Origin of the sequence: Acinetobacter pullicarnis, from assembly GCF_006352475.1 — a bacterium.
Taxonomy (GTDB): domain Bacteria; phylum Pseudomonadota; class Gammaproteobacteria; order Pseudomonadales; family Moraxellaceae; genus Acinetobacter; species Acinetobacter pullicarnis.
The window spans coordinates 1,095,758-1,326,443 of record NZ_VCMZ01000001.1 but is presented as its reverse complement, the minus strand read 5'-3'; the positions used below and the strand labels follow the sequence as shown (position 1 = coordinate 1,326,443).

At 41.4% G+C, this 230,686-nt stretch carries 220 protein-coding genes, 5 tRNA genes and 4 pseudogenes (2 of these 229 cut by a window edge); 88 read left to right on the top strand and 141 right to left on the bottom strand.

The features are described from left to right. On the top strand, positions 1–638 hold the 3' end of the coding sequence (gene dld / locus FD716_RS05760; RefSeq protein ID WP_139851393.1) for a D-lactate dehydrogenase. Its footprint begins 1,060 nt before the window's first position; only the last 638 of its 1,698 coding nucleotides appear in the window; its start codon lies off the left edge, out of view; the stop codon is at positions 636–638. Positions 639–817: 179 nt separating this feature from the next. Here dld and FD716_RS05755 read toward each other — a convergent pair whose 3' ends face one another. The 4 genes from FD716_RS05755 to pdxR form a co-directional block, all read right to left on the bottom strand. After that, positions 818–1,276: a hypothetical protein gene (locus tag FD716_RS05755; RefSeq protein WP_139851392.1), complete on the bottom strand. Its 459-nt coding sequence runs from the start codon at positions 1,274–1,276 to the stop codon at positions 818–820. A 125-nt stretch (positions 1,277–1,401) separates the two neighbouring features. Continuing rightward, positions 1,402–5,043 carry an urea carboxylase gene (gene uca / locus FD716_RS05750; RefSeq protein WP_139851391.1) on the bottom strand — a complete coding sequence of 1,214 codons (3,642 nt, stop codon included), beginning with the start codon at positions 5,041–5,043 and terminating at the stop codon, positions 1,402–1,404. 11 nt (positions 5,044–5,054) lie between these two features. Beyond that, positions 5,055–6,890 (bottom strand): allophanate hydrolase, encoded by a 1,836-nt coding sequence (atzF, locus tag FD716_RS05745; RefSeq protein WP_139851390.1) that lies wholly within the window; start codon positions 6,888–6,890, stop codon positions 5,055–5,057. A gap of 142 nt (positions 6,891–7,032) precedes the next feature. Next, a complete protein-coding gene (pdxR, locus tag FD716_RS05740; RefSeq protein WP_139853619.1) occupies positions 7,033–8,493 on the bottom strand; it encodes a MocR-like pyridoxine biosynthesis transcription factor PdxR in 1,461 nt (486 codons plus the stop codon). Between the two features lie 107 nt (positions 8,494–8,600). Here pdxR and FD716_RS05735 point away from each other — a divergent pair, with 107 nt between their 5' ends. Together FD716_RS05735 and FD716_RS05730 are read left to right on the top strand one after the other, a co-directional pair. Beyond that, complete coding sequence (locus tag FD716_RS05735; protein ID WP_139851389.1) at positions 8,601–9,392, top strand: aldolase; 792 nt, start codon at positions 8,601–8,603, stop codon at positions 9,390–9,392. Further along, positions 9,389–10,273 carry a dihydrodipicolinate synthase family protein gene (locus tag FD716_RS05730; protein WP_139851388.1) on the top strand — a complete coding sequence of 295 codons (885 nt, stop codon included), beginning with the start codon at positions 9,389–9,391 and terminating at the stop codon, positions 10,271–10,273. Before FD716_RS05735 ends, FD716_RS05730 begins: the two co-directional genes overlap by 4 nt. A 294-nt stretch (positions 10,274–10,567) precedes the next feature. On the opposite strand, the gene FD716_RS05725 is transcribed toward FD716_RS05730, so the two are convergent. From FD716_RS05725 to greB, 3 genes are all read right to left on the bottom strand, one after another. Then, positions 10,568–10,942 (bottom strand): hypothetical protein, encoded by a 375-nt coding sequence (locus FD716_RS05725; RefSeq protein ID WP_139851387.1) that lies wholly within the window; start codon positions 10,940–10,942, stop codon positions 10,568–10,570. Positions 10,943–11,535: 593 nt separating this feature from the next. Continuing rightward, positions 11,536–11,625 (bottom strand) — tRNA-Ser (locus tag FD716_RS05720). 99 nt (positions 11,626–11,724) lie between these two features. After that, on the bottom strand, positions 11,725–12,207 hold the full coding sequence (gene greB, locus FD716_RS05715; RefSeq protein ID WP_139851386.1) for a transcription elongation factor GreB: 483 nt from the start codon (positions 12,205–12,207) through the stop codon (positions 11,725–11,727). Between the two features lie 358 nt (positions 12,208–12,565). Between greB and FD716_RS05710 the strand changes: the two genes are divergently transcribed. After that, complete coding sequence (locus tag FD716_RS05710; protein ID WP_139851385.1) at positions 12,566–13,678, top strand: transglycosylase SLT domain-containing protein; 1,113 nt, start codon at positions 12,566–12,568, stop codon at positions 13,676–13,678. Positions 13,679–13,738: 60 nt separating this feature from the next. Here the strand turns inward: FD716_RS05710 and FD716_RS05705 are convergent, their stop codons facing one another. Together FD716_RS05705 and ttcA are read right to left on the bottom strand one after the other, a co-directional pair. Next, positions 13,739–14,122: an SCP2 sterol-binding domain-containing protein gene (locus FD716_RS05705; protein ID WP_139851384.1), complete on the bottom strand. Its 384-nt coding sequence runs from the start codon at positions 14,120–14,122 to the stop codon at positions 13,739–13,741. A gap of 213 nt (positions 14,123–14,335) precedes the next feature. Then, entirely contained in the window at positions 14,336–15,244 is a 909-nt protein-coding gene (gene ttcA / locus FD716_RS05700; protein ID WP_139851383.1) for a tRNA 2-thiocytidine(32) synthetase TtcA, read from the bottom strand. 483 nt (positions 15,245–15,727) lie between these two features. Here ttcA and FD716_RS05695 point away from each other — a divergent pair, with 483 nt between their 5' ends. Continuing rightward, entirely contained in the window at positions 15,728–16,585 is an 858-nt protein-coding gene (locus FD716_RS05695) for a lytic transglycosylase domain-containing protein (protein WP_139851382.1), read from the top strand. Between the two features lie 114 nt (positions 16,586–16,699). Beyond that, complete coding sequence (htpX, locus tag FD716_RS05690) at positions 16,700–17,605, top strand: protease HtpX (protein WP_139851381.1); 906 nt, start codon at positions 16,700–16,702, stop codon at positions 17,603–17,605. 116 nt (positions 17,606–17,721) lie between these two features. On the opposite strand, the gene FD716_RS05685 is transcribed toward htpX, so the two are convergent. Both FD716_RS05685 and mgtE read right to left on the bottom strand, forming a co-directional pair. Beyond that, positions 17,722–18,300, bottom strand: coding sequence for a DUF4112 domain-containing protein (locus FD716_RS05685; RefSeq protein ID WP_139851380.1), 579 nt, complete (start codon positions 18,298–18,300; stop codon positions 17,722–17,724). Between the two features lie 148 nt (positions 18,301–18,448). Further along, complete coding sequence (gene mgtE, locus FD716_RS05680) at positions 18,449–19,810, bottom strand: magnesium transporter (protein ID WP_139851379.1); 1,362 nt, start codon at positions 19,808–19,810, stop codon at positions 18,449–18,451. A 41-nt stretch (positions 19,811–19,851) separates the two neighbouring features. Here mgtE and FD716_RS05675 point away from each other — a divergent pair. Further along, positions 19,852–20,942, top strand: a protein-coding gene (locus FD716_RS05675) for an IS4-like element ISAba1 family transposase (protein ID WP_088631513.1) whose coding sequence is annotated in 2 segments (ribosomal slippage) — positions 19,852–20,392 and positions 20,392–20,942 — 1,092 coding nt in all. Because the reading frame shifts where the segments join, the coding sequence is not laid out codon by codon here. A gap of 294 nt (positions 20,943–21,236) precedes the next feature. Here FD716_RS05675 and FD716_RS05670 read toward each other — a convergent pair. After that, a complete protein-coding gene (locus FD716_RS05670) occupies positions 21,237–24,335 on the bottom strand; it encodes a multidrug efflux RND transporter permease subunit (protein ID WP_139851378.1) in 3,099 nt (1,032 codons plus the stop codon). A gap of 254 nt (positions 24,336–24,589) precedes the next feature. Here FD716_RS05670 and FD716_RS05665 point away from each other — a divergent pair, with 254 nt between their 5' ends. The 5 genes from FD716_RS05665 to FD716_RS05645 all read left to right on the top strand — a co-directional run bounded on the left by FD716_RS05665 (position 24,590) and on the right by FD716_RS05645 (position 31,611). Next, a complete protein-coding gene (locus tag FD716_RS05665) occupies positions 24,590–25,717 on the top strand; it encodes a glycerophosphodiester phosphodiesterase (protein WP_139851377.1) in 1,128 nt (375 codons plus the stop codon). A gap of 169 nt (positions 25,718–25,886) precedes the next feature. Next, positions 25,887–26,261: a diacylglycerol kinase gene (locus tag FD716_RS05660; protein WP_139851376.1), complete on the top strand. Its 375-nt coding sequence runs from the start codon at positions 25,887–25,889 to the stop codon at positions 26,259–26,261. Positions 26,262–26,705: 444 nt separating this feature from the next. After that, positions 26,706–29,285 (top strand): plasma-membrane proton-efflux P-type ATPase, encoded by a 2,580-nt coding sequence (locus tag FD716_RS05655; RefSeq protein ID WP_139851375.1) that lies wholly within the window; start codon positions 26,706–26,708, stop codon positions 29,283–29,285. Between the two features lie 127 nt (positions 29,286–29,412). Further along, positions 29,413–30,264, top strand: coding sequence for a polyphosphate kinase 2 family protein (locus FD716_RS05650; protein WP_139851374.1), 852 nt, complete (start codon positions 29,413–29,415; stop codon positions 30,262–30,264). A 117-nt stretch (positions 30,265–30,381) separates the two neighbouring features. Continuing rightward, entirely contained in the window at positions 30,382–31,611 is a 1,230-nt protein-coding gene (locus FD716_RS05645) for an ArsB/NhaD family transporter (RefSeq protein ID WP_215895453.1), read from the top strand. Positions 31,612–31,779: 168 nt separating this feature from the next. Here FD716_RS05645 and FD716_RS05640 read toward each other — a convergent pair whose 3' ends face one another. Then, positions 31,780–32,217, bottom strand: a complete 438-nt coding sequence (locus FD716_RS05640; protein ID WP_139851372.1) for a hypothetical protein — start codon at positions 32,215–32,217, stop codon at positions 31,780–31,782. 620 nt (positions 32,218–32,837) lie between these two features. On the opposite strand from FD716_RS05640, the pseudogene FD716_RS05635 reads away from it, so the two are divergent. Beyond that, positions 32,838–34,043 (top strand): annotated as a pseudogene (locus FD716_RS05635) (tyrosine-type recombinase/integrase); the annotation flags it as partial. Positions 34,044–34,562: 519 nt separating this feature from the next. Here the strand turns inward: FD716_RS05635 and FD716_RS05630 are convergent. The 20 genes from FD716_RS05630 to FD716_RS05540 form a co-directional block, all read right to left on the bottom strand. After that, a complete protein-coding gene (locus tag FD716_RS05630) occupies positions 34,563–35,060 on the bottom strand; it encodes a hypothetical protein (protein ID WP_139851371.1) in 498 nt (165 codons plus the stop codon). Next, positions 35,057–35,647 (bottom strand): N-acetylmuramidase family protein, encoded by a 591-nt coding sequence (locus tag FD716_RS05625; RefSeq protein WP_139851370.1) that lies wholly within the window; start codon positions 35,645–35,647, stop codon positions 35,057–35,059. The genes FD716_RS05630 and FD716_RS05625 overlap by 4 nt, the downstream gene beginning before the upstream one ends. A gap of 2 nt (positions 35,648–35,649) precedes the next feature. Beyond that, positions 35,650–35,928: a phage holin family protein gene (locus FD716_RS05620; RefSeq protein ID WP_139851369.1), complete on the bottom strand. Its 279-nt coding sequence runs from the start codon at positions 35,926–35,928 to the stop codon at positions 35,650–35,652. Positions 35,929–35,987: 59 nt separating this feature from the next. Further along, entirely contained in the window at positions 35,988–36,812 is an 825-nt protein-coding gene (locus tag FD716_RS05615) for a hypothetical protein (RefSeq protein ID WP_139851368.1), read from the bottom strand. Then, positions 36,805–37,197 carry a hypothetical protein gene (locus FD716_RS05610; protein WP_139851367.1) on the bottom strand — a complete coding sequence of 131 codons (393 nt, stop codon included), beginning with the start codon at positions 37,195–37,197 and terminating at the stop codon, positions 36,805–36,807. The genes FD716_RS05615 and FD716_RS05610 overlap by 8 nt, the downstream gene beginning before the upstream one ends. Continuing rightward, a complete protein-coding gene (locus tag FD716_RS05605) occupies positions 37,197–41,543 on the bottom strand; it encodes a host specificity protein J (protein ID WP_139851366.1) in 4,347 nt (1,448 codons plus the stop codon). The genes FD716_RS05610 and FD716_RS05605 overlap by 1 nt, the downstream gene beginning before the upstream one ends. Positions 41,544–41,597: 54 nt before the next feature. Next, positions 41,598–42,227, bottom strand: a complete 630-nt coding sequence (locus tag FD716_RS05600) for a tail assembly protein (protein WP_139851365.1) — start codon at positions 42,225–42,227, stop codon at positions 41,598–41,600. After that, entirely contained in the window at positions 42,220–42,963 is a 744-nt protein-coding gene (locus FD716_RS05595) for a C40 family peptidase (RefSeq protein ID WP_139851364.1), read from the bottom strand. The genes FD716_RS05600 and FD716_RS05595 overlap by 8 nt, the downstream gene beginning before the upstream one ends. Before the next feature lie 2 nt (positions 42,964–42,965). After that, a complete protein-coding gene (locus FD716_RS05590; protein WP_139851363.1) occupies positions 42,966–43,754 on the bottom strand; it encodes a phage minor tail protein L in 789 nt (262 codons plus the stop codon). Then, on the bottom strand, positions 43,744–44,913 hold the full coding sequence (locus FD716_RS05585) for a phage tail fiber protein (RefSeq protein ID WP_139851362.1): 1,170 nt from the start codon (positions 44,911–44,913) through the stop codon (positions 43,744–43,746). Before FD716_RS05585 ends, FD716_RS05590 begins: the two co-directional genes overlap by 11 nt. Positions 44,914–44,963: 50 nt before the next feature. Then, positions 44,964–45,302, bottom strand: a complete 339-nt coding sequence (locus FD716_RS05580; RefSeq protein WP_139851361.1) for a phage tail protein — start codon at positions 45,300–45,302, stop codon at positions 44,964–44,966. 9 nt (positions 45,303–45,311) lie between these two features. Continuing rightward, on the bottom strand, positions 45,312–45,647 hold the full coding sequence (locus tag FD716_RS05575) for a hypothetical protein (protein WP_139851360.1): 336 nt from the start codon (positions 45,645–45,647) through the stop codon (positions 45,312–45,314). Between the two features lie 320 nt (positions 45,648–45,967). Beyond that, positions 45,968–46,291: a GrlR family regulatory protein gene (locus FD716_RS05570; protein WP_139851359.1), complete on the bottom strand. Its 324-nt coding sequence runs from the start codon at positions 46,289–46,291 to the stop codon at positions 45,968–45,970. Positions 46,292–46,488: 197 nt separating this feature from the next. Then, the gene (locus tag FD716_RS18820) at positions 46,489–46,662 is read right to left on the bottom strand and encodes a YdcA family protein (protein WP_171476991.1); all 174 of its coding nucleotides are present in this window, start codon (positions 46,660–46,662) and stop codon (positions 46,489–46,491) included. A gap of 11 nt (positions 46,663–46,673) precedes the next feature. After that, a complete protein-coding gene (locus FD716_RS05565) occupies positions 46,674–47,285 on the bottom strand; it encodes a hypothetical protein (protein WP_139851358.1) in 612 nt (203 codons plus the stop codon). 196 nt (positions 47,286–47,481) lie between these two features. Then, on the bottom strand, positions 47,482–49,092 hold the full coding sequence (locus tag FD716_RS05560) for a DUF723 domain-containing protein (RefSeq protein ID WP_228714910.1): 1,611 nt from the start codon (positions 49,090–49,092) through the stop codon (positions 47,482–47,484). Between the two features lie 6 nt (positions 49,093–49,098). Further along, complete coding sequence (locus FD716_RS05555) at positions 49,099–53,040, bottom strand: tape measure protein (RefSeq protein WP_228714986.1); 3,942 nt, start codon at positions 53,038–53,040, stop codon at positions 49,099–49,101. A 348-nt stretch (positions 53,041–53,388) separates the two neighbouring features. Next, complete coding sequence (locus FD716_RS05550) at positions 53,389–53,721, bottom strand: hypothetical protein (RefSeq protein ID WP_139851356.1); 333 nt, start codon at positions 53,719–53,721, stop codon at positions 53,389–53,391. Between the two features lie 391 nt (positions 53,722–54,112). Then, positions 54,113–55,174 carry a hypothetical protein gene (locus FD716_RS05545; RefSeq protein WP_139851355.1) on the bottom strand — a complete coding sequence of 354 codons (1,062 nt, stop codon included), beginning with the start codon at positions 55,172–55,174 and terminating at the stop codon, positions 54,113–54,115. Further along, a complete protein-coding gene (locus FD716_RS05540) occupies positions 55,171–55,695 on the bottom strand; it encodes a Panacea domain-containing protein (RefSeq protein WP_139851354.1) in 525 nt (174 codons plus the stop codon). Before FD716_RS05540 ends, FD716_RS05545 begins: the two co-directional genes overlap by 4 nt. Before the next feature lie 345 nt (positions 55,696–56,040). Between FD716_RS05540 and FD716_RS18815 the strand changes: the two genes are divergently transcribed. Further along, on the top strand, positions 56,041–56,187 hold the full coding sequence (locus tag FD716_RS18815; protein ID WP_171476989.1) for a hypothetical protein: 147 nt from the start codon (positions 56,041–56,043) through the stop codon (positions 56,185–56,187). A gap of 12 nt (positions 56,188–56,199) precedes the next feature. On the opposite strand, the gene FD716_RS05530 is transcribed toward FD716_RS18815, so the two are convergent. The 35 genes from FD716_RS05530 to FD716_RS05360 form a co-directional block, all read right to left on the bottom strand. Continuing rightward, on the bottom strand, positions 56,200–56,706 hold the full coding sequence (locus FD716_RS05530; RefSeq protein WP_139851353.1) for a hypothetical protein: 507 nt from the start codon (positions 56,704–56,706) through the stop codon (positions 56,200–56,202). Positions 56,707–56,767: 61 nt separating this feature from the next. After that, complete coding sequence (locus FD716_RS05525; protein WP_139851352.1) at positions 56,768–57,691, bottom strand: phage tail tube protein; 924 nt, start codon at positions 57,689–57,691, stop codon at positions 56,768–56,770. A 373-nt stretch (positions 57,692–58,064) separates the two neighbouring features. Further along, positions 58,065–58,283 carry a hypothetical protein gene (locus FD716_RS05520; RefSeq protein WP_139851351.1) on the bottom strand — a complete coding sequence of 73 codons (219 nt, stop codon included), beginning with the start codon at positions 58,281–58,283 and terminating at the stop codon, positions 58,065–58,067. A 69-nt stretch (positions 58,284–58,352) separates the two neighbouring features. Continuing rightward, positions 58,353–58,769 carry a hypothetical protein gene (locus FD716_RS05515; protein WP_139851350.1) on the bottom strand — a complete coding sequence of 139 codons (417 nt, stop codon included), beginning with the start codon at positions 58,767–58,769 and terminating at the stop codon, positions 58,353–58,355. After that, complete coding sequence (locus FD716_RS05510) at positions 58,766–59,218, bottom strand: hypothetical protein (RefSeq protein WP_139851349.1); 453 nt, start codon at positions 59,216–59,218, stop codon at positions 58,766–58,768. Before FD716_RS05510 ends, FD716_RS05515 begins: the two co-directional genes overlap by 4 nt. Positions 59,219–59,220: 2 nt before the next feature. Further along, entirely contained in the window at positions 59,221–59,595 is a 375-nt protein-coding gene (locus tag FD716_RS05505) for a glutamate 5-kinase (RefSeq protein ID WP_139851348.1), read from the bottom strand. 1 nt (position 59,596) lies between these two features. After that, entirely contained in the window at positions 59,597–59,977 is a 381-nt protein-coding gene (locus FD716_RS05500; protein ID WP_139851347.1) for a hypothetical protein, read from the bottom strand. Positions 59,978–59,981: 4 nt separating this feature from the next. Further along, on the bottom strand, positions 59,982–60,509 hold the full coding sequence (locus tag FD716_RS05495) for a HeH/LEM domain protein (protein WP_139851346.1): 528 nt from the start codon (positions 60,507–60,509) through the stop codon (positions 59,982–59,984). A 44-nt stretch (positions 60,510–60,553) separates the two neighbouring features. Continuing rightward, positions 60,554–61,690 (bottom strand): P22 phage major capsid protein family protein, encoded by a 1,137-nt coding sequence (locus FD716_RS05490; protein ID WP_139851345.1) that lies wholly within the window; start codon positions 61,688–61,690, stop codon positions 60,554–60,556. 28 nt (positions 61,691–61,718) lie between these two features. Beyond that, positions 61,719–62,498 (bottom strand): DUF6651 domain-containing protein, encoded by a 780-nt coding sequence (locus tag FD716_RS05485; protein WP_139851344.1) that lies wholly within the window; start codon positions 62,496–62,498, stop codon positions 61,719–61,721. A gap of 106 nt (positions 62,499–62,604) precedes the next feature. Next, positions 62,605–63,117: a DUF2829 domain-containing protein gene (locus FD716_RS05480; RefSeq protein ID WP_215895452.1), complete on the bottom strand. Its 513-nt coding sequence runs from the start codon at positions 63,115–63,117 to the stop codon at positions 62,605–62,607. 55 nt (positions 63,118–63,172) lie between these two features. Then, positions 63,173–63,442, bottom strand: a complete 270-nt coding sequence (locus tag FD716_RS05475; RefSeq protein ID WP_139851343.1) for a hypothetical protein — start codon at positions 63,440–63,442, stop codon at positions 63,173–63,175. Then, entirely contained in the window at positions 63,439–64,515 is a 1,077-nt protein-coding gene (locus FD716_RS05470; protein ID WP_139851342.1) for a minor capsid protein, read from the bottom strand. The genes FD716_RS05475 and FD716_RS05470 overlap by 4 nt, the downstream gene beginning before the upstream one ends. A 1-nt stretch (position 64,516) precedes the next feature. Further along, positions 64,517–65,965, bottom strand: coding sequence for a DUF4055 domain-containing protein (locus FD716_RS05465; protein ID WP_139851341.1), 1,449 nt, complete (start codon positions 65,963–65,965; stop codon positions 64,517–64,519). Further along, the gene (gene terL, locus FD716_RS05460) at positions 65,962–67,389 is read right to left on the bottom strand and encodes a phage terminase large subunit (RefSeq protein WP_139851340.1); all 1,428 of its coding nucleotides are present in this window, start codon (positions 67,387–67,389) and stop codon (positions 65,962–65,964) included. Before terL ends, FD716_RS05465 begins: the two co-directional genes overlap by 4 nt. Beyond that, on the bottom strand, positions 67,379–67,855 hold the full coding sequence (locus tag FD716_RS05455) for a DUF2280 domain-containing protein (protein ID WP_139851339.1): 477 nt from the start codon (positions 67,853–67,855) through the stop codon (positions 67,379–67,381). The genes terL and FD716_RS05455 overlap by 11 nt, the downstream gene beginning before the upstream one ends. A 58-nt stretch (positions 67,856–67,913) precedes the next feature. After that, complete coding sequence (locus tag FD716_RS05450; RefSeq protein WP_139851338.1) at positions 67,914–68,555, bottom strand: putative metallopeptidase; 642 nt, start codon at positions 68,553–68,555, stop codon at positions 67,914–67,916. Further along, the gene (locus tag FD716_RS05445; protein ID WP_139851337.1) at positions 68,524–68,949 is read right to left on the bottom strand and encodes a hypothetical protein; all 426 of its coding nucleotides are present in this window, start codon (positions 68,947–68,949) and stop codon (positions 68,524–68,526) included. The genes FD716_RS05450 and FD716_RS05445 overlap by 32 nt, the downstream gene beginning before the upstream one ends. A gap of 295 nt (positions 68,950–69,244) precedes the next feature. Beyond that, entirely contained in the window at positions 69,245–69,616 is a 372-nt protein-coding gene (locus tag FD716_RS05440) for a beta-sandwich lipoprotein (protein WP_407641920.1), read from the bottom strand. Positions 69,617–69,707: 91 nt separating this feature from the next. Beyond that, positions 69,708–69,784 (bottom strand) — tRNA-Ile (locus FD716_RS05435). A 1-nt stretch (position 69,785) separates the two neighbouring features. Next, positions 69,786–69,862, bottom strand: a tRNA-Arg gene (locus FD716_RS05430). A gap of 461 nt (positions 69,863–70,323) precedes the next feature. Continuing rightward, on the bottom strand, positions 70,324–70,875 hold the full coding sequence (locus FD716_RS05425; protein ID WP_139851335.1) for a hypothetical protein: 552 nt from the start codon (positions 70,873–70,875) through the stop codon (positions 70,324–70,326). 10 nt (positions 70,876–70,885) lie between these two features. Further along, positions 70,886–71,581 (bottom strand): metallophosphoesterase, encoded by a 696-nt coding sequence (locus tag FD716_RS05420; RefSeq protein ID WP_139851334.1) that lies wholly within the window; start codon positions 71,579–71,581, stop codon positions 70,886–70,888. Next, complete coding sequence (locus FD716_RS05415; RefSeq protein ID WP_139851333.1) at positions 71,578–71,931, bottom strand: DUF1064 domain-containing protein; 354 nt, start codon at positions 71,929–71,931, stop codon at positions 71,578–71,580. Before FD716_RS05415 ends, FD716_RS05420 begins: the two co-directional genes overlap by 4 nt. Beyond that, a complete protein-coding gene (locus FD716_RS05410) occupies positions 71,928–72,299 on the bottom strand; it encodes a hypothetical protein (RefSeq protein WP_139851332.1) in 372 nt (123 codons plus the stop codon). The genes FD716_RS05415 and FD716_RS05410 overlap by 4 nt, the downstream gene beginning before the upstream one ends. A 182-nt stretch (positions 72,300–72,481) precedes the next feature. Next, a complete protein-coding gene (locus tag FD716_RS05405) occupies positions 72,482–72,802 on the bottom strand; it encodes a hypothetical protein (RefSeq protein ID WP_139851331.1) in 321 nt (106 codons plus the stop codon). Further along, positions 72,799–73,638 (bottom strand): DNA adenine methylase, encoded by an 840-nt coding sequence (locus FD716_RS05400; RefSeq protein WP_139851330.1) that lies wholly within the window; start codon positions 73,636–73,638, stop codon positions 72,799–72,801. Before FD716_RS05400 ends, FD716_RS05405 begins: the two co-directional genes overlap by 4 nt. Further along, the gene (locus FD716_RS05395; RefSeq protein ID WP_139851329.1) at positions 73,635–73,985 is read right to left on the bottom strand and encodes a hypothetical protein; all 351 of its coding nucleotides are present in this window, start codon (positions 73,983–73,985) and stop codon (positions 73,635–73,637) included. The genes FD716_RS05400 and FD716_RS05395 overlap by 4 nt, the downstream gene beginning before the upstream one ends. Further along, entirely contained in the window at positions 73,982–74,260 is a 279-nt protein-coding gene (locus FD716_RS05390) for a hypothetical protein (RefSeq protein ID WP_139851328.1), read from the bottom strand. Before FD716_RS05390 ends, FD716_RS05395 begins: the two co-directional genes overlap by 4 nt. Further along, positions 74,257–75,012 (bottom strand): ATP-binding protein, encoded by a 756-nt coding sequence (locus tag FD716_RS05385; RefSeq protein WP_139851327.1) that lies wholly within the window; start codon positions 75,010–75,012, stop codon positions 74,257–74,259. The genes FD716_RS05390 and FD716_RS05385 overlap by 4 nt, the downstream gene beginning before the upstream one ends. After that, the gene (locus tag FD716_RS05380; protein WP_139851326.1) at positions 75,009–75,872 is read right to left on the bottom strand and encodes a replication protein; all 864 of its coding nucleotides are present in this window, start codon (positions 75,870–75,872) and stop codon (positions 75,009–75,011) included. The genes FD716_RS05385 and FD716_RS05380 overlap by 4 nt, the downstream gene beginning before the upstream one ends. Beyond that, positions 75,869–76,165, bottom strand: a complete 297-nt coding sequence (locus FD716_RS05375) for a hypothetical protein (protein WP_139851325.1) — start codon at positions 76,163–76,165, stop codon at positions 75,869–75,871. The genes FD716_RS05380 and FD716_RS05375 overlap by 4 nt, the downstream gene beginning before the upstream one ends. Then, on the bottom strand, positions 76,162–76,476 hold the full coding sequence (locus FD716_RS05370; RefSeq protein WP_139851324.1) for a hypothetical protein: 315 nt from the start codon (positions 76,474–76,476) through the stop codon (positions 76,162–76,164). Before FD716_RS05370 ends, FD716_RS05375 begins: the two co-directional genes overlap by 4 nt. Before the next feature lie 47 nt (positions 76,477–76,523). Then, the gene (locus FD716_RS05365; RefSeq protein ID WP_228714909.1) at positions 76,524–76,814 is read right to left on the bottom strand and encodes a hypothetical protein; all 291 of its coding nucleotides are present in this window, start codon (positions 76,812–76,814) and stop codon (positions 76,524–76,526) included. Between the two features lie 14 nt (positions 76,815–76,828). Further along, the gene (locus FD716_RS05360) at positions 76,829–77,035 is read right to left on the bottom strand and encodes a helix-turn-helix domain-containing protein (protein ID WP_139851323.1); all 207 of its coding nucleotides are present in this window, start codon (positions 77,033–77,035) and stop codon (positions 76,829–76,831) included. 109 nt (positions 77,036–77,144) lie between these two features. Here FD716_RS05360 and FD716_RS05355 point away from each other — a divergent pair, with 109 nt between their 5' ends. The 17 genes from FD716_RS05355 (at position 77,145) to FD716_RS05275 (ending at position 85,938) form a co-directional block, all read left to right on the top strand. Continuing rightward, on the top strand, positions 77,145–77,810 hold the full coding sequence (locus FD716_RS05355) for a LexA family protein (RefSeq protein WP_139851322.1): 666 nt from the start codon (positions 77,145–77,147) through the stop codon (positions 77,808–77,810). 94 nt (positions 77,811–77,904) lie between these two features. After that, entirely contained in the window at positions 77,905–78,408 is a 504-nt protein-coding gene (locus FD716_RS05350) for a hypothetical protein (protein ID WP_215895451.1), read from the top strand. Continuing rightward, the gene (locus FD716_RS18965) at positions 78,405–79,115 is read left to right on the top strand and encodes a hypothetical protein (RefSeq protein ID WP_215895450.1); all 711 of its coding nucleotides are present in this window, start codon (positions 78,405–78,407) and stop codon (positions 79,113–79,115) included. Before FD716_RS05350 ends, FD716_RS18965 begins: the two co-directional genes overlap by 4 nt. Before the next feature lie 212 nt (positions 79,116–79,327). After that, positions 79,328–79,762, top strand: coding sequence for a hypothetical protein (locus tag FD716_RS05340; RefSeq protein ID WP_139851320.1), 435 nt, complete (start codon positions 79,328–79,330; stop codon positions 79,760–79,762). After that, positions 79,762–80,310, top strand: a complete 549-nt coding sequence (locus tag FD716_RS05335; RefSeq protein WP_139851319.1) for an Nmad5 family putative nucleotide modification protein — start codon at positions 79,762–79,764, stop codon at positions 80,308–80,310. Before FD716_RS05340 ends, FD716_RS05335 begins: the two co-directional genes overlap by 1 nt. Further along, positions 80,310–80,597 carry a hypothetical protein gene (locus tag FD716_RS05330; RefSeq protein ID WP_139851318.1) on the top strand — a complete coding sequence of 96 codons (288 nt, stop codon included), beginning with the start codon at positions 80,310–80,312 and terminating at the stop codon, positions 80,595–80,597. The genes FD716_RS05335 and FD716_RS05330 overlap by 1 nt, the downstream gene beginning before the upstream one ends. Then, positions 80,597–81,724, top strand: a complete 1,128-nt coding sequence (locus FD716_RS05325; RefSeq protein ID WP_139851317.1) for an ATP-binding protein — start codon at positions 80,597–80,599, stop codon at positions 81,722–81,724. The genes FD716_RS05330 and FD716_RS05325 overlap by 1 nt, the downstream gene beginning before the upstream one ends. Further along, on the top strand, positions 81,721–82,806 hold the full coding sequence (locus FD716_RS05320) for a hypothetical protein (RefSeq protein WP_139851316.1): 1,086 nt from the start codon (positions 81,721–81,723) through the stop codon (positions 82,804–82,806). Before FD716_RS05325 ends, FD716_RS05320 begins: the two co-directional genes overlap by 4 nt. Continuing rightward, the gene (locus FD716_RS05315; RefSeq protein WP_139851315.1) at positions 82,803–83,042 is read left to right on the top strand and encodes a hypothetical protein; all 240 of its coding nucleotides are present in this window, start codon (positions 82,803–82,805) and stop codon (positions 83,040–83,042) included. Before FD716_RS05320 ends, FD716_RS05315 begins: the two co-directional genes overlap by 4 nt. A gap of 3 nt (positions 83,043–83,045) precedes the next feature. Then, positions 83,046–83,645: an HNH endonuclease signature motif containing protein gene (locus FD716_RS05310; RefSeq protein ID WP_139851314.1), complete on the top strand. Its 600-nt coding sequence runs from the start codon at positions 83,046–83,048 to the stop codon at positions 83,643–83,645. Further along, positions 83,642–83,980 carry a hypothetical protein gene (locus FD716_RS05305; protein ID WP_139851313.1) on the top strand — a complete coding sequence of 113 codons (339 nt, stop codon included), beginning with the start codon at positions 83,642–83,644 and terminating at the stop codon, positions 83,978–83,980. The genes FD716_RS05310 and FD716_RS05305 overlap by 4 nt, the downstream gene beginning before the upstream one ends. Continuing rightward, the gene (locus tag FD716_RS05300) at positions 83,980–84,318 is read left to right on the top strand and encodes a hypothetical protein (RefSeq protein WP_139851312.1); all 339 of its coding nucleotides are present in this window, start codon (positions 83,980–83,982) and stop codon (positions 84,316–84,318) included. Before FD716_RS05305 ends, FD716_RS05300 begins: the two co-directional genes overlap by 1 nt. Next, the gene (locus tag FD716_RS05295) at positions 84,318–84,962 is read left to right on the top strand and encodes a hypothetical protein (RefSeq protein ID WP_139851311.1); all 645 of its coding nucleotides are present in this window, start codon (positions 84,318–84,320) and stop codon (positions 84,960–84,962) included. The genes FD716_RS05300 and FD716_RS05295 overlap by 1 nt, the downstream gene beginning before the upstream one ends. Next, positions 84,959–85,156: a hypothetical protein gene (locus FD716_RS05290; protein ID WP_139851310.1), complete on the top strand. Its 198-nt coding sequence runs from the start codon at positions 84,959–84,961 to the stop codon at positions 85,154–85,156. The genes FD716_RS05295 and FD716_RS05290 overlap by 4 nt, the downstream gene beginning before the upstream one ends. Further along, positions 85,156–85,527, top strand: a complete 372-nt coding sequence (locus tag FD716_RS05285; RefSeq protein WP_139851309.1) for a hypothetical protein — start codon at positions 85,156–85,158, stop codon at positions 85,525–85,527. The genes FD716_RS05290 and FD716_RS05285 overlap by 1 nt, the downstream gene beginning before the upstream one ends. Further along, positions 85,520–85,717 (top strand): hypothetical protein, encoded by a 198-nt coding sequence (locus FD716_RS05280; RefSeq protein ID WP_139851308.1) that lies wholly within the window; start codon positions 85,520–85,522, stop codon positions 85,715–85,717. The genes FD716_RS05285 and FD716_RS05280 overlap by 8 nt, the downstream gene beginning before the upstream one ends. Continuing rightward, a complete protein-coding gene (locus FD716_RS05275) occupies positions 85,717–85,938 on the top strand; it encodes a hypothetical protein (RefSeq protein ID WP_139851307.1) in 222 nt (73 codons plus the stop codon). The genes FD716_RS05280 and FD716_RS05275 overlap by 1 nt, the downstream gene beginning before the upstream one ends. 138 nt (positions 85,939–86,076) lie before the next feature. On the opposite strand, the gene groL is transcribed toward FD716_RS05275, so the two are convergent. The 4 genes from groL to FD716_RS05255 all read right to left on the bottom strand — a co-directional run bounded on the left by groL (position 86,077) and on the right by FD716_RS05255 (position 89,934). Further along, on the bottom strand, positions 86,077–87,711 hold the full coding sequence (gene groL / locus FD716_RS05270) for a chaperonin GroEL (RefSeq protein ID WP_139851306.1): 1,635 nt from the start codon (positions 87,709–87,711) through the stop codon (positions 86,077–86,079). 54 nt (positions 87,712–87,765) lie between these two features. After that, positions 87,766–88,056, bottom strand: a complete 291-nt coding sequence (locus FD716_RS05265) for a co-chaperone GroES (protein WP_139851305.1) — start codon at positions 88,054–88,056, stop codon at positions 87,766–87,768. Positions 88,057–88,247: 191 nt separating this feature from the next. Next, positions 88,248–89,015, bottom strand: coding sequence for a metallophosphoesterase family protein (locus FD716_RS05260; protein WP_139851304.1), 768 nt, complete (start codon positions 89,013–89,015; stop codon positions 88,248–88,250). Continuing rightward, the gene (locus FD716_RS05255; protein WP_139851303.1) at positions 88,996–89,934 is read right to left on the bottom strand and encodes a diacylglycerol/lipid kinase family protein; all 939 of its coding nucleotides are present in this window, start codon (positions 89,932–89,934) and stop codon (positions 88,996–88,998) included. The genes FD716_RS05260 and FD716_RS05255 overlap by 20 nt, the downstream gene beginning before the upstream one ends. 409 nt (positions 89,935–90,343) lie before the next feature. Between FD716_RS05255 and FD716_RS05250 the strand changes: the two genes are divergently transcribed. Then, a complete protein-coding gene (locus FD716_RS05250) occupies positions 90,344–92,176 on the top strand; it encodes a phosphoenolpyruvate carboxykinase (GTP) (protein ID WP_139851302.1) in 1,833 nt (610 codons plus the stop codon). Positions 92,177–92,326: 150 nt separating this feature from the next. On the opposite strand, the gene tsf is transcribed toward FD716_RS05250, so the two are convergent. Continuing rightward, a complete protein-coding gene (gene tsf / locus FD716_RS05245) occupies positions 92,327–93,205 on the bottom strand; it encodes a translation elongation factor Ts (protein ID WP_139851301.1) in 879 nt (292 codons plus the stop codon). Between the two features lie 140 nt (positions 93,206–93,345). Beyond that, positions 93,346–94,101: a 30S ribosomal protein S2 gene (gene rpsB, locus FD716_RS05240; RefSeq protein WP_139851300.1), complete on the bottom strand. Its 756-nt coding sequence runs from the start codon at positions 94,099–94,101 to the stop codon at positions 93,346–93,348. Between the two features lie 215 nt (positions 94,102–94,316). Here rpsB and map point away from each other — a divergent pair, with 215 nt between their 5' ends. The 3 genes from map (at position 94,317) to FD716_RS05225 (ending at position 98,149) form a co-directional block, all read left to right on the top strand. Next, positions 94,317–95,141, top strand: a complete 825-nt coding sequence (map, locus tag FD716_RS05235; protein ID WP_139851299.1) for a type I methionyl aminopeptidase — start codon at positions 94,317–94,319, stop codon at positions 95,139–95,141. A 398-nt stretch (positions 95,142–95,539) separates the two neighbouring features. Then, a complete protein-coding gene (locus FD716_RS05230; RefSeq protein ID WP_139851298.1) occupies positions 95,540–96,679 on the top strand; it encodes an OmpW/AlkL family protein in 1,140 nt (379 codons plus the stop codon). Positions 96,680–96,961: 282 nt separating this feature from the next. Beyond that, positions 96,962–98,149: an MFS transporter gene (locus FD716_RS05225; RefSeq protein ID WP_407641919.1), complete on the top strand. Its 1,188-nt coding sequence runs from the start codon at positions 96,962–96,964 to the stop codon at positions 98,147–98,149. Positions 98,150–98,291: 142 nt separating this feature from the next. On the opposite strand, the gene FD716_RS05220 is transcribed toward FD716_RS05225, so the two are convergent. Then, the gene (locus FD716_RS05220) at positions 98,292–98,681 is read right to left on the bottom strand and encodes a DUF4440 domain-containing protein (RefSeq protein WP_139851296.1); all 390 of its coding nucleotides are present in this window, start codon (positions 98,679–98,681) and stop codon (positions 98,292–98,294) included. Continuing rightward, positions 98,665–100,029 (bottom strand): MFS transporter, encoded by a 1,365-nt coding sequence (locus FD716_RS05215; RefSeq protein ID WP_139851295.1) that lies wholly within the window; start codon positions 100,027–100,029, stop codon positions 98,665–98,667. Before FD716_RS05215 ends, FD716_RS05220 begins: the two co-directional genes overlap by 17 nt. Before the next feature lie 121 nt (positions 100,030–100,150). On the opposite strand from FD716_RS05215, the gene FD716_RS05210 reads away from it, so the two are divergent. Beyond that, on the top strand, positions 100,151–101,059 hold the full coding sequence (locus FD716_RS05210) for a LysR family transcriptional regulator (protein WP_139851294.1): 909 nt from the start codon (positions 100,151–100,153) through the stop codon (positions 101,057–101,059). A 120-nt stretch (positions 101,060–101,179) separates the two neighbouring features. Here the strand turns inward: FD716_RS05210 and sthA are convergent, their stop codons facing one another. Next, on the bottom strand, positions 101,180–102,595 hold the full coding sequence (gene sthA, locus FD716_RS05205; RefSeq protein ID WP_139851293.1) for a Si-specific NAD(P)(+) transhydrogenase: 1,416 nt from the start codon (positions 102,593–102,595) through the stop codon (positions 101,180–101,182). A gap of 196 nt (positions 102,596–102,791) precedes the next feature. Between sthA and lipA the strand changes: the two genes are divergently transcribed. The 5 genes from lipA (at position 102,792) to FD716_RS05180 (ending at position 106,992) form a co-directional block, all read left to right on the top strand. Beyond that, on the top strand, positions 102,792–103,805 hold the full coding sequence (gene lipA / locus FD716_RS05200; RefSeq protein ID WP_139851292.1) for a lipoyl synthase: 1,014 nt from the start codon (positions 102,792–102,794) through the stop codon (positions 103,803–103,805). A 204-nt stretch (positions 103,806–104,009) separates the two neighbouring features. After that, positions 104,010–104,408 carry a carboxymuconolactone decarboxylase family protein gene (locus tag FD716_RS05195; protein WP_139851291.1) on the top strand — a complete coding sequence of 133 codons (399 nt, stop codon included), beginning with the start codon at positions 104,010–104,012 and terminating at the stop codon, positions 104,406–104,408. Between the two features lie 229 nt (positions 104,409–104,637). Next, the gene (locus FD716_RS05190) at positions 104,638–104,994 is read left to right on the top strand and encodes a hypothetical protein (RefSeq protein WP_139851290.1); all 357 of its coding nucleotides are present in this window, start codon (positions 104,638–104,640) and stop codon (positions 104,992–104,994) included. Position 104,995: 1 nt separating this feature from the next. Beyond that, positions 104,996–106,657, top strand: a complete 1,662-nt coding sequence (locus FD716_RS05185) for a PepSY-associated TM helix domain-containing protein (protein WP_139851289.1) — start codon at positions 104,996–104,998, stop codon at positions 106,655–106,657. After that, positions 106,654–106,992 (top strand): DUF3325 domain-containing protein, encoded by a 339-nt coding sequence (locus FD716_RS05180; RefSeq protein ID WP_139851288.1) that lies wholly within the window; start codon positions 106,654–106,656, stop codon positions 106,990–106,992. The genes FD716_RS05185 and FD716_RS05180 overlap by 4 nt, the downstream gene beginning before the upstream one ends. A 90-nt stretch (positions 106,993–107,082) precedes the next feature. Here FD716_RS05180 and FD716_RS05175 read toward each other — a convergent pair whose 3' ends face one another. From FD716_RS05175 to FD716_RS05160, 4 genes are all read right to left on the bottom strand, one after another. After that, positions 107,083–108,075, bottom strand: a complete 993-nt coding sequence (locus FD716_RS05175; RefSeq protein WP_139851287.1) for a helix-turn-helix transcriptional regulator — start codon at positions 108,073–108,075, stop codon at positions 107,083–107,085. Positions 108,076–108,568: 493 nt separating this feature from the next. Beyond that, positions 108,569–109,654 carry an LLM class flavin-dependent oxidoreductase gene (locus FD716_RS05170; protein ID WP_139851286.1) on the bottom strand — a complete coding sequence of 362 codons (1,086 nt, stop codon included), beginning with the start codon at positions 109,652–109,654 and terminating at the stop codon, positions 108,569–108,571. Positions 109,655–109,702: 48 nt separating this feature from the next. After that, entirely contained in the window at positions 109,703–110,239 is a 537-nt protein-coding gene (locus FD716_RS05165) for a flavin reductase family protein (RefSeq protein ID WP_139851285.1), read from the bottom strand. 72 nt (positions 110,240–110,311) lie between these two features. Beyond that, positions 110,312–111,565: a dienelactone hydrolase family protein gene (locus FD716_RS05160; RefSeq protein WP_139851284.1), complete on the bottom strand. Its 1,254-nt coding sequence runs from the start codon at positions 111,563–111,565 to the stop codon at positions 110,312–110,314. 634 nt (positions 111,566–112,199) lie between these two features. On the opposite strand from FD716_RS05160, the gene FD716_RS05155 reads away from it, so the two are divergent. Then, on the top strand, positions 112,200–113,705 hold the full coding sequence (locus tag FD716_RS05155; protein ID WP_139851283.1) for an outer membrane protein transport protein: 1,506 nt from the start codon (positions 112,200–112,202) through the stop codon (positions 113,703–113,705). A 65-nt stretch (positions 113,706–113,770) separates the two neighbouring features. Here FD716_RS05155 and thrH read toward each other — a convergent pair whose 3' ends face one another. Beyond that, a complete protein-coding gene (gene thrH / locus FD716_RS05150; protein WP_139851282.1) occupies positions 113,771–114,388 on the bottom strand; it encodes a bifunctional phosphoserine phosphatase/homoserine phosphotransferase ThrH in 618 nt (205 codons plus the stop codon). Positions 114,389–114,597: 209 nt separating this feature from the next. Here thrH and FD716_RS05145 point away from each other — a divergent pair, with 209 nt between their 5' ends. Together FD716_RS05145 and FD716_RS05140 are read left to right on the top strand one after the other, a co-directional pair. Then, on the top strand, positions 114,598–115,329 hold the full coding sequence (locus FD716_RS05145; protein WP_139851281.1) for a phosphoadenylyl-sulfate reductase: 732 nt from the start codon (positions 114,598–114,600) through the stop codon (positions 115,327–115,329). Between the two features lie 168 nt (positions 115,330–115,497). Continuing rightward, positions 115,498–116,841, top strand: a pseudogene (locus FD716_RS05140) (WS/DGAT/MGAT family O-acyltransferase); the annotation flags it as partial. A 317-nt stretch (positions 116,842–117,158) separates the two neighbouring features. Here FD716_RS05140 and FD716_RS18810 read toward each other — a convergent pair. The 6 genes from FD716_RS18810 to FD716_RS05115 all read right to left on the bottom strand — a co-directional run bounded on the left by FD716_RS18810 (position 117,159) and on the right by FD716_RS05115 (position 122,233). Further along, positions 117,159–117,332, bottom strand: a complete 174-nt coding sequence (locus FD716_RS18810) for a PA1571 family protein (RefSeq protein ID WP_171476988.1) — start codon at positions 117,330–117,332, stop codon at positions 117,159–117,161. Positions 117,333–117,462: 130 nt separating this feature from the next. Next, positions 117,463–118,917, bottom strand: a complete 1,455-nt coding sequence (gene rng, locus FD716_RS05135) for a ribonuclease G (protein ID WP_139851280.1) — start codon at positions 118,915–118,917, stop codon at positions 117,463–117,465. A gap of 357 nt (positions 118,918–119,274) precedes the next feature. Then, positions 119,275–119,841, bottom strand: coding sequence for a Maf family nucleotide pyrophosphatase (locus FD716_RS05130; RefSeq protein WP_139851279.1), 567 nt, complete (start codon positions 119,839–119,841; stop codon positions 119,275–119,277). Then, complete coding sequence (gene mreD, locus FD716_RS05125) at positions 119,829–120,326, bottom strand: rod shape-determining protein MreD (protein ID WP_139851278.1); 498 nt, start codon at positions 120,324–120,326, stop codon at positions 119,829–119,831. Before mreD ends, FD716_RS05130 begins: the two co-directional genes overlap by 13 nt. Next, positions 120,313–121,170 carry a rod shape-determining protein MreC gene (gene mreC, locus FD716_RS05120; RefSeq protein ID WP_139851277.1) on the bottom strand — a complete coding sequence of 286 codons (858 nt, stop codon included), beginning with the start codon at positions 121,168–121,170 and terminating at the stop codon, positions 120,313–120,315. The genes mreD and mreC overlap by 14 nt, the downstream gene beginning before the upstream one ends. A 22-nt stretch (positions 121,171–121,192) precedes the next feature. Further along, positions 121,193–122,233 carry a rod shape-determining protein gene (locus tag FD716_RS05115; protein WP_139851276.1) on the bottom strand — a complete coding sequence of 347 codons (1,041 nt, stop codon included), beginning with the start codon at positions 122,231–122,233 and terminating at the stop codon, positions 121,193–121,195. Positions 122,234–122,367: 134 nt separating this feature from the next. Between FD716_RS05115 and gatC the strand changes: the two genes are divergently transcribed. The 3 genes from gatC to gatB are packed head-to-tail and all read left to right on the top strand — an operon-like array spanning position 122,368 to position 125,680. Then, a complete protein-coding gene (gene gatC, locus FD716_RS05110) occupies positions 122,368–122,682 on the top strand; it encodes an Asp-tRNA(Asn)/Glu-tRNA(Gln) amidotransferase subunit GatC (RefSeq protein WP_139851275.1) in 315 nt (104 codons plus the stop codon). Positions 122,683–122,732: 50 nt separating this feature from the next. Next, positions 122,733–124,211, top strand: a complete 1,479-nt coding sequence (gene gatA, locus FD716_RS05105) for an Asp-tRNA(Asn)/Glu-tRNA(Gln) amidotransferase subunit GatA (protein ID WP_139851274.1) — start codon at positions 122,733–122,735, stop codon at positions 124,209–124,211. Beyond that, positions 124,211–125,680, top strand: a complete 1,470-nt coding sequence (gene gatB, locus FD716_RS05100) for an Asp-tRNA(Asn)/Glu-tRNA(Gln) amidotransferase subunit GatB (RefSeq protein ID WP_139851273.1) — start codon at positions 124,211–124,213, stop codon at positions 125,678–125,680. Before gatA ends, gatB begins: the two co-directional genes overlap by 1 nt. Before the next feature lie 145 nt (positions 125,681–125,825). Here the strand turns inward: gatB and FD716_RS05095 are convergent, their stop codons facing one another. Beyond that, positions 125,826–126,305, bottom strand: a complete 480-nt coding sequence (locus tag FD716_RS05095) for a hypothetical protein (RefSeq protein ID WP_139851272.1) — start codon at positions 126,303–126,305, stop codon at positions 125,826–125,828. A gap of 249 nt (positions 126,306–126,554) precedes the next feature. On the opposite strand from FD716_RS05095, the gene FD716_RS05090 reads away from it, so the two are divergent. After that, the gene (locus FD716_RS05090; RefSeq protein WP_139851271.1) at positions 126,555–126,929 is read left to right on the top strand and encodes a hypothetical protein; all 375 of its coding nucleotides are present in this window, start codon (positions 126,555–126,557) and stop codon (positions 126,927–126,929) included. A 42-nt stretch (positions 126,930–126,971) separates the two neighbouring features. On the opposite strand, the gene FD716_RS05085 is transcribed toward FD716_RS05090, so the two are convergent. After that, the gene (locus FD716_RS05085) at positions 126,972–128,051 is read right to left on the bottom strand and encodes a DUF1176 domain-containing protein (protein ID WP_139851270.1); all 1,080 of its coding nucleotides are present in this window, start codon (positions 128,049–128,051) and stop codon (positions 126,972–126,974) included. A gap of 96 nt (positions 128,052–128,147) precedes the next feature. Further along, positions 128,148–129,047, bottom strand: coding sequence for a LysR family transcriptional regulator (locus tag FD716_RS05080; protein ID WP_139851269.1), 900 nt, complete (start codon positions 129,045–129,047; stop codon positions 128,148–128,150). 99 nt (positions 129,048–129,146) lie between these two features. On the opposite strand from FD716_RS05080, the gene FD716_RS05075 reads away from it, so the two are divergent. The 4 genes from FD716_RS05075 (at position 129,147) to FD716_RS05060 (ending at position 132,311) form a co-directional block, all read left to right on the top strand. Beyond that, positions 129,147–129,719, top strand: a complete 573-nt coding sequence (locus FD716_RS05075; RefSeq protein ID WP_139851268.1) for a chromate transporter — start codon at positions 129,147–129,149, stop codon at positions 129,717–129,719. Next, positions 129,716–130,237: a chromate transporter gene (locus FD716_RS05070; protein WP_139851267.1), complete on the top strand. Its 522-nt coding sequence runs from the start codon at positions 129,716–129,718 to the stop codon at positions 130,235–130,237. The genes FD716_RS05075 and FD716_RS05070 overlap by 4 nt, the downstream gene beginning before the upstream one ends. A 206-nt stretch (positions 130,238–130,443) precedes the next feature. Next, on the top strand, positions 130,444–131,220 hold the full coding sequence (locus tag FD716_RS05065) for a phosphatase PAP2 family protein (RefSeq protein ID WP_407641866.1): 777 nt from the start codon (positions 130,444–130,446) through the stop codon (positions 131,218–131,220). A 284-nt stretch (positions 131,221–131,504) separates the two neighbouring features. Further along, a complete protein-coding gene (locus tag FD716_RS05060; protein ID WP_139851266.1) occupies positions 131,505–132,311 on the top strand; it encodes a BUD32 family EKC/KEOPS complex subunit in 807 nt (268 codons plus the stop codon). Between the two features lie 35 nt (positions 132,312–132,346). Here FD716_RS05060 and FD716_RS05055 read toward each other — a convergent pair whose 3' ends face one another. The 4 genes from FD716_RS05055 to FD716_RS05040 all read right to left on the bottom strand — a co-directional run bounded on the left by FD716_RS05055 (position 132,347) and on the right by FD716_RS05040 (position 137,436). Then, complete coding sequence (locus FD716_RS05055) at positions 132,347–133,690, bottom strand: ATP-binding protein (protein ID WP_139851265.1); 1,344 nt, start codon at positions 133,688–133,690, stop codon at positions 132,347–132,349. Between the two features lie 4 nt (positions 133,691–133,694). Further along, positions 133,695–134,378: a response regulator transcription factor gene (locus FD716_RS05050; protein ID WP_139851264.1), complete on the bottom strand. Its 684-nt coding sequence runs from the start codon at positions 134,376–134,378 to the stop codon at positions 133,695–133,697. A 20-nt stretch (positions 134,379–134,398) separates the two neighbouring features. Next, positions 134,399–136,054, bottom strand: coding sequence for a phosphoethanolamine transferase (locus tag FD716_RS05045; RefSeq protein WP_139851263.1), 1,656 nt, complete (start codon positions 136,052–136,054; stop codon positions 134,399–134,401). Positions 136,055–136,167: 113 nt separating this feature from the next. Then, positions 136,168–137,436 carry an MFS transporter gene (locus tag FD716_RS05040; protein ID WP_139851262.1) on the bottom strand — a complete coding sequence of 423 codons (1,269 nt, stop codon included), beginning with the start codon at positions 137,434–137,436 and terminating at the stop codon, positions 136,168–136,170. 148 nt (positions 137,437–137,584) lie between these two features. On the opposite strand from FD716_RS05040, the gene FD716_RS05035 reads away from it, so the two are divergent. From FD716_RS05035 to FD716_RS05020, 4 genes are all read left to right on the top strand, one after another. Continuing rightward, positions 137,585–138,211, top strand: coding sequence for a 1-acyl-sn-glycerol-3-phosphate acyltransferase (locus FD716_RS05035; RefSeq protein ID WP_139851261.1), 627 nt, complete (start codon positions 137,585–137,587; stop codon positions 138,209–138,211). 63 nt (positions 138,212–138,274) lie between these two features. After that, on the top strand, positions 138,275–139,192 hold the full coding sequence (locus FD716_RS05030; RefSeq protein ID WP_139851260.1) for a patatin-like phospholipase family protein: 918 nt from the start codon (positions 138,275–138,277) through the stop codon (positions 139,190–139,192). Between the two features lie 148 nt (positions 139,193–139,340). After that, positions 139,341–139,814 carry an NfeD family protein gene (locus FD716_RS05025; protein ID WP_139851259.1) on the top strand — a complete coding sequence of 158 codons (474 nt, stop codon included), beginning with the start codon at positions 139,341–139,343 and terminating at the stop codon, positions 139,812–139,814. 87 nt (positions 139,815–139,901) lie between these two features. Beyond that, positions 139,902–140,756 (top strand): SPFH domain-containing protein, encoded by an 855-nt coding sequence (locus FD716_RS05020; protein WP_139851258.1) that lies wholly within the window; start codon positions 139,902–139,904, stop codon positions 140,754–140,756. A 70-nt stretch (positions 140,757–140,826) separates the two neighbouring features. On the opposite strand, the gene ppk1 is transcribed toward FD716_RS05020, so the two are convergent. Both ppk1 and mtgA read right to left on the bottom strand, forming a co-directional pair. Beyond that, the gene (gene ppk1 / locus FD716_RS05015; RefSeq protein ID WP_139851257.1) at positions 140,827–142,902 is read right to left on the bottom strand and encodes a polyphosphate kinase 1; all 2,076 of its coding nucleotides are present in this window, start codon (positions 142,900–142,902) and stop codon (positions 140,827–140,829) included. A gap of 159 nt (positions 142,903–143,061) precedes the next feature. Beyond that, positions 143,062–143,736 carry a monofunctional biosynthetic peptidoglycan transglycosylase gene (gene mtgA, locus FD716_RS05010; protein WP_139851256.1) on the bottom strand — a complete coding sequence of 225 codons (675 nt, stop codon included), beginning with the start codon at positions 143,734–143,736 and terminating at the stop codon, positions 143,062–143,064. Positions 143,737–143,814: 78 nt separating this feature from the next. Here mtgA and FD716_RS05005 point away from each other — a divergent pair, with 78 nt between their 5' ends. Further along, positions 143,815–144,645: a rhomboid family intramembrane serine protease gene (locus tag FD716_RS05005; RefSeq protein ID WP_139851255.1), complete on the top strand. Its 831-nt coding sequence runs from the start codon at positions 143,815–143,817 to the stop codon at positions 144,643–144,645. A 61-nt stretch (positions 144,646–144,706) separates the two neighbouring features. On the opposite strand, the gene FD716_RS05000 is transcribed toward FD716_RS05005, so the two are convergent. Continuing rightward, a complete protein-coding gene (locus FD716_RS05000; RefSeq protein WP_139851254.1) occupies positions 144,707–147,292 on the bottom strand; it encodes an ABC transporter permease in 2,586 nt (861 codons plus the stop codon). After that, complete coding sequence (locus tag FD716_RS04995; protein ID WP_139851253.1) at positions 147,289–148,032, bottom strand: ABC transporter ATP-binding protein; 744 nt, start codon at positions 148,030–148,032, stop codon at positions 147,289–147,291. The genes FD716_RS05000 and FD716_RS04995 overlap by 4 nt, the downstream gene beginning before the upstream one ends. 41 nt (positions 148,033–148,073) lie before the next feature. Between FD716_RS04995 and FD716_RS04990 the strand changes: the two genes are divergently transcribed. After that, a complete protein-coding gene (locus tag FD716_RS04990) occupies positions 148,074–148,688 on the top strand; it encodes an arylesterase (protein WP_139851252.1) in 615 nt (204 codons plus the stop codon). A 377-nt stretch (positions 148,689–149,065) separates the two neighbouring features. Here the strand turns inward: FD716_RS04990 and FD716_RS04985 are convergent, their stop codons facing one another. Then, positions 149,066–149,680, bottom strand: coding sequence for a carbonic anhydrase (locus FD716_RS04985; RefSeq protein WP_139851251.1), 615 nt, complete (start codon positions 149,678–149,680; stop codon positions 149,066–149,068). A 324-nt stretch (positions 149,681–150,004) separates the two neighbouring features. Here FD716_RS04985 and FD716_RS04980 point away from each other — a divergent pair, with 324 nt between their 5' ends. Further along, positions 150,005–151,021: an alpha/beta fold hydrolase gene (locus FD716_RS04980; protein ID WP_139851250.1), complete on the top strand. Its 1,017-nt coding sequence runs from the start codon at positions 150,005–150,007 to the stop codon at positions 151,019–151,021. A gap of 25 nt (positions 151,022–151,046) precedes the next feature. Then, complete coding sequence (locus FD716_RS04975; protein WP_139851249.1) at positions 151,047–152,051, top strand: hypothetical protein; 1,005 nt, start codon at positions 151,047–151,049, stop codon at positions 152,049–152,051. Positions 152,052–152,132: 81 nt separating this feature from the next. Here the strand turns inward: FD716_RS04975 and FD716_RS04970 are convergent, their stop codons facing one another. Both FD716_RS04970 and nfuA read right to left on the bottom strand, forming a co-directional pair. Beyond that, positions 152,133–154,151: a ligand-gated channel protein gene (locus FD716_RS04970; protein ID WP_139851248.1), complete on the bottom strand. Its 2,019-nt coding sequence runs from the start codon at positions 154,149–154,151 to the stop codon at positions 152,133–152,135. Between the two features lie 227 nt (positions 154,152–154,378). After that, complete coding sequence (gene nfuA, locus FD716_RS04965; protein WP_139851247.1) at positions 154,379–155,017, bottom strand: Fe-S biogenesis protein NfuA; 639 nt, start codon at positions 155,015–155,017, stop codon at positions 154,379–154,381. A 155-nt stretch (positions 155,018–155,172) separates the two neighbouring features. Here nfuA and FD716_RS04960 point away from each other — a divergent pair, with 155 nt between their 5' ends. Together FD716_RS04960 and FD716_RS04955 are read left to right on the top strand one after the other, a co-directional pair. Continuing rightward, complete coding sequence (locus tag FD716_RS04960) at positions 155,173–155,796, top strand: rhomboid family intramembrane serine protease (RefSeq protein WP_139851246.1); 624 nt, start codon at positions 155,173–155,175, stop codon at positions 155,794–155,796. A gap of 252 nt (positions 155,797–156,048) precedes the next feature. After that, a complete protein-coding gene (locus FD716_RS04955) occupies positions 156,049–157,602 on the top strand; it encodes a hypothetical protein (RefSeq protein ID WP_139851245.1) in 1,554 nt (517 codons plus the stop codon). Positions 157,603–157,671: 69 nt separating this feature from the next. Here the strand turns inward: FD716_RS04955 and FD716_RS04950 are convergent, their stop codons facing one another. Together FD716_RS04950 and FD716_RS04945 are read right to left on the bottom strand one after the other, a co-directional pair. Continuing rightward, the gene (locus FD716_RS04950) at positions 157,672–159,294 is read right to left on the bottom strand and encodes an inorganic phosphate transporter (protein ID WP_139853612.1); all 1,623 of its coding nucleotides are present in this window, start codon (positions 159,292–159,294) and stop codon (positions 157,672–157,674) included. Between the two features lie 260 nt (positions 159,295–159,554). Next, positions 159,555–159,758 carry a hypothetical protein gene (locus tag FD716_RS04945; protein WP_139851244.1) on the bottom strand — a complete coding sequence of 68 codons (204 nt, stop codon included), beginning with the start codon at positions 159,756–159,758 and terminating at the stop codon, positions 159,555–159,557. A gap of 86 nt (positions 159,759–159,844) precedes the next feature. Here FD716_RS04945 and metH point away from each other — a divergent pair, with 86 nt between their 5' ends. Further along, positions 159,845–163,540, top strand: a complete 3,696-nt coding sequence (metH, locus tag FD716_RS04940; protein WP_139851243.1) for a methionine synthase — start codon at positions 159,845–159,847, stop codon at positions 163,538–163,540. 166 nt (positions 163,541–163,706) lie between these two features. Here the strand turns inward: metH and FD716_RS04935 are convergent, their stop codons facing one another. The 4 genes from FD716_RS04935 to FD716_RS04920 form a co-directional block, all read right to left on the bottom strand. Beyond that, positions 163,707–164,582: a copper resistance D family protein gene (locus FD716_RS04935; RefSeq protein WP_139851242.1), complete on the bottom strand. Its 876-nt coding sequence runs from the start codon at positions 164,580–164,582 to the stop codon at positions 163,707–163,709. 65 nt (positions 164,583–164,647) lie between these two features. Next, positions 164,648–165,028 carry a copper resistance CopC family protein gene (locus tag FD716_RS04930; RefSeq protein WP_139851241.1) on the bottom strand — a complete coding sequence of 127 codons (381 nt, stop codon included), beginning with the start codon at positions 165,026–165,028 and terminating at the stop codon, positions 164,648–164,650. Positions 165,029–165,251: 223 nt separating this feature from the next. Then, the gene (locus FD716_RS04925) at positions 165,252–166,628 is read right to left on the bottom strand and encodes a heavy metal sensor histidine kinase (RefSeq protein ID WP_139851240.1); all 1,377 of its coding nucleotides are present in this window, start codon (positions 166,626–166,628) and stop codon (positions 165,252–165,254) included. Continuing rightward, the gene (locus tag FD716_RS04920; protein ID WP_139851239.1) at positions 166,621–167,301 is read right to left on the bottom strand and encodes a heavy metal response regulator transcription factor; all 681 of its coding nucleotides are present in this window, start codon (positions 167,299–167,301) and stop codon (positions 166,621–166,623) included. Before FD716_RS04920 ends, FD716_RS04925 begins: the two co-directional genes overlap by 8 nt. A gap of 244 nt (positions 167,302–167,545) precedes the next feature. Here FD716_RS04920 and FD716_RS04915 point away from each other — a divergent pair, with 244 nt between their 5' ends. The 5 genes from FD716_RS04915 (at position 167,546) to FD716_RS04895 (ending at position 176,009) form a co-directional block, all read left to right on the top strand. Beyond that, positions 167,546–168,199, top strand: coding sequence for an SOS response-associated peptidase (locus FD716_RS04915; protein ID WP_139851238.1), 654 nt, complete (start codon positions 167,546–167,548; stop codon positions 168,197–168,199). A 277-nt stretch (positions 168,200–168,476) separates the two neighbouring features. Further along, a complete protein-coding gene (locus FD716_RS04910; RefSeq protein WP_139851237.1) occupies positions 168,477–170,603 on the top strand; it encodes an alpha/beta hydrolase family protein in 2,127 nt (708 codons plus the stop codon). Positions 170,604–170,644: 41 nt separating this feature from the next. Beyond that, positions 170,645–171,364 (top strand): hypothetical protein, encoded by a 720-nt coding sequence (locus FD716_RS04905; RefSeq protein ID WP_139851236.1) that lies wholly within the window; start codon positions 170,645–170,647, stop codon positions 171,362–171,364. A 219-nt stretch (positions 171,365–171,583) separates the two neighbouring features. Next, positions 171,584–173,683 (top strand): alpha/beta hydrolase family protein, encoded by a 2,100-nt coding sequence (locus tag FD716_RS04900; protein ID WP_139851235.1) that lies wholly within the window; start codon positions 171,584–171,586, stop codon positions 173,681–173,683. Positions 173,684–173,894: 211 nt separating this feature from the next. After that, entirely contained in the window at positions 173,895–176,009 is a 2,115-nt protein-coding gene (locus FD716_RS04895; protein ID WP_139851234.1) for an alpha/beta hydrolase family protein, read from the top strand. A 65-nt stretch (positions 176,010–176,074) separates the two neighbouring features. Here the strand turns inward: FD716_RS04895 and FD716_RS04890 are convergent, their stop codons facing one another. From FD716_RS04890 to FD716_RS04880, 3 genes are all read right to left on the bottom strand, one after another. Continuing rightward, the gene (locus tag FD716_RS04890) at positions 176,075–178,678 is read right to left on the bottom strand and encodes a TonB-dependent receptor (protein WP_139851233.1); all 2,604 of its coding nucleotides are present in this window, start codon (positions 178,676–178,678) and stop codon (positions 176,075–176,077) included. A 219-nt stretch (positions 178,679–178,897) separates the two neighbouring features. Next, complete coding sequence (locus tag FD716_RS04885) at positions 178,898–179,908, bottom strand: FecR family protein (protein ID WP_139851232.1); 1,011 nt, start codon at positions 179,906–179,908, stop codon at positions 178,898–178,900. Beyond that, positions 179,905–180,444, bottom strand: a complete 540-nt coding sequence (locus FD716_RS04880; protein WP_139851231.1) for a sigma-70 family RNA polymerase sigma factor — start codon at positions 180,442–180,444, stop codon at positions 179,905–179,907. Before FD716_RS04880 ends, FD716_RS04885 begins: the two co-directional genes overlap by 4 nt. Positions 180,445–180,737: 293 nt before the next feature. On the opposite strand from FD716_RS04880, the gene FD716_RS04875 reads away from it, so the two are divergent. Together FD716_RS04875 and FD716_RS04870 are read left to right on the top strand one after the other, a co-directional pair. Then, positions 180,738–181,355, top strand: a complete 618-nt coding sequence (locus FD716_RS04875) for a biliverdin-producing heme oxygenase (protein WP_139851230.1) — start codon at positions 180,738–180,740, stop codon at positions 181,353–181,355. Between the two features lie 22 nt (positions 181,356–181,377). Next, positions 181,378–181,824 (top strand): YbaN family protein, encoded by a 447-nt coding sequence (locus FD716_RS04870; RefSeq protein WP_139851229.1) that lies wholly within the window; start codon positions 181,378–181,380, stop codon positions 181,822–181,824. A 115-nt stretch (positions 181,825–181,939) separates the two neighbouring features. Here the strand turns inward: FD716_RS04870 and FD716_RS04865 are convergent. The 13 genes and pseudogenes from FD716_RS04865 to FD716_RS04805 form a co-directional block, all read right to left on the bottom strand. Next, positions 181,940–182,016 (bottom strand) — tRNA-Met (locus tag FD716_RS04865). Positions 182,017–182,182: 166 nt separating this feature from the next. After that, positions 182,183–182,410, bottom strand: coding sequence for a hypothetical protein (locus FD716_RS04860; RefSeq protein WP_139851228.1), 228 nt, complete (start codon positions 182,408–182,410; stop codon positions 182,183–182,185). Positions 182,411–182,690: 280 nt separating this feature from the next. Continuing rightward, a tRNA-Met gene (locus FD716_RS04855) sits at positions 182,691–182,767 on the bottom strand. Between the two features lie 250 nt (positions 182,768–183,017). Continuing rightward, positions 183,018–183,833 carry a phosphonoacetaldehyde hydrolase gene (gene phnX, locus FD716_RS04850; RefSeq protein ID WP_139851227.1) on the bottom strand — a complete coding sequence of 272 codons (816 nt, stop codon included), beginning with the start codon at positions 183,831–183,833 and terminating at the stop codon, positions 183,018–183,020. A gap of 72 nt (positions 183,834–183,905) precedes the next feature. Then, positions 183,906–185,042, bottom strand: a complete 1,137-nt coding sequence (gene phnW, locus FD716_RS04845; protein WP_139851226.1) for a 2-aminoethylphosphonate--pyruvate transaminase — start codon at positions 185,040–185,042, stop codon at positions 183,906–183,908. A 188-nt stretch (positions 185,043–185,230) separates the two neighbouring features. Then, positions 185,231–186,400: a TIGR03364 family FAD-dependent oxidoreductase gene (locus FD716_RS04840; protein WP_139851225.1), complete on the bottom strand. Its 1,170-nt coding sequence runs from the start codon at positions 186,398–186,400 to the stop codon at positions 185,231–185,233. 211 nt (positions 186,401–186,611) lie between these two features. Further along, positions 186,612–188,321 carry a putative 2-aminoethylphosphonate ABC transporter permease subunit gene (locus FD716_RS04835; RefSeq protein WP_139851224.1) on the bottom strand — a complete coding sequence of 570 codons (1,710 nt, stop codon included), beginning with the start codon at positions 188,319–188,321 and terminating at the stop codon, positions 186,612–186,614. Then, positions 188,315–189,598 (bottom strand): ABC transporter ATP-binding protein, encoded by a 1,284-nt coding sequence (locus tag FD716_RS04830; RefSeq protein WP_139851223.1) that lies wholly within the window; start codon positions 189,596–189,598, stop codon positions 188,315–188,317. Before FD716_RS04830 ends, FD716_RS04835 begins: the two co-directional genes overlap by 7 nt. Positions 189,599–189,669: 71 nt before the next feature. Next, positions 189,670–190,713 carry a putative 2-aminoethylphosphonate ABC transporter substrate-binding protein gene (locus tag FD716_RS04825; RefSeq protein ID WP_139851222.1) on the bottom strand — a complete coding sequence of 348 codons (1,044 nt, stop codon included), beginning with the start codon at positions 190,711–190,713 and terminating at the stop codon, positions 189,670–189,672. 136 nt (positions 190,714–190,849) lie between these two features. Then, positions 190,850–191,572 carry a UTRA domain-containing protein gene (locus FD716_RS04820; protein WP_228714981.1) on the bottom strand — a complete coding sequence of 241 codons (723 nt, stop codon included), beginning with the start codon at positions 191,570–191,572 and terminating at the stop codon, positions 190,850–190,852. A gap of 156 nt (positions 191,573–191,728) precedes the next feature. Beyond that, a complete protein-coding gene (locus FD716_RS04815) occupies positions 191,729–192,217 on the bottom strand; it encodes a DUF7919 family protein (RefSeq protein ID WP_139851220.1) in 489 nt (162 codons plus the stop codon). A 154-nt stretch (positions 192,218–192,371) separates the two neighbouring features. Then, complete coding sequence (locus FD716_RS04810) at positions 192,372–193,874, bottom strand: CoA-acylating methylmalonate-semialdehyde dehydrogenase (RefSeq protein WP_139851219.1); 1,503 nt, start codon at positions 193,872–193,874, stop codon at positions 192,372–192,374. Between the two features lie 107 nt (positions 193,875–193,981). Next, positions 193,982–195,365 (bottom strand): annotated as a pseudogene (locus tag FD716_RS04805) (MFS transporter); the annotation flags it as partial. Positions 195,366–195,855: 490 nt separating this feature from the next. Between FD716_RS04805 and FD716_RS04800 the strand changes: the two are divergent. Beyond that, complete coding sequence (locus tag FD716_RS04800; protein ID WP_228714908.1) at positions 195,856–196,434, top strand: LuxR C-terminal-related transcriptional regulator; 579 nt, start codon at positions 195,856–195,858, stop codon at positions 196,432–196,434. A 167-nt stretch (positions 196,435–196,601) separates the two neighbouring features. Here FD716_RS04800 and moaCB read toward each other — a convergent pair whose 3' ends face one another. The 9 genes from moaCB to FD716_RS04755 form a co-directional block, all read right to left on the bottom strand. Next, entirely contained in the window at positions 196,602–197,525 is a 924-nt protein-coding gene (gene moaCB / locus FD716_RS04795) for a bifunctional molybdenum cofactor biosynthesis protein MoaC/MoaB (protein ID WP_139851217.1), read from the bottom strand. A gap of 132 nt (positions 197,526–197,657) precedes the next feature. Further along, positions 197,658–198,107 carry a molybdenum cofactor biosynthesis protein MoaE gene (locus FD716_RS04790; protein ID WP_139851216.1) on the bottom strand — a complete coding sequence of 150 codons (450 nt, stop codon included), beginning with the start codon at positions 198,105–198,107 and terminating at the stop codon, positions 197,658–197,660. Between the two features lies 1 nt (position 198,108). Beyond that, positions 198,109–198,360, bottom strand: a complete 252-nt coding sequence (locus tag FD716_RS04785) for a MoaD/ThiS family protein (protein ID WP_139851215.1) — start codon at positions 198,358–198,360, stop codon at positions 198,109–198,111. A 1-nt stretch (position 198,361) separates the two neighbouring features. Continuing rightward, positions 198,362–199,393 (bottom strand): GTP 3',8-cyclase MoaA, encoded by a 1,032-nt coding sequence (moaA, locus tag FD716_RS04780; RefSeq protein WP_139851214.1) that lies wholly within the window; start codon positions 199,391–199,393, stop codon positions 198,362–198,364. 194 nt (positions 199,394–199,587) lie between these two features. Next, positions 199,588–200,259, bottom strand: coding sequence for a molybdenum cofactor guanylyltransferase (gene mobA, locus FD716_RS04775; protein ID WP_139851213.1), 672 nt, complete (start codon positions 200,257–200,259; stop codon positions 199,588–199,590). Beyond that, positions 200,256–203,045, bottom strand: coding sequence for a nitrate reductase (locus FD716_RS04770; RefSeq protein ID WP_139851212.1), 2,790 nt, complete (start codon positions 203,043–203,045; stop codon positions 200,256–200,258). Before FD716_RS04770 ends, mobA begins: the two co-directional genes overlap by 4 nt. A gap of 30 nt (positions 203,046–203,075) precedes the next feature. Then, positions 203,076–204,695 (bottom strand): nitrite reductase small subunit NirD, encoded by a 1,620-nt coding sequence (nirD, locus tag FD716_RS04765; protein ID WP_407641918.1) that lies wholly within the window; start codon positions 204,693–204,695, stop codon positions 203,076–203,078. A gap of 108 nt (positions 204,696–204,803) precedes the next feature. Next, positions 204,804–207,344 (bottom strand): nitrite reductase large subunit NirB, encoded by a 2,541-nt coding sequence (gene nirB / locus FD716_RS04760; protein WP_139851210.1) that lies wholly within the window; start codon positions 207,342–207,344, stop codon positions 204,804–204,806. Between the two features lie 115 nt (positions 207,345–207,459). Beyond that, complete coding sequence (locus FD716_RS04755) at positions 207,460–208,812, bottom strand: MFS transporter (RefSeq protein WP_139851209.1); 1,353 nt, start codon at positions 208,810–208,812, stop codon at positions 207,460–207,462. Between the two features lie 351 nt (positions 208,813–209,163). Here FD716_RS04755 and FD716_RS04750 point away from each other — a divergent pair, with 351 nt between their 5' ends. Next, positions 209,164–209,754, top strand: a complete 591-nt coding sequence (locus FD716_RS04750) for an ANTAR domain-containing response regulator (RefSeq protein WP_139851208.1) — start codon at positions 209,164–209,166, stop codon at positions 209,752–209,754. A gap of 72 nt (positions 209,755–209,826) precedes the next feature. Next, positions 209,827–210,030, top strand: coding sequence for a hypothetical protein (locus FD716_RS04745; RefSeq protein WP_139851207.1), 204 nt, complete (start codon positions 209,827–209,829; stop codon positions 210,028–210,030). On the opposite strand, the gene FD716_RS04740 is transcribed toward FD716_RS04745, so the two are convergent. The 3 genes and pseudogenes from FD716_RS04740 to FD716_RS04730 all read right to left on the bottom strand — a co-directional run bounded on the left by FD716_RS04740 (position 210,011) and on the right by FD716_RS04730 (position 212,563). Continuing rightward, complete coding sequence (locus FD716_RS04740; protein ID WP_139851206.1) at positions 210,011–210,856, bottom strand: IclR family transcriptional regulator; 846 nt, start codon at positions 210,854–210,856, stop codon at positions 210,011–210,013. The genes FD716_RS04745 and FD716_RS04740 overlap by 20 nt on opposite strands. 330 nt (positions 210,857–211,186) lie before the next feature. Beyond that, a pseudogene (locus FD716_RS04735) lies at positions 211,187–211,492 on the bottom strand (hypothetical protein). A gap of 135 nt (positions 211,493–211,627) precedes the next feature. Next, the gene (locus tag FD716_RS04730; RefSeq protein ID WP_139851205.1) at positions 211,628–212,563 is read right to left on the bottom strand and encodes a LysR family transcriptional regulator; all 936 of its coding nucleotides are present in this window, start codon (positions 212,561–212,563) and stop codon (positions 211,628–211,630) included. A gap of 106 nt (positions 212,564–212,669) precedes the next feature. Here FD716_RS04730 and FD716_RS04725 point away from each other — a divergent pair, with 106 nt between their 5' ends. The 15 genes from FD716_RS04725 to FD716_RS04655 all read left to right on the top strand — a co-directional run bounded on the left by FD716_RS04725 (position 212,670) and on the right by FD716_RS04655 (position 226,414). After that, entirely contained in the window at positions 212,670–213,830 is a 1,161-nt protein-coding gene (locus FD716_RS04725) for an acyl-CoA dehydrogenase family protein (RefSeq protein WP_139851204.1), read from the top strand. Between the two features lie 18 nt (positions 213,831–213,848). Beyond that, positions 213,849–214,652: an HpcH/HpaI aldolase/citrate lyase family protein gene (locus tag FD716_RS04720; protein WP_139851203.1), complete on the top strand. Its 804-nt coding sequence runs from the start codon at positions 213,849–213,851 to the stop codon at positions 214,650–214,652. 33 nt (positions 214,653–214,685) lie between these two features. Next, positions 214,686–215,531: an FAS1-like dehydratase domain-containing protein gene (locus FD716_RS04715; protein WP_139851202.1), complete on the top strand. Its 846-nt coding sequence runs from the start codon at positions 214,686–214,688 to the stop codon at positions 215,529–215,531. Between the two features lie 2 nt (positions 215,532–215,533). Beyond that, positions 215,534–216,685, top strand: coding sequence for a CaiB/BaiF CoA transferase family protein (locus tag FD716_RS04710; RefSeq protein WP_139851201.1), 1,152 nt, complete (start codon positions 215,534–215,536; stop codon positions 216,683–216,685). A 122-nt stretch (positions 216,686–216,807) separates the two neighbouring features. Beyond that, complete coding sequence (locus tag FD716_RS04705) at positions 216,808–217,719, top strand: LysR family transcriptional regulator (protein ID WP_139851200.1); 912 nt, start codon at positions 216,808–216,810, stop codon at positions 217,717–217,719. Between the two features lie 118 nt (positions 217,720–217,837). After that, positions 217,838–218,518, top strand: a complete 681-nt coding sequence (locus FD716_RS04700; protein ID WP_139851199.1) for a 3-oxoacid CoA-transferase subunit A — start codon at positions 217,838–217,840, stop codon at positions 218,516–218,518. Beyond that, positions 218,518–219,162, top strand: coding sequence for a 3-oxoacid CoA-transferase subunit B (locus tag FD716_RS04695; RefSeq protein WP_139851198.1), 645 nt, complete (start codon positions 218,518–218,520; stop codon positions 219,160–219,162). The genes FD716_RS04700 and FD716_RS04695 overlap by 1 nt, the downstream gene beginning before the upstream one ends. A gap of 28 nt (positions 219,163–219,190) precedes the next feature. Then, complete coding sequence (locus FD716_RS04690) at positions 219,191–220,456, top strand: MFS transporter (protein ID WP_139851197.1); 1,266 nt, start codon at positions 219,191–219,193, stop codon at positions 220,454–220,456. Next, complete coding sequence (locus tag FD716_RS04685) at positions 220,456–220,779, top strand: EthD domain-containing protein (protein WP_228714906.1); 324 nt, start codon at positions 220,456–220,458, stop codon at positions 220,777–220,779. Before FD716_RS04690 ends, FD716_RS04685 begins: the two co-directional genes overlap by 1 nt. Before the next feature lie 44 nt (positions 220,780–220,823). Next, positions 220,824–221,102, top strand: coding sequence for a muconolactone Delta-isomerase (gene catC / locus FD716_RS04680; RefSeq protein WP_139851196.1), 279 nt, complete (start codon positions 220,824–220,826; stop codon positions 221,100–221,102). 36 nt (positions 221,103–221,138) lie between these two features. Next, complete coding sequence (locus FD716_RS04675) at positions 221,139–222,389, top strand: acetyl-CoA hydrolase/transferase family protein (RefSeq protein ID WP_139851195.1); 1,251 nt, start codon at positions 221,139–221,141, stop codon at positions 222,387–222,389. 24 nt (positions 222,390–222,413) lie between these two features. After that, entirely contained in the window at positions 222,414–223,607 is a 1,194-nt protein-coding gene (locus FD716_RS04670) for an acetyl-CoA C-acetyltransferase (RefSeq protein ID WP_139851194.1), read from the top strand. Positions 223,608–223,690: 83 nt separating this feature from the next. Beyond that, positions 223,691–224,593 (top strand): MBL fold metallo-hydrolase, encoded by a 903-nt coding sequence (locus tag FD716_RS04665; protein ID WP_139851193.1) that lies wholly within the window; start codon positions 223,691–223,693, stop codon positions 224,591–224,593. A gap of 47 nt (positions 224,594–224,640) precedes the next feature. Next, the gene (locus FD716_RS04660) at positions 224,641–225,984 is read left to right on the top strand and encodes an OprD family outer membrane porin (protein ID WP_139851192.1); all 1,344 of its coding nucleotides are present in this window, start codon (positions 224,641–224,643) and stop codon (positions 225,982–225,984) included. An 88-nt stretch (positions 225,985–226,072) separates the two neighbouring features. Beyond that, positions 226,073–226,414 carry a YciI family protein gene (locus FD716_RS04655; RefSeq protein WP_228714905.1) on the top strand — a complete coding sequence of 114 codons (342 nt, stop codon included), beginning with the start codon at positions 226,073–226,075 and terminating at the stop codon, positions 226,412–226,414. A gap of 136 nt (positions 226,415–226,550) precedes the next feature. Here FD716_RS04655 and FD716_RS04650 read toward each other — a convergent pair whose 3' ends face one another. The 5 genes from FD716_RS04650 to FD716_RS04630 all read right to left on the bottom strand — a co-directional run. After that, positions 226,551–227,201: a glutathione S-transferase gene (locus FD716_RS04650; RefSeq protein WP_139851191.1), complete on the bottom strand. Its 651-nt coding sequence runs from the start codon at positions 227,199–227,201 to the stop codon at positions 226,551–226,553. A gap of 219 nt (positions 227,202–227,420) precedes the next feature. Next, the gene (locus tag FD716_RS04645) at positions 227,421–228,176 is read right to left on the bottom strand and encodes a class II aldolase/adducin family protein (RefSeq protein WP_267285310.1); all 756 of its coding nucleotides are present in this window, start codon (positions 228,174–228,176) and stop codon (positions 227,421–227,423) included. Positions 228,177–228,213: 37 nt separating this feature from the next. Further along, complete coding sequence (locus FD716_RS04640; protein ID WP_228714904.1) at positions 228,214–229,215, bottom strand: ketopantoate reductase family protein; 1,002 nt, start codon at positions 229,213–229,215, stop codon at positions 228,214–228,216. Positions 229,216–229,239: 24 nt separating this feature from the next. Next, positions 229,240–230,037, bottom strand: a complete 798-nt coding sequence (locus FD716_RS04635; RefSeq protein ID WP_139851189.1) for an ABC transporter ATP-binding protein — start codon at positions 230,035–230,037, stop codon at positions 229,240–229,242. Next, positions 230,034–230,686, bottom strand: the end of a protein-coding gene (locus tag FD716_RS04630) for a branched-chain amino acid ABC transporter ATP-binding protein/permease (RefSeq protein WP_139851188.1). The gene runs 1,150 nt beyond the window's last position; only the last 653 of its 1,803 coding nucleotides appear in the window; the start codon falls outside the window, past its right edge — the gene reads right to left on this strand; it ends in the stop codon at positions 230,034–230,036. The genes FD716_RS04635 and FD716_RS04630 overlap by 4 nt, the downstream gene beginning before the upstream one ends.

Sequence of the window (230,686 nt, the reverse complement as noted above, 5' to 3'; positions counted from 1 at the left end):
CTAACAATACCGTGGATCGCGTACTACAGCTGATTAACCGTGTGACACCGAATGGAATTGAAAAAAGAATCGCCAATTTTCATGAAAAATATGACCATCATTTGGTTATTAAAATTGATGCAGAACAAAATAAAGAATTTGAAGATTTAATGCAGAATTTCTTCAATACCGCATCGGGTGAATATTTTAAATGCGATGCCAAAGAAGCCAAAAATGCATTTTTAATTCGTTTTGCAGTCGGTGGCTGTGCAGGTTATTACTGCGATAGCAAAAACATTAATATTAATGAAAGACTGGTCGCTTTGGACATTGCACTCAAAGCCAATGATGAACAGTTTATGCTAGAACTCCCGCCAGAACTCGACCAACAAGTCGAACTCACCTCAAGTTGCGGTCACTTCTTTTGTTATGTGATTCATCAAGACTATCTGTTAAAACCGGGCTACGATGCTGAAGCCTTTAAACACAGCATGGTGCAATATTTAGAGCAACGTGGCGCAAAATACCCTGCTGAACATAATGTCGGGCATATGTATCAAGCATCGGCAGACTACCAAGCCTTTATGCAAAAATTAGATCCAACCAATAGCTTCAATCCGGGGATTGGTAAAACCTCTAAAAAGAAATTTTGGAAATAGGCTGACGCTGAGGTTGCTAATATTTAATTATTTGCTTGTTCTCTACATGCCTCGTGGAACAAGCAATCTGTTTATTCATTTAAATAAGTTACGCCTATACCTTGTTTGATCATTCAACCATCTAATACAAAAGTAGTTGAAAATTTAATTTGCTTTCTCATTTTCAATAAAACAGTCAATTAATATGCTGATGAACGGTCAGAAACCGTTTGATAGACTTTAATATCGACTAATTTTTTATTTTTATCAAAGAGCCAGATTGCAACAAAATGATCCCAAGTCAATAAATTTCTTCGATGAAAACTAATCCGCTCGTGTATCCCGAAACGATAATCTGTACCAAACGCCTTCACATCAAACCGAGACCTTAAGTGATATTCTACAGAACTTAGCTCACCGACATTGAGGCCTTTGCTTCCAGCTAAATATTGTGGGCTAATTCGTTCAATTTCTTGCTCTGCACTGCCGCAGTCATATTTCTTTTGACAAATGTTTAATACTTGTTCAATGGAAGAACCAATGGGTGTTATTTTATGAAGTCTGGCTTCCGTACCATTTTCAGTCGGTTTAAATATACTGAATCCTGCCAATATAAAAATAGAACTGATTAAAAAAATAATACGAATGGCTTTTTTCATACTAAATATCGAAATAATTATAATCAATCAATTATGTCTGATAAATACTAATCTGCATAATACAGTTTATCTCGCATATTTGCCGTTAACTCCATTTATGATGTCTTCACACCCAAGCCATCCACCTACGCCATATACACCAGAGCTTCGCCACGTTGTACGGTTTGCCCGGCTTTACACATAATGGCTTTTACAATGCCTGCATCGGATGCAAATACTGGTAACTCCATTTTCATGGCTTCGATAATTGCCACCGTTTCGCCCTTTTCAACATGCTGCCCTGCTTCAACCAACACCTTCCAAATATTTCCGGTCATACAGGCATGCAGTGCGGAATAATCTTGATAATCGTCTGCATCTATTTTGGGTGCTTGATCAACGTCAAGCGTGGCAGTGAAAGCATCTTTCCAGATTGCTACTTCGGCTTGAAAGGCAGTTTGCTGATTGGCCTTAAAGTGAGCAATACTGGCTTGTTCAGCCTCAATAAATTGACAATAGGCTGCATAATCAAATTGTGTTTCTTCGATTTTAATTTCCGCCTGTCCATGGGCAAAATCGGCACGCCATTGTTCCAACTCAATCTCGGTCACGGGGAAATATTTAATTTGATCAAAGCAGCGCAATAACCATTGTTGATCACCAAATTGCTTGTTCTTTTTAAATTTATTCCAAATTGGCAGCGTTCGCCCAACCAATTGATAGCCCCCAGGTGAATCCATCCCATAAATACACATATACATGCCACCAATCCCCACAGTGCCTTCTGCGGTAAAGGTTCTGGCGGGACTATATTTTGAGCTGAGCAGACGGTGGCGTGGATCAATCGGCACGGCGCATGGTGCAGTCAGATACACATCACCCAATCCGAGGATCAAATAATGGGCGTCATATAAAATCTGTTTGACCTGCTCACGACTGGCTAGCCCATTGATGCGCTGTATAAAATCAACATTATTGGGCAGCCACGGTGCTTTGGCACAAACACTTTCTTGATAGCGTTCGACTGCACCCAAGGTGGCACTATCTTCAAAGGCCATAGGCAAATGAATAATCCGTGATGGCACCTGAATCTGACTGAGATCGCCCATCTGATCTTCAAGTTCAAATAAGGTTTCAATCAAATACGCTTGCGGTAAGATCAGCCCATTATATTTAATCTGCAATGAACGCACGCCCGGTGACAGTTCTTCTACCCCAAGCACGGCTTGCTCCTCTAACATTTGCATCAAGCGATGCACTCTTAAACGCAATGCTAGATCGAGTATATTCTCGCCATATTCCAACAAGATATAGCAATCCCCAGCCTGACGATAAACGACCATTGGCGCAACTGTGGTCGCTGCTCTGGTGGCGATGATGCCCTGATTTGATAAATCGATCGAATCTTGCCCTAGACCCTCAGTAAAATCGGGCGCGATCTGCTGAATCTCCTGTATCTCACCTAAGCAGAAATCTTGAATAATTCTCTGCTGTTGGCGTTCTAAAGCATTGGCTTGTGCCAAACTTAAAGGATAAAAACTAATTTTATCATCGGCCTTTAACTGCCCGACTTTCCATAATTCAGCTTTGGCAATGCTTACTGGACAAACAAAGCCACCTAAACTTGGCCCATCCTTGCCAATAATCACGGGAAAATCCCCAGTGAAATTAATCGCACCAATCGCGTATTCGCAATCATGTACATTGGAGGGATGTAGTCCCGCTTCTCCACCATTTTCACGTGCCCAACGTGGGGTTGGCCCAACTAAACGCACGCCTAAACGACTGGAATTAAAATGCACCGTCCAACTTGAAGTAAAAAACTCCGCCATATAATCTTCGGCAAAAAAATCAGGTGCACCATGTGGCCCATATAACACTCCGATTTTCCATTCATTACGATATTGAGGAATCAGCGCTTCAGGCAAGGCACGTGCTGCGGCAACTGCAAGCGGCAGATCAGTCAGGGGTTGCAGAGGATTGACCATTTTTAGCATATCGCCAACCGCTAAGGTTCGTCCTGCATGTCCGCCAAAATTCCCTAAGGCAAAAGTCGAACGACTCCCCAAATACAGCGGTACATTAAGCCCATGGCGTACGGCCAAATAGCTGCGACAGCCTGACTGCACCTGTCCCAAACTTAAAACTTGCCCCGCTTTGACCTGAATCGGTTTCCAGAACGCAACCACTTGATCGTCTAAGCTTGCTGTACAACTTGCACCAGTGAGCGCAATCACACTGTCCGCATGAAACTTGAGCGCAGGGCCTTGTAAGGTAAATTCAAAAGCTGCGGCCTGTGTGGCGTTGCCAACAATTTGATTGGCCAGTTGAAAGGCATAATCATCCATCGGTCCTGAAGGCGGCACCCCAATATGCCAATAGCCCACCCGCCCCGGATAATCCTGAATCGAACTCAAGGTACCCGGCTGTAGCACCTCAATCACATTGGCTTGATAGACAAAATTATCAAGCAAGCGCGTCCAGATCTGCATTGAGGCAAAACGTGGATCGGCAACCACATGCTGCACATAATCTAAATTGGTACTGATACCCGCTAAGCGTGTTGCGCGCAAAGTCTGCTGTAGTTTTTCAATCGCAGCACCACGGTCTTTGCCATGCACAATAATCTTGGCCAGCATCGGATCAAAATAGGCTGATACTTCCGTACCAGTCGATACCCACGTGTCCACCCGTACATCTTCAGGAAAAAACACCTCGGTCAGTACACCCGGACTGGGTTGAAAGTTTTTAACTGGATCTTCTGCATAAATCCGCACTTCCATCGCCACACCATTCGGTTGAATATTACGTAGTTGCGCCCAATCAAGTGCATCACCTGCGGCAACTTTGAGCATGCATTCAATCAAATCCAGCCCTGTCACCATTTCAGTCACGGGATGCTCAACCTGTAAACGGGTATTTACTTCCAGAAAATAAAATTCATCCCGTGCCGCATCATAAATAAACTCAACCGTGCCTGCGCTGCGGTAGTCAACCGATTGCCCAAGCTCAATGGCCGCTTGATGCAATTTCTGACGGGTGGTTTCAGGTAGATTGGCAGCTGGGGTTTCCTCAACCACTTTTTGATTGCGGCGTTGCAAGGAACAATCTCGCTCCCCCAATGCCACCACCTGTCCCAGACCATCGCCAAAAATCTGCACCTCAACATGACGCGCTTGATCAATAAAACGCTCTAAAAATACACCTGCATTGTTAAAAAACTGTTCCCCCATTCGTTTGACACTGGCATAGGCGGCTTGCAAGGCTTGTGCATCATCACACCGGGTTAGTCCAATACCGCCACCGCCTGCGGTACTTTTCAACATGATGGGATAGCCAATCACTTCCGCCTGCTGTAACGCTTGTTCTACACTGCGGAGTAATCCTGTGCCCCGTGTCATCGGTACATGGGCCGCAGCAGCAAGTTCACGCGCGCGATGCTTGAGCCCAAAGGTTGCAATCTGCTGTGCAGTCGGCCCGATAAAGGCAATCCCATTTGCCGCGCACGCTTCGGCAAATTCACAACTTTCTGATAAAAACCCATAGCCGGGGAAAATGGCTTCAGCACCTGTGGCTTGTGCTGCCGCCATAATTTTGGCGATGTCTAAATAGCTCTCCGCAGCATTTAGCCCATGCAATGCGATGGCAATATCGGCATCCAATACATGTTGTGCATAGCGGTCTGTGTCTGAATAGACCGCGACACTGCGAATCCCCATTTTTTTTAAGGTCCGAATCGCTCGAACTGCGATTTCACCGCGGTTTGCAATTAATACCGTCTTGAACATGATTCTTTTCCTTATTCTGGATTCACTACAGTGGCTTTTACCTTTTCTTGCTGTTGCACATAGGCGCGCCATCCGGCAAAACTGCTGATATTCAAAGCACCCGATAATGCATAGGCCTCACAAATAAAGCCTTTGACCCAACGGCCATCTGCCAGCTCAACATTGCCCATCCCCAATGGTGTGGGAATTTCAGCAACAAACTCACCAAAACGTGCGCTGGGGATATCCCACAATTCCACGATAATGCTGTGCCCCTGTTCGCAGCTTCTAACCAAGCCCGGCTTAGCCGGTACAGTGCCTTGCAAGGCATACAGTGCATAACTCGGTGCCGTCGTGGTGGTTTCGATATGCACCGCATCGCGTGTGGTGAGTTGAAAATTCAGTGGCATCCCTGTGAGATGTGCCCCGACGACAGCGACTCGAATATGCTGTGCGGAATCGCTGGCTTTTTCCGTGTTTTCAATTAATGAGCGTGCCGTTGCACCCATGGTTAAACCCAAATGGTTCTGTAGCTTCTTGCCAAAATGTGCCAAAGCTGCATCATGCCAAGCGGGTGCAATCAAGCTAATCCCAAAGGGTAAGTGGTCAGCGCGAAAGCCGGTTGGGATCGCTAAGGCGCTTAAATCCGCCAAATTGGTGAAATTGGTATAAGTACCAAAATGTGAATTGTTAATAATCGGTGACTCAGCCATTTCTTGTAGCGTATGAATGGTCGGTGAGGTCGGTACAATCAGGGCATCAAACTCTGCTAACACTGTTTGAATCTGACGCGATAAATCCAGTTTTAAGTATTCTGCGTTAAAGGCATCGACTGCACTAAAGTTATGCCCTTGTTGCACAACTTCCAGCACCACGGGATCAATAAAGTCGGTTTGACTGCCCTGTAAATCTCCCAATACATCTGCAACTGCTGCTGTACGTTCTGCGACCCACGGTCCTTGATAGAGCTGTGCTGCCAACTGGTCAAAAATAGAAAAATCAATTTCAGTAATCGTGGCATTCAAGGCTTTAAGTGTAGTAATGGCTTGATCGAAGGCCTGTTCAGCCAGCAGATCACCATGAAAATTTAACTGTGCGGGAATGGCAAATTTGAGTGCAGGAGAAAACTGAGCAGGCGCTGTGTTGGGATTGTTTCTAGAATATGCATCGGTCGGATCATAGCCCTCGGCAATATTCGCCACTGTTTCTGCGTCCTCCACCGTCAGCGCAAAAATCGAAATACAGTCCAAACTTTTACAGGCGGGTATTAAGCCTGTATTGGAAAAACGTCCTTTGGTCGGCTTAAGCCCCACAATATTATTAAATGCCGCCGGTACACGCCCCGAGCCAGCGGTATCCGTTCCCAAAGCAATTGGCACTAAACCGCGTGCCACCACACTGGCTGACCCTGAACTTGAGCCGCCACTGACATAGGCTGGATTAAAGGTATTTTTAACGGCTCCATAAGGTGAACGGGTGCCAACTAGTCCTGTGGCAAATTGATCTAAATTGGTTTTGCCAATGACAATTGCTCCAGCCTGTTTTAAACGTTGCACCGTTTTTGCATCGACCCTTGCTTTATTCGTCAGTGCCTTACAGGCAGCAGTCGTGACAAAATCAACAACATCAATATTGTCTTTTACTGCAATGGGAATGCCATAGAGCGGGAGTTGTTCAGCATTGGGAATTGATTGCAGTGCATCAAACTGTGCATCTAAATCTGCCGAAGTGGCAATTGAAATCCATGCACTGTCTTGCAGCGTAAAGGTTTTGACCAATGCTTTGAGGTCTTTGAGTTTAATCTGTTGATTTTGATAGGCAGCTTGCCATTCACGGATGGTCCAACCGATTGTATTTTGCTGTTGCATGTCAGGTATCCACGCTTGAATCCAAGTTTAGATATGACGTAGCAGCAAGCATGCCAAAGATATTGAAGATTAAAGGAGAGTGGCTTATATTTTTTATAAGCGTCAACAAGCAGGCATATGCGCCGATCGAGCGCATGCTGATTTATTTTGAATCAGATCCAGATGCATCCAAAACAAATGCCCGATACAACTGTTGAATGATCGCTGTAGTTTCTGCTTCGGTCAGCGCGGCAAAGCCAAAACGGATATAAAAACCCGACCTGATATCTGGTAGCGTCGCGCCAAAGCGGTATTCGGAATCAATATTGAATTGCGTTAAGATTTCAGCATATTCTGGTTGATAAACCAGATTAAATTTCACCCATAATGCCATCCCACCTGCTGGGGTCGAAATTTCTACTAAATCCCTAAAAATCTGCTGAAATGTCAGCACCGCAACATCACGGCGAAGTTGGTAAATTTTACGCATTTTCCGCGTATGCCGTTTAATTTCACCTTGCTGCATCAGCGTTGCAATCGCCAGTTCAGTAATCGAATTGCCATGTTTATCAATTAATAAAATATCCTGACACATGGCTTGAATAATATTAAGATCGGCAACCACATATCCCACGCGAAGACTCGGTGCAAAAACTTTTGAAAGTGAACCAATATGAATAACTTTATCGGCCATCGGTAGACTAATCAGTGGTGGAATGGGACGGCTGTCATAGTGAAATTCATGGTCATAATCATCTTCAATGATATAAAAATCAAAAGCTTTGGAAAGCTCCAGTAATTTTAAGCGGCGATCCATCGGCATAGAAACCGTGGTTGGATATTGATGATGTGGTGTGGTGTAAACGGCTGCAACGGCATGTGTAGCAAGTATTTCAGCCAAGTGATCGGTATCTAAGCCATATTGATCCAGTCTCACCCGAACCACTTGAAAATGATGCGATAAAAAGGTTTCAACCGCAGGTGGATAAGACCATTGCTCAACCACAATCACATCACGTTCTACCTGTTGCTTGGCCAAAACCCGCGCAGCTAAGAAGATCCCCATTTGGCTACCACGTACGATGCAAATATGCGCGATATTGGTTTGAATAAATCGCTCCATCGACAACATATTCAACAAGGCTTCTCTTAATTCAATGCTCCCCTGTGGATCACCATACCCCATGGTTTGATAACGCGTAACTTGAATCAGTGCACTGCGGTAAGCGCGAGAAAACAATTCATAAGGAATCAAACGCGTATCAGGAATACCATCATTTTTAATGGCTTTGCCCGTCGCGGATATCGCGGGTGTTTGCAACAAACTTGTTGCTGCCAAAGCCTCGAGTTTGGCGTTTAAATCGGGTAAGTCCTCCGAAACAAAAGTGCCCTGTCTCGGTTTGGAAATCAGCCAGCCTTGTGCCTCTAAATCTTCATATACGGCTTGGACCGTTTTTCGATTAATCCCCAATTCATCCGCCAGCGTCCGCGAACCGGGTAAACGTGTGGCTTGAGCTAAGCGACCAGACAAAATTTCTTGAATAATCTGATTGGCCAATTTTAAAAAAATAGTCTTTTCTTCGCGTTCTTCGAGATGTAATCGAATTTTCCAAGGCTGCCGTATCATTCTACTGGACCATATAAGTTTTAATAACTGGGGGATTTAAACCATCCACGAATTTCTTATTCTGCTGTTGTTCTCTCAACAAATCAACTAAGTAGGAGATTCTTATGCAGACGGCATTACTCGATAAGCAACAGTTAATGCAAAATGCTCAGCAGAGCATGCAGCAACTTTTTCAAGACGAAGGCTATAGTGATCAGCAAAAGCTGGCGCTCACCTGTCGTATTTTATTTGATCATGGTCATGATGCCGGACTTGCTGGGCAAATCACCAGCCGCACTGAAAAAGGCAATACTTTCATTACCCAGCGGTTTGGTTTGGGCTTTGATGAAATTACCGCAAGTAATTTATTGGAAGTCGATCAAGACTTGAATCCGCTCAATGGCCAAGGGATGGCCAACCCTGCAAATCGTTTTCACACTTGGATTTATAAAGAGCATCCTGAGGTGAATTGTATTATTCATACGCATCCGACTCATGTTGCGGCCCTGTCGATGCTGCGTGTGCCACTGATCATCTCACATATGGATACCTGTGCGTTATATGAGGACTGCGCTTTTGTAGAAGACTGGCCTGGTGTGCCTGTAGGCAATGAAGAAGGGGTTTTTATCTCAGCAGCTTTAGGTCAAAAGCGTGCTGTGTTGTTATCGCATCATGGTCAGTTGGTCACAGGTAAAACCATTGAAGAAGCCTGTAATTTAGCCATTTTGATCGAACGCGCTGCACGTTTACAACTTTTGGCGATGGCCGCTGGGCAGATCCAACAAATTCCGCATGAATTGGCAAAAGAAGCACATGACTGGGTTTCGACAGATAAACGCAATAAGGTCAATTTTTCTTATTACGCACGTAAAGCTTTGAAAAAATATCCAACCTGTATCGAGGAGTCATCATCATGAAACTAGAAGGAATTATTGCTTATCCAATCACGCCTTTTAAAGCAGAGACTCAGGCGCTAGACCTTGAAGCACTGAGCATCACTTTAAATAACTTACTGGAACATGGCTGTGATGCAATTGCACCTTTGGGTAGTGCTGGTGAGAGTGCTTATCTGTCTTGGCCAGAATGGCAGCAAGTTGCGCAAAAAAGCATTGAAGTAGTGAATCATCGGGTGCCTGTAATTTTAGGGATATCCGAACTGACTACGGCGATGGCCATTCAGAAAGCAAAAAAAGCTGAAGAGTTGGGTGCAGATGTGATTATGGTCATTCCAGTGTCTTACTGGAAACTGACAGATCAGGAAATCTATGACTATTATCAACAAATTGCTGCGGCAACCTCGCTCCCGATTATGGTCTATAACAACCCTGCAACCAGTGGCGTAGATATGTCCCCTGAATTGATCAGCAAAATGTTCAATGAAATTGAGCATATTTGTATGGTGAAAGATAGTACTGGGGACATTCAGCGCATGCATAAGTTTTATGAACTGACCCAAGGTCAATTGCCTTTCTATAATGGTTGTAACCCCTTAGCGCTTGAAGCCTTTTGTGCGGGTGCAAGTGGATGGTGTACCGTTGCGCCGAATCTACTCGGCACATTACCCAAGCAATTGTATCAAGCTGCAAAAAATGCCAATTTGGCTTTGGCACAAACACTCTTTTATAAGCAACTGCCTTTATTGCGCTTTATCGTACAAGGTGGCTTACCCAAAACCATTAAAGCAGGTTTAAATGAATTGGGCTTTTGTGTCGGTGATCCAAGAAAGCCACTGCATAAAGCCAATCCTGCTGAAGTCACTCAGCTAAAGTCTTTAATGCAATTGGCGCTAGCGACTTAAGTTTTATGCCATTTTGCATAGGTGAGCACCAGTCTTGCCTATGCAGGTATCAAGGTTTGCGCGAATGCAACTAAACTCATCAAACGAATTCAATACAACCGAATATTTTTCATATTCGGGCTTCTCACTCTAAATTATTTTATTTTTATTTTCACTCTCATACTGAATCAAATGGCGGCTGACTTTGATCAGTTAGCGGCATAGAATCTCCCAAGTCGGAGTCTTCATATTTTCTGCACATATCATCACTTTGCTGCCCGACAAAACGATATTTTTGGCGTCTATATCCATGGTTTATAAATCATATTTACTAAAAATACTCTTGATTTCTTGACGTCTATCAGGCTGTTCCTTTAATACATTTTCCAAACCTTTACGGATATGGAACTTGACAACGTCTTCTTCATATTTACCTTCATTGGGTTCCACTCCCATCCCTTCCCAGACCCAAGCCATATAGAGATATCTGCCATCTTCTTGTATTTCTGGTACCAGATTCCAACCAGGACCTCCCCCTACAGGCTCCATAATTTCCTTACCTATTGTTCCTCTTAAATACAACTCTAAGTCATTACCGCCAACAATCATCTCATATATACAATACAACAGAGGTGCTAGAGGGTCATCTTGATCAAACTCAAAATAATTACTCTTATGGGTGAAAACCATAGTTTTTTCTCACTTATTGTGGTGTCTTAGGATTAATAGGCAATGCTGTAGGCACATAAATTTTTCCATTACGTGAAGTTATTGGAACCCTAAAAGTAATGCCTCTTATAACAACCGTTTATTTTGTTACGCTATTAACTCCAAAATTTCTTATCGCCACAGCCTCCGCTTGATTTGCCATCGTTGCCATTTGCGTATCGCTATATACTTTAGAGTCATAAACTGTTTATGACTCTATTCGCCTATTAGACAATTGATATTTTTTTTGATTCTTCCACTCAGCTATTTCTGCGTTAATCAAATGCTTACCTAATGGTGTATTAACTTGACTAGTGCCAGCAAGCGTTATGCCATCACATGATCGAAATGATACTTGTCCAGCAAAATTAGCTTCTGACTTCATACTTGGATTCACTTTACTTTTTAGCAATAAGTATTTTTATCAGCACACATCATTTTAATCCATTCACTATTAACAATAGCTGTTTTAATTCATTCGACCACTTCCAATATTTTATGTGGGTTCTTATATGGGACAAAACCCCAGACATAAAAAAAGACCCTTGATGATGATCAAGAGTCTTTTTAATATTTGGCGGAAGCGGTGAGATTCGAACTCACGGAGGGCGTAAACCCTCGTCGGTTTTCAAGACCGGTGCATTCAACCGCTCTGCCACGCTTCCAATGGCGGCTATCATATTAAAAAAATATGAAGATGGCAAATGGTTTTATACATATTTCTTTCAAGCGGTCAAAATAGAGACAAAAGGTAGTTTTTTAGATTATTTGGGTGACTCATAACGAATTGAATTGATATACCACATTTTTTTCCCCGAAGGTGTCTGTACTTCAAACTCATCATCGACTTGTTTTGCGAGCATTGCCTTCGCAATCGGTGAGTCGATCGAAATGTGTTGCGGATGATGATCATAGATTTCATCAACGCCAACAATTCTTAAGGTTTTTTGCTCACCTTGCTCATTTTCAATTTCGACCCAAGCACCAAAATAAACTTTGCCCGCTTGTTCTTCTGAAAAATCAATGATGCGTAATTCTTCTAAACGTTTACCTAAATAGCGTACACGACGGTCTATTTTTCTCAATATTTGTTTATTGTATTGGTAGTCTGCATTTTCACTACGATCGCCTAAGCTTGCCGCCCAATTCACTTTTATCGTGATTTCTGGACGTTCCACATGCCAAAGTTGCTGTAGTTCCGCGACCAATTTGTCATGCCCACTACGTGTAATTAATTTCGATTTCATCGTTTCAGCCATTTTAAAATCAACGCGTATTTATAGTTAAAAATTCGCAATTTATAGATTAAATTCTAAAAAAGATTATAACTTTCTTTCCTTAATTTATCAGTGTCCTAAGTGCATTATTCACTTTTTTTGCTTTACAAAATTTGACAATTTAAATTTTGCTCCTTATTATTTGCTCAAATTCTAGCTTGGTGAGTTTGTTTGTTTAGTACGTTCCTCAATCCTTTCCACCCTCAATAGTCATTTTGAATGGCGTTCATGAATACCCACCCTTATTGAATTTAGCAACTTAAAAAAGTGAATACATTTTGACGTTTTTTACTTTATAGGGTATTAAATCACAAGTCGCGGAGACCACATGCGCAGTAATTCAACTCTTGGATCGAGGCCTAGCCTTTATTCAACTGCATCTTCTTTCCCATCGAAATTCTTAGTGTTAGCCTCATTACTGATTCCTTATCACAGTATTAGTGCCAGTAAAGCCAATCAATACCAAAGCGTATTGACCAGCAACAAACTTACCGTTGTTGCAGTTGCCAATAAAAGTACCGTATTTGAAAACGATCAATTCCAATATGGGTTTGGTTATGATTTAGTCCGAGATTATGCTCAGGATCTAAATGTACAACTCGATTTTAAAACCGTTGAGGACGATGCAACGGCATTAGCATTAGTCGCTCAAGGTAAAGCGAATTTCGCCATGACCACCAGCAGCATGCCAATAATTGCCGACCAAGCACTTGCGGCAATTTCTGTCAGTTGTGGTGATTCAAGCAGCCTAGTCAATAATGGTTTGGATCATAATCTTCGTTGGGTATTCCAACGTGAGGATGACCAGCTTACTGAACTTTCCAATCAGTATGTTTGCCAAAGCCAACAAAATGGCCGTACACAGCAATTGGCTTCATTCTATAGCCAACAAATCGTCAAGGAGGATGATTGGGTCGGTATTCAAAACAATCTGATTCAACGTATGCCTATTTTTGAGGCCAGTTTCAAAGCATCTGCGCAACAATATGATTTAGATTGGCATTTACTCGCAGCAATCGGCTATCAAGAGTCTTATCTCGATCCAACCTCGGTTTCACCCACTGGTGTACGCGGTTTAATGATGCTCACCAATACCACGGCACAAGCAATGGGCGTCAACAACCGTGAGGATGCCTCTCAGAGCATTCAGGGTGGTGCAAAGTACTATGACCTGATGTTGAGTAAATATCAGCATATCCCACTGCCAGATCGCAATTGGTTTGCACTCGCAGCCTATAATATGGGTCCCGGTGCGGTGAGCAAGATCCAGCGTGAAATGCGTAGTCAAGGGATTAATCCAGATAACTGGATAAACTTCTACGATTTTCTCAAGCGTAATCAGGCAAAAAATTCGCGTTATACGCAAGCAGTTCAGTACGTCACACGCATTCGAACTTATTTAGAACATATTAAAACCTCGCCTAAACTATTAATGATTTAGACAGGTCAAAAAAAAGCAGGCTGAGTCATGTGCTCAGCCTGCTTTTTTTATGGCTTAGAATTAAGCAGAGTGTTCGAGAATACTTTTAAATAGGCTTTTCTGTTCTTGGCTTGGCTTGGCAGTTTGCAAAGCCATTAGCTGAGACATATCCCCTTGGACTTTAATTTTACCAGTCATAAACGCTTGCATCGCTGCAGCCATATCGAACTCTAGGAAGACTTTACGTAAAGTTTCAGCATCCATGTTCAACGTGGTTTTTGCATTTGGCGATGTACCTTTGACAATTTTACCGCCATCCAAAGAAAGCTCAATATTGCCACTGGCATCGGTAACAACTAAATTGATCGCCAAGTTTGCTAATGCGGGTGGTAAGTTTAAATCCCCTGCCGCAGCAGTTAATTGTTCGACTGTTGTGAACCAATCATCAGTTAAAAATGCAGGCATGATTTTTCCTCAATTTATTTATACATTTCATGTGTTATCTATCCAGACAACATCAGGGCGAAGCAAAACTGCTTAGGCAATGTTATAGCATGATAATTTAATTTTCAGCTAAAGTTTTTTTTGTACTGTGCATTCAGCTTTATTCTTAACTATTGATATTCAATTAAAAATAAGGCACTCAAAGCGATCTGAGTGCCTTTAAAACCATCAATATTATTCAGCAGCAAAACTGAGATTAACAACATCTAAACGGTTTTTAAGTGCTTCTGTATCAACGTTTTGATCAAATTCACGTTGTTCATCTAACACTTCAAAATCAAATAAATCACGATCCGCCAATTGTGATGGCGACACATTCTGTAATGCACCAAAAATACTGTGTAGACGCTTAGGATATTGTTTATCCCATTCACGCAGCATTTCATTAATCATGGCACGCTGCAGGTTCTCTTGAGAACCACATAAATTACATGGAATGATTGGGAAGTTTCTAATTTCAGCATATTTAATAATATCTTTCTCTTCCACATAAGCCAGCGGACGAATCAAAATATTCTTTTTATCTGTTGATAATAATTTCGGTGGCATCGCCTTTAAGCTACCGCCATGGAATAGATTTAAGAAAAAGGTTGCCATGATGTCATCACGATGATGACCCAATGCAACCTTGGTCGCTCCGATTTCTTGCGCAAAACCATACAAAGAACCACGGCGTAATCTTGAGCAAACTGCACAATAGGTCTTGCCTTCAGGCGTTAGTCGTTTGGTAATGCTATAGGTATCTTTTTCCAAAATATAATAAGGAATATTATTTTCCTCAAGATAGCGTGGCAAAATATCTTCTGGGAAACCTGGTTGCTTTTGATCAAGATTCACGGCAACCACATCAAAATTAATCGGTGCGATCCGCTTAAATTGCAGCAAAATATCAAGCATCGTATAACTGTCTTTGCCGCCAGAGACACAGACCATGACTTTATCACCATCCTCAATCATTTTGTAATCACGAATTGCGTGACCTACTTGACGACGGATTTTTTTCAGCAAACGGTAGTAAGCCGAACTCGTTGGTAATTCAGGTTTGAAATTAAATCCCTGTTCGGACTCAATAGGCGAATACATAGACCGTTATGTCCTTAAAAAAATGCTGGCTAATTTTAGCCGATTCGGCACAGTGGCGCACCTAAAGATTTTTTTATTTTTAATGATTTATTGAATACGTCATAATTCTGACGTTATTGCTCAGCTATAATGTAAAAAACCGCTTACTTTTTATGTATAACGTCGCTGTATTGTACTTTTCCACAGTTTTCCACAGAAGCTGTGGATAAAATTGTGGATTCTTAGGGTCTTGACAAAGTTTACTGCCGCTATTGTGGGGATTCCCCTCAGATTGTTCATTTTTTAACCACACATTTTAATTGTTATTTTTCAACGAGTTATTTAAGTCAAGCAATCAAACTGAAAAATAAATTAAATATTTTTTTGGTGAAAATGCCATCAACCAGTGCTTGATTTTTATTGTGCAAGTTGCTAAAAAACAATTCATGCAATTTGGTTTTAAAACGATCAAATTCTTTCTCACTCTCTAACTAAATGACGATAATGACGCCAAATACAAAGAATATTAACTTGACTTTAATAGCATGCGCTATATTTAGCACCTCTTCCTTGGCATTTTCAGGTCAGATGTATGTCTATCAAAATAAAAATGGCGAAACCCTACTGACCAATCGTAAAAATAATGATCAATCGTTAAAAACAGTGAAAGTGACTTATTATCCTGAAAGCAATATTCATACTTATAAAGACTGGGGCAAAAATGAAGCGGCAGTTCCTGCCAGTTCAAGCAAAAGCCGAAACAATTATGACCATCTCATTCATCAAGCAGCACAAACTCACGGTGTTTCTGCGGGACTAATTAAGGCTGTCATTCACACCGAATCAGGTTTTAATATTCATGCACGTTCACCAGTTGGCGCGCAAGGCCTAATGCAATTAATGCCAGCGACGGCAAAACGTTTTAATGTCAATAATGTTTATGACCCACAACAAAATATTTCTGGTGGTGCAAAATACTTAAGTTGGTTATTAAAGCGGTTTAATGGCAACACCAGCTTGGCACTCGCGGCTTACAATGCCGGTGAAGGCAATGTCAGCAAATATGGCGGTATTCCCCCATTTAAAGAAACTCAAGACTATGTGCGTCGTGTCACAAGTCGACTGAACAACCTCTATGCCCAAGGGGTAAGCGTAGATACAGCGGTGCAATATAGCAATCCACAAAGCCCGCAAAATCTAATCCAAAGTTCAGACTCCAATCATTCACCAACAGCTCAATATGCACAACGGCCGATCGTCATCGCTGAAGATGGTCGTTATACCGATACCGCTCCTGGCTCCTACTCGACCACACATGCGACCGCATCAGCTCAAATTTATATTGAACATTCAGCTCGATAGATCGCGTTTTAGTAATTTATGCATAATTTTCTTGAATTTCCGATTGTGCAACCTCATATTGTTGAATAGTTTACCCAAATATTTATTATTACTTTTTTTTAGAGGATTTTCTGAATGATGCGGATTGGTTTGTTTCTGCTTACCAACCTCGCGGTACTGGTTGTAGCTGGCCTTATCCTATCGCTTTTAGGCGTTGGCAGTTACCGTAGCGCTGGCGGTCTAGACCTTAAAAACCTAATGGTGTTCTGCTTAGTCTTTGGTATGGTGGGTTCTATCATCTCACTGTTTTTATCCAAATGGATGGCACTGAAAACGACAGGCACTGAACTCATTGATCCCAATGCACCACGAAATCAAGCGGAAGTATGGCTCTTACAAGAAGTTGCTCAGCTTTCTCAACGTGCAGGCATCAAAATGCCAGACGTGGGCATTTTCCCATCCTACCAATCCAATGCATTTGCCACGGGTTGGAATAAAAATGATGCTTTAGTTGCAGTTTCAACTGGTTTGTTGGAACGCATGAATAAAGATGAATTACGCGCTGTTATCGCACATGAAATTGGTCACGTGGCCAACGGTGATATGGTGACGCTTTCATTGATTCAAGGTGTTGTGAACGCGTTCGTGATGTTCTTTGCTCGCGTTGTCGGGGATTATATTGATCGCAATGTCTTTGGCCGCGAAGAGGGTGAAGCCCCAGGTTTGGCCTTTATTGGGATTACTATCGTCCTAGATATCGTATTTGGTATTTTGGCTTCAGCGATTGTTATGTGGTTCTCGCGCTATCGTGAATATCGTGCAGATGAAGCGGGTGCACGTTTAGCCGGTAAACAAGCCATGATTGATGCATTGCTTCGCTTACAAGAAGAATCACAAATGCCAGATCAAATGCCGAAAGAAATGAAGGCTTTTGCAATCGCGGAAGGTAAAGAGCAAGGTTTCAGCTTAGCTGCATTGTTCCAAACCCACCCAAGCATTGAACAACGTGTTGAAGCATTACAACGCTTGAATCTACACTAATCATTTAGTCATCCGCCATTTCAGGCCATGCTTAAATAAATTGCACAACAAAATAAACCTCTTTCGTAGAGGTTTATTTTTGCTCAAAAAAAGCTTTAACCCCAAAACAGTCTGAATTAACTTAGACCTTGCATCCAATTCCAAATTGCCAATCCACCAAACCATATTGCAGCCAACATCAATATTACGACCATTGCACCGACTAAATCGGGAATACGTAGCCAGAGCCAAGCCACCACGGGATGCCGCCAAAGCTTTGATTCTTGTTGTTTCTGCTCTAATTTTTCATGTAAAAAAGGATGATTTACATGGTCTTCAGTTTCGATCTGATATTCCACACGAATATGCTCATGTACCACTGCCAGAGCTTTTTTACTTGGACGTATAAAAATATCGAATAACGTACCTGCGACAGGAATAACGCCGACTATTGCATCAACCGCCGCCAGTTTAATCACCGGATTGAGTTTCGACTGCGGCACACCAATTTGTTTTGCCTTGACGATGGCATAGCCCGTTAAGACAAAACCAGCCACGTCTCCCACAATTGGAATAGTGCTGAGTGCCGCATCTGCACCAACCCCTTGCTTGGTGAATGGAATACGGACCATTGAATCCATCACAATTGCAAACTTTGCCAAATCACGCTCTAGTTTAATGACTTCTGCACGACTTAATTTCTGGCTAGATGACATATTTATGATCTCTGCATTATTTGAATAAAGCGTTTGAATAAAGCGTTTGAATAAAGCGTTTGAATAAAGCGGCTGTCTTTAATTTACGCACCCCCAGCGCTAAATTTTAAATAAACTTGCGCCAGATTTTAAATAAATATGAGGAGGGTTATATTGATAAGATCTGCGATGCAATAAATAAATAAACCAATACCCCAGTTGCATCACAAATAGAAGTCACCAGTGGTGCCGAAGCACTTGCAGGATCCATTCCCATTCGATTCAGCACAAAAGGTAAGCTCATGCCAATCAAGCATCCCAGCATAACAATACCAAGCATACTCAATGCGAGTACCAAAGAAACCAGCTCATCACCGCGATAATAACCCAACAGTGAAACAGCAATTGCCATGGTTCCCCCCAAGAACAAAGCAACTAAGGCTTCGCGTCCGAGTAAATAAAACCAATCTTTAAACTGTACATCACCCGTCGCCAAAGCACGCACCATCAATGTGGCCGATTGTGAGCCTGCATTCCCACCACTCCCCACCAACAAGGGTAAAAAGAAGACCAAAACGATATTCGCAGCAATAATGTCTTCAAAATGTGCAATTCCAATCCCTGAAAGTAAACTACCAAAGACGAGAAAAACCAACCAAAATACACGCTTACGATAAAGTACACTGATTGGTGCAGATTTAAGACTAATTTTTGAATTGGCTACGACTGCACCTGCTTTCAAAAAGTCCTCAGTGGCTTCATCACTGGCGACATCCATCGCATCATCATGGGTCACGATTCCAATCATTTCACCCGAATCTGAAACAATTGGGAGTGCCAGTAAGTCATAACGTGCAATACTTTTTACCACATTGTCTTGGTCATCACTCACCTTGGCGGAAATGACATCTTTAGTCATGATGCTTTCAATGCGTTGATGCTCATGCGCCAAAATTAAATCTTTTAGCGATACCACACCCAGTAATTTACGTGACTCATCAAGCACATAGGCGATATAAATCGTTTCTGTATCGGGTGCCTCAAGACGTAACATTTTAATGGCTTCAGTCACTGTCATATGCGCTTTAAGCGTCGCATATTCAGAGCTCATAATTGCGCCTGCCGTCCCCTCATGATAGGCCGCCAATTGACGGATATCCTCACGCTCAACTTGGGCTAAAGCAGGTAACAATGCATCTTGTTGTTGTTCATCTAAATGTTTGAATAAATCAACACGTTTATCCGAAGGCATTTCCCCAATAATTTCTGCCAAAGTGGCACGAGGTAAAACCTCGGCAAATTTCACCTGCTGTTCTGCACTTAAATGTGAAAAAACATAAGCACGCTCAGGCAATTGCAGCAATAAAATCTGACTATTTTTTAAGGGAAGCTGCGTTAAGATATCTGCTAAGTCAGCAGCTTGGAATGTTTCAAGTGCATCTAATGCACGTTGAAAATGATTGGTTTCAATTGAATCATTAAGTAAATATATAAAATTATTCTCTGTACACGACAAAAATAGATAACTCATTGAAATAATGTCATAATAATTGTTTTCTAACGACGAATACTATGACACATCTCAATGAGTTATATCTTATCTTAAACAAATATCTAAAATGGAACAAGTCACATTTAAAGTGCTTTGCGCTCATCATGCTTGTGATTATTTTAAAGCAAACATGTAATCTTTCTTCTGCATCTAAAGCCTTGCCCATCAAGTGCTTACCACAATCATTTTATCGACGTATGCAGCGCTTCTTTGCAGGTCAGTATTTTGATTATCGTCAAATTTCTCAGTTGATTTTCAATATGTTTTCATTCGACCAAGTGCAACTGACTTTAGATAGAACCAATTGGAAATGGGGAAAACGAAATATTAATATCCTGATGCTCGCAATCGTTTATCGTGGAATAGCGATACCTATCCTTTGGACATTGCTTAATAAACGTGGAAATTCAGATACGAAAGAGCGTATTGCTTTGATTCAACGCTTTATAGCCATTTTTGGTAAAGACCGTATTGTGAATGTGTTCGCAGACAGAGAGTTTATCGGTGAGCAGTGGTTTACATGGTTAATTGAACAAGACATCAACTTCTGCATTCGTGTTAAAAAAACTTCATTGTCACCAATCATTTAGGAAAGAATCATAAAATTAGTGATTTATTTCGCCATCTTAAAGTTGGTCAAATTGAATGTCGTAAACGACGGATTTTGGTTGGTCGGGTGAAACTATATATAAGTGCACTACAGTTAGAAAATGGAGAGCTTTTACTCGTCGTTTCTCCTCAGTTTAATGCCAATGCTATTCAGGATTATGCATTACGCTGGGAAATTGAAACCTTATTCAGTTGTCTCAAAGGACGCGGGTTTAATCTTGAAAATACGCGCTTGACAGACCCTAGACGAGTGAAAAAATTGATTGCGGTGTTAGCTATAAGCTTCTGTTGGTGTTACTTAACGGGTGAATGGCAACATGATCAAAAAAAAGTGATAAAAATAAAGAAGCATGGACGACTCTCAATGAGTTTATTTCGCTATGGTTTAGACTATGTTCAAATGGCGATTCAGCGTTTAATTGGTTTTGGGAAAAAAGAAGAGTTTAAGGAAATTTTGGCAATTTTAAGAAGGCAGAACCCTGATAGGATAAGGGTTCTGTGAAATTTGTCGTGTACAGAGAAAATTATTATAACGCATGCTGACACCCTGACCCTTGCTCCACGCAAGCACTCAGGATGTGGTACGTGGAAATTAGCCTGCTCTGACGATCACGTCTACTCGTGCTCGCCAATTTGAAAAAATTGGAAAAGTTTTAGCTAAAATACAACTATGACTGTCCATTATAGATACGATATCTCTCATACACCGATCATCCGGCGTGGCCATACTATAAAAAATATTCCATTTTCTCAATAGCATACTGGTTATAACTCAGTAGACATATTGTTACACAGCTTAAGTTGTTTCATTTTTAATCGGGAATAGGCGACGTATAGCAACATACATAAAGGGAATAAACAATAATACCAATACTGTTCCAAAAATCACCCCACCCAATACGCTCATCCCGATTTCTTGACGGCTTGCTGCACCCGCTCCACTTGCAAACACTAAAGGAATAATCCCCGCACCAAAAGCCAATGATGTCATCAGAATTGGTCTCAAACGAAGTCCCGCCCCTTCAATCGCGGCATCAATCACTGAACTGCCTTTCTGCTGTGCCAATGCGGCAAACTCAACAATAAGGATCGCATTTTTACATGACAAACCAATGGTGGTGAGTAAGGCAATTTGAAAATAAATATCATTGGGGAAATTCGCCAAATAACTAAAGATAATATTTCCGCCAACGCCAAGTGGAATTGCCGTGAGTACCGCGGTTGGAATACTCCAACTTTCATATAAAGCTGCCAAGCAAAGGAAAATAAAACCAATCGAAATTAAGTATAGCCAAATCGCTTGTTGGCTCGATTTTTTCTCTTGTAGTGACAATCCGCTCCATGCCACATCAACCCCGCTCTGTTTAGCAACCAACTGTTCTATCTCTTGCATCGCCACACCAGAACTGACATTAGGAGAGGCATTCGCTTCCATTTGAAAAGCCCGATATCCTTGGAAGCGATTGACCACATCAGGCCCACCGCCCCAATCTACACTGGAGAAATTGGCAAAAGGAACCATTTGTCCAACATTGTTACGTACTGACCACGACTGTAAATCTTCGGGCTTGCTACGATAGGCCGCATCGCCCTGCATAATGACCCGCTTAATGCGACCACGATCGATAAAGTCATTGATATAACTCCCTCCCCACGCAGCCGATAAAGTACTGTTAATAGCGGATGGACTTAATTGATTGGCCATCGCCTGCTTTTGATTAATATCAACTTTTAGACTGGCCTTGTCAGGGTTTGAGCGCTTATCAAGCTTGCTAATCCCTTTAGATTGCTTGGCATTTTCCTGTAAGACTTGAAACTGCTGTTCTAAGTATTCACGCCCTTGCCCATTTCGATCTTGTAACCAGAACTCTAAACTGTCGGTATCCCCCAAACCACTGACCGTAGAGGGCAAGCTTACCGTAATACGCGCATTACGATTTTGACTAAAGTATTTATCGGCCCGATCACGAATCGCTTGTGCCGAATTTTCAGGCCCCTTGCGTACCGCCCATGGTTTTAATGCAATAAAACCTGTCCCCAAATTCTGCCCAGTCGAACTAAAGTTGCGACCATAGCGCATTAGCACCAATTCGATATTTGCCTTTTCCTGCTCAAGAAAATATTTACGTATTGACTCACCAACCGCATCACTATCTGACATCGGTGCGCCATCAATTAAACGAAACTGTAAACTTAAGATCCCTTGATCTTCACTTGGAATAAAACTGGTCGGCAAACTTCGATAAAATAAGCTAAATACACAAAGTAACCCAATAAAAATAACTGAGATTACCCATTTTAATTGAAAGCTATTTTTGACAATACCGATATAACTTAGCTTTAAACGCTCTAATTGTCGATTAAACCAAACGGCCCAGTGTGCAGGTTTAAGTTTAGGCTTCAAAATAAGTGCACATAAAGCCGGGGTGAGTATTAATGCCACCAACAAAGATAAACTCATGGCCGCGACTAAGGTAATCGAAAACTGACGATAAATGACACCTGTCGACCCTGAGAAAAATGCCATTGGAATAAACACAGCTGTTAATACCAAGGTAATCCCAATTAATGCACCACTCATTTCTTGCATACAAGCCAAGGTCGCTTGTTTCGGATTTAAGTTTTGCTCATGCATCAAGCGTTCAACGTTTTCGACCACCACTATCGCATCATCAACCAACAAACCAATCGCCAAAACCAAGGCAAATAAAGTTAAGGTATTTACACTCATCCCAAACAGATACAACACCGCAAAGGTTCCTAAAATCACAATAGGCACCGTTAAGGTCGGTATTAATGTTGCGCGCCAACTTTGCAAGAAAATAAACATCACGATCACCACCAATAAAATGGCTTCGATCAGTGTTTTAACCACTTCCTTAATGGACTCTTGTACAAAGGGCGTATTATCCCGTGGAAATACGATGGTATAACCTTCAGGCAGTTTCCCTGAGAGTTTGCTTAATTCAGCTTTAATTCGTGCAGAGGTAGCCAAGGCATTGGCGCCCGAAGATAATGAAATCGCTAAACCAGCAGATTGATAGCCATTAATACGATTAAAACTTTGATAATTCTCTGCTCCCAATTCAACACGGGCGACATCTTTTAAATAAACAAACTCGCCATTGGCAGTCGATTTAATAATAATATTTTCAAATTGATCGACTGTTTTAAATCGTGAGCCTGCAGTCACTTTAGCATTTAAATATTGATCAGCAACGGCCGGTAGGTCACCCACCCCACCCGCAGCAACTTGGGTATTTTGCGCTTCAACCGCTGCGCGGATATCATTTGGCATTAAACCATATTGTTTAAGTTGATGTGGATTCAGCCAGATTCGCATCGCATATTGCGAACCAAAAACATCTACCTCACCAACACCATCTAGCCGTGCCAATGCTTGCTCAATATTCACCGACAAATAATCTGAAAGCTGAATATTATTGGCCTTGCCCGTGGCGTCATACATACCAATCACCATAAAGGTGTCGCCTAAGGATTTATAAACATTAACCCCTTGGCGCTGTACATCAGTTGGCAATCGATTAATGACGCTACTAATGCTATTTTGCACTTGTACTTGCGCAGTATCAGGATCAGTCCCATTTTCAAAACTTAAACTAATTCGACTACGGCCAGACGAATCACTACTCGAACTAAAATAAAGTAAATGATCAATCCCGGTAATTTGCTGTTCCAATACCTGCGTTACGCTTTCTTCAACTGTTTCTGCATCTGCACCAGCATAAGAAGTCGAAATGGTAATTCGTGGTGGGGCAATATCTGGATAGCGCTCTACAGGTAAATTCAGTACTGCAAAAATACCAATCGCCATCACCATAATGGCCAAGACTCCGGCAAAAATAGGGCGATGAATAAAAAATGAAGAAAGCATGCGATTTTCTTTATATAAAGGCTGTATTCACAGCAAAATGAATTTACCAATTTAATGAATTTGTATTGAGAATCAATATCTAATTTTATTAACGCGACTTATTTTACACAAAACATATTCAAAAACTTAATTAAGAAGAGATTATGTAGTTCAGCCTCATAATCAATAGTATGTCATTAGAATTTCATCCACCTGCGGTAGACTCTAACATAACCAAAATAATGATATGTTAAAAACCAAGGACCTAGATAAAAATGTTAAAAAAAATCGTCTTATGCCTAAGTGTTATCGGGATTTCCGCCTGCAAGGAAGATCCGAATAATGATCCGCAAAAGCCTCATTATACCGAGCCAAAAATTATTATTATTGGTCATCGTGGTGCCAGTGCATTGCGCCCTGAACACACGCTCGCAGCCTATCAAAAAGCCATGGATGATGGTGCTGATTTTATCGAACCCGATTTAGTCCAAACCAAAGATGGCGTTTTAGTTGCGCGTCATGAAAATGAAATTGGAGGAACCACCAATGTTGCGAGTCTGCCCCAATTTGCTCAACGCAAAACCACTAAAATCATTGATGGACAAGCCTACACAGGATGGTTTAGTGAAGACTTTAGCTTAAATGAACTCAATCAGATTAAAGCCAGAGAACGTATTCCTGACATTCGCCCAAATAACACGCAATATAATGATCAATTTAATATTCCAACACTCGAACAAATTATCGAGCTAGCAGAACGTCATTATAAAAAGACTGGGAAAGTAGTGGGCTTATATATCGAAACCAAACATCCGAGTTATTTCCAAAAACTGAATCTAGGCATGGAAGATCCTCTGCTCAGTACGCTTTCAAAATATAAATATACCCGTAATATTGCACCGATTTATCTACAATCCTTTGAGGTTAGTAATTTAAAATACTTAAACGATCAGTTAAAACTGCATAACTCTTTAAAACAAGTCAAAATCGTTCAACTCTATGATGCTAAATCTGCTCGTCCAGCAGATTATGTATTGCAAGAAAACCCAACCACTTATGCCGATATGGCCACGCCACAAGGTTTAAAAAGCGTTGCAAAATATGCAGATGGCGTCGGTCCGAGTAAGGATTATATTATTCAATACAACCCGAATGCGACCAGCTCTTCCTTTGTAAAAGATGCACATGCAGCTCGATTAAAAGTCCATCCCTATACTTTCCGCCCAGAAAACCAGTTCTTGGCAGCATCCCTAAAATGCCAAGGTTCAGCACAACAACGCTGCGAATCGGGTGCAAACCAAGAATATCAACAATTCTTTAAGGCAGGCGTAGATGGTGTGTTTAGTGATGATCCAGCGCTGGCACGTAAAGCCTTAGATACTTATGAACAAGCCAAGCCTTAATCATCATTAACTTGTGCCGCTCCGATCTTTAAAGCGCCTCGTGCGCTTTAATGTTTTAATAACAATCCGCTTAATTTATCCCTCTGTTAAAAAACGATATCAAAATGAAAATTAATATTGATTTAAGCTTATGATGTTAAATTATTTAAAATTTCAACATCTGAAGACTATGAGTGATTATTCCCCTTTAAAAGGTAAAACAGGACTAAAAAGAATTTTTAATGCTTTTGGCTATTCAATTTCTGGTTTTAAGGCCGCCTTTCAAAATGAAGCGGCTTTTAGACAAATTATTCTGATTAATATTATTTTAATTCCGATCAGTTTTTTCGTAGATGTCAGTCGTGGTGAACAAGCCTTGATGATTGCCGTCTGTTTACTGGCCGTTATTGTCGAATTATTTAACTCTGCAATTGAAGCAGTCGTCGATCGTGTTTCATTAGAAAAACATACGCTTTCCAAGAATGCTAAAGATATGGGCAGTGCAGCGCAGTTTATTGCACTGAGTATTATTGCCATCACTTGGGTGATTATTTTGTTTTTTTAATGAAAATAGATAAGGCGGATTCAAACCGCCAGTGCAACAGTATAAAACTAAGCTTAAAAGTAGCATCGTCATACTACTTTTAAGCTTTTGCATTTCTCTCAATACACCCAGTTAATCAAAATAATTTATCATGCAGGCTAAATTTGAATAAAATTTATGCGATTAGACTAAAATAGGCATTTATCTGTATTTTAATAATTAAAACAATCCCCTATCCAAATCTTAAAATATTGAATATCCACTAAATTACTGCCTAATGTTTTTTTATATAATAAATTTGTTTATTAATGAAATAAAGTTTTACTTTACATTACAAAAGTTTTAAACCAATACAAGTTTAGTGAATAATAAGCAATATTTTTAAGATCTAATATTTATTAAAAATCCAATCCCGAACCATACTTTACAAAAAAAGAAGGCTGCTTTTGCACCTTGGGAAATATTATGCTGACAACTACGTCATCGGCCAATTCATCTGCCGAAAAAATTAAACCGGATCACTCCTCAGAAAACCACAACAATCCCGTCACTTTAGACGCACCAGGAATTGTACAGAAACTGCAAGACTTAAAAACCTCCTCCAAAGGTTTGAGTACAACTGAAGCTCAGCAACGTTTAACGCAATATGGTCCCAATGCGATTGAAGCGCATGAACAAAGTAAATGGAAAAAATTACTGGGTTATTTCTGGGGCCCGATTCCATGGATGATTGAAGCTGCCGCGCTCATTTCATTGTTCCGTCAAGACTGGCCTGATTTTGCAGTCATTACCGTACTACTCCTTTACAATGCCATCGTTGGTTTTTGGCAAGACAATAAAGCCGCCAATGCCTTGGCCGCACTTCAAAAAGGTCTAGCCGCAAAAGCACATGTACTACGAGATGGAAAATGGGAAGAAGTTGATGCCGCAAACTTAGTTCCAGGCGATATTGTTACGGTTGCAGGAGGCGAAATTCTTCCCGCAGATCTCATCTTAACCGAAGGTCAGTATCTTTCTGTCGATCAAGCTGCACTTACTGGTGAATCACTTCCTGTTTCTCGCAGTATTGGTGACACGGTTTATTCTGGCTCGATTGCACGACAAGGTTCTGTGACCGGTGTCGTTATCGCTACTGGAAACAATACTTTCTTTGGTCATACCGCCAAACTGGTGGCATCAGCAGGCAATAAATCGCATGCAGAGGAAGCTGTTTTAAAAATTGGCGACTTCTTAATTATTCTCGCTGTTTCGTTGGCGGTTATCTTAATTGGCGTTCAAGTCTATCGTGAGATCGTAACGGTCGGCCATTGGGAATGGAGTGCTGCTGGACAAATTGCTCAATTTGTCTTGGTGTTGCTGGTGGCCTCTGTGCCTGTTGCCATGCCTGCTGTTATGTCCGTCACCAAAGCACTAGGGGCTATCACCTTATCTAAGCAAAAAGCAATTGTTTCACGTTTATCAGCAATTGAAGAACTCGCAGGGGTCGATATTCTCTGTTCGGATAAAACAGGAACACTCACCCTCAACCAACTCACCCTACAGCAACCCATCCCCTTCAATCAAACCGCAGCCGATGACATTGTGATTGCGGCATGTCTTGCTTGTCAGAAGCAAAGTACAGATGCCATTGATCTTGCCGTACTTCAGGCGTTGAAAGACCCTAAAGTCTTAGATCAATATAAAGCTGTGGATTTTGTTCCATTTGATCCCGTCAATAAAAAAACGATTGGGATTGTAACCAATGCACAAGGACAGACCTTACAGTTTGCCAAAGGCGCACCGCAAGTGATTGGTCAAATCTGTGGTTTAGGTGATCATGCCGGTACAGATCAAATCTCACAACAGTATTTTGGGCAAGTCGATCAACTTGCATCACATGGTACACGTGCGTTAGGTGTTGCACGTTCAGATGATCAAGGTAAAACCTGGTCATTAATGGGTATTTTAGCTTTATTAGATCCGCCACGCCCAGATGCCAAAGAAACCATTGAAAAAGCCAAGCAACTTGGTCTTTCTGTCAAAATGGTGACTGGTGATGATGTTGCGATTGGTTCTGAAATTTCGCGTCAATTGGGGCTTGGGCAACATTTACTCAGCGCCAGCGAAGTCTTTAAAAATGATAAAGATCCAAACCATATACAAGTTGATACTGCTCGAATCGTTGAAAATGCCGATGGTTTTGGCCGCGTGTTCCCTGAGCATAAATTTGAAATTGTTAAAGCCTTACAACAACGTAATCACATTGTTGCCATGACGGGTGATGGCGTTAATGATGCGCCCGCATTGAAACAAGCAGATTGTGGTATTGCGGTTAGTGGTGCGACGGATGCAGCGCGTTCAGCCGCAGCCATTATTCTGACTGCCCCTGGGCTCTCAACCATCATCAGTGCAATTATAGAAGCACGTAAGATTTTTGAGCGCATCACGTCCTATGTTTACTACCGTATTGCGATGACGATTGCCATTATGTGCGTCGTGGTACTTTCTTATATTATTTTTGATATACAACCACTTACAGCAATCATGATTGTGGTATTGGCCTTATTAGATGATATTCCTATTATGACCATTGCCTATGACAACGTGAAGGTCAGCCAACAACCTGCGCGTTGGAATATGCATCGGATTATTTCATTTTCATCCGTCATGGGCATCATCGCATTGGCACAAAGTTTTGGTATGGTGCTGCTCTGCATGTATTGGATGAATAATCCAGAGTTAATGAGCAACCTACCGATGAACTTAGATCATCTGCAGACCATGGTGTTCTTACAACTCGCTGCTGGCGGTCAACTACTCATCTTTGTCGTACGTAATCGCGGTGCACTATTTGCGCGACCTCTGCCCAATGCCAAACTGTTTCTTGCAATTGTCCTCACCCAAGTGTTTGCAATCTTAATTTGTGCATTTGGTATTTTCGTGCCGGCATTACCGCTTGAGATGATTGGCGTGGTATGGATTTATGTACTGGTCTGGTTGGTCATCGCCAGCCTCGTAAAAATGGGCTACTACAAATATATGGATCGAAAAGACAGTATCCATTAATTATTCATTGTCACTTATCTGTTGAATACCTTTGCTATAAAGGTATTCAACCCATCTATACAACTGAATATTTAACTTGAATCCTTAGATATTCCCGCGCTTATTTTGAACAACAAGAGTATTCATCATGAACTTATATAAAAAATTAATTGTAGAACCAGGTCGTAAAATCAAATTAAAGCAAGTCGATGCTGCTTACCATGCAAATTACCCCGATGAAGAAAGTGTAAAAGCAGACTTAGACAAATATTCTGAAAAAATTGGTGAGCTGCAACGCAAATTATATGGTGAGAAAAAACATTCACTGCTGATTGTTTTACAAGGAATTGATGCCGCTGGAAAAGATGGTACCTGTTGGCATGTGATGCAGGCAATGAATCCTCAGGGCACTTTTGTGCATGGCTTCAAACAACCGACAGCTGAAGAGTTAGCACATGATTTTCTTTGGCGAATTCATCCACATACCCCCGGCTTAGGTGAGGTTTCTATTTTCAACCGTTCGCATTATGAAGATGTTTTAGTGCAACGGGTGCATAACATGGTGCCGAAAAAAGTCTGGTCCCAACGTTATGAGCACATCAATAACTTTGAAAGCCTGCTGCAAAGCAACAATGTCACCATTTTAAAATTCTTCTTATATATTACGCCTGAAGAACAATTAGAACGCTTTAAACAACGTTTAGATGATCCTGCACGTCAATGGAAAATTAGTGAAGGCGACTATACTGAACGTCAATATTGGGATGAATATATTGCAGCGTATGAGGATATGCTAGAAAAATGTTCAACCCAGGGCGCACCGTGGTTTGTCATTCCATCCAATCATAAATGGTTTCGCGATCTTGCCGTTTCAGAAATTATTTTAAAAACCTTAGAAGACTTGAAACTTAAATTGCCTGAACCAAGTGTGGATCTCACCAAAATCCGCGCTGAATACCATCAAATGGCTGAAGAAAAAAAATCAGCCAATAAAAAGTAAGCACTACTTTTAAGTATTTTATTCGCTTTCATTCATTCATCAATCACATGCTTCTTTAGAAATCATTCTAAAGAAGCATGTTTTCAATAAAAAAGGGTCAAGGCAAAGCCGATGAACATGACACTTATAATTTTTCTTTTGGTCTACCTTGCCATGGGTTTAGGCAAGTTACCGGGTCTTAAAGTTGATCGCACTGGGGCTGCGATCGTGGGTGCTTTAGCCATGTTGGCAGTGGGTAGCATTTCTGCACAAGCTTCATGGAATGCAATTGATTACAAAACCATTGGGTTACTGTTTGGCTTAATGGTGGTCTCTGGGGCTTTTGCTGTTTCTGGTTTTTATGCATGGACAGCCAATAAAGTTGCAACCTTACAAATTAGTCCGTCTAAATTACTTGCCGTATTTATTGTGGTGAGTGGTTTACTCTCCTCGATTTTGACCAATGATGTGGTGGTGGTTGCGATGACGCCTCTGCTGGTTTCCATCACCTTGGCCCGTGGACTGAACCCAATCCCCTTTTTGCTGGGCTTTTGTTTCGCCGCAAATACCGGCTCAGTCGGTACCTTAATTGGTAGTCCGCAGAACATGATTGCGGCACAAGCCTTAAATGTGTCGTTTATTGATTTACTCAAAGTTGCAGGCATTCCGGCATTACTTTCACTGCCAATCGTTTGGGCAGTACTTAACCATTTATTTAAAGATAAATGGACCATTGAAAAAACCAGCAAAACCAATTTGGCGAAGCCAACATTGACACAACCGAAACTCGATATTCTGGAAACGGTTAAAGCACTGATCGTCACCGTCACGATTGTTGTGTTATTTATTATTGATATTTGGCCACAAGAATTGATTGCACTCACCGCAGCCGGTATTTTATTGCTCAATCGTAAAGTCGCATCCTCTGATGTACTTAAAGAAGTCGATGGTAATTTACTGCTGCTTATTATGGGACTGTTTGTAGTCAATGCTGCGATGTCAACGACCGGATTACCGCAAACCTTATTGACCGATCTAAAACATATGGGCTTAGATCTCAACCAGCCACTTTCACTGTTCTTTACCAGTGCAGCCCTAAGTAATATTGTCGGTAACAATCCAACAGTGATGTTACTGGTCCCTTATCTTGATGTTGGCGCCAACGTCAATGCACTCTGTGCTGCACTGGTATTAGGCACGGGTTTTTCCAGTAATATGGTTATCTTTGGCAGTTTGGCAGGTATTGTTGTGGTTGAACAATCCAAAGCCTGTGGGGTTGAAATCAGCTTTATGGATTACGCCAAAGCCGGTATTCCAGTTGCACTGATCTGCGTGGTGTTGTCTGCATTTTGGATATATTGGCTTTAATGATCTTGTTCAGCTGAACCCTATAAGTGATGTCCAACTTATAGGGTTCAGCACAATAAAGGCAACTATTTTACAAATTGCACGAGTGAACTGAAATTCATTTAACCAAATGACTCAGCGGAATTAGTGGCCAAAAGTTGAAAGAAATATCAGTTTTTTTACTGATAACTAAATATGATCCCAGCAACCTTGAGATGTCCATTTTGTAATAATACCCTTCTTATCAGTGATAAAGTTATCTACACAAATGGTTTGATTTGCTCCATTATTCATATATTGCAAATATTTCCATGTATATTGCTTCCCCCCATCTGTTCTTTGGTGTACTCCCCAAGGGCTCCCCCAAGATACAGTCAGGTCATCAATTGATTTGCCATACCATTGGGTTCTTTTATTTTGAAATGCTGCTCGTCTTTCTCTTAGTCTGCGTTGACCATCGGTTTCCGCCCCCTGAGAATTACGCGTCTGCGCATTATTATGTTTAGGCCCTGGTACACCTGTAAGCATATATGTCGCATCAGAAATAGTATCAATCGCCATTTGTGAGCACCCTGTTAAGGCTACGAATGCTGGAAGCCCTACAATCAAACATAGTTTTTTTAACATGCGAATCCTATATTAAAAAATAAGTAAAAAATTCAATAATATAATACAACATCTTCTCGATTTTTAAAGTGATTCCATATTTCCACTTAGTCAGCTCCTTTACTCATTATGCTAAGCAAATCCCCCTCATTAACCTCATATTCAATGATCACTTTAAATTTTCCCTTTGCTGTATGCATGCATCAAAGATGCTCACGTGCTTGAGCCACGCAAAGATGACCGTAAAAAATTCTGGTTAAATAGCTATGTACTTTCTTGTATCGTGATGGATTGTGATGAAGATCAGCAAGCGCTGAGCGCGTGAGTAGACATAAAAAAAGGCCACTAATTAAAGTGGCCTTTTTACAGTCAAACACAATGTGAGTAAGACTGTGAGTAATCAGCTATGCAATCAACAAGTTAAAACGTATAGATCAATAGCTGAATTTACTTGTGGGCAGATTACATCATTCTTAACAGTACCATGACCTTAGTGAACCTTGTATTACTTGCATCTATAACATGTTGATTTATAATTATTATTCAAACAACTATGCATAACCTTGTATTACATGACATTACTGTCTTTTGTGAGTAAGATTGTGAGTAATAAGTTTTCTGACAACCGTTACTCACACAACATGCTGAATGACCTTAAAATCAAACAATTAAAGCCTAAAGATAAAGTATACCGCATCGCTGACCATTCGGGGTTGTGTATTGAGGTGCGAACTGCAGGTGGTAAATTTTGGCGCTTTAGATATAGATACTTGAATGTCGCAAAAATGCTAACTGTGGGGCAATACCCAGAGATAAGCTTAGCATACGCCCGCACAAAAACAATGGAATACCGTGAACAGCTGGCAAAAGGCATAGATCCAAGAGCTCAGCAGGGAGATGAGCGTGCTTCAGCAATTCAATCAAGTGAAGATACTTTCGAGGTGGTTGCAATAGAGTATTGCAACATTAAAAAGCCGCTTAAATCAAAAGATTGGTACGATACGAGAATCCGTTATTTAAAAAAAGATATCTACCCTGCTATTAAGAACAAACAGATAGCTGGTGTTGATTCCTCGGATGTTAAAACAGTAATCGACAACACTATAGTGCGTATTCAAAAAAGTGGTCGTGGTACCGGTGAGGTTAAAGCTACACTTGTTCGTCAAATCATAAGAGAAGTCATCCAGTATGCGATTATCACTGGACGCATTACGAACGATCCAACATATGCATTAAAGGGATACATTCAAAGGCCTGAAGTAGAGCACGCCAAGCCCATTGAATTGGCAGATAGAAAAAAATTAATGCTCAGTATTTCTCGGTATGGTGGAACAGAGAGCACTAAAAATGCACTCAGAGTGCTGATATATACAATGCTTCGTACTATTGAGGTGCGAAGAGGCTTGAAAAAATATATTGATTTCACAGAGAAAACTTGGACCATCCCTGTTGCATCAAAAGCCGAACTTAAAACAGGTACTCGCAATATGAAGAGGAATAGAACCCATATTGTCCCCCTTTCAAATCAAGTTGTGAGTATCTTAAAGACTCAATTTGAGTTTTACCCTGATAGTGATTACATATTTCCAGGTGAATCTGGTGGGATGCTTGGAAAAACCACACTAAATTCAGCATTTGATAATATGGGTTTCAGCCACATTACTATGCATGATTTTAGAGCTACAGCATCCACCGACTTGAATGAAGCTAATTTTAATTCGGATTGGATTGAGCTGCAACTTGCACACGTTAAGGGTGATAAGACTAGGGCTTCTTATGATCATGCTAAATGGCTAAGTGACCGACGAGCGATGATGCAAGATTGGGCCAACATGGTGGATGCCTGGGTTGGTAATAAAGCTGACCAGCAAGAGCAAGGTTGTGATGACTATCCACCTATTAAACCACAAACTACAATTATTAAATCGATCGAGCCAAATCGAGAAAAATATGCCGCAATGTATTACCTGACGAATCGGTTTGAGTGTGAGCTTGATAATGACTCACTCCATATACTGGTGCAGCGCGAATTGCTAGATTTTAAGGTCGACTATATGAAAGGTCTTGTAGATGATTTGATTAAAATGAAGTATAGGTCGATTGATTACGCAGCAAAGCTTGACGAACAAGGAAAGTTAAATTTGTATGAAGCCGGCAAAAAACTATCAGTATAATCGCCGTGAAATGCTGCAGGATTGGGCTGATATTGTTGATGGGTGGAGTAGTGGTTAAAGTTTTTATGCTAATTTTCCGAGTAAGTTAAAGCCGGTACGGTCGACTCTGAATACAGATTGATAGATGACCTACAGAAAACATGATTTTGTATACATGATACGCAAGTTTTTTAAAGGTTTTTACCAAAGCCCTCAATCCGAGGGCCATGCCTCACTCAATCGTTTCGCATCAATTGCGTGTCCGTCAGCCGCTTTTGCCAGACGTGTAGCTTCAATTCCACACTCTTCGAGTACGTCTGATCCGGTATTGACGTACTCAATGATGGTTTTTGTGGAAGCACTGGGCAAATTGCGCTTTGCTTTATCGAGCTGCTTTGACAAGCTGTTAGCAGCAAGATCGGCAGAGTGAGCATCAGCATTCGCAGCTTTGATTTTTTCGATAGCATTTTGTTCTGCCTTTAATAAGTTTTCTGAGTATTGTCTTTCTTTGACCACGGCGTCGGCTCGGGCTTTAGCATTAGCTTCTTCATAAGGTTCCACCGCATCCGCCACAGCCTGTGCTTTCTCCCCATCAGCTTTGATCAACTGGCCTGCCAAATGATTTGTATAAGCCAATTGACCAAGGCATACAAAAGAAAGGACCGCAATTGCGATCCATGATTTGTATTTCCAAAGCGTGTAAAGGTTCATGTGCCACCCCACTTTTTATATGCCGCTGCTAGTTTCACGTCATAGCTATTTTTAGCATACGCCGTGCCGTTGTAGCCGCGTGCAAAAGCTTTCCAGTCTTTGTTTTGCAATGCCTTGACCAAGCCATTCACTTTAATATAACGACACATAGCATCGAGCTGCGATGCTTCATCTCTATACATTGCATTGATGAATGCTTGGAGAGATCCGTAGCCAAGTTGGTACCAGTGATAACCCATCACTTGGCCGATTCCCCAGCTCGCAGATTCTAATGCCGAATCACGATCGTACTTCGATGCCGCTACATTTAGTCGACCGTGTTGTGCTGAATATAAGCCATATCCGCCTGGTGTCATGTTGCACAAATCTGGGCGCTCACGGACTGCAACACCTGCAATCGCTGCTTTGCTATTTGCAATAAGCTGCTTTCGGAAAACATGACGCTCAAAGAGAATCACTGGTGTACCATCTGAGTTGAAGCCTGAACCTTTGCATTCAACCTCGATCACGGCGCGTAATGCTGGTACTGATATACTGAGTGCTTTTGCTTGTGCTTCGATTTGCTGTGTTGTTAGTTTTTTATTCATGATTACTTACCCCACTTCCCCACGTTTCTCTTTAGGTATTCTTCGATAAATGTAGAGCCTAAGATGCCGAGCGCACTTGCAATTCCAATCAGCGCAAGCGGTGAAATATCGGGTATTTGAAGCAATACAAGGCCTGCAATCAGTGACGATGCTGAGCCTAAAATTGTTCGACCGATGATCAGTCGAAATGTAAGTTTTTCATCTGAAACGAGTAGCTTGCTCATACCGATCATCCCTCCAATTAGCATTAAGTAGAGAATCGATTTTTCGTGATCTTGCATGTATTTCCCCAAATTTTTGGCGTAAAAAAACCGCTATTCGCGGCTGTGTTTTTAAAAAATTAAACTCCAGACACCCATGGGCCTTCTCGATACGGGCAGTAAATTACATTCTCATAGTAGTTAGAATATGACTTTGCGCTATTGCTGCCGTCTACGTTGTATTGCTGCACAAGCTCTACAACCATTGTTTGCGACCCCTCCATTCTTATGCGTGGGTAGAAATAAGTTTCGCCATAACCAACGCCATTAGACCCGATTTTGTACGCAGAATAAAAGGGTAGTGTTGACCTTTGTGAAATGAATAAATTTTTAGCATCAAGCCCTACAGGAACAGTAAATCTATACGTTGCTGCCGGATTGGCCCGTACATTTACCCCACCATACATACTTCCCACGACTTGCATATAGCCGCGCATAGCATCGAAAATTAGTTTCCCGTCAGCATTAAATGCTTGCGCACCAAACTTACATGGAATCATCGGTAAGCTAGTGTAGATGCAATACTCGATCTCTACACTCGGTACGTCTGTACCGCAACTTATATTCAAATAGTAAAGCGGATCACCATCATATTTCGTATATGAAATACTTGCGAAGTAGGGTATTTCAGATGATGTACGAGTAAACAACATTAAGTTGTAAATTATGTAGTCCACATTGATTGCGTTGGTGTCGAGATCGAATCCCAGTTCTCTGAGTGTTGTAAAGCTCATCACAGGTCTAAGTCTAGAATACTTAAATGTATTTCCGTCGATCAGATATATACGTTTGCCAGCCGAATCTGTTGTTATGAGTTTACCCCTCATCAGAAACTTGGGTATTGCATACTCATCATCAATAATAACATTGCCGTTTGCGTTCCGTATTTCAACATACTTAGCCACGAAAACCCCCAACAACTACAAACATATCATTTTTCATTAATGGCTCTGTCCATGCGGCATCCGTTGAGTACACTCTACCATTTGAATCCAGGTAATATCTAACCCTACCCCATAGCGTTACCCGCCAGTTGAGTCCACCCAGTGGTGTAAAGTAATAAAAATACCCAGCGTTGGAGGTTTTGCCACTCTCCACCCAAAAGTAAGGATTAACTAAGTCGGAAGGCACAGAGAAGTCAAAACTCGCTTCATAGTTGCTGTTTGAGTTTTGCTGGGGTAAGGCTATTCTGCTGCGAACATAAGTAACTGGAAGGTAGGGGTTAAATACATCCATAACCCCACTTCCGTCAATATCAATTTGCATGCCTGCTCTATCCAAATCAGCCATTACCACAACCCATCTCTGTATCGTAAAACGTTATTGTCGTCATAAACCTCAACAACAAGCCCTTTTTGCACTCGTCTTGCACCAGTCTTATTGTTCGGGTTTTTGTACGTCACAAACTCCCCAAACTCAGCAGTAAGCGCATTTAAATTTTCAGCATAAATCTTGCTTGCGTGCAGATAGTTAATATTTGCACCATCAATATAAACAGACCTTGGGATCACAGTCCCATTCGGCAATGTCACAGGTGTGTTTTGAAGCACCATCAATGGCCTTGACGCAACCCCATCAATCCCAACAGGAGCACCAAAATAAACAGCATCATAATTGAAAACCATTGTTGCAACTTTGCCGTCATTCATTGAGCCATGACCAGCAATATGCCCATTCACATCAGTTTTGATAAATTGTTGCGCATAAACTCCATCAACTGATTCTTTAACCTCTTGAACGGATGCTGTGTTTTCACCGACGCTAGTTTGAAGTGTTTCTGTCGCCTTAATTGCAGCACTAGTAGCTGTGGCATTCGCTTCAATTTCAGACTTCAATACAGCGTTATTTAACTGCATTTCTGCTGAAACCTGATCTGTGCGCTTAGCTTGGGCCATATCTCCTTCAATTCGAGCTGATTGCTCAGACCAAACACCTGCCATTGATCCAGAATTACCTGCTAATGCATCTGTTGCGCCTGCCATTTCTGGGTTTACTTGAGCATAAACACCATCGATTCTTTTTGTTTCTGCTGTTAGTTTTTGATCAACAATATTCACTTTAGAATCGACCTGAGTAAGCTGCCCAGTTGTTGCGTAGTCACCAAGCTTAGCCTCCACCGCATCCACTTTTTTAACAGCAGAGCTAGCATCGGTCGCAGCGACATCAGCTTTACTTAAAGCCCTTGCCGAGTTTTGATTAGCTGTGTTTGCAGTGTTTTTAGCATCATTAGCAGTATTTACCGCACCATTTGATGCATTTACAGCTGCTGCAGCATTGGAGTTGGCATTTTGTGCTGTAGCTGTAGCACTCGATGCCATACTCGCTGCTGAACCTGCTTGGTTGGCTGCGGTTTCAGCCTTTTGCACAGCACTGGCGCTATTTTCTAGTGCCTTGCCTGAATTACCCTCAGCAACTTTAACCCTGGAGTCGAGTGCATTGATTGACTGTGCGTTTGCATTTGACTTATCGACAGATGTATTTGCAGTCTGACGTACAGACGCTAATGCTGTGTCATTGCTTGAAACGTAGCTATTCAGTGCCTCTGTCGTGATACGATCACCATCAATTCGAGCTATGCGCTCCTCTTGAATTGATGCCTTATTATCACCTACTTCAGCGTGAACTGTATCGATACGTTTGCCTAAGGCGATATCACCCTCAATCATTGCTGACTGAAGCGACCAGCTACCAACAAAGATGGCACCATTACCAGCCATGTCGGTCGTAGAACCTGCGAGTTGAGGATTGAGTTGCGCATAAACACCGTCAGTTTTTTCAGACAATACTTTTTGCTCGTTGCTAATAACTTTCATGTCACTTTGAACAGCAGCAAAACCCTGATCAGTTGACTTTTTGAGCGTATCAACAACTTGCAATGTATCGTTATTTTTCTGGTTGATGACTTTTGTTAATCCATCCTCAGAGTCTTTGATAGCCTGCTTTCTATCTTTCACCTCTTTATCAATATTTAACTGCGTGGCGTTGATGGCATTGATGCGATCTTGGCGCTCTTTAGCTAAGTCTGTATTTGCTTTATCTGCTGTGTTTTGAGCGTTTCTGATCGACTCATTAATACCGCTTAAGTCGCCATCAATAGAATCAATTTTATCTATTTTCTCTTGCAAGTCTTTATTTAACTGACTTTCAGAGATTTGCTCATGCAGTAGATCAAGCACATCTTTCGCATTTGAAGTCGTGGTGCCACTCACCCATGCCGACCAATCCCCTTTGTTTCCAATACGATCAACCAAACGTCCTTGATAGAACTGGGTTAGGTTGGGTTGTAATCCTTGGATGGTATGCGTGGTTGTTGGATAAGCAAATAAGCCAAGTTGAGCAATATTCGATTTACCATCAGGACTCACATTGATCTCTACAAATGCCGTATCCAGTGCACCAATTGCAGGAAAGCCCCAGTCAAGTTTCATCCCAAATAAAACACCAGTGGCACGGATAAATGCCAGTTTAGGTGGTTTACCTTGCTTACCTTTAAGCTCTGTTAGAACTGAATAAGTTGGTAAAGATGAGATATCAAAGGCTGAAATTGCAATCACACGCGCTTCATACTTACCTGCATAAATCCCTGCAACTTCAGCTGAGTTACTGCCAGTAATAGGCAACTTTAACCAAGTACCATTGTCTTTACGCCACTCAACTTGATACTTTGTGGCATCTTTGACTTGTGGCCAACTAATCACCATGGTTTCAACAGATAAGCCCTGTTGCACCATTTGCTCACTAGAGATAGTGACAGACTCTACAGGGTCTTGAGTCGTTGGGTTAATGATTGAGATCGGACGATCATCAATAAAGGCCCCATGATCAATCGCATCATACTTTGCTGGATTGTGTTGTAAGGCTGTAATGGTAAATTGATGCTGTTCATTCTGAGCAATCGAAATAATACGAAATTTCATCGTTGCCAAGTCTTTTGCATCAACGATCCAAATGTTTTGAGCAGCCACAACATCAAATGCCGAAACTACGGTGACAACTCGCCCACTAATACCTGTTACAACACGCGCTTGTGCTTTGCCATCTTCACCATTCACCACCAATCGATCACCAGCACGACAAACAACATCATCGCGATCAAGGGTAATGCTTTTACGGTCTTTAGATACGGCAGCAATACGCCCACCATTAGCACGACCTGCAAATAACTCGTCTGCGATTTCAATTATTTTACCCGGTAGGGGAATATGACCATCTAAACCGACTTTAAAAGTAGCAGTTCGAATTTCAAGCTGTTCAGACTTTAAGGCCCATTGGCCAGTCCGTTGCGCTTGGCCTTCCGATGTGCAACCCCATGCTTCAAGCTCCAACATTTTTACTGTTTTATCTTCTGAAATTGCTTTTTCATCACGTACAAATACATATTCAGTTTTATATCGATTTTGTGGGTTATCCCAAGCAACCTTGACTGCATTATGCCGATCACGTGATCGTGTCCCGGTGTAATTAATCGACTCAACGCCACCAATAATATTTGCCGATGTGTACGTAAAGTAAGTATCTTGTGGAAGATCGGCATCACAAACAATTGCGGTACCGTCCCAATAGTTAATGGCACGAAATAGACCTGCAAGCTTTCTTAAAACATCAAAAGCTGCTTCAGCGCTTTGAATGTACACATTGCAAGTAAAACGCGGTTCTTCTCTACCTTTGCCATCTGGTACTTTTTGGTCACAGTACTGAGCTAAACGATACAAGGACCATTTATCAATCATCGGCTCAGATAAACGGTTACCCAGTGCATAACGTTTGGCGGTACAGAGGTCGTAATAGATCCATGCAGGGTTATTGGTATAAGCACGTTTAAATAGTCCATTCCACATACCCACATATGTGCGAGATACAGGATCATAGTTACTTGGTACCTTAATTTTGATCCCTTTCAACTCAACAGCAAGTTTGGCAACATTCGAGAATGTTTCAGCATCATATTGCACACCAATTAATGCTGTATTTGGATAGGCTAATTTCTGATAAACAAGTTCAGTAATCGCTTGCACATACATTTTGTCGCTGACGTATTCGGAAGTTGAGTTTGGTGTTTTACGTGTGACACGAATCAACCAGTTCTTGTTAGCCCTAGGTAATACGATCTCGTGCGGACGTTCATAGTTAGCTGAGGTTTTGCCTGACATTTGTGTATCAAGCACTAACTCCCATGCCCCACCATCAGTCTGCACTTCAATTGAATAATCGATGGTTACACCAGTGACATCACCACTACTTGGGTCCTGCTGTTTCAGTGCACCAAAACGCACACGCACAATTACTGCATCTAAGCCTAGATTAGTGATTCCTTTAACCCATGGTGTAGCACTTTTTAGCTCAACACCGACAGCAGACTCGGATGCAATACTTTCAAAGCCTTCCATATAGGTTTGATCATTAGTACCGGTACGAAAATCTAAAGTGACATCCTGAAAGTTTTTAGCCCCACTATCGTTCTCAACAGGCGTGTCATCGAGATAGATTGATTTCAGACCATTCGCCAAACCTTCGACCTCACCTTCACCCATACCATACTGCACACGTGCATAGGTTTTTGAAGCTGCTGTGTCATTAGCAACCTTGGGTTGTCTTGGGCTTTTGCTTCCACCTTTAGCACCCATTACTGTACGCATGCTTTTCTCCAGGCAATAAAAAAGGCGCTCATTGCGCCCGAATATCCATTTAGATTATTTCTTACCACCGCCACCACTTCCGCCTGTATAACCAGCATCAGTTGAACTAAAGGTATCAACGGCAAACTGACCAGCATTGACAATGAAGCCACCAACTTCACGTTGACCATAAAGGATTGGGACTGGGTTACCTTGAGCAATGGTTGTGATAGCTCCACCAAAGCCATGGTTGGATTTGTTACCATCTTGGTTTTGATCTTGAGCATTAACCTTGGGCATAAGCATCTGAGCAACACCCCCAATAGTCATACCAATACCAGCACCAATCAAGGCAGCACCATAAGCCGTTGTTGCACCAAAAGTAAAATAACCTACAGCAATCATGACAACGCCAAGAATGACCTGTAACACCCCATTATTACCACCCGCACCAATCACTTGCGGTACAATCTTGATCACTTCAGCACCGGTATCAAAATCAATTTGATCCTCAGCAATGTTTTCATCATCTTGGTAGATGGCAAAAGCTAAACCATGCTCGTGAGCCGTTAACATAAATTGCTCAAAGCCCGGTACTTGCACGGATAAAGCTTTAACTGCCTCCCGTGTGCTTTCAACTGCTAACTTAAACTCTTTGCCAAATTTCTTACCAAGTACACCGTATAACTTGATTGTTTTAAGCATCTTTATGCCTCACGATTTTGACAACACGTTCTTGCCATTGCTGACCAAGGATTTCACGTACTGACTTACGGTTGTATGGGTGATGCAGAATAAGTGGTCCACCAAAACATGCTGTACTTTGTTCTGACTTGAGTTGCCACTGGTCACCCAGCCAGATCACAGCATGATTGGGATGCTCAGTCCGACCAACATTACACACCAGCATGTCACCATATTGCGGTTCACTTGCTTCATAGAATCCTGCTGCATCCAAGTTATCAAGGTAGAGTGACTTGCTTTCTTTATTAGACCACCAGTCGTCCTGACGCTCGAAATCCATCAGGTTAATGCCTAGTTCACGGCTGTAAAAGTCACGCACGATCGAATAGCAGTCTTGGTAGCCATGATAGTAATCACGGCCAATCAATGGGGCCTGATAACCGCAAGGCTCATAGACCTGAAATTCAATCTCTGGCCATGCACAGATCACCCAAGGTTTTTCATGTAGTTCAATCTGTAATAGGTCCAAGTCTGAAGCACGTGCAGTCGCATTGGGGTGGGAATGCACATAAGCTTCAATTTCCCCAAGATCTTCAGCATTAGCCAAGTCTTGATGATGAATTTGAAACTGCCCTTGTTCTGCAACATTACGGCAAGGAATATAACGACCCAAAACAATAACCCCGCAACATTCTGCGGGGTAACACTGTTCGGCATGTGCCAAGATATCGACTTTAAGTTTCTTTGTGAGTTTCATATTTACACCATATTCGATGCAGGGAAGCCACCAAAGCGTTGTTCATTATCACGACAATTGCATCCCGACGTTCTAAAGCTACAGCGATCTAGCGCAGGATTATCTGTGGGCTCATCTTTATTTGTGAACATTGCCGCACCGATATACCCACATTCTTCACTACGATATTCCCAACCACAATAATTAGAGATTTGTCGAGTTGGAATCTTTAAGCCCTCAAAATCCACAGGGTTAGATAATTCAAAGCTTACCTGATTGGCATTTTCAGAAGTCTTTTGCTCAATGAACCAAAGTTGTGTTTTTGACTCATTGGAATTAGCTGAAGCATTGCCACCGCTAAAATTGGCCGCATCCAGATACTTGGCCAAGGTCGTAATGACTTTGATTTTGGCTCCTGCAAAATCACCAAATCGTAAACAGTAAGCTGATACGGCACCTTGGATACCATTGATATTATTGGCCATGCTTAAAGTGGGCGCAGAGGCTTTACCATCACTACGCATTTCAAGTCCTGAGACTTCCAAAGCCATAGGCTCGAAAGTCTGACCGCCAAACGTGATATTTCGCATCCAGACCTTATCTTTGCCATTATTAAACAGCTTTCCAGCCATTTGGGTGGTGTCTCCTGCCATCACATTTGAACCCGCATAGCTATAGATCCGCTGCCAATCCTCATAAGAAATATGTCCATGAAAACGTAAAATACCAGCACCGAGGGCGCTAGCATCAAGTTCATAGAGTCGAATCAGACCATCGACATAAAGCTTTTGAAAATCACTATTAAGGTTCATGAATTACCTCATCAAAGATTTGATTTCCATCCTCATCAAGCACAGGCACATCCTCAAAGACAGGCTTACCATCACTATCAAGCTCTTGAACAAACTCAAATACCGGCTCACCCTTTTCATTCATCACTTGCTGATCAGTTAGGATTGGAGTGCCATTTGCATCGGTGTGAATGTGGGTTGTGGGCTTTTGATAGTTCTTACCACCAACAATGACAGGCTTACCCTCATCGTCGTATAGATCTTCAAGTTTTGTGATGTAGGTCAGTTGTGGTGCGTACTTGAGCTGCTTGACCATTTTAGGTTGCTTTTCAGTACGCGGAATTCGCTGCACAGTTGGCTTTTTAGGTAGTTCATTCAAACGAATATCAATCCAGCGCGGCTCACCATTTGAGTTACTTGGGATGTCAATTGGTTTGTCATGGCTTGCAACAATGTCACCATCATCATTAAGCTTTTTCTTAAAAGTTTTAATTTCAAGATCGCCGTTTTCCAGTGTTTGATATTCAACCGCACAAATCTTATTGCCGTTCGTGTCGGTCGGCACTTGGATCCACCAGCCTTGCTTTGCAAAGCCTTCCGTATCCTTAATGAGGTAATGACCAGTATCTAACTTTTCGAAAATTGGGTGTTGTTCAACAGCTTCGTCATTCGCTGTGAGTTTGTCTGCGAAAAGCTGAATGATTGGAGATGCTTTTTTGATGAAGCCGTTCGAGTCGGTGGTTGTATTTCTTGATGTGTGCAAGATGTGTCTTGAGGATTTAAGCTCTGAAAGCGTCTTCCCGTCATCTAAATTTATAGCATAGTAGAATGCATCTGGAATATTGTTGTCTGCGGGAAAGCCAAATATAGTCAACCTTTTGAATCCAGCCCCACCCGGCTGTCTGATCAAGAGTCCTGCATGCCCGCCGTTTTCAAGACCATAAAGACCGTTTGGTATGTTGGTTAAATTCGTTTCCTTACTGATATATGGAGAGCCTAACCGATCCCCTAACCCGAACGCCCCAACCTGCATTACATTGCCTGCAGCCTCCCCCACCATCCGACTTGCCGCATGCTGCTGATTGCTAAAGTTTTCGTTATCCTTGGCTGCGCCTGATCGATTTGTATCACCACCGGCACCTGTTGGCGCCGTGCCTAAGTTTTTTAATTGAATAGTCATATCTTGCTCACAAAAAAGCCCGCAGATGCGGGCAGTTGGATTGGGTTAAATTAAAACTGTTGAAAAAATGTTGTTGAGATGCGCCAAACGTCACCGCCTAGATCAACCTCCTGATACTGAACATCTGTTTTAACGCGAACTAAGCCATGCTTTGGATGCTTCCAAAGAAACGAGTCAGCACCTTTATGATCATCAAAGAACTGTTTGATCGCGAGAATCTCGGCTGAATAGGCTGTACGTTGATACGCCCACTGCCCCTTTTTGTTGTTGATTCCAACACTGGTATTTTGTTCGTAGCCATCTCCAAATTTTGAAGTCAGCACGGCGAACTGAGTTGATGCATTATTCCCGTCGAGGTCGGTTTCATAATTGAATAGTCTGTCGCTCATGTGATTAACCTATTTATGGCGTAGTGATCCACCCTGTCGTTGTTCATTCGTAATGTTTTTATTAATTGCATCATCAATTTGCTTACTAATAACAAATGGCTGAGCGATTACAACTGACTTCAATACACGATATTGATCTTCACTTAAAATAAGAACCACACCGTCAATATCAATAATCCAGTCGTTGAATTGAAGCGGCAGACACTGATCACCTCGCTCATAGGTTTTTTGAATTCCCTTACTGCCACACTGCCCCGTATAAGTCACAGTACCACCAAGGGCCTTAGTCACTTCATCACAGTTACCTGTATATTGCCCGCTCTTCTTAAACTGTATTACTTTCATGATTGCTCTCGATATAAAAAAGCCCCGCAAATGCGAGGCATGAAATTTTATAGGTGGTGGGCACAACTCCACCTTATGTGCATGTCGTGGTTACTTGCATGAGGTTACGACATTAAGAAAAAATTGTTCGCCAATAAGCTTTTGTTTTAGATCGAGTTAAAAAATAGTGAACAGCCCATTTTCTCGCGAGTTCCTGTTTTGTTTTGCCAGTATATTTTACACATGATTTAACTAATAAATTAATAGAAAATCGTTTCATTTTACTTTCCTTTTGATAATAAAAAAGGACGCAAATGCGTCCTTCCTGTGAAGTTGTGGAATTAAGCTAATAAATCACCAACGTATTTTGCCTCAACTATAATTTCAATATTAGGGGTGTCTTTAATACCACCTTTCAATAGATATCCACCCGAAACATCACTAATAACCAGTTCAATCTGGAAACTTTTTATGTCTCCAAACACCGACTCTACCTCTAAGTCGTGCTGGAATATCTCAATAATTGCCTTATTATTACTAGTCCGACCTTTGTATGTAAAACCAAAATCCGCACCATTTATAATGCCTTTATTCACAACCACCACACCCTCACCAAAGTCTTGGATGCTACTTTTAAATTTCACGAAATATATTCCGTCTTTCATTTTAACCTCATGCAATTAAGTTAGCTGAAAATTCAGCCACTTGATATTACGTCATGAAAATTAAAATGTTAATACTTAAGAGATTTTCAATTTTCTCCAATAAAAAACCCACTCGGATGAGTGGGTTTTACTTTATTTGCGTAATCGTTTCACGGCGCAGATAACAAAAAACCACGCGAAGGTGGTTTTTATGACTACTAACTGCAAATTTTCTTAGATGCGCTAATGCTGCCATCCTTACAAACAAATTTATCACCACTGCAATGGCTGATACCACCTTTAGACCCTGAACAAGGCTGTCTCCCTCTTCCGGCATCTGCAAAAGAAGAAAAACCGACCAGAAGAACCATCCCAAATGCAAACTGCTTCATAACATCACCTATTAGAAGTTGTAACGCAAGCCAGTTTTATAAGTTACACCATCAAAATCACCAATGCTATTCGAGGTGTAGTGAGAGTTCACACCACCATGCCATGAACAAGCACCCGACCCAGAGCTATTGCTTGTTGATCCATCGTTGCAGCGCGTTTTATCATTATTGCTAATGTCGAAAGCCCACTTATAACCAACACCACCATAAAGAGATAGATTAGGAGTAAAATTAACACCACCCTCCAAGCCTAATGGAATCGTGAGGTATGCTGTATTATCGAAATTTTTAACATCCAATACTCCAGCGCCGAAACCAAGAGTTCCTATTGCATAAAAACGATCTGTGCTCAGAAAATTATAATGCCCACCGCCAGACACCTCATAGTAATCGCCATCAAAATCACTATTACCTTGATACTCAAACTTACCCCACCACCCACTTGCTTGCGGTGAGGATGAAAGCCCGATACCAAATCCCTTCATATTCACACCGCTATCGTTTTCAAAATCACCCTTTTGATAAGAGTATTCAGCAAAGATAGACTTTGGGGATAGATCTCCAGCTTGTACATTTGCACAAAAAGCAATACTGAACAATCCAGTAATAAGAAGTTTATTCATAATGTATCTACTGTGTTAAATTAGGTAACTAATATTAACAAAATTAACACAGTATAAACATTAGCCTAAAGTTTGTATTTTGAGGGTAGCTGGTCAAGGTAATCCTTACTTTCATAACAAAAAAACCGCCGTGATGGCGGTTTGGATTATCTTGCTTTACTCTTTTTTGAAGTCGTTGAGGTACATAACATATAATCTAGTTACCAATGAAATTATTGATTAATTCAAATACATTGTCGTCTATTACCAAGAAACACTCAGTTTTGCCATGAAAATCAATACTGGGTTTATACTTGTGTAGTGATAACGATATGTGTAGGCTTTTTTCTAAATCCCATATAGCGCTGGCATCACCATATATCTCTTTCAGCACTTTGAACTTGTAAGGCATTTTCCGTCTAGTGTTAAACCTTTCATTTGCCCCAAGCCGACTAATTCCAATCTTGTAAAACAGCTCATTATCTTTACTGCACTCAATTAAATATAAGTGTGTTTTACCATTATATAAATCACAGTACTCAATATAACTACTCTTTGTATGCCCAATTGTTACAGCGCAATCTGGGCAACCACTTCCTCTTTTATGAGATCTTGCTGTTTGCAAAAATACGCCGTGCTCAGGAAAAATAATTTGAATATTACCAAAGGCTCTAGTGTAATTCACGCATGAGTAGTCATATCTATCACCATGTGTTTCTTTAAATTGCTCAATTATTGTATTGGTATCAAGATTATAATTACCCGCGCATATTGGACATCCATTGCCACGCTTATGACTACCTGGTGATTGCTCGAATACACCATGCTCTTTACATACTACTTCAATTTTTGTCTTACTATTTTTGTATTTAACTAAACTATAATCATACAATTTGCCATGAGTTAGCCTGAATTGCTCAATAACCTCGCCTAGAGATAATTTTGATGTTCCAGCACACTTTGGACATCCTTGACCATTAAGATGGTTGCTGGGGTTTTGGTTAAAATCACCATGCGTAAAACATGTAATCATCACCTTGCTATTCACGCTCACGAGTTTTACTTTTCTGTAATCATAAGTGCGCCCATGAACTAGAGTGAACTCGGTTATTATCTCTTCTTGCGTTTTATGTCTACCAATACACTTAGGGCAGCCATTACCATGCAGGTGTTTTTCTGCTGCCTGCTCAAATACACCATGGTTTGGGCATATTATTTTAATTTTAGTGTCGGTATTTACATATATCGCTTGTGAATAGTCGTATTTACCATCATGTATTTCATTAAACTTATGTATTACATCACCAAGTAAATGCCTCTTTCCATCATACATGCACTTGGCACACCCTTGCCCCTTCCTGTGCATGGCTATGTGTTGCTCGAACACACCATGTGTTCTACAGATTATTTTAACCTTTTTCTGTGAATGTACATACTCAACCAAGGAATAGTCGAATTTGTCTCCATGTACCTTTCTAAAATCTACGAGGAGTTGCTCTATATTACCTCTTGGTTTTATTGAACTTAAAAAACATTTCTTACAGCCACTACCTTTCTTATGAACGCCAACCCATTGTTTAAATTCCCCGTGGTCCTTACAGATAATCTTTACCTTTGACTTATCGCCTTGATAGTCGACCAATGAATAATCGTACCGATTTCCATGAATACTTCTGAATTGTTCAATAATTTTCTCGGTTGTATACTTAGCCATAAAATAATTAAATACATTTAATTTCATTATGTTAGCAAAAAAATAAAATAACTCCTTATTTATTTGTAACCTTTTGTTGAGTACAAAACCATCAAAAGGTGGTTTTGTACTCAATACAATTTATTTGCTCAACAACCCACCCTGTCGCTGTTCTTGCCTAATGACTGTCCGCACTGCATTGCCGATCATGTCGCCAAGCTGCTTAGCCTGCCCTTGTGTGTCCACGCTGCTTGATCCATCCGCTTGAACACTAACTTGCACAGTAATCGGAGCATTAATAACGTCACCTGAGCTTGCAGCCCCAATTACCTGTGCCTGTCTTCTTTCACGCTGAACTTGCGGTAACTCTCCAGTACGATTCATCGCATTTAGATTATCAACGCCAATTTTCTCCACGGCGCTAGCTTTCACAACAAACTCTTTGTCAGAAAGAAATGCAGGAATTGAATCGCTTGTTCCTGTACCGGGACCGCGAACGTAACCGCCGGTTGAGAAGCCTTGCGGTGTGATTGACTGAATCATTGCTAAGAATGTGCCTTGATCGAGCATCGCCTTACTGGCATCAGCCATTCTCCCCCACACCGTTGGACTTAAAGAGTCGTTGTATGCCTTAGATGCAGATGACCACATATTCATCCCTGCTTGAGCAATCGCAAAACTTTGCTGCGCTGCATACATTGCCCGATAAGCACCTGAACTCTCACCCAAAATCCCACGAAACATATTGGCAAATGAGCCAGTGAGTTGTTGTGCTTGGGTGAATTGCAAGTTAATGGAATCCTTTTGATAGGCTTCTTCAACCTCAGTTTGACGTAAAGCATGTGCATCATAGATAGCCTGTCTGGTCTCTAATGCAGTCTGTAAAATCAAAGTCTTCTGATTCTCAAACTCTTGTTCAGTAATGAGGTCCTGATTTCTTTGCTCTTGCAAACGTCCTAAAGCCCCTTGCTCACCACCATCCACGGCGCCCATCTGTGCATCAAACAACTGTTGAGATGAATCAAGACGACTAAAACGATCTTGCTCAACCTGTATACGCCCAGTAGTGCCTTTCATTTGCGCATCAACATTAGCCCAATTCATCTGAGCATTTTGCAAACGTGCTCTAGATTCTTCCTCTTGCCGAAGTCGAATCATTTGGCGCTGGAACTCACGCTCTTTCAGATCAGCAACCTTAATTAGCTCAGCTTCTTCAAGACGATAACGCTCTTGCATAGCTTGGGTTTCAGTTAAGAATTGCTGACGCATTTGAAACATACGCTGTTCTTGAGCAATCATAAGCATCGCTTGCTCCTGCTTAAGTTGCTTATCAAGAAGAACTACAGCCTCTTTACGCTCATTGGCACCTAACTCCAAATCCTGCGCCGCATAGACTTTCTTCTGTGCATAGCTTTTTTCGAGCATTTGCATTTCGGTTTTCTGAAAATCAGAATAATCATCTAGCTTTGTTTGTAGTGCAAACTTCGCAAGTTCAATTTCACTATCAGCCTGAGCCTGATACTTGGCCTTCAGTGCTTTGGCCTTATCATCGCTAAATCCCGCCTTATCGATTTCTTTAAAATCTTCAGCCAGCTTGGTCTTGATTTTAGTGACCTGATCAGCAACATTCATTTCAAGCTGAATGCGGTTTTTAGCAGCTTGTTCGGCTTCTTTTTGCTGATCCTGAAATGCTTTGAAAGCATCTTTACTTGAGCTTGTACTACTACCTTTACTTGCACCACCTTTCACTTTTTGCATCATTGCTGGAATCTGATGCATCAATTCAATGACAACGCCATCAGCGAAAGTTACACGCGATGTGTGGCCGCCATTTTCAGAGACCATCTTTTGAACATCTTTTACAGCAACATTGGTAGTAACTTCAGTTCCAGCAGGTGCTGCAAAATCCCAACCGCCGTGCTTTTTACCATCACGAACTTTTCCATAATGCGAGTTTGTCATGCTCGGTTTCAAAGTCTGTCCGCCAAGCTGAAAACGTGACATATGGTCAGCAGTAACACCTCCCTTATTTGACCCTTTAGGATACTGTACATGCAGATGATTGCCACTGCTACGACCTGTACTACCAACTAGGCCAACCAATCTCTTCGTTGTGTTCTCTTGCTCCTTAAGTTCCTTGGTTGTGGCTTGGGCCGCCTTAGCTCTTGCTTCTTCTCGCAATTGAAGTAGCCACCCAGCCTCCGCCATTGCTTTCTGCTCTTTAGATAACGTTTTAGCATCGGGACCAAAACCCATACCGCTATCTTCGCGGAAGTTAGCCATGTATAGAGCTTTCTCATAACTCCAACCATTACCCTTATTCACATTGATGTAGTTCTCTTTTTCGAGGCTTGTTTTTACTTTGTCGTAAGCTTTCTGCTGTTCAGCATTGAGCTTCTGCTGAGCTTCACGTTTAGCATCAATGGATTTTGTCTCGCCATTGTTGGCATCAATAGCTGACTGCGTTTGATTTGTTAGTGCGGCTTGTGCTGCCTTAACTCGCTCATACTCAACCTTTGACTTGCTTTGTGCTGTAGTTAAATCATCGATCTTGTCTTTATGTTTTTGCTGCACCCCTATGAGATTTCCGACTTCTGTTGAGAATGTCGTAGCATCAATCTGGCCTCTCGTGTATTGGCCTAATAGCTCTGACATTTTACGCGCGGTTGATTCAGATACCGATCCTGAATTTTCCAACCATTCAACGTAGCCGCTTAATTCTGCATAAGATGCTGTATATGCATTTGTTAGCGACTTAAGCTCAATTTCAAGTTCGCGCATGTATGTTTTGCGCTGTAATGCATCAAGCTCTGAGTATTTTTTAACAAGCTCATCTACTGGTGTGATTTGAGCATTTAGAGTGCTGGTTGCAGACTTTGCACTGTCGTTAAATAATAAGTATGCTGCCGATAAAGCCATCACGCCAATTGTAGCGACACCCGTCCACCCGCCAAGCGCCCCAAGCAATAAGGCTCCACGAGATCGCGCAGCATTATTCGCATTTTGATTAACCGTATCTATAGCAATTGCTGCCGCATGAGCTGACGTAGCTTGCGTTAGCTTTGTTTCAAGCGGGAGTATTGTAGTTTGCACATATGCCAGTCTAGCCATTCCAGACATACGCGCTGCAGTAGCTTGTGCATCAGCCAATTGCATTACCCTTAAACTAACAATTGCCGCTGTTCGCCTTACCTCAGTTGCTGACGCTACTGCATTTGCTTGTGTTTCAGCGATTAAGCTCGCACGGCGTTGATTACTACTCACAATTGCATCGTGAGTAGCAACAGTGTGCGCAATAATCGTTTTTGTCATAAAACCGATACCAACCAATGTAGCGGCCTTTGCAACTAAATCTATGTTTTCAGCAAGCTTACCTAATTGGCCGGCTAGAGAATCTGTTGCACCAGCACTTTTATTTAAATTACCAAGATAGGTGTCAACGGCATTACCCAACACAGTGAGACCGTCTGTTAAGCTATTAGACATACCATTTGCAAGCTTTTCGCTATGCTCACGATTACTATCCAGTGCATCATTAAGTTGTCTTGATGATAATTCCCCTGCATTACCCATTTGCAAAATTTTATCTTTGGCTATACCGGTACTTCTATTCAAATCATCAACAATACTCGGTACGGCAGAAAGTATTGAAAGCCAGTTTTGGTTGGAAACTTTTTGACTGTAAATTGTACTTTTAAAGGCATTTGTTGCTGAGGCTGCTTTGTCTGCCGCAGTTGCATTATGCGTATAAGAAAACGACAAACTGTCTGTGATTCTTAAAGCTCGTTCCGTTGAATCCCCAGTCGCCTCCAGCGCAGTTCCAACATCCAAATATACTTGTTGTGCTTCTTTTAATGGACGGTATGTTGTATTTGCAGTCTCAAGTAAATGCTTTTGAATCATGTCGTACTTTTCAGCACTGCCGGCAGCATTTTGAATTTGAGCCGCCATTTGTACCCATCCATCGGCACGTGAAATAGCACTCCCAACAGTTAAAATACCAGTCATATACCCTGCTAACTTCTGGTAAGCATTTGACAAACCATTTGCTGACTTTTCAGCCTCTGTATTACTACGAGCCATTTGCTGCAAAGACTTAGAGTTCCGTTCAGCTTGTTGGCTTTGCTGTTCAATACTTAGGTTGGTATTACCTAAAGATGTATTAAGTTTCTGAGTATTATTGTTTACACCAAGGAAAGTCCGCCCAAGATCGCCAGCGGAACCGCTCGCACGATTACCCTGATTGTAAATTTTCTGTAGTTCTTCATTTAGTCGCTGTACGGTTATTTGTGCGTTCTGTGCATCAATCTTAATGATTAAACTTGTTTCTTGAGACATTTTACTTTCCTATTGGCGTAAAAAAACCCACAGGAAGTGGGCTGAAAGTTAGGTAATAAAAAACCCACCGAAGTGGGTTGGTTATCTTGTGTGTTAATTCTCCTTACCTTCTTTTGACATTATTGCGACCTCAAGCTTGAGCAACTCATTTCTTATTTCAATGCTCTTTTTCAGCTCCATCCCAGCATCTTCGCAAATCTCAATGCCTTTATTGCGTATTTTTTCTTGGTCTAGTTTCTTACTCTGCCGTGCTTCATTAAACTCAATAAGTGCTTGCTCACATTTCTCCCTCAATTCGCTTGCTTTTTTATCTACAACTACCACCTGCGCATCAAGCCTAGATCTCTCTGATTTCAAACGGTCTAACTCGCTCTGCGAACACCCAACCAACCCAACCACCAAAACCATCAAAAGTATTTTTTTCATGTCATCACAATATTTCTTAAGTGACAACATTATGGTGAATTGGGTGATAAAAAGCCACATCACAGCGTAGCCCTTAAAAACCACCCGAAGGTGGTTTAGTTTAAAATAATGTGATTATTATTTAGCTAATTCTGAAGGTCGTAAAATCATGGCCTACTGATTGCCCTATGAGGTATAAAATAGTTGTGGCTAATAAAAAGAACAACAATAATACGAGTACATCTATAGTTTTATCTATCATGGTTCACCCCCTTAAGTTGCTCTTTTTTTATACAACAGCATTGAACATTAAGCAAACACTAAGATACTTGCGGTGACGAAAAACACTAAAAGGCGGACTGGTATTAAAAAAGATGCAGGGTTTTGTACTGGTAACTAACCGACTATAGGGTTAGTTTTCTTCTTTTTTATCTTTTGATTCGCCACCTGTCTTGTTTGAGATTGCAAGCTTACTTACAACTGTTGATTCAACATTAGCTTGTCCCTTATCATTTTGGAATTTTGAAGCTGATTTCTTTTCCGTAGAAGTTTCGGGTTTAATTATGTTTTTCTGCGTTATCTCAGTTGAATAACTATAAATTTTCTCTTTCTTTACGGAATACATGCCAACTAGACTAAGACCTAAGATAATCGAGAAAACCATAACTGACTTGGTATAAAAGTCAGTAGAAATAAACCTCTCCCACCAATCAAGCTTAATTTTTGATGTGTTTCCACCAGAAGAAGAATCACTAGCACCTGATACGATTCTATCTAATCTTTCTTTGAGGTTGCTCGTAGCTCCAATCCATTTGACCATCATATTTAACAAGGTGAGCAAGCAGATCATCAAAAGTGCAATAATAAATGTTAGATATGGGAGTCTAGAGTTAGCTTCCAACAACTTAACTGTCGCACCAATCAGATTAACCCCACCAAATAAAGTAAAAATAATCGAAGCAAAAATACCTAAAATTGAAATATAGTTGGCAATCGTTGATTTGGCTTGAGCATCGGCTTCAGTTGCCAGTCTGTCAGCTTCTATTGCTAATTTTTCTGCTTTTTCTGCCAATGCATCTGCCCTTTGGGCCGTAACCAGCGCACTTGAAGACACTTTCAACATAAAGAGTTTTTGTGCAAAGGCTAATAAAATATGATCAATAAATTTTTCATAACACTTAACCATGTGTTCAGCATCAACACACATATTATTTTTAATAAAAAATTCTTTAACTGTTGTTGCAAAACCATTTATTGTGTTTGATGGTATTGAATCTATTCCACATTCATAGACATAAATTGAAATATCTTTGTATGGCAATAAATAGAAAGTTTCTTTATTTACTTTCTTTACAAAGTCATCTTCAAAGAAAGTAAATAAGAATGCGGCTGCGGCAACTGCATCCTTATCAAAAAAATTAGACGGATTAAGGTGAAGTTTAATTAACTCTGCTTGTTGTTCTTCTAAAATCATGAGGTTAATACAGTCTTCGCTTCAAGCAACTCTTCTCGAGAATACCTCAAGTCTTCAACTCCGGAAATAATCTTAGACTCAAAATTAGCCCAAGCAACCTCCTCGTGTGTCATTTCAACTAGCTTAAAAGCATCCACATCTATTAATTGATCGATAACTGAGTCTGCGATTCTCTTAAATTCACTGTCCTGTTCAAATTTATATTCACTAAACTCAAGTTTTTTTCGACCAAAAATAGCTGAATCATCCTCAACTATTACAGCTTTTGCTTTATCAATATGGCAAATTCCAACAGATTTAAACTCAAAATAAACCTCTTTAACTACTGGGCCATACTGCCACTTTCTAAATGACTCAGAAAATAGTAACTCATCATGTTTTTTTAGATAAGCCGTAGATACGTAATACAGAATTTTTTGTAATTTAAGTGGTGTAAGGCTAAATATAGATCTCTTAATACCATTATTGGCATACCAAACAATGTAGTTAGCAATATCCATTGCTGTATACTTCTCATTCATTTCATGCTCTCCACTAACCAACAATTAACCACAAACCAATAATAGAACTTCTATTGCTTAACATTGTCGCAGCTTAGTGAATGCTTTCATGATAACCCCTAAATTCAATAACTTGCCTTACTGTAAAGACGATGAAAGGCAAGCGCTTTGACTTACCTTTCCTTAACTTCATTTAATACTATTTAGCACTAACATGCAACAAAATAACTGTTCCACACCAAGGCAAGTTACGTCGTTCATTGATAAAAAAACGTACAATATCTCGCTATTTTTTCCTATAAACTTCATCCAGAAACACATCATCAATTGCCAATATCGCTTTCACAAAGATATGAATCTCAATCGGTGCATCATACATATCACAGTAAGATTCAATATCAGCAAGGCTTAGCGCAAGCGGTGTACTTTGCTCATAGCGCCGTGACCGAGCAATGGTGTTGTAAGCGGAGAGGATTGCGTTTGCTACGTATGAATATTCAGGTGGCTCAATAAAATCAGGTGGCTTTACACCTGTCCTTTTGTAGATTTCACGCGCTTTTTCGGTGTCCCATTCAGAGCTGTGGTATCTATAGAGGTGGTCGACTTTCCCAAGATATCGGCCTCGTAAGCATCAGCTTCTTGCTGAATACTTTGGGCTTGAGTCTTCACAAATACCCATACCGCAACACCAATATCGCCCATGCTTAGAAGCTTGGTTGCGGTCTCTGCCGTACAAGTTTGTGCGGTGATTTTTCCATTCTCGTCAAACTCAATACCTTTCCAATCAGCGATCAAATGACATGCTGCTGCTTCAATAAGCAACTCATGAAATAGCTTGTCACCAATACCCGCCTCAGAAACTTCAAAGCCTTTAGATGCAATTTGGTTGTTCGCACGCTCTAACGCAACACGATATGGCTTATAGCCATCACCACGAATTTTAAATTCAGCGAGCACCTTGCCATCATCATCTTTATATTCACGCCACAGCGCTACTTCTTTGCTTTTTTGAATTGCTACTTTTAAAGCCATCTTAATATTCCAAATTACTTGCCAAGCCCACGCCAATGCAGTGGGCTATTTTTACGAAGCATTAACCCCCACCAGCCACTACAGGTACACGCGTCAATGTTGGTGCCGCATCTTTAACAGTGAAGCTAAATTGAGTTGTAAGCAGATCACCACCGCCACCGCTTGGTAATGGAGCAGATAACAACACTTGAGGTAGTGCCAGGACATATTCATTACCAGCCGAATCAGCCAGTGAATATGAAATACCAATCGGAATATTCAAAAACTGCTTTTCATAAAGTTCAGCAGTGTTTTTAGACCACGAGATTGTGACCGATCCGGAACCCTTCATAACTGTCTCAAGGATTGCACCGATACCGTTGTTCTCTTTTTTACCCAAGCATTTTTGAATCTGCATTGAGTTATCGATAGTTAGATCAAGCTGTGAGACACACATACCATCCTTCACGGCGCCATCAATTAAGATATCGCCAAGAGATAAGCTTGTGAATTGAACCGCATCTACTGCCGCCGTGACCGTTCCAGTTGGTACTACTGCTGACGCTTTACGCCCCATTCCCATGATTGAGAACTTCGAGGTTACGATGCCACCATCTGGAATCGATAAGGCCCATTGATTGATATGACAACCGGTGAATAAATGATAGTTGTCTACGTCAGTAAAGCCGCGCACTACAGAAATGGTTTTGCGAGTTGTACCACCGAAAGCGAGTACATTTGCAGCCCATTTATTAAAGGCTACACACTCCAGTAATTCATCTTGAGTGCCGTAAGCGAACTCAGTTTCGATATCGCCCTGAACTTCAACACCTGTAACCAGCGTACCTGCTGCAATTCGAGTATCTTTGATTGTTTGTGATTCGGTTGTTTGCGGTGCAGCATCAAGGCTATTCGAGGTAAACCCAAGTACTTGCCATTTTGTTGCTGCGGTTCCAACTGTTGTTTCCACACCGTATCGTGTGACCTGCTTTGCTCCAGATGACATTTAAGTCTCCTTAATTTGGGCGTAAAAAAACACCCGATTGGGTGCTCTGATTTAAATAGCTCTTATCGTAAATTTAGACGTTTTTCTGTGTACTTAAAGCCAAGGTTGATTGCTCTTATTGCCGCATAAATGCATACCAAGCACACAAAGAAATAAACAAAACTTTCAGGACTTAAGTTGATGACATTCATCTTGACTCCTATCATGCTGAATGAAAAACTGGTATCTTTGATCACAGATTACTTTCCTCTTGTTCTTGCAGGTTCAACTGGAAATCGAAACCCTGATAGTTGGTCGCTATCGGGGTTTTTCTTTGGGCGTAAAAAAACCGCCCAATAAGGACGGTTTGATTAAGAGATAAGTTATTTTGTAATTAAGGCTTGTAGTCTAAATCTACACTTACGCCAGTAACAATATTGGTTTTTGCAGAGCCAAGTGAGTGATTCGAAGCAAGTCGAACATTCACATCCTGCACACATAGACAATTCTTTCGCTGCCACTCAGTGAGCTCTCGACTCATCACTTTAGCTAAATGCTGTTCTAATTCTTGTCGTTTAAACTCAATTTCTTCAAGTGTAAGATTAAATGCCATTAGTTCACCCTAAATTCAGCTCTAATTATTTTTTGCGTGAAAGGCTTTGTTGTCAATATGTTCTAGAGCTTAATTAACCCGATATTCAAAAACCACATTAAACTGGTAGAAATCTTCTGTCTCACCAACATCAATGATTGAGCCTTGTAATATCTCTAAATGCTCAACGCGTTTAAATTGTAGGTGCTTAATCCAAGCATCACCAAGTTCAGTCAATGCAATAGTATCTCTACCAATCCGATCAAAACATTGAATAATCAAATTGCCCACTGTTCTGGTACACGGCGTATCAGCTAAGCCTGAAATAAACGTCGGTGCATTACGGATAAATACCTGACACCACAAACCATCGTCTGGTGCTTCAAAAGGCCCGCCATTTTTTGTCGGCTGGTTCTGTGTAAAAATCATAGACTGATCTAATGATTTAAACTCAAAACTATCAATCAGCTGCATAAATGCAATACGCGCCTGTTCATGGGTCATCATTTGTATTTCTCTTTAATCAACGTAAAGGTGACGCCGTAAATACCTAACGGTGCTTGTTTACTGAATCCGCCAGCTGATTTAATCGCATAATGACCTTTACCTTTAACCCAACTGCCTTTTTTCACTGGATTAGGGTAACCGCCGTACTCAAGCGCTGGTCCATACGGTGCATTATTTTGAATGTAGACAACCGAATAAGGAACCAACCCAGATAAAATGCTTAACCCTTTTGCTAAAGCATTGGCACCCGATCCATCTTTAATATTTGGATCAAATCCGCTATCAACCGAATCTATACTTAAACGATGATTGCCTTTGAATGCACCTGAATCCACTGGTGATGCCTCAATGACACCACGTAAGGCGTCAGCGGCTATTTTCTTTTGAAAGTCACATAAGTCGTTTTCAATTTCTTTAATGAAATCTGCGGGGTTAATACTCCAACTCATATTTACATAGCCCTAAGCTGCACCTTCCAAATAGTGTTGGCTGGATCTTGCCCTTTAAATATCACTTTAAATTTGCCCTTAGGCGTAATCCACTCATCATTTACCATCGGTTCCGCCGTGACTTCATTTTGCAGCAGTGTGGCCTTTTTATCTGTGGCCAATACACCAAGGCTCTGCACCTCATATTGGTTGTAGCTGCCAAAAAGTACACCACGGCCTGAATACTTCAATATTTCTTGATTTTCATATTTACCAGTCACACGATTATAGGTACCACTATTGATGGTTCGCTCACACAAAAATGTAGACACGGCGTCAGATAACTTCGTATCAAATGCTTTGGCTAATTTGCCTTGAATCTTATCTCGCAATCCCATGTCACACCCGCGTTAAAAATATGCCAAACGGAGTTCTAGGCTCATCTTCTTCTACAGATGAAATCAGGTCTAGTGCAATCTGTTCATAACTCGAAATAGCTACACTGCCCTCCTGGTATTCCTCTTCGGACTCCACCCCATCTGCTTTGACTTTCTCACGCTTTAAGGTCTGACTTTTACCGTTATATATCACCTTGGCTTGAATACCCTTGATGATTTCGCAAGCAGCAGTCTTTAACTCTTCAGGTACAGGATCAGGAAGTGAGCCAACATTCTTTTTCATCCAGGTATTGGACAACAAAACAAGACGAGCCTTATCACCATCATCGGAAAAATCTACCCCTAGAATGGTTTCAGCTTCTGCAATCGTGATAAAGCTCATGATGTTATACCTTTGGAATGAGGGCCAATAATTCAGTTTTAGATGCGGATGGTTTAAAGCCGATTTCTTTTGATGCTAGGAAATCTTTGATTTGTGGCACCGTCCAATTTGCATAATCATTTTCAGTAGGCTTTCCATCTGTATCAGCCTGTGAATCTTCGGGTGTAAGGTCTGTGGCAATATCACCAATAGCCGCTGCTTGCTTAAGTTCATCAATGCGGGCTTGCATTGCCTCAGCATCATTCATAAATACCAAATGTGCTACACGCTCCGTCTGCAAATCTTCTATGGCTTGTTTAAGTTGGTCGGTTAGAGCGCCATTCTGCGCAACCACCTTTTCACACTCGGCTTTTGCTTCATCAAGGACTGCTTGAAACTCAGGCGTAATACCAATCTGAACACCAACAGTTATTGGCTTAACTAAGGGCTTCTCACCTTCACACAATACATGCTGGTCATATTTAAAATCTGACTCGTTGATGATGCGATAACTCTCACCATCTTTGATCTTCACTGTATTCAATGGCTTCATTTTTAAAGTTCCAAAAAATAAGGGCGATTACTCACCCCTAATGATTAACCCAACAATAAGCCAATGTGACGAGAGGTCACTGCTTTAACGCCCCAGGCTAAGCTGACTTCATAGACCACTTGTTTGTATTGGCGGTAAACCGCAATTTCAAATGCCAACCCAGTAATAGGATCAACGATCTGAGTGCGATCATCTGCACTATCACCACCATCAGGCAAAGCTGGTGCACGTGTGGCCAATGCAATTGCTGATCGAGAGAACACCAAGTTCGGCACATAGGTGTTGCCCAAATTAATCGCTGACTTATCAGCAACAGGTAAAATCAGACCAGAGTTTAGTGCAAGTGTATTTGCGAGCAAGCCACTTGAGACATACTTCGCATCATCCCCAGCAAAAGTAACGATGTCACCACTAAGGATTGAGCCAGTACCACCAGTAACGCCCACGGCGTTTTTACCCGCCTCAAATGCACCATCTACGGCATAACCTGCACCATCGCCTTTGATATGCACACCAACAGCATGAGAATGACGAATTGCAAAATTCATGATGCGATCTGTCATACCATTACGAAGCATATCGTCACGACCTGCTTCATTGACTTTAAACAAGCCAGACTGTTTACCACGAAGGTTACCAATCGCTGCATGTCCCAATACCATCTGCAGGTCATTACGCGGCGCACCATTACGCTCTAGAATACCAAGTGAACCAGCAAAGTCGGTCATATCTGCTGCGGTACCAAAAGGAGTTTTACCCGCAACACCATAACCAATCGATGCATTTTTATAAGCTTCTAACCAGCAATCGCGCTCAACTTCGTTGACAAGGGTACGCATTGCTTGCGCAAAACGATCTGTCTGAATTTGACCAAAAGTCCCTGCATTTTGTAGTGAACGAGTTTCTTCGCCATTCCAACGGATTGGCACATTACGAGACTTGGTGATCTTAGCGACCACATTACCCACTTCGCCGTCACCAGCATCAGGTGCGGTCACACCCGGCTTCGTATCTTGCGCTTCAGCAACAGTCGTTACAGGAATCTTGACATCATCACCGACCGCAGCACGTTCAATGCCTGTGTCACGTGTTACTGCTGGAATAAAGCCCGTAATTTCACGAGATACAATATCCATTGCTGCATAAAGTGTTGGCAATAAGCCATCTAAGTTATTAGCCATCTGCTAATTCCTCCAATTAATTTAAGATTTAAGAACTTGTAATTTCGCCGCCATCTTTCATAAATGACGCCTTTTCGGATGGGCCTAACTGCTCAAAACCTTGTCGAGACATTGACTTACCGCCCCCTTGACCACCATTACCCCCTTGATAACCACCACCACCTGCTTGACTACCCTTTAGAATTGAATCCTTATGTTGGTATCCTCCAACCAGGATTTCCAAAGCTTCATCAAATCCCGCTTCATCGCCGTGGTTCGTGCGGGAGTAGATCTTCTGCCCTTTGTCGTCATAAGCGATTGGTTTTCCGTTTTCGACTTTAAAGTTCTTACCAAACATGGCTTGAACCATATCTGCTGGAACAGCTAGCTTTTCAGAAGCAAACTTTGATCGAGCAAATCCACCACCAATCAATTCACCATGTAATTGCTGCTGGTAGGTGTCGCGGTCTTGGGTGATTTGGCCTAACTGTGTTTCATAGGTTTGTTTAACTGATTCGATCGCTTCGGTACGTACACGTTCAGCTTCACCCGCATCAATCAATTGTTTGGCTTCATAGCCTTTGACGGTGGTCATTGCTGTACGAGCACTTTCTGCATCTAGGCCATCAAAAGCTTTGAGTGCTAGTTCAGCTTTTTCCTTCTCAACACGGTGACCTTTAGCCTCACCATTTAATTGATCAATTTTTTCCACGGCGTGAGCAGCATCAAAAGGTACTTCTTTACCATCAGTGTGAACATAAATAGGGTTCCCCTCTGCGCTTACTTCCGCATAGGTTTTGCCTTCAATCGTTACTGTTTTAAGTTTCATGGTTTTCCAACCCTTCTATTCAAATGAGTTTCCACTCGATCCGCCGTCCGTTTCCTCTTCAGGCATTAAAAAAGCACCCGAAGGTGCTGTGGTGTGTTTGGTTGTTTTAGCTGAGAATCACCCAGTCTTCTGCAAGAACATCAGTTTGACTAGCAAGCCATGGGACGAATTTGCTGTCAGCTGTCTTCATGCCAATCCATGGCAAACCTTCGTATGGAATATTATGCAGATGGTAGTGTGGATGTTTTTCAGCTTCATTGGCAGATGTATATTGAGCCATCTCCAAAAACATACCCTTGCCATTCCAACCAGAACGAGCCACTTTCTCACCACCCTTGAGAGCAACCACTGCATCACCAAAAGTTAGAGAACCATTTTGATGATATGCATTATCAAACACCTCTTTAGGTGACATTGTTATATAGCCTTTATGGCGTTCATCATTTGGCTTACCACCATCGGTATACTCAACAAGATATACAGGCTCATTTGGATCTTCATTTTCAGGCAAATGCCAACCGCGATATTCACAATATTCAGCACGACTCATTGGGGTAGCTAATACTGATTTAGTACCAACAAATGCAACCATTGATACGGCTAACAACTTTTTACTCATTTTCTTTACTCACAAAAAAAGAGCCTATTGGCTCCATGGTTAAACTGAAACTTCTTTAAGCTTTGGTTTTCATGTGTTCGCTAGTACAGGCTTGAAATGCAACAAACCACATCTTCAACCAATGGTTTGCAGTGTTACGCATTATAATTGCATCAGCCCGCCCATTATCAAATTTAGGCTTGAGCTCATATTCCATAGAGAAGATGTTGAACTTGAGAACCTTGTGATGATCGCTTAGGTTAGTTTTTTCAAGATTTTCTAAAATTTCACGCTCAAACAACCACACAGTACGTTTTAGGCCTGTTTTCTTTGGTTCTTTTTTCATAACCTCAATTCCTTAAACGTCTTCTCATCCATCAATTTCAACTCCTTCAGCGTATAAAGCTTACCTTCTGGATCTAAAAACTTATCAATGCTGTAGTCGCCATTTTTATAGAGTTCATAGCGTTTATTACCCAACCATTCACGCTGAAAACTTTCACCCTGTGTGGAAAACCATTGCTTGTAACTGGTGTTCGCACTGACTTGACCAGCTTCACCAGGCTTAACAACAAATGGGCGTTTCCCTGCAAACTTTTCATCTTCATTCTCGACATAAGGAACATAGACGGTTCGATTACGTGGATGTACTGGAAATATAGGCCTACTGGGGTCATCAATATCATAAATATTGCCATCTTCAGAGGCACAGAACTTACAAGTTTTACCATCAAGTGTCGCGGAAACCTTTAAGCGCTTAACCCCTAATGCTCTATAGGTGTCCTCATAAGCAATATTACTAACATGACTGCGAGCGGTTCTCACCACCATTTCAATAGGCTGCCGAGACTGATTTAAAATCCCATCTTCGAAATTCAGCTTTGAAGTGCCCTTAATCCGCTGAGTAATTTGCTGATTAGTCTGACCTTGGGAAATACCATCACGAATTGCATATTCAACACGGCGCCGTGTATTTTCCGCCATATCACTAAACATCTGATCAATCAGCATCCCACCTGCAAAAGGCTTTCTTTTTGCTTGATTGAAAATGCTTTTGCCCTGTGGTGCCTCAACCTTCTTACCTAGTGTCTTGGCCTGATAATTAGCCTCATACACAGCCAGCGCCACTGCTGATGCTGCAAATGCCTCCGGTAACGTCAGCACAATGGTACTTTGCCATTCAGCCAGCAGACTTTTGATGTCTTTAAGCTTCGCCGTGGTATATCTTGCACCAGACAAAGCCACACGTTCAGATTCACTGAGCTCATCGAGTAGATCACGAAGCCTTGCAACCATTGCGCTTGATTCACGGTTAAATTGCTTAAGCAGTGCAACCACTTCATGTGAGGAAAGCCTGTACAGATAAGCCTGGTGTCGAATCATTAAATCCAGCAGCGTAGCATTGTCTTTATTTGCCATATCACTCACCATTCAAATTCAGCTTACCTTCTTGCTCCTGCTCCAAATTAGCCTTTTCCTCTTCATAGGTCTGTTTAGGGAACATGCCAGACTGATTGTATTCCCACCAAGATTTAAATGAGCTATGGCCCTGCACAGCGCTTTCAAACAACTGTCGTGATAGATCGGCAAGGTAACCTTGTTTATTAAATTCCTGACTAATTTCATACAGCATGTCGTCTTTAGTCAGTACATCAACATCCGGCATCACAAACTTGGCACACCAACGCAGCGCCATGGTTAGTGCTTCATTGATATTGACTGTACAGAGCGATAAAACTGAATGCTGCACAGCATCATCATTCTTAGCTTCAGTTGCAGTCTTACTCGCTGTTCCTTTCTCGACGAGTCGCGCACCCATTTCCTTCATCTGCTGCCACTTATCCTTCATGGCTTCACGGGCAAGCGTATTGGGCTCAACTTGTGCAATACCGAATGAGCCATCTTTAGGGATAGGCAGAATTACTTTAGACCCGACATAAACATTACGTTTTCTTGCTTCATCAAACCAATTCCAATCCATGCCAGTGGCATAATACTGTGGCTGCCCCATGTAGTAGACAGACTCTTGAAAATCCGCACTATCACGATAGTGAGCAAGGTTTAGGTCAGTTAGTTCCAGTAGTGGTGAATTATCAATCTGTGCTGAGTTATCGACTGCCCCAACAAAGGAAAATGGAATATAACTCCATGGCTCACCGTTGTAGTCTGTTGGAATTTTTCGACCACCACCAAGCCATACACCTTTGTCTGACTTGGTATAAATCTCGATGGTATATGCAAATTCACCTTGACCAACATCTTCAAGGCGCAATACCCGATACTGTGTTTTTGACTCAGCACTAAATCCATCCTGATCACGTTCAGAGATAGATTCCTCAATGACAACCAGATTCAATTTGATCTGATTCCCAACGGTCATCGTATCCCAATTAATCACAGCCTTTGACGACAGCAAGTGGATCATTGGATAGGCTTGTTTGGCCTTTTCCTCTGCACGATTTCGAGACGGGCCCACATCAGGGAAATCCACATAAAGTGCGCAACGATAATGCTTGAGCAGATGACGCAACGCAGATTGAGAAAGCTGATAGAGGCTCACGCCCGCACCATTCGCATTACGCTCTAAATGCTCTAATTCTTTTGGAAACTTAAAAGTCGGGTCAGTCGAAAAAGCTGCACCAACCAAGCTACCTAGAGTCTTACCCGTCACCCCATAAAACACGGCGCGCTTTAAATATGAGTCATAAAAACCCTGCGCTTCTTGACTGATATCCTGAGGATTGTTGCGCGGTAAATAAGTTGTACTCTTACCTTTAACAGCATCTTGCCCTTTACATACATCATCAACCTTATCCCACAAGGGAAAATTCTTGACGTATTCCGGGTGTTTAAAAGTCACATCACTCATCGAGCAAACCCCATCTCAGGAAAGAACGGCGTAAAGCCTTCGTATAAATCATTAAAAGCATCTGCTGCTGCATCCACTTGATCTTTATATTTACCATTAGGGAAATTGCGTAGCTCATCCTTAAAGTCTTTGTTCCAGTCACCACGTAGCATTCGTACATTCCCCACGTTGACCTGTGCTGCAAACGGCTGAGCACGTGTAACTTTGTCACCCGATACAGGTAGGGCCACCACGTTAAAACCCGCTAAAAGCTTGATAAAAGATTTCACTTGCGATTTCCCTGCCTGACCAGGATCTTGAGGTAATCGAATCCCAACTGCTGTGCCATCTAGATTGGCAGTGCTTTTGATTCGCTTATTTACATTCTCTGGTCCTAGCTGCTCACGCTCAACACCAAAGATATAGGTATATCCATCACTGGCACTAGCCATCCCTACACCCGCCGTGTAAGCCCCCTCACCCTCAGAACTTGCCAAATCCCAAGCACGGGTCTTCTTAACAACACCCGCAGGTAATGCATCTACAATTTCAATTTCATCCGGTTTAAAAAAACCACCTGCAGGTGGTGCTGGACGCTGACGATACTGCCCGGCAAAAACATACGGCGCAGCTTTCTCCATTAAAGTCAGCTTTTGAATATTGTGCTTTGCTGGCCACAATGCAGAACCATCCTCCTGAATGGCAGATAGGCAGATGTGCTCCCAAACCTCACCGTTGCCGCCAGCAATAGATACACCATCTTTTCTGTCCCCAAGCAACCACCCAGCCAAGTCCTCCTCATGCAAACGCTGCATGATGACAATGATCGGGGTTTCGGGTGAGTTGGTGCGTGATTCAAGCGTATTCTGGAACCAGTCAATAACACCTTCACGAACTGTTTTAGATGATGCTTCATCGGCTTTATGTGGGTCATCAATGATTATGCACCCACCGAAACCCTTGCGCATTTTCCCAGCACCAAAACCAGTAATGGTACCGCCAGTACCGGTGGCATAACACACACCGCCAGCCGCCGTGCGCCAGTTGTCCTTTGCCTTACTATCATCACGTAGCTTTAGATCAGGAAACACATGCAGATAAGCTTCCTCTTGCACTAAATTCCGTGTTTGAAAGGCATTGTTTGCAGCAAGCATGGCTGAGTAGCTGATGTGAATAAACTCACTATCAGGGTTCTTACCCAATGCCCATGCCATAAAATTAATCACGGCAATTTCAGTCTTGGAATAGCGTGGTGGAATATTAATAATTAAACGCTTTATTTCACCTCGATAGACTTTCATCAATGCATCACAGACTTCACGATGGTGCCAGTTATGCATCCATTTATAGCCACGGCGCTCTTTAAACATGTACCGAGTGAAAAAATATAAATCCTGCTGTGCTTCGATCTGAATAGCGAGGTCACGTGCAGGATCAATAGTCATCCAGTGCTTTCTCCCGTGCCTTTAGATACTCATCTTTAGAAACTGAAATGGCCGTCTGAATGGATTCAAGCGGTCCACCATCTTTACCAGTGATTTCTAATTTTTTCTCGTAGTGTCCTTTTGTGATCTTCTGGATCTGATCAATCAGCTTGATTGATAAAACTACATTACTTTTTTTTGAAACCAATAAGTCACTAAGAATCTGCAACTGAACAATGTCATTAGCGCCAACAATGTTATGAAGCGGTTGTGCCAGATACTCTTTGCGGGCCTCATTAAATAAATCTACAAACTCTTGCGCCAAATTAGCTCCAGCCACTTTGGTTGGATCGTAATACTCAACTTGTTGGAGGGAAACATCTAAGCTGAATTTTTCCTTGATGTCCTTTGCTACCTCAGTGGGTGTCATGAACTGCGCAAGTGACCGAACAATAAAGACTTTTTCGGCTTTTCTTAACCTTGCCATAAATCACCATCCATCAAGATTCATCAAGAATAGCAAGCAAAAAAAAGAGCCCTTAGGCTCAATTGATTACGCAGTTGCCGCAGCACTTCGCTATATCTAAATCGGGTACAAACGGCGGATTCTGTGCGACCTCGACCAGTCGTTTAACGCTTTCGCTTGCTCCCCAACGTTTGACCACACCAATAAATTCTTCAACGTCATGGCCGGCCAAATAATGCTTGGGTAGACCGGTATGATCGCTATAAATAATGTCGCCGTCTTCATCACGTTCAACGCCAATGTGATATAGCTCATGCTCTATCAATGCGCAGAAGTCACGGTCAGAAGCTTGTTCGCAGAATGATGCATCAACGGTGATCAGGTAGATAGGTACGAATCCAAACCAGTCGCGCATCTGTTGTTCTTGTCTCGCTTTTTTCCATCCGCCCTGGTTAAACATCACTTTTTCACACTGCCCCAACACCATACGCTTTTTAGCCACGGCGGCAGATGATGCCCAGGCGAATGCTAAAACGGTTTCATCGTCATGCATAAGTTCAGCAATGTGGTCATGATCTGGGTTGTGTAGATCACCGCCAAGCGTTAAGAAGTTTTTAACCACCCATTCCTTTAGATCCACGGCGGGTACCAGTCGAATTGCTTCTTCTTCCTCCGCCTGATCAATAAAGTCAGTCGGTGGGAATGGTCTGATCTGCTCCATGAGCCTTTAACCCTCTTAACCAAGTAGTTGCGCGGCCAATATCAATATCAGCAGGCATGAACTGCATAAACCTGTATCCCATTTCTTCAGCCACATCGTAACGATCCATGCTCCAAGCCTTGGTAGCAAGTTTTCCACCGCGACCACCCGACCATGGACCACCCGCAATTTCAATCAGCATTCGATATTCAACAAGGTGTAAATCAAAACGCCAATGTTTTGTGCTTTTGAAGTGAAAGTATTCTTCATACTTGATTTCCATACGGTCAAGAATTTCCTTGAGTCGTTCAAATGCATCCAGATATTTCTGTGTTGCCTTAGGCAGTGGCCTAGTTCTTGGTTTTGTTTTGATGGGCCTCTTGTTGGTTAGGGCTTTGTATTTTTGAATGTTCATGATTGTCCACGGCGTTTAATTCCGTCGAATTCGGGGGAATTAAAATTTAGGCATTAAAAAACCACCCTAAGGTGGTGGTGTGAAAGTTTACAATCAGCATTGTATTCTTTTCTACTTATGCCTTGCTGACAGTTAGAAATTTATGCTTTTCACACCCCAAATAAAACATCATAAAATACCAACTAATAGATACTAAATGCATGTTTTAAATATCAAAAAATACCAATACGTTTAAAACATAAATTAATACATAATCGCTGCCCACTAAAGCAGCAGAAATCTGACGATGTAAAGACTACTGAACCTTCAAATCAATATCAGGAATAATAGACTGTGGCTTAAATGCAACCTTGTAGTGATATGCGCTCACACCTTTGCTAGTCAACTGCTCAGAAAAATAAGTAACATTGTCAGATATACCAAGGGAGTGTTTTTTATATTCAGAACCACTCGTTTTGCAAGTCACATCGACCTTGCGTTCACTCACGGCGTCAAATGAACATTTTCCCTCAATCGTTAAAATATACTCACCAGTAATGCCATTATAAAAAACAATACGGCGATCTAATTCAAAGTTATCTGCTGCATAAGAAAGGTTTTTCGATGCAACTGCTGCGTCACGCGCACAACCAGTGAATGCTAAGACTGATAACAAGCCAACCATCATTAATTTAATTTTCACACTGCTTTCCTTCAGGCAAATAAAAACCCCGCCGTATAGCGAGGTTAAAGGTATCGAATTTGATAGGTTTAAAATATGGTGGGCCACATCGGGATCGAACCGATTATCTCCCCGTTATGAGCGGGACGCTTATACCGCTTAAGCTTGAGGCCCTTGGTGCGCCCAACAGGAATTGAACCTGTGGCCTATCCCTTAGGAGGGGATCGCTCTATCCAACTGAGCTATGGGCGCTTAAAACAACCCAGCCATGGTGATTTCCACCACAACTGGGCTGAGTACAAGACTTTTCTCTTAAGGGCTACTGAGTGTGTTAAGGGGTCGCCAATCCACATCGTAAACACGCACGTCTTTAGGTGATCAAACCAAGGGTAGTGTTTATACATCAAACTCCGCACCCCTTCTATTCACTTTATTGATCAAATAAAGCGCTTATCAATTTTGGTATGAAAGCCTGATAAGTAGCTCTCGTTTTTTTGCTTGTGTTCGACCACATACAAGCGGATGTGGATTTGGGTTAATGAAACCCAGTCTAACCCTTTACGCCCATATGGTGTGCTGGTGGTAAACCAATGCCAAGGGTTGAGGCAATAAAAAAAGCCCACATTTCTGTGAGCTTCTGAATATCTTTTGGTCAAACTGTAATACGACCAGTATAGTGAAACTATAGCTTAGATTTCACAATAATGAAATCCCTATGCTCTTAATTCTTTGAAAGTTTGCTTTTTATACTTTTCAATTGCTTCTGCAGCGCACTTAATTGACACCTCTAACGCAATTATCATCAGCTTTTCGTACTGTTTCCATGACACTCGGTATACATCAGAACCAATCTGACCGTCTTTAATCCCTGCATAATACAACCGACCTTTGGCTGTGAAATTATCTTCAAGCGCAGGATTTAATGAGAAATCAATAACCATCCCTGCGATCTGCCAAGCCAAGTGATATATCGCAATACCCTCAGGCTCACGGCGCTTATCTTCCTTTGCGCCATCCATCATGATCCGCGCCAAATGATTGCGAATAAACTCATAATCACTTTTTGAAGACTCACCGTAAATAATAACTGACGTAATTGATTTTTCTAGCTGCGTATCCATTGAAGCAATAGCGCCAAGTCTGTCTTGATAGTCCAATGGTTTCTCCCCTGTGCTATGGCCTTCATCACCGAACTGCGGTGACTTCGCTGTAATGCCTTTTGTTAACCACTCAAATTGCTCAAACTTATCCGCTACTGCATTCATGAAATTCCCCTTAAAACTCGCTCAAGTCTAAAATCGTCATAGTTGCCCAATGCACCGCGCCAGTGTCGATGTAGTAACAGTTATCGCGCTTCATTGGTTTCTGCATTACCGTGTGACCCATAAACACAGCATCAATACCTGATACATGGGTGTATTTTTCATTATCCGTATCAACGCGATCTCGACCCCACATGGCTAATTCTGTAGGAAATCGCTTATGCTCAATGATGTGCTTGGCTTGATCAAAATTATTTAAATCATCCTTAAATTCTTGCCAATCATTTTGCTCAATATGACCATGAACAAACCCATACTTTTTACCGTTGTGATTTATCTCTAAAGCAATTGGCAGTGTTTTTAATTTATTAATGACCTCTTGCTGAGTCTGATAATCAAGGTCATAAAACCACTCACCACCATTTTGAATATGGCAATTAAAATAAGAGCGATTTTCCATGCCTCGGATACATAGATCCTCATGATTACCCTTGACTGACGTAAACCACGGTTGGCCCAAGAGCTCAACACACTCCACATTTTGAATACCGCGATCAACCAAATCCCCTACTGCAACAAGTAGATCATTATCAAAATCAAAATTAAGTTCACTCAGGCGGTTCATGAGCAAGTTATAACAACCATGAATATCGCCAACGGTCCAAAGCTTGCCTTGGATTTCTTTATCCCAAACCTTAACCAGACTCATATCTCAACCACCTCAATCCCGTGCACACTCTTCATCAAGTGCTTTTTCAATCGATAAACAGCCAGTTTCTTGGTCGCTGCACTCTTCACATCCTCAACGACCACCCGACCATCTCGCACATAAACAAAGTCTGCTAAATACTTCACCGCAGGCTTACTTCTTGGCTCACTATTAAACTTGACCGACTCAGCAAGCACGAATGCATATTGAGTCTGTAAATCTTTGATCTCCCCTGCACGTTCGAGAATCTGTAACTCTCCGAACCGTCTTGCTTCTTTCTTGCTATCGAAAGCAGTGCCGTTAAGCACCACCTTCTTATTTGCATATTTAGGGCGTTTAGGTCTGGTCATTTTTCCCACTCCTTGCGATCTCGGATATAACCCGCAAGAATCTCTTTAGAGATCTTAGCTCTCTCAATTTTGAAGCTAAAATCACCCTTTTCAATTCGCTTGCTTGTTAGTGCCTTGACGAGATCGATTTCACCCAAAGAGAAGTAAGCTCTCTCATTAAAACCTACTCTGAAAACACCATCAGTCTTGAAGCATTCAACCTTTTCAGCATCTTCAAATTTCTGACGCAACTCTCCGCATTCACCCTCAATAAATCGAACGTCATCCAAACTTAGATTTCTGAAATCTACCGAACAGACTTCCATTAACAACCTAAGATCAATATACCCATCTACAAAACAGCTTTCTAAACGCTTACCTAGATTCATCGAACACCACCAATCAACTTAGAAATGGGCTCCATAAACATCCAAGCCAAAACAAGAATCATGAAACAGACATAAAATATTGAGTCGCTATTTTTCATAAGTACCCTAATGCGTGATGTACGCCGTGCTGTGATGATGCAAACACGGCGAAGATGATGAGCATGATCATGCAGATCAGGAAGTTATTTGGAGTCATGGCGAACATCGCTATAGCAGTAGCAGCCCGTTAGATAGTGACCACACTTTGTGCACTTAACTCGTATAGTTCGAGCAACACCATCAGCCCTATCAACCACAATGCTTTCAGGTTGATTTCCAGAGGTTTGAGCACCACCCAAAACACACTCAACATCACGCCCACAGAAAGCCATATAGGCCACTTGCACAGTTAAATTGCGGTACCCAACACCGTCATCAAAATCGAATAAACGATCGCCGTGAATGTATTTAAGCTGATTGTAGAAATACTGTTGTTCAAACCATGCTTCGAATTTAGATTTCATATAACCTCCGAAAACAGATCAGGCTGCTGAGCAGCTGGATTCAACCATAAGCATTCAGTACGCACGGCGGTACCACGACCTGCAGATATACGAGCACTGGTATCTATGCGATTCCAACCCTTTAAAATGTCGTCATACATTTCACACGGATAACCAGACAACATCACCATTCCTTCTAGCTCGAGCAATGTGTCTAGCAACTCCTGATGATCTTGATCATTCATTTCGTGGCGATAGATGCGACCTGCTTTGGCACCCGCATATCGTGTGTCCATGACATAAGGCGGATCCACATAATGCAAAGTCGTTTCAGCGTCATGATCTTTGAGAATTTGAATAGCTGGGCGATTCTCAATAAGTACACCACTTAGGCGCTGACCAATGATTCCCAAGTGTTCAGGATATGTAGACCATAGTGATTGAGCGGTACCGTATTGACGCTTAGTATCGATTCGAAAACCTGTGATACCTTTTGAGGCCCCTGCTGATCCAAAGCCCATTTGGGCGCGAATGCAGACACGGCGTGCACGCTCGATATTGTTATCCGTTGGCTCCCAGGCATTTTCGAAATCAGCACGGCTGTAAGGCGTTAAAACTAACTGCTCAATAAGCTGATCTCTCGAGCTAGAATCTCGAAGCACTTCGAATAGATTCACAATGTCGCCATCGAGGTCGTTATAAACTTCCGCATACGCACGTGGCTTTTGAAGTAGAACTCCAGCTGCTCCCCCAAATGCTTCTGTGTAACAAGTGTGGTTTGGCATTTGAGCAATAACCCAATGCGCTAAACGGAACTTTCCGCCGTGGTACCGGATGAGTGGATGATCTAGTTTCATGAACATGCCTCCACATCGCGAATGGCTTGAATTGCCGACTTAATATCAATTGCTCGCTCAGGAATAATGTAATCAACATAATCATCAAGAAAGCAGTAAAAGCCATTCCCGTGTAAATAAACATGGGTGTAGCCAAGTCGACGATCTGTAGAGATTAGATTTCGTTTTGCTCTATCTACCCCGCCCAATTTCGACACAATCTCATGCGAATCAACTATGCGCTTTAGGTCTGCACAACAAAGGCCCGCTTGCAACATCATTAGCTGATCAATCGTGTATTCAGGTAAATCAAGAAATGCCTTGGCTTCCCCAATCCCTTTTTCTTTCACAAACTCAAATGCGTTCATGCTGTACCCCTATATTTGCGATTCAGCTCTAAAATTATTTCACCCTGTGTTTTTCCGCTGAATAAAATATTTAATACAAAATCATCATTATTTATTGGCCACTCATCCATCTCATGAGATAGTTTTAGGCTAGATCCATTCGGTTCTGTCGTAATATGAAAATCACAAAACCCCATTGATTCCAGAATGTCATTCAGCTCGCACATTTTCTTGAACGAAACAGTGGAGTGATTTCTATACGATAATAATTTTCGATTTAAAGTTGATTTGTTCACGCTGCACTCCCCACACGCTGATCACCCCAATTGCACTCAACCACAGTCAATCCATCATGTTGAAAACGAGACCAGAGACGGTCGCCTAAATCTTTTTCGAGATCGACAATCGTTAGGTTTGAAATCAGCATTGTTGGCCTACCTGCGTCATAGCGTGCATACAAAACCTTGTGAACCAACTCAAGGCGTTTCTCACGGTCATGCAATCCATACTCATCAAGAATCAACAGATCGTATTGCGTGAAATCGTAGATCACTGATTCTTCAGACTGATCTTTTGTGTTCTTGTCCCAAGCCGACATGATCCTCTGTGCTAGTTCTTCACTTGTGATATAGCGAACATACATACCCTTGTTGAGCAACGTCCGCGCCGTAGCGCAACTTAAATGGGTTTTCCCTACCCCAGTGCTACCTACCATGATTAAGTTTGATCTGCTGCCGCTTATGAATGATTTTGTGTATGTCACACACTGATTGAGTGCGTTGGCTTGGCCTTGGTTGTTCGTATCTACGTTGTAGTTCTTGAAACCTGATTCAGCATGACGTGCTGGAAGCATGGCGCCTGAAAAATGTTTTTCACGAACGATGCGATCAACTTCCGCCTGACGTTCGCTATTCGTGGTTTCAACATCAGACACGGCGCACTTGGGGCAGATTTGATATATACCGGCTTGAACTTTTGCGACCTGATGAGTAGCGCAATACGCCTCCACTGCTTGAAAACCTTTTTTGATCAGAGTCATTGCGTTCATGCGAAGTCCTCAGGTATTTCAGTGTGTCCAGCCTGTCCACTGAATTGCGGTTGATTGGCCCATGCTGCATTCACGTTGCGATTTTGGCTTGGTCGTTGTTGTGACTGGAGTTGCTGCTTCGGTGCATAAATCCCTGTGTAATTTCCAATGATCGAAGTTTCCAAGGATTGATTTGCTAGTTCGCCATAACCGTTGAGTTTTTTCAGAACAAGATTCACAGCGTTTTCAGTGAGTGGTTTTTTCAAGCCGTTGCGCATATCAACAAAACTGTTCCACAGATCACGATTTACGTTCACAGGTAACTCAACCAATTTGGCGTCGAATGAGTTTTTAACTTCCTGTTTTTCGGGTTCAGAAACACGCTCACTTTTTTTATTTATTTTTTTAAACTTTGTAGAGTTGTTTTTGATAGTGATACTTTGTGTGTAAAGAATTTTTACTAGCAAAGGTAAAATATTTTTACTAGCGTAGTTAAAATTTTTAACTAGCAGTGGTAAAGATTTTTTACTACCAATTAGCTGATTTCCATCTAGTAAAATATTTTTACTAGGAAAATTAACAACCAATCCGATGCTTGATTCTTCACCAAGTTTGTAGGTATTTCCGTGGAACGTACTTGCCATTTCCACCACCAAACCAACCTTAATTAGCTCACGAACACACTTGATTACGGTTGGTCTAGATTTACCCGTAATCGCTTCAAACTGGGTTAAAGAGATTGAATCCATCTCTTTATTCCAGCCACGTGTTTTACGGCATATAACAAGATACAGCTTGCATGATGCATCTGAGATCTTACCTAAGACCTCATCAACAAAAGCATTCGGCACCTGAAATGAATTAGGTACAAATTTACTCATTCTGCCACCGCCTTAGGCTTCACATACCCACCAAACGACACAACCGCACCTGAATTCACAAGACTACTGGCAACCTGCTGAGCTAAGTAATGCGTAATACGGAAACACCGTGCCATGTGCTGCGCAAGCTCTTCCTTGGTAATCGCAGCGTTTTTTTCGTCATAGCCTTTGCTGCGTAAATTCCGCTTATTACGCTCAAAAAGCTCATTCAGAATTTTTAATGCTGGTTCGTGGAATGATTGAACGCTTTGAACGTGCCTGGCATCTGGTGCCCCTTGGAAATATGTATTCATAAGGCCACCATTTCAGGTGCAGGCAAACGGCGCCGTGCTTTGAGTTCTGCTGTTGTTGCATGCTTTAGGCCGCTTAATGCAAAACACTGCATAGAAAACACCTTGCGCGGCTGGTGGATATAGCCCTTGCTTGGATCAACACGGTTTAAGCGTGAAAATTCATAAAGCGTGTTATCATCGCCGTGTGTTTTTACAACCATGTCGCCGTAAGTGAAATCGGCAGGCTCAGTGATCAAGCAGTTATTACACTGCTCATCTTTAAACGCCGTACATTTGCCAGCGCATGGGTGTTGTGGTAAATTTGATTTCATGTTCAATGCCTCAAAGTTTTGGATTACTAAAAGCCTGACCTAGACCGTCAGGCTTTTTTAATGTCTTCTGCTGCAATCCCAAGGCTTCCATTGTCTGCCAAGGTTTCTGTGGTATTCCCAAACACCAATCGCATACGATCAAATCTCTGTTTTTCCTTCAGGATTTTTTCAATGACCGCATCGCGCACAAAGTCAGCTTTTGTCTGCTCATCAACCAAAGCCATGTTGTTAATAGCTTCATCCAACTTGTCAGTGAATTTTATGGTGTATGGGTTATCTTGCTTCCCATCAAGAAAGCCAAGTGATCTCGCCATCTGCTTTTCATCTTCTTCTAACATCTGTAGGCTCCGTTTTAGGCTATTAGGGCCTGGTTTTCTGCGCGATGTGTTTCCCACAGAGCCTCTAGATTTTTCCCTAAAGCGTAAGAGAGCCGCTTACCACAAACCCCGCGCTCCAAATCACTTACATAATTTTGAGAACACTTGATTTCAGTAGCGATTTGAGTTTGGGTTAAGCCTTGCTTTCGCAAATCTGCGATCATTACTTGCCATTGATTCATAAAGCCTCCGATATATCCAATTAATATATAGGTTTTCCGATATACAAACAATAGCCAAACCGATTGAATTATGTATCAGAATTCCGATAGTACAAATTTAGGGAAACCCATGGCCACTTTAGGTGAAAATTTAAAAAAGATTCGCAAAGCCAAGAAGATGACTCAAAAGGAAGTTGCTCAGAGGTCTGGCGTAAAGCAGTCTGTAATCTCAGACCTAGAGACAGGTACGGCAAAATCAACAGGATCAATTCTTGAACTCGCTAGCGCTCTAGGGGTAACTGCGGAAGAGCTAAAAAAAGGCGTATCGGATGGCGCTAGTCTTGGTGACTCAGGCTTTAGCAACGTTCGCCTTATAGATGGTGACCTAAGAAGAATCCCTGTGCTTGATTTTGTACAGGCGGGCATCTTTCACGAATCAGGCTATGACGGCATAAATCCTAAGGGTGAAACCTACACGACTTATGTTGGGTGCAAACCAGAGAGTGTGTTCTCACTGGAAGTGTCAGGCCTAAGCATGACCCCTGACTTTTCACCTGGTGATCAGCTCGTTATTGATGCTGCTAAAGAGCCATATCCAGGCTGTTATGTGATTGCGCAGAATGGTAGTCATGAAGCAACTTTTAAGAAGTATCGCGCCGTGGGATATGACGAGCATGGTAGAGAAACCTTTGAGCTTGTTCCACTTAACCCGGACTTCCCTACCATGGATTCAACTAAACAAGAAATTAGAATCATCGGTGTTGTTGTTCAACATTCGAGGCGTTTTGGGAAATAATTTTATTTGAAGAAGGAAGGCATGATGATTGCAACACTTAATAAATCTAAAACTGCGATCTGACGCAGGACTTTTGATCAGTTCGGAATTTTTTTTGGGGTGGATTATGGGTGGTAATAGGGTGTTTCTTAATTCAGATGATGGGAAAAAAATACTAGAAACTCCAAAGTATTTTGAATCACCGATTATCGTATCAAGGGATATAAATAAATTTTCTCTTTATCAGTTCTCAGGGGCTCCAGTTTATGAGACTTCAACTGATCTCAATATTGTTGGATTGAGCATATTTTTGAGAACAAATATTGCGCCAGACTCAATGAAGCATAGCTTTGGATTGGTGCAAAACATAGGTAAAAATAAAAAATGGATATATGATCTATGTATCTACCCCGAACATCAAAGATCTCATGTAGATAGGAAAAAACGTGAAGTATTTTATGGTCCACATGTTCATTGCTTGGATGATTCTTTTGAGATTAATTTAGACTACAGCGTAGATGAATGGGACAGGTGGTTTGGTCTTTTTGCAAAAAATATCAATTTACAGATCAGGTCAGATGATATAATGGGACCTCTTGCAGGGGAGTTGCTACTATGAAGATGCATCTTTCAGATACAGTATTGAACGCTTTTATTCAAAAGTTTTCTGATCAAGAAAACTCTTGTGGCTTTACCCTGCCTCTGGTATTCCCCAATGGCTCTCCAGCTGTGGTATATGCTCACAAGGATACTAGAGATAATATCATTCTAAATGATTGTGGGCTCAATATTCGCCACTTTGAGGAGTCTGTTGGTGTAATTGATTTTGATGCTGTTGAGAAAATAAAGTATTTTTGCAAGATGTATCAGTCAATATCGGTAGCAGGTGGGTGCTTGATCGCAGAATCATCAATTAAGGATCTTGATTTTACTGTAATCGAATACACTGAGCTTCTGGGTAAGCTAATTAACTACCAATACAAACCAAGATCACACCAAGTAATTGATAGTATTTTAGATTCGATTAAGATTGTTCTGGAAAAGAAGTTCTCATCCATTGAAGTTAGCCCTAAATTAATAGGGAGATCTGGAGAGAAATACTCCTTTAATTTTTCACATAACAATACATTTATTGATTATATCCAAGCCGATAAAAATAAAACAAATAATCAATTGAGAAAAATGATTGATACCAAGAATTTAAATACAGATGTGTCATTCAATATTATTATTGATGATATTGAGAATGACAAGTACAAATCTGAACAAGGCATCCTCTCTGATTATGCAATTGTCCAGCGGCTCTCAAGGCTTTTGGTTAGCTAGAGATTAAGGTTGTCATTGTTTAAACCCAACCCGCCGTGTGCGGGTTTTCTTTTGCCTATTAAAGCATATATCTTAAAAAATATCGGATTTTCTATATTAATACAGGATTAGCTATTGACTTAAAATATCGGAAATGCGATATTTGTCACACCAAATACAGAAAAGCCCGCGACTCTCACATCAAACGGGCTTTTCAAAACTGCGAGATCATTATGAACGTAAAAACTAATATCTTCAACTATGCAACGGCGACAGCTGTTTCATGCTCGATAGCGGTAGGTGCATTAGCATTTGCTTATCAACCTGAATTCACTGGATACAACACACCTGCTCCAGTAGTAAACATTGCCCCTGCTGAATTCTCTATTCAGTCATTAAGTATTACAGGCACCAATACTGGTACAACAACCATCGCATTAGATGACTTCATTCTAAACGTGCAATTCACATTTGAAGCGCATCCGGATAGTTATGGTGTACCGGGTTCCGAATACACCGCAGTCGAAATCACAAGCCTTGATTCAATCAATATCACAACAGCTTCAGGCGATGCATTCTCCGACTTCACTGACGCAAATGATCATTACAGCATTAACCAGTTGATCACGGCGTATATCGAAAAGAATCAACTTGTGGAGGCTGTGTAATGTCTAGATTAACCAATGGTTTGCGCAAGCGCATGGCTCAATCTGTTTTGAACAATGCTTTTGAAGTAAAGCAAAAAGAAGCAGAACGCAATCTCCATTTAGTTGGCGATAAATTCCATGCTGATATTTATGGTGCTCATTTAAAAGCAATGCAAAGCCTTCCTAAGAGCTGGCTTCCAATGAACTGGGGAATAAGAATTGCCATTGCTGGTCAAAACCATGATGTGCGGTTCTCAGAACAACGAATCATCGGTAAGGATCATCATTATTACCGCCCTAAATTGTACGCTGGTGACGAGCCTATTTGTATTGAGTTTATTAAAGCCACTGATGCTTGTGACAAGTTAAAAAATGAACGCCAAGCAATGGAGCAAGAGGTTGAAGCCATCTTAAATAGCGTTCAAACATTTAAAAAGCTATGGGAAGTATGTCCAGCATCAAAGTCGATCCTAGAGAAGTTTGAAGCTAAACCCATGACTGCGATGTTGCCTGCAATTCAGTTCGACAAAGTTAATGCCGCCCTTGGTCTACCAGTAGGAGCTGTGTAATGAAAAATTATAACTGTCCTACCTGTGGAAAGATCATCCCTGTTGATCGCTCAGCTATCAAGGCTGGTGACGAAGTTACCTTCTGTAAAGTAACAAACAATGCACGATCTACCCGCTTCTCTTCCAAAGAAGGTGTTGTTTCGGATCGCACTGGTGATGTTGTGATTGTGACGCATAAAAAACAAAGCATCCCAATGCATATATCCGATGTAACACCATCTGATGCGCCAAGTCCTTTGACTTATGCGTTTTGCGGTACCTGTGAATGTGCAAAGGAGGCTGCGTAATGTCTTTAAATATTATTCCAGCCGATCAGGCTTTAAATGTTAATGCAATCATTACCTATATCTATGCAGATCCGGGTATTGGTAAAACATCTTTGGGCTTCACGGCGGATAAAGCCATTTCGTTTGACTTTGACCGAGGTGCTCACCGTACTGGTGAACTCCGTCGCGGCGCTGTTATCCCTGTTCAGCAATGGTCTGACATTGAAAACATTAAAGAACAAGACCTGATGCCTTACAACACAGTGGTAATTGATACCGTTGGCGCAATGCTTGAGTCGATTAAAACTCACCTGCTTAAGACTGCAAATAATCGCCAACAAGACGGTGCATTAAAACTAAAAGCTCAAGGCTTGGCGAATATGAAGTTTAAGCAATACATCAATACGTTGCTGAGTTTTGGGAAAGATGTCGTGTTTATTGCCCATGCTTCTGAGGACCACAGTGGCGAGAAGATTGTTTATCGACCTGAGCTTGGCGGTAAAAACCGAAATGAGCTATATCGAATTGCCGACATCATGGGATACCTAACAACGGTCACCACAAGTGAAGGTAAAAATGCTCGCGTTATTAACTTTACGCCCTCCCCAACACATCACGCTAAAAACTCGGGCGCATTGGGTGGTGAGACTGGTGAGGTTTGGCTACCTGATCTAGCGACCAATCCAACATTCTTGGCTGACCTTATTAAGCAAGCTAAAGATCACATCAATACTCTAACCCCTGCTCAGGTTGCATCCAATAAGGCGCTTGAGGATTTCGATAACTGGAAGCAAAGCTGTGAAGAAGCAATGCATGCAGGTGATTTGAATCAGCTCACTGAAACTTTGAAGCTAGACAGAGAGCACGTGTATTACCAAAACATGCGCCAGGTAATGTTGGCCCGAGCCAAAACCCTTGGCTGTAGCTTTGATGTTCCTCGCGATACATGGATCAGCCCTAAAGAGTTTATGGCCATTACTGATGCTCAGCGTGATGAACTACAGGCATTTATTAATGAACGCGGTCTAGACGCTAAAACCGTTTGTGAACACTTTGGTATCGATGCACTAACTGCAATTGATCAAAACGTATTGGGTAACGCAAAAGCCGAAATCGAAAAACTTGCACAAGAGGTAAATGCAGCATGAATAATTTAATCACGCCTCAAGAGGCCTTTAACGCAATGGTTGCCGGCAAGAACATTCTATGCCGCGCCGTGGGTGAATTGATGGATTTCGATGATATCGAACGGTTTCCTGCCACGATTTTCGCTAAGACCGGTTATGAATTTTGCATCAAGCTCGACATGATTGAAGTTGCTGGTATTACGTTTACTAAGCCGCTTACGCTTGAGGAAATTCAGGATGGTGATGATGTATATATCGTCAACACTTACGGATCAACTGTTTATATCGCTGAATTTGGAAAACAAACATGTCATGCCTTGATTGAGTCTATTAATAACGGCTTTGTTCAGCGTGATTGTGAGAATGCACGGCGGCAGATGCAAGCCATGTGTAAATGTTTGGGTCGCGAGTCGAGTGGTGACTTTACTGCGGTTCGACTTGGTGATGAAAAACCCAAAGCCACTCGTAAGACTAAAGCTCCTGTTGTGGCTAATAAGAATGTCCAAATTACCGCATCAAATGATGCTGTAGAAAAGACATCTCAAAGCAGTATCCAAATAACTGCAGTCGATAAAACAGTTATTCAAGAAGACAATCTTGTTACTTTTGATGATGCTAAAAATCGGTTTAATCATGAAAAGTCATTGCGTGATCGTATTACCGCAGCTTTAACAATTGGTGATCTTGAAGCGCTATTGCCTGAGCTGCAGCAGCTTCACGGCGAATCTGGGCACATGATCATGAGTCAGTATGAGCAGCGCAAAAAGGAAGTTAAGCGCCTAGAAATATTGGCAGACCTGCTTGAAATTATTGCCAATGCTCAAACGCCTGCCGTAGCTAATGCGCAAATTCGCTATGCCCGAGACTGGACTGTTGAACAGCAAGTGCCTTTGCAAAAAGCAATTAGCAAACGACTCTGTGAATTAGCACCTGTTGAACACGAGATGCCACCAACACTCATGGATCGGATTAAGAGTGCACCCGATCTTACAACACTAGATATTTTAGAGGTTGATGTGGGTGCTCGAAGTGCGGAAATGCAGCCGAAATTCATGGCCGAGATTGTGAAGCGACGCCGTGTGCTTGAGGGGGAAGTTGCATGAGTACCCCTATCGATCTAAATGCGGCTCTATTCGCACAGCTTGAGCGATTGAGCAATCCCGATCTGCGTGGTGAAGATCTCGAAGCTGAGTTACAACGCACAGACGCAATTGAAAAAGTAAGTGAGCAGGTAATCAAGAACAATAATATGCGCCTAAGTGCCGCAAAACTTGTTGCTGAATATCGTGGGATTAAAAATATTGATGCTGTGGAAATTCCACAAAATCTAATCGGGTGAATCATGGCCAAAGGTGTAGCAATTAAATACACGCCTGAGCAGTTAGCTTTTATTGAAGCTAACTGTACTTTAGAGCGAAAAGCGTTAGCTGAATTAGTTAACTCAAAATTTAATACAGAACTTACAGTCGATCAAATTAAAGCACTGTGTACACGTAAGAAATGGAAAACAGGTCGCACCGGTCTTTTTGCTAAAGGTGCTACTTCTTGGAATACTGGCACCAAAGGCCGATGTAAGCCAAATAGTGGAAGCTTTAAAAAGAATCAGGATGCATGGAACCACAAACCTATTGGCTTTGAAAGAATCTGCAGCAAGGATGGGTATGTTTTTATCAAAACCGCAGAGCCAAATACTTTTGAGCTGAAGCATCGTGTCGTATGGGTACAGCACAATGGTCCGGTACCAAGTGATCATGTGGTGGCTTTTAAAAATTTAGATAAAACAGACTGCAGTATTGAGAATCTAGTTTTATTAAGTCGATCTGAGTTAGTTCGATACAACCAGACATTTAGACGATTAGCCACACCATTGAATAACGCATCTTGCATTTTATTAGCCAGGCTTAAAAGCAAAAAACATGCACTGCAAAAGGTGATTTCATGAAAAAGGAGCTCGAAGTAATCAAGGTTATTAATCACCTCCCTGCTGATCTGTGTGCCCCATTCATCCAGTGGATGTTGAATGGTGGCCATGAGCCAAATAGCAAGAAAGGTTGTGTGACTCTAAAGCGTGGCCAGAATGTAGCGAAGATATTTCACGGCGAAGATGTAGAACCAAGTTATGAAATGAATGCTTATTGTGTTGAGCGCTTTGAATTGTTTTCTCGGCAGTACTTTAAGGTCGGCAAAAGTCTTATTGATTCACTTAAAAGCCAGGCGGTAATCACGCTTATCGATGCCCGCCGTGAATTTAATATTAGTTATTTGAGGGTGGCGTGATGGAAATTAATCAATTAAAACCTGTTGATGTTGTACGTAATGATTATGGCTCATGGTCACATCCCGAATTCGATAAGTACTGGGAAGCCAATTTCAATGATGCGGAGGGTTGCTCTAACGAGCAGTGGGATGAGCTAAAGCGTTACTTCAATATTGAAACTTTCCAAATCTCACTCGAATTAGATAATTACGATCAATGGGAAAAATATGGTGATGGTGGCGATCTAAGTGACTGGAATCCTGAAAAACCTGTGGCTAGTGGGGATTGGTTCTTGATGCTTATTTATGGCAATGAAGATGGTGCTTTTGCGGAATGGGCCAAGGAGAAAGTAGCATGATGGATATTCAGAAAGAACGCCCTGTATTTGATGCATGGCACTACCAAGACTGGAAATCGAATATCGCTGCTAATATTGATGAAAGTGAATATCTCGAATGGTACCAGCGTATCTATTCACACTTCAGTACGCAGCAAGAACGCGAATTACAGTTTAAAACTTGGTTAGCAGCTAAAACCCAAGCAGTACCTGATGGCTGCATTATTGCTCCAAAGCTTTCAGCCAACTACTTATTTAATAAGATTCCTGAGCTTGGTTTTTTACACCAAGATCAAAAGGATACTGTGCTATATCACTTAAATTACATGGCTTGTGAGTTTAAGGAGTCTGCAAAGCAATTCGTTTTGGATGACCACAAGCAGCAAAGGCAATTAATTGAGAGTGAGATAGGTACTCAACATCGAACTGATTTTGCAATCATTAATCAGACAATAGCTTTGGTTGATCTCTTAACATCATCAATGAGCCGTTTTCAGCGTGATCCCCAGAGTACCCTATACCCTTTTGAATCTGAAAATCCTCGTGTTAAAGAGTGGTGGCGTACAGCTTGTGAAATTCAAGAACTACTAACAGATACTGATCCTGAAAACTGTGATTTTGAGGAATACAAAGCAATGATCGAAGCTGCGGAGGAAGATGAATGAAACGACAAGTATTTAAAAAAGCCGTTGGCGGTTGGTGGCCATGCGAAGAGCAAGTTTTAAAAACAATGCTTAAAGATCGCCACCCAGTTCATTTTATTGCTGAGGTTCTTGGTCGTGACCGTATGGGAGTTCACGCAAAAATTGCAGTTATGCAAAGGCAGCAAGAAAGAAATATTATAAGGAAGGTTGCGTGATGGATATTCAAAAAAAGCAAGCACGTTGGTTAACTGAAAAGCCTTTGTTTGAAGCTGAATTCATTTTTACAGCCCTGTTGAATAATGTTGAATTCAATATTAAAACTGGCGATTTTGATGTTACTCAGGACTGTCCAGAAAGTGACAGAGAATTGACTCACGAAGTTGTAAATCATAGTTGGGTAATGTGGCTAAGAGCCAAGGCGAGCGCCGTGCCAGAGGGCTTTGTTTTGGTGCCAAAAGAGTGCTCAGACGAAATGGCCGAGATAATTGCAATCACCGCCAAGGTGTGTGGCGGTATTGCTGGTGATGTTTATGATGCTGTTGTAAAGCAGGCTGTGATTGAAGCGCGGGAGCCAACCAATGACTAAGCAATGCTACGAATGCAAAGTTGAAGTTGAGGATTCTATTTGCCCTCAGTGTCAATCTGACGCTCATGTATTGAACCTAGATAATCCAATGGATGCTTTTATAGCGCACGGCGGTTTTGATCAGATGCTCAATGCCGCTATTGAGAATTTACCTGAAAGTGTGGTGCGGAGTTTGGGAGAGGTGAGCTGATGGGTGTGGTACTGGATCTAACAAATACTGAGCGTCGAATTTCGACAGCTGAATTTGCATTGCGTATGAATATTTCGGAAAAAGAATTGTATGCTCGGATTAAAGATGGGCGCGTGCTTGAGCCGCGTAAAGATGGCCGTAAAAACTTTTGGTTAAATAGCTATGTGCTTTCTTGTATCGTGATGGATTGTGATGAAGATCAGCAAGTGCTGAGCGCGTGAGTAGACATAAAAAAGGCCACTAATTGAAGTGGCCTTTTTTTACAGTCAAACATTTTGTGAGTAAGACTGTGAGTAACAATACGCACAACCAATATAATTAACTATAAATATCAATAGGTTGTAGTATAAATGGGCGGTTTACATCATGCCGCCCATACCGCCCATGCCACCCATATCAGGCATAGCAGCTTTGTCTTCTGGGATATCTGTAATCATGCATTCAGTCGTCAACATTAGACCAGCAACAGATGCTGCATGCTCTAAAGCAGAACGTGTTACTTTCGCTGGATCAAGAATACCCATTTCTAGCATATCGCCATAAACGCCAGTTGCTGCGTTATAACCGTAGTTACCTTCGCCTAATTTAACAGCGTTAATCACAACCGATGGCTCATCACCCGCATTGGCGACGATTTGACGAAGTGGTGCTTCGATTGCGCGGCGCAAAATATTTACACCCGCAGTTTGGTCATCGTTAATACCTGTTAGGTTATCAAGCGCTTGTACTGCACGAACCAGTGCAACACCACCACCTGCAACCACACCTTCTTCAACCGCAGCACGTGTTGCATGTAATGCATCGTCAACACGGTCTTTTTTCTCTTTCATTTCAACTTCAGTTGCAGCACCAATTTTGATTACAGCAACACCGCCTGCTAATTTAGCAACGCGTTCTTGAAGTTTTTCTTTGTCATACTCTGAAGTAGATTCTTCAATTTGAGCACGGATTTGTTGTACGCGATCAGCGATTTGAGCTGCATCACCAGCACCATCAACAATCACAGTATTTTCTTTAGATACAGTCACTTTATGTGCAGTACCAAGATCTTGTAATGTTGCTTGCTCTAAAGACATGCCCACTTCTTCAGAAATAACATTTGCGCCAGTCAAGATTGCAATATCTTGCAACATTGCTTTACGACGATCACCAAAGCCTGGTGCTTTAACTGCACATACTTTGATAATACCGCGCATGTTGTTTACAACAAGTGTGGCCAATGCTTCGCCTTCAACATCTTCTGAAATGATCAAAAGTGGTTTGCCAGTTTTAGCAACAGCTTCTAAAGTTGAGATCAATTCACGGATATTACTGATTTTTTTATCAACCAATAAGATGAATGGGTTTTCAAGTTCAGCCGTTAATGTATCTTGCTTATTGGCAAAATATGGTGAGATATAACCACGGTCAAACTGCATACCTTCAACAACGTCAAGCGAGTCTTCGAAGCCTGAACCTTCTTCAACAGTGATCACGCCTTCTTTGCCTACTTTTTCCATTGCTTCAGCAATCAGCTTACCAACAGTTTCATCTGAGTTTGCAGAGATTGAACCCACTTGTTCAATCGCTTTAGTGTCAGAAGCAGGTTTTGCAGTTGCTTTAATATTTTCAACAACCGCACGAACCGCTAAGTCGATCCCGCGTTTTAAATCCATTGGGTTCATCCCTGCTGTTACAGATTTGATCCCTTCATTTAAAATCGCTTGTGCAAGCACAGTCGCAGTTGTTGTACCGTCGCCTGCGATATCATTGGTTTTTGAAGATACTTCGCGCACAAGTTGTGCACCCATATTTTCAAATTTATCGGCAAGAACGATTTCTTTAGCAACCGTAACACCATCTTTAGTGATGTGTGGTGCACCGAATGAACGGTCGATGACAACGTTACGGCCTTTTGGACCAAGCGTTACTTTTACAGCATCTGCAAGTGTGTTTACACCAGCAATCATTTTACTACGTGCTGAATCACCAAATTTTACGTCTTTAGCTGACATACTCAACTCCAAATATTTTAATTTTTACAAACGTTAAGATTAATTAGCGGCAGATTAGCCTTCTAATACAGCTAAAATGTCTGACTCTTTCATAATAAGAAGTTCTTCACCATCGACTTTTACAGTTGTGCCCGCATAAGTTCCGAATAAAACTTTATCACCCACTTTTATGTCTAATGCACGAACGCCATTTTCAGTAATTTGACCATTACCAACTGCCAATACTTCACCTTGAGCCGGTTTTTCAGCAGCAGATCCTGGTAATAAAATACCGCCAGCAGTTTTAGTTTCCTCTTCAACACGACGAATAACTACACGATCATGTAATGGGCGAATGTTGCTCATAAATAACTCCATCAGACTTAGTCTATTTAGATTTGCTGATAACGACTTGTCTTATTCCATTGGTCATTATCAAAATAATTTCATGACACTTTGGTGGGGATGAAAAAAAACGCTTCAAGGGTTAAATCAATTTTTTTTTATTTTTTTGAGTTATTTTTACCCATCCATCCACAATCTCGCGAAGTAAATGATTATTCATCATTTTCCAAAAGAAACTGTTGTCGTTTTTCATCATAAAAATAATGTTGGATCTGCCCACTATTATGAATGACATTAAAGCTATTTGGTGTTTTTTTATAATGGCGATGTGAGGTCGCAGTTCCCGCATGAATTTCATAGACTGGATGGCTTAAACCAAGTTGATAGAGTTGATTTAAATCGTAGGCTTCAGCAACATGTAAATGTCCGTGGAGTAATGCAAATAAATCATGCTGTCCCCACCGTTCTAATGCAGACTGTGCCAATACTGGACAGTCTTTGACATGATGATGATCAAGATGCCCTGTATAAAAAGGTTGGTGACTCACGATGATTTTCATTTTATTTTTAGGAGCTTGTTGCAAGATCTGATCGACTTGATCGATTTGCTTTTCTGAGACTTCCCCCTTGGTATGATAACGGGGACGCACCGTATTTAGACCGATCAAATAAAAATGTTCGGTTTCCAAATTTTGTTCCAGTGGTCCAAAGAAAAGCTGATAATAACCAAATGGTTGAAACACTCGCTTCCAAAGATGATACAGCGGAATATCGTGATTCCCAGGCACTACAAAATAAGGAACATCTAAAGCGTCTAAAAACTGCTTACACGCAAAAAACTCACGTAAACGTGCGCGCTGCGTTAAATCACCACTGATTACAACAACTTCAGGCTTATACTCAAAACAAAATTGTTGAATTGCGGCAATAGGGCCTGCTCTCTCCGTACCAAAATGTAAATCAGACAGATGAATCAACATAAGGCACCATAACGTTTAAAGCAGAATGTTCTACATGAATTTTTAAAGGGGGAGTCATTTCAACGATTTCGCCATCAATTGCGACACTTAATTGGGCTTGTTCCGCATCAACAATCACTTGCTGTGCACTAAAACTATGTACGTCTGATGCTTCATCGATTTTCCCACGAACCAACTGTAATAAGCTTTTGAACAGAATCAGCTTATCACTTTTTGCCATAACGACACCAGCAACCCGCCCCTCTTTCGCGCACTCAGCAACTTTTAAGTTCAGATCGGCCAATTGCAATTGATTATTGCCAAAGAAAATTAATGGGGTTTCTAAGCTATAAATCTCTTGATCAATCTGGAGCTCAAGTTTTAATTCCTGATGCTCCCGAATGAGGACATCTAGACCAGAGGTATAGGCATGTAAGGGGAAACGACCAAATTTCTGATTATATAATTCTCTTTTTTGAATAAATAACGGATATAAACCCAAACTGGCATTATTTAAATAAATCTGATCATTAATTTTTGCGACATGAATAGCCCGTTTAACCCCTGTCGCTATTACTTCTGCCGCTGCCATTAAATCCAGAGGAATATCTAATGCTCGCGCAACATAATTAAAAGTCCCCATCGGTAGAATACCCATCGGGACTTTTAAGTGTAATAAGCGCGCTGCAACGGCATTTAGGGTTCCATCGCCACCTGCCGCAACAACAATACCAGGATGATCTAAATCAGCATGCCTTAATAATACTTGTTGCATCATTTGATCAAAATCTTGATGGTTTGAAATTACAAATTGCATGACAGAAAAGCCCCGTTCTGCCCAATAGCAAACCATTTCCTCTAATATTTTATTGTTTGCAGCGGAATGAAACCCCGATTTTTCATTATAAATGAACGATAAGTTGAGCGCGTTGTTGGTCATGGACGTCATTTAATGGAAACAATTAGAGAAATTTAGACCAATTAACACCCGATTAAAAGCACATCCATGTAAAAAAGCAATTTCCAATCTGAAATATCTTAAATTTCTAGATGGACAGCCTCAATATGAGGCAAACCTATGTTTTAACTTATAATTTTAATAAGAAATAACACACATACATGAAATAAATAACAAAATACAATGGGTCGATATTACTCAATCCCATTGATATACAAGAACTTAAACACAACACCGCTACAAATGTTTATTCGCGATCAAGCCTTATTTTTTTTTATTATTTATGCTTTAATATAGCCACTTTTTTTCATACTTAAATCTGGAGCTTATTTAATAAGTTTCGGATTATTATTTGTGCATTGTATTGCACACATTTGAGATAGGCCTCACCATGACCCAAGTGAACGCACCAGAGTTCGTTCGTCACCCTAAGCTTATTGCATGGGTTGAAGAAATTGCTAAATTAACGAAACCAGCGAAAATTGAATGGTGTGACGGTAGCGCAGAAGAATATCAACGTCTTATTGACTTGATGATCGCTAACGGCACCATGCAAGCATTAAACAAAGAAAAGCACCCTGGCTCTTATTTAGCGAATTCTGATCCGTCTGACGTCGCTCGTGTTGAAGATCGCACTTTCATCTGCTCCCAAAATCAAGATGATGCTGGCGCTACCAATAACTGGGAAGCTCCTGCAGAAATGCGTAACCGTTTAAATGGTTTATTCGATGGCGCTATGCAAGGCCGTACCATGTATGTGGTTCCATTCTCAATGGGTCCACTGGGTAGCCACATTGCGCAAATCGGAATTGAAATCACCGATTCAGCTTATGTTGCTGTAAGCATGGCAAAAATGGCACGCATGGGCAAAGCTGTCTATGATGTCCTTGGTACTGATGGCGAATTCGTTCCATGTGTACACACCGTTGCAGCACCATTAGCTGAAGGCCAGAAAGATGTTTCTTGGCCTTGTAATCCTGAAAAATACATCGTGCATTACCCTGAAACACGTGAAATCTGGTCATATGGCTCAGGTTATGGCGGTAATGCATTGCTTGGTAAAAAATGTCTTGCGCTACGTATCGCCTCTTCTATGGGCCGTGCACAAGGCTGGTTAGCTGAACACATGCTGATTTTAGGTGTAACAAACCCACAAGGTGAGAAACACTATATCGCTGCTGCATTCCCTTCTGCTTGTGGTAAAACCAACTTTGCAATGTTGATTCCACCAGCGGGTTATGAAGGTTGGAAAATTGAAACTGTCGGTGACGATATTGCTTGGATTAAACCAGGTGAAGATGGTCGCTTATATGCAATCAACCCAGAAGCTGGCTTCTTCGGTGTTGCACCAGGTACCAATACTAAAACCAACCCGAACTGCATGGCAACCATGCATAAAGACGTAATCTATACAAACGTTGCGGTCACTGACAACGGTGAAGTTTGGTGGGAAGGTCTAACCAAAGAAGCGCCTGCAAACCTGACCAACTGGAAAGGCCAACCGCATACTGGCAGCGAAAAAGCAGCACATCCAAATGCACGCTTTACTGTTGCAGCAAGCCAATGCCCTTCTATTGATGCTGACTGGGAAAATCCAGCTGGTGTTCCAATCTCAGCATTCATCTTCGGTGGTCGTCGTGCAGACACAGTGCCATTAATTTCAGAAGCTTTTGACTGGGTTGATGGTGTTTATAAAGCAGCAACCATGGGTTCTGAAACAACTGCAGCCGCAGTTGGCCAACAAGGTATTGTTCGCCGCGATCCATTTGCAATGCTTCCATTTACTGGCTACAACATGGCTGATTATTTCAACCATTGGTTGGAGCTTGGTGAAGAAGTTGCACCAAAAGCTGCTGCAGCTGGCAACAAATTACCAAAAATCTTTAATGTAAACTGGTTCCGCCGTGATGCTGAAGGCAACTTTGTTTGGCCTGGTTTTGGTCAAAACATGCGCGTACTTGAGTGGATCATTGATCGTTGCGAAAACCGTGCTGATGCGACCGAGACACCAATTGGTCTTGTTCCAACTTACGAACAACTAAATTGGGAAGGCATTGAGTTCTCTAAAGAGCAATTCAATACCGTTACCTCACAAGACAAAGATCAATGGATTAAAGAGATTGAAAGTCACACTGAGTTGTTCTCAAAACTTGGTGAGCGCTTACCAAAAGCATTAAAAGATCGCCAAGATCAACTCCTTGCCGCTGTTAAACAATCAGTTTAAAGCACAGCATAAGATGAAAAAGGTCGCTTCGGCGGCCTTTTTATTGCCTGCTTAAATACACCGAAAAACAACGCTCTCCATGCACTTTTGATAAGCGAAATTTAAAAACAAAAAAAAAGCCTCAAAAGAGGCTTTTTTTAGGTGCAAAGATTATTGCGCAGCAGCTTGTGCAGCAGCAACTTCTTCAGCAAAGCTCATTTCAGCTTTTTTCTCAATTCCTTCACCCACTTCGAAGCGAACGAATTGAACAATTGTTGTTCCTGCAGCTTTAAGTGCATCAGCAACTTTCTTTTCGTTGTCCATAACGTACATTTGACGCTCAAGTACAACTTCATTCAAGTATTTTTCAACTGAACCAGTAACCATTTTTTCAACGATATTTGCTGGTTTACCAGATTCAAGTGCTTTCGCTTCAGCAATTTCTTTTTCTTTAGCGATCAAGTCAGCTGGAACTTGTTCAGCCGTTACAGCAACTGGATTAAACGCAGCAATATGCATTGCAACGCCTTTACCTGTAGCCGCATCACCAGCAAAAGAAACTGCTACACCGATACGTAGACCGTGCTTATAAACTGCAAGGTTTTCACCTTCAAGGATAGTAGCGCGACGTACTTGGATGTTTTCACCGATTTTTTGAACAAGTGCAATACGCGCTTCTTCAACAGTGCTACCGTCTTGTAACTTAAGATCAACAATTTTAGCAGCATCAGTTTCATTTGCAGCCAAAGCAGCAGTTGCAACTTGATTAGAGAAGTTCGCAAAGTTGTCATCTTTAGCAACAAAGTCAGTTTGACAGTTAACTTCAAGTAAAATTACTTTGTTACCATCCTGAACAATTGTGATTGCGCCATCAGCAGCAATGTTGCCTGCTTTTTTAGCCGCTTTCGCTTGACCAGATTTACGAAGATTATCAATCGCAACTTCAACATCACCATTTGATTCTGTTAATGCTTTTTTGCATTCCATCATCGCAAGACCAGTACGGTCACGTAATTCTTTTACCATGCTTGCACTAATAGTGACAGTCATGTTGTTCTCCTAAATACGGTAAAAAATCAATCTGTTCAACAGAAAACGGCCCAAAGTATAACCTGGGCCGTTTTGCCTAATCGACGCTTAATTTGTCACCATAATAGCTTCAAATAATGACAAAGCTGCGTCAAAACGCATTAAGCCTCTGGTGCTGCTTCTTTAGCAACGTCTTCGCTTTTCGCTTGAGCATTTGCTTGAGTCTGAGCATATTCTTTACCAGCAATAATCGCATCAGCCATAGAAGAAGCATACAAAGTTACAGCACGAATCGCATCGTCATTACCTGGGATAACGTAATCTACGTCATCTGGGTTTGAGTTAGTATCAACGATACCAATCACAGGAATACCAAGGTTTTTCGCTTCTTTAATTGCAATTGCTTCGTGATCAACGTCAATTACAAATAATGCGTCAGGTAAACCACCCATGTTTTTAACGCCGCCTAAACCACGTTCAAGTTTGTCCATTTCACGAGTACGTTCTAAAGCTTCACGTTTAGTAAGCTTAGCAAAAGTACCGTCAGTAGATTGACTTTGAAGTTCTTTTAAACGGTTGATTGACTGGCGTAATGTTTTCCAGTTAGTCAACATACCACCTAACCAACGGTGATCAACATACGGTTGACCCGCACGTTGCGCTTGTTCACGAATGATGTTAGATGCAGCGCGTTTAGTACCAACGAATAATACTTTATTCTTTTTGCTTGCTAGATTGTTGACAAAGTTCAACGCATCATTCAAAGCAGGAACTGTGTGCTCTAAGTTGATGATGTGAATTTTGTTACGTGCACCAAAAATGTATTCACGCATTTTTGGGTTCCAGAAACGTGTTTGGTGACCAAAGTGCGCGCCAGCTTGTAGAAGGTCGCGCATGCTTACGTTGTAATCTGCCATTTTCTTTACCTTTAAGTTTGGGTTAGGCCTCCATATGTCCGCATTCTCCACCTTTTAAAAAGGCACCCAGAGTAATGTGACGACATATGTGCGGATTTTTACACCAATTTTGTTTACAAATACTCACAACAAATATAATCGTTAAAAGCATTTGATAAATTGGGCGGCTATTTATACCATAGTCACATACAAATTTCCAAAAGTTTTTAAAGATCATGAACAGTACTTATCAAGCGCCGCGTCGATTAATCAAAACAGCAGATGAAATTGAGAAAATGCGTGTGGCGGGAAAATTAGCGGCAGAAATTCTGGATATGATTAAACCGCACATAAAAGCGGGTGTGAGTACCTTAGAACTCGATACCATTTGCCATGACTATATTGTCAATACGCAAAATGCCATTCCTGCCTGTTTAGGTTATGGGGCGGCTCCAGGCCGTAATGCTTTTCAACATACTATCTGTACCTCGGTTAACCATGTGGTTTGTCACGGTATTCCATCTGAAAGCAAGATTTTGAAAAATGGTGACATCTTAAACATCGACGTCACCGTTATTAAAGATGGTTACCACGGCGATACCAATATGATGTACGTCATTGGAGAGACCTCAATTTTGGCCAACCGCCTGTGTAATGTTGCACAAGAGGCCATGTATCGTGGTATCGCCACAGTTAAGCCAGGTTCGAGTATTGGTGACATCGGCCATGCTATTCAGAAATACGTTGAATCTGAACGCTTTAGCGTTGTTCGTGAATATTGTGGTCACGGTATTGGTACCGTTTTCCATGATGAGCCGCAAGTTTTACATTATGGTCAAGCAGATACTGGCATGATTTTAGAAGAAGGCATGACCTTTACCATTGAGCCGATGGTGAACGCAGGTGTTTGGCAAACCCGCCTCATGGGTGACAAATGGACTGTTGTCACCAAAGACCATAAACTTTCTGCTCAATATGAGCACACGCTTGTGGTTACAGCAACGGGGGTCGAAATTTTAACCGCACGCCCAGACGAAGATTTATCGCGCTTCACTGCTTAGAACTTAAACTCAGAAATTAAGCTGAGCGCATCCATCATTTTTTTCGTAATCAAATCCGCTACCGATTCAGCATTAGATGTGTAGCGGATTTTTTATTGAGCTTCTGCTCAATAACATTGTAAATATTTCGGCCACTTTCCCCGACCAGAGGATTTGAGTTTTATGTCATTATCTTTCGGCCATCTAAAGATCCCTCAATAAAGGTCACGCGCATATTTTCACACTAAAATATGATTTTGTTGGGTTCACGTACAAACTAGGGTGACAATTCTAAATTAAATTCTAAGAAACAAACACTTTTTAAAAAACTCCAATAAAAAGACACATTCATTTCAGAACAAAATTTCAAATAATAGGACTCGAATAAAAACCAACGATTGGACACGGAGTCCATAATTATGAGCAAATCAATATTCCCTTTAGCGCTGTCCTTAGCCGCATTCCCCCTCCTAGGCTATGCTGCTGATTCACCTTATTTTAGTTTTAAAGATGGTGATCATTTTAAACGTTTTTCAATCTCAGCAGGATGGTTACATGCAGCCCCTCAAGGCAGTGCCAACAATTTTAATACCAGCACACTGGTGAATAATGGCGATTACAAAGTGGGTGACGTACAACTTAACTCTGTGACCAATGCCATTGCACCAACAGCAGCAGGTAATGCAGCAAAAACGAAATTGCTTGGTGTAACCAGCATTGGTCAAACATTAGGCTTAATAAACAACGGTGTACTTACCGCTGATATGAGCGGTAAAGTGAATATTAATAGTCTAGAAAATTGGAATAGCCCAAACACTGGTTTAGAGGCAGAAAGTGTTGATACTTTGGGTATTATGGCCAATTACTTTTTTACAGATCACTGGTCATTAGAATTAAAAGCCGGTATTCCGCCCAAAGTCGATATTCAAGGTAAAGGGCAAATCTACGCGCCGCTATCGGGCACAGCCACACCTAAAGGAGAAATTAGCACCCCTATCATTGGCTCAATCGCCAATACATTAATTGATGGTATCGGTGATATTCCACTCGACACACAAATCCCCGTGACCAATCTTGCCCAAGGTTCTCGTGCAGCTTCTGTCCGCGCGTGGTTACCTGCGGCCGAAATCCACTATCAATTTGGTAAGTCAGGCGTTAATAAATTTCGTCCCTATGTCGGCGCCGGTGTTTTATATGCCTATTTTGATGATGTAAAACTCAATAGCGGCATTGAAGCTGATCTGGTCAATGCCGGGCATAAAATTCAAAATATATTGAATAATCAAGCTGGTGCAGCGCTCGATGGCAAGCTTTCTTCTGCTGACCCACGGGTTAAAGTAAAAACCACCAATAGCATCGCCCCCATTGTTACGATCGGTGCAACGTATGACTTTAATCCCAACTGGTTTGCAGTCGGGTCAGTCTCTTATTCAAAAATGAATAATGAAGCGCAAATTACAGTCACTGACAATAATACAGGCAATGTGCTGGTTCGCTCAAAAACCAAAATTGATATTGACCCCATTATTAGCTATATCGGGATTGGATATCGTTTTTAAATCAACCATCTGGGTTGTTGATTTAGCCCCAATAAACCAATAACCCAATACTTTTAATTCATCTATATAAGCAAACTGCATCCACTAAAACTGATAAGTAACTTGATTGGCCTTTAATGATAAAAACTGATTACACAATAAATAATTAAAATTAATCGACTGATAAATAAAATAATATAAGGTCGCAAGCAAGTGTATATCTCTTTACAATAACAATACTTGCTTATCTATGGACGGATTATGCCTGCCATTCATCATTCTAAATATACCTATACCAAACCCATGATTTACATGCTTATCGGCAGTGCACTGATTTTAGCGCTTTCACTGGGGATACGGCATGGCTTTGGACTTTATTTGGTTCCCATGAGCCACGAGTTTGGTTGGAGCCATCAAGTCTTTAGCTTAGCCATTGCGATGCAAAACCTAATTTGGGGCGCAGTACAGCCATTTACTGGTGCACTTGCCGACAAATATGGCAGCAAAATTGTCGTGATTACAGGGGGAATTCTCTACTGTGTCGGCTTATTGCTCATGGCCATCAGTTCGACCAGTTGGTTACTCAACCTCAGTACTGGTTTAATTATCGGTTTTGCTTTGTCCGCAACCTCGTTCTCAGTGCTGCTCTCTGCTGTCGGTCGTGCAGTTCCGCCTGAAAAACGAAGTATGGCAATGGGGATTGCCAGTGCCGCAGGCTCTTTCGGCCAATTTATTATGCTGCCAACTACATTGTTATTATTACAAAATATTGGTTGGTCAGCCGCTTTGGTGGTCAGCGCGATATTGGTTGCATTGATCGTTCCACTGGGTTTTTTACTCAAAGCACCAATGTATGTCGATCCCAATACTGCACACCATCCCGTTAAGCCACAACTCGGCTTTAAACAGATTTTAAAAATTGTTCGAAACCATAGGCCATTTTGGTGGTTAGCACTTGGCTTTTTAGTTTGTGGTTTTCAAGTGGTTTTTCTCGGGGTACATTTACCTGGTTACCTGATTGATCACGGTTTTTCCGCAACCACAGGGACTATTTTCCTCGCACTGATTGGCTTATTTAATGTAGTGGGGAGCTATACTGCTGGCTGGCTGGGTGACAAATACTCCAAACCCAAATTATTGATGTGGCTATATGGACTACGTGGGATTGCCATCATTACCTTCCTGACTGTACCCTTAAGTACATGGAGTATTTATACTTTTGGCGTGGTGATGGGTCTACTCTGGTTATCCACTGTCCCACTGACCAATGGTATCGTTGCCAATATGTTTGGGGTAAAGTATTTAACCATGCTCAGTGGTTTAGTGTTCTTTACCCATCAAATCGGATCATTCTTAGGTGGATGGTTAGGTGGACTAAACCATGACATGACCGGCAATTACAATATTATTTGGGTCTGTTCAGTGGTATTGAGCTTTTTAGGGGTGTTTATCCACCTTTTTGTGAATGAGGAGCCTGTGGTTCGTGACTAAGCCTCTATTTAAATTAAAGACACTCATCATCGTGAGTGTCATTTTACTGGTCGGTGCAGCCATCCTATTGTGGCTGCAAACACCAAATCTTTTTGTCTATTTCAACCAAGCATTTTGCGCCCATTAAATCGACTATTGTCTTTTAGACAGTCGTTTCATGTAAATAACGCCATAAACAGTGTTCGCCTTGAAATTCAATTAAAGCGGTTGACTGTCGAAGTGTTACAACACCTTGTTTCACTTGCTGTTCTTGGTAGCGCAGTAACACATGATCAGCAGCTTCAGCAATAACCATCACCTCTGAAATTTCAATTTTAAAATCAGGCCAAGTCCCCATATTATTGGTAAACAAGGCTTGAAGCTGTGGATACTGAATACGTTGGCCTTTGATCGTGATCATTTCAAAGCTTGATGAAAAGCATGCCAGTAGCTCGGCCAATGTTGCATCAACATCTGCTTGTGAAAATACCGCTTCAATTTGGTCGTGTAAGGTAAATACACTGCGAATAGCACGTTCAACATTTAATGACATGAGATTGTTCCTTAAGTCGATGTAAAAATAGTAATGGCATACAGCCCAAGACTGCTGCACAAATAAAACTAAGCTGGTAATTCCCTAACAAGTCTAAATCTGAAAAATGCTGAAAAAGATTAAATAACATAAGGAAAAAAGCAGCACCAAGACTAAAGCTCACTTGCCGGTTGATGTTCCAAATCACACTGGCCTGCGCCATTTGCTCTTTGGTAAAATCAAGTAAAGCTGTTGCTTGTGCGGTATTGGCTGCCAGTCCACCGCCAAAACCCGTACATAAATAAGCCATTGCCACAGAAGAGATCGAGTTCCCCGTCTCTAAACGCGCGAGTAAATAGATACCCAAGCTGTGTATAACAACACCGAGATAAAACAGCTTTTTTGCACCCCATTTCAAGTAATATTTTTTTGCGAGTAACATCGCTGAGAGTGCCATTAGTGCATAGAGCAGCATAAAACTTCCAGTTTCTGCCGCACTAAACTGCAATACATCCTGCAAGAAAAAAATAGCCAGTAAATTCACACCTGTAAATACACCTGGTACAGCCAAATAAACCAGAATTGATAGCTGTAGTTTGGTGTTTTTCAATAACGATAGTTGAATCACGGGGTCGATGCGATGCCGAGCATAGTAAATATAGCCCGCACCAAACAGCGCAGTGAGTAAGACAAACAATATCAGTAGATATGGGTGACTCAGTTCGCCCATTAAAGTCAGGCTCATTAACAAAGCCACTAAAGCCAAGGCAATAAAGAGCATTCCCAGATAATCTGGGCGTTGCTGCTGCGTTAAATACTCTGGTTTCAGCCAGTAATAAACCAAGATAAACAACAGTGCTGCAAATGGAATATGGCTATAAAAAATCCAACGCCACGAACTTAGATCAACAATCCAACCACCCAACATTGGTGATAATGCAGGTGCAATCAGTGCCACCATCATAATGACGGTAGATATTTTAATTCGATCACCTCCCTGATATAGATTAAAAGTTAATGCTTGTCCAATTGGAATTAAGAGTCCACCACTTAGCCCTTGAATAAAACGCCAAAATAATAAGCTGGAAAATGAATCGGCAAAGCCAACCATAAATGTTGCCAAGGTAAATAGTCCAACTGAATACAATAAAGCACGGCGTACGTTCAGAATATTTGCCAGCCAACTACTTAAAGGAATAATCAATGTTAGTCCCAGAATATAAATATTGGCAATCCATGCCACTTCCACTCGATTTAACTTAAATAGCGTGCTCATTGCAGGAAAAGCAATGGCACTCATAAAGATATTGATACAGTCTAGAAAAAAGCCCAGTAAAAAAATACATGCGACTTTGCTGCGATATTGCATCTGCATGCCTCTTATTGAATCGTGGCTATTATTATTTTATTCAATTTTTCTGAATAGTCTGATTTTATTGAATTGATTGTTTAGTATTATTGAACTTGAAAGCGACTGGAACCGAGCCAATATGCCTAATCTTGATTTAATCCAAACCTATATTATGGTGATTGAAAAGCAGTCCTTTTCTCAAGCAGCCTTACAACTCAATATTAGTAAAGCTTTGGTCAGCATGCGCATCAAACGTCTTGAACAGGAAATTGGGGTGAGCTTATTAATTCGAAATACCCGAAAACTCACATTAACCGAGGCAGGTCATGAACTCTACTTACAGTTTAAAGATCTATTACTGAATATCACGCAAAGCATAGAAAATATCAGACACGGTCAGCAAAGTGCCTCTGGAATACTACGTATGACCTCGACCTATGAATTTGGCCATCAAATTTTGTGGGAATTGTTGGCTGAGTTTTGTCAGCAGCATCAGGCATTACATTTACAATGTTTATTTGATGCCAAACCTTATGATCTGATTCGAGAACAAATTGATGTAGCGATTCGTCTAGGACAACTGCATGATTCTACCTATAAAGCACGCAAACTAGCAGAATATGACATTGTATTGGTCGCCTCTAAAAGCTATGCCAATCAAATGCAATTCGAACACCTCAAACAACTTGAACAAGCAGACTGGATTTCAAATCTCAATCTCAACACCATCCAGTTCTGGAATTTCAAAAAAGGCACAGAACAACTCACACTGCATGAAAAAACCAAATATGCAGCCAATAATGTGCAAACCATGAAACAAATGCTGCTTGCCAACCTAGGTGTGGCAATCCTCCCCAAATGGTTGATTGAACAAGAGCTTCAACAGCACAGCTTGGTGCAACTGTTTCCCCACTACCAGCTAGGCCGCCAAGGCATTTATGCAGTATTTCCCAACCAAAGCTATGTTCCCACTAAAACCAGATTAATGATTGATTTTCTTGCAGCGCAGCTTCCCGATTTACTCAATCAAAATCGCTCAAAAACTTAAACCAGTCTCAGTTCAAACAATCTTTTTCAAAGCTGAAAATCATTCAGCGTAACTATGAGGCAAAGAAAAGCCCATACGATGATGGGCTTAGTTTCTTTAACGGTTTAATTTAATTGTGACTTAGAACAAACGATTCATACCGTTTAATGTTGCCACACGATAGGCTTCTGCCATGGTCGGATAATTAAATGTGGTTTCAACAAAATACTTAATGGTATTGTTTGGACTTTGCATTACAGCTTGTCCAATATGAATAATCTCTGCCGCATTGTTACCAAAGCAATGGATACCAAGGACTTCTAAAGTATCGCGATGGAATAAAATTTTCAAAACACCAACTGTATCGCCAGTAATCTGTGCACGTGCCAAATGACGGAAAGATGAATGGCCAATTTCATAAGGAATTTTTTCTTCAGTCAACTGTTGTTCAGTTTTACCAATCGAAGAAATTTCTGGAATAGTATAAATCCCGGTTGGAATATCCACGACAGGCTTCACATCTTTTTCACCGCTCATATTGGCACCTGCGCAACGACCTTGGTCATACGCCGCAGAAGCCAATGATGGCCAACCAATAACATCGCCTGCAGCATATACGTCTTCAGCTTCAGTTTGGTATTGATCATTCACTGACAATTGACCACGACTATTGGGTTGAATGCCAATATTTTCCAAGCCTAGGCTATCGGTATTCCCCGAACGACCGTTACACCACAAAATGGCATCCGCTTTGATTTTTTTACCACTTTGCAGTGATAACACCACATGATCATCCGCACTATCGAGGTGATCAATCTGCTCATTATGACGAATCAATACACCTTGCTCACGTAAGTGATAAGACAATGCATCTGAAATTTCGTCATCTAAATAGCTGAGTAATTTATGTTGAGTATTGATCAGATCAACTTTGATGCCTAAACCAATAAAGATTGAAGCGTATTCACAACCAATCACCCCTGCACCATAAATAATGATTTTATGTACAGTGAAGTCGAGATCTAAAATTTTGTCCGAATCAAATACACGTGGATGATCAAAATCAAGACCTTGTGGATGATAAGGACGGCTTCCTGTTGCGATTACCAATTGTTTGTAGCTAACCGTTTCTTTAACGCCATCTTCACTAAAAATTAAAATCGTATGTTTATCTTGTATATAAGCACGACCATGATAAACATCAATATCGTTACGATCATAAAAACGCGAATGTGTCGCAACTTGTTGCTGAATCACTTTATGTGCATTATGCAGTACTTGCTTCATGGTGAATTGTTTCCAATCCCCAATTTGCTTGAACATCGGATCACGCTGATAACGAATAATGCTCGAAACAGTCTGACGCAATGCTTTACTTGGGATAGTCCCCACGTGAGTACAGTTTCCCCCCAGTTGCTCACGGATGTCTATGATTGCTACACGTTTTCCGGATTTAGCCAGCTTCATTGCTGCGCCTTCACCCGCTGGACCTGAACCGAGGACAACAGCATCATATTTCTGGAAAGTGCTAGCAACAATATCTTTTTTACGAGGCATTCAACGCTCCTTAAGCTAAATCTTATTACAAACTTGCGGCTATTATGACGTAAACTATTCATTTTTACTGTATTTCAAATGCATATATTGCTTGATGACAACATTTAGTAAATGAATAGTATTTTTACCCTATCGATTTTACAATCAGGTTATAATATCGCGGTATCTCCCTCCTCAAAACAGTGGAAAATTGAATATGTCTGAAAACCGTAAACCTGAACAGGGTGTTAAACTTCGTGGCGCTGAAAAAGTTGCGCGTATACCTGTAAAAGTTATTCCTACGGTTGAAACACCTCGTAAGCCGGACTGGATTCGGGTCAAAATGGCCGCGCCAGATGAAGTGCAACGGATTAAAACCACGTTACGTGCGCAAAAGTTGCATACCGTATGCGAAGAGGCAGCCTGTCCCAATTTACCAGAATGCTTTGGTGGGGGAACGGCAACCTTCATGATTATGGGTGATATTTGTACCCGCCGTTGCCCATTCTGTGATGTTGCCCATGGTCGTCCAAATGCCTTAGATGCAGATGAACCACGTCATATGGCAGAAACCATCTCTAATTTAAATCTAAAATACGCGGTTATTACATCTGTAGACCGCGATGATTTACTCGATGGTGGTGCACAGCACTTTGTTGATTGTATTCAAGAAGCACGTGCTTTAAGCCCAAAAACCTTATTAGAGATCTTAGTGCCTGACTTCCGTGGTCGCATGGATATCGCCCTTAAAATTATGACCGAATGCCCACCTGATGTGTTCAACCATAATATTGAAACTGTACAGCGCTTATATAAGGCGATGCGTCCAGGTTCAGATTACCAACATTCATTGAACCTACTGAAAATGTTCAAAGAATACTGTCCAGACATTCCAACCAAATGTGGCTTGATGGTCGGTATTGGTGAAACTGAAGAAGAAGTCTTGGCACTGCTTGATGACTTAAAAGCACACGATGTTGACTATATCACCATCGGCCAGTACTTACAGCCATCGAAAGAACATGCACCGATTGACCGTTTTGTTACACCGGAAGAATTTGAGCGTTATACCGCACATGGTCAAAAATTAGGATTTAGAAATATTTGGGCAGCGCCAATGGTTCGCTCAAGCTATTTTGCCGATCGTCAATATTATGGTGAACCAGTTCCAGACGTGAGACGCAAGGTTGATCCTGCAAAAAAAATTGCAGTACAAGCCATTGAAGCTTAAGTTTCTAAAATAGTCCTTATTGAAAAGCCCTCATCACATTGAGGGCTTTTTTATGCCTGCAATAGCCAAACTAAACACAAATCTTTGCCAAGACAGCCTATAGCAAAACTGATGACATTGTTTTAACTGCATGATCAATAAGATTATACTAAGTCAGTTTATCCACTTTAAAATCAACCTTCTCGATGTAAAGGTGCAATCATCATGTCACAGCAAGATTATGAAAATGGCTTAAAAGTACGTACTGAAGTCATGGGGGCAGAATTTGTGCAACGTGCGCAAAACAATACCGTGAGCTTCACAGAACCATTGCAAGATTGGATCAATGAACATGCATGGGGTTCTACCTGGCAACGCGAAGGAGTATTACCTCGTAAATATCGTTCTTTAATTACCATTGCTTTTTTAACAGCGCAACGCAGCCCAACCGAATTGAAAGGACATATCCGTGGTGCATTAAACAATGGTGCCAGTGTAGAAGAAATCCAAGAAGTTTTACTGCATAGCCTCCCCTATTGCGGTGCACCAGCAGCCCAAGAAGCTTTCCGTGCCGCACTCGAAGTGATTCAGAGCCATCAACAAGCACAAAACCAAGATGCTTAAGCAATCAGCTTAAAGCCCAATGCACAGCACAATCTTGTGCTGTGCATTAAATCAGTCCCCATCTAAATTTGAACCGCTACTTTATTTTTATCATCTAAACAATCAAATAATTTCAATAAACAACGAATTTTAAAAGTATTTTATTTTTTTTGACAATAACAATTGAAATATAAACAATAATTGTTATCATTCTCATCAATTACTTTATTGCTTATTCTCGTTGAAGTTTATGAATAATCCTGCCCAACTTAATGTTGCCACTGCAACAGAATGCATGCCTAGAGCTAGAGCCACAAAAACCAAGAAAAAAGAAGTGTCACTCAGTTATAGAGGCATGATCTTTTATCGCTTTTGTCTAGCGTTGTTTGGTGGCTATGCATTTGCTTCTTTAAGTGCAATGGCGATTGCCCAGCTTTTTATCAATGATCGTGTGAATGCAGTTATGTCTGCCACCCTCTTGGCCTTTGTGCTGCACTGTGCTGTGTTTATTTGGGTATTCATGGTGAATAAAACTTTAAAAGCAAGTTTAGGTGTACTGGTTCCATGCGCAGTTTTATTTTGCATTTTGATATTTGTAGGACAGTAACATGCGTATAGATGGTAAAGCAGAAGGACCACGCCAAACCATGTCTTGGTTGCATACTTGGGCCAGTCTAATTTTAGGGTGGCTACTCTACGCAATTTTTCTGACTGGGACACTGAGTTTTTTCCAAAACGAAATTACGGTTTGGATGAAACCTGAATTACATCAATCCGTGCCTGCTGCCTCGCAAGTTAAACAAACTGAAGTCGCTCTCGGATACTTGCAAAAGCATGCGCCAGATGCTGCAAGCTGGAATATTCAACTACCCAACGCTCGACAAACGTCAACTGAACTGACTATTCGCAAACAAGGTGAAGATCCAAATAGTCGCCGTGGTGGAGAGCGGATCACAATTGATAGTGCCACTGGCGAAGTCATAAAAGCACGCGAAACCCGTGGCGGCGGTTTTTTATATCGCTTCCATTTTGAATTGTATGGTTTTCCGCGTATTTGGTCACGTTGGTTTGTTGGTATAGCAACCATGTTTATGTTGGTGGCAATTATCAGCGGTGTCATCACACATAAAAAAATCTTTAAAGACTTTTTCACTTTTCGTCCAGGTAAAGGTCAGCGCTCATGGTTAGATGCACATAATGCAACTGCTATTTTTGCCCTGCCATTTCACATTATGATTACCTTTAGTGGCTTACTGCTACTCATGTTTATGCTCATGCCTTGGGGGATGAAGCAGGTTTATCCGAATGGTATCGATTTCTTTTATGAGATGCGTGGTCAACCTATACCAAAAGTACAAAATAAAGAAACAGAACAAGGTAAGACAGCACGCCAAAAGCCACAAAGTGAAGCCGAGCCAATCCTTGAAGCTGCATCACTCACCCACATTGAACCGTTGATGCACTATGCACAAAGCCAATGGAAAACCAATCCAATCGGATCAATCCAGATCTCAGCACCCAATACAGTCAATGCCAGTATCGAGTTAAAAGCTACTTATGCGAAAAACCTGATCGAACGTAATGTGAATCCAAGCCTAAAATTCAATGGGGTTAATGGTCAACTGGATGCGACAGCAACGCCTGTTGAAAAAACCTCGGTACCTATGGGGATTTATAACGTTGTTACGATGTTACATGAAGCACGTGGTGTCGATTTAGCACTCAGATGGCTGTTATTTTTATCCGGTATTGTCGGCACATTGATGATTGCAACGGGTTTGGTTCTCTGGACAGTAAAACGTGCACCCCAGCAACAAAAACAAGGCTATACCTCTTTTGGCTATCGCTTGGTCGAAGCAACTAATATTGCAGCGATTATTGGCCTTCCACTGGCCGTTGCAGCTTATTTTTATGCCAATCGCTTCATTCCAATAGAAATGGAGATGCGCCTGAACTGGGAAATCCGCTGCTTCTTTAGCATCTGGCTACTCACTTTGATCTATGCCGCATTACGTCCATCGCGTAAAGCTTGGTTAGAGTTATTGCTATTCGCAGCCGTTAGCTTTGCTTTCCTACCTATACTCAATGCATTAACAGGTGGTGCAGCTCTTTGGCAAAGCATTGAAAATCAACAATGGATGATCGCCACTTTCGATTTAATGTCACTCACCTTGGCCCTATTGTTCCTGTTTAGTTTCTATAAAGTGAAGCATCATAAAGGCTTAGCAAGTAAAAAGGGCAAGGCCCCAGCGCAGGAGTCACAATTATGATTTGGTTCCTCACCTTGTGGTCACTCAGCAGCCTTGGTTTTATAAGCTTGGCATGCAGCATGTCTAAACATCAGAAACAGATGTTTGGACACGAACTTTCTCCTCAAAAAACCACTTTTGCGCAGTATTTAGGTTGGATCATACTTGGCTTGAGTTTAATGGCGTCGATCTGGCACAGTAATTTTAGTATCGGCATCAGCTATTGGCTGGGTGCAATCAGTTTTTCAGCATTGTTTGTGGCTTGGTGCTTAAGCTATTTTGAAACTCATTTCAAAGTGATTAGTTTGGCATTAACTGGAATACTGCTCTTGATGCTCATTCTGCAACTCTTCTAGACTAGCCTGCGTTGAATGATTAAAAGATCGCCCCAAATACGAAATATCTGGGGCGATCTTTTATTATTGGCCAAAGCTCGCTCAATCGCATTAAAACCCTGCTTTACGATAGGTATCGCTCGGACTTTCTCCAAATAACTTCTTATAATCGATTGAAAAACGCCCCAAGTGATTAATTCCCCACTTCATAGCGACGCTGGTAATATTATTACCATTCTGAGCGACTAAAAGCTCTTGCTGAATACATTTGAGCCGGTAATATCGAATATAAAGTTGTGGTGTGGTTTTAAAACAATGGCGAAAATCTCGACTAATCTTGGTTCTAGACACACCTAAAAATTGCTCTAAATCTTCTATTCGAATCATGTGATGGATATTCTCATGAATAAATTGAATGGCATGTTTTAGATAGGTCGGTACTCGATTATTACTGCCATACAGCAAATCACTATAATTATGCGGCTGCGACATTAACAGAGTCTTGACCAAAATATATTCAAAATTTGGTTTAATCTCTGGCATTAAACAAGAGAAATCGAATTGATCTTTATGGGATGAAGTCAAGTATTCCAGTAGATTCCACCAGGCATTCATTTTCTCATTTTCTTTGGACATACTGTGATCAAAATGAATTGGCGTAGACAACGGTCGCTGAATTAATTCAGCCAACGTATTTTCTAATAATGGTCGTGATATCGAGATAAAGGATTGCACACAATTTTGCTCCACCTCCAATTCGAATTTATCAAAGGGCGATACAATTGCAGCAGTACAGTAATTTGTATGAAAAAAATTCGCAGATTTTTTAAATATAGGCGTACCTTGTATTGGCCGCGTAATACAGTAATAACGCATATCCATCTGATCAGAGGTTTTAAAAATAACATTCTTGCCATAGATCAGCTCACCAATCGTAATACCGCCAATACGCTCTCCATTAAAACTAAATTTTAATGGATCTTTACTTCCCACATCGAACAACTCATGTGGTCCAATAATTTTATTGAGACATTCATTGGCTTGCTGCATATTTTCAGTCTGCTCAATAATATCCTGATTAAATAGCGATGTGAGTCCAACCATTTTTAACTCTCCCTAGATTCAAATGGCTCAATTCGTTTAAATTTCAAATATACTTCGCATATTGGAACAGCAACACCAGACTGCTGCATATTGAAGCGTAAACATGATTCACAGTACCTTGATCTCAGTCATCTTTTTGTGCTGCTCTGCTCATCCTTGCAAAACACTTAACGCTATTAACGATAACCTTGTTATTCAGATACTTAAATAATTGACTGCTTGGCTTTATCACAGATAACTTAAATAGTTTTAACAGATCATAAATGTAAGGCGCTATCCACTTTCTGCTGTTTATATCAAAAAACTCAAAAAACAATAAAAAAAAGATGCACATGTAATTAAGTCGTTGCTTGGATGCATTAAAATAATTGTATTTAATATTTATATATAACTTACCGTTGAAGCCCACATACTTTTAAAGAAATAAAGATAATCCATTACTACAGTACAGCGCCATCAACATAATAAACTTGCATTTATTGGCTATGCGGTCTTACCTCAAACCTTTTGCTTCGAGCAAAGGTAAGACTTGATCTCTAAAATATGGAAACTCAGCGTTATAATCGAGAAAAGATAAAGTCGTACCACTAAAACCTGCTTCATGTAAATCGGCAATATGTTGCGCAACTTGCACAGGCGTGCCCACCAATGGATAACCACCATGCCCTACCGCCATTCGATCTCTCAAGGCTTGACGAATGTCATGTGGAAAACTTTGTGCGTGCGCGAACATCACATTCATTAAATTATCGACAGCGGCTTCATCGGCATTGTTTAACTGACGATCCCATTCTGCAACAGCTTCTGCTTCTGTCTCGCGACAAACCACATGAGAGAATGTCATCACACGCGTATGTCGACCCGCATCTAATCCATCTTGTTTTAGGGCTTGCACTTCTTCACTTGAGCGCCCTAAATCAGATACTGGGGTAAACAAAAAGTCTGCATTCTGAATCGCAAATTCACGTCCATGTTTTGAGCCTGCCGCATTAAATATTGGCGGAATCGCTGTTGGACGTGGTTTTCCATAACTGCCTTTGGTTTTAAAGTATTTCCCTTCAAAATTAAAAGGAACATCACTCGCCCAAAGCTGCCTAACAAAATCAAACCATTCTTGCGCATAGCCATAACGTGTTTCATGATCATCTGGCAATGCAATACCGAGCGCATCATATTCAGGCTTATTCCACCCAGCCACGATATTTAAGCCCACACGATCTTGTCCAATTTTAGACAACGTCGCAACTTGCTTGGCCACCACCATCGGATGATTAACTGCCGTTTGCACGGTCGCAAATACCACTAAGTGCTGTGTACTCGCCAATAAAGCGGCAGTCCAAGTTAATGTTTCAAGCACCATCCCTTGAAAATCAGTTTCACCGCCATATCCGGTGAAACGTGCAATTGGCAACATAAAATCAATACCGGCTTGATCCAACATTTGCGCAAGTTTTAGATTACTTTCCCAACTGGCATCCCAACGTTCGTCGAGTTTCGAAATGGTCATGCCGCTGGAACAATTACTGGCAAACGTGCCCAATAAGAACTTTTTATTTTGTAAAAATGCATGTGTTGTCATCGGTAATTTCCCTATTATTTATTTCGATGTTTGATGTAATGCTCTGCTTTAGACCGTTTTATAAGCTGGGTGTAATTGGGTTTGGTGATATTTCCCGTTATGAAACACCAATGGATTGCCACCATTGTGTTTACAGAACTCAATCTCACCCACGATGATGTGATGATCTCCCCCTTCATAAATTTGATAAGGCTTACAAATCAACGTGGTTAAAGCATCATTTAAAATTGGAATGCCCATCACATCCTCAACCATCTCAAGATCAGCAAATTTGTCTGCCGATGACTTTGCAAAATGATTCGAAGCAAGTTGTTGCTCTTCATTTAGGATATTGATCGCAAAACGCGCACACTGACAAAAGTCATCTACATTGGATGCAGTCTTGGCGATACTCCATAAAATTAATGGTGGATCAAGCGAAACCGAACTGAATGAATTCGCGGTCATGCCAACTCGACGGTTATTTTTATCAACAGTGGTTACAACGGTGACACCTGTCGCGTATTGCCCTAAAAATGTTCGCAACTGTCTAATATCTGTTTCATGAATAGGCAGACTTAGACTGACGCTTTTGGATCGGCTCATATTTATTACTTCCTTTTAATTGCTGTTTTTTCAGTTCACTGCACCATGCCCCCGGCTTGAACAGCGGGTTGATTAAACTGCGTCAATCGACTTTCCTGCACTGGATGGCCAAGTTGGCATCAGCTGATTTGACGGGAGATTTTCATCTAATAATTTATGTGCAGCGACAGCACCTGCGATCGGTAAACCCCTCGCATCCAGTACACCCAATTGCAGCAAAATACTGGCTTGATCCCAATAAATATGTTCATGACATAATTTAGGACCACGAAACTTAATCACGCCCAACATCGGAATTTCGACAAATTTACCGGTGGCTGGAATGCCAGGGATCAACCAATCTATTTCTTGGTCATGGGTAAAACTCATGATGAATTCATCCACCACTTGCGTGAGTCCCACGGTGCGTGAAATTGGGGTAAGTGCAATATCTTGCGGATTGTTATGTACAAAGTGATAGCGATAAAAACGGGATAATGCCTGATAACCCACTCCACCCGTCAAAGTCGGGATATGATTGACATAGGGTTCGGCAACCATGGTTGCCATGGTGGCTTTAACATCACGCGCATCAAATTCGAGACGAATATGTTCTTCCCACAAGGCTTCTAAATCATAATCTGGTCCAACTGCTTTACGTAAAGCGCTTATGCTTCGCTCATGCGCAATTAAGGCACTACTTTTTTGATAATGCTGTCCTTCTGGACGCGCGAATGCATGTTCTGCATTTGCATAAACATAAGTTTGAATGTTGCTGTATTGGCGCAATGCCGTCATGATTTCTGTGCGTACTTCAGCAGGACAAAACTGATCTAAGCCTGCAAAATGTAATACGGTTCTGGCACGAATATTCTGCGCTTCATGCAGATACTGTTCAATTCCAACGCCATAATAACTTACAGCACAGGCCAGCGTCGCAATACGACAAGCCGCTAAGTAAGCAAGCTTTCCACCAAGGCAATAACCCACCACAGATAAACCGATGGTTGTATCACATACCTGTAATTGTCCAAGTGTAGTCAAACTCGCTTGAATATCCTTAATACTGCTTTCGACATCAAAGTGCTTATACAACTCAAAGGCTTTCTCATGATCTTCGGCTGTATAGCCAAGTTCAACACCCGCTGCTTGTCTCCAATATAAATCAGGCACCAAAACGGTATAACCTTCTTCAGCCAAAAAGTCTGCTTTGGCACGCATGGCTGCATTGACTCCAAAAATTTCCTGACACAATACAATTCCGGGGCCACTTCCCTGTTCAGGCACAGCCAAATAAGCGCGAAATACGGCAGCATCCACCGGTATATCGATATAAGTTCCTTTCATTGATGATCTCCTGATATCTGAGATCATCATCTAAATTTATGTCATTTCTCACTATCCACTTTCAACAAGACATTTATCCATTTTTGATCAATGACTACGGTTATAGGCAATAAACAGTGCTATGAGCCAATGGCTCCATTTTTTTGTAAGAGCGACTTAACTTTCCAAACCGATCAGGCTCGAATGTTTTTTAATAAATTGTCATTTATTAATGAAGAAAATATAAAAGACACTTTAAATAAAGAAAATTTGCTCATTTCTATGCTTTTTATAAACCTAAAGGGAAAATAACGGATCTCTTATCTTTAATTCGTTTTAGACTCTGCATAGAAGCCACACCTGAACAGATATGCACCTGCTGAATTATTTTTATCTTAAGAATCAAGATAAATAGTTAGATCCTTACAAACTCTTTTCATCAAAAAATATAATTAGAATAAATAACAGTAGATTACTTGAACTTCCTAGTTTACAAAATTTTGAAATTTTCCGAACTTAGAGTATTTACTCTTAAACTTTATGTGGTATTTTGTAAGAAGAAGTAAATGCATATTTCAACTCTGTAAATAGATTTATTTTTAACCAACACTCAGTTGTTCCAATTATTCATTTATAATTTTAGGGAAAGATTAAAATGAAATTAAAAAACCTAACAGTTGCAATGCTTTTGTCAACACTACCTACAGCAGGTGCATTTGCAGCAGCGATGGACCGCTCAGGACAATCTATGTCTGCCTTTTTGCAGCCTGGAAACTACTTTGAAGCAGGAATTTCTGTATTAGACGCAGATGTGTCAGGAAAAGAAAGTGGAACAAGCCTCACTCAGCGTAATATTGGTGATATGGCGGATAGTTATTACTTCCCTTCAGCAGCATTAAAGCTACAAGTAGATAATAAATTCTCTTTCGGTCTTATTTACGACCAACCATTTGGGGCTAAAGCCGCTTATCATGGTGATAATGTTTTCGTTTCTAATCCAAGCGATACCGTTTTACCTCAAGCAACTTTAGATAAACTTGCGGTTGCCACAATTGATAAAACATTTAATAGCTTAACGCCAGAACAACGTGTAGGTGCGGCTTTAACAGGCAAAGGGGTTGATTTAACGACACCTGCAGGAAAAGCTGAATACGATGCTACTCTCAATGCGTATAAGAATGATCCAGCAACACAAGCTCAGATTGATGGTGCAGTGAAACAAGGTGTAACTGCGAAAGTTAATCAAGGTATCGCTGATGCCAATAGCACACTTGGTAAAGGTAACACCCAAGTTGAAGTTGATACGCAAAATATCTCCATGATTGTTGGTTATCAACCGACTGAAAACTGGAATTTCTATGCCGGTGGTGTTTACCAAACCGTTAAAGGGAACGTAAGCCTACGTGGACAAGCATATAGTCTTTATAATGGCTACGATGCCAATATTAAAGAAACAGGTGGTGGTGGTTGGTTGGTGGGTGCTGCCTATCAAATTCCAGATATTGCCCTAAAGGCATCGATCACATATCGCTCGGAAATCGACCATAAAGTTGAAATTCGTGAGAGCTTACCGGCTATTGGAGCTATTGGTCTACTTGGACCAGAAGCTGCAGCTGCAGCGGTGGATATCGCTAACGCGACAGGTAAAACAACTATTACCACACCTCAATCAGTTAACTTTGATTTACAATCTGGCATCATGGCGGATACGGTTGCTTTTGCTAATATCCGTTGGGTAAATTGGAAAAATTTCTCGATCCAACCACTTAAATTTGGTTTGGTATCCGAAGCGATTGGAAATCTAGTTGGTCGTCCAAATGGCTTTGACTTAGTTAAATATTCAGATGACCAATGGTCCGTAACAACTGGTGTCGGCCGTAAACTCACCGAAAAATGGGCAGGTAATGTCTCAGTAGGTTGGGACTCAGGTGCGGGTAATCCTGTAACGACTTTGGGACCAACTGAAGGTTTCTGGAATGTTGGCGTAGGTCTACAGTTTAGTCCGACCCCACAAACCTTTATTGCCGGTGGAGTCAAATACTTCTGGTTAGGTGATGCTAAAGCACAGACTGGTGCACAAGCAGATGGCCCAGAATATGTAGCAAACTTTAATGACAATACAGCGATCGCGTATGGTCTAAAACTTGGCTATCGCTTCTAAGCTTTAATCAAATCAATAAAAATAGGCGCTTAAAGCGCCTATTTTTATGCTTATAAAAAGCGTGTTTATTCTGGAATATCGCGGTTTGAAGCTTCACGAATGGCTTGTTTTAATGCAGCATACCCTTGAATTGACGGAAATTGCGGGAACTCAGCAATCACATTCGCTGGTGCATCAAACAAGAAGCCTTGGTCCGCTTCACCAAGCATGGTTGTGTCATTATAAGAGTCGCCCGCAGCAATCACTCTATAATTTAAACCATGTAATGCTTTAACTGCTTCACGTTTCTGATCTGGTTGGCGCAATTTATAATCGGTGATGGTGCCCTGCGCATCAACTTCGAGTTTATGGCAGAAAATCGTTGGCCAACCCAATTGCTTCATCAGTGGGTGTGCAAATTCATAAAAGGTATCTGACAGAATAATCAGCTGGAAGTGAGTACGTAACCATTCCACAAATTCTTTAGCACCTGGAAACGGACCCATTTCTGCGATGACCGCCTGAATGTCATTTAAACCGAGACCATGTTGTTTTAGAAGATTTAAACGCTGTGTCATCAATACATCATAATCTGGGATATCACGTGTGGTGGCTTCGAGTTCTTTAATACCCGTTTTTTTTGCAAAATTGATCCAAATTTCTGGAACCAATACACCCTCAAGATCAAGACAAACGACTTCCATGGCTACTCCGAATGTGAGCTAAATAATTTGCGCTATCATAACATTAAGCATTGCCCTTGTAGTGCTAGAATTCTTAAATCTATTTACTTCATAAGCTTTTATGTTTTAGTGTTAAAAGCTTTATTTCATTTCAATTAAAATAGTTAGACCCCAAAATTGATACTTTCTAAATACCCCCCTAGCATCCAAGCTAACGGCCAGGAGCAGAGATGACTGCAATTCCAACACTGGATATGATTGATGCACTCGCATCTGAATATCAAGATAAATCCCCACTTGAAATTATGGATCTCGCCTTGAGCCAATCAGGTGATATTGCAATTTCATTTTCAGGTGCTGAAGATGTGGTTCTGATTGATCTGGCATCGCAACTCAAAAAGCCCTTTCGCGTATTTAGTTTAGATACTGGGCGCTTGCATCCTGAAACCTATCAATTCATTGAGACCGTCAGAAACCACTATAACCTTGAAATTGAAATTTGCTTTCCAGAAAGTGAAGCCGTACAAGCATTTACTCAAGAAAAAGGACTATTCAGCTTCTTTAAAGATGGGCATCAAGAGTGTTGCGGTATCCGTAAAGTCCAACCCTTAAGAAAAAAACTGGCAAGCCTAGATGCTTGGATTACTGGACAGCGTAAAGATCAAAGTCCAGGCACACGCAATGAAATTCCAGTCATCCAATTTGACAACGGTTTCTCTGGCATCGGCAAGCAATTGCTTAAATTCAATCCACTCGCCAATTGGAGTAGTGCTGATGTCTGGAGTTATATCCGCATGATGGAAATTCCATATAATTCACTACATAATCAAGGTTTTATTTCAATCGGCTGCGAACCATGTACACGCCCCGTATTACCGAATCAACATGAACGTGAAGGACGTTGGTGGTGGGAAGAAGCGACACATAAAGAGTGTGGTTTACATGCAGGCAATATAAAATAATTCGACAAGACTGAGCCACTTACTTTATCGTTTATAGACGCGATATTCATATATTTTTTAGGCATTCTTGACTAAAAGGCACTATACTCAAAGCTCAGTCTGATAATTCTAAAAAACCAACACTCATAAAAGAGCGGTTGTACATTTGCAGTGAGGCAAACCGATATTATGCGCCCATTACACCCAATTGATTTTATTTTTCTTTCATTAGAGAAACGGCAACAACCCATGCATGTTGGGGGGTTATTTCTTTTTAAAATCCCTGAAAATGCATCACCAAGTTTTATGCAAGATTTGGTGATGGATATTCGCAACAGTAAATCAATCCCGGTTCCTCCCTTTAACAATCTGCTCAATGGCCTATTTTGGGATGAAGATCAGCACTTTGATATTGACCACCATTTCCGTCATATCGCCTTGCCGCATCCGGGTCGTATTCGTGAATTGTTGGTGTATATTTCACAAGAACATAGTCGGTTGATTGATCGTGCCAAGCCCCTTTGGAGCTGTCACATGATTGAAGGGATCGAAGGCAATCGTTTTGCAATGTACTTTAAAATCCACCACGCTATGGTCGATGGTATTGCCGGCATGCGTCTGCTTGAAAAATCCTTCTCTAAAGATCCACTCGATCAGCGCATCGTTCCCCCTTGGTGCGTCGAAAATTCAAGCAAAAAACGCGATAAACTTCCGAAAACCAATCGCATTAAGAAAATACTCGCTGGTATTAAAACCCAAATTGATGCCACCCCAACGGTTACACAAGAACTATTTCAGGCATTATTTAAAGAGCGTGGTAAAAATCCTGATTATGTTTCAAGCTTTCAAGCCCCCTGTAGTTTGCTGAACCAACGTGTATCATCATCGCGGCGTTTTGCAGCACAATCCTTTGACTTAAATCGCTTTAAACAAATTTCCAAATCACTTAATGTGACGATTAACGATGTTATTTTAGCTGTTTGTTCTGGCGCACTGCGGGAATATCTAAAAAGTCAGGATGCACTCCCACTCAAGCCTTTAATTGCGATGGTCCCGGCCTCTATTCGTGACGATGAATCTGATCTCAGTAACCGCATCACCATGATTCTGGCAAATCTTGGTACGCACAAAGAAGATCCATTGGAGCGTCTTAGCATTATTAAGCGCAGTGTACAAAATGCAAAACTACGCTTTAAGCGCATGAACTCAAATCAGATCTTAAATTATAGTGCCTTTGTTTATGGACCTGCTGGCTTGAACATCTTGTCAGGTATTTTACCCAAGCGTCAGGCCTTTAATATTGTGATTTCCAATGTCCCTGGTCCACGTGAACCGCTGTATTGGAATGGTGCAAAACTTGATGCGCTGTATCCTGCATCAATTGTGCTTGATGGACAAGCACTCAATATCACCATGACCAGTTATTTACATAAGTTAGAGGTGGGTTTAACTGGATGTCGTCATGCACTCCCTAAAATGCAAAACTTATTAATTCATCTTGAAGATGAAATTCAAAGATTTGAGCATTTAATTGGAATTGATGTTGAGCGTGAAAACCTTGCGCAAATCACTCAAGTTGAAGCATTCACAGAAGCGACCAATCTGACTGCTGAGTTAATTGAAGATGAAACTGTGGTCGAGATACCAACCACCCTACAAGCACCGGTCACAGTCGCAAACAACCTGAATCAAAGCATTCTAGAAGGTGAAACGACAAAAGACAATCAAGCTGAGATGGAAATGCTAGACCAAGATGCGGAGGAGAATCTAAGAAAACAAGCTTGATGTTTTCTCACTGCACATAGAAGAATTTATAAACACAATAAAATAAGGGGCAATAGAATGGCCCCTTATTTTTGAATATTACGACATTGATTGAGGAGTTGTTGACACACCGTCACCACCATCGCTTTGGTAATTTGAACTTCTTTACCGTTATCATCTAACATTACACAGGTATTTTTGTTTTGCGACTCTAAAACATACTTCAAGCCGCGTGTTGCGATTTTCTCACCTAAATTCATTTTAATCCTCACTTGCTAAGACATTTTAGGGAATTTGTCTATGGCTACTTTCTGAAACTAGTATTGTAAAATCACCATCAAATGTAAAATTTCAGATGTAACAAGGATTAAGCGAAATTTAGTTACAATTTCAGCTGAGAATGACATCATATTGCTCTTGCGTGTATAAATTTTCGACCTGAAATTTTATGACGCGATTAATAAAATGCTCTAAATCCGCGACAGCAGGCGCTTCTGCAGTTAATAGCCGATCAATCACAAGTGGGTGAGCGATAACAGTAAAGCCACTCTGAGACTGGAACGCGCGTGAGTATCTCAAGATCTCTCGAAAGATTTCGTAACATACTGTCTCTGCAGATTTCACATAACCCCGCCCCTGACAAGTTGGGCACGATTCACACAGCAAATGTTCCAAAGACTCTCGCGTCCTTTTTCGCGTCATTTCAACCAAGCCCAACTCAGAAACCTGAGTAATTTTGGTCTTGGCATGATCACGCTCAAGCATTTTCTCAAACTGCTCCATCACTTCTTGTCGATGCGTGACTTCCTGCATATCAATAAAGTCAATAATAATGATACCGCCAAGATTACGTAGTCTAAGCTGACGAGCAATGACTTGCGTTGACTCCATATTGGTTTTAAATACGGTATCTTCAAGTGTTCTGCCACCAACATATGAACCAGTGTTCACATCAATCGTGGTCATGGCTTCAGTTTGATCAATCATCAGATAGCCACCTGATTTCAATGCAACACGCGTCTGCAAGGCTTTCTGAATATCTTCTTCAACATTGTATAAATCGAAGATTGGGCGCTCACCTGGATAATGAATCAGATGCTTTTCTAGCGTAGGAACAAATTCCTCAATAAATTCTTTGAGCTTTGCATGCACCTCTCGTGAATCAACATAAATTTTTTCAGTTTTTTGACTGGCCAAGTCGCGAATTACCCGCTGCGGTAAAGGCAATTCTTCAAAGATAAGTGAAGGTACAACCACACTTTTTTGTTTACGCTGAATATATTCCCAAAGCTTAGTGAGATAGCACATGTCTTGGGCTATCGATGCCTCATCGACCCCCTCTGCTGCTGTACGCACAATCACACTACCTGGCAGTTTATGCTCAGTTTGTATTTTTTCAATAATGCCACGTAGGCGATCACGCTCTTCTTCGGACTCAATGCGCTGAGATACCCCGATGTGACTCCCGAAAGGCATGAGAACCAAATATCGCGAAGGAATAGAGAGATCAGTGCTTAAGCGTGCCCCTTTGGTGCCCAGCATGTCCTTCATCACTTGCACCGTCAGGATTTGCCCTGGTTGCAACAGCTCAAAGACATTGGGAATGGGCTGGTTTCTCGGCCAAACCATATCATTAATATGTAGAAAAGCAGTTCGAGATAACCCGATATCCACAAATGCTGCCTGCATGCCAGGCAGCACCCGCACAACTTTGGCTTTGTAGATATTCCCGACCAACCCACGCTTAACCGCACGCTCAACAAACAACTCATTAACGGTGCCATTTTCAACCAATGCGACCCGACATTCCATCGGCGTGACATTGATCAACAATTCGTCTGACATAATAAAACTCTAATTAAGATAAAATTCTTTTAAAATCGTAAATAAAATAGGGGGAATTTCGAGGCTACTATGCGTCGCCATTATGATGGTCAAATTCTTCACAGTGCATAACGAAACAATGATCAATTTAGCAGCACAGATCACATCATCACAAGTGATGTTGAACTAAATAACTAAAAGATGTAGCTATAACGATAAATCATTCAGTTTAATCTAAAATTGCTAAGCTGATCTTGAGGTCATCACTGAGCACTAACATCTTAATTTTCTAGCGTATACTTGCAGCCTTTAGCCAATTACCTTGATCCATTTTTAAATATCGTTTTCCATAAATCTATTGAGACATTTCATTTTTGCTTAATCTAAAAGCCCTACCGCTTTTAGTAGCTGCGCAGTCTCATGTAAAGGAAGTCCCACAACATTACTATAACTGCCATGTATACATGGAATAAATCGTGCAGCAATCCCCTGAATTGCATATGCACCCGCCTTGCCGATGGGCTCATTACTTGCCCAATATGCATCCATTTCGTGAAGACTTAAATGCTGAAATTCGACGTCAGTACTCACCACCACGTTATGCTGTTGCTGTGCGGTCATCACACAAACGCCAGTCAAAACTTGGTGGCAACGACCTGACAGCAATGACCAAATCTCAAAAGCATGTTGTTTATCGCGTGGTTTACCAATAATTTGATTTGAAATAGAGACACAGGTATCTGCTGCAAGAATTACGGCATCGGGATGCTGCTGAAGCACAGCCTGTGCTTTTTCGCAGGCTAATCGTTCAACATAGATTGCAGCCTGCTCATTTACAGCAACTGATTCATCAATATCAGGACTAACTATAGAAAAGTCGACGCCAAGTTGCCGAAGCAATTCTTGGCGTCGTGGAGAACCCGAAGCTAAAATTAAATGCGCCATCTTTTTAATAAATAATAAATCACTGGCCAGAACAATACGCTACTCAGCAAGGGTTGCCAATGTCGCGTAATTGAAAAGTGAATATTCCCCATCACTTGCGCAAAAAGGATAAACAATAAATGTGCTACCAGCGCAAAAATGGTAATGATCCATAAATTACTAAAAGTAAGTATCCGTTTCTCACGGGTAAAATACTGGATGATAAAAACGATCAACACATAGCTGAGCGCATTCATTCCCAAGGGAGCATCCAGTAATAAATCCGTATATAAACCCATGGAGAAAGCAAACCAGATTCCGCACCAGTTAGGCTGACATAAAGACCAGTACAACATAATCAACAGCATAAACAGTGGACGCCATGCTGCAATTGGATAGGACAATGGATAAATCATGAGTACAGAAGCAATAATGATTGAAATTACAATCACTACAAACGGATCTTTGCGCTGTTTATCAGATGAAAACTTTCTAGCGATTTGCATAAGGTTGCTCCATCGCTAAAGAATCTGAAAAAAGCACCACAACATGATGGCCACCAGCAAGTTGTGCTGCTGGACTAACTTCAATTTGTGCAAATTCACCCGTATTATGTCGCTGCACCTTAGACACAGACCCGACCAAATAACCGGCTGGAAAATGTTGACCTAAGCCAGAACTATACACTTTATCACCAACGGTAATGTTGGCACTGGTGGGCACATATTCCATTTTTAACCGCCCTAAATCGCCTGTTCCAGTCACAATGGCACGCATTCCCGAGCGTTCAAGGCGCACAGAAAGCGAATGCTCTTTGTCTGACAACAATAGGATTCGGCTACTGTGTGGATAAACACTGATAATCTGTCCCAGAATACCTTGATCATCCAGTACTGTTTGACCCACTTTTAGTTGGCTGGTTGAACCGCGATTAATCACAATAATGTGACGCAGCGGATCCGCATCGGTACCAATGACTTCAGCAATTTCCATGCGACCATCAATAATTAAAGGTGTATCGAGTAGACCACGTAAACGTGTATTTTCTGCTGATAATTCCGAAAGCTTTTGCAGTCGCACTTTGGCTTGCAGCATCTCAGCTTGCATGGCTGTATTTTCGCGACGTAATTGTGCTTCAGATTTAGTTTGCTGATTGAGCCATTCTTTCGACAATACAGGGTAACTTGCAAGCGCATATATTGGATTATAGGCAGCGTACAAGACATCTCTTGCAGGTTGGATCACATGTGGCATACGCCAGTTAAAAAATAAAATAACGAAACATGTGAGCACTGCAATGATGAAAGAGCGAAAAGATGGCGGCTGTCTTGAAAAAAGATTTGATTGCACCGCCTCACCCTTCTCTGATTACTTAACCAACAAAAAGCATATCGTGGTTAGGATTGTCAAAAAACTCAAGGACTTTACCACCACCGCGTGTCACGCAAGTCAGTGGATCTTCAGCAACCATAACAGGCAAGCCTGTTTCTTGAGACAGTAATTTATCTAAATTACGGAGTAATGCACCACCGCCAGTCAACACAATACCGCGTTCGGCAATATCGGATGATAATTCTGGTGGTGTTTGTTCGAGTGCTGATTTAACCGCACTGACAATACTTTGTAATGGATCAGTAATGGCTTGCGTTACTTCTTCTGAAGTCACAGTAATGGCGCGAGGTACCCCTTCTGCCAAATTACGGCCACGTACTTCAATTTCAAGTACAGTGCCGTCTGAAATAGCCATACCAACTTGTTTTTTAATATTTTCTGCAGTGGTTTCACCAATCACACAACCATGCGCTTTACGTACATAGTAGATAATCTGTTCATCAAACACATCACCGCCTATGCGGAGTGAATCTGCGTAAACACAGCCTTGTAGTGAAATGATCGCAATTTCAGTGGTACCACCACCAACATCAACCACCATCGAACCACAAGCTTGCTCAACCGGCATACCAGCGCCAATTGCAGCAGCCATCGGTTCTTCGATGAGACGAACATCACGTGCGCCTGCATTAAATACAGCTTCACGAATTGCACGGCGCTCTACCAAGGTCGATTTACACGGTACACAAACCACAACACGTGGTGCAGGTGGGAAGAGACGTTTTTCATGCACTTTACTAATAAAGCGGTTAAGCATGGTTTCAGTCACTTCAAAATCGGCAATTACACCGTCTTTCATTGGACGAATGGCAGAAATGTTGGCTGGTGTACGCCCAAGCATTTGCTTAGCATCCAAGCCAACGGCAGCTACTATTTTTTGTGAGCCGCTATGTCGAATCGCCACCACAGTCGGTTCATTCAGTATAATGCCCCTTCCTGGTGCATAAATAAGCGTATTCGCGGTGCCCAAATCAATCGCAAGATCAGGCGAAAACAAGCCAATTAGTCGTTTTAGAATCACGGGTCGTTCCCAGTTAAACTTTTATGTGGACGCAAGATGGCAACTTTAACTAAATGTGATGATTTGAACAAGTCAATCGCTTATTATAAGGCATGTATTTTTGATTTTTTTTAAAACTGATTAGGTGAGATGTTATGTCAACATCGAATGCACAGCATTCTGCAGCGTTAAATGCACAAATTGTTTCAAGCATTGCTAATCTGGCACGGTTAACACTGAATGAAACGCAACAAACTGAATACGCACAAAGTTTGAATAAAATCCTCGCCATGATGGAGAGCTTGAAAGGCTTTGATACAGCGGGCGTTGAACCTTTAAAGAGCCCTTTCGATAATGCACAGCCTTTGCGCCCAGATGTCGTCACTGAGACCAATCACCGTGATGAATATCAAGCGGTTGCACCTGCTGTGCAAGATGGCCTCTATCTGGTCCCTCGTGTGATTGAATAATATTTAATCAGTAGAACTTATTTTAATTTTAAACGTAAAGAATTGTACTCATGACTGATTTACATCGTTTTTCTATTCGCGAAATGGCTGAAGGTCTAAAAACCGCCCAGTTCTCATCACGTGAGTTGACGCAACACTATTTAGATCGTATCGCAAAAATTGATTCACAGATCAAATCTTATATTACCGTAACAGCAGAACAAGCACTTGCTGAGGCTGATCAAGCTGATCAATTGCGCCAAGCAGGTCAAGCCACCACGTTGACCGGTATTCCGCTCGCACATAAAGATATTTTCTGCACCCAAGGGATTCGTACCTCTGCAGGTTCGAAAATGTTAGACAATTTTATCGCACCCTACGATGCAACTGTGGTCAGCAAAACCAAACAAGCCGGCCTAATCACTTTGGGTAAAGTGAATATGGATGAGTTCGCCATGGGCTCAACCTCTGAAAGCTCCTATTATGGCGCAACCAGAAACCCATGGAATCTCGATCACGTGCCAGGAGGTTCGTCAGGTGGCTCTGCAGCGGTGGTTGCAGCAGACCTCGCACCCTTCGCAACAGGTACAGATACCGGTGGCTCTATTCGTCAACCTGCGTCTTTCTGTGGCTTGACTGGGCTTAAACCGACTTATGGTCGTGTTTCACGTTTTGGGATCGTGGCATTCGCCTCTTCATTGGACCAAGCTGGCCCAATGGCGCGTTCGGCTGAAGACTGTGCGTATTTAATGAATACCATGGCAGGTCATGATGCCAAAGATTCGACTTCGGTTGATCAACCAGTAGATGACTATGTTGCGAACTTAACCAAAACTGCGGTCAAAGGTTTACGCATTGGTATTCCAAAGCAATATTTTAATGTTGCAGGTTTGGCGTCAGACGTCAAAGCACGTGTTGAAGAATCGTTAAAGCAACTTGAAGACATGGGCGCAATCTTGGTTGAGATTGATCTGTCTATGGTCGATAGCTACGTATCAACCTATTACCTGATTGCACCGGCAGAAGCATCATCTAACCTTTCTCGCTATGATGGCGTCCGTTATGGCTATCGCTGTGAAAATCCAGTTGACTTGATGGACTTATATACCCGTTCACGTTCTGAAGGTTTTGGCCCAGAAGTACAACGCCGTATCTTAATCGGAACCTATGCGCTTTCTGCTGGTTATTACGATGCATATTATGTGAAAGCACAGAAAGTCCGTCGTTTAATTCAACAAGACTTCTTAAAAGCCTTTGAAAATGTCGATGTGATTGCTGCACCTTCTGCACCAACCACCGCCTATAAAATTGGCGCGTCTTTAGATCCAGTTGAAATGTATTTGGGTGATATTTACACCATCGCAGTCAACCTCGCAGGCTTACCGGCTATTAATGCTCCGGTTGGATTTGATCAAAACCAACTTCCTGTTGGCCTACAATTAATTGGTAACTACTGGTCAGAATCACAGTTACTTTCAGTTGTACATCAATACCAACAAGCCACTGATTGGCATAGCAAACGTGCGGCAATTGCTGAGGAGAATGCATAATGACTGAAGCGCAAAAATTAAAGCTGATTGATGGCTGGGAAGTGGTCATTGGCCTTGAGATTCATACTCAGCTGATGACTCAATCTAAAATTTTCTCTGGCTCTTCGACTGAGTTTGGTCAAGATCCCAATACCCAAGCCAGCATTGTCGATTTGGCGATGCCTGGTGTATTGCCCGTTTTGAACCAAGCCGTGGTTGATTTGGCGATTCGTTTTGGCTTGGGTGTCGATGCGTATATCGATCAAGCATCAGTGTTTGCACGTAAAAATTATTTCTATCCTGACTCTCCAAAAGGCTATCAAATTAGCCAAATGGACAATCCAATTGTTGGATTGGGGCATATCGACATTCAGCTTGAAGATGGCAGCATCAAACGTGTTGGGATTACCCGTGCGCATTTAGAAGAAGATGCTGGTAAATCACTGCATGAAGATTTTGCTGGCATGACTGGGATTGACTTAAACCGTGCTAGCACGCCGTTGCTTGAAATCGTTTCTGAGCCCGACATGCGTTCAGTCGATGAAGCGGTTGCCTATGTAAAAGCCATTCATAGCTTGGTACGCTGGTTAGGTATTTCAGATGGCAACATGGCTGAAGGTTCATTCCGTTGTGACTGTAACGTGTCGTTACGTCGTCCTGGCAATGAATTCGGTACCCGTTGTGAATTGAAAAACATCAACTCTTTCCGCTTTATTGAACGTGCAATTAACGTTGAAATTGAACGTCAAATGGACATTCTTGAAGCTGGTGGCAAAATTAGCCAAGAAACGCGTTTGTTCGATCCAGTAAAAATGGAAACTCGTTCAATGCGTTCGAAAGAAGAAGCCAACGATTACCGCTACTTCCCAGACCCTGATTTGTTGCCGGTCATTATTTCAGATGCGCAAATTGAGCGCATTCGTGCCGATTTGCCAGAATTACCAGCAGCCTGTCGTGCTCGTTTTGTTGAAAACTATGGCATTACTGAATATGACGCGCATGTACTGACACTTTCACGTGAAATGGCAGACTTCTACGAGACCACCGTACAAGCGGCTGGTGGTGCGGCTCAAGCCAAATTGGCAGCCAACTGGGTAATGGGTGAATTCTCAGCTGCTTTAAACAAAGCAGGTCTTGATATTCAAGCCTCTCCTGTTTCTGCGCAACAGCTTGGCGGTATGGTGGCACGCATCGTCGACAACACCATTAGCGGTAAAATTGCAAAACAAGTCTTTGGCTTTATGTGGGAATCTGAAGGTCAAACTGCAGATACCATTATTGCTGAAAAAGGCTTGAAGCAAGAAACCGATACTGGTGCGATTGAAGCCATTATTAAAGATGTGCTGGCAGCCAATGAAAAAATGGTTGAAGAGTACAAGTCTGGTAAAGACAAAGCCTTTAACGGTTTAGTCGGTCAAGTCATGAAAGCCTCTAAAGGCAAAGCCAATCCAGCACAAGTCAATCAATTGATGAAACAATTATTGGGTTAATCTCATTATTGAGACTCCTCCTTTAATCGCTATCCCTAAATACAATCAAACCCGCTTTAAAGTGGGTTTTTTTGTTTATCTTTGCATGCAATTATTGGATAGATAATCCCTTAGATAATCTCGCAATAAATAATCCCGTAGTGGCCTAATTCCCAGACTCTAAATCACGTTCTCGACAAGACAATTCATAATATTCAGCTTGCGGAGCAGCCAAAATTTTCTGCGTATAATATTGACTGTCTTTGGGATCAAAGGGCTTTAGTGAGCAAAAGTTTGCATTAGCAAAGTTTTTGAGTTCAGTTAATGCACTGGTCTTTTTAAATAAAGCCCCCCAGCCTTCACTCACACAGCAACCCACATATTCAGACATATATTCGTCTGTTATATAAATCACGTCTTGGCCAGCAAACTGTAATGGCTTCTTCACTTTAAAGACATCGTTATAGTCATAGCGAGAAACTTGTGGTTTTTTGCTGATATAACCTTGTTGGGTCAGTACTTTAAAATCTTTAAACTGTGCGCCTTGGCCTTGCATGCCACGATACTGTTCAAGTTCTGGCGCTGCATAAGCAACACCACCACTTAAAATAACCAGACTAAGACCGCAATATAAATATTTCCCCACGTGATCACTCCGTAAATACGCTTTCAATTTTTATTTATATTACAGATAAAGTTCAGACTTCGATTATATTTTTGAATTTTTCACTCAGCATCGGTTCATATTGTCTGCAAACTATTTTTAATAATCACTGGCCAATGCTGTCCTAAATCCTCTCTACTGCTGATCGATCAAACACATTGACTTCTAAACAACCATAGCTAAACTTAAAACATTCTAACCGTTTCATTAACAGCGATGCATTAAAACAATATGTCCTTATTTTTATTATCTGGCGGTTTAATTCTTATTTTACTTTTAATTTTTTATAAACTTGTATTCTCGACCTCAGATGAAATCCCACAGAGTAAACCACTCGATTCAAATCAGTTTTCTCAACTCAAAAAACACACTCGCCCAGCGACGCAAGATCTTCCCAGTGCTCAACAGCAACAACCATTACATCAACCAGCGCATCACTTAGATACACCAAATCAAAACACCCAAGATCAACAGCACCCTAAAAAACCCGAAGGTAGCTCATTTTTAGCAGAGTTTTTGGGGGAGTTTTTTCTTTACGCAATATTTAAAGGTTTTATTTTTCTTATTAAGAAGTTCTTTTTACTTCTGGGACGTATTTTCGATTAATGCCCCCCTCCCTAGCTGAACCAGATCGCAATCAAACCACAGCTATTCCCGCACCACCGCTTCAATTTTATCTAAATTCCACACACCACCCGCCGCCAAGGCTTTACACATCCCAGTCCAACGATCAATCGTATGCACAAAGTTCTGACCATCCCAAATCCATTGATTCATACTCCAACAGTCCCCGATACCCCGGCCCTTTTGTGATGCATAAATTTCACCACTGCCGATATCACTTGCCATTTCAGTGACATATGTAACTTTCCCGCTGAGAGAGCGATCCAATACCCAAGCGCCATAACCTTCGTTATACGCACCGCGCCAACATAATGTCGTTGCCAAGACTTTATTATTACTTAACGTATAGAGATCAATTGCTTGAGATTTTGGTTCACCCCTATCATAAATCCCCTCACATGCATCATAGCCATCCTGCTGCTTCGGACGGGCAGCCATTAGCTTGTTATGTAAAGCTTTATACTGCTTGGCATCTGGTTGAATGGTTAAATAGACTTGTTCGGCTGTTTTTACTTTTTTGACCACGATTTTGGCTTGTACTGCCAAAACTTTAGATTCATCGGCTGGACCTTTTTTGACTAAAGCCGCCTTAGTCCCCACACGCTTCTGAAAATCATCCATTTTTAATAGCACTGCGGTCATTCCTTGATCTGAAACGCGCCAAGCATAATCACTATTTTTAAACTCGATTTTTACCGATTGATTGGCCTGCTGTAATAATGCATTTTTTTGCTGGGTATTTAATATCCCCATCAATGGCGCTTCATCGCCATCAACCTCAATTCGCCCAAGATCTTTATTGTTGATATAAAAGTGAATATTTTTAAGCTTGCTGTATTGCAAGGTTTCACCATAATCTGAACCCAAAGCAAACTCCGCTTGCACCGGCTGCTTGGCTCCCGCTTGGCGACGCAATAAAATAGATACGGGTAAGCTCTCACCATCATCTGATTGATAGCCTGCTGCTTGGCAAGTTCCTGTATTACTACAATATAGCTCCCATTCTGCATGCTGAAAACTCAGCGCTTGAATAGGCTGCGCATAGACATTTTCAGCTAGACCACCAAATAGTAAAGTCGCGAAAACAATAGTGGAAGATCGCATCGGCCTAATTCCCTTTAGATAAAGTAGAGGATGTTGTTTTTTATAAATCACGAATAGATACAACGCTTCGAATAAATAATGGCTTACCCTTTTAATTCAATTCGGAGAAATTGTTTTTAACAACTCCAGAATATGTTGCACATATATATTCTCTTTCGCATCTGAATATATCGCATATACGGGTGCATTACAGCTGTTCTCAGCATGAATCGCTTTATAAATAATCTGCTTATTCCAAAAGTGTTGAATCGACTGTGGCACAATCGAAATGCCAATCCCAGCAGCAATCAAATTTAAACTCAACGTCAAGCGTGGGGTTTCTTGAATTATTCTCGGTCGAAAACCAGCCTGTAAGCAAAGCGATAAAATATGATCATATAAATCTTGACCGTTTAAGCGACGATATAATACAAAATCATCTTGTGCTAAATCAGCCATATCAATGCTCTCCTGCATTTCAGCCAACGGATGGTCAATCGGCAAAGCAACCATCAAAGGTTCATCAAATAAATGAATACTGGTTAAGCCTAAACCCTCAGCCGCTGGTTTTCGTAAAAATGCAATATCGAGTTTTTGATTTAAAATGGCTTCTGTTAATGCACGACTGCCATGTTCTTCCAAATGAATATTCACCGCAGGATATAAAGCACGATACTGTGCTAAAAGTGTCGGCAAAAATGCATGTAATCCAGCCGAGTTGGTAAACCCAATTCGAAGCTGCCCTTCCATTCCTTTTGCAATATAGCTCAGACGTTGCTGAATACTTTGTGCGTGACTCAAAATACTGCGTGCTTCTTGGTAGAGCACTTGACCGGCTTGAGTCGTTTCCACACCACGTGGCAAGCGATTAAATAATAAGACACCCAGCTCATCTTCAAGGCTTTTAATCAAACGTGTCAAAGGCGGCTGTTGCATATTTAAACGTACAGCAGCCTTAGAAATATTACTTTCCTCAACCACCACGACAAAGGCATTCAGTTTAGCGATATCCAACATAGCAATACTTTATAAGTATGGATTACAGCAAAATTAGCATTTTTCAACATAACTAAACAAGCCCATACTTCAGTAAAAGTAAATTTGAATGGTGCAGAGATGAATCAAAATACAATACAAATCGCAGCACTTTATAAACCAACGTCAAGACAACTTTTCTTGGGTTTTATGAAGCTTGGATTAATGGGCTTTGGTGGGGTATTACCGCTTGCACAACATATGATTGTTGAAGATCAAAAATGGTTAAGTTCAGCGGAATTTATCGATTTGCTAGGTATCTGCCAAATATTACCTGGCGGTAATATTATTAATATGGCTGCTGCAATTGGTATGCGATTTCATGGCATTCACGGTGCAATTTGTGCTGTATTGGGATTGATTTCAGCACCGACATTGATTGTCATCGCGATGTATCAAATCTATGCACAATTTCAAAATATTCCAATTATTAAAAACATGATTGCAGGGCTTGCTGCCGCAGCGGCTGGGTTGCTGTTTGCAACAGGTTTTAAAATGCTCAAACCAATTATTAAAAGCATTTTAATTTTACCCAGTCTTGTCCTGACTTCGGTTTTTGTGCTCTGGCTTAAACTGCCTCTGGCATTAACCCTGATCATTTTGCTTAGTATCAACCTAACCATTTTAACGGTCAAAAAGGCAGTACAACAATGATCCCGACACTTTGCTTACTTGCACTAATATTTACACAGTTGTCTATTTTATCTTTTGGCGGTGGAAATGCGATTTTACCGGCATTACAGCATCAAGCCGTGAATGTACAGCACTGGGTATCCGCAGATCAATTTCAAGCAATGTTTGCACTGGCACAAGCCGCACCGGGACCCAATATGATGATTATTCCTTTACTGGGCTGGCATGTTGCGGGACCATTGGGTTTAGTAGTAACCTGTATTGCGAAATTTGGCCCCTCCTCTGTGATTACATTATATGCACTTAAATTTTGGGATTCATTTAAAACCCATCCTTTTAAGACCACACTAGAACTTGCCCTACAGCCAATTACAGTTGGTTTGGTTTTAAGCAGTGCTTGGCTAATAGCAGAAGCATCTGTACAACAACATGTACTCATTGCTGTGGTAGTTTTAACAAGCGTACTTGGCTTAGTTAAAAAAATTCATCCTATCTATTTAATGTCGCTTGGTGCTGGTTTAGCTGCAGTCTTTCTTTAATCCCTGACAGCCACAATAAAAGTTTAAAATGTAGCCTAAAATAATTTATGAATACGATGCAAACGACTAAATAGCGTATTTATTATGCAGCGTATTGCACAGTGAGATTATTTTTATTATTTTAACCAGCATCATTTTCGATGCTGTGATAATCCACTCAAATAACAAAATTGCTTCAGCCTTTTTAAGAGAAATTTAAGTTTTGAATGTTGAAATTTATTTTAACAAAACCGTATATTCAAATTCTAATGATGCTTCAGCCGAGCCAAAAAAAATATCTCATGACCGATAGCTCAATCTTGTTATTTACTTGCTTGGCGCTGTTGGTATTTTTTCCTATAGGCGGAAAAATTGATCTCTACTTTATTCAACCTTGGGTAGATCAGTCTGGACATTTTTTCAACCGTTATCATGCATTTTTAACTTTTTGGAATCATCAGATTTTAAAATATATAATGATCGTGGTGTATGCGAGCTTTTTAGTCCTCTGGTTGCTTTCATTCAAAATTGACCGCTTAAAACCCAATCGGGTTATTTATGCATATATGTTTGGGGTCAGTATTCTTTCCACAGCATTGGTGGGCATAATAAAATCGCAGTCTCGTCATGACTGTCCTTGGAATATGGTTGAAACCTCAAGCTCAGGCTTAGTTTGGGATTTTTCTGCCACACAAGGGCATTGTTTTCCTGGTGGCCATGCCAGTGCAGGTTTTGCATTAATGACTGGTTATTTTGTCTATCGTCTAAGTCAGCCTAAACGCGCCTATTTCTTTCTATTTGCAGGCCTGGTGTTTGGTTTTACGATGGGCTGGGGCCAGATGATGCGTGGCGCACACTTTTTGAGCCATAATTTATGGACAGGTTGGTATGTCTTTGCGCTAAATGCTGTATTTTTTGCAGTATTTTATCGAAAACTACTAGCGCATGCGCAACTCGCTCAGCAACCCGCGCCAGTAAAGCAAACGGTGCCAGTCCTCAATTAACGACACCAAGCTCTTTCAGCAACAGCAGGTATAAACGTTATATCTGCTTTTTTTGTTTTTCTCATCGGCTTCCCAAAATCTTCATCAACACAGTCCCTTTATTCCCCCACTAACCTACATCACACCCAATAATATTTATGAATTGTGAAAAAGTAACCTTTTTTCATCTTATTGTAATTTAAGATTGATTTAATTAAATAAAACAACATGACTTAACTTAATTTTTCCTTAAATTCATTAAAATAATATAGACTTGTAGATAATTATTTTACCTAACGTTATATATGTCCGATTTAAATCACTTTTTAAATAACTCAATTCAACTCCAAAATAGCAATATCCAGTCCTATCATATTGGAGAGATGAAAGTTTGGCTTAAAAAAGCATCAGCGCGCCACTCAACTTGGATTTATATCCCACTGCGATGGCTAGCTCAGTTTTTTCAGCTTAAAGTGCTTACACCGATTCCCAACTACGGCGGTCATAAAGCGATTCAATGTGAAGTTCAACGCATTCAAAGTTTACAAGCGCTCGGGATTTCAACCCCAACCCTATTGGCAAGCAGTGAATATGGCCTCTTAATTGAAGATGCTGCTGCAAATGGCAAACAGGTACTACAGTTGGATCAAGCCTTAGCGCAACTCCACGAACAACCTGAACAGCAAATCAAGCTATTTCATGCAGCCATTGATGCGATTTCCTCAATTCACAGTAAAAATAGTTATTTAAGTGAAGCCTTCGCACGTAATATCCTGGTTGATGAAGCGCATCAATTTACATTTATCGACTTTGAAACTGATCCAGGACAAGTACTTGATGTGCAATCCTGTCAGGTTCGAGATTGGTTATGTCTTATTTTTTCAACAGCACATCTGTTTAATGAACAACAATTAGCACAAGCTAGCCAGATTTTTTTAGATAAAATCCTACCTTCAACAAAAACCTATCTTGGTATTTTAAAAGTAAGCCATCGACTACGCTGGGCGAGACATATCAATTTTGAAAAACTAGGAAGTGATGGTAAACGTGCTAAAAAATGTTTTTTATTTTTTAAAGCCATCGAATTGCAAAAGCCTTTACCGATGATCTAAGCAGTTGTGCTGAATCTTAAATCGATGGATGACACTTAGACTTCGCTGAGAAGTTCTTTTTTATGATAGTGCAGTGGCAAAGTAACACGTGCTGCTAAGCCACCAAGATCCTGACTTTTAGACAGCTCAAAATGCCCGCCTAATTGTTGAATGGCTTTATCTACAATAGCAAGTCCAAGGCCACTGCCCACGATTAAATGATGATGCACTCGATAAAAACGTTTTAGCACCATTTCATATTGCGCTGCTGGAATTCCCATTCCACTGTCTTCAATTAAAATCGTCACACTATTTATGTTTGTTTGAAATATTGAAATATTGATGACCCCAGCATTTGGGGTATATTTAATTGCATTGTCTAATAGATTGTAAATAACCGAGTGAATAGATTGCTCAATACTTTGTATCTGGACCAACTCATTGCGCACCAAGCCCATATCCAGTTCTTTTTCCATTGCAAGATTCATAAGTTGTTCAATGGATTGCACCACAATATCATTCAAGGAAAAATTAGAGATCAACTCGTCTTGATTTAAAGCAGCATCTTGTTTTGCCAATGCCAAAAGCTGCGAAACCAAATGTTGGATACGCGCCAAACCTTTGGCTAAATTATTGAGATTTTTATCTTCTGGGTTTTGACTTAATAGTATTTTGGTCTGTAAGTTTAATGCAGTAATCGGTGTACGGAGCTCATGTGCAGCATCGGCAATAAACTGCTTTTGTTCCTGCTGTCCCAATTGAATCCGCTCAAATAAACTATTCATTTCATTAATTGTCGGGATTAATTCATCAGGATAATGGCTGTTTATAATTGCACCCAAATCATTAGAATCGCGCTGCGACAATTCGGTTTTAAAATCTTCCAAAGGCTTTAAATTTCGACTAATAATTAACACCAACGCCAAAATTCCTAAAGGAAAAATCAGCAAGTAGGGAAGAAACATACTGCCTGCCAACTCTAAGGCAAGAATTTTACGGACCTTAAGTTGTTGACTAATCTGAATTTGATAATCTTTGACTGGGATAATATAGGTCACCCATTCACCATTATCATTTTCATGCGTATAGAACCCTGGGCTGTCCTTTTGAGAAACCAACATATGTTGCTTATGATTAACATCGCTATGATCGGCATAGGCCCAGACATCAATAAATAAATCTTCTTCGTGATAATGTCTATGTTCATTAAATTGGCTTTGGATCGGATGTACATTTAACGCAACCCGTTCAGCCAAATAAACCATTTGCGCATCTAAGATTTCATCGAGTTCTCGCAATGAAATCCGATAAGCTTCGAGCACTAAAACACAGCCTAAGACCACACTAAATACAGAGATATAAGTGATTAAACGTTTTTTGAGTGAATAGCGCTTGAACATAACTCTATAACTTCTGTGGCTGCCCCAAACGATAGCCTAAACCACGAATGGTACGAATGAAATCTTTTCCCAATTTTGCTCTAAGATGATGTACATAAACTTCGATGGTATTACTACTAATTTCACTATCAAAGGCATAGAGCTTATCTTCTAGATTGGCTTTGGAAAATATTTTATTGGGATGCAGCATTAACGGCATTAAAATCGCCCATTCACGATTGGACAATTCAACCTCGACGCCGTTTAGGGTTGCGACATGTTGTTCAACATCAAGAATTACATCCCCACTCTGCATTTTAGACTCAGTCGGTTGCTGTAATGGATCTCGCCCACAACGACGCAATAAGGCATGAATACGCGCGATTAACTCATCAAACTCATACGGTTTAATCAGATAGTCATCGGCACCTTGATTTAAACCCTCAACGCGATTTTCTAATTGATCACGTGCAGAAATAATCAAGACAGGAATATTGGTTTTTTGCCGAATTTGTTTGAGAACCTGTATACCATCCATCATCGGTAAGCCAAGATCAAGCAGAATGAGGTCAAAGCTATTTTTATTCAGTGACTTCAAACCATCTAGCCCATTATTCACCCATTCGACTTCAAACTGATGAAAATTCAGTAACGTTATCGTCGATTCTGCAATCATGAAATCATCTTCAATCATCAATATATTTGTCATGATTTTTCCTTGGCTGAGCTTTAAACCTTGCATCGCTGTAGCATATCATTATTGATATCAATAACTTCCGATTTCACATCGAGTAAACTAAGAAGGCTTGGAAATAAATTATCTTGACTGAGTTCGGTTGATTTCTGACGAGACAAACAAGCGACTTGATCTGCGGCATTCGCAGCCCATTGATCTGAGAACCACATCATCATCGGCACATGAGTCTGTTGACTCGGTGCCATCGCATAAGGGGCACCATGCAAGTACATGCCACGCTCGCCTGTAGATTCACCATGATCAGAGAGATACCAAAATCCTGTGCGATAGTGTGATTGTTTTTTCAATACTTCAATCACTTGATTCAATATATGGTCGGTATAAACAATTGAATTATCATAGACATTCACTAGCTGCTCACTGCTACAGCCTTGGATCGCATTGGTGTCACAGAAGGGCTTAAAATGTCTAAACTCATCTGGTGCACGCTTATAATAAGCAGGTCCATGACTGCCTAACTGATGTAAGACCACCAATCTTGGGGTTTGATCATCTTTGGGAATTTTTCCAATATAATCCGTTAAAGCATCCACCAAAATGCCATCTTTACATTCATTCGCTACGCACCATTTCTGTTTAACTTCTTCAGGAATTTGATATTGTTCTACCCGATCGCAAACACCTTTACAACCTGAATTATTGCTCATCCAAGTCACTTTATAGCCTGCACGTTGCGCAACATCGAGTAAGCCTTCACGGTGACTTGCTAAACGCTCATCATATTGTTTGCGCGGCATCCCTGAAAACATACAAGGTACTGAAACTGCTGTAGCCGTCCCACAAGAACTCACCTGACTAAAATTGATCAGTTGCGCTTGTTTAGACAGTTCCGGATTGGTATTTCGTGCATAACCGTTCAGTGAAAAACTTTCTGCCCGTGCGGTCTCACCAACCACCAAGACCATCAGTTTAGGCAGTGCATCCTTAGCAGCCGTGCTATTTAAATGTGCATCTTCACCATAAGCCAGTAAAGGTAAATTTTTCTTTGGGGCTTTTTTATGAAAATAAGAATAACTGGATGCAATCACATTCTGCGGTGAGATCATGCCCTTAATACTGCGATTCTCACGAAATATTGCTGCATAATCGACATAGAAAATAAATAGCAGCCCTAAAATAACAGCAAAAGAAGCAACCGCACTTATGGCCTTTTTAATCAGCACTTTACTCAGTGGTTCTGGTTTAATTTTAATCCAACATAATACTAAGATTGGTAAAAGCACGCCGAGCAATGCCCAAATAATAAAGCGCATTGATAATAAATCTGCAGCCTCTTTGGCATCAGTTTGGATGCTATTTTGAATTTGATCCGGGGTAATCAATACGCCTAGCGAACCCACAAAATAGGCACTAAAACCACCAATAAAAATCAGAATGATGCTAAAGAGCTTAACGGTCCATTTCCAATTAATAATCTGAAAAATAAGATTATAGAGTGCAACCAATACACAGCCCGTCGCAAACACAAAAAGATAGGCCTTTAGACCCCGATACGGTGTGAGGGTATTAATTTGCTCTAAAAAAGCAAAGTTTAAAAAAATACCAATCCAGACTGCAACTAAAAAATTAAAAGCAGTTATTGAGAGTTTTAAGTTCGGTAATTTCATTTTTGCTAGAAAATTTGACATTTTATATTAAATATTTCGTATTGATCACGCAGATGAATGTAATAAATAAAACTTAAAAACAACTTAAAGCCGTTTTACTTTAATTCACTTTATTTGTTTTATTACAATGTTACTTATTTTTCAGTGTTATAACAGCGCTGCCAAAGATAAGCAGGCAACAACATAAATATACCAACAATACCAATCAGCATTAAATAAGTTTTGTAACCCAAGTAATCTCCAAGAATACCGCTCAGTGTATAAAACACCCCACTCACCAATGCCATAATTGACACCTGTAAAGTGAAATCAGTTCCCGCATGACTGTGGCGACTATACTGCATCACCAAGGTCAGTATGACCACCAATAACATTGCGGAAAATAAATCTTCAAGAGCATTAATCACATAGATTAACCAATGCGCCACATGCTGCCCTTGCTCATATTGCTGTGCTAACCCGGCAAAACCGAATACGGTCGATAATTTCAAGATGGAAAATAAGACAAAAGCATGCTGCCGAGCTAAACGTTGCAGACATAGACTGGCCAAAAATGCTCCCATTAATGCCGCCGCAGCCCCCAGCATCGTGATGTAGATACCAATTTGACTTAGGCTTAATCCGAGATCCACCAATAACGGTTTGCTAATTGGTCCTGATAAACCATCAGTAACTTTGACACTAAGCAACACCAACAACCATAAAAACATGACTTTGGTTTGGCTGAAATACCTCACATAGGAATGTAAATACTCGCGTAGTGTTTGCTTGGCTAAAACAGGCTGTGCATTTATAACCGAGGATCTCGCAGAGTCGCCTTCGTTAAAATACAGGATCGGAATTGTATTCAATGCCAGCAATCCCGCTAACAGCATAAATGTAGATTGCCAGCTTAAAAAATCTAAGGCCCAAAGGATCGCCCCACCACCCACAATAAAACCTAAACGTGAACCAATCACCTGAAACATATTGCCCCAGTGTTGTTGGGCCGCTTTTAAGCTGCGTACCGCCAAGGCATCCGTCGCAATATCTTGGGTTGCTCCCATACAATTCATGCTTAGCAATGCGATGAAAAATAGCAGTAAATAAGTCGGATGATTCAACGACTCAATTGGGAGATAAGACAATACTATTAAAATCACAATACTAGAGAGTTGAGTGATTAAAATCCAAGCACGATAGTGACCTAAGGCTGGTATACCAACCCGATCCACCCAAGGTGCCCACAATACTTTCAGCGCCCAAGGTGCCATGAGCAAACCAAAACCACCAATATGTGCCAAAGACACGCCTTGCATCCGTAAAATAACCGGCAAGGCCTGAGTCATAAACCCCACCGGTAAACCTTGTGCCCAATATAATGAAAAGAACAGCAGATAAAGCTGTGCTGGTTTTAGTGGCATCGCTTGCTTACCCTCAACATGAGCTCGTCATAAAATATAAAAATGAAGTGTCGCCCATAAATTCGATGCTACTTACTTGATATTTTTTCTATGTTACTGAATGATGGGCAGAATAATATGAATATCATCAAAATAAAGTTGCCATTCCATGCCACAAATATTCCCGACCCTGCCTGATCAAGTACCACAACGCGGTAATCTGATCAGCCGTCAATTCTTCAAACAACTGTATTTAAAGCAAGGCTGGCAATTCGTTGGTGAATTTCCCAATGTCCCCAAAGCGGTCGCTATTATTACACCGCACACCTCAAACTACGATGCTTGGTATGGATTTTTAGCCTTGTTGGGTGTTGGCATTAAATTTACGATTTTGGGCAAAGCCAGTCTCTTTAACACCCCTTTGAAACATCTCCTGAACTGGGTTGGGGTCATTCCTGTAAACCGCAATCACGCAACTGGACTCACACAACAGATTCTGCATCGCATTCAACAACAAGATAAAATTTGGATTGCCATTGCGCCCGAAGGTACCCGTAAGCGGGCTGAAAAAATAAAAAGTGGTTTTTATCACATTGCACATGCCGCCAAGCTCCCCATTGTGATCTTTTCTTTTGATTATGATCATAAAACCATTCGCTGTTTGGGGCTGTTTCACACCACGGGAGATTATGAACCAGACTTAATCAAGATTTTAGACATCTATCAAGGTCAGTTCTCTCCCAAAAATGTAGATTGGCTCTCAAAACCTTTACAAAAACTTTGTAAAAAAGGCTAGAAAAGCACCTAAGAATCTGCTGTGATGTGCAGCATATTTTGCCCTCTACAGATATGAATGATTATGCGTTTAAAACAACTTGGATTCATCAGCATCATGAGTCTAGCGCTTGTTGCTTGTGATAAAAATGCCATCACCAAACCAACCACAACGCCAATTGCTGCACGTGAACCCGTGATTGCAATTGCGTTGGGCGGCGGCGGTGCCAAAGGTTTTGCGCATATTGGCGTTCTTAAAGTTTTAGAATCTCACGGTATTAAACCGAAAATTGTGACTGGTACCAGTGCCGGTAGCTTTGTTGGCAGTATTTATGCCAGTGGTAAAACCCCTTATCAAATGCAACAACTGGCCTTGCAGCTAAAAGAGTCCGATATCCGTGACCTTACTTTGAGTAGCCAAGGCTTTGTGGTCGGTCAGAAACTACAAGACTATATTAATCGCAATGTCGGTAATCAAGCGATTGAGAAATTTCCGATTCGTTTTTCTGCGGTTGCTACGCGTTTAGATACCGGTAAAAAGTCAGAATTTATCAAAGGTAATGCGGGTCAGGCAGTACGTGCCTCATGCAGTATTCCAAACGTATTTGTACCTGCGAAAATCGGGAAATATCAATATGTTGATGGTGGTTTAGTGAGTCCTATCCCCGTGCAGACAGCAAGAAGTATGGGCGCTGATATTGTTATTGCAGTGGATATTTCAGCACGGCCATCTGGTAGTCAACCTTCAAGTATGTGGGGTTTATTAGACCAAACCATCAACATTATGGGACAGCAAAGTATTAACAATGAACTGGCGCAAGCGACTGTCGTGATTCAACCCAAAGTTGGACATCTGGGTACACTCGATTTAAAGGCCAGTAATCAAGCCATTTTAGAAGGTGAAAAAGCGGCACAAGCCAAAATCACAGCCATTCAAACGGCGATTAGTAATTTTAAAAAATCACCTGCTGCACTTAAACCGGCTCCTGCTGCGAAATTTTAATCGCAGTCGGTTCCTGTAGCCAACAGTATTAAACTGGAAAAGCAATAAAAGCCGAATGCACAAGTTTTGTTATGTATTTTCGCATTGTTCTGCTACATTCATAGCGATGAATCCTCATCTATATGAATCATAACGATAGAGTAGATGCATGAATTTTATTTTTGAACCTTGGCATTGGTTTGTATTGGGCATTCTGCTGATTTTGTCAGAACTCATTCTGCCAGCGTTTGCCGCCTTATGGTTTGGCATTGCCGCCATTGTTGTCTCGCTTATCTTTTTACTATTCCCATCAATGAGTTTCACCTTTCAGGTCGTACTTTGGATTATTCTGTCTATTGGCTGCACAATCCTTTGGTTTAAATTTATTAAACCCTTGTCCATCGATAAAACCAAAGCTGGAATGTCACGCGAAGCCACCATTGGCCAGACTGGCATGGTGATTCAAACTGGACTGGCACATAATGAAATTCGTGTCCGCTTTGCCCTGCCTGTACTTGGTTCTGATGAATGGAATTGCCGTAGTTTAAGCCCTGTCGAAGTTGGCGACCGTGTGACGGTTACCGATATTCTCGGCAATGATTTGGTGGTCAAACCTTATCAAAGCAGCACAACGTTTACTTAATTTATATTCAATCTTTATACTTGAATTTTTCACATAAATGACTTCAATTGAAGCAATTCACTTGAATACAATAAAGAGGTTTTAATCATGGGCATTGGCTCAATTGTTGTTTTGGTCCTGCTACTGTTTGTAGCAACCACCATTTTTAAAGGTGTTCGTATTGTACCGCAGGGTTATAACTGGATTGTGCAACGTCTTGGTAAATATCATACCAAGCTCGAACCAGGTTTAAACTTTGTCATTCCTTATGTGGACGAAGTGGCTTATAAAGTTACCACCAAAGATATTGTATTGGATATTCCATCACAAGAAGTGATCACCCGTGATAACGCAGTTCTGCTGATGAACGCAGTTGCCTATATTAATATTACCAATCCGCAAAAAGCAGTTTACGGGATTGAAAATTATAACTGGGCGATTCAAAACTTAGTGCAAACTGCGCTACGTTCAATTGTCGGTGAAATGGATCTAGATGATGCCCTATCTTCACGTGATCACATTAAAGCCAAATTAAAAGCAGCCATTTCTGATGATATTTCAGATTGGGGAATTACCCTTAAAACTGTTGAAATTCAAGATATTCAACCATCTACAACCATGCAATCTGCGATGGAAGCACAAGCAGCGGCTGAACGTCAACGTCGTGCAACTGTGACTAAAGCTGATGGTGAAAAACAGGCAGCGATTTTAGAAGCAGATGGTCGTTTAGAAGCCTCACGTCGTGATGCAGAAGCACAAGTGGTCTTGGCAGAAGCCTCACAAAAAGCCATTGAAATGGTGACTAGTGCGGTGGGCGACAAAGAAATCCCAGTGGCCTATTTACTTGGCGAACAATACGTTAAAGCCATGCAAGATATGTCTAAATCAAATAATGCCAAAACTGTGGTATTGCCTGCAGACATCATGAACACCATTCGTGGTGTGATGGGTCGCGGTTCATAATACTCATTCAAAAAAATCAAGGCAGCCAAGAGGCTGCCTTTTTTATTGTCTGATTTTCAGCAAAATACAATCACACAATCAAGGCAGTCAGTTCTTTCTGCGCATTATGTGGTTTTTCACCTTCGGCCAATTCGGCACGTATCCAGCGACCATCCCCTTGCAGCAACCACGCTTGTTGATTGTCCTTTAAGTAGGTTAGTAAGCCTTGATGGTAAATACGTTTTTTCAATGCTGGATCTTCAACCGGGAAACAGGCTTCAACGCGACTAAACAAGTTACGATCCATCCAGTCCGCGCTTGAACAATAAATTCGATGTGCGCCAGCATTGCTAAAATAAAACACCCGCGTATGTTCCAAGAAACGTCCGACAATCGAACGCACACGGATATTTTCAGAGAGATTTGGCAAGCCTGGGCGTAGACAGCAAATTGAACGAATAATCAAATCAACTTGTACGCCTGCCTGTGAAGCTTCATACAATTTATTAATCAGTTGCACTTCAGTCAGTGCATTCACTTTAATAATAATATGTGCGGGTTTGCCTGCTTTGACGTTGCTAATTTCTTCATCAATATAGTTAATCAGCTGAGCATGTAGGGTAAATGGTGCATGCAGTAACTTCTTCAACTTGGCCATTTTACCCATGCCAGTCAATTCTTGAAAAATGCGATGCACATCTTCACACAACTCTTTGTCTGTGGTGAGCAAACCATAATCGGTATAAATACGTGCATTGCCCGCATGATAATTACCTGTGCCTAAATGCACATAGCGCACCAGTTTATTGTTTTCACGGCGTACCACTAAAATCATTTTGGCATGGGTTTTATAGCCGACAATGCCATACACAACGACTGCACCCGCTTCTTGCAATACATTGGCCACTGCAATATTGGACTCTTCATCAAACCGCGCACGTAGCTCGATAACCGCAGTCACCTCTTTGCCATTGCGTGCAGCTTCTGCCAGAACCTGTACAATTTCAGAGTCTGCGCCACTACGATATAAGGTTTGCTTAATCGCTAAAACTTGCGGGTCTCGTGCAGCTTCACGCAATAAATTAATGACAGGCGCAAAAGATTCAAAGGGATGATGCAGCAAAATATCTTGCTTTTGCATAGCAGAAAAAATATTTTCTGACTTTTTTAAAACCTTAGGTACAACAGGCGTATGAGAGTCATAACGTAAATGTGGCTGTCTAAAATTAGAACCTAATCGTGCCAAATTGACTGGACCATCGACTTTATACAGTTGTTCAAGTTCAAGATCGAATTCATTGAGCAAATATTCGTAAATATGCTTTGGACAGTTTTCGGTCACTTCAAGACGCACAGCGCGACCAAAACGACGAGAGTTCAATTCGCCTTTGAGTGCAATTGCTAAATCTTCAACATCTTCATTTAATGCTAAGTCTGCATTTCGCGTCACACGGAACTGATAACAACCGGTTGCCGTCATGCCAGGGAATAAATCTGAAATATGTTCATGAATGATGGCAGACAGCATCACAAAATGCTCACTTCCACCAGTCAACTCTTCGGGTAAACGTACGACACGAGGCAATGAACGTGGTGCAGGTACAACCGCCAAATCAATTTGACGACCGAAAGCATCTTTACCTTCTAAGGTCACGATGAAGTTTAAGCTTTTGTTAACCAAACGTGGAAACGGATGCGCAGGATCCAGACTGATTGGGGTCAGTACAGGGGCAACTTGTTCTTGGAAGTATTTTTTAATCCACGAAGACTGTGCTGGGCTCAATTCACCACGGCGGAGAAAACGAATATCTTCTTCTCTCAGTTTTGGTAAAATTTCTTCATTTAAAATGCGGTACTGACGCTCTATTGCTGCATGTGCTGTTTTTGAAATTGACTCTAAAACTTGTTTTGGGGTTAAGCCGTCTGGGGTTCGGCTTTCATTGCCAAGTGACAACTGCTCCATCACGCCCGCCACACGAATTTCAAAAAACTCATCCATATTTAATGAGAAAATCAGCAAGAAATTCATTCGATCTAATAGGGGATGCAATGGATCGACCGCTTGCTCTAAGACCCGTAAATGAAAATCTAGAATTGAAAGCTCTCGATTGATATAGCGCTCATTATAAGAATATTCTATTGCGGTACTATTCACTTCGCTGTTCATGCCACCAACCCGTTTTAACTGTTATTAGCTAAGTATGCTTTAAATTTATGACATTTTCATAAAAAAATGTATAAATAAAAAGCGTTTAATAGTATTGAATGCGAACTCATCAGTCTTTAAATTAATGACCATTCAACTATTTTCTATATCCATTCAAGTTTAGGTCGGAACCTGGCTATAGTTGATATATTTTAAAATGAGTTTTTGTTTACGCAGGAATTTAGGATCTTTGCGATGCTGCTGATAATACTTGGGATTGGGCAATAATGCCGCCAAAAAAGCCGCCTGTTCACGGTTTAAATCAGCCGCATTTTTATTAAAATAAAAACGTGATGCCGCTTCAATACCATAGAGATGATCGCCAAATTCAACTGAGTTCATATAGACCTCTAGAATACGCTGCTTGGTCCACATTCGTTCCATCAACACGGTAGCAATCGACTCTTGTCCTTTGCGAAAATAAGAACGTCGATTATAAAAAAATAGATTTTTCGCCAATTGCTGTGAGATGGTTGAGCCACCGGCTACCACTTTTTCGTTATTGATATTACGTTGTAAAGCATATTCAATTCCCCCCCAGTCAAAACCATGGTGTTTTAGAAACTGTGCATCTTCTGCTTCAACGATCGCCCGTTTAAAATGAATGCTGATTTGATCATAGTCGACCCACTGATGTTCAATCGGTTGAAAATCAGAGAGATAATCTAGTCGCATAAACATGGTATTTTCAACAGGATGACTACGCCACCACACCAAGCTTGAAAAAATCCAAAGCTGAATAATCACCAGCACACTCAATAAGAGCAGAATCGCTCTCAGCACAAAGGCTTTCATCGTGCTATTTCACTCCTCGACGAGTTCATTTTAATTTCATGCTAAGCTACGCATTAACTCATAATAGATGATCAATTCATGTCAAATTGGCCACCAAACAACGACTCAGCCCTGCATATGCCAGCAAAGCCACCACTGGCAAAAGTAACCCTAGGCCTGATTTTCATCAATGTGATGCTGTTTGGCTGGCAAATCTTGAGCGGTGTTGATATTAGCTCACCAGAGATCGCAGATGCGATTCATTGGGGTGCTGATTATGCACCTTTAACCTTATTACAGGAACCATATCGCTTATTCAGCAGTATGTTTTTTCATTTTGGTTTGCCGCATTTAATGTTCAATATGTGGGCCTTGTATATTTTTGGGAATTTAGCAGAACAAACATTCGGCCGTGTTTATTTTTTAGCAATGTATGTTTTGGCTGGCTTGATGGGCAGCTTACTCAGCGCTTATGTGGATATCCACAACAGCTATACCTTTATTGAAAATATTAAAGATTTAGATGGTAGTCTACTGCCGCGCGTATCTGCCGGTGCATCTGGTGCGGTAATGGGGATTGGGGGTGCATTAACCGCCTTGGCATTCTTCCCACGTTTAGCACGTCAGCAGATGGCCTTAGATAAACGTTCACTGCTTACCATCATGGGTATTAACTTAGTCTTTGGCCTACTCACCTCTGGAATTAATAATGCAGCACATGTCGGTGGCATGATCATGGGTGCATTACTGGCGATTGCGTGGTATGCCGTTCAGCACTTTAAGCTCCCCAAAGTCATGCTCGCGATTATTTTATTGCTTGGTGCTTTGCTTTGTTATGCCGCCTACCAATATTGCCTGATGCAAATTGAACCAATCATGCCTTTATGGCAAGAAGCACTAAATAATATGCAACAACAGTTAGGGCGCTAATTGCGCCCCCTGCTTTATTGATGTACCGATGTACTGGCTGACGCATGCACAGATGTATGTTTTACTGATTCAACTCACGCAAACTTTGCAGCGGTGGTAAATCACATAAATAACTGAGACGGTAACGCCCAATCAAGCCGCACAATAGGGTCATGAGCAGTGGCAAAATGACCCAAATTGGCCAGTGCAGCTGTACCTCTAAATGCATACGATAAGCCATGATTGCACTGATCAACTCTGCAAATAAACAGGCCATGATCCCTGCAAAAAAACCCATCAATCCAACTTCCAGGCTTAAGCGATTTTTCAACTGCCCTTTGGCAGCACCAAAGGAACGCATTAACGCCACTTCGCGCTTACGTGCATCCATCATCAAGTTAATACAAGCCAGCAGCACCAAAAAGCCGGACAAGCTCACCAAGACTGCTAAAACTGTTATGACTTGCACCAAAACATTGACTAGGCGCTTTACCTCTTCCAAAATCAGCGACACATCAACAAAGACGGTATTGCTAAATTGCTGAATCAGATGGATTAGTTTTGGCTTTTCGGCTTCAGGCACATAAAAGCTGCCCAAATAACTGCCTGCATTTTCATCGAGGGTTTCAGGTGAAAAGATAAAAAAGAAGTTTGGACTAAAACTCTGCCACTCCACCTGTCTAAAGCTCACCACCTTGGCTGTTAATGGTCCTTCTGGAAGACTAAAAGTCAGCTGATCCCCCAATTGAATGCCCAATTCAGCAGCCAATTTAGCTTCTACAGAAACTTCACCAGGTTGATTCAAGCTTGCAGCACCTGCCACAATCAAATTATCTTCTGGGTATTCTCTGGTCTGTGTCAGATTTAACTCACGTTTAAGTGCATTATTATCGCGGATCATTTCTGCACTAAACGGCTTGGCATTTTTTTCAATCAAGCGTCCACGGATATTCGGATACAACGCAGTACCCTGCCAATGCTGTTCTGCAAGTTGCTGCTTAAATGCATCTAATTCAAAAGGTGGCAAACCATAAACAAATTGATTGGGGGTTTTTTCTGGAAGTTGTTGCTGCCACCGCGCCAATAAATCGGTACGCAATACTGCCAACACCGTAATCAAACTCAAGCCCAAAGCCAATGCAGTAATTTGTAAGGCACTTTGGGTTGGCATGCCAATATAGCTTGAAAAGCGATTTTTCATGGCCTTGATGCGATTGAGCACGAGCCAAATCAACAGATACAATAAACCGCTGACAAGCAAGAGAGAACCAATCACCAAAGTGGTCAAGATCAGATTTTCAGTGAGCACCAGACTAAATATGATCAAACTGAGTATGCCAGCACTGAACATCACCCACCATGATTTTGCTGACTTTTGCTGTTGGCGCAACACCCGAATTGGTGCGGTATTCAGCAGCTCCCATAAACTGGGCAAAACAAAGCCGAGCAACACCACCACACTGGTGAAAATCGCAATTGGCAAAGGCCCCATCAACATATCCCAGAGCGAAAAGGTCAGTTCCAATTGGGGAATCAATTGCAACATCAGTTGTAATAACAAATAAGCTAAACCCAAGCCAAATAAGCTGCCCAATAGCGTTGCCACCGCAATCACTTGTAGCAGCAACCAAGCAAATGCGGAGAAAATTTGGCGTCTGGTCGCGCCCATACAACGGATCAGTGCAATATGATCTTGGCTTTGCTGTACATAACGCTGACTACTCAAGGCAATTGCAATCCCACACAATAAAATGGTGAGAATATTGGCCAGCTGTAAAAAGGTTTCTAAATTTTCAATCGGCTTGATCAAACGTGAATTGGCCTGCTCTGCTGTACGTAGTTTTAAAGTATTGGCCGTTGCCGCACTTTCGTTGTCAGCCTGCTGAGCTGCTGTTGTTTGAGCTGTGGCCGCTTGACTGTCTACACTTGAACGAGCCGTAGCCTGACCATCTACGCTTAGGCTATTTTCAGCCTGTATGGCTGCTGCCTGCTGTGCAGCCAATGCTTTTTTGTCTTTATTAAAAGCTTTGCGAAATGCGGTCACCTGTTCAGGCGCACCCACCATGAGTAAGCGATATTCAGCGCGACTCCCCACTTGAATGGCTTTGGTTTTGGCAACATCTTGCTGTGAAATAATCACGGTGGGAGAGAATGCAGAAAAGCCCAACTCTTGATTAGATTCTTGCTCAATACGCCCTGTCACTTTAAACGTTGCATCTGCAATTTCAATGTTGTCCGAGAGCTTTACTTGAAGCAGATCCATCGCTCTTGGACTGAGCCAAACTTCACCTGATTGCATAGGACCAGTTTGCTGAGCCAGTTGCAGTTCACCGCGCAAAGGGAAATTCGGCTGAATTGCTTTAACATTGACCATCACAAACTGATCATTGGTATGCGCCATCGAACCAAACATGGTGACTTCTGATTGTTCTAACTCAAGCTCGGTCGCCAAGCTTCGCCATTTTTGATCCAAGGGGTTTTGATCGGTGAGTACCAAATCAGCTGCTTGCATTTTTGCAGCTTGTCGCGTGACCGCATCTTGAATTTTTTGATGGCTAAACTTCAGTGCTGTGGTGGCACTAATCGCCAGACACAATGCAAAAATTAGTAAATAAATCCCAGTATTGGCAAAGCTTTGCTTGCGTAGAACCTGAAATAGCCCATTCATCGCTGTGCATCCACAGACTGTGCACGATGATGCTCAATCAATTGTCCATCATGTAATTCGAGATGACGCTGGCATTGCGCGGCCAATTGCACATCATGGGTCACCAACACCAGTGTTGTGCCTAATTCCTGATTTAAACGGAATAACAGCTGCTCAATTTCCGCCGCAGTATGCTCGTCTAAATTGCCTGTTGGTTCATCAGCAAAAATGATTTTCGGGGTGGTAATTAATGCTCGTGCAATAGCGACCCGTTGCTGCTCGCCACCTGACAGTACTTTGGGCGTTTGTTTGGCTTGGCGGACTAAACCGACTTTCTCAAGCATGTGTAATGCTTTTTGCTCAGCTTCGGCATATTTAAAATTGGCTTGCAAACGCAGAGGCAACATCACATTTTCAAGTGCAGTTAAATCGGGCAACAATTGAAAGGCTTGAAAAACAAAACCAATATGCTGCAACCTCACGCGCGCACGTTGTTCTTCTGGCAGATCATGCACGGCCTCACCACAGACATAAAGTTGCCCTGCGCTGGCACGATCCAAAGTCGCTAAAACACCCAGTAATGTCGACTTGCCAGAGCCAGATCGCCCCGTAATGGCAACCTGCTCACCCGCGTAAATATCGACATTTAAGTTTTCAAAAATGCTTAAGGGTTGGCTATTTAACGGTATACATTGCGTGAGTTGCTGTGCAGAAATAATCGCCTGTGGCATGATACTTGGGACTGCGTCAAGTTGATTCATAAACAGCCTATTCGGAAAATTCAAAAAGGGTTAAACACACCATGTTGAAAAAAGTAATTCAATTACTCATATTTAGCACAATCTGCCTGTCTCCCGTACATAGTTTTGCAAAAACAGTCATGATTTTAGGAGACAGTCTAAGTGCTGGCTATGGGATTCAACTTCAACAGGGTTGGGTCGCTTTATTACAACAGCGCTTAAATCAACAATTCCCCAATACCCATAAAGTAGTGAATGCCAGTGTGAGCGGAGAAACCAGCAGTGGCGCTTTGGCCAGATTGCCAAAGCTGTTGCAGACGCATAAACCGCAATTGGTGGTGATTGAATTGGGGGGAAATGATGCTTTACGTGGACAACCGCCACAAATGATTCAAAATAATTTGGCGAAATTGATTCAACTCAGCCAAAAAGCCAATGCTAAAGTGCTGCTGTTGGGAATGAAGATTCCACCAAACTATGGGACAGCCTACAGCACTGCATTTGAAAATAATTATAAGGTGCTGAGTCAGCGTTATAACGTGAAGTTAGTCCCCTTCTTTATGCAAGGTGTTGCAGGCAATGCTAAACTCATGCAAGTCGACTTGATTCATCCTAATGCGGCAGCGCAACCGATCCTACTCAATAATGTCTATCCATTGATTAAAGCTGCGCTTTAATCCCTCATTCCACTTGCAGAATATATGACTCATCTTTGAAAAAGAGAGGGAACTCTTTTTAAATCAATACATAGTCTATGCGATACAACGCTCCCTCCTTAGAAAAAGGAGGGTTGGGGATAATGCCAGTCAGTTAAGACAAATACTGCCATTTTTGATTGAGAAATTATATCTGAAAGCCCCTTCTCCCGTTGGGATGAGGAATATATTCCGCAAGTGGGATGAGGGCACTTTTAAATCACAAAAGACCTTAGCTGACTGGCATTAGGGTTGGGGGAAGATTGCTTTGGACAGTGATCCGCCTATCCAAAAATGAGTGGACACCAATGTCCACTACAAGAATAAAAAGTCTATATTTGCTTTACAGCCAATTCAATTTAAAAATCATAAAAAATAACTTCACCGCTCTCTAGTGAATATTCTGCACCCACTACTTTGAGCTTGCCTTTGGCAATCAAACTTTCAAGTACAGCTGAACCATGACGTAGCTGATTCACTGAAGCAAATACGTTTGAACGCACGGCATGTACAGAGAGCTTGGCCAAATCATTTTTCAACTCAGTTTGCATCAGTATTTCAACTGATGGACGTACACGGTTCACAATCGACATCAAATTGGCAGAAGGTGGTGAGTCTGGGTTCATCAAGGTATCAATCGTGGCTTGAATCGCGCCACAATGGCTATGTCCCAGTACAATCACCACGGGACAACTATAACGTTCAGCTGCGAACTCCACACTACCGACTTGTGAGGGTGCAACCACATTCCCTGCAACACGGATCACAAATAAGTCACCAAGCCCCTGATCAAAGACCATTTCGGCAGGAACACGTGAATCGGAACAGCCCAATACGATCGCAAATGGATGCTGATCTTCGGCCATTTCTGCGCGATCTTGATGCGTCAAAAGCTCGCGATATTTTGTTTCGCCACTAACAAAACGCTGATTTCCCTGTTTTAATTGTAATAATACTTCTTGAGCAGTAAGCATGTGCGTTTCCGGTGAATTGATCTTGGTGACCATTTTAAAGAGCTAAAATTCGATTGTCACTGATAAAAAATAAACTCTGTTACAATTTTTACGGCCTGCTGTTTATTTAAACAATGCTTTGATTGAATAACACTGATTAAAACTACAAGCCTTGATATCACAAGGGAAAAGCAATGAACTTAAATAGAAACAATGTGATATCTCAAATAATTTTGCTAAAAAAATGAACAAACCATCTGTCATAAATCCATCTGTATAGAATCAAATCCACCATAATTGAGTCGCTTTTATATAATGGCAAACCATCTTCAAGGCAGGCTCGGTATGACCCACCCATTTCCTAAACACCGACTTCATATTCTTATCAGCATATTTTTCCTGTACCTCCTTGTGACGGCGTTGAGTACAGCTAGTGTTGCACAGAGCAATCATGTTGAACGAATAGACTACTTAAAAATGTTGCGCGAGCAACGTACATGGGCTGGCTTAACCAGTAAAACCATGCGTGTCGGTGATGTGGTCTGGTCATATAGTGAGGGTGGGCATAAAGATCGACCAACAATTTTACTGATTCATGGTCTGTCGAGTAACCGTGATACTTGGAATGAAATTGCACATGAATTGACCCCCTATTACCATGTGATCATTCCAGATCTACCCAGCAGTGGAGATACTCAAGTCCCTGCAAACTTTGACCTTTCTGTACCGAATGTGACTGAACAATTGCGCCGTTTTATTGAGACTGCCAATATTCAAAAACAGCTCAATATTGCAGGACATTCAATCGGTGGATCAATCGCGATGTTTTATGCTGCCCAATACCCCTATGACACGCAAAGTCTGCTACTGATTAGCACAGGGGGGTTATTTAAAAGCAACAATACTGCTTATTTAAAAAATCCACTGTATCTCAAGCAGTTATTGGTGACTCAAACAGGTGATCTCGAATTTGCCAGAAAAAAAATCATGTATAGCCTGCCTTTTCTACCCAGTGCTGTTGCCAGAGAACAAGAAAAATACATGATCTCGCAGTCTGAATCGGCCAACAAAGTCATCCAACAGTTGGTAGAATTCAATAAGCTTTATACTGCTGATAGCTTTGCGAAAATGGCAAAAAATATTGAAGCACCCACCATGATCATTTGGGGTAAACAAGACCAAATCGTTAATGTTGAAGTTGCCAAAGAACTGCAGTCGATGTTAAAACGTGGAGAAACCCCCATCATTTTAAATCAAGTCGGTCATGTTCCTATTTTAGAAACACCTCAATTGGTGGTACAAGGCTATTTACCATTTTTGCAGCGCACGATTCAGCTAAAAAATCCAGTGGCTGAACCTTAACACTTTGGCATAAGAGGCCGTATCCTTGAAAAATCCAAATATCGAAAAACTGATAGACGCACATCTCGATTTTTTAGCAGACAGTTTCACTGATTCAAAAAACATTGAAACCGAGTTTTTAAGTTTTCACCAATGGTTCCGCAAACAAAACCTACAAGATATCTGGAACTTTGAGCAAATCTATGCCCTGATTGAAAAACAGATCTTATCTACGCCTGCCAGTGATTTTCTGATTGAGCAAATTACCGAGCATATCCGTTTTGCCCTAATCCACCCCGCCAATGATCGTTATCACATCGAAGATGTTATTCCAGTCTTAACCGTTGATAAAATTGCTTTATATGTTGCCGGTAAAGGTGCGCACCGCAAAAAAATGATTCAGACCTTGGTGAATCATCCAGCCTTTTCAGCAATGTTGACCCAATTGATTCATCATTCGATTCAAGACTATATCGACAACTCAATGGTCAGTAAAAAAGTACCCGGTGTTGGTCGCTTTATGAAAATGGGCAAGTCGGTATTAGAAACGGTCACTGATAGTCGTTTGGATGATACCGTTAAGCATTACTTACAAAAAAATATCATTAAAATCAGTCAAATGAGTGAGCAAGTCCTCAATCAACACTTCGATGACAATAAGCTTTACCATTTCCAAGCCAATCTTTGGCACAAAATCAAAAAACTACCGCTTTCACGGTTTAAAAACTATATCGAGGTCAATGATCTGCCCACGACGGTTAGACTCGGACATGAAATTTGGGAACATTTACGCCAGACGGATTATTTAAAGCAACAAGTGCATGATGGTGTTTATGCTTGGTATGTGCGTAATCAAGAACGCAGTTTAGACTTACTGTTGCGTGATTTAAATATTGATGAAGCCTTGGTACAAAATGAGTTACAGACCTTATTAAACCCAGTCATTCAACAAATGCTATCGCAAGACTATTTAAAATCTCGTGCTCGCATTTATTTAGAAAAATTCTATTATGCCGAAAGCACACAAGCGATTTTAACAGAAATCGAATAGTCTCATTTAAGCTGAGCTAAGTATCAATCAGGGAGCCCATTGGCTCCCTGATTGATACTTGATGACGCATATTCTGCTGACTTAGAATTTATAGGTCAGACCAAGATTGTAGCGGCGACCATCCAGCACATAACTATAACGATCATAATTGATTTTTTTATCGAGCAAATTATATACTCCAGCAGCGACTTGTAGCTGTGGTGAAACCTGATAATTCATCCCAGCATCCAGCATGGCATAAGCAGGTTTACCTTTACTCATGCTAGTACGGCTTAAATAATCTGAAGTTTTACTTTTAAAGTTCAGGCGAGTCCAAGCAGAAAGCTGATCATCATATTCCCAATCTGCTGTCGTATTAAACATATGTGTCGGCATTTCATTTAAAGGTTTTCCTTTATTTGCGCCACTTTTTTGCTCAGTATCAGTATAAGTATAATTGCTATTTAGCTTAAGATTATCGAGTACTTGCCAGCCAAAAATTACTTCAGCACCACGCATATTGGCCTTATCGACGTTCTCTCGATCGCTAATAAAATCAAAATTCTCACCAAAGCGTTCACAGCTCAAGTCTCCTGCTCTAATGTCACAAGTCCGAAATTCGGTAATTTTATCTTTAAATTCACTATTAAAAATGGTTAGTCCAGCATTGAGATTATCATTATTGTCCCAGTTAAAAGACACTTCATAATTCATACTTTTTTCTGGTTTTAAATTTGGGTTCCCAAAAATCACTCCATTACTCGTACCACCTCCTGTCGCCTGTCCCCATCCGGCTGCAGTTTCGCGGAGTCCAGGAGTTTTATAACCACTAGAAACCCCACCTTTGATGATCCACTCATCATTTAGTGTCCATACGCCATAAAGCTTAGGACTCCAGTGACTACCAAATTTTTCATCTTTGTCTAAACGTATAGAGCTGGTCAGGGCAAAATCATCTACAATACGCCAAGTATCTTCCGTAAATAGCCCCCAACTATAACGATCAAGGCTAGATAAACGGGATGAACTATCACTCCCCAATTTATTACCTGCATCATCAAGTTTTTCTTTTAAATACATCCCACCAAAACTCAATTCATGTGCACCAAGTGTAATTTGGTTAATCGTATTAAAAGTGGTGTTGACTGCTTCCATATTGCGTGTTGGATTTTTATTTTCTTCGCGCTGTATATAAGAGTTCGTTTTCACCGCACCAAATTCACCGCGATGACTTAGATTATATTCAGTGCGATAATAATCTGTAATTGAATCAGTAGGATATTTCCCTTTATTGGGTATGTTTGCAATGGTTTTGCCTACTGTCTTATCGCGGTTTTGAATTGAACGTTGATATTCAAAATCGATGGTATGCACATCATCCGGTGTAAGACTCAACACTGCACCACCAGCACGCATTTTTTGCTTGGCATAGCCACCAATAATGTCATCTTCTTCACGCTGTGAAAAAGTACCATTGGCCTTAAAACCCAGTAGGTTTTCAATCAAAGGGCCTGCGACATAAGCATTAGCTTGGTATAAATTACCAGAATCTTGATTTTCTTGTAGTGTCGTATCGAGTTTAACTGAGCCAGTCCATTCAGCTCCTGCCTTCTTAGTGATGATATTAATTACACCACCCATGGCATCTGAGCCATATAAACCTGACATTGGCCCTCGAATCACCTCAATACGCTCAATCGCTTCAATGCCAGGTAGCCAACCTTGCTCAATGCCTGAGTTATCGCTATTCGGTCTTACAGCACGTGAATTTACTTTTTTACCATTCACCATAATTACTGTATAAGCACTGCCCATTCCACGAATACTAATATCCGTTGAGCTACCACCGCCCGTCACCACAACACCAGGAACATCTTTTAATGCATCAGTGACATCACGATATGCTTTTTTATTAATATCTTCCTGGGATAGAACTGAAATTGATGCTGGTGCTTGCTTAATGTTTTGTTCAAAACCACTTGCTGTTACAACAATCGTCTCAAGCTGTGTGACAGCTTTGTTTTCTGCTTGGGAATCTGCTCCATCTTTAGCGTAAGCCTGTCCTAACATACTGCTTAAAATAACAGATGCTAATAGCGTTTTATGCAGTTGAATTGCCATCTTGGCTCACTCCCAATTGTGAACGTATTGTTGAAATTTTGTGAAACTGTGGGCAGTCTAAAGAAAAGTAAAGTTTAATGCAAATCATTATCACTATTATTAGTGGGTCATATATTTCATTAACAAATAAAAAAAAGCCTCCACACTTGTGGAAGCTTTTAGAAATAAAAAGTATTTTATGCTGTAATCAATGCCTTAAATATACTCTTTTCAGCTTATACGCGCTGCTATTTAAAATAAGCACCTTCAGCTTGCGTATGGTCCGTTTGATCGACCACACGTGCCAATTCAGGAATATGCTCTCTTAATGTGGTTTCGACCCCTTGCTTTAAGGTCACATCAATCGCTGAACAACCTTGGCAGCCACCACCGAATTTAAGCACTGCTGTTAAACCATGTTCTTCATCTTGAATCACTTCAACTAACGAGCAGTTACCGCCATGTCCTGCAAGACCTGGATTAATTTCCGCTTGTAAAATATACGTAATACGTTCTTCCATTGATGCATCAGGACCGACACGTGGCACTTTTGAATTGGGTGCACGAAAGGTCAACTGACCACCAAAGCGGTCTTTATTGTAATCAATCACAGCATCTTTTAAATAAGGAATAGATGGGGTGTCGATGTAGGCAGGAAAGTCTGGATAGTCCTGCTTATAATCTGTCGGGCTTACTTCCTCAGGTGCACTATACGCCATACAACATTCAGCACGTGGGGTTCCGGCATTTTCAACGAAAACACGGACACCGATTCCTGCAGTATCTTGTTTATTCAAAAGATCACTAAGATACTCTTGAGCATTAGGGGTAATTAATAAATTAGGGAGTTCTTCTGCAACTGCAGTGCTGATGTTCTCAGTCGTCATAACATTTTCCTCACGCCGAAGGTCTTATTCTAACTGAAGATGAGGCAAATAAGAAAAAATTCAACCAAAATGGTCGGAATTCTTAAAAATAACCGTGTCTGCTTTAATTACATGGCATTATGTCGACTAAATGAACATTATTCGAATGAGTGAATATGCTGCAATTACCATTTAATCATACCGTGACCATTATCATTATTACCTTGATCGTGTCTTTTATGGCATTTAATTCACCGCAACTGAAAGCACGGTTAATCTTTTGGCCGCCAGCCATGCAGCGTGGACAAATCGATCGCTTTATCACGCATGGTTTTGTACATGCCGATGGTACGCATTTACTCTTTAATATGATTACGCTATTTTTCTTTGGCAGTATTATTGAAAGCTTTTATCGTCAATACTTTTATGATTTAGGTTTTATTTTATTCTATTTGGGTGGGCTGATTTTTGCGATTTTACCCAGTTATATAAAACATCGAAATGATGCACAGTGGGCCAGCTTAGGTGCTTCTGGTGCTGTATCTGCAGTGCTATTTGCCTATATATTATTTCAGCCATGGAAACTGATTTTCGTATTTTTTATTCCTGTACCTGCCATTATCTTTGCCGTGCTCTATGTCGGCTACAGTATTTGGGCTGGGAAACGCAATAATGACAATATCAACCATAGCGCACATCTGTGGGGGGCAGCCTATGGCATTATCGTCACCCTGATGATCGAACCCAAACTATTCAATCACTTCTTGAATCAGCTCATCAACATTCCGTTTTTCAAGTAGTGCTTTCAAAGCAATTTCCATCAAAACGGTATGCTTCAAACAATATCCGTAAAATAGCCAGAAAAGCAACGTGCCAAACCTCAAGCGTATAACTTGAGGTTTTTTGATATCAGGCAGATTCAACCTTATAAAAATTTATGTCCATTTACTTTTTAGAATCACTTTGTCACTTAATGCCAGCCCAAAGCTGAGCCCGCGATAGATAATGTACCCAATTGTATTTTTATACCTCACAAAATTAGAGTTCTGATCATGCCAAATACATTAGAGGGTTTACATTTTAGTGTAGACCCCATTACTCAGAAAAGTAGCAGTTCAAGTACAGGCAAAGCCATCATTTCTGAAGCGCTATCTTTAGTTAATCATCATCAAGCACGGCATGTTCTTAAAGAAAAAAACTGGCGAAAAAACTATCCACTTTATTTTAAGTGTCTGGTTGAACATGGAATTTGTTCAACAGACCAAGCCATTAATATTGCGCAGCAAGGCCTACATAAAGCCCAACATAGTTTTGATTTCTATCGCCAAGGTCAACGCTATCTGCTCAAAGATGCGATGAACATCTCTTCGATTGAAAAACTACAAACCATAAAAGTCATTGGACAAAGTCAGGCTGCGCCAGAATGGTATGTTCCCTATAAAGGTAAAGAACTGCGTGGGCAAGCGCTACTCGATCAGCTCGATACTTGGCAGCGTAAAGGCATTATTGAGCCGAGTCATGCCGAAGCCATGAAGCGAGTACATTCACATCCTGAATGGTTAGATTTATCACAGCGTAGCATGGTGTTATTTGGTGCAGGCTCAGAAGCAGGCCCACTCAGTTGGTTAGCCAAGTGGAAGGCCAATATTATTGCAATTGACCTTCCCAATGCGCAGGTCTGGGAGCGAATCCTCAATATTGTGCAACAAGGCAATGCGACGCTCTATGCGCCAAGCCTTGAGGTGATTGCAGATGATGCACCGATTGAACAGCTCAAACAGGCACTGGGGGCCAACCTATTAACGCATATCCCAGAAATTGCGCATTGGTTAGTCAACAATCCACATCAACTCGATTTAGCTGCGATTGCTTATTTGGATGGTGAAAAACATGTACGCGTTTCTATGGCCATGGACAGCATCATGAGTTATGTCAGCCAACAAAAACCCGATTCATCTTTGATGTATATGTGTACCCCAACCGATGTTTATGCCGTTCCACAACAAACCATTGAGGCCGCACAACAGAAATATCAACAACGTTCAGTGTTGGAACGTGTTCTCAGTCAAGGCATTGCAACCTTGTCAATGAAACATCTTTTCCAAAAGAGTAATCCTGAGGTTTATAGCTCAGACAATGCTAAATCCTATGGGATTGCTGACTGTATCGTGGTTGAACAAGGTCCCAACTATGCACTGGCCAAACGTCTACAACAATGGCGTGCAACACTGGCGCGTCATCAAGGTCAGCAAGTCAGCATTAATATTGCACCCTCGACCACGACCCGTTCTGTGACCAAAAACCCGTTGCTTAAAGCGGCCTTCGATGGCGCCAGTTTATTTGATGTCGAAGCCTTTGAACCAGAAACCACCAATGCGATTATGGCAGCATTATGGGTGCATGACCTCTGTCATCCAGAAGCCTTGGCTAATCCTAACAATACACTTGATCATCCACTTGAGTTAATGATGGATGGTGCAAATCATGGTGGCTTATGGAATGTTGCTTACTTGGCACGTACCGCCCTTCCCTTTGCGGCACTGTATGGCTTTTCTGCGGATAAGCTCTCTCTAAAAAAGATGTTCAATACAGCTAAAAACAAATAGGCGCATAATCTAAGCCATAAAAAAAACGCAGCTCAGGCTGCGTTTTTTAAAGGTTAAACGGAAATACGGTTAGACAAACTGTAAGAACAACCAGTACAAACCACCCGATAAACAAATGGTTGCAGGAAGTGTAAAGATCCAAGCTGAAAGAATGGTTTTTACAGTATTAAAGTTAAGTCCAGATTTGTTCGCTACCATGGTTCCCGCAACTGCACTGTTTAATACATGCGTGGTTGAAACAGGCATACCAAAGCCATCAGCTGCTGCAATGGTGGTCATTGCCACTAATTCTGCAGACATCCCTTGACCATAAGTCATGTGATGCTTACCAATCCGCTCACCCACAGTCACCACAATACGCTTCCAGCCTACCATGGTTCCAAGACCCAAGGCCAAGGCAACAGCGACTTTTACCCATGTTGGGATGTACTGTAAAAAGGCATCTAAGTTTTTACGGTAGTCTTTAATCGATTTTGCTTGCGCTTCAGTCATTTCAGGCAATTGCTTGTCTTTTTCTAAACGCTTGAATGTGGTGCTGCTGAGGTACATATCATTACGAATCGAACTGACTTCTTGCTCTGGAATCGATTTTAAATCGCCGTAATGCGCAACACGTGTGCCCAAATGCTCCGTCAAACTAGCCAAAGCAGGAACCACTTCTGGACTGTTTTCACGTGTTTGAATATACGTGGTTAATACTGCACGTGCTTCAACATCTGGAATATCCGCATGCTGTGCATAGATCGCTGTCGCAGTTTGATTTGAAAGTTGATTAAAACTTTGAAGATGTTCGCTATCTAAATTTTTATTCAACGAATAAGCCAAAGGCACCAAGCCAATCAAAATCAACATGATCAGCCCCATTCCTTTTTGACCATCATTTGAACCGTGGGCAAAACTTACCCCAGTACAGGTGAAAATCAAAATGGCACGAATGAGAGGCGGTGGTGGTTTATTGCCTTCAGGTGGCTGAAAAAGTTCAACTTGACGCTTAAATACTTTTTTAACCAAAAGAAAGAGTACTGCAGCAAAGGCAAAACCAATCAAAGGAGAGAATAACAATGCCTTACCGACTTTGGCGACTTGATCCATATCAACACCACTCGCCCCACCAGACGAATGTAGCAGATAGTTCATAATGCCAACGCCAAGAATTGAACCAATCAAGGTATGCGAACTTGATGCTGGAATTCCCAGTACCCAAGTGCCTAGATTCCACATAATTGCGGCAATCAGCATGGCAAATACCATCGCAAAGCCAGCACCACTGCCGACATTCATGATCAATTCAACAGGAAGTAATGCAATAATTCCGTAAGCAACAGCACCACTGGCGACCATCACTCCAAGGAAATTACAAAAACCAGCCCACATTACCGCGACTGGCGCAGGCAATGCATTGGTGTAAATAACGGTCGCGACAGCATTTGCGGTGTCGTGAAAGCCATTAACAAACTCAAAACCCAGTGCAATAAGGAGTGCCGTAGCAAGTAAAATAATTGAGTAAACACTCAACGGCGGCACATGCGCTAAATCAACGCTAACTTGAACCCCAATATAAATAAGAGTTGCAACAATTAAAGTTAAAAACACCGGCATAAAAAATTTCGGTGTCGGTACATGAACATTCGTCGATTTAGATGAATGATCGGATGGTACCGTATCTGAAGCAGATTGATGTTTTGAATTCATGCAGACGGTTAAGCGGATAAAAAAATCCACTTATTGTTCAATTTAATTGTGACAATTATATGACAAATATTGATGTTTAAAAGTCATATTTTGAGTTAAAACGTTTTATAAAAGCAAAACCTCTTCCTTTATTTGTATTTTTTAATGAATAAAAACAATAATTTAAAGCATCACTATGCATTCAAAACCACCATTTAAATCTATTAAACATGACTGTAATAATTGTGAAATAGTTACATTTAAAATATTTAGTGTGCGTATTATGCCCATGCTTTATGACAAAGTGATGAACATTTAGACGGCTTTCTGAGGGTTTTCAAATTTTGAAGCCTCGCAGCAGCGCTCTTCTCGCTATCTCTATTTTCTCTTTCGTTCAAGCTTCTAGTATTACCATCTTTTAATTTTTGAATATTTGAACAATCTTCTATAAAACTTAAAATTTCAATAACTTGTCTAAACAACACGGCTATCTCGTTGGCTAAAACAGCAAATACAGAATGATTTCTGCTAAAATGCGCACCACTTCAAATTCGTGCACTTAGGGTTTCGTATGTCCACACTCGCCATTTTAAAGCAGCTTCTCGCACAGCGAATTTTAATTATTGACGGTGCCATGGGAACCATGATTCAACGTCATCAATTTGAAGAGGCTGACTATCGCGGTGAACGCTTTGAAGATTGGGCACACGACCTTAAGGGCAACAATGACTTATTGGTGCTCACCCAACCGAAAGTGATTCAAGATATCCATGAGGCTTATTTAGCTGCTGGTGCGGATATCATTGAGACCAATAGCTTTAATGGCACCCGTGTTTCCATGTCGGACTATCACATGGAAGACTTGGTTCCTGAAATCAACCGTGAAGCCGCACGTCTCGCCAAAGCCGCTTGTGAAAAATACTCCACACCAGACAAACCACGTTTTGTGGCGGGTGTTTTGGGGCCAACTTCACGCACCTGCTCTATTTCACCCAATGTCAACGATCCTGCCTTTCGTAACATCACCTTTGATGCATTAAAAGAAAACTATATTGAAGCGGCACACGCGCTGATTGAAGGCGGTGTGGATATTCTTTTAATTGAAACCGTATTTGACACGCTAAACTGTAAAGCGGCTATTTTTGCCGTCAAAGAAGTCTTTAAACAGCTTGGGCGTGAATTACCATTAATGATTTCGGGCACCATCACCGATGCATCTGGTCGTACTTTAACGGGCCAAACCGCAGAAGCCTTTTGGAACTCTGTCCGTCATGGTGACTTGCTCTCCGTTGGGTTTAACTGTGCCTTGGGTGCCGATGCGATGCGTCCACACGTCAAAACCATTGCAGATGTTGCCGAAGTCTTTGTTTCTGCGCATCCGAATGCCGGCCTACCCAATGCCTTTGGTGGCTATGATGAAACCCCTGCTGAAACTGCGGCATTTATTAAAGAGTTTGCAGAAAGCGGACTGATCAATATTACTGGCGGTTGCTGTGGTACCACCCCAGATCATATTCGTGCGATTTATGAAGCGGTTAAAGACATCAAGCCGCGCCAAATCCCTGAGATCAAACCAGCTTGTCGCCTCAGTGGCTTAGAAGCATTTAATATTTATGATGACTCACTATTTGTAAACGTGGGTGAACGTACCAACGTAACTGGTTCTAAAAAATTCTTACGTTTAATTCGTGAGGAAAACTTTGCCGAAGCGCTTGATGTTGCACGTCAGCAAGTTGAGAGCGGTGCGCAAGTCATCGATATTAATATGGATGAAGGCATGCTCGATTCACAAGGTGCCATGGTGCACTTCTTGAATCTGATCGCCTCTGAGCCTGATATTTCGCGTGTACCGATCATGATTGACTCCTCAAAATGGGAAATCATTGAAGCTGGACTCAAATGTGTGCAAGGCAAAGCCATTGTGAACTCGATTTCCTTAAAAGAAGGTTATGACGAGTTTGTACATAAAGCGCGTTTGTGCCGCCAATACGGTGCTGCGATTATTGTCATGGCCTTTGATGAAGACGGTCAAGCCGATACAGCAGCACGTAAACGTGAAATCTGTAAACGCTCTTATGATGTGTTGGTCAATGATGTTGGCTTTCCATCTGAAGATATTATCTTTGACCCGAACGTCTTTGCGGTTGCCACGGGGATTGAAGAACACAACAACTATGCGGTTGATTTCATTGAAGCCACTGGTTGGATCAAACAAAATCTACCGAATGCGATGATTTCTGGTGGTGTGTCTAACGTCTCGTTCTCCTTCCGTGGTAATGAACCGGTACGTGAAGCCATCCATGCCGTGTTCTTGTACTATGCCATTCAACAAGGCATGACCATGGGGATTGTTAATGCAGGCCAATTGGCGCTGTATGATGACATTCCCAAAGAACTCAAAGCGGCCGTTGAAGACGTGATTCGCAACCAGAACCAAGGCGCAAGTGGACAAGATGCCACAGAGAAACTGCTTGAAGTTGCTGAACAATATCGTGGTCAAAGTGGCGCACAAAAAGCTGTTGAGAACTTAGAATGGCGCGATGAGCCTGTTGAAAAACGTCTTGAATATGCTTTGGTTAAAGGGATTACCACCTATATTGATGTGGATACCGAAGAAGCGCGGTTAAAAGCAGTACGTCCACTTGATGTGATCGAAGGTCCATTGATGGACGGCATGAACGTGGTCGGTGACTTATTTGGCGCAGGTAAAATGTTCCTTCCACAAGTGGTGAAGTCTGCCCGTGTCATGAAGCAAGCTGTCGCATGGTTAAACCCCTACATTGAAGCTGAAAAAACAGGAAGCCAATCCAAAGGTAAAATTCTGATGGCGACCGTCAAAGGCGATGTGCACGACATTGGTAAGAACATTGTTGGCGTGGTGCTCGGCTGTAATGGGTATGACATTGTCGATCTTGGCGTGATGGTCTCTGCTGAGAAAATTCTACAAACTGCCATTGATGAAAAAGTCGACATTATTGGTTTGTCTGGCCTGATTACCCCATCGCTGGATGAAATGGTGTTTGTTGCTAAAGAAATGCAGCGTAAAGGCTTTCATATTCCATTGCTGATTGGCGGTGCAACCACCTCTAAAGCACATACTGCAGTCAAGATTGATCCACAGTATTCCAACGATGCCGTAATTTATGTGGCCGATGCTTCACGTGCGGTTGGGGTAGCAACCACCTTATTATCTGACACCATGAAACCCAAATTTGTGGAAGAGCATCGTGCTGAATATGTCAAAATTCGTGAGCGTATTGCCAACAAACAGCCCAAAGCGGCCAAGTTGTCTTATGCACAAGCCATTGAAAATGGTTTTAATATCGATTGGAACAGCTATGTGCCACCGTTGCCGAATATGCAAGGTATCCAAGTTCTCAACAACTACCCGCTAGAAAGCTTAGTTGCATACTTTGACTGGACACCATTCTTTATATCGTGGAGCTTGGCAGGTAAATTCCCGAAAATCCTAACCGATGCGGTGGTTGGCGAAGCTGCAACCGATTTGTATGAACAAGCGCAAGCGATGTTAAAAGACATTATTGAAAATAAACGCTTTGATGCACGTGCTGTGTTTGGGATTTACCCCGCCAGTCGTACCGCAGCAGATACGGTTGCAGTATATCGTGATGAATCACGTACTGAAGTGACCCATACTTTTGAACATATTCGCCAGCAATCTGACAAAGTCACCGGTAAACCGAACTTTTCTTTAGCCGACTTCATTAGTCCGCAAGCATCGACGGCACAGGATTATTTGGGTGGATTTACGGTGTCAATTTTTGGTGCAGAAGAACTGGCACACGAATACAAAGCCAAAGGTGATGACTACTCTGCTATTTTGGCACAATCCTTGGGTGACCGTTTTGCCGAGGCCTTTGCAGAGCATTTACATGAACGAATTCGTAAAGAGTTCTGGGGTTATCAAGTCGATGAACAACTCAGTAACGAAGACCTGATTAAAGAGAAATATGTCGGTATTCGTCCAGCACCAGGTTATCCTGCCTGCCCTGAACATTCGGAAAAAGCCGTGTTATTTGATTGGTTAGGTTCAACCGATAAAATTGGCACACAGCTCACCAGTAGTTTTGCGATGTGGCCACCATCAAGTGTCAGCGGTTTCTACTATAGCTTGCCGCAAAGTGAATACTTCAATGTCGGGAAAATCGCGCAAGATCAATTGGATGATTATGCTGTCCGTAAAAATTGGAGTTTGGATGAAGCCAAACGTTGGTTAGCGCCGAATCTCGATGATTCGATTAGCTAGCCTCTCCCGAACCCTCTCCAGTTGGAGAGGGTTTATATGCTTAGGCTATTTATAATCATTAAACACATCGATAAACCATCTAATCAAACAGTCCTCATTAATTGCTTGCATCATTAATTGTCACGACCACGCGAGCAATACGTGGCGTATGGGCATTTTGAGTCGCCTACCCTCCAATTCCAATAACAGTGGTTATATAGCCAGTCGTGAGTAGAACGGATAAACCCAATAACATTTCAAATAAAATGGCATAACCCAGTTTCTTGGCGAATTTCGGTTCCTGCAAACGCGGTGTGAAATACCATTTATTGAAGGCAGCTAAAACCAAGATACTGAGCACGAATAGAATCTTAATCATAAAACCCTGGCCATAGCTGGTGTAGAATAAAGTTTCAATATCTTTTATCAGTAACAGCGCAACGCTTAAACCACTCAGCACTAGAATACCGACAATAAAGGCTGCGATACGCCCAAACAAATGCATCCGTTCTTCTAGCGGGATTCCATTCAGCAGTTGACTCGTTTTCCATAGTGGATACAGTGACCCCATCCATAAAGACATCACAAGCACATGGATTGATAATAAAAACTGAGCGAATAGCGTTAACTGAGTAATATGCCCAAGTTGAGAAAAACTAATAATGATTGGCATAAGTAGAATGACGAAGATTGTGCCTTCTATTTTTGAAACTTGCGTCGTTCCCCGATTTAACTTAAATAGCATAAACACAAGTAAAGCGAGAAAACTCACTGCCCGAATAATATAGACATGACCCGTAGCTGTATTGATAAGTATATTGATATAGTTAATGTCCCACATACCAGACAGCCCGATATTAGCAAAACTTCCAATCAATATAAAAAAACCGAACACACTAGAAAAAGATCCTAAACCCGCACCCAAAGTTATGTATTTAAGAATAGTTCGATTAATATCGATATAACGTCCAAGCAAGAAATAGCAAAATGCCCCACCAATTACAAAGATGCTGCCGAAATATAAAAAGACTTTAATGAGCCATGTCGCATATAGCCAAAGCATCGATATTCTCCATTTTTAAAAATCTGCCAGCAAATTACTGACAGATTAAATCCTTCGTTTTATTATTATTTTGTCGCTTTAAGCGTGAAACTATACTCGCCACCCATATTATGGCCGTCTTTACCCATCGTCGACCAGACGACACGGTATTTGCCTTCTTTTAATTTTGGCACAGCAATTTCAAATGATTTCATTAAATCATGCTTTACTTGATAATCTAAATAGATTCCTTTCCCTTGAGCATCCAGTAATTTGATATTCATTAACATTACCTCTTCAGCAAAATTTAGCTTTATCTGTTGAGGTTGTCCCGTAATAGAAGCGTTAATAGCTGGCGTTGCACTCTCAAGTTGGACATGGGCAAATGCATTTGAAGCCAAAACCATTAAGGTCATTCCCCCAAACACATTGCGAAGCTTCATCATTTTATTTTGAAAAAATTTCATTTATTCAATTCCTTTAAACGAATATTGAGCAAAGCAACAATCCAATAATTTATAGGCTGAATTGATCATCACTCCGAGAACACCCATATTAAAGTGCAAGGAATACACCGCGATGGCTTGAAAATTACATTTCTGCCATTCTTAAAATGAAGAGCACCTGAGTGCTTTATTCGCTTTATGAATTTAACGTCAAATACAGCACTGAATCGCGCATTAAAATCGATTAATGTTTAAATATAATGCTAAAACAAATATGGCCAGCGTGATAATTGACTTCGATGGTTGCACCGTGCAAATCAAGAATTGATTTGGTAATGGCCAGACCCAAACCAGTTCCCTCCTTAACACGTTGTCTGGAAGCATCGGTACGATAAAAACGGTCAAATAAGCGCGCCAACTGTTCAGTTAAAATCGGAGGGCTTTCATTTTGAATAGAGAATAAGGTGCTATGGGTATTGTGCTGATAGTTGATCTGGATGATTGAGTTGGGTTTGCCATATTTAATCGCATTGGATAAAAGATTACTTAATGCCCGACGTAACATCGTTGGATTCGCCCGAACAGCGCCTGCTCCTCTTTGTTGCAGCAGCATATTTTTCTCAGCCGCCAAAGCATCATAGAAATCAAATAAAGTACTCACTTCTTTGACTAAATCAATCTCTTGAACATCACTTGCTTTTAAAGCATGTTCACCTTTTGCTAAAAACAGCATATCCGACACCATTCTCGCCAGATGTTCAAATTCTTCTAAATTTGAAAACAACACCTCTTTATAAACATTAATATCTCGATTACGAGAAAGACAGACCTGTGTTTGCGTCATTAATGTATTAATTGGAGTTCGAATTTCATGAGCAAGATCCGATGAAAAATCAGAGAGTTTTTCCAGTGCTAACTCTAGCCGATCAAGCATGTCATTAAATGCGATTGCCAAGGATTGAAGCTCTGTGGGTATATTTTCAAGGGCTAAACGCTCTGTAAGGTGTTGCGCTGAAATACCTTCAGCCACAGTCGCCATTTTTTGCACAGGCCGTAAACCTTTCCATGCTGCAAACCAGCCTAAAAACATTAAACACAAGGTACCGACTAATCCGATATAAAACAGCTCACGTCTGAAATCATTTAAAAAGTGTAAATGCTCAGAGGTATCAATCCCGACAATAATCCGGGTAGAGGGCATGTTGGGGTTTTTATCAAAGTCTTTTTTATAAATAAGCCCATGATAGGTTTTACCCTGTGTTTCCCAGTTAACCCAAGAATCATTTTTTGATTGTACAAATTGTTGTGTATTAATAATTGTCGGTGCCGAGCTAAAAATAATTTGACCAGAAGCATCTTCTATTTGAACCAATAAATCATGATGCCCAATGAGTGCATCCTTTAAATATAAATTTAATGCCTGAGAATTGGCTTGGTTTTGTTCAAGAAGGTTTTGCACCAACTGAATTTTCCCTTCCAATTGTATTCGATCTTGAGTTTCAAAATGCTGTATGGCGCCTTGATGTATTACTAGCCCCATGATGAACAAAATAGTAACGGTGGAAAGCGAAAATATAAGGGCTATTCGAAAACTAATGGCATTGAAGAGTTTATTACTCATCTTCGACCTCAAGAACATATCCCATCCCACGGATGTTCTGAATCAATTTAGGTGTGAAATTATTATCGACTTTATTTCTTAAACGCTTAATTGCAACTTCTACAACATTCGTATCGCTATCAAAATTCATATCCCAAATTTGCGAAGCAATAAGTGTTCTCGGCAGAATCTCTCCGCGCCTACGCATGAATAACTCCATCAGCGCAAATTCTTTTGCGGTCAAATCGATACGTTGTCCAGCTCGGATCACACGACGTTTGCGCAAATCAAGTTCAAGATCTGCAATGGTTATCAGATTACTATCTTCTTTTTGTTGGCCACGTCGAAGTAAGCTTTTTATCCGTGCTAATAACTCAGCAAAGGCAAAAGGTTTAACGAGATAATCATCTGCGCCTAAGTCAAATCCTTTCACACGATCCTCAATTTGATCACGCGCAGATAGAAAAAGAATAGGCATGCTTTTGCCACTTTGACGAATCTCATGGATGATCTCCCAACCATTAAGTTTCGGTAGCATGACATCCAAAATAATTAGATCATATTCTTCGGAAAATGCTTGATGCTTACCCGTTAACCCATCCGTTACCCAATCGGTAATATAACCAGCTTCGGACAGTCCTTGCTTCAAATAATCACCCGTTTTTTGTTCATCTTCTACCAATAAGATTTTCATTTATAAAAAGCCCCACACTATTTATTAACGCCATAATAGCGTTATAAATATGTCATCTGCTGTAGATTACAAAAATGTCATTTTCAGGTCACATCGGTGATTATTGAGATACGATATTCTAGAGGCGAACAGCTATTATTTTTAACATAAACAATCAAAATCAAATCTTGATCTGCCTTATCACTACCCATCCCATCACAATTTTGCGATGATAGATCCAACTGTATTGCCTTCCTGAATTCGTATGTGTGCCAATTTTAAACCGATGTCTAAACGTCTCTCACCGCAACTGAATTTACTTGCAGCATGCTTTGATTATGCCGATGACATTTATCCTGGTCATGACTGCCCATTGTTATTTGCCAAGTCTCCCCAAGACGAAATTGAATGGCGTTCGGTAAAATTTGGCATGCTCCCTAAGTGGGCAAAAGACATCGAAATTTGTCGCTCAACCTACAATGCAAGAACTGAAACAGTGCATGAAAAGCCCAGCTTTAAAAATGCTTGGGCCAAAGGTCAGTTTGCGCTGATTCCGGTTGAAGCGATTTATGAGCCACGCTATATCAATGCAAAAGCGCAACGTTGGCGCATTTCCCGTCAAGATCAACAACCTTTTACCATTGCTGCAATTTATGAAAATAGCATACTCAATGGCGAACAAGTCCGCTCAATGTCCATGCTGACCATCAATGCCGACCAGCATCCTTTTATGTCACAATTTCATCACCCTAAAGATGAAAAACGGTCGATTATTGTGATTCCAGAGGCTTCACGTCGAGATTGGCTACACTGCCAACCTCATGAGGCAGCGGATTTTTTTCAAGCAATGCCAGATGAGTTTATGGCTGAATACTGCCCACGCCCCCAAAGCATTTTGCAAAATAGTCTTGATCTTTAAATCGCGAATATTAATGTATGATGAGTTTCAGCTTATATTTTAATATTTGTTTTCCCTCATAAATAAAACAAAGCCTCATCATTAAACCGCACGCTTAACCCATATTATTAACCCACATTGTTATTTAAAATTGTGCAGCAGATTAAAAATAAAATTACCCATAAAATAAAATCGATTATAATTTACCTAAATAACATTGCGCTTTAAAACATTGGCATTCAACTTGCCTATTCAAAACAATTATTTAAACATTAAATCATAAAGGAGTTGATTTATAATGCTTTCAAGTTATAAAAATCTGGGATCTTTCACATTATCACTATTAACTTGTGCAGTATTACTCGGTTGTCATACAGAAAAAGACAGTTATAAAGGTCCAGTTCAGGGCACGACTAAAATTGCGAAAAATGTAGAAAGTGCAAAAACAGATGCAAATCAAAAACAGCATAATTCAGCTAAAATAAATTCAACACATTTTGGGGAAGATCAGCGCTTTGCTTCTCAAGTAATCGACGTTACTAAAAACCAGCGCTATAAGTCTTCACCTGCCTATGAATATAATTTTGGCGAATTGGTCGTTAATGGTAAACCTGATTACGCAAATCTAGGACAACCTGAGCAAACAGATGCTTCTGCAGTCAATATCGTCCAAATAAATGGCTGGTTAAGGTATCCAAGAATTACAGCAAAAGATGAAAATAAAAAGTTCCCGATTATTGTCTTATTACACGGTCAACATGATCCTAGAGATTCAAGTTATAAAGGCTATGACTATCTCGCCACCAATTTAGCAGAACAAGGTTATGTGGTTTTATCCATTAATGCCAATGAGATTAATAACCTTAGAATTCCTAGCATAATTAAGCGATCAAATGGCTTATTTAATGGCGGTGATTCTGGCGATCAGTCTTCCCAAAGTCGTGCACAGCTTGTACTGGGAACCTTAGATAAATTGGCGCAACTCGATGAGTTTGGTGGTGCCGGTGCATTAACAGAATTAAAAGGCAAACTCGATTTTAATCGCATTGGTTTAATGGGCCATTCACGCGGTGGTCAAGGGGTTAATCTTGCCATTAAATTTAATACCACACGTTTCGGAAATGATATTACGATTCTGAAAAAAGCCATTCTGGCTTATCCAAAACAATTTGCCAAATTCCCAGAGTTAGAACAACTTGCCAAGTTAGAGCAAAATGACAAACTATTAGAATTTATTCAATCAAAAAATATTAACTTTGCTAAAACCACGGACTCAGTCAAACCCTATAACTTTAAAGCGGCAATGACCATTGGAGCGACTGATTTTGAGCAAATTAAAGGAATTAGCAATGTCCCAACAGCAGCCCTACTCCCAAGCTGTGATGGGGATGTAGATGACTTACAAGCTTCAATGAGTTTTGATAATAATCGTTTTTCGTCACAATACGATAGCGCACCGAAATATCAAATTGTTGTTCGTGGTGCCAATCATAATTTTTACAATACAGTTTGGCATGATGATGATTATCCTCTTTCTGAAAATGACGTCCCTAATACAAGTTATTGTTCGGCTGCGCGTACACAGTCCATCCGCCAAACTGAAGATGAACAACGCAATATGGGACGCTTCCTAATTAATAGTTTCTTGCGTTTTTATGTTGGAGATGAGCAACAATTCAAAGCCTATTGGAATGGGGTGGGTCAATTACCAAGCTCTAGCTGTGCAAATGGCGATGACAGTTGTGATGAACGTGCCTTACTAACGCTGCAAAAAACAGACAGTAAACTCATTCAACGCTTTGAAAGCAGCAATGCCAGCACTGTAAATTTACTCGGTGGACTGAATCATTTTGCAGGCTTTAATCTCAATGGCATTATTACGTGTAAATCCTTCCTTGGTTTTAAAGATGCGAATCGGGCCTCTAAATGTTCAAGTAGCACCGTCCCTTTTTATAGTAAAACGGAAGATCTCACTAAAAAAGGTGGCTTGGTTTCTTTCGCAGACCAACTGCATTTATCTTGGTCGCAAACCAATGCCAGCTACCAACTCGATCTCGCTCAACTCACGACTCAAGGTTATGACAGCCTCACTTTCCGTGTGGCATTACCTATTGATGTTGGTCAAGAAATATATGTCGAGCTGACTGACCTAGAAGGTAAAACGGCACGAGTTACTGCCAGTGATTTCACCGATGCGCTGTATACCATTCCACGTAAAAAACAAAATGGTCTACCCTTAAAAACGTTGGCCGAAGATGAGCAATATCAAGGGAAAACTGCCGAAGCCTTAAATATGGTGAGTATTCCACTCAAAGCCTTTAAAGGGATTAAAACGGATTATTTAAAACAACTGAAGTTTATTTATCCCAAAGAAAAAGGCGGTATCGTGATGAATGATATTCAGCTGCAAAAACTCAGATCATAAAGCTTAAGTTGAAATATAGATTATTTATTAATAATAAAAAAATGGTGACTTTATGGTCGCCATTTTATTTTAATACGGCACATTTCGGAAATGATATTACGATTCTAAAACAGGCTATTCTCGCTAATCCAACACACTTTTCTAAATACCCCGAATTAATAGAACTCGCCAACCTTAAAAAAGAGGATGCATTCATTACGCTCCTGCATGAAAAAAATATTAACTTTGCAAAAACCACTGATTCAGTTCAACCCTACAATTTTAAAGCAGCAGTCACGCTCGGTTCTACTGATTATGAGGAAATTAAAAGAATTACCAATGTGCCAACTGCAACGTTATTACCCAGCTGTGATGGCGATATCGAAGACTTACATGCTGCAATGACCTTTGATAACAACCGTTTTTTATTACAACATGACAGCCTCACTTTCCGTGTGGCATTACCACTGGATATTGGTCAAGAGATCTATGTCGAACTGACTGACCTAGAAGGTAAAACGGCACGAGTCACTGCCAGTGATTTTACCGATGCCCTATTTATCATCCCACGTAAAAAACAAAATGGAATCCCTCTGCAAGTTCTGCCTGAAGATGAGAAATACAGCGCGACAACTTCTGAAGCATTAAATATGGTGAGTATTCCACTCAAAGCCTTTAAAGGCATTAATACGGGCTATTTAAAAACGCTTAAATTTATTTTCCCAAAAGAAAAAGGCGGAATCGTGATGAATGATATTCAGCTGCAAAAACTCAGATCATAAAGCTTAAAATTAAATATCGATTATATATTAAAATAAAAAATGGTGACCTTAGTTGGCACCATTTTATTTTAATAAAAAGTAAAATAAAATCATCTCCCAATCACAAATAACAAGTTAAATCAAAATCAAGCTTCTACTTTAATAATATTTACTGGCATTTAATTTGCTTAGTTTTAAAAGTATTTACTCAATACAAAATCATAAAGGAGTTGATTTATAATGTTGTCGTGTCATAAAAATATAAAGCTTTTCACCTTATCAATATTAAGCTGTGCAGTATTACTCGGTTGTAATACTGAAAAAGACAGCTATAAAGGCCCTGTTCAAGGCAGTGCACAGGTTGCAAAAACTGCAGATACGATAAACACTTCAAAGAACAAAGCACTTAAACCAGTCCAAGCCTCTACCCTTGCATCCAATCCGACTCAATTTGGTGAGGAGCAACGCTTTGTTTCCCAATCACCTGACGTCACCGAAGCACCTCTATATAAATACTCACCTGCAATTGATTATGAGTTTGGTCATTTAGTCGTCAGTGGAAAACTCGATTATCAAAACCCTGGGCAACCTGAGCAAACTGATTTATCCCGTGTCAGTATCGTTCCAATACAAGGTTGGATCAGATACCCGAAAACAGACCCCAGCAATATAAATAAAAAATTCCCGATTATTGTCTTTTTACATGGCAATCACATTGGTCCAGACCCAAGTTATCAAGGCTATGATTATTTAGCCACCAACCTTGCAGAACAAGGCTATGTAGTATTATCTATTGATGCCAATGAAATTAATAATTCTGAATCTTTGATGGGCGATGCCTCATCACAAACCCGTGCACAACTGGTACTTGGCACACTAGATAAATTGGCACAATTGGATGAGTTTGGTGGTGCAGGTGCTCTCACCGCCTTAAAAGGCAAACTGGATTTTAGTCGTATTGGCTTGATGGGGCATTCACGTGGTGGCCAAGGGGTTAATCTCGCGATTAAATTTAATACCACCCGTTATGGTAATGATATTTCGATTTTAAAAAAGGCTATGGTTGCCTATCCTGAGCAGTTTACTAAATACCCTGAGTTCGTCGCAGCAGCCAAACTTGAAACAGATGATGCCTTATTAACGCTTACGCGGGATAATAATATTAACTTTGCAAAAACCACAGATTCGATCAAACCTTATAACTTTAAAGCGGCAATTACTCTCGGAGCAACGGATGTTGAACGCATTAAAGGCATTACCAATGTACCGACTGCAACGCTACTCCCAAGTTGTGATGGCGATATGTCTGACTTACAGTCTGCAATAACCTTCGATAATAACCGTTTCTCACTACAACACGACAGTGCGCCCAAATATCAAATATTGGTGCGTGGTGCCAATCATAATTTCTATAACACGGTATGGACCAACGATGACTTCCGTGTGCGCGAAGCGGACCAAGATAAGCCCATTTATTGTAATGCCCATCGTTCAAATACGATTCGCCAAACGGAAAGTGAGCAGCGTGATATGGGCCGTTTTCTCATCAATAGTTTCCTGCGTTATCATGTCGGAGATGAACAACAATTTAAAGCCTATTGGAATGCAACGGCTCAATTACCAAGCACTGCTTGTGCAAAAGGTGAAAGTAGCTGTGATGAGAGAGCCATACTGACTGTGCAGAAACAATCAAACAAACTCATTCAGCGCTTTGAATCCAATAATGCCATGTCAGTGAACTTATTAGGTGGATTGAATCGCTTTACAGGTTTTAATCCGGACGGCATGATTGCGTGTAAGTCTTATTTGGGCCTTAAAGATGCGGATAAACGTTCTAAATGTTCAAGCAATGTCATTCCATTTTACACCCCACTCACCCCACCGTATGCAGACAATGGCGGATTGGTTTCTTTCCCGGATCAACTGCATTTATTTTGGGCACAGCCGAATCCAAGTTATCAACTCGATCTAACTCAACTGGCAACCCAAGATTTTGATAGTTTAACTTTCCGTGTCGCCATTCCCAAAGAGATTGGGCAAGAAATTATCGTAGAGCTAAAAGATCTTGAAGGTAAAACAGCGCGAGTGAATGCCAGCGATTTTAGTGATGCCTTATATATGGTGCCACGTAAAAAACAAAATGGTATGCCACTTCAAGTCGTAGCTGAAGATGAACAGTACAAAGGAAGACCTGCTGAAGCATTAAATATGATCAGTATTCCACTCAAAGCCTTTAAAGGTATTAAAACGAATTATTTAAAAGAATTGAAGTTTATTTTTCCGAAAGAAAAAGGCAGCATTGCAATGAATGATATTCAGCTGCAAAAACTAAGATCTTAAATTTAACTGTAGATTTTTTCTTAAAATAAAATATGGTGATCTTCATGGTCACCATTTTATTTTAATGATAAGCAAACAACCTTAATTACTAATCTCACATAATGCTTTTAATTAAAATTACATCTCTATTTTTATAATATTTACTGGCATTTAATTTGCTTATTCAAATAGGCTTTCAATCAATATAAATTCGTAAAGGAATCTATTTATAATGTTGTCCTGTCATAGAAATATAAAGCTTTTCACCTTATCCATATTAAGTTGTGCAGTATTAGGCGGTTGTAATACTGAAAAAAACAGTTATAAAGGCCCAGTCCAAGGCAGTGCGCAAATTGCAAAAGCTGATATCGCAACCACTGCAAAGAGCAAAGTACTTGAACCCGTGCAAATCGCCACCCCCGCATCCAATCCAGCATTATTCGGTGAAGATCAGCGCTTTATTTCTCAAGCACCGGACGTCACTGAATCACCTCGCTATAAGTACTCACCAGCGTATGAATATAATTTTGGTAAATTGGTCGTCAATGGTAAGCCAAACTTTAGAAGTACTGGGCAACCAGAACAAACAAATATTTCAGCTGTGAATATTATTGAGATGCATGGCTGGGTCCGATACCCAGAAATCACCAGCAAAGATGATCATAAAAAATTTCCAGTTATTTTATTATTACATGGTCAGCACGACCCAGCGGTTTCAAACTATAAGGGCTATGATTATTTAGCCACCAACCTTGCAGAACAAGGCTACGTTGTGCTCTCCATCGATGCCAATGAGATTAATGGGATGACAACCACGGTTCCTTCTGGCCGAGTGATTATTTCTGGTGAGGGTTCATCTCAAAGCCGCGCACAATTGCTGCTTGGTACTTTAGATAAATTAGCGCAACTGGATGAGTTTGGCGGAGCAGGCGCACTCACGGCTTTAAAAGGAAAATTGGATTTTAACCGCATTGGTTTAATGGGGCATTCACGCGGTGGTCAGGGCGTTGATCTCGCCATCAAATTTAATACCACACGTTATGGCAATGATATTTCAATTTTGAAAAAGGCAATTTTAGCGCACCCAGAAAATTTCAAACAATTTCCAGCACTCATCACTGCGGCAAAACTTGAAGAAAATGATGCGTTAGTAACCGCACTTAATCAGGATAATATTAACTTTGCTCAAACCACAGATTCGATCAAACCTTATAATTTTAAAGCAGCAATAACCGTCGGCTCCACAGATGCTGAACAAATTAAAGGAATGAGTAATGTACCCACTGCACACTTATTACCAAGTTGTGATGGCGATGTAAATAACTTGCAGGCTGCGATGACTTTTGATAACAACCGTTTTTCCTTACAACACGACAGCGCCCCTAAATATCAAATACTGGTGCGTGGTGCGAATCACAATTTTTATAATACGGTATGGAATAATGATGATTATCCTTTGGAAAGCACACTGCCAAACAAAAGTTATTGTGCTGCCTCTCGTCCTCAAACAAATCGCCAAACTGAAGATGAACAACGCAACATGGGACGATTTATCATCAATAGTTTTCTGCGCTTTCATGTTGGAGATGAACAACAATTCAAGGCCTATTGGAATGCGGTAGGGCAACTACCAAACTCGGTTTGTGCAAATGGTGATACAGGTTGTGATGAAAGAGCCCTACTCACTGTACAAAAACAAAGCAGTAAAATCATTCAACGCTTTGAAGAAAGTAATGCGGCCGCTATTAATTTACTCGGTGGAATCAATCGATTTGAAGGTTTCGATCCAAATGGCATTATTACATGTCGGTCATTTTTAGGCTTTAAAGATACATTTAGATTATCTAAATGTTCAAGTAATACCGTTCCTTTTTATTATAAAACCAATGCGCAGACTAAAAATGGTGGCTTAGTTTCATTTGCAGATCAACTGCATTTACATTGGTCACAAGCCAATTCAAGTTATCAGTTAAATCTAAATCAGCTTTCAACCCAAGGTTATGACAGCCTCAGTTTCCGGGTTGCCTTACCACTCGATATTGGCCAAGAAATCTATGTCGAATTAACCGATCTTGAAGGCAAGACAGCACGAGTCACTGCCAGTGATTTCAGCGATGCGCTGTATACCATTCCACGTAAAAAACAAAATGGCATGCCTCTTAAAATCCAAGCAGAAGATGAGCAATACCAAGGCAAGACTGCAGAAGCCTTAAATATGATCAGCATTCCACTCAAAGCCTTTAAAGGAATCAAAACTGAATATTTAAAAGAATTGAAATTTATTTATCCGAAAGAAAAAGGCGGTATCGCGATGAATGATATTCAGCTGCAAAAACTCAGATCTTAAACGCTCCTAGCAACCGGTGTAATTTTAATATAAACAGGCTGCCCAAAGTACAGCCTGTTTTATCTTTAGAATCTTTGCGTAATACTCATTTTATAATCACGCCCTGTACCAGTCATATATTCACCCAAGTACATTTTATAATCACGATTAAATAGATTATCAATGGAGAGATTCAAATGCGGCCCCTTCTCTCCCGCCGGTTGCCAATCTACAAATACCCCATGCAATGCATAGCCTTTGGTTTTGGGTAGCGAATAAGAAGAGGCGGCAATCGAATCATCGCCATCTTTTAAACTACGACGTTGCGCACCGACAAAAATACCGCGCCAGCCCATGGTTAAATCATGTTCGGGTACATTAACACCCAATGTTGCTGTGGCCTTTTTCGGCGGAATACTGCTCATCCATGTTTTTCGACCCAACCAAGGATTCACAGGAGATTGATCACGTTCTCCTCGAATATAGGCATAGGTCAGCCCTGCAAACCACATCGGTTGATTATAAAATAGCTCGGCTTCATAGGCTTTAATGGTGTAGTCCTTTACATTACGGTACCAGCCTTTGTCATATTGACCATTACACACATCAATCCCTGCATCTCCACCATGACCGCGTATCTCACCTTGGGTTTGACAGAAAGAAGACAGGTTTTTAAAAATCTCATCAGAACCACGATTATGATGATAGGTTAATCGAAGCTGTAGATGGTCATCGTCATGCAGCAGATCCTGAAAATTCATTTCATTTCCCACACGAATCGCTAACATTTTCTCAGGTTTTAAATAAAGACTGGTACCAGATGCAGCGGCATTGGCATATTGCACGGAGTACAGTTCATCTAAACGTGGTGAGCGCCAGGTTTTACTCATATTACCAAACCAGGTCAGATATTCTGCTTGCTGCCAAGCCAAAGCCAATCGCGGTGACCATCCATTATAGTTTTTAGCAGAATAGTCATGCCCTGCAGTTGGATCATTATAACGCGCTGCAATATTGGCTTTCCCCTTATTGGTAATATCGTCATAACGAAGCGATGGACTAATGGTGAGCGCGCCAATTTGATACTGATCTTCAATAAAGGCACTCAACATATCCTGTCGACCTTCTGGCATATAGTAGGGTTGATAATAACCATAGTTATAATCGGCATTACTCGGTTTACTGCGGTCTGCCTTACTTTTATCGTACAACAATGAATCTTGCTGCATGCGTTGAAACTGTGCCCCAACCTTTATTTTATGATCACCATAATTACTTTTAATGTCACTGATGTTGCTTATCTTAAATGCACTATTAATATATTTTACCCAGCTTTCATTACCCAATAGTCCCGCTGAGCTGGTCACACTGGCTAAACGTTCATCATGCTGATTGGTTTTAGAATAAGAGGCAATCGCTTTTAAATTAATATACGAGTTGTCATCTGGGTTAAATGCATAAGCAAATGAATAACTTTCATCCTGCTGATTCCGATAAACCAATTTTCTTTTCCAAGCTTCATCGTAACCATATTTAGCAATATCAGATGCAGATGGCGTTGCATCCTGATCACGCATTGCCGCAAAAGGTTCCCAACCAATATGCCCACTTTGCATCGCATTTAAACTGATTTTATGACCATCACTTGGATAAAAATTTAATTTTGCCAAATAGGTGTCCTGCTCTTGCCCAGAATATAAAAACTTTGTCCCATCAGGGCGTTTCACATTATCACTGTCGCGTTTGGTGTAATACAGCAAGCCATCAACAAGACCATTTGAACTTTTAGCATAGACGGCCCCAGTATAAGTATTTTGTTGATTATTGGAAAAACGCGAATACTTTAAGAATGCCCCAACAGGGCGATCATCAAATAATAAATCGGCGGCATCTTTGGTTTCTAAACTTACCTTTCCGCCAAAACCTCCATTTCCAACTTCGACATTATGCGGTCCCTTATCTACGGTTACTCGTTTTAAAATTTCCGGCTCAATAAATACCGACCCCTGACGATATTTATCAAACGCTTTAATCGAATCATCTAAACTTATTGGCACATCAGCAACACCGCCCATGCCCAATATATTAATGGTCTGTCCACCTGGACGTGGTGAACCTGCTGAACTGACCGCAGGCATGGTATCTAATAGTTGTGCGACATTATTGGCTTGATAACGATTAATCGTGCCTTGATCCAAAGCACTTTGCCCAAATTGAAGGGTGTCCTCTGCCTGAGCCTGAATATAAATTGGGCTCATTTGATAAATCTGATTGTGAGAGGACGCACCAGATACTTCGGATCTTGAAATATCCGCCAATCCCAGCGAATCAGTTACAGCAGTAACGTTATTACTGGGACGATCAATAAGCACATAACCTGCTGCAGTCTTCTTAATTTGAAACGGTGTGGCTTGAACCAGCAACCTCAAAGCTTGATCTGTGGTATAGCGACCTTGGATACTTTTAACTTGATAATGATTGGTTTTCTGCACATCAAATAACAATGAAATATTGGCTTGCTGCGCAATTCGATTCAATGCTTGCGTTAATGAACCACTTTGGATTTGATAATCTTGTGTGACAATATCTTGCGCATAAATTGCTGTCGTTGGCCTAACTAAAAATAGGCTAAACGACATGGCGATGACCAGCGTCTTAAAGGTCGGTCGCGGAGAGATCAATTGAGGCATGCTGTGTCCACTCAGAATTAGCGAATGATAATCATTAACTACGATGTTGCGTAATTAAATAATGTTTCTAAGTTATATGACGAATAAGACCGTAAAAAAGCGCAACAACCTGCAATTATTTTTTTAAACGAAGGATATTAGACCAATCTAATAGCTGTTGTGCTATGTAGCAAAGAATCTCTAAATTGATTGTGACCCAGCAAATAATCACTGTAGCCCTCACCTCGCACTACCCCCGCGACTGATATACACCACGGATGTGCCAAGTCTTTTTAATTTCAAGGTTGGATATTGCTGCACCAACAAATCTAAGATTTGATTAAGATCTTGTTGCATATTAATCACGCCACTAATTTTAAATTCTGCTAATTCAGCTGCGCTAAACCAAATCATGGCATCATGCTCACGATTCAAACGACTCAACACATCAGATAAGGGTAAATCTTCTGCTAGAACCTGATGTTGCTGCCAAGCCAATTCAACTAAGTCGGTATCAATCCATTCAATCGCACCGAGACCATGCTCATCTGCTGTTATTTTCTGACCTTGCTGAACAATAGCGGTATTTGCCGCAGCATGCTGTGAACGGACTTCCACTTTTGAATGTAACATGCTGATTGTACTCATGCTGGCAGACTGGTTGACAATAAATTTAGTGCCTAAGGCTTTGAAATCCGCCTGTGATGTATGCACGCTCAATGGTCGTTGCGGATCTTTAGCGACCTCAATATAAAACTCCCCTTGCACCAAATCGATTTGCCTTACTGCATCATTAAATCTTAAGTTAACCGCAGACTGAGCACCTAAAATCAATTGGGAACCATCTGCTAAAATAAAACGCTGCTGCTGCCCCGTTGCTGTTTTAAAATCCGCAGCATAGTAGGCAAACGGTCGCTGTTCTAGACTGAAATAGCCTATTCCACCAGCCACAACCAGCCCAAGACAAAATACTGTGGTTTTAGCAAACCAATGCTGGACACGCTGACGACTTTGCTGTGAAGTCTCCAATGAATGGCTGATGGTTTGGCTTGAAATACGATGAGTATTGGGAAGTTGCTGTATTTCATCTGAAAAACTCAACATCTGATCCAACTGCCCTTGATACTCTGGATGTTGCTGCTTCCAGATTTTAAATTCCATTTGTGCATTACGCCGAAGCTCTGGATCTTCCACACTTAAACGAATAATCCACAATGCTAAATCTGGTGAAAATTGATCAGCTGGATTCATTGATCTGCCCAAGCAACTGCTGACCGTGCAGCGAAACATAAATTCAAACACTCAGCCAAGTACAATTGCGTACTGCGTAATGACTTACCAATCACTTGTGCGATTTCATTTTGGCTATAGCCTTCAAAGTAATACATTAAAAAGGCTTTACGCGCCAAACTATGTGTATTTTCCAAAGCCACAGTTAAGAAATCTAAAATCTGTAACACTTCATCAAGCTGATTACGATCAAATAAACTGGCTTGATCTTCCTGCTGCTGTGCCAGTTCAGCCAAATAATTTTTTTCAAGGCTATAACGTCGCTGTTGATCAATCAGCAAGTGTTTTGCCATTTGTACCAAATAGGCACGGGGCTCCTGTACTGAAAATAAGTTATTTGATTGCAACAACTTATAGAAAGTATCCTGAACAATATCTGCGGCACTTAAGGGATAACTAATCCGAAAATGTAGCCATTGTTGTAGCCAAGCGGAATGATCGACATATAAGTCTTGAACCAATTGATGTTGATTCTTTTGCGGGAGAGATTGAAGCATTGACGACAACGCAAAAACACTAAATAATAATAATTATCGTTCCTATTCGTAGCTTTGTAAATGCGCTTTGAAATATTATTTTTAGGATCAAATAAGCGCAATATTCTTGAGAAAAAGGATTTTCGGATATCCATTTTAAAATCACTCCGCAGATCAGCTTACACAATCGAACTGATTTAAAAAATTTAGCCGATTGATTGCATACTTTTTCGATCTTATTCGTCATATCTCATAGACACCCCTGTTTTTTATATAACTTTTTTTCAACCCTCTGATTTTGAAGTGAGATGATCATGAATCAAGCCACATCACCTGTGCAAGACACTGCAGACAGCACTGGCCTACCGAGTTTAGCCCTACGTTTAAAAACAGAAACTGCTGCTGAGCATGAACGGATGCATGTATTGATGGGCAACGCTGATATATTTTCAAACCTTGAAAATTATAAGCAATTTACCCTATCACAATATTATTTCCAGTTAGAAGTGGAACACTTATTCGAAAAAGATCAGGTCGAAAGCCACATTCCAGATCTTGATATTCGTGGTCGCTCAGCACAAGCCAAACTCGACCTCAGCGATTTAAATGTGCAGCCGCAGGGGCAAGCCCTCGTTAGTCAAACTGTTGAATTCCCAGCGGCATTGGGTTGGATCTATGTTTCTGAAGGCTCAACCTTAGGTGCAGCATTTTTATTTAAACAAGCCCAACAGCATTTAGGTCTCAGCGCTGAAAATGGTGCACGTAACTTAGCGGCCTACCCAGAAGGTCGTGCCAAAGTGTGGAAACGCTTTGTACAAGCCTTAGATGAAGCACAATTAAGCACAGCGCAACAAGATCAAGTGGTACAAGGTGCTTTAGATGCATTTGGTTATTTTGGAGAACTCTTGATTAATCTGGATCAATTAAAATAAGCGCTGCGGAGCCCAAGCTTACATGGACAATATACAACAACCTGAAAAAGAACCCTTTTCAGCAGTAGATGCAACGCCTCAGCAAAGTCATGTGCCAGCAAAATTGGCGAAGTCTTGGTGGCTACGTTGGCTGTATGTTGTCTTGGCTTGGCTCTGTATTTTAATCGCGATTTTAGGAATATTTATTCCGGGTCTTCCCCCCTTTGATTTTTTACTTTTGGCTTCTTTTTTTGCAGCCAAAGGCTCACCCCGTTTATATCGTTGGTTTCAAGAAAATCGCTATATCGGACCACTTTTAAGAGAATGGCAACAACATCGCCGAATTCCACGTAAAGCCAAAGTGTTATCAACCTTAAGTATGACCTTTGCGGCCACAATTATTATTTGGAAAATCCCACACCTGTGGTTGGTTCTGACTTTAATTGCTTGCATGCTGGGGGTACTGATTTGGATGTGGCGCAAAGCTTAAGTTTTTATAAGCACCTGATGCATACGCATCTCATCCATAAGTACAGGCTATAAATACCGGCCATAAAAAAAGCCTAATTTGGGTAAATTAGGCTATAAAACTTCAAATTTTTTATTGGTAGCGGGAGCTGGATTTGAACCAACGACCTTCGGGTTATGAGCCCGACGAGCTACCAGACTGCTCCATCCCGCATCAACGAGGTGAACTGTACGCCCTTGTTCAATAGAAAGCAAACTTAATTGAATATAAACATTCCATTTGCTTGTATTTTAAACACTCAGGGCATTCAATCAATTTCTATTCTTTATTTCCCCTGCTGTGCAGAGAAAATAAAATCAAAATACATAAGCAGTGTTATTTAACTCACACGCTGTTCTAATTTAAACATGTCATGTAGACCAGTAAAAAAACTACGTCCATCTAGATTTAAATCAACTTCCATACCTGATTGAAGTAATACTTTTTTACCAACTTCAACCCATGTAAAACCTTGACGAGTACTTTGCATTTTTTTTGAAGGGATTAAAGAGACGAGAATTTCATCTCCATTTACAGATTTAGCAATTAAATTTTCAAACTTATTCAACATTTACACCAATTTCAATATACCAACATTGAATCCCACCATTGGAATCCAATTTAAACAAACTCAACTTTATTGACTCAGATTAAAGGACTTTTTATATCATTTAAAACACAGAATATAATCATATAAGTTTTATTGTGGCCCGAGTATAACAGAACTTTTAAGGTTTTATTTAATTATTTTCCCTATATTCGTTTAAATAAAATGCAAACAAAAAAATATTGGGCATAAAAAAAGCCTAATTTGGGTAAATTAGGCTATAAAACTTCAAATTTTTTATTGGTAGCGGGAGCTGGATTTGAACCAACGACCTTCGGGTTATGAGCCCGACGAGCTACCAGACTGCTCCATCCCGCATCAACGAGTTAGCTTTATACGCCCGGACGTATGATAAAGCAAATATTATTTAATATAATTGACTCATACGGCTAGATTATGGGCGATTAACACTATAATTGCTTTAAATTAGCCAATAACTAAATTATATCCCGAACAGTTTACAACTCGAATTTCACAATAAAACAAAGCGAGTTTGAATATTGATAAAAGAATGCAAATCAAAATATCAGCATAAACAGATATTTTGATTCACGTTAGCAACTGGATGCTAGGGTTTTTCACCGGCATTTAAACGTGCTTGAATATCATCTAAAATAGCAGGTAATTCGGCAATACTATCAATAACATAATGCGCACCAGATGCATTCATCTTGGCATAGGCTTTTTGCTTTAATCGGCTTTGCTCATCTAACGTCAGTGCTTGCCATTCCTCAAAACTTAAACCGACTTCATTGCCACTGACTGCAAGGGCCACCGTCCAACAACCACCATTTAACCCTTCTTCTATACCTACGACAGTATCATCTACTTTTACCACGGCTTTAATATCCGAAACATCGAGTGCGATTAAATTCTTCCATAGCATTTCAGGGGAAGGACGTCCATGCTTTACATCGCTAGCACTAATAATGCAATCAGGTTGATAACCTTGAGCCGCGGCATCTGCAAGCAATTGACCAATCATCATACTGGCATAACCAGTATTACTGCCAATTTTACAGCCACGCTGTTTAATATCTTGGAAGGTTTCTAATGCACCTGGAATTAAGGCTGAACATTTCGGAATGCTCTTTAGCTGATACGGAATAAAATCTTGATATAAGCGATCAATATCTTGTGCAGTTGCCGCAGTACCATAAACCTGTTTCCACACTGCTGCCACCCGCGGCATATTCAATACTGCTGCAATATGATCACGTTTTTCCAAACCCATCGGTGCACGCGCTTCTTCAATACTAATCTCAATCTGATTCTCTTGAAATAATGCCATAAATGCTAAAATAGGTGCGCGTGATCCAAAATCGACTGTCGTTCCCGCCCAATCAAAAATAATTGCTTGTAATGGTGTTGTTGCCGTAGGCATGTGCTTATTCCTTATTAAGTCGCTATAAAATGTTGAATCATCGTGTTCGGTATTGATTAGTATCAGTACTATTTAAGCTGATACCTTGATATGTAGATTGCTTTGGCAATACGCTGCAATCGCTGTTAATAATTTCTCTATGTCACTTAAATAAACTTCGCCAATATTGCCAATGCGGAAGCAATCTAAATTGGAAACCTTGCCCGGATAAATCACAAAGCCTGCAGATTTTAAATTTTCATAAAATGCATAAAAGTCAAAATTTACATCTTGTGGATATAAAAAAGTGCTGATAATCGGTGATTGCGTACACGTTTCATCCAGTACCCGTTCAAAACCTAGCGCTTGCATTCCTGCCGCTAAGCATTGTTGATTGGTGGAATAACGTTGATAACGTGCAGTGACACCGCCCTCATGCTCCAGTTCAATCAGGGCTTGATAAAAGGCACGTACCACATGAGTCGGTGAGGTAAAGCGCCATTTTCCATGATGTTTTTCCATGGTTTGCCATTGATCATAGAGATCGAGACTGACTGATCGTGCAAAACCTTGGCACTGTTCCAGCACCTGACGCTTCGCTAGAACAAATCCAAAACCAGGGACACCTTGAATACATTTATTCGCACTGGAAATTAGGAAATCGATTTCAAGCGCTGCGATATCCATCGGAACCCCACCGAATGAACTCATCGCATCGACAATCCAAATTTTATTTTGCGCTTTCACTAAACGCCCAATTTCAGCGATTGGATTTAGAATACCGGTCGTGGTTTCGCAGTGCACACAGGCCACGTGAGTAATGCTAGGATCGAGTAAGGCTGTTTCAATTTCTTCCAAATCAGGCATTTGTGTTTCAGCATAGGCCAAGTCGAAATACTCAATATTGAGACAGGCTGCCATTTGCATCATACGTGTGCCATAGGCACCATTATGAATAATCAATAACTTGCCTTGTTTCGGAATCACTGAGCCCAAAACCGCCTCAACGGAAAAGCTGCCACTACCCTGCATTAATATCGCGGTAAAATCATCAACTTCGGTCGTTGCCATCGCAATCAGCTTATGGCGAATCTCTTCAACCAAACCGTTATATTCTTGATCCCATGTACACCAATCTTTGTGCATTGCACGGCGCACCGTTGCAGACGTTGATAATGGTCCGGGTGTTAGGAGAAGGTATTTATTTTCAAGGTCATCATAACTATTCATGGCTGTACTTCCTTTCTGAATATCTGCATTTTTGCGCTGGTTTGTCGCTACAAGGGCAACAATCCAGTTCCGATCTCAATATTTATATTATTAAATTACCATAATCTGGTTTAAACCAGATGACAGTTTTGCATTTTTTTTAAAATAAATAAATCTAAAATCACACATTAAGCAGTTAATTTAAAAATTTAAAAAATATGTTGTTCTAAGACTTCTTGAATAAAACCTGGACCCGTCGTCATCCCTTTGCCCGCAATTGCGCTCACCAAATAAATATGCTTTTCGGCTTCAGTGACACACGCCATTTCACTGTCATGACTAAGGTAATACCCCATCCATCGCTGTTGTATTGATGGTAAGCGCAACCCCATCTGACTGTGACAATAATCTTGAATATATTGATTGACCTGTTCACGCTGTTGAAATTGTGGTGCAGCATCAATCGGATGATATTCATGACTGTCCCCAACAATTAACTCACCACGGGCATTTTGTTTAATCAGAATATGAATGCCATAATCGATTACCAGTTGCTCGGAAAGTTGCTGTTGTAATGCACGATGGCTTGGACAGATTTCAAATGCTGGATAGCGAGAAATAGATAATCCCGAATATAAATCGGCCTGCATTTGAGTGCTAAATGGTTGCGTTAATAACATTTGCAACGCACAACGTTTTAAACCCAATTTTTGCAGTAAGTCGGGATACAGAATATTCACAGCATCGCCATGACAGATTAGTATTTTATGGGCTTGAAATACCGCGCCCGAAGCCAATTGAGCTTCGCAATAGTTCGGCTGTGAACGCGTCTGAATCACACAGGCATGACAATAAATTTCAACACCCAAATGCTGTGCTACCTCTAATAACTGCTTGCCGATTAATGTGGGCTCAATCGAATAATCCCCTTCAATCATTAAGCCGCCTTGAAAAGCTGCAGCAGGATTTAAATACTTAAATTGTGTTTGGAGTTGAGCAGGACTCAATACATTTGCGTTAATTTGATAATCTTGGGCCGCCTGTGCAAACTCATTTAAAACTTGCCATTGCAGTGGGTTATTGGCCAAATATAAACTTGCACGCGACCTTAAAGAAATATCTGTCTGTAATTGAATCGCTTGATAAAAGGTTCGGGTTTTTAAAGCATATTCACGCCACTGCGTTTCAGGATGTGCCAAAGTCGATGTCCCGATCATGCCAAAATTACGACGGGTTGCACCCACTGCTTCAGCATCTTTTTCAAATAAGCAAACTTTTAAACCATGCTGGGCAGCTTGAATTGCCGCCGATAATCCTAAAATACCTGCTCCCACCACGATTAAATCAAATGTTGCAGTTTTATTGATTCTATTACTCATCTGAACTCATCACTTATCTGTTTATAGGCTTGCGTATTTATGAATTTGTTTGAATGTTTATCGATGTCTATACCGATGCTTCTGTTCATCTTTCGCGATGACTAATCCAATCACTAGAACTCACTTTTCAGCCTGTAAACCATCGGCTTACTCACACATTTAATGTGCATTAGGCCGATGGCTATATTTAAAAAGCCGATCAATACGGTATTTATTGGCTGTTGTTTTGACGCCAGCCTTGACTATTTGCCATGATTTTTCGAGTGAATAGCCAATGTAAGAGTTTCACCCCACATGAGGTGACTAGAATCAGAATACTCATGGCAACGGCTGCGACAGTATCACCGGCATCATCCATATTTAATATAGAAACAGCGGCTAAAGTGGTATCTGGTGAATATAGGAAAATAGCAGCAGATACGGTGGTCATCGCATTTACAAAGACATAAACCGTAACATCACATAATGCTGGAAAGCACAACGGTAAATAAACTTTCCAGAGCATTTTCCATTTTGAAACCCCAAGGGTCTGTGCAGCTTGATCCAACTGTTTCGGAATCTGTTGAATGGCATTGCTCAAGGTTAAATGTGGTACGGTGTAATAATGAATAATGGTTGAAATCACCAACAAAGTCAGTGAGCCATACAAAAAGCTCAATGGATTTTCTGGGCGATTAAAAAACAAAATATAGGCAATGCCGAGTACTAAACCAGGCACAGCCAAGGGCAATAACACCAAGAGTTGTACATAGTTTTTAATGAGCGGAATGGTTTTAAAACGTTCAATTAATAAGGCCACAGTGAAGACGAGGATACTTCCGAGCACCGTACTAAATAATGCCAGTTTAATTGAGTTAAAATAAGCATCCCAGCCACCATCGACATACTCAAAGCGATAATGGTTGAGGGTTAAAGACAAATCATAAGGCCAATAACGAATGAATGAAGCCAATATTGCGGTGATAATAATCAGTAAAATCGCTGTAGAAATAACCCCACAAAATACCATCATCGCCATTTCTAACTTTCGATTCGATCTTGCCATATAAGGCTGAACCTGAAAACTCTGATAACGAATCTGCCTTTGACGTTGCACCCAATCAAATGCAAAGGCAATAATCGCCGGGAATAGCAGTAGGATTGATATGACCGCCCCCATATTCATATTCTGTTGACCAATGATCTGCTTATACACATCCAAGGCCATCATATTAAATGCACCACCAATCACCTTTGGAATACCGAAGTCGGTCAAGACATAAGTAAATGAAACCAGACATGCACTGACCAAGCCATAACGAATGGCAGGTAGGGTTACGGCATAATGGGTTGCCCACAAACTTTTACCCAAAGACTGTGAGGCTTCAATCAGGCGTTGATCAACATTCCGAAAAGAGGCCAGCATCAACATTAATATTGCGGGGAACAGCCAAAAACAATAACTAATCAACACACCAATCGGGCCATATATACTGCTCGCCCCCATCCATGATTTTAAAACTCCTTGCTGACCGAATAAGTAAACCAGTGCCAAGGATGGTAATAATGAAGGTGCTAATATCGGCAAAAATGCCACCATCTTAAATAAACCCTTGCCTTTAATTTGTACATTACTTAAGGCAAAGGCATAAATACTAGCAAGAAACACAGTGATGACGGTTGCAACACATGCCATCCAAAATGAATTAAAAACTGAGCTGATTAAAGCCGGATTGGAAAAATAAGCTTTGAAATTATCCAATCCAACAAACTGCTGTTGTTGATCATAAAATGCGCTTTGAAATAAAACCATCAACGGTGCAATTAGCACTAAACTTAAACCCACTGCCAGAATGAATAATGCAACATTTGAACGCAATGAATAATGAATGTTTTTCCGAGTTTGACTATTTAGTATGGCCGCAGCAGTTTGATTTAACATAGTGCCAATCCTTGCTGATTAAAAACATGCAGCATTGATTTAGGCACGTAGGCATACATTGGTGTTTCAAATTGCGTAATATGTTGCTGCTGCAAACAAATTTGATGAAATGCTGCATTCTCAATTTCAATTTGTAAAATTGGCGCATTTTCACCAACAGTCTCAGTTGTAGCTTGCATCGTATTGAATGGTATATTTTCAACTGAAGTCGAAGCTGTCATTTGATTTAAGGCATTCATATCAATTTCACAAAACAAACGACGCTTTGCTCCCAAAAACTCTGAGTTTAATAATTTTATAGGGAAGATCATTGCATCTGGATCTGCTTTAAACTGTGCGGAGAGCTGGATGGCTTCAGGACGAAAACCAATTATATAAGGCTGCTTTTTATGTAAATTCAACTTGGGAAATTCAAATGATGCCTGATTTAAAATCCGCAATTGATGTGCAGCCACACAATCCGCCATTATAAAATTCATACTGCCAATAAACTGAGCAACAAACTGAGTTTGTGGCTTGTAATAAATATTATGCGGTGTATCCACTTGTTCGATAACGCCATGATTCATCACCACCACACGATCAGAAATACTTAAAGCCTCCTCCTGATCATGAGTCACCATAATGGTGGGTAAGTTCAGCTGTTTCTGAATCGTTTTAATTTTCTGTCTCAGGGTTAAACGAACTTGCGCATCGAGTGCAGAAAGCGGCTCATCCAATAATAATAAATCAGGCTTAGGGGCAATTGCTCGCGCTAATGCAACACGTTGTTGCTGACCACCAGACAATTGATTGGGATATTTATCCGCAATATTCGGAAGCTCAATCAAATCTAATAATTGCTGAACACGCGCACTACGCTCTACTCGGCTCCATTGTCTAGCATGCAGTCCAAAACCAATATTTTCAGCAACAGTTAGGTTTGGAAATAACGCATAATTTTGAAAAACAATACCACAACGACGTTTCTCAACACTTTGTTGGGTAATATCCTGCCCCTTTTTAATAACCTTGCCATAATCCGGCTGTTCCAATCCTGCAATAATCCGCAGCAAGGTGGTTTTACCACAACCTGAAGGTCCCAAAAAGCTGACAAATTCCCCTGCTTTGAGCTCTAAATGAATATGACTCAACGCTTGGAATTTTTCAAAGTGCTTTTGAATATCCAATACTTCTAAAATCGTTGCTTGTTGTTGCGCACAAGCATACGTTTTCAGCGTTGATAATAAATGTGATGTGTCTTGTGCTGAGTCTTGGAATGGCATTGGAATTTGCATACGGCCTCTATACGATTTTTTAAATGTGGTTTTTATCTCTGGTTTTAAAATCAGCTTTGTCATTTGAACTGTTATTTTTCAAAACGTTTTGACCATTCAGCCACGATCTGATCACGACTTGATGCAGCCCAATGAAAATCATTTTTTACCAGTTGTTGTGCCAAATCTTTGGGGAAGTCTTCATTGCTGCTTTCAATACCCTGATAAGCCACCATCGAGAAGTTCTGTGCATATGCTTCATTTGCGGCCTGACTGACACTCCAATTAATAAATTTCTCTGCACTGCTTAGATTTTTTGTTCCACTAACAATAGCTGATGCCTCCATTTCCCAACCTAAACCTTCAGTTGGATAAACGACTTCGAGTGGTGCGCCACGTGCTCTTAATTTAAATGCAGGATAACCAAAGGAAATACCGATAATTGCCTCACCTTGTGCCGCCATCTTGCAAGGCTTAGAACCAGAATGAACATACTGTGCGATATTTTTATCGAGCGCTTGCATATAATCCCAAGCCTGCTTTTCACCAAAAATCTGCATCCACGCTGTGACATCTAAATAGCCTGTTCCACTCGAAGCTGGATTTGGCATGACAATCATATCTTTGTAAATTGGTTTGGCAAGATCTTGCCAACTTCGCGGTATGGGTAGATTTTTCTTGGCTAATTCCACAGTATTGACGCAGACCGCCGCTTCCCAGGCATTCATTCCAGTCCAAGTCGGCTGTGCTTTTTGACTGACGAATTCAGCTTTAAGATGTTCCACTCCCAATGGCTTATAGGGCTGCAACATATTTTTTTCTTCCATCACTAACAAGCTGGTCAATGCCAAACCAAAAACCACATCAGCTTGGGGATTATTTTTTTCAGCCAACAGTTTTGCCGTAATCACCCCAGTTGAATCACGTACCCATTTCACTTTAAGTTCTGGATAGGCCTTACGTAGCTCCCACTGATAACGTTTTAATTGGTCTGATTCAACGGAGGTATAAACCGTGATATTTTCTTCTTTTTGAGTATTAATATTATGGCTGCAACCACAAATGAATATCACGGTGGACAGGCCTAATAAACCAAGCCCAGCTTTTTTTATTGATCGTTTAAAATACTGACTCATATGCAATCCCAAATGAGAGCGATGTTGCGATATTCAGTATTTCAACAGTTTTATATGACAGATCGGTTAAACTGGTATAAACCACTTTAAAATAATTTTATTTTATATTTGTTTTTTAAAAGCACCTTACAGCGTATTATTTACGCGCTTCAAAGTGCAAATCTAAAACATCATGCAACCAATACTCTTGGTCAATATCTGTAATTACGCCATGTTGATCTCGATTTTGTCGACTAATATATAAGCCTAAAGCACCGACATTGACATGTAAGGCCCGCGCTTGCATTTCAGCCAAAGCCGTTGGATATAAATGAATATCGGCACGCTGAATAAAGCTCTGATAACGTTCGGCCATTAAGATGGTGATCGATTGTTCTAAATCTTGTGCTAATAATTCGGGAAACAAACTCGCATTAATCCTTAAATGTTCAACCACCACAGCGCGGCCCTGAATACTTCGGCGGCGCCAAATTGAATAGACGGGATCATCGATTTTAATATTTAAATGCTTGGCATCCCAAGCCGTCGCAGACATTAACTCTGCGGAAATTAAGTTAGTCGAGGGAATATAGCCCTGCTCTTGCACATACTGATTAAAACTTTTGGTCGATTGCGGTTGATAAATAATTCGAGGTGCGCGGACATACCAACCACGTCGATCAAGTCGGTAAATTAACCCATCCGTTTCAAGTGCAAGTAAAGCTTCACGTGCTGCAACCCGCGTGGTATTAAACTGTTCAGATAATATCCGCTCCGAAGGTAGTTTGGCATTACCTACAATCTCTCCTGATTCAATTTTATCGGCAATTGCGTCTCGAATAGGAGTATATTTAGGAACTCGGGCTTGGTTAAGATTAATTTGCGTCATACCAATAAAAAATAAAAACTGATTCCCGTACAATACACTGAAAATATGCAGACCTGCATAAAAGATTATATCTTCAGTACAATTTTCTTGGTGAAGCTAGAGGACATATAAATACGGTTACGCGTAATGAAAAGCAGCAAGCTCTGATTAAAAACTCATCCGCTTACAATCATAAGACTTGCCTAAATCAAAAGCTGCCAACGCATCAATAAAATCACTTGGTGGTAAATAATAATGCTCAACCATATAGTGATAGAGCAGTGTTGGAAAACTAAAGGTCACTGATCGATCTGCATTCGGAAGGCGCATTTCATTTTTTCCTAAATACATTACTCGACTTTGATCATCAATCAGTTGAATCGGCTTCTGACAATATGGACAACTCACCGGACTGCCAATCATATGCATGGTATGCACAATAATATTTTGAGGATGCTCATGCCGTCCAGATGGTTTATTAATCGGACGTTGATCTAGATTAAATAGCGTCAGGGTTAATAACTTGAGCACTAGATTTAAATCAAGCTGTCCTTTTATATAGTCATTTGCCCCGTCTAACCAACCAATATTGAGTACTTTGGGATCCGTTTTTGCCCCGATCATATAAGGCGCTAAATCTAAATAACGCATCAGCATGATCTTTCTCTCACTTTTATATTCAAAGTAATTAACCAAAGTTCCTATTGATGTTGTATGTGTTGATCATATTCGATAAATCAAGTCGTAAAGAGTTATACGCAATCTTTCGGCTGCAATCTATCTTACACCGTTTGCAGCCGAGTCGTGTCGATCATGTAATCTTAAATGCCAAAGACAAAGCTTGATTTTGCTCTTCTGCGTCAGGCCATTTCTGTGAAATGGTTTTAAGTTTGGTATAGAACCGAGCTGCATCAGGGCCATACAAATGCGATTCACCAAATTTAGAACGACGCAGCCCACCGAAGTTAAAATAACTCACAGGCAAAGGTACCGGCACATTGACTCCAATCATGCCCGATTCAACTTCCATAAAAAAGCAATTGGCCGATTTACCATCGCGGGTAAAAATGACTGAACCATTGCCAAAATCATGTCGATTCGTCACTTCTATCGCTTCATCTAAACTATTTACCCGGATAATGCCACGTGCAGGACCAAACACTTCTTGCTTATAGAACGCCATTTCCGTCGTAATATGATCAAATAATGTTGGCCCAATATAATAACCATTTGGATATTCAGGATGTTGATAACTTCGGCCATCTAATAACAGTTCTGCGCCATCCGCGACACATTGATCAATGGCTTTCAATACAGCTTGCTGAGACTGTGCCGAGATCACGGCACCAAAATCAGCAGCAGGATCATTATAAGCACCCATCGTCAACGCCTTGGTTTTTTCAATGACCAATTCACGTAATTTAACGGCCGTTTCTTCTCCCACTGGTAACAGTAACGAGACCGCCATACAGCGCTGACTGGCTGAGCCGAAACCTGCTGAGACAAAGGCATTGGCGGCTGCTTCCAAGTCTGCATCGGGCATCACTACCATATGGTTTTTCCCACCGGTAAATGAGGCCACCCGTTTATTGTGAGATGTGCCTTTTTGATAGACATATTCCCCAATTTGAGTCGAACCAACAAAACTTACGGCGGCAATGCCAGGATGTTCTAAAATTGCATCAACCGCGACTTTATCGCCTTGCACAATATTAAAGATATCATCGGGTAAGCCTGCTTCTTTCCATAGTTTGGCAAAGAACAATGCCGCACTCGGTACTTTTTCAGAGGGTTTCCAAACAATACTATTGCCGACTGAAACCGCCATCGCCATCATCACTGCGGGGATCATAATCGGGAAATTAAATGGAGTAATGCATCCCACGACACCGACTGGTACACGCAATGAAAATACATCAATATCGCCTGCCACATTACGCGCATATTCCCCTTTGGTCACTTGCGGTGCATTACACGCAAACTCAATACCTTCAATGGCACGGCCAATTTCGCCTTTGGCATCTAAAATGGTCTTACCATGCTCACGGCCAATAATTTCAGCCAGCTCATCCGTACCCGCAATCATCAATTCACGTAATTTATAAATCACTTGTAGACGAGCTGCATGTGACGCTTTGGCCCACTTTTTGGCATTCTCAGAGGTTGCTGCCTGCACCGCCAGATCGACCGTATTGACATCCGCATAAGCGCAACGTGCGATCTCTTCACCAGTTGAAGGATTAAATACCGGGCCTGAACGTAGGCTCTGTTGAATATGCTGACCTGAAATATAGTGACCAATAATCTGATTCATCTGCGTGCTTCCCTAATAATGATCTTGAAATAAACCTGATATGCACGGTTATAAACGGGGTCAGTGCAGTCATGTGCGCAAAAACTCCACTTGCACTGACTGCGTAATTATTCAATCACGGTTTTAATACTTGCAGTTTCCACCGCATGTGATTGTTGAGGTTGAGCGGTTTTATGCCGCAATAATGCTTCTGCTTTATGTTGTTTATCGCTCTTCATAAAGAAGGTACAGATAATCGCAATCACCGCCATGCCAATAATATAAGCCGAGATTAAATCTGGACTTCCATCACCGACACCTAATAGTTTGGTCGCGATCATTGGTGCAAAACCGCCGCCAAGTACGCCAGCCAATTGTACGGAAATGGAAATCCCGCTATAGCGAATTTCTGCTGGAAACTGACGGGCAAATAACATCGATTCAGGTGCATACATAATCGGGAAAATAACGCCAATACCAATCACTAGCGCCGCCCAAATCAATACCGGATCTTGGCTATTCAACATGCTAAAGAATGGATAGCAATATAGGGCCAACAGCAATAGACCAAACATAAACATATTACGCTGACCGACTTTATCGGAGATGTAGCCACATAATGGCGTCACCACAATAACTAAGCCTGCACCGCAAACAATTGCAAATAAAACGGATTGCCTTGGAATCCCCAGCTGGGTGGTGGTGTAGGCCAATGCAAACGTTGAGGCAATATAAAACCATGCATTCTCCGCAGCACGTGCCACGATGATGGTAATTAGCTCACGAGGGTGATTTTTAAAAACTTGTAATGCTGGGACTTTGACTTCTTTTTCCTGATGTTTTACTTTCTCAAAATCTGGAGATTCAGGTACTTTTACACGAATGTACCAGCCCACACCAAGCAGTAAAATACTGGCCAAGAATGGAATACGCCACCCCCAACTAAACAGGCTTTCTTCAGGCAAAAGTGATACTGCACCTAAAGCCAAAGAAGCCAGCATCAATCCCGCTCCAGCGCTGGCCTGCGGTAAACTGCCCCAGAAACCCTTACTGCCTTCCGGTGCATGCTCAACCGCCATCAATACCGCACCACCCCATTCACCCCCCATCGCCATCCCTTGGATGAGCCGCAAAATGACCAAAATCACTGCTGCCCAATAACCAATCGATTCATACGTCGGCAACAGGCCAATCAAAATGGTGGGAATTCCCATCAGCACCAGCGTCGTCAGTAGCATGGCTTTACGGCCAATTTTGTCACCATAGTGCCCAAAAATAATGCCGCCTAAAGGCCGTCCAATAAATCCGACAGCATAGGTTGCAAACGCGGCCAATACCCCGGTCATCGGATCTAGATTTGGGAAGAATAGTTTGTTGAATATCAGCGCAGCTGCTGCACCATAAATGAAGAAGTCATACCACTCAATCGAAGTGCCCACCATACTGGAAATACCAGCGAGACGATGTGAGGACTTTTTTGTTTTTTTGATTAATTCCTTGTATCTGCTCCATATCTACCTCGATCCTTTCAAAGTATTTTTATCCTTTAAACACGGTGGGTAACTCTGCTTAAGTTAACCCCACAATTCATATTATTTTAGTTATATTTAGAATCTAAAATATAAAGACAAGTCATTCCATATATTGATTAGAGTCAAATATAGTCATTAATAAAATATGAATTCCATATTTATTAATTTGTCTGACTTTCAAAAACCAGTCAATACACTTAATTACTTAAGTAGTTTTAATTCAGACTAAATTCATTGGAATACAAAAACTTATATAAAAAATAAGTTTCAGACTAGACCAAAGTAAAACAAAAAACCTTAATCTTATAGTTAACCTAAACAAAGAGAGTCGATTTATACAGTTTCAATCACATTGTTTTTAAATGTCGCTTTAAATGCTATTTTATTATAAAGAAATGAATTATATTTACGGGCTATTTAATATGACTGTATTATAAAAACTGCCATAAACTGTTTTTTGGAATATACGTATGGATACGATGATGGACTATAATAAATTAGCTTATGACTTTTGCCCTGCTCCAATTGTGGTACTGAGCTATCGGCGCATGATGGAAATGAACGCAGCCTTTGAACATTTATTTGGTTATAGCCGTGAGGAATTAATTGAACAATCGATTATTAAGATTTTTCCAAGCTTGGCTGATTATGAAAAAATCGGTAATGACGCATTACAAAGCCTGCAACAACAAAAAAGTCTGTTTTATTCTGACCAACGTTTTATGCAACATCAAAATGGTGAGGTCTTTTGGACACACACCCACGGACGCACGCTAACCCCTGAAGATCCGTTTAAATTGATGATTTGGCATTTTGAACGTAAAGATAAAAATCAGCAGTTTGAACAGCAATTAACCAAACGTGAGTCGGAAATTACACAATTTATTGTCAATGGTTTCACCTGCAAAGAAATTGCAAAAAAATTAGATTTATCACATCGAACCGTGGAAGTGCATAAAGCCAATTTAATGAAAAAACTTGGCGTTCGCACCAAGGCAGAATTGACTTCAAAAATTATTATTCAAAAGTATCCAAACAACCTAGCGTGATAAATTTTTAAGTTATGTTCCTTCTAATCGAATCAACAGCGCCACTTCAGTCATAATGCCAGTGAGGCATCTATGTGTATTTTGGTATTTTGACTGAAGGATTGCGCGAATTGAGTTACTGCGTTGCTCAGGACAATGCCTTCCAAAGCTAATCTGAGCATATGACATTAGGCATACCCCCCGATATGTGGAATATTCTGTTGTACATCAAATAAATGTATTAATGCTGGCAGTACAGCCACCAGCGACTCTTTCGCCCCTTGTCGACTCCCTGGTAACGTCATTAATAAGGTTTGATCAATATATCCAGCAATTCCTCGACTGAGTGCCGCATAAGGCGTTCGTTTTTGTCCAAAATTACGCGCCGCTTCCATCAATCCGGGGATTTCTCTATCAAGTAAGGGCTGTATGGTTTCAACGGTTAAGTCTTTTGGCCCAAGCCCTGTTCCACCAATGGTTAAGATCAGTGGATAGTGATTTACCTGCTGATCAATCAGCTCCAATAGTTGTTCTGGATCATCTGGCAAAATGTAATAAGCAATATTACTAAAATTGGCCTGCTGCAAGATTTCTAAGACATTTTGACCCGCAGTATCGGGTTTTCGACCCGCTGCAACAGTATCGGATAACACAATAATCGATGCTGCCAAAGGGTGTTTAAGCACCTGACTAAAATGGGACTTCCCCCCTTGTTTTGCCAGTAATTTACATTGATCTAAGCTTAAATCTTGTGACTCACAGTGTGGCTTGAGCATGTCATAGAGCGTTAAGCCTGCCAGACTGACTGCTGTTAGCGCTTCCATCTCAACTCCGGTCTGACCAATCGTTTCAACTGTAGCAATAATTGCCACATGTTTTTCAAACAGTTCGAATTCGACATCAGCACGATAAATCGGCAATGGATGACAGAGCGGAATAAGCTCATCAGTCCGTTTTGCCGCCAAAATTCCGGCAATCCGTGCTGTTTTTAAGGCATCCCCTTTTTCAGTATTGCCATTTCGTAAAAGTTCAATGCAGTGCGCTGGTGCGTGGACCACACCCGTCGCCACTGCAGTTCGATAGCTTTCTGTTTTCATTCCGATATTTTTCATGAGATCCTCCATCTATCCTTATTTTTATTAGACGTTTTATCGAACCCGACTGGGGCATTTTCCGACTCTAACATCGATATCACCTTGATCAATCCGAGCCAGCTAGTGACACACAATGCCCTAAGCCCGCGGCTATTTTTGATCTTTGGCGATACAGCAACCAGCAACATACTCACTGCTGCCATCTCTATAAAACTGTTCTTTCCAAATAGGCACTTCGTGCTTGACCCGTTCAACTGCTGCTTCACAAGCTGCAAAAGCCTCACGACGATGCGCTGCATAGGCAATCACCATAATCGCTTTTTCGCCAATCGCCAGCATCCCAATCCGATGAATCACTCGGACATAAGCAACATCATATTGTTGTTGAATTTCCTGCTCAATTTGGACAATCATTTTTTCAGCCACTGGAATATAGGCTGTATATTTTAGCGCCATCACTGAGCGCCCTGCCTGATGATTACGCACCGTACCCACAAACTGTGCAATGCCGCCACATTCAGGAAAAACCTGAATATCATCAAATTGATCGGCACTTAAAGCGGTGTCTTGAATCCGTAAAAATTGCTTGAATAGCTGCATCTTAACCTCCTGCCACAGGTGACAGCAGCACTAAAGTGCGATCTGTATTCAGTTCGGTTTGACGTGAAATCATGTTGTCCTCAATTGCGCAGGCACAACACTTGAGCAAAGCAGCCGCATCTGGATAGGCCAGTGCGATAAAATGAATAACCTCCGCCACTGGCGTAGCCATCTGACATTGCACGCTTAGATCTGCAGGGAGTTCGCGCTCAATCGCACCATAGCCTTGTATTTTAATGGTAATGTTCTGCATCTCAGCCTCCAAGCATATGCATGCTAATTTTTCTTATGCCTTGTTCTGCGCGTTGTGCTTGTTGAATCGCAGCATAGCCTGCTTTTTTATGCCAAATATAAGTCGCAATAGATTGGGTTAACGCCTGTTCTTGCTGCACATTTAATTGATGTAATTGCTGAATCTCGGCTTTGATATTCAGGCTCTGGGTGGCAAAAAGACAGTGGTACAACTCACCTGTTGCCGTTAATCGAATACGATCACAACGATCGCAAAATGAATGGGTTATTGTCGAAATAATCGCAATAGGATGGCCATTGATTTGATAATGCCGTGCTGGATCTGCACCTGTTTGCCTAAGTTGATCAAGCTTAAAATCTTGGCTTAACTGATTGAGAATTTCTTGCTCACTCACCACTTGCTGCCTCGACCACTTTTGATCACCATCCAAAGGCATAAACTCAATAAACCGCAATAAAACCTGTTGCTGAATTGACCAATGCGCCAAAGGTAAAATTTGATTATCGTTGAGACCTTGAATTAATACGGTATTGATTTTGATTTTCAGACCAGCAGCCTGTGCAGCAGCAATCCCCTCAATCACTGGAGCTAAATCTTTTTGTGTTAATTGCTTAAACTGTATGGGATCAAGGCTATCCAAACTAATGTTCAAATCATCTAGGCCTGCTTGTTTTAATGCCACAGCATGTGTTTTTAAATAGTGCGCATTGCTGGTCATCGAGATCCGTTTTAGCCCATAAGCCCTGAGTGATTGTAATTTTTCAACAAAATGCACCACACCATGGCGTAATAACGGTTCTCCCCCCGTAATACGAATCTGTTCAATACCACGGCGCACCATAAAATCACAAAATTGATAAAGTTCATCCCAACTCAGCAGCTGCTTTTTAGATGTCCATTGCGGATGTTCAGGCATGCAATAGAGACATTTAAAATTGCAGCGATCTGTCACAGAAATTCTGAGTTTATGTTTATGACGCGCAAATTGATCGACAAAAGTAGGCGCGTTTGAAGGTTGCATCCGTATATTCATTGCACATATCCATTGTTAGGCTTGGTGCACAGCGCTGCGGTCAATTGAGATCGCTGATCATGCCCTTTATTGTTAATTGAAGATCTGCAATAACTATTCCAATGCCAATGTGCTGTAAAACATGCGCGCAACAAATCCTCTTTTTAATTCATCGATTTGCTCTCGATTGCCAGCATTTACAACTGATGCTCAGCCTAAGCAATCGAATTAAGCAGTCGATATTGATGCAGCTCATCCCAAGAGTTAATACTGTGAAACTGCAAGGCATGATGTTGAATTTTCAACACTTGTGCATGTAAAGCTTGAAAGCAATGTTTGAGGCTGCGCTGCTTCTGATCGGGATGTTCAAGGTGTTGTATTAACACAGGCAAACTGCTGCGTTTTAATAAACAAAATGGATACAATGCCTTTGCATTCATCTCCACATAAGCCACCTGTGCCAAAGGATGACTCGCCAACGTTTGATGTAGTTTCAACAGAACTTCCGCTGCGATATAGGTTATGTCACATGGGACAAATAGCACATAGTCACTTTTTAGATGGGACCACGCACTTTTCATGCCCATCAATGGGCCTAGAAATCCTGCAATATCATCTGCATAACAACAAATATTGCTGACTAAGTGCCGATAAATAGAATGATCCCGATGGCTATTGACCCATACCTGTGCCACTTCTGATTTGAAATGTTTATAGATTTTAAGCAGCTGACGCTCTTGATCAAAAATCTGCAACAACTTATTCATGCCATTCATACGTTGTGCTTGACCACCTGCCAAAATAACCAGTTCGGTCACAGGGTAGGCTTGCGTCTGTTCAAGTGAGTTGCTTGTTACATGTTTTACCGTGATTTTCTTTGCGCTCATTGCATCACCTCCAACTGACACGCTTTGATCAAGCCACGAATTTCAGGGAGGCATGAACCACAATTTCCACCCGCTTTTAAGCATGCCGTCACTTGCTTCTCATCGGTTAACTGTTGACTTTGGATCGCTTCAACAATGCGATTTTTCCCAACTTTAAAACAGCTACATACCAATGGGCCTTGTGGATGACTCAATGACATCGACTGACCTGCCAACAACGCCTTGCGATGAGTTGCACTCAGACGCTGACGTTTAAATAAATTGGCGACCCAATCTCGATCAGGTAACAATTCTGCCGGTGCAATATACAGGCAGGCAATCAATTGTCCTGCCAATAAAATCACGGTATGGCTGATCTGAGCTGCTGGATCTTGCAAACTGAGCCATTCAAAGCCTTGCTGATGAAACGGCAGTAAGCACTTGAGTTGGGTGGTCATCTGACTGAGTTTGTGACGATCTGCCAGTTCATAACGCACCGCATGTGCAGTATTGATCTTGCACCACCAACTGCATTGATCAATAAGTTGCTTTCCAAGGTGCTCAAAACCATGCCGTAAATAAAACACGGCTTGCCATTCGGTGGCAAAGGGCTGAATCAGCACGGGAGTGTGTTTAAATTCGGGCTCACCTGAAATGGCATCAACCACCGGATTCACGACTTTGCCAATCCGTGCATCTGAAGCAAATTGATCGCTCCAATGCATCGGTACAAAAACTTGCCCTCGACGAATATTTTCACTACATTGCACACGTAAAATACAGCGGCCCCACTGCGATTCGAGCTGCAACAAGGCGGTATCTCTGACCCCATACTTCAGTGCATCTTGAGGATGAATCTCGCAATAGGGTTCCGCCCGATGACTACTGAGCGTTGCAGATAAGCCTGTGCGACTCATGCTATGCCATTGATCACGAATACGTCCTGTATTCAAAATTAAGGGATAATCCTTCGAAACCGAATGTACTGGATCCTTCACCGATGTCGCGATGAATCTGGCTTTGCCATTGCGATGGCTAAATTGTCCATTGGTATAAAGTCGATGAGCGTGTTCAACAGGCTGCTGTGGTTCCCAAACGGGCCATTGTGTCGGTTGCAGTTCATCGTATTGTTTTAAGCTAAGCTCACTTAAGCCCTTTAAATTAAAATATCGAAAATGTGGTGTTTCAGCACGATGCGCTAAATCTGAGTTTTGCGCACTAGATAGTTTGGCATGTTCAATAAAGATTTCATGGCTATTTTGAAAGGCAAAGCCTTGAAAACCTAAGCGCTGTGCCACTTGGCAAATGGCCCACCAATCTGCTTTGGCTTGTTCCGGCGGTGCTAAAAAGGCCCGTTGTCTGGAAATACATCGCTCCGAATTGCTGACCGTCCCTTGCTTTTCGCCCCATGCCAAGGCTGGCAACAGCACATCGGCATAGGCGGTAGTATCTGTGTTGTGACAAACATCGGATACCACCACAAATTCACATTGTGCCAAGGCACGTTTGACTTGATCGGCATCAGGCATACTCATTACTGGATTGGTTGCCATAATCCAAATGGCTTTAATCTGTTGCTGCTCAACGGCATGGAATAAATCAACGGCTTTAAGACCAGCCCGATCTGCAATATAAGGGCTTTGCCAAAAATCTTGTACCAATTGACGATGCGCTGGCTGATCTAACTCCAAATGTGCTGCCAGCATATTGGCAAGCCCGCCCACTTCTCGGCCCCCCATCGCATTGGGCTGACCGGTCATTGAAAAAGCAGCCGCGCCAACTTTGCCTATTTTGCCGGTTAATAAGTGGCAATTGATAATGCTATTGGCTTTATTCACCCCTTGTGAAGACTGATTTACCCCCATTGAAAATAGCGTCATGACTTTGCCTGTTTCAGCAAAACGTTGATAAAACTGCTGTAATTTTTCGAGTGAAATACCAGTACGCTGAACCACATCCATGATGTAGGCTTCGGTTTGACTACTGGCAAGGGCCTGCGCCAAGTCCTGCGTATGTTGTTGAATAAATTCGAGATCAGCATGGCCATGTTGCGATAGATACTGCAATAGGCCATTAAATAAAGCCACATCTTGACCGGGTAAAATAGGTAGATGTAAATCGGCAGCCTCACAACTGCTGGTAAAACGTGGATCAACCACCACTACAAAAATATCGCGCTGAGCTTTGGCTTGCATGATCCGTTGATATAACACCGGATGGCACCAGGCCGTATTTGAACCCACCAACACCACCATTTCAGTCTGTTCAAAATCGGCATAACGGGCTGAAACGATATCTTCACCAAATGCACGTTTATGTGCCGCAACGGCAGATGACATGCATAACCTAGAGTTGGTATCAATATTGGCCGTCCCCAAGTAGCCTTTGACCAATTTATTGACCACATAATAGTCTTCTGTCAGTAACTGACCGGAAACATAAAAGGCAATACTGTCGCGTCCATATTGGTCAATACATGCTTGAAATTTCTCAGCAATCCGCGTAACTGCCCGATCCCAAGTCGTCACTTGGCGCTGGCTTTCACGTCCCAACATCGGGTTGAGTAGCCGTGTGTTCAAACCGAGCGTATCTGCCAAATTTTGCCCTTTGATACACAACTTGCCATGATTTGCAGGATGCTTAGGATCACCGTGCACCTGTACCACTTGCCCCTGTTTGCCTTGACTCACCTGAGCAATCACCCCACAGCCCACCCCACAATATGGGCAGGTTGTCGCTATTGCTTTCTCAGTCAAGGGGGAATCGGGTGTGCCACAGTCTAAATCCACAACAGCAATCTGATTCATTTTGCCTCCTGATCTTGGCATGATGTGGATTTAACTGGCATTCTTAAAGGCAAAATCTCGACCAAACAGCAGCTTATGCCGTATAGACTGGATAGACGTTTCTGCGCTAATCAACTCGGCATACCATGCCCCATCTTCGGTATCGCCAAACAGTACGGCACCAATCACTTTATGATCTTGAATAATGATGCGTTTATAGATCTGGCGTTGTTCATCATTTAAAATAATGTCTTCAAATGGTTGAGATGGTTCAATTTCTCCTACTGAAAAAACCTCAACACCTGTGACTTTTAACTGGACCGGCACGCTGACAGCTTTAAAACTTAAGCGACCCTGCTCAGCTAAATGGCTGGCGCAAATAAATGCCTGTCCCCAAAGCGGTTCCACCAAACCAAAAGTTTTCCCACGATGCTCAATACACTCACCGACCGCATAAATACTCGGATCATAAGTTTGCAAAGTGTCATTGACTAAAATTCCACGATGACAGCGCAAACCCGCACTTTGTGCTAAGGCAATATTCGGACGAATACCCACTGCAAAAACCACCAATTCGGCATCCAAAATCCGACCATCCTGCAAACAAACCTGACTAATCTGCCCTTCTACACCAAGCAGTGCAGTGGTCTGTACGTCAGTCAAAACCTGAATACCGAGTTGTTGTAGATGTTGTTTGAGTAGCTGACTGGCACGCTGGTCAAGTTGCTGATTCATCAAGCGATCTGACATTTGCAACACGGTCACCTGCATCCCTCGTTGTTTTAGCCCATAGGCTGCTTCGAGACCAAGCAAACCACCGCCAATCACGACTGCACTGTTCTTCTGCTGAGCATAACCAAGCATCTCATGTACATCAGCCAAGGTGCGGAATGTCATCACCCCTTGTAAATTTACCCCTGCAATATCGGGTAGATAAGACTTTGAACCTGTTGCCAATACCAAACGATCATAAATCACCACTTGGCCAGATTCGGTATGCACTTGTTTCAGTTGGCGATTGATTTTGACCACAGCATCAGCTTCCAGCAATTGAATATTTTGTTCTGCATACCATGCAGCTGAATGCTGCTGAATGTCTGCCTCACTTTTTTCGCCAGCCAATACAGGAGACAATAAAATACGGTTATAACTACTGCCAGCTTCAGCAGCAATCAGCGTAATGTCATATCGCTCCGGTGCCATTTCTAAAACTTCTTCAAGGCAACGCATCCCAGCCAAACCGTTGCCGATGATGACCAGCTTTAATTTCGCTGTTTCAATCGAAGCACCCGTAATATAGGTCTTTTGAGGAGTGGGACTGACCCACACTTGGCCTTGTACGATCTTGCTCGGAAATACCAAAATCTTCTGGGTTGAGTCTTCGAGGCAGCGTCCAGTTGCCAAACTAAAATGCTGCTTATAAATCGGAGAGGCCACCACACGTTCGCCTTGCAGATCACCTAAAATACCGCGTGACATCACATAGGCTTGGCTAAAGGGATCTTGTTGGCTCAACGCATACACCCGCTGCTCATCGCCTACGCGGAAGATCGCAATTTGGATACCATGCAACATTACCGTAACCCCAGTATTTGGAGTGATTTCGTCAACGTGACACACTGCAAACCATTCTGGTCGAGCTGGTGACTCTATTTCATCGACCACTTCAATTTGTTTTTCTCGTTCGCGCTCTTGTGCGAGCGTTTGTTTTTGGTCTGGGTGTCGATCTGATCCAATCGTCATGTTATTACTCCATACTCGTGATTTGTCGCTTTGGCTTTAAGCTTCGACCACTGAAATTCGTTTTTCGTCACGTTCCGCAGTCGTTTTTGGGCGGATTTGCCCACGTTCCTGACTGAATTGGATATGTGGATCTTGTTGTGCATCGGTATTAATGAAGGTTTTAAAGCGTTTACGGATGTCTGGATCTTCAATTGCTGTACGCCATTCATCTTGATAGCTACCCACCACATGCGCCATCCGCGCCTCAAGTTCCGTCGCCAAGCCCAAGCGATCATCAACAATCACGGCTTTCAAATAATCCAAACCACCCTCTAAGTTGTCACGCCAAACACTGGTACGCTGCAAGCGATCTGCAGTTTCGATATAAAACATAAACAAGCGATCGATATACGCAATTAAAGTTTGGGTATCGAGGTCTGAGGCCAACAGTTCTGCATGGCGTGGACGCATACCGCCATTGCCGCAGACATACAAGTTCCAGCCCTTTTCTGTGGCGATAATGCCCACATCTTTACTTTGTGCTTCGGCACATTCACGGGTACAACCCGACACGGCCATTTTTAATTTATGTGGTGAGCGTAAGCCCTTATAACGATTCTCTAAATAGATGGCCAACGCAACCGAATCATCGACCCCATAACGACACCAGTTACTGCCGACACAAGACTTTACGGTACGTAAGGATTTGCCATAGGCATGACCTGACTCAAAACCAGCTTCGATCAATTCCTCCCAAATATGAGGCAATTGATGGACTTGTGCACCAAACATGTCGATGCGCTGCCCACCTGTAATTTTGGTATACAAGTTATATTTTTTTGCCACCTGTCCGATGCAGATTAATCCTTCTGGGGTAATCTCACCTCCTGCGATTCGAGGGACCACCGAATAAGAACCATCTTTTTGAATGTTGCCAAGATAATAGTCATTGCTGTCTTGTAAACCGGCATGATCCGGCTTTAATACAAAATCGTTCCAACATGAGGCCAAAATATTCGCCACGGTCGGCTTACAAATATCGCAACCCAATCCCTGACCATATTGCATCATCAAATCATCAAAGCTTTTAATTTGGTTGACCCGAATCAAGTGATATAAGCCTTGGCGTGAATAGGCAAAATGCTCACATAAGTGGTTGTTCACCGTAACGCCTTGCCGTTGTAATTCAGACTTTAAAACTTGTGTGACCAATGGCGTGCAGCCACCACAGCTACTAGCAGCGTTTGTGCACTTTTTTAGTGCTCCCAATGAGGTTGAACCCGCGACAATGGCTTGGCAAAGATCAGCCTTGGAAACGTTGTTGCAAGAACACAACACCGCACTCTCTGGTAAGGCATCAATAGCACTGCCCTCAGCCGCAACCGCTCCTTGGGCAAAGGCTGGCATGATCAAACTTTCAGGTTGCTCTGGCAGCGCTAAATCGTTGAGCATCATTTGCAATAAGTGATTGTATTCTTTGGCACATCCAACCAATACCGCACCCAAGAGTTGGGTTTTCTCGGCATTGACCACAATTTTTTTATAAATCATGGCCGCTTCATCTGCATAAAAATAACTTAAAGCACCAACTGTCATTGCATGTGCATCGCCAATGGAAGCAACATCGACCCCCATTAATTTCAACTTGGTGCTCATATCCGCACCCGCAAACCCCGTCTTATTTTTTTCAAAGAGATGTTGTGCTGCAACCCGTGCCATCTCATAACCTGGCGCAACCAAACCATAAATCTTGTTGTCCCATAAGGCACATTCACCAATGGCATAAATATCAGCATCGCTGCTTTGGCATTGATCATTAATCACAATGCCGCCACGCTCCCCAATCTTTAAGCCACTGAAACGCGCCAATTCATCCCGTGGACGAATCCCAGCTGAAAATAAAATCAAATCCGTTTCAAGTTCAAAACCATCTGCACATTTCAGTCGATGCACGCTGTTGTCACCCGCTTCAATCGACTGGGTTTGTTTTTGGGTATGCACTTGTACACCCAGCGCTTCAATTTTAGTACGCAAAACTTTTGCACCTAAATCATCAATTTGCACCGCCATTAAACGTGGTGCGAATTCAACGACATGTGTTTCAAGTTTTAAATCAGATAAGGCCTTGGCAGCCTCCAAGCCCAGTAAACCACCGCCAATCACCACGCCAGACTTGGCAGTCATACTGGCAGCTCGAATCGCATCAAGGTCTTCAATGGTGCGATACACAAAACAGTTGTCGCGATCATTGCCCTGAATGGGCGGCACAAAGGCATAGGAGCCTGTGGCAATCACCAATTTGTCATAGTCGAATCGTGCACCATCTTCAGTGCTAACGGTTTTATTGGCACAATCAATGGCAGTAGCTTTACAATTTAAGCGTAAATCAATGCCATAGGCATCGGCAAAATCTGCACGAGCCAAAGACAGATCCTTGGCCGTTTTCCCATTAAAATAATCAGTTAAGTGCACTCGATCATAGGCAATGCGTGGCTCTTCAGCCAAAATGGTAATTTCAAGCGCATCATCTGCATGCTCAAGTACAGACTCAATGAATTTATGCCCGACCATGCCATAACCAATCATGAGTAATTTCATTTTAGCGACTCCTGCTCATCTTTTTTGCGATAGCGATTTGCTTCTTGCAACGCTTTTGTTCTTGCTGTGGCTGTTTTCTTTTGGCTGCACTTGGTGTCATTTCAGTGCCCATCTTTTAATTCTGTGCTTCTAGCATCAGGTGGCGCTCACGGACCGCCTGCTCAAATAGCTGCTGCTCTTTGCGTTTATGCTCAACCGAAAACCGAATCATCAATACAAAAATGGCTGCGATGACCACCAGACCACCAAGCACCATCAAACAACTTTGAATATCCAGCATGCCCTTGAGTAGGAATCCCGCAGCAACAGCACCAACGTTCCCACCCGCACCAATAATTCCAGTGACCCCACCTAGGGCTTCACGATCAATAAAGGGCACCAAGGCATAGGTTGCACCGCACGCCATATGGGTAAATAAAGCGAATAAAGTCATGATCAAAATGGCAAGCATTGGACTCTGCATTTTTGAAAATAAAATCAAAAAGAAGCCTTCGAGTAAAATCATGACAAATAGGATGATGGTTCGCCCATCCAAACCGCGCTTTAAGGCGACTTGATCGGAAAGAATGCCACCGAGTGCACGAGCGAAAAGGGCCAGTAAGCCAAAAATCCCTGCGGCTAAACCAGCTTCTTTTAAACCAAAGCTAAAGTGCTCGACGTAATACATGGCCACGATGTTATGGATAAAAATTTCAATTCCAAAACAGGCAGCGTACGCCCCAAATAAAATCCAAACGCGATAGTTTCGTGCGGCATGCATTAAAATTGCCACGCCCCCTTTTTTATTACTTCCGACTTGGATGCCTTGCGCACGCAATTCTTTGAAGTTGCCTTGCGGACAATCTTGGGTATATTTCCAGTACATCCACCCAACGATAAGCATCATGATCCCTGGCACCAACAATGCAATTCGCCAACCGAGTGCTTGCTCAACGCCAAACATAACCAGCGCGGACAATAATAAAGGCATTAGGGCTTGAGTCGCACCGCCACCTGCATTGCCCCAACCGGCTGAGGTCGCATTGGCTGTACCGACCACATTGGATGCAAACATAATGCTGGTATGGTATTGAGTGATAACAAAGCTTGCGCCAATTGCCCCAATCAATAACCGGAAGAATAAGAAGGATTCATAACTGTTCGCAGCAGCAACCCCAAAAACAGGAATGCTACCGATGATCAATAAGGCGGTATAACTTTTACGCGGGCCATACTTGTCACATAAAGGCCCCACAATTAGACGAACCAAAATGGTAATTGCCACAGCGGCAATATTAATGTTGGCGATTTGGTCTTTGCTCAGATTAAACTCCCCTGCAATCACTGGCATCAGCGGTGCGCAGGCAAACCATGCAAAGAAACATACAAAAAATGCGAGCCAACTCATATGGAAGGCGCGCATTGCAGCCGTTTTAAAACTAAATAGACTGATACGGGTTGCTTTATTTTCATTTAAAATTGAAGACATTGGCTTCTCCTTCCGGAACTGAACGTACTTGCAGTACTGCTATACATCGCTGTATAACAATTCGATCAGAACGGACGTCGTTGGCCGTCTACACACAATTATTTTGTTTGAGTCTTCTTTGACTCCACCGGGTTAATGCACTAACTATGCCAAAAAAATATGCACGCTAAAGCACTGATAATGACTCATGCATTGCGACCTCAAATAAAAACCAGCGCAGCTTGCACCATGACGATACAGAAATGCAGTAACATGCAAACGACCGTATTCATCATTATTCACTGAGCTAGACTGGCATTTATTTTGCTATTATTTCGGTCTATAAAAATTAGATTTCGTTGTAGCGTCTATATGTCAAAACTAAAAATAATACTCATTGATGATGATCTTGAACGCGCACAAATGACGCAGAAAAAATTGACTCAATCTGATTTTGAGATCGTTACCTGCTTGGTGCTGAATCATCAAAACTTACTCCCACAACAGCAATGGCCAGCTGATGTGATTTTATTTAACCTCACCAATCCACAACTAGAATTGGTTGAAAATGATATTCATCAGTTTAATTTACCCACCCTTCTTTTTACCCAAGACTGCCATTCCCAGAGTATTAAACTTGCGGTTGCAGCAGGCATCACCACCTATATCGTCGATGAGATTAATCCCAACACGCTCGGTAGCTTGGTGAAAGTTGCGCTGGAACATTATAAAAACTATCAAAAGCTACTGAATGATTTAAATGACACCAAAACCAAACTGGCAGATCGCATTGATATTGAAAAAGCCAAAGTATTATTGATGCAATTGCAAACATTAACTGAAGATCAGGCCTTTGCTTTACTGCGAAAGCATGCCATGCATCAGCGTATTAGTATTGGTGAAATTGCCCGCCATTTACTCCAGACCCAACAGTTATTATCTTCATCCAGTGTGGATCAATAAAAGCCCTATTTTTTATCCGATATTGTTCGTCATATTTCGCTTATGCAAGAATAACTGAGGGGCATGCTCAATATGACTGACCTTGCCTTGCACTATCTATATTTCAACATCCTTACCCACCAGTTCCGCAGAGTAAAACTCAATTCCAATATCGTAATTTATGCCTCCCTTTCTGCCGTGCATGTCGCCAATCAAAGTACTGCAACGCCAGGTACAGCATCTATTTTTATCAGCGCGTGGCGTCTTTTAATTCAACTTAGCCAATCTCAGTTTTAATATTGTTCACCATATGCAATAAACGCGGTGCAATATCTTCTTCAATTTTTTCACGCTTCATAATAAAGCTTGGGCCACCACAGTTAAACACCTGTAAACCATGTTGCTCATGTAATAATGGCACTGCAACTGCATTGACGTCTTTATGCCATTCACCCATTGAAAAACAATAACCGAAATCTTGATAGTCCCGAAAAGCCTTATCGAGATCACGATTAATTTTCATCCAGTCTTCTTTATGCTTGATCCGAATGGCATTTAATAAAAATTCACGTTCATCTTCTGGCATTGCAGCAAGACAAGCACGCCCCATTGCACTTAAATGGATGGGCAAATAGGTTCCAATTTGACGACGCATGGTGACGTTGCCCTTGCCCTGTACCACATCCAAATAAATCATGTTTAAACGATCACGTGTCGCCAAAGCAACTGCAGCACCTGCGTAATCCGCCAAATCCTTCATATAATGCTGTGCAATTGAACGGATCGACACATTCGAAAGCATTGAATAGCCAAAAGCCAATACACCAGCAGAAAGCTGAAACTTACTCGAATTGGGAACTTGCTTAATATAGCCCAAACGCGACAGCGTATGAGTTAAACGGGTAATCGTTGGCTTGGGTAAACCGGTCATCAAAGACATTTCCTGATTACCCAAATGCGGTTGTTTGGCAGAGAAGCAACGTAATAATTCTAAACCACGGGCCAGTGCTGTAATGAATTGGCGATCTTCTTCAGCCTGCATGTCTTCAATCGGATGCAAAAGTTCGTGCCTTAATGGCATCAGCAATTTTTCGGCTTGTTCAGTTTCATTTCGATTGGTCATAGTCACAGGCCTAATTCTTTTCATTCAATGTTTCGCATTGCGAAAATTATAATCTATTTTTTTGATCAATGCGCAAACAACAGAACAGAAACCCCTTATTTCCCAATAACATATCTCAATTACTGTATTTTCGGTGAATTTACCCAAGCTTAGGTTAAATCGTTCCGATCCACTCTAATTTCTCCTCTTAAATCAATATAACCCGACCAATTCGCCATTTCCGACCTAAAGCATTGTATTAAAAGATATTATAAATACTGATAGGGTTATTCATTGCATTTTAAATTTATTCTACGAATTAAAAAATGGGAACAATTAAGTTCCCATTTTTTAATTTTGCTCCTGTTCTCTGTAGTACTGATTTGCACGTTTAGAATTGTGCTTCCAGCTTTTCGCCACATCATAAACGAATGCTGGATAATCATCCTAAGGTTGAGGCAAGCCTTTGCCACGAGCGACGCGGATTTTTAATGGATAATCTTTATATTCAATAATATGCAGAAAATAAAAACCTCTTTCTTGCCGTGTACTAAATTTTTTATGCATGGAACTTTTAACATTGGGATATATCAATCTAAAGTTTTCATGCCGAGTGCTTTGTATGGCTTTTTGATACTGAAATTTCAGTTTTTTCATCCTTCCTCCTAGGTAACATTACCTAAAAGGGATCCTCTGCAAAGTAGTTCATCCTCATCTCCTCTGAACTAAGGCAAGTGCGTGAATTTATAAGTGATCAGTATTACTTAAAGTTAAGCTCGCTGATCATTAAGTCTATTCTTGATGAATCCATTCGGCTTGTGGCCATTTCTTTTCCTGCACGGATTGTCCCACACAGGCAATGATTTCCTGCGCAATAATCCGTAAATGTTTAGGAATATTTCGAGTCGAATGCTGAGCCAAAGTCACCACCCGTGAAAATGCAGGATCTGCAATCGGTGCAACCTGTACTTCTCCGCGTAAATATTCATTTTTCACAGCAACCAAAGGTAAAATGGTATAGCCAAAATTCTGCATGACCAATTGTTTTTGAACGTTTAAGTCATTGGTTTCCGCATAAATATTCAGCTCACTGCCATTTTGATTAAATACTTGTTCAATCAGGGAGCGTAATCGATGTGGATGAAATGGCAGGATCAATGGGAATTGATCAATTTGATTAAATTTTAAAGGCTGATGTTCTTTTAATTGGGTGTGCACCGAGCCAATTAAAAACAAAGACTCTTTAACCAAGGGCGTTAATTCAATCAACTTCGATGGCATCGCATCATACATTAGGGCCAAATCGATATCGCCAGCTTCTAACCACGCTTTTAAATGTCCTGAATAACCAACCGATATTTTGACTTGGACTTCTGGGTATTTTTCCTTGATTAAATTCATCAGCAAACTCGAAAGCAGCTCACTAATGCTCGACAACACCCCAATATGGACTTTGCCACGCACAATTCCTTTGAGACTGGTTAACTCAAGTTTGGCACTTTCGATTTCGTCTAAAACCCGTCTAGCATAGGGTTCAAGGACTCTCCCATCGTCAGTTAAAGCCATGCCATGACGTGAGCGTTTGAATAATCGTACACCAAGCTCTTCTTCAAGAAGTTGGATTTGACGTGTTACAGCAGGCTGCACAATATTCAACAGATGCGCGGCCTTGGTTAAATTCTCAGTTTCTAAGATGGTAATAAAGGTTCGTAATTGTTTAATGTCCATTGCGATGATTTTTTAGTATCTATTCCATCAAAATATACTATTTTAAATTCGATTAAATAACAATATATGATCAAAACAAGTTCAAGCCTCTAGATAAGGACATCAAATGAAAACCAGCATCAATAATTATATGGAAATTCGTGACGCAGTACGTGCCTTGTGTGCTCAATTCCCAGATGAATACCATCGTAAAATAGATGAAGACAAAGCTTATCCTGAAGAATTTGTTGACGCCTTGACCAATGCTGGCTGGTTAGCAGCCATGATTCCTGAAGAGTATGGTGGTTCAGGGCTTGGTCTTGCTGAAGCTTCTGTGGTCATGGAGGAAATTAACCGCAGTGGTGGCAATTCTGGCGCGTGCCATGGACAGATGTATAACATGAGCACCTTACTGCGTCATGGTTCACAGGCACAAAAAGAATTCTATTTACCCAAAATTGCAACGGGAGAATGGCGCTTACAGTCAATGGCCGTCACCGAGCCAACGACTGGAACAGATACCACAAAAATTCGTACCACAGCAGTCAAAAAAGGCGACCGTTATGTGATTAATGGTCAAAAAGTTTGGATTTCTCGCGTACAACACAGTGATTGGATGATTTTACTTGCGCGTACCACGCCACTTGCTGACGTGAAAAAGAAATCTGAAGGGATGTCTATTTTCATGGTCAACATTAAAGAAGCCATGCAATCGGGCATGATTGTTCGCCCAATTCCCAATATGGTCAATCACGAAACCAATGAGCTATTTTTTGAAAACTTAGAAATTCCGGAGACCCAACTCATTGGTGAGGAAGGAAAAGGCTTCCGTTATATTCTGGATGGCCTCAACGCTGAGCGGACTTTAATTGCGGCAGAATGTATCGGAGATGGGTATTGGTTCATGCAACGCGCCACAACTTATGTTAAAGACCGAGAAGTCTTTGGTCGTCCGATTGGGCAAAACCAAGGAGTACAATTTCCGCTGGCAGAGTCATTTATTGAAATTGAAGCTGCCAACTTAATGCGTTTTCGTGCTTGTGAGTTGTTTGACAATGGCCAAGCCTGCGGTGCTGAAGCCAATATGGCAAAATATTTGGCTGCAAAATCGAGCTGGGAAGCAGCCAATGCCTGTCTACAATTCCACGGCGGCTTTGGCTTTGCCAATGAATATGACATCGAGCGTAAATTCCGTGAAACACGCTTGTATCAGGTGGCACCGATTTCGACCAATTTGATTTTAAGTTATGTTGCAGAACATCTGCTCGACTTACCACGTTCATTTTAAAAAAGCGGGATCAATAAAATGCAGACTCACTATCGTTCGTTTTTATTTGTTCCCGCGAACCGCAATGAGCGCTATCTTAAAGCGCTTCAAAGCGGGACGGATGCAGTCATTATTGACTTAGAAGATGCGGTGCCAATCGCACTCAAAGTTACAGCCCGTGAAATACTCAAACAATGGCTCATTCAGCATCCAGAATTTAAAGTCATGATTCGAGTCAATGCTTTTGATACCGAATGGTTTGCAGCAGATATTCAACTGGCTCAATTTGCCAATGTCAGTGCGATTATACTGCCTAAGGCAGAGCATGAGCTGGCATTTACTGCAATCCAACAGGTTCGTGAACTGGCGATTTATCCCATTATCGAAACCCCTTATGGGATGTCCAGCGTAGAGAAGATCGCACATTTTTCAGGTGTTAAAGCCTTAATGTTCGGTTCAATCGACTTCCAACTGGAAATGGATATGCAGGGTGATTTTCTCGAATTGTTGTATTTCCGCAATAGGATCGTGCTGGCATCCAAACTAGCAGGTTTAGACAGTCCTATCGATGGTGTCACTGCCGATTTTTCCAATACCGATCTGATCAAGACTGAAACGCTGCAAGCTAAAAAACTCGGTTTCCAAGCCAAGTTATGCATCCATCCCCGTCAGGTCAATATCGTCAATGATGCATTTAAAGCAACGCAAGCCGAAATTCAATGGGCGATTGAAGTACTGGATGCAGTGCAAGCCAATCAAGGCCAAACCATCAGTTTACATGGCAAAATGATTGATAAACCAATTATTGCAAAAGCTGAAAAAATATTAAGCCAAGTAACTTAAGGCCTTATCAAGGCTTAAAATAGGGATTAAATTATGCAAAATTTTGCAGAATGGATTGGCAACAAACAAATTTTAGCAGACCGCTGTGAACAACGTTCTATCACGATGTTACAGGCGCTGTTCAACAAGAAAGATCAACCCCTCAATGCAATGCCCCATCTTTTTCATTGGATGAACTTTTTACATGTGGTCAATCAGGCGGAAATTGGCACAGACGGTCATCCCAATAAAGGTGATTTTTTACCGCCCATTCCCTTTCCACGCCGAATGTGGGCAGGTGGTCGTCTTGAGTTTTTCCAACCTATTTTAATCGGGCAAGTACTGCGTCGTGTTTCTGAAATTTCAAATATTCAGTTTAAACAAGGCAAAACAGGTGAGCTGTACTTTGTGACTGTCGACCATTTTATTTATGCCAATGATATTTTAGCCATTAAAGAACAACAGGACATCGTCTATAAGACCGCAACGCCAAGTACTCATGTTCAGCCAAAGCCAAGCAAAGTAATAGAACAACCAGTATTACATTATAGTTTTAAACATCAACAACAGCTGGATAGCACCGCCCTATTTCGCTATTCGGCCTTGACCTTTAATGGTCATAAAATTCATTATGATCGCCCCTATAGTATGCAAGTCGAAGGCTATCTGGGACTGGTGGTCCATGGCCCACTGCTTGCGACCTTGTTAATGCAAGCGCTGCAAGACCACGTGCCGCAACAACACATTCTCAGCTTTGAATTCCGTGCCAATAAGCCCGTATTTGACTTTAATACATTTTATATTTGTGGGGATATTCAAGCGGAGACAGCTCAGCTTTGGATTGAGCTTGAAGATGGCAGTATTGCCATGCAAGCCAAAGCAACATTTCAGGAGGCTTAACCATGCAGCCACTTGAGGGCATTACCGTACTGGCGTTGGAGCATGCCATTGCAGCCCCGTTTTGCACACGACAGTTGGCCGATTTAGGTGCACGTGTGATTAAAATTGAACGCCCAGATGGTGGGGACTTTGCCCGTGCTTATGATGAGCGCGTTAAAGGCATGTCCTCACATTTTGTCTGGACCAATCGCTCAAAAGAAAGTCTAGCACTCGATCTAAAAGCCCCACAATCGCAACCCATTTTAGCCAAACTCTTGGCCAAAGCCGATGTATTGGTTCAAAATTTAGCACCCGGTGCTGCAGCACGTTTGGGACTATCCTTTGAACAACTTCATGCGCAATTTCCGCAACTGATTGTCTGTGACATTTCAGGTTATGGCGATGATCCTGTGCATGCTGGCCCATACCGCGATAAAAAAGCCTATGACTTGCTCATTCAAAGTGAATCAGGCTTTTTATCAATTACTGGTACGCCTCAGCAACAGGTTAAAGCAGGCTGTTCGATTGCTGATATTTCTGCGGGTATGTATGCCTATAGCAATATTCTCGCGGCATTAATAGAACGTCAGCAAACTGGATTGGGTCGCCGCATTGATATTTCGATGCTCGAAAGCATGACGGAATGGATGGGCTTCCCACTCTATTATAGTTTTGAACAACAGGCTGCTCCGCCTAAATCGGGTGCTGCGCATGCCACGATCTTTCCCTACGGCCCCTTTGCAACAGGTGATGAAAAACAAGTACTGTTTGCCGTACAGAATCATAGAGAATGGTGTTTATTTTGTGAAATCGTCTTAGAAGCCCCTGATTTAGCAAATAATCCACACTATATAAACAATTCAAGTCGTATTGAAAATCGCGCGTTATTAACCGCAATCATTGTTAAAAAATTCGCGCAACACACACAAAGAGAAATTATTGCTTTGCTGGAACAAGCACATATTGCCAATGCTGGGGTCAACACCTTGGCAGATTTGTGGCAACACCCGCAATTGCAGGCTCGACAGCGTTGGGATCTGGTCGATAGTCCAGTGGGGCCGCTTCCCGCCCTGAAACCGGTTGGTCGAACGGCCCCAGAAGACTATCAAATGACCGCAATACCGGCACTTGGACAACACACTGCAAAAATTTTGGCTGAGTTGGCTCTTGACTAGGCTAAAACCAATACAACGGCAATAACAGCCCCCGACGCTATGATTTTGCTTGATTGCGGCACTGTAATTAATGTTAATGTTGCAGTTGTTTATTTGCGCTTTAAATTCAATCGAGTATGTCCATGAATTTTGACCTGACTGATTTTCGACTCATTCTCAATATTGCTGAAACCCAAAATTTAACCCGCGCTGCAGAAAGGACGTTTTTATCGACACCTGCCGCAAGTAATCGTATTAAAAATTTAGAGCATATCTGGGGACTAAAGGTTTTGGAGCGTTCCTCACAAGGGGTTGAACTCACCGAAGTCGGACAAGTCTATTTAAAGTATGCAAAATCGGTTTACCATGAAATAGAATGTCTTAAAGGCGAATTATCGAAATTTAATGCCTTAATCCAAGGCCGGCTCTCAATCGTTGCCAATACCACGGCGATTGCCGAATATATTCCAACCACCTTATCCGAGTATTTAATCAGCCACCCACATGTTGATGTCAACCTCAAAGAAATGCTCAGTGAGGATATTGTCAATATCGTTGCCGATAAACGAGCAGATATTGGGATTATTTCAGGGAATATTGACACTCGAAATTTGCAAACAATTCCGCTGATTTCCTCGCAACTTGTTTTGATTGCCCCTAAACAGCATCTGATTTTGCAATCGTCCAATGTGACTTTAGCCAATGCCATTCAATACTCTCTTGTCACTTTACATGAAGGGAGTGCCATTCAAATTTTTCTAAATAAACTTTCTCAGCAGTTAAATAAAAAAATTAATATTCGTGTACAAGTTTCCAGCTATGACTCAGTCTGCCAAATGGTCGCTGCTGGGGCAGGTATCGCCATTATTCCACTGGCTGCTTTTCAACGCTTGCAACATATTCACCCGAATATTGAATACCGAAATATTGATGAGAAATGGGCACATCGTGGCTTTCAAATCTGTGCCATTAATTTTGATGATATCAGTCAGTTTGCCAAAGACTTTATCCAGTGTTTGACTTCACACATTCAAAATAATGTAACGCAAGTTTAAACATAATGCATTAACCTGAGATTAACACCAGTTTTAAATATCGAAATTGCAGTAAACACCTCAATATGTGAATTTACTGTCATAGCGTATTAAAAATTGATGGTGAAAGGACGGTTCAATGATCAATAAAATTTTCAATTCAGCCAAGGATATAGTCAAAGACATCCACGATGGGGCAACCATTGCAGTGGGCGGCTTTGGTGGCTCAGGAATGCCTGATCAACTCATTGACGCCCTGATCGAACAGGGTGCAAAAGATTTAACCATCGTCAGTAACAATGCGGGTAATGGTGACCAAGGTCTAGCTGCACTTCTCAAAGCACATCAAGTACGTAAACTAATTTGTTCATTTCCGCGTCAAAAAGATGCTTATGTTTTTGAAGACTTGTATCGCAATAAAGCCATCGAACTCGAAATCGTGCCTCAAGGTACTTTAGCAGAGCGTCTCAGAGCTGCAGGTTGTGGAATTGGTGGTTTTTATACCCGTACAGGCTATGGCACGCTGCTTTCAGAAAACAAAGAAACCAAACAAATTGATGGCAAAAACTACATTTTTGAAAAAGCCTTAGCGGTTGATTACGCACTCATTTATGCCAAAACTAGCGATCGTTGGGGCAATCTAATCTACAACAAAGCAGCCCGTAATTTTGCGCCAGTAATGGCGATGGCGGCCAAAACCACAATCGTCGCAGTCGATCAAATTTGTGAACTGGGTGATTTAGATCCTGAGATTATTATTACCCCAGGGATCTTTGTAGATCGTGTCATTTTAAAAACCACGTCAGGAGCTAATTCATAATGAATATTCAACAAAAAATTGAACTTGCTCAACGTGTTGCCAAGGATATTCCCGAAGGTTCTTATGTCAATTTAGGCATTGGCTTACCCACCTTAGTGGCTGACTATTTTGCTGAAAAGGAAGTTATTTTACACAGTGAAAATGGGATCTTGGGTCAATGGACAGGTGCAGAGGTTGGCCAAGAAGATTGGGATTTAATCAATGCAGGTAAAGAGGCCATTACTTTAAAAAAAGGCGGAGCATTTTTCCATCATGCTGATTCTTTTGGAATGATGCGCGGTGGCCATCTGAATTATTGCATTTTAGGTGCATTTCAAATTTCTAAACAAGGAGATTTGGCCAATTGGCATACCGGTCAGCCTGATGCCATTCCTGCAGTTGGTGGTGCAATGGATCTAGCGATGGGCGCTAAAAATGTCTACGTCATGATGGAGCATTTAACCAAACATGGTCAGAGCAAAATTCTAGAACAATGTAGCTACCCCCTCACTGGTTTGGAATGCGTCAATCGGGCCTATACCGATATCGGAACCTTTGAGTTTCAAGCTGGAAAAGTATTTGTACTCGAACTGGTTGCGGCACATACACCTGAATATGTTCAAAGTATTACTGCTGTCGACTTGGATTTTTCCAAGCTGAAATAGCAACTTGTATTTTACAAAGGAGATGTAAATGACAATGTTAAATTGGTATAAGGAATCGGATTCCAACCAGAAAAAAACCTTTTGGGCATGTTATGCAGGTTGGGCTTTAGACTCCTATGACATGCAGATTTTCAGTTTTTTGCTGCCAGTAATTATGGCGACTTGGGCATTAACCCAAACACAAGTCGGATTTATTGGCACAGTTGCACTGGTGGTCACGGCGATCGGTGGATGGATAGCCGGGATTTTAGCGGATCGCTATGGCCGAGTAAAAATCCTAATGTTTACCATTTTATGGTTCACCTTTTTTGGGGTAGTCGCCGGCTTTGCACAAAACTATGAACAGCTTTTGGTTGCACGAACTTTACAAGGCTTAGGTTTTGGTGGTGAGTGGGCTGTTGGCGCAGCATTAATGGCTGAAGCTGTTTCTGCCAAGCATAAAAATAAAGCGGTTGGCTTTGTTCAATCTGGTATGGCACTCGGTTGGGCAGGCTCTGTGATCGTTGCAACTGTCCTAATTAGCCTACTCCCACCAGAATGGTCTTGGCGCGTGGTACTTTGGACAGGGGTGCTGCCTGCATTAATCGTGATTTATATTCGACGTAATGTAAAAGAATCGGTTGAATTTGTTGAAAAAATCAAGAAAAATCATAACTTAATTGAAAAAGCTTCGATTCGTTCAGTCTTTAAAAAGGAGCATCTACGCTCGACTATTTTCTCAAGTCTATTGGTGGTGGGCTTACAAGCTGCCTGCTACGCCATCTTGATCTGGATTCCAACCTTAATGAATGAGCGTGGACTCAGTTCCAGCTCTAAAATTGTCACCATTTTGATTATGTCCATGGGTGCTTTTGCAGGTTTTATGTTCACCGCTTATCTTGCAGATAAAGTGGGTCGTAAACAAACCCTCATCGGCATGTCGATTCTCAGTTGGATCGTGACAGTGGTGTATATGCTCATCGCAATGAATCAATATATTACCTTAGCATTGGGTTTCTTTGTCGGCTTCTCCTCTATTGGAATGTTCGCAGCACTGGGGCCATTTCTCAGTGATTTATTTCCAACGCATGTCCGCACCACCTGTATGGGCTTTGCCTATAACGTTGGAAAATCATTGGGCGCGCTGTCCGTGGTTGGTGTTGGCTATCTCTCAACCTCTATCGGTTTAGCCACATCAATCGGTTTATTTTGCTTGGTGGCCTATGCTTTAGCCACTCTTGCAATTCTTTTAATTAAAGTACGTCCACACGCACAAGTCTCAGTGATGACGTACGAGCAAACACAGGAAGTTTAATGATGATTCGTATTGTTTATCTCTTGGTTAAACCAACACAGATGCAGAAAGAACAATTTGACCAAGAATGCCTACGCCATTTTGAAATGTCAGTTGGCATTCCAGGACTGCACAAATATGAAGTTCGCTTAATTGAATCTGAGCCAACGGATTTACATGTGCCCTACTTTGAAGTCAATGGTGTCGATGCGATTGCTGAATGTTGGTTTGAAAACGAAGAACAGCTACAACGCTATATGGACTCTGATATTCGTAAAGACTGGTTTGAACACGGTAAAAGCTTTATTGGCAAACTTAAGCCATTTATTACCAAAGCGATTTAACTTTTTATCTCCCTTCTCCCATCTCATTTAAAGGACGAACAAGCATGCTATTTTGCGTAGAAATGACCGTAAAAATTCCACTCGACAGCGATCCCGTCAAAATGGATGAAATTAAACGGGCGGAAAAAGCCCGTGCCATTGAATTACAGCAATCTGGAAAATGGCCACATTTATGGCGTGTAACAGGTCAATATTCCAACATCAGTATCTTTGATGTGGAAAGTAATAATGAATTACATGAGCTACTCATGAGTTTGCCTTTATTTCCTTATATGCAAATGAAAGTCACTGCGCTGTCTACTCACCCCTCTTCAATTCGCTAAAAGCGTTCAGGCGACTTTAGATCAAGGATGGTCACCATGGAAAAAATAAATGATATTTCTCAACTCGATTTATCTAACTATGTTCAACATGGTGATCTAGTCGTGTGGGGGCAAGCGCAAGCAGAGCCAACCCCCCTTACACAGAATTTGATGCAAAACCGTAAGAAAATTGGCAAGTTTAAAGTCTTTTTAGGCATTAGTACCTTCCCGACCTGTACCCCTGAATCTGCAGCAGAGATTGAATATATCAGCTACTGCGGTGCGGGCTACAACCGTTGTTTGGCACAGCAGCAACTGTTACATATTTTGCCGAGCCATTATTCACAATTGCCACAGCTCATCGCACAGCAACAACTGAAAATAGATGTGGTATTGATTCAAGTCTCTGCACCCAATCAATATGGACAATATAGTTATAGCCTTGCCCAAGACTATTTAAAATCGGCGATTCAACATGCCCGTATCGTGATTGCCGAAGTAAATCAGCAAGCACCCTGGGTCTATTCAGATCATTATTTAACAGATGCTGATTTTGATGTGATGTTCTATAGCAATCGCACAATTTTAGCCTCTGATCCCCCAACCGATTCAGAAGTTAGCCGAAAAATTGCTCAACAGGTTGCCATGCATATCCAAGATGGCGCCACGTTACAACTCGGAATTGGTGCGCTGCCTGAAGCCATTTTACAAGCCTTACAACAGCATCGACAGCTTGGAATTCACTCTGGCATCATTGGGGATGGCGTCGCCCAGCTCATGCAAACGGGGGTGATCACCAATGAGAAGAAATCAATTGATCGTGCAAAAACCATTACGGGTTTAATTGCAGGCTCGACAGAATTACACCAATTTATTCATCAAAATCCGGCTATTGAATTACGTGCCACCCAATATACCCACCACCCAACAGTACTGGCAGCTTTGCCACAATTTACCGCTATTAATTCAGCCATTGAGATTGATTTAACTGGTCAAGTAAATGCAGAAATTGCCAACCATACTTATGTGGGTGCGGTGGGTGGTGCTCTCGACTTTATTCGCGCAGCCAATCAATCCTCTGGCGGCGTCTCAATTATTGCACTTCCTGCCGCAGGTAAAGGTTTTAGTCGCATTGTCAACAAACTGCAAGGCCCTGCCTCTACTCCCCGCAGTGATGTTGGTCTAATTGTCACCGAGTATGGGGTTGCCGATTTACGAGGGTTAACTCTCGCCCAACGAGTTGAAAAAATGTTGAGCATTGCTCATCCCGATTATCAAAGCATGCTGGCCCAACAAGCACAGTATTGATCACCGCTATAAAAGGAATTAGATATGCACGATGCTTATATTGTCAGCCCACTACGTACCCCTATCGGCAAGTTTGGTGGTGCCCTTGCCTCACTGAGTGCCTCAGATCTTGCGGTAAAAGTAATACAGGCTGTACTTGAAAAAACCCAGCTTGATGCACATACACTCGATGAAGTGATCATTGCCCAATCCTATGCATCCAGTGAAGCGCCCTGCATTGGTCGTTATGCCGCTTTAGCAGCAGGATTACCGATCGAAGTGCCCGGTTATAGTCTGGATCGTCGTTGTGGTTCAGGCTTACAAGCACTGATTAATGCTGCGATGACCATTCAATCTGGCAATGCCGAAGCGATTATGGTGGTTGGCGTCGAAAGCATGAGTAATATCGAATATTACTCAACCAATATGCGTTGGGGCAATCGTGCAGGCAATGTCACTTTTTTTGATCGCCTTGCCCGTGGCCGTGAGCGCTCTCAGCCAGTTGAGCGCTTTGGTGTTATTTCGGGTATGCCTGAAACCGCAGACAATTTGGCACGCGACTACGACATTCAACGTGAAGCATGTGATGCCTTCGCAGTACAAAGCCACCAAAAAGCCCAGCAGGCATGGGACAGTGGCAAGTTTGATGCGGAAGTTATTCCAGTCGAGGTGACCACTAAAAAGGAAACTAAAATCATCGATAGAGATGAGGGAATTCGTGCCCAGAGTACACGAGAAGACTTGGCTAAACTCAAGACAATTTTACCGAATGGTGTCACCACTGCTGGTAACTCAAGCCAACAAAATGATGCGGCAGCAGGTTGCCTGATCGTAAGTCGTACCTATTTAGAAAAGCATAATCTACAACCAATCGCCAAATTGGTCGGTTGGAGTTCGGCAGGTTGTGATCCGAGTCGAATGGGGATCGGTCCAGTACCCGCGGTGCAGAAACTACTGAAAAAACTAGAAATGAAAATTCAAGATATCGATCTGATTGAAATCAATGAAGCCTTTGCAGCACAAGCCTTATCGGTAATGAAAGCGCTGGATATTCAAAGCACTGATAATCTCAATGTGAATGGCTCTGGCATTTCTTTAGGTCATCCCATTGGTGCCACGGGTTTGCGAATCATGACCACTCTTGTGCATGAAATGCAGCGCCGCAATGCACGTTATGGACTAGAAACCATGTGTATTGGTGGTGGCCAAGGTTTAGCAGCACTGTTTGAACGGGTTTGATCCTGCAAAAAGCTCGAATATAAAGACCACTTATCTCAATACCTCAAATATGAAAAACTGAACAGCGTTTATGGAGTCAAAAAATGATTGAATCTAGAATGATTGGTGAAATAAAAGTTACCCGTATTCACGAATATGCGGGACCAACCCATGATCCGGCATTTTTATTTCCAACGGCAGCACAAAGTCTACTCGAACAGCACAAAGACCTGTTGGCACCGCACCATTGGATTCCTCAGATGAATAAACTGATCGTGAGTATTCAGTTTTGGGTCGTACATGCAGGAACCAATATTATTGTGATTGATACTGGCGTCGGCAATTTTAAAGAACGCCCTGATATTCCCCGCATGCATCAGTTAAATAACCTGATTGTAGAGTGGATGATTGCTGCTGGTGCGCCACCTGAAAAAGTAACCCATGTGGTGATTACTCATTTACATTCAGATCATGTCGGCTGGAATACGGTTTGGAAAGATAATCGCTGGACGCCCACCTTTCCAAATGCAAAATACTACCTTCCCAAAGAAGATTTTGATTTCTGCCATGCAGGCAAAAATAAAGAAGCTGGCGTGATTGATGTCTTTGGTGACTCCTTCTTTGACAGTGTCATGCCTGTATATAACGAAGGTTTAGTCGAGTTTATTCAACCCTTTGCTGAAATTGCAGACTGTCTAGTGGTTGAGCCTGCACCGGGGCATAGTCCGGGGCAAGTCACTTTCCGCATTTCCTCACAAGGTGAAGAGGCGATTTTCTGTGGTGATGTATTCCATAGCCCCTTGCAAATTGTGCAACCTGAAATCAACTCCGGTTACTGTATCTGGCCAGAGATCGCCCGCAAGTCTCGCCTTGAATGTCTAGAACGTGCGGTAGAACGCGAAGCACTGCTCCTACCTGTCCATTTTGGCGATCCCTATTGTGGCTATATTCGTAAACAAGAAAATGGCTATACCTTTGAACCATCAGACCGTTGGAATCGAGTTTAAGCAACGTATCTAATTGATTAGATCGTATTTTTAAAAAGGATTTTAAAATGAAGCAATCAGTAAATTTACCTTTACTGGTTATGGGGACTTTTTGTCTTTGCATAACCAGTATTCCGACCGCTCAGGCTGAATTTATTCAAGATGCAAAATTGAATATTTTAGCCAAAAACTATTATTTCAATCGTAATTTTCGTAAAGGTGAATATAATGCTGCTGGATTAAATGCCCATTTAATCCCTGCCGATCGCAAAGGCTATCGTGAAGAATGGGCACAAGGTTTTATTGTGAATTTAGATTCAGGCTGGACAGAAACACCGGTCCAATTTGCGATCAATAGCTATGCCTTGGTTGCCTTAAAACTAGACAGTGATGGTTATCGTACAGAGACCAACAATTTAGAAGTCGACTCAAATGGTCGCCCTAAATCAGCAACCAGTGAGTTTGGTGCTGCGCTGCGTGCTAAATATAAAAAGACCGAAGCGGTACTCGGTAATCAATTTCCAAACAACCCGATTATTGGAACCAATTATTCACGCTTGCTTCCTTCTACCGCTACAGGCTTATCAATTAAAGACAGTAGCTTTGACAAATTAAACCTACATTTGGGCTATTTCACCCAAATGAGTCCAGTCGATTCAACGCGACGATTAAACTATTTTAATACGGACTATAACAATGGGATTAAGGCAGATGCAGTCTCTTATATTGGCGCAAGCTATAAGCAAGATCAGTTAGAAAGTTCAATCTATCTGTCTGAGTTAGAAGATGTCTGGATGCAATATTATTTAGCAGCCAAATATAAGTTTCAAATGAACTCAAAATCCGATTTCACTTTACAGACCAATAACTATTTAAACCGAGATACAGGACGTGCCAAAGGTGGAAAAATCAGTACGGGTGTGGCCTCTGTTATGGGAAGCTATAAACGTGCTCATCATAATTTTAGCCTTGCCTATCAACAAGTCCTCGGTGATGAGCCTATGGACTGGATTGGTTTTGGGAACAATGGGGGGATTGCCAGCATCCCCAATAGCGTTCAGTTTTCAACTTTTACCGAAGCCAATGAAAAATCTGTTCAAGCCAAATATGAGATCGACTTTGCCCCCTACGGCTTAGATGGGCTGTCCTTTATGACACGTTATCTCTACGGTTGGGATATCGACAATAGTCAGAGCCACAATACCTTTTATACCAAACGCTATCTTTATGACCCCAATATCGACAATAAACATTGGGAGCGGGATGTTGAACTACGCTACAAAGTAAAATCAGGCTTTGCAAAAGATCTTGACCTGCGTCTACGTCAAGCAACTCACCGCTCTAGCAAGGGCTATCGCTATGGCAATATTGATGAAATCCGCCTGATTTTAGAATATCCCTTCTCTTTTTAAATCTGTTCAGCAGTCAAACTACGTCGTAAATGCATTCTGCTTCTTGCGAAAACCGATTTCTCTTGATTTAAGTCGCAAAAGAAGCGTAATGCAGCTTGCAATTGTTAATTACAACCTCAAAGTGAACAATGCCATGCCATATATTATTGAGACCTGGGATAAGTTAGATCATCAGCAACAAAGACAGCAACGCCGAGCAGCGCATTTAAAATATCTGGATCACAACATGGATTTACTCTTGGCTTGCGGTGCCAAACTCGATGATGACGGCCAAGATCTTGGTGGTGGGATTTATATTATCAACACAGAAGATAAGCAGATTGCCACAGCATTTATTCAACAAGACCCATTTTATCTTGGCGGGCTATTTGAAAAAGTAGCAATTACTCGTTGGAGAAAAGCCTATTTTAATGGTGAATATTGTTTATAGGTTAGAACTGTCATTCGAAACCATATAAGCGCTTAAATCCTATCACTCACTTAAAAACCTTATACTTGACTAAAACAATGCACATCACTTAATCAATCTTAAATGGCGTGCATAGCATCTAATTTTAAAACCAACACTACGCTGTCAATTGCTTTTCTTTTTGTTCAGCCTGTTGAAATGCAGGGCGTTGTGAAATTCGCTTAATATATGCCGTGATATTGGGATATTGACCTGCTGCCCTAGCTTGCATGGCAATTAAGGGAAAACTCATTTGAATATCTGCAAAAGAAAAATCACCTGCAAAATAATCATGCGTCGCCAGATAATCTTCGATAAACGTAATATGATCTTTTAAACGCGGTTGTATAAAACCCGCTTTAACACCGCCAGTAATCTTTTTCGCGATCGGTTTAATAAGTAATGGCACATGTTTAGACACATTATCCATCACCAGCGTCATTACCAATAATGGCATAAGCGAGCCTTCAGCATAATGCATCCAGTAGCGATATTGCTGCTGATCTGCTTTATCTTGTGGTTTAAATTGCTGCTTTAGATCATAGCTTTCTTGTAAGTATTCTAGAATTACAGCTGATTCTGCAATGCTTTGATCGTTATCGACCAATACTGGCGCTTTGGCCAAGGGATGAATTTTTTTTAATTCGGGTGGTGCCGCAAATGTTGCTAAACGCTTATAAAACTGAATTTGATAATCAAGACCAAGTTCTTCTAAAGCCCAGATAATACGAAAGGAACGGGATTGCTCTAAATGATGCAAGGTAATCATATTTATAATCTCTATTATCGTATTGGGTTGCTCTCAAATATAACAATACAGTTCGATAAATAATATCCTATCGCTTAAATAAACATGCACCACAAACATATGAGGATGAGAAAAATATTCCTCATCCTCAAATGGAATTACTCAGTAATTTGCTGAAGTACCACGACTCAACGATATGATGCAATGCAGCAATACGATTCAGCGATATTGATGTAAATACTATGCAGCACGTTTCTCATGCATTTTACGCACCATGGCATCGAAGAACTTCACGGCAAAACCACTATCACGAATTAGCATGGCGGTTAAATCGGCACATTTCTGTTTAATATGATCTTCGAGGAGATAATCTTCACCGCCCAAGGCACCAGATTGGCATTGAATTTCAGCCGCGCGTTGTACGGTCCACAATAGAAAAAATGCTTTTTCAATGCTATTTTCACCGACTGCAATGCCGTGATTACGCAATACCAAAATATGCTTATCACCTAAGTGATCAATCATGCGCTGCTTTTCATCTTTAAATAGAGTAATCCCCTCAAATGGATGAAAAGCCACACGACCATAAAGCTGTGCACCATAGAAACTGTTATGGGAAAAAGCATTTTTCTTTTGTACCACCGCACTAATCGGTGTGGTATGGGTATGAATCAGGCAGCGAATATCATCACGTGCACCATGCACGGCACTATGCAAAGCAAAACCCGCAGGGTTGGCCTCATATTCTGAGGCTTCAACCTTATTCCCCTCTAAATCGACTTTAAGTAAATTTTCAGGGGTAACTTCTGTGTAGTTTAAACCAAATGGATTGACCAAATAATAATGCTCATCTCCCGGTAAACGTGCAGAGATATGATTAAATATGGTTTCCGTCCAACCAAAATAATCCACCAGATGATAACAATCAGCTAATTTTTTACGGATTTCCCACTCTTCATTTGAAATATTGTTTTTCATATTCTCTTCCTTATCTATAATCTGTATCGCTCAAACCGTACCAATGCTCTAAAACTTATTCGGCTTTTAAACTTTGTTCACTCATAAATCGAGTCAAACCAATAATTTTCGCTGTGACTGGCATCTCAATATTCAAGTCATTGGCCAGTTCTAAAACAGCATCGGCAATACTGGAAAGTTCCAATGGTCTTTTCTGTTTAAAGTCATGCCACATCGAGGTATAAATATCCCCCATCTCCGCGCCTAATTGCATGAACTGCACCGGATCAAACTGAATTCGCGCACCATAACTACAAGCAACCAACCGGATTTCTTGTAACATCGCATGTGTGGTTGGCTTAAGCTGAGGGTCCGAATAAATCTGTCTAAGCGTCGCACCGGTTAAAACAGATAAGGGATTTGAACTTAAATTCGCCAGTACTTTGGTCCAAATTTGATCTCGAATCTGTGGATGCGAACGGACTTCCATTGCTGTTTCTTTTAACAGTGCAATCAGATTTTCAAGTCGCGGACTCATGCTATGGTTCGGTTCACCAAAAATTAATAAATGCGGTGTATTGCTTTTTACCCGACCATATTCAATTAATTCTGCCGTGATAAAAACCACCGCACCAATCAACTGTTTAAATGGAAAGTGATCTTTTAAAAATCCATCTGGATCTAAACTATTCACTGGCTTGATTGCTGCAATATCATCATTGGCGTAGAAATACCAAAATGGAATTCCATTCACCATTGGAATCACCACACTATCATCGTGGATTAATCCCTGAATGCCCATGGTCACGCTTTTAATCGCATCCGCCTTGGTGCAAATAAAAATAAAATCTTGCGCGACTAAATCACTGACCGATTCAACCAACTGAAAAGGCTTGACCTGATACTCCCCAGTTAAATCAGATAAATGAATGCCCTGTTGTTTTAATACCGCTAGATTCTTACCACGCGCCACCACGGTGACTTGGTTAAATCCAGCATGGATTAACCTTGCAGCAAGCGTACAACCAATTGCACCTGCACCATAAATTAAAATTTTAGCCGTTTTATCCACTTCCACCGTCTCCCCCTTAAATAAGGTTAATTAAATTGATAAAACATCTTGATGCTTCGTATTTATGCCGAGATAACTTTCAATAATGCGCGGGTCTTCAGATAAACTTGCCCCAGTGCCTTGCATTGAAAGCTCCCCCATTTCTAAAACATAGGCATAGTCCGCCATTTTTAAGGCGGCTCTGGCATTTTGTTCGACCAACAGAATCGAAACCCCTGCGGTCCGAAGTTGATCAATAATTTTGAAAATTTCACGGGTAATTAATGGCGCCAATCCCAAACTTGGCTCATCCAACATTAATAATTTTGGCTTTGCCATCAGCGCTCGACCAACGGCTAACATTTGTCGTTCTCCACCAGACAAGGTGCCTGATTCTTGGCGTCGACGCTCTTTTAAGCGTGGGAAAATTTGATAAACCTCATCCAAGGTTTGTTTATATTGACGGTCGCCACGTCGATAACGCTGAAAAGCACCAAGTAATAAGTTGTCTTCAATCGACATCGAACCAAACAATTCACGTTTCTCTGGCACCAAGCCCAGCCCTTTACCCACCATATATTCCACTTGTGGGCTTTGCTGAACTTCACCATTAAAATCAACATTTCCCTGAGAACTTAGCACCCCCATGATGGCGGACAATAAGGTGGTTTTACCCGCCCCATTTGGCCCGACCACAGAGACAATCTGTCCTTCATTCACCCGCATATTAAAGTTGATTAAGGCTTCAACTTTGCCATAGGCAACGCTGAGGTTTTGCACCTCTAATAAGGCTTTACCTTGATTGTTCTGTTGATGGCTAGGTTGATTGCTATCTTGAATCTGGCTCATGCGACACCTCCCAAATATGCTTCAAGCACCGCTGGATTTTTTTGAATCTCCTCAGGTAATCCTTCCGCGATTTTCTCACCGAACTCCATGACCACGACGTGATCGACCAAGTTCATAACAAAATCCATATCGTGCTCAACCAATAAAATTGCCATGCCTTCCGCTTTTAATTTCAGCAGCAGTACCGCCAAAGCTTGTTTTTCCTTGAGTCGCAAACCTGCAGCTGGCTCATCTAAAAGTAATAAGCATGGATCTGAGCACAGTGCTCTGGCAATTTCCAAAATCCGTTGTTGTCCTAGCGCCAAACTGCCAGCTTCGCTATATAAATAGTCACCTAAACCAACTCGCTCAAGTTGATATTTGGCTTCATTGAGCAACACATTTTCTTCTGCACGATCAAGATGTAACAACGATGCAAACACCCCTTTTAAGCCCCTTAAATGTGCTCCAATGGCTACATTTTCGAGTACGCTCATCTCGGGTAAAATTTTGACATGCTGAAACGTTCGACTCAGCCCTTTGCTGGCGATTAAGCGTGACAATTGGCCATTAATTTTTTCACCTTTAAAAATCACTTCACCACTGGTCGGGGTATCCACACCTGAAAGTTGGTTAAACATGGTGCTTTTGCCTGCGCCATTGGGACCAA

What these genes read in the sequence shown, in the direction of transcription:
- FD716_RS05755 (WP_139851392.1), bottom strand. Translation starts at nt 1,276, where the DNA reads ATGAAAAAAGCCATTCGTATTATTTTTTTAATCAGTTCTATTTTTATA.
- uca (WP_139851391.1), bottom strand. Translation starts at nt 5,043, where the DNA reads ATGTTCAAGACGGTATTAATTGCAAACCGCGGTGAAATCGCAGTTCGA.
- atzF (WP_139851390.1), bottom strand. Translation starts at nt 6,890, where the DNA reads ATGCAACAGCAAAATACAATCGGTTGGACCATCCGTGAATGGCAAGCT.
- FD716_RS05735 (WP_139851389.1), top strand. Translation starts at nt 8,601, where the DNA reads ATGCAGACGGCATTACTCGATAAGCAACAGTTAATGCAAAATGCTCAG.
- FD716_RS05730 (WP_139851388.1), top strand. Translation starts at nt 9,389, where the DNA reads ATGAAACTAGAAGGAATTATTGCTTATCCAATCACGCCTTTTAAAGCA.
- FD716_RS05725 (WP_139851387.1), bottom strand. Translation starts at nt 10,942, where the DNA reads ATGGTTTTCACCCATAAGAGTAATTATTTTGAGTTTGATCAAGATGAC.
- greB (WP_139851386.1), bottom strand. Translation starts at nt 12,207, where the DNA reads ATGAAATCGAAATTAATTACACGTAGTGGGCATGACAAATTGGTCGCG.
- FD716_RS05710 (WP_139851385.1), top strand. Translation starts at nt 12,566, where the DNA reads ATGCGCAGTAATTCAACTCTTGGATCGAGGCCTAGCCTTTATTCAACT.
- FD716_RS05705 (WP_139851384.1), bottom strand. Translation starts at nt 14,122, where the DNA reads ATGCCTGCATTTTTAACTGATGATTGGTTCACAACAGTCGAACAATTA.
- ttcA (WP_139851383.1), bottom strand. Translation starts at nt 15,244, where the DNA reads ATGTATTCGCCTATTGAGTCCGAACAGGGATTTAATTTCAAACCTGAA.
- FD716_RS05695 (WP_139851382.1), top strand. Translation starts at nt 15,728, where the DNA reads ATGACGCCAAATACAAAGAATATTAACTTGACTTTAATAGCATGCGCT.
- htpX (WP_139851381.1), top strand. Translation starts at nt 16,700, where the DNA reads ATGATGCGGATTGGTTTGTTTCTGCTTACCAACCTCGCGGTACTGGTT.
- FD716_RS05685 (WP_139851380.1), bottom strand. Translation starts at nt 18,300, where the DNA reads ATGTCATCTAGCCAGAAATTAAGTCGTGCAGAAGTCATTAAACTAGAG.
- mgtE (WP_139851379.1), bottom strand. Translation starts at nt 19,810, where the DNA reads ATGAGTTATCTATTTTTGTCGTGTACAGAGAATAATTTTATATATTTA.
- FD716_RS05670 (WP_139851378.1), bottom strand. Translation starts at nt 24,335, where the DNA reads ATGCTTTCTTCATTTTTTATTCATCGCCCTATTTTTGCCGGAGTCTTG.
- FD716_RS05665 (WP_139851377.1), top strand. Translation starts at nt 24,590, where the DNA reads ATGTTAAAAAAAATCGTCTTATGCCTAAGTGTTATCGGGATTTCCGCC.
- FD716_RS05660 (WP_139851376.1), top strand. Translation starts at nt 25,887, where the DNA reads ATGAGTGATTATTCCCCTTTAAAAGGTAAAACAGGACTAAAAAGAATT.
- FD716_RS05655 (WP_139851375.1), top strand. Translation starts at nt 26,706, where the DNA reads ATGCTGACAACTACGTCATCGGCCAATTCATCTGCCGAAAAAATTAAA.
- FD716_RS05650 (WP_139851374.1), top strand. Translation starts at nt 29,413, where the DNA reads ATGAACTTATATAAAAAATTAATTGTAGAACCAGGTCGTAAAATCAAA.
- FD716_RS05645 (WP_215895453.1), top strand. Translation starts at nt 30,382, where the DNA reads ATGACACTTATAATTTTTCTTTTGGTCTACCTTGCCATGGGTTTAGGC.
- FD716_RS05640 (WP_139851372.1), bottom strand. Translation starts at nt 32,217, where the DNA reads ATGTTAAAAAAACTATGTTTGATTGTAGGGCTTCCAGCATTCGTAGCC.
- FD716_RS05630 (WP_139851371.1), bottom strand. Translation starts at nt 35,060, where the DNA reads ATGAACCTTTACACGCTTTGGAAATACAAATCATGGATCGCAATTGCG.
- FD716_RS05625 (WP_139851370.1), bottom strand. Translation starts at nt 35,647, where the DNA reads ATGAATAAAAAACTAACAACACAGCAAATCGAAGCACAAGCAAAAGCA.
- FD716_RS05620 (WP_139851369.1), bottom strand. Translation starts at nt 35,928, where the DNA reads ATGCAAGATCACGAAAAATCGATTCTCTACTTAATGCTAATTGGAGGG.
- FD716_RS05610 (WP_139851367.1), bottom strand. Translation starts at nt 37,197, where the DNA reads ATGGCTGATTTGGATAGAGCAGGCATGCAAATTGATATTGACGGAAGT.
- FD716_RS05605 (WP_139851366.1), bottom strand. Translation starts at nt 41,543, where the DNA reads ATGCGTACAGTAATGGGTGCTAAAGGTGGAAGCAAAAGCCCAAGACAA.
- FD716_RS05600 (WP_139851365.1), bottom strand. Translation starts at nt 42,227, where the DNA reads ATGCTTAAAACAATCAAGTTATACGGTGTACTTGGTAAGAAATTTGGC.
- FD716_RS05595 (WP_139851364.1), bottom strand. Translation starts at nt 42,963, where the DNA reads ATGAAACTCACAAAGAAACTTAAAGTCGATATCTTGGCACATGCCGAA.
- FD716_RS05590 (WP_139851363.1), bottom strand. Translation starts at nt 43,754, where the DNA reads ATGAACCTTAATAGTGATTTTCAAAAGCTTTATGTCGATGGTCTGATT.
- FD716_RS05585 (WP_139851362.1), bottom strand. Translation starts at nt 44,913, where the DNA reads ATGACTATTCAATTAAAAAACTTAGGCACGGCGCCAACAGGTGCCGGT.
- FD716_RS05580 (WP_139851361.1), bottom strand. Translation starts at nt 45,302, where the DNA reads ATGAGCGACAGACTATTCAATTATGAAACCGACCTCGACGGGAATAAT.
- FD716_RS05575 (WP_139851360.1), bottom strand. Translation starts at nt 45,647, where the DNA reads ATGAAAGTAATACAGTTTAAGAAGAGCGGGCAATATACAGGTAACTGT.
- FD716_RS05570 (WP_139851359.1), bottom strand. Translation starts at nt 46,291, where the DNA reads ATGAAAGACGGAATATATTTCGTGAAATTTAAAAGTAGCATCCAAGAC.
- FD716_RS18820 (WP_171476991.1), bottom strand. Translation starts at nt 46,662, where the DNA reads ATGAAGCAGTTTGCATTTGGGATGGTTCTTCTGGTCGGTTTTTCTTCT.
- FD716_RS05565 (WP_139851358.1), bottom strand. Translation starts at nt 47,285, where the DNA reads ATGAATAAACTTCTTATTACTGGATTGTTCAGTATTGCTTTTTGTGCA.
- FD716_RS05555 (WP_228714986.1), bottom strand. Translation starts at nt 53,040, where the DNA reads ATGGCTCGTAGTAATACAGAGGCTGAAAAGTCAGCAAATGGTTTGTCA.
- FD716_RS05550 (WP_139851356.1), bottom strand. Translation starts at nt 53,721, where the DNA reads ATGAAAAAAATACTTTTGATGGTTTTGGTGGTTGGGTTGGTTGGGTGT.
- FD716_RS05545 (WP_139851355.1), bottom strand. Translation starts at nt 55,174, where the DNA reads ATGATTTTAGAAGAACAACAAGCAGAGTTAATTAAACTTCACCTTAAT.
- FD716_RS05540 (WP_139851354.1), bottom strand. Translation starts at nt 55,695, where the DNA reads ATGAATGAGAAGTATACAGCAATGGATATTGCTAACTACATTGTTTGG.
- FD716_RS05530 (WP_139851353.1), bottom strand. Translation starts at nt 56,706, where the DNA reads ATGGCTTTAAAAGTAGCAATTCAAAAAAGCAAAGAAGTAGCGCTGTGG.
- FD716_RS05525 (WP_139851352.1), bottom strand. Translation starts at nt 57,691, where the DNA reads ATGTCATCTGGAGCAAAGCAGGTCACACGATACGGTGTGGAAACAACA.
- FD716_RS05520 (WP_139851351.1), bottom strand. Translation starts at nt 58,283, where the DNA reads ATGGCATTTAATCTTACACTTGAAGAAATTGAGTTTAAACGACAAGAA.
- FD716_RS05515 (WP_139851350.1), bottom strand. Translation starts at nt 58,769, where the DNA reads ATGATGACCCATGAACAGGCGCGTATTGCATTTATGCAGCTGATTGAT.
- FD716_RS05510 (WP_139851349.1), bottom strand. Translation starts at nt 59,218, where the DNA reads ATGAGTTGGAGTATTAACCCCGCAGATTTCATTAAAGAAATTGAAAAC.
- FD716_RS05505 (WP_139851348.1), bottom strand. Translation starts at nt 59,595, where the DNA reads ATGGGATTGCGAGATAAGATTCAAGGCAAATTAGCCAAAGCATTTGAT.
- FD716_RS05500 (WP_139851347.1), bottom strand. Translation starts at nt 59,977, where the DNA reads ATGAGCTTTATCACGATTGCAGAAGCTGAAACCATTCTAGGGGTAGAT.
- FD716_RS05495 (WP_139851346.1), bottom strand. Translation starts at nt 60,509, where the DNA reads ATGAAGCCATTGAATACAGTGAAGATCAAAGATGGTGAGAGTTATCGC.
- FD716_RS05490 (WP_139851345.1), bottom strand. Translation starts at nt 61,690, where the DNA reads ATGGCTAATAACTTAGATGGCTTATTGCCAACACTTTATGCAGCAATG.
- FD716_RS05485 (WP_139851344.1), bottom strand. Translation starts at nt 62,498, where the DNA reads ATGAAACTTAAAACAGTAACGATTGAAGGCAAAACCTATGCGGAAGTA.
- FD716_RS05480 (WP_215895452.1), bottom strand. Translation starts at nt 63,117, where the DNA reads ATGAGTAAAAAGTTGTTAGCCGTATCAATGGTTGCATTTGTTGGTACT.
- FD716_RS05475 (WP_139851343.1), bottom strand. Translation starts at nt 63,442, where the DNA reads ATGAAAAAAGAACCAAAGAAAACAGGCCTAAAACGTACTGTGTGGTTG.
- FD716_RS05470 (WP_139851342.1), bottom strand. Translation starts at nt 64,515, where the DNA reads ATGGCAAATAAAGACAATGCTACGCTGCTGGATTTAATGATTCGACAC.
- FD716_RS05465 (WP_139851341.1), bottom strand. Translation starts at nt 65,965, where the DNA reads ATGAGTGATGTGACTTTTAAACACCCGGAATACGTCAAGAATTTTCCC.
- terL (WP_139851340.1), bottom strand. Translation starts at nt 67,389, where the DNA reads ATGACTATTGATCCTGCACGTGACCTCGCTATTCAGATCGAAGCACAG.
- FD716_RS05455 (WP_139851339.1), bottom strand. Translation starts at nt 67,855, where the DNA reads ATGGCAAGGTTAAGAAAAGCCGAAAAAGTCTTTATTGTTCGGTCACTT.
- FD716_RS05450 (WP_139851338.1), bottom strand. Translation starts at nt 68,555, where the DNA reads ATGGAGCAGATCAGACCATTCCCACCGACTGACTTTATTGATCAGGCG.
- FD716_RS05445 (WP_139851337.1), bottom strand. Translation starts at nt 68,949, where the DNA reads ATGAACATTCAAAAATACAAAGCCCTAACCAACAAGAGGCCCATCAAA.
- FD716_RS05440 (WP_407641920.1), bottom strand. Translation starts at nt 69,616, where the DNA reads ATGATGGTTGGCTTGTTATCAGTCTTAGCATTCACTGGTTGTGCGCGT.
- FD716_RS05425 (WP_139851335.1), bottom strand. Translation starts at nt 70,875, where the DNA reads ATGAATGCAGTAGCGGATAAGTTTGAGCAATTTGAGTGGTTAACAAAA.
- FD716_RS05420 (WP_139851334.1), bottom strand. Translation starts at nt 71,581, where the DNA reads ATGAGTCTGGTTAAGGTTTGGGATAAAGAAATCCAAGGCAAGCTTTGG.
- FD716_RS05415 (WP_139851333.1), bottom strand. Translation starts at nt 71,931, where the DNA reads ATGACCAGACCTAAACGCCCTAAATATGCAAATAAGAAGGTGGTGCTT.
- FD716_RS05410 (WP_139851332.1), bottom strand. Translation starts at nt 72,299, where the DNA reads ATGAATCTAGGTAAGCGTTTAGAAAGCTGTTTTGTAGATGGGTATATT.
- FD716_RS05405 (WP_139851331.1), bottom strand. Translation starts at nt 72,802, where the DNA reads ATGAAATCTAAATTCGAAGCATGGTTTGAACAACAGTATTTCTACAAT.
- FD716_RS05400 (WP_139851330.1), bottom strand. Translation starts at nt 73,638, where the DNA reads ATGAAACTAGATCATCCACTCATCCGGTACCACGGCGGAAAGTTCCGT.
- FD716_RS05395 (WP_139851329.1), bottom strand. Translation starts at nt 73,985, where the DNA reads ATGAACGCATTTGAGTTTGTGAAAGAAAAAGGGATTGGGGAAGCCAAG.
- FD716_RS05385 (WP_139851327.1), bottom strand. Translation starts at nt 75,012, where the DNA reads ATGAACGCAATGACTCTGATCAAAAAAGGTTTTCAAGCAGTGGAGGCG.
- FD716_RS05380 (WP_139851326.1), bottom strand. Translation starts at nt 75,872, where the DNA reads ATGAGTAAATTTGTACCTAATTCATTTCAGGTGCCGAATGCTTTTGTT.
- FD716_RS05375 (WP_139851325.1), bottom strand. Translation starts at nt 76,165, where the DNA reads ATGAATACATATTTCCAAGGGGCACCAGATGCCAGGCACGTTCAAAGC.
- FD716_RS05370 (WP_139851324.1), bottom strand. Translation starts at nt 76,476, where the DNA reads ATGAAATCAAATTTACCACAACACCCATGCGCTGGCAAATGTACGGCG.
- FD716_RS05365 (WP_228714909.1), bottom strand. Translation starts at nt 76,814, where the DNA reads ATGTTAGAAGAAGATGAAAAGCAGATGGCGAGATCACTTGGCTTTCTT.
- FD716_RS05360 (WP_139851323.1), bottom strand. Translation starts at nt 77,035, where the DNA reads ATGAATCAATGGCAAGTAATGATCGCAGATTTGCGAAAGCAAGGCTTA.
- FD716_RS05355 (WP_139851322.1), top strand. Translation starts at nt 77,145, where the DNA reads ATGGCCACTTTAGGTGAAAATTTAAAAAAGATTCGCAAAGCCAAGAAG.
- FD716_RS18965 (WP_215895450.1), top strand. Translation starts at nt 78,405, where the DNA reads ATGAAGATGCATCTTTCAGATACAGTATTGAACGCTTTTATTCAAAAG.
- FD716_RS05340 (WP_139851320.1), top strand. Translation starts at nt 79,328, where the DNA reads ATGAACGTAAAAACTAATATCTTCAACTATGCAACGGCGACAGCTGTT.
- FD716_RS05335 (WP_139851319.1), top strand. Translation starts at nt 79,762, where the DNA reads ATGTCTAGATTAACCAATGGTTTGCGCAAGCGCATGGCTCAATCTGTT.
- FD716_RS05330 (WP_139851318.1), top strand. Translation starts at nt 80,310, where the DNA reads ATGAAAAATTATAACTGTCCTACCTGTGGAAAGATCATCCCTGTTGAT.
- FD716_RS05325 (WP_139851317.1), top strand. Translation starts at nt 80,597, where the DNA reads ATGTCTTTAAATATTATTCCAGCCGATCAGGCTTTAAATGTTAATGCA.
- FD716_RS05320 (WP_139851316.1), top strand. Translation starts at nt 81,721, where the DNA reads ATGAATAATTTAATCACGCCTCAAGAGGCCTTTAACGCAATGGTTGCC.
- FD716_RS05315 (WP_139851315.1), top strand. Translation starts at nt 82,803, where the DNA reads ATGAGTACCCCTATCGATCTAAATGCGGCTCTATTCGCACAGCTTGAG.
- FD716_RS05310 (WP_139851314.1), top strand. Translation starts at nt 83,046, where the DNA reads ATGGCCAAAGGTGTAGCAATTAAATACACGCCTGAGCAGTTAGCTTTT.
- FD716_RS05305 (WP_139851313.1), top strand. Translation starts at nt 83,642, where the DNA reads ATGAAAAAGGAGCTCGAAGTAATCAAGGTTATTAATCACCTCCCTGCT.
- FD716_RS05300 (WP_139851312.1), top strand. Translation starts at nt 83,980, where the DNA reads ATGGAAATTAATCAATTAAAACCTGTTGATGTTGTACGTAATGATTAT.
- FD716_RS05295 (WP_139851311.1), top strand. Translation starts at nt 84,318, where the DNA reads ATGGATATTCAGAAAGAACGCCCTGTATTTGATGCATGGCACTACCAA.
- FD716_RS05290 (WP_139851310.1), top strand. Translation starts at nt 84,959, where the DNA reads ATGAAACGACAAGTATTTAAAAAAGCCGTTGGCGGTTGGTGGCCATGC.
- FD716_RS05285 (WP_139851309.1), top strand. Translation starts at nt 85,156, where the DNA reads ATGGATATTCAAAAAAAGCAAGCACGTTGGTTAACTGAAAAGCCTTTG.
- FD716_RS05280 (WP_139851308.1), top strand. Translation starts at nt 85,520, where the DNA reads ATGACTAAGCAATGCTACGAATGCAAAGTTGAAGTTGAGGATTCTATT.
- FD716_RS05275 (WP_139851307.1), top strand. Translation starts at nt 85,717, where the DNA reads ATGGGTGTGGTACTGGATCTAACAAATACTGAGCGTCGAATTTCGACA.
- groL (WP_139851306.1), bottom strand. Translation starts at nt 87,711, where the DNA reads ATGTCAGCTAAAGACGTAAAATTTGGTGATTCAGCACGTAGTAAAATG.
- FD716_RS05265 (WP_139851305.1), bottom strand. Translation starts at nt 88,056, where the DNA reads ATGAGCAACATTCGCCCATTACATGATCGTGTAGTTATTCGTCGTGTT.
- FD716_RS05260 (WP_139851304.1), bottom strand. Translation starts at nt 89,015, where the DNA reads ATGTTGATTCATCTGTCTGATTTACATTTTGGTACGGAGAGAGCAGGC.
- FD716_RS05255 (WP_139851303.1), bottom strand. Translation starts at nt 89,934, where the DNA reads ATGACCAACAACGCGCTCAACTTATCGTTCATTTATAATGAAAAATCG.
- FD716_RS05250 (WP_139851302.1), top strand. Translation starts at nt 90,344, where the DNA reads ATGACCCAAGTGAACGCACCAGAGTTCGTTCGTCACCCTAAGCTTATT.
- tsf (WP_139851301.1), bottom strand. Translation starts at nt 93,205, where the DNA reads ATGACTGTCACTATTAGTGCAAGCATGGTAAAAGAATTACGTGACCGT.
- rpsB (WP_139851300.1), bottom strand. Translation starts at nt 94,101, where the DNA reads ATGGCAGATTACAACGTAAGCATGCGCGACCTTCTACAAGCTGGCGCG.
- map (WP_139851299.1), top strand. Translation starts at nt 94,317, where the DNA reads ATGAACAGTACTTATCAAGCGCCGCGTCGATTAATCAAAACAGCAGAT.
- FD716_RS05230 (WP_139851298.1), top strand. Translation starts at nt 95,540, where the DNA reads ATGAGCAAATCAATATTCCCTTTAGCGCTGTCCTTAGCCGCATTCCCC.
- FD716_RS05225 (WP_407641919.1), top strand. Translation starts at nt 96,962, where the DNA reads ATGATTTACATGCTTATCGGCAGTGCACTGATTTTAGCGCTTTCACTG.
- FD716_RS05220 (WP_139851296.1), bottom strand. Translation starts at nt 98,681, where the DNA reads ATGTCATTAAATGTTGAACGTGCTATTCGCAGTGTATTTACCTTACAC.
- FD716_RS05215 (WP_139851295.1), bottom strand. Translation starts at nt 100,029, where the DNA reads ATGCAATATCGCAGCAAAGTCGCATGTATTTTTTTACTGGGCTTTTTT.
- FD716_RS05210 (WP_139851294.1), top strand. Translation starts at nt 100,151, where the DNA reads ATGCCTAATCTTGATTTAATCCAAACCTATATTATGGTGATTGAAAAG.
- sthA (WP_139851293.1), bottom strand. Translation starts at nt 102,595, where the DNA reads ATGCCTCGTAAAAAAGATATTGTTGCTAGCACTTTCCAGAAATATGAT.
- lipA (WP_139851292.1), top strand. Translation starts at nt 102,792, where the DNA reads ATGTCTGAAAACCGTAAACCTGAACAGGGTGTTAAACTTCGTGGCGCT.
- FD716_RS05195 (WP_139851291.1), top strand. Translation starts at nt 104,010, where the DNA reads ATGTCACAGCAAGATTATGAAAATGGCTTAAAAGTACGTACTGAAGTC.
- FD716_RS05190 (WP_139851290.1), top strand. Translation starts at nt 104,638, where the DNA reads ATGAATAATCCTGCCCAACTTAATGTTGCCACTGCAACAGAATGCATG.
- FD716_RS05185 (WP_139851289.1), top strand. Translation starts at nt 104,996, where the DNA reads ATGCGTATAGATGGTAAAGCAGAAGGACCACGCCAAACCATGTCTTGG.
- FD716_RS05180 (WP_139851288.1), top strand. Translation starts at nt 106,654, where the DNA reads ATGATTTGGTTCCTCACCTTGTGGTCACTCAGCAGCCTTGGTTTTATA.
- FD716_RS05175 (WP_139851287.1), bottom strand. Translation starts at nt 108,075, where the DNA reads ATGGTTGGACTCACATCGCTATTTAATCAGGATATTATTGAGCAGACT.
- FD716_RS05170 (WP_139851286.1), bottom strand. Translation starts at nt 109,654, where the DNA reads ATGACAACACATGCATTTTTACAAAATAAAAAGTTCTTATTGGGCACG.
- FD716_RS05165 (WP_139851285.1), bottom strand. Translation starts at nt 110,239, where the DNA reads ATGAGCCGATCCAAAAGCGTCAGTCTAAGTCTGCCTATTCATGAAACA.
- FD716_RS05160 (WP_139851284.1), bottom strand. Translation starts at nt 111,565, where the DNA reads ATGAAAGGAACTTATATCGATATACCGGTGGATGCTGCCGTATTTCGC.
- FD716_RS05155 (WP_139851283.1), top strand. Translation starts at nt 112,200, where the DNA reads ATGAAATTAAAAAACCTAACAGTTGCAATGCTTTTGTCAACACTACCT.
- thrH (WP_139851282.1), bottom strand. Translation starts at nt 114,388, where the DNA reads ATGGAAGTCGTTTGTCTTGATCTTGAGGGTGTATTGGTTCCAGAAATT.
- FD716_RS05145 (WP_139851281.1), top strand. Translation starts at nt 114,598, where the DNA reads ATGACTGCAATTCCAACACTGGATATGATTGATGCACTCGCATCTGAA.
- FD716_RS18810 (WP_171476988.1), bottom strand. Translation starts at nt 117,332, where the DNA reads ATGAATTTAGGTGAGAAAATCGCAACACGCGGCTTGAAGTATGTTTTA.
- rng (WP_139851280.1), bottom strand. Translation starts at nt 118,917, where the DNA reads ATGTCAGACGAATTGTTGATCAATGTCACGCCGATGGAATGTCGGGTC.
- FD716_RS05130 (WP_139851279.1), bottom strand. Translation starts at nt 119,841, where the DNA reads ATGGCGCATTTAATTTTAGCTTCGGGTTCTCCACGACGCCAAGAATTG.
- mreD (WP_139851278.1), bottom strand. Translation starts at nt 120,326, where the DNA reads ATGCAAATCGCTAGAAAGTTTTCATCTGATAAACAGCGCAAAGATCCG.
- gatC (WP_139851275.1), top strand. Translation starts at nt 122,368, where the DNA reads ATGTCAACATCGAATGCACAGCATTCTGCAGCGTTAAATGCACAAATT.
- gatA (WP_139851274.1), top strand. Translation starts at nt 122,733, where the DNA reads ATGACTGATTTACATCGTTTTTCTATTCGCGAAATGGCTGAAGGTCTA.
- gatB (WP_139851273.1), top strand. Translation starts at nt 124,211, where the DNA reads ATGACTGAAGCGCAAAAATTAAAGCTGATTGATGGCTGGGAAGTGGTC.
- FD716_RS05090 (WP_139851271.1), top strand. Translation starts at nt 126,555, where the DNA reads ATGTCCTTATTTTTATTATCTGGCGGTTTAATTCTTATTTTACTTTTA.
- FD716_RS05085 (WP_139851270.1), bottom strand. Translation starts at nt 128,051, where the DNA reads ATGCGATCTTCCACTATTGTTTTCGCGACTTTACTATTTGGTGGTCTA.
- FD716_RS05080 (WP_139851269.1), bottom strand. Translation starts at nt 129,047, where the DNA reads ATGTTGGATATCGCTAAACTGAATGCCTTTGTCGTGGTGGTTGAGGAA.
- FD716_RS05075 (WP_139851268.1), top strand. Translation starts at nt 129,147, where the DNA reads ATGAATCAAAATACAATACAAATCGCAGCACTTTATAAACCAACGTCA.
- FD716_RS05070 (WP_139851267.1), top strand. Translation starts at nt 129,716, where the DNA reads ATGATCCCGACACTTTGCTTACTTGCACTAATATTTACACAGTTGTCT.
- FD716_RS05065 (WP_407641866.1), top strand. Translation starts at nt 130,444, where the DNA reads ATGTTGAAATTTATTTTAACAAAACCGTATATTCAAATTCTAATGATG.
- FD716_RS05060 (WP_139851266.1), top strand. Translation starts at nt 131,505, where the DNA reads ATGTCCGATTTAAATCACTTTTTAAATAACTCAATTCAACTCCAAAAT.
- FD716_RS05055 (WP_139851265.1), bottom strand. Translation starts at nt 133,690, where the DNA reads ATGTTCAAGCGCTATTCACTCAAAAAACGTTTAATCACTTATATCTCT.
- FD716_RS05050 (WP_139851264.1), bottom strand. Translation starts at nt 134,378, where the DNA reads ATGACAAATATATTGATGATTGAAGATGATTTCATGATTGCAGAATCG.
- FD716_RS05045 (WP_139851263.1), bottom strand. Translation starts at nt 136,054, where the DNA reads ATGTCAAATTTTCTAGCAAAAATGAAATTACCGAACTTAAAACTCTCA.
- FD716_RS05040 (WP_139851262.1), bottom strand. Translation starts at nt 137,436, where the DNA reads ATGCCACTAAAACCAGCACAGCTTTATCTGCTGTTCTTTTCATTATAT.
- FD716_RS05035 (WP_139851261.1), top strand. Translation starts at nt 137,585, where the DNA reads ATGCCACAAATATTCCCGACCCTGCCTGATCAAGTACCACAACGCGGT.
- FD716_RS05030 (WP_139851260.1), top strand. Translation starts at nt 138,275, where the DNA reads ATGCGTTTAAAACAACTTGGATTCATCAGCATCATGAGTCTAGCGCTT.
- FD716_RS05025 (WP_139851259.1), top strand. Translation starts at nt 139,341, where the DNA reads ATGAATTTTATTTTTGAACCTTGGCATTGGTTTGTATTGGGCATTCTG.
- FD716_RS05020 (WP_139851258.1), top strand. Translation starts at nt 139,902, where the DNA reads ATGGGCATTGGCTCAATTGTTGTTTTGGTCCTGCTACTGTTTGTAGCA.
- ppk1 (WP_139851257.1), bottom strand. Translation starts at nt 142,902, where the DNA reads ATGAACAGCGAAGTGAATAGTACCGCAATAGAATATTCTTATAATGAG.
- mtgA (WP_139851256.1), bottom strand. Translation starts at nt 143,736, where the DNA reads ATGAAAGCCTTTGTGCTGAGAGCGATTCTGCTCTTATTGAGTGTGCTG.
- FD716_RS05005 (WP_139851255.1), top strand. Translation starts at nt 143,815, where the DNA reads ATGTCAAATTGGCCACCAAACAACGACTCAGCCCTGCATATGCCAGCA.
- FD716_RS05000 (WP_139851254.1), bottom strand. Translation starts at nt 147,292, where the DNA reads ATGAATGGGCTATTTCAGGTTCTACGCAAGCAAAGCTTTGCCAATACT.
- FD716_RS04995 (WP_139851253.1), bottom strand. Translation starts at nt 148,032, where the DNA reads ATGAATCAACTTGACGCAGTCCCAAGTATCATGCCACAGGCGATTATT.
- FD716_RS04990 (WP_139851252.1), top strand. Translation starts at nt 148,074, where the DNA reads ATGTTGAAAAAAGTAATTCAATTACTCATATTTAGCACAATCTGCCTG.
- FD716_RS04985 (WP_139851251.1), bottom strand. Translation starts at nt 149,680, where the DNA reads ATGCTTACTGCTCAAGAAGTATTATTACAATTAAAACAGGGAAATCAG.
- FD716_RS04980 (WP_139851250.1), top strand. Translation starts at nt 150,005, where the DNA reads ATGACCCACCCATTTCCTAAACACCGACTTCATATTCTTATCAGCATA.
- FD716_RS04970 (WP_139851248.1), bottom strand. Translation starts at nt 154,151, where the DNA reads ATGGCAATTCAACTGCATAAAACGCTATTAGCATCTGTTATTTTAAGC.
- nfuA (WP_139851247.1), bottom strand. Translation starts at nt 155,017, where the DNA reads ATGACGACTGAGAACATCAGCACTGCAGTTGCAGAAGAACTCCCTAAT.
- FD716_RS04960 (WP_139851246.1), top strand. Translation starts at nt 155,173, where the DNA reads ATGCTGCAATTACCATTTAATCATACCGTGACCATTATCATTATTACC.
- FD716_RS04955 (WP_139851245.1), top strand. Translation starts at nt 156,049, where the DNA reads ATGCCAAATACATTAGAGGGTTTACATTTTAGTGTAGACCCCATTACT.
- FD716_RS04950 (WP_139853612.1), bottom strand. Translation starts at nt 159,294, where the DNA reads ATGAATTCAAAACATCAATCTGCTTCAGATACGGTACCATCCGATCAT.
- metH (WP_139851243.1), top strand. Translation starts at nt 159,845, where the DNA reads ATGTCCACACTCGCCATTTTAAAGCAGCTTCTCGCACAGCGAATTTTA.
- FD716_RS04935 (WP_139851242.1), bottom strand. Translation starts at nt 164,582, where the DNA reads ATGCTTTGGCTATATGCGACATGGCTCATTAAAGTCTTTTTATATTTC.
- FD716_RS04930 (WP_139851241.1), bottom strand. Translation starts at nt 165,028, where the DNA reads ATGAAATTTTTTCAAAATAAAATGATGAAGCTTCGCAATGTGTTTGGG.
- FD716_RS04925 (WP_139851240.1), bottom strand. Translation starts at nt 166,628, where the DNA reads ATGAGTAATAAACTCTTCAATGCCATTAGTTTTCGAATAGCCCTTATA.
- FD716_RS04920 (WP_139851239.1), bottom strand. Translation starts at nt 167,301, where the DNA reads ATGAAAATCTTATTGGTAGAAGATGAACAAAAAACGGGTGATTATTTG.
- FD716_RS04915 (WP_139851238.1), top strand. Translation starts at nt 167,546, where the DNA reads ATGTGTGCCAATTTTAAACCGATGTCTAAACGTCTCTCACCGCAACTG.
- FD716_RS04910 (WP_139851237.1), top strand. Translation starts at nt 168,477, where the DNA reads ATGCTTTCAAGTTATAAAAATCTGGGATCTTTCACATTATCACTATTA.
- FD716_RS04905 (WP_139851236.1), top strand. Translation starts at nt 170,645, where the DNA reads ATGGTGACTTTATGGTCGCCATTTTATTTTAATACGGCACATTTCGGA.
- FD716_RS04900 (WP_139851235.1), top strand. Translation starts at nt 171,584, where the DNA reads ATGTTGTCGTGTCATAAAAATATAAAGCTTTTCACCTTATCAATATTA.
- FD716_RS04895 (WP_139851234.1), top strand. Translation starts at nt 173,895, where the DNA reads ATGTTGTCCTGTCATAGAAATATAAAGCTTTTCACCTTATCCATATTA.
- FD716_RS04890 (WP_139851233.1), bottom strand. Translation starts at nt 178,678, where the DNA reads ATGCCTCAATTGATCTCTCCGCGACCGACCTTTAAGACGCTGGTCATC.
- FD716_RS04885 (WP_139851232.1), bottom strand. Translation starts at nt 179,908, where the DNA reads ATGAATCCAGCTGATCAATTTTCACCAGATTTAGCATTGTGGATTATT.
- FD716_RS04880 (WP_139851231.1), bottom strand. Translation starts at nt 180,444, where the DNA reads ATGCTTCAATCTCTCCCGCAAAAGAATCAACATCAATTGGTTCAAGAC.
- FD716_RS04875 (WP_139851230.1), top strand. Translation starts at nt 180,738, where the DNA reads ATGAATCAAGCCACATCACCTGTGCAAGACACTGCAGACAGCACTGGC.
- FD716_RS04870 (WP_139851229.1), top strand. Translation starts at nt 181,378, where the DNA reads ATGGACAATATACAACAACCTGAAAAAGAACCCTTTTCAGCAGTAGAT.
- phnX (WP_139851227.1), bottom strand. Translation starts at nt 183,833, where the DNA reads ATGCCTACGGCAACAACACCATTACAAGCAATTATTTTTGATTGGGCG.
- phnW (WP_139851226.1), bottom strand. Translation starts at nt 185,042, where the DNA reads ATGAATAGTTATGATGACCTTGAAAATAAATACCTTCTCCTAACACCC.
- FD716_RS04840 (WP_139851225.1), bottom strand. Translation starts at nt 186,400, where the DNA reads ATGAGTAATAGAATCAATAAAACTGCAACATTTGATTTAATCGTGGTG.
- FD716_RS04835 (WP_139851224.1), bottom strand. Translation starts at nt 188,321, where the DNA reads ATGTTAAATCAAACTGCTGCGGCCATACTAAATAGTCAAACTCGGAAA.
- FD716_RS04830 (WP_139851223.1), bottom strand. Translation starts at nt 189,598, where the DNA reads ATGCAAATTCCAATGCCATTCCAAGACTCAGCACAAGACACATCACAT.
- FD716_RS04825 (WP_139851222.1), bottom strand. Translation starts at nt 190,713, where the DNA reads ATGAGTCAGTATTTTAAACGATCAATAAAAAAAGCTGGGCTTGGTTTA.
- FD716_RS04815 (WP_139851220.1), bottom strand. Translation starts at nt 192,217, where the DNA reads ATGCTGATGCGTTATTTAGATTTAGCGCCTTATATGATCGGGGCAAAA.
- FD716_RS04810 (WP_139851219.1), bottom strand. Translation starts at nt 193,874, where the DNA reads ATGAATCAGATTATTGGTCACTATATTTCAGGTCAGCATATTCAACAG.
- FD716_RS04800 (WP_228714908.1), top strand. Translation starts at nt 195,856, where the DNA reads ATGGATACGATGATGGACTATAATAAATTAGCTTATGACTTTTGCCCT.
- moaCB (WP_139851217.1), bottom strand. Translation starts at nt 197,525, where the DNA reads ATGAAAAATATCGGAATGAAAACAGAAAGCTATCGAACTGCAGTGGCG.
- FD716_RS04790 (WP_139851216.1), bottom strand. Translation starts at nt 198,107, where the DNA reads ATGCAGCTATTCAAGCAATTTTTACGGATTCAAGACACCGCTTTAAGT.
- FD716_RS04785 (WP_139851215.1), bottom strand. Translation starts at nt 198,360, where the DNA reads ATGCAGAACATTACCATTAAAATACAAGGCTATGGTGCGATTGAGCGC.
- moaA (WP_139851214.1), bottom strand. Translation starts at nt 199,393, where the DNA reads ATGAATATACGGATGCAACCTTCAAACGCGCCTACTTTTGTCGATCAA.
- mobA (WP_139851213.1), bottom strand. Translation starts at nt 200,259, where the DNA reads ATGAGCGCAAAGAAAATCACGGTAAAACATGTAACAAGCAACTCACTT.
- FD716_RS04770 (WP_139851212.1), bottom strand. Translation starts at nt 203,045, where the DNA reads ATGAATCAGATTGCTGTTGTGGATTTAGACTGTGGCACACCCGATTCC.
- nirB (WP_139851210.1), bottom strand. Translation starts at nt 207,344, where the DNA reads ATGAAATTACTCATGATTGGTTATGGCATGGTCGGGCATAAATTCATT.
- FD716_RS04755 (WP_139851209.1), bottom strand. Translation starts at nt 208,812, where the DNA reads ATGTCTTCAATTTTAAATGAAAATAAAGCAACCCGTATCAGTCTATTT.
- FD716_RS04750 (WP_139851208.1), top strand. Translation starts at nt 209,164, where the DNA reads ATGTCAAAACTAAAAATAATACTCATTGATGATGATCTTGAACGCGCA.
- FD716_RS04745 (WP_139851207.1), top strand. Translation starts at nt 209,827, where the DNA reads ATGACTGACCTTGCCTTGCACTATCTATATTTCAACATCCTTACCCAC.
- FD716_RS04740 (WP_139851206.1), bottom strand. Translation starts at nt 210,856, where the DNA reads ATGACCAATCGAAATGAAACTGAACAAGCCGAAAAATTGCTGATGCCA.
- FD716_RS04730 (WP_139851205.1), bottom strand. Translation starts at nt 212,563, where the DNA reads ATGGACATTAAACAATTACGAACCTTTATTACCATCTTAGAAACTGAG.
- FD716_RS04725 (WP_139851204.1), top strand. Translation starts at nt 212,670, where the DNA reads ATGAAAACCAGCATCAATAATTATATGGAAATTCGTGACGCAGTACGT.
- FD716_RS04720 (WP_139851203.1), top strand. Translation starts at nt 213,849, where the DNA reads ATGCAGACTCACTATCGTTCGTTTTTATTTGTTCCCGCGAACCGCAAT.
- FD716_RS04715 (WP_139851202.1), top strand. Translation starts at nt 214,686, where the DNA reads ATGCAAAATTTTGCAGAATGGATTGGCAACAAACAAATTTTAGCAGAC.
- FD716_RS04710 (WP_139851201.1), top strand. Translation starts at nt 215,534, where the DNA reads ATGCAGCCACTTGAGGGCATTACCGTACTGGCGTTGGAGCATGCCATT.
- FD716_RS04705 (WP_139851200.1), top strand. Translation starts at nt 216,808, where the DNA reads ATGAATTTTGACCTGACTGATTTTCGACTCATTCTCAATATTGCTGAA.
- FD716_RS04700 (WP_139851199.1), top strand. Translation starts at nt 217,838, where the DNA reads ATGATCAATAAAATTTTCAATTCAGCCAAGGATATAGTCAAAGACATC.
- FD716_RS04695 (WP_139851198.1), top strand. Translation starts at nt 218,518, where the DNA reads ATGAATATTCAACAAAAAATTGAACTTGCTCAACGTGTTGCCAAGGAT.
- FD716_RS04690 (WP_139851197.1), top strand. Translation starts at nt 219,191, where the DNA reads ATGACAATGTTAAATTGGTATAAGGAATCGGATTCCAACCAGAAAAAA.
- FD716_RS04685 (WP_228714906.1), top strand. Translation starts at nt 220,456, where the DNA reads ATGATGATTCGTATTGTTTATCTCTTGGTTAAACCAACACAGATGCAG.
- catC (WP_139851196.1), top strand. Translation starts at nt 220,824, where the DNA reads ATGCTATTTTGCGTAGAAATGACCGTAAAAATTCCACTCGACAGCGAT.
- FD716_RS04675 (WP_139851195.1), top strand. Translation starts at nt 221,139, where the DNA reads ATGGAAAAAATAAATGATATTTCTCAACTCGATTTATCTAACTATGTT.
- FD716_RS04670 (WP_139851194.1), top strand. Translation starts at nt 222,414, where the DNA reads ATGCACGATGCTTATATTGTCAGCCCACTACGTACCCCTATCGGCAAG.
- FD716_RS04665 (WP_139851193.1), top strand. Translation starts at nt 223,691, where the DNA reads ATGATTGAATCTAGAATGATTGGTGAAATAAAAGTTACCCGTATTCAC.
- FD716_RS04660 (WP_139851192.1), top strand. Translation starts at nt 224,641, where the DNA reads ATGAAGCAATCAGTAAATTTACCTTTACTGGTTATGGGGACTTTTTGT.
- FD716_RS04655 (WP_228714905.1), top strand. Translation starts at nt 226,073, where the DNA reads ATGCAGCTTGCAATTGTTAATTACAACCTCAAAGTGAACAATGCCATG.
- FD716_RS04650 (WP_139851191.1), bottom strand. Translation starts at nt 227,201, where the DNA reads ATGATTACCTTGCATCATTTAGAGCAATCCCGTTCCTTTCGTATTATC.
- FD716_RS04635 (WP_139851189.1), bottom strand. Translation starts at nt 230,037, where the DNA reads ATGAGCCAGATTCAAGATAGCAATCAACCTAGCCATCAACAGAACAAT.